Origin of the sequence: Borrelia sp. MN22-0132 (assembly GCF_049201035.1) — a bacterium.
In the GTDB taxonomy this organism is placed as follows: Bacteria; Spirochaetota; Spirochaetia; order Borreliales; family Borreliaceae; genus Borrelia; species Borrelia puertoricensis.
In genome coordinates this window covers 115,343-346,028 of record NZ_CP138334.1, presented here as the reverse complement: position 1 = coordinate 346,028, position 230,686 = coordinate 115,343, and the positions used below count along the sequence as shown (strand labels likewise).

At 28.8% G+C, this 230,686-nt stretch carries 189 protein-coding genes, 15 tRNA genes, 1 other RNA gene and 8 pseudogenes (2 of these 213 cut by a window edge); 137 read left to right on the top strand and 76 right to left on the bottom strand.

Translation table 11 applies throughout. From position 1 onward, the window contains the following. A protein-coding gene (gnd, locus tag R5397_RS01565) for a decarboxylating NADP(+)-dependent phosphogluconate dehydrogenase (RefSeq protein WP_421622658.1) crosses the window boundary here: on the top strand, positions 1–200 show its 3' portion. It extends 1,195 nt beyond the left edge of the window; only the last 200 of its 1,395 coding nucleotides appear in the window; its start codon lies off the left edge, out of view; its stop codon occupies positions 198–200. A gap of 14 nt (positions 201–214) precedes the next feature. Here the strand turns inward: gnd and R5397_RS01560 are convergent, their stop codons facing one another. From R5397_RS01560 to R5397_RS01550, 3 genes are all read right to left on the bottom strand, one after another. Further along, a complete protein-coding gene (locus R5397_RS01560) occupies positions 215–754 on the bottom strand; it encodes a BAPKO_0422 family outer member beta-barrel protein (protein WP_247065699.1) in 540 nt (179 codons plus the stop codon). A 129-nt stretch (positions 755–883) separates the two neighbouring features. After that, positions 884–1,399, bottom strand: coding sequence for a BAPKO_0422 family outer member beta-barrel protein (locus R5397_RS01555; RefSeq protein ID WP_421622657.1), 516 nt, complete (start codon positions 1,397–1,399; stop codon positions 884–886). A gap of 374 nt (positions 1,400–1,773) precedes the next feature. Next, positions 1,774–2,289 carry a DUF3996 domain-containing protein gene (locus tag R5397_RS01550; protein WP_421622656.1) on the bottom strand — a complete coding sequence of 172 codons (516 nt, stop codon included), beginning with the start codon at positions 2,287–2,289 and terminating at the stop codon, positions 1,774–1,776. 492 nt (positions 2,290–2,781) lie between these two features. Between R5397_RS01550 and R5397_RS01545 the strand changes: the two genes are divergently transcribed. The 8 genes and pseudogenes from R5397_RS01545 to R5397_RS01510 all read left to right on the top strand — a co-directional run bounded on the left by R5397_RS01545 (position 2,782) and on the right by R5397_RS01510 (position 10,580). Then, positions 2,782–3,318: a chemotaxis protein CheW gene (locus R5397_RS01545; protein ID WP_421622655.1), complete on the top strand. Its 537-nt coding sequence runs from the start codon at positions 2,782–2,784 to the stop codon at positions 3,316–3,318. A 14-nt stretch (positions 3,319–3,332) separates the two neighbouring features. Then, complete coding sequence (locus R5397_RS01540) at positions 3,333–3,644, top strand: STAS domain-containing protein (RefSeq protein WP_421622654.1); 312 nt, start codon at positions 3,333–3,335, stop codon at positions 3,642–3,644. Between the two features lie 23 nt (positions 3,645–3,667). Then, a pseudogene (locus R5397_RS01535) lies at positions 3,668–4,001 on the top strand (Hpt domain-containing protein); the annotation flags it as partial. A gap of 179 nt (positions 4,002–4,180) precedes the next feature. Further along, positions 4,181–5,821 (top strand): annotated as a pseudogene (locus R5397_RS01530) (chemotaxis protein CheA); the annotation flags it as partial. Positions 5,822–5,854: 33 nt separating this feature from the next. Further along, positions 5,855–7,006, top strand: a complete 1,152-nt coding sequence (locus R5397_RS01525; RefSeq protein WP_421622653.1) for a CheB methylesterase domain-containing protein — start codon at positions 5,855–5,857, stop codon at positions 7,004–7,006. Continuing rightward, positions 7,006–8,778, top strand: coding sequence for a hypothetical protein (locus R5397_RS01520; RefSeq protein WP_421622652.1), 1,773 nt, complete (start codon positions 7,006–7,008; stop codon positions 8,776–8,778). The genes R5397_RS01525 and R5397_RS01520 overlap by 1 nt, the downstream gene beginning before the upstream one ends. 37 nt (positions 8,779–8,815) lie before the next feature. Further along, positions 8,816–9,190, top strand: a complete 375-nt coding sequence (locus R5397_RS01515) for a response regulator (RefSeq protein WP_025375568.1) — start codon at positions 8,816–8,818, stop codon at positions 9,188–9,190. Between the two features lie 46 nt (positions 9,191–9,236). Continuing rightward, positions 9,237–10,580, top strand: a complete 1,344-nt coding sequence (locus tag R5397_RS01510; protein WP_421622651.1) for a Sapep family Mn(2+)-dependent dipeptidase — start codon at positions 9,237–9,239, stop codon at positions 10,578–10,580. 133 nt (positions 10,581–10,713) lie between these two features. On the opposite strand, the gene R5397_RS01505 is transcribed toward R5397_RS01510, so the two are convergent. Continuing rightward, a tRNA-Leu gene (locus R5397_RS01505) sits at positions 10,714–10,797 on the bottom strand. 8 nt (positions 10,798–10,805) lie between these two features. Then, a complete protein-coding gene (pyrH, locus tag R5397_RS01500; RefSeq protein WP_421622650.1) occupies positions 10,806–11,495 on the bottom strand; it encodes a UMP kinase in 690 nt (229 codons plus the stop codon). Positions 11,496–11,708: 213 nt separating this feature from the next. Between pyrH and R5397_RS01495 the strand changes: the two genes are divergently transcribed. The 9 genes from R5397_RS01495 to recG all read left to right on the top strand — a co-directional run bounded on the left by R5397_RS01495 (position 11,709) and on the right by recG (position 24,711). Continuing rightward, positions 11,709–12,773: a glycosyltransferase family 2 protein gene (locus R5397_RS01495; protein WP_421622649.1), complete on the top strand. Its 1,065-nt coding sequence runs from the start codon at positions 11,709–11,711 to the stop codon at positions 12,771–12,773. Positions 12,774–12,833: 60 nt separating this feature from the next. Further along, positions 12,834–13,652 carry an ATP-binding cassette domain-containing protein gene (locus tag R5397_RS01490; RefSeq protein WP_421622648.1) on the top strand — a complete coding sequence of 273 codons (819 nt, stop codon included), beginning with the start codon at positions 12,834–12,836 and terminating at the stop codon, positions 13,650–13,652. Further along, a complete protein-coding gene (locus tag R5397_RS01485) occupies positions 13,645–14,502 on the top strand; it encodes an ABC transporter permease (protein ID WP_421622647.1) in 858 nt (285 codons plus the stop codon). The genes R5397_RS01490 and R5397_RS01485 overlap by 8 nt, the downstream gene beginning before the upstream one ends. Positions 14,503–14,787: 285 nt before the next feature. Continuing rightward, positions 14,788–16,398, top strand: coding sequence for a glutamine hydrolyzing CTP synthase (pyrG, locus tag R5397_RS01480; RefSeq protein WP_421622646.1), 1,611 nt, complete (start codon positions 14,788–14,790; stop codon positions 16,396–16,398). 100 nt (positions 16,399–16,498) lie between these two features. Beyond that, positions 16,499–17,086 (top strand): hypothetical protein, encoded by a 588-nt coding sequence (locus tag R5397_RS01475; RefSeq protein WP_247065713.1) that lies wholly within the window; start codon positions 16,499–16,501, stop codon positions 17,084–17,086. 198 nt (positions 17,087–17,284) lie between these two features. After that, positions 17,285–18,466: a methyl-accepting chemotaxis protein gene (locus R5397_RS01470; protein ID WP_421622645.1), complete on the top strand. Its 1,182-nt coding sequence runs from the start codon at positions 17,285–17,287 to the stop codon at positions 18,464–18,466. Between the two features lie 144 nt (positions 18,467–18,610). Then, positions 18,611–22,054, top strand: a complete 3,444-nt coding sequence (gene dnaE / locus R5397_RS01465; RefSeq protein ID WP_421622644.1) for a DNA polymerase III subunit alpha — start codon at positions 18,611–18,613, stop codon at positions 22,052–22,054. Between the two features lie 11 nt (positions 22,055–22,065). After that, positions 22,066–22,638, top strand: a complete 573-nt coding sequence (locus tag R5397_RS01460) for a YggT family protein (protein ID WP_421622643.1) — start codon at positions 22,066–22,068, stop codon at positions 22,636–22,638. Positions 22,639–22,647: 9 nt separating this feature from the next. Next, positions 22,648–24,711: an ATP-dependent DNA helicase RecG gene (recG, locus tag R5397_RS01455; protein WP_247065717.1), complete on the top strand. Its 2,064-nt coding sequence runs from the start codon at positions 22,648–22,650 to the stop codon at positions 24,709–24,711. Positions 24,712–24,713: 2 nt separating this feature from the next. On the opposite strand, the gene R5397_RS01450 is transcribed toward recG, so the two are convergent. Then, complete coding sequence (locus R5397_RS01450) at positions 24,714–25,508, bottom strand: M15 family metallopeptidase (RefSeq protein ID WP_421622642.1); 795 nt, start codon at positions 25,506–25,508, stop codon at positions 24,714–24,716. 116 nt (positions 25,509–25,624) lie between these two features. Between R5397_RS01450 and R5397_RS01445 the strand changes: the two are divergent. The 3 genes and pseudogenes from R5397_RS01445 to murD all read left to right on the top strand — a co-directional run bounded on the left by R5397_RS01445 (position 25,625) and on the right by murD (position 29,838). Further along, positions 25,625–26,934: pseudogene (locus R5397_RS01445) on the top strand (MATE family efflux transporter). 180 nt (positions 26,935–27,114) lie between these two features. Further along, a complete protein-coding gene (locus R5397_RS01440) occupies positions 27,115–28,458 on the top strand; it encodes an MATE family efflux transporter (RefSeq protein WP_247065720.1) in 1,344 nt (447 codons plus the stop codon). A 24-nt stretch (positions 28,459–28,482) separates the two neighbouring features. Next, on the top strand, positions 28,483–29,838 hold the full coding sequence (gene murD / locus R5397_RS01435; protein WP_421622641.1) for a UDP-N-acetylmuramoyl-L-alanine--D-glutamate ligase: 1,356 nt from the start codon (positions 28,483–28,485) through the stop codon (positions 29,836–29,838). Here murD and R5397_RS01430 read toward each other — a convergent pair. Both R5397_RS01430 and metG read right to left on the bottom strand, forming a co-directional pair. After that, the gene (locus tag R5397_RS01430) at positions 29,835–30,884 is read right to left on the bottom strand and encodes a lipid II:glycine glycyltransferase FemX (protein WP_421622640.1); all 1,050 of its coding nucleotides are present in this window, start codon (positions 30,882–30,884) and stop codon (positions 29,835–29,837) included. The genes murD and R5397_RS01430 overlap by 4 nt on opposite strands. A 21-nt stretch (positions 30,885–30,905) precedes the next feature. After that, positions 30,906–33,119 (bottom strand): methionine--tRNA ligase, encoded by a 2,214-nt coding sequence (metG, locus tag R5397_RS01425; RefSeq protein ID WP_421623048.1) that lies wholly within the window; start codon positions 33,117–33,119, stop codon positions 30,906–30,908. A 92-nt stretch (positions 33,120–33,211) separates the two neighbouring features. On the opposite strand from metG, the gene pta reads away from it, so the two are divergent. Further along, positions 33,212–34,258 (top strand): phosphate acetyltransferase, encoded by a 1,047-nt coding sequence (pta, locus tag R5397_RS01420; protein ID WP_421622639.1) that lies wholly within the window; start codon positions 33,212–33,214, stop codon positions 34,256–34,258. On the opposite strand, the gene rsmA is transcribed toward pta, so the two are convergent. After that, positions 34,214–35,065 (bottom strand): 16S rRNA (adenine(1518)-N(6)/adenine(1519)-N(6))-dimethyltransferase RsmA, encoded by an 852-nt coding sequence (rsmA, locus tag R5397_RS01415; RefSeq protein WP_421622638.1) that lies wholly within the window; start codon positions 35,063–35,065, stop codon positions 34,214–34,216. The two genes, pta and rsmA, sit on opposite strands and share 45 nt — an antisense overlap. 27 nt (positions 35,066–35,092) lie before the next feature. Then, a complete protein-coding gene (locus R5397_RS01410) occupies positions 35,093–36,370 on the bottom strand; it encodes a ComEC/Rec2 family competence protein (protein ID WP_247065726.1) in 1,278 nt (425 codons plus the stop codon). 113 nt (positions 36,371–36,483) lie between these two features. Here R5397_RS01410 and R5397_RS01405 point away from each other — a divergent pair, with 113 nt between their 5' ends. Then, positions 36,484–37,188 carry a CPBP family intramembrane glutamic endopeptidase gene (locus R5397_RS01405; protein WP_421622637.1) on the top strand — a complete coding sequence of 235 codons (705 nt, stop codon included), beginning with the start codon at positions 36,484–36,486 and terminating at the stop codon, positions 37,186–37,188. A gap of 13 nt (positions 37,189–37,201) precedes the next feature. Then, positions 37,202–39,133 (top strand): AMP-dependent synthetase/ligase, encoded by a 1,932-nt coding sequence (locus R5397_RS01400; RefSeq protein ID WP_247065728.1) that lies wholly within the window; start codon positions 37,202–37,204, stop codon positions 39,131–39,133. A 30-nt stretch (positions 39,134–39,163) separates the two neighbouring features. Here R5397_RS01400 and argS read toward each other — a convergent pair whose 3' ends face one another. The 3 genes from argS to R5397_RS01385 are packed head-to-tail and all read right to left on the bottom strand — an operon-like array spanning position 39,164 to position 43,733. After that, a complete protein-coding gene (gene argS, locus R5397_RS01395; protein WP_421622636.1) occupies positions 39,164–40,918 on the bottom strand; it encodes an arginine--tRNA ligase in 1,755 nt (584 codons plus the stop codon). Further along, positions 40,908–41,501: a hypothetical protein gene (locus R5397_RS01390; RefSeq protein WP_421622635.1), complete on the bottom strand. Its 594-nt coding sequence runs from the start codon at positions 41,499–41,501 to the stop codon at positions 40,908–40,910. The genes argS and R5397_RS01390 overlap by 11 nt, the downstream gene beginning before the upstream one ends. A gap of 15 nt (positions 41,502–41,516) precedes the next feature. After that, entirely contained in the window at positions 41,517–43,733 is a 2,217-nt protein-coding gene (locus tag R5397_RS01385) for a methyl-accepting chemotaxis protein (RefSeq protein ID WP_421622634.1), read from the bottom strand. A gap of 209 nt (positions 43,734–43,942) precedes the next feature. Between R5397_RS01385 and R5397_RS01380 the strand changes: the two genes are divergently transcribed. Then, positions 43,943–46,141, top strand: coding sequence for a methyl-accepting chemotaxis protein (locus R5397_RS01380; protein ID WP_421622633.1), 2,199 nt, complete (start codon positions 43,943–43,945; stop codon positions 46,139–46,141). A 1-nt stretch (position 46,142) separates the two neighbouring features. Here the strand turns inward: R5397_RS01380 and murB are convergent, their stop codons facing one another. Beyond that, complete coding sequence (murB, locus tag R5397_RS01375; RefSeq protein ID WP_421622632.1) at positions 46,143–47,060, bottom strand: UDP-N-acetylmuramate dehydrogenase; 918 nt, start codon at positions 47,058–47,060, stop codon at positions 46,143–46,145. Between the two features lie 200 nt (positions 47,061–47,260). Here murB and R5397_RS01370 point away from each other — a divergent pair, with 200 nt between their 5' ends. The 4 genes from R5397_RS01370 to R5397_RS01355 are packed head-to-tail and all read left to right on the top strand — an operon-like array spanning position 47,261 to position 52,279. Then, positions 47,261–48,706, top strand: a complete 1,446-nt coding sequence (locus tag R5397_RS01370; protein WP_421622631.1) for a cysteine--tRNA ligase — start codon at positions 47,261–47,263, stop codon at positions 48,704–48,706. A gap of 3 nt (positions 48,707–48,709) precedes the next feature. Then, entirely contained in the window at positions 48,710–50,260 is a 1,551-nt protein-coding gene (locus tag R5397_RS01365) for a DNA-binding protein (RefSeq protein WP_421622630.1), read from the top strand. Continuing rightward, positions 50,250–51,503: a serine hydroxymethyltransferase gene (gene glyA, locus R5397_RS01360; protein WP_247065736.1), complete on the top strand. Its 1,254-nt coding sequence runs from the start codon at positions 50,250–50,252 to the stop codon at positions 51,501–51,503. Before R5397_RS01365 ends, glyA begins: the two co-directional genes overlap by 11 nt. Before the next feature lie 26 nt (positions 51,504–51,529). Beyond that, the gene (locus tag R5397_RS01355) at positions 51,530–52,279 is read left to right on the top strand and encodes a J domain-containing protein (RefSeq protein WP_421622629.1); all 750 of its coding nucleotides are present in this window, start codon (positions 51,530–51,532) and stop codon (positions 52,277–52,279) included. A gap of 104 nt (positions 52,280–52,383) precedes the next feature. Here the strand turns inward: R5397_RS01355 and R5397_RS01350 are convergent, their stop codons facing one another. Together R5397_RS01350 and R5397_RS01345 are read right to left on the bottom strand one after the other, a co-directional pair. Next, on the bottom strand, positions 52,384–54,180 hold the full coding sequence (locus R5397_RS01350; protein ID WP_421622628.1) for an integrin-binding adhesin P66 family protein: 1,797 nt from the start codon (positions 54,178–54,180) through the stop codon (positions 52,384–52,386). A 200-nt stretch (positions 54,181–54,380) separates the two neighbouring features. Continuing rightward, positions 54,381–55,882, bottom strand: a pseudogene (locus R5397_RS01345) (lactate permease LctP family transporter). 84 nt (positions 55,883–55,966) lie between these two features. Between R5397_RS01345 and R5397_RS01340 the strand changes: the two are divergent. From R5397_RS01340 to R5397_RS01285, 12 genes and pseudogenes are all read left to right on the top strand, one after another. After that, positions 55,967–56,906: pseudogene (locus R5397_RS01340) on the top strand (D-alanyl-D-alanine carboxypeptidase family protein); the annotation flags it as partial. 252 nt (positions 56,907–57,158) lie between these two features. Further along, positions 57,159–57,650 carry a chemotaxis protein CheD gene (locus R5397_RS01335; protein ID WP_247065741.1) on the top strand — a complete coding sequence of 164 codons (492 nt, stop codon included), beginning with the start codon at positions 57,159–57,161 and terminating at the stop codon, positions 57,648–57,650. A 218-nt stretch (positions 57,651–57,868) separates the two neighbouring features. After that, on the top strand, positions 57,869–59,290 hold the full coding sequence (gene pepD / locus R5397_RS01330; RefSeq protein ID WP_421622627.1) for a beta-Ala-His dipeptidase: 1,422 nt from the start codon (positions 57,869–57,871) through the stop codon (positions 59,288–59,290). Between the two features lie 103 nt (positions 59,291–59,393). Next, positions 59,394–59,467 (top strand) — tRNA-His (locus R5397_RS01325). A gap of 18 nt (positions 59,468–59,485) precedes the next feature. After that, a tRNA-Arg gene (locus tag R5397_RS01320) sits at positions 59,486–59,559 on the top strand. 57 nt (positions 59,560–59,616) lie between these two features. Continuing rightward, positions 59,617–59,697: transfer RNA gene (locus R5397_RS01315), tRNA-Leu, on the top strand. 6 nt (positions 59,698–59,703) lie between these two features. Continuing rightward, positions 59,704–59,775: transfer RNA gene (locus tag R5397_RS01310), tRNA-Gly, on the top strand. A 48-nt stretch (positions 59,776–59,823) separates the two neighbouring features. Beyond that, positions 59,824–61,167, top strand: coding sequence for a trigger factor (gene tig / locus R5397_RS01305; RefSeq protein WP_421622626.1), 1,344 nt, complete (start codon positions 59,824–59,826; stop codon positions 61,165–61,167). A 14-nt stretch (positions 61,168–61,181) separates the two neighbouring features. After that, on the top strand, positions 61,182–61,766 hold the full coding sequence (gene clpP / locus R5397_RS01300) for an ATP-dependent Clp endopeptidase proteolytic subunit ClpP (protein ID WP_247066306.1): 585 nt from the start codon (positions 61,182–61,184) through the stop codon (positions 61,764–61,766). Between the two features lie 23 nt (positions 61,767–61,789). Next, positions 61,790–63,079: an ATP-dependent protease ATP-binding subunit ClpX gene (gene clpX / locus R5397_RS01295; protein ID WP_421622625.1), complete on the top strand. Its 1,290-nt coding sequence runs from the start codon at positions 61,790–61,792 to the stop codon at positions 63,077–63,079. After that, positions 63,054–65,459 carry an endopeptidase La gene (gene lon, locus R5397_RS01290; RefSeq protein WP_421623047.1) on the top strand — a complete coding sequence of 802 codons (2,406 nt, stop codon included), beginning with the start codon at positions 63,054–63,056 and terminating at the stop codon, positions 65,457–65,459. Before clpX ends, lon begins: the two co-directional genes overlap by 26 nt. A gap of 57 nt (positions 65,460–65,516) precedes the next feature. Next, a complete protein-coding gene (locus tag R5397_RS01285) occupies positions 65,517–65,666 on the top strand; it encodes a hypothetical protein (RefSeq protein WP_421622624.1) in 150 nt (49 codons plus the stop codon). A gap of 39 nt (positions 65,667–65,705) precedes the next feature. On the opposite strand, the gene rpsD is transcribed toward R5397_RS01285, so the two are convergent. The 3 genes from rpsD to R5397_RS01270 all read right to left on the bottom strand — a co-directional run bounded on the left by rpsD (position 65,706) and on the right by R5397_RS01270 (position 67,780). Next, on the bottom strand, positions 65,706–66,332 hold the full coding sequence (rpsD, locus tag R5397_RS01280; RefSeq protein WP_247065747.1) for a 30S ribosomal protein S4: 627 nt from the start codon (positions 66,330–66,332) through the stop codon (positions 65,706–65,708). 20 nt (positions 66,333–66,352) lie between these two features. Continuing rightward, positions 66,353–66,426, bottom strand: a tRNA-Met gene (locus R5397_RS01275). A gap of 55 nt (positions 66,427–66,481) precedes the next feature. Continuing rightward, positions 66,482–67,780 (bottom strand): cation diffusion facilitator family transporter, encoded by a 1,299-nt coding sequence (locus R5397_RS01270; protein ID WP_421622623.1) that lies wholly within the window; start codon positions 67,778–67,780, stop codon positions 66,482–66,484. A gap of 115 nt (positions 67,781–67,895) precedes the next feature. Here R5397_RS01270 and R5397_RS01265 point away from each other — a divergent pair, with 115 nt between their 5' ends. Next, positions 67,896–68,264: a hypothetical protein gene (locus R5397_RS01265; protein ID WP_421622622.1), complete on the top strand. Its 369-nt coding sequence runs from the start codon at positions 67,896–67,898 to the stop codon at positions 68,262–68,264. A gap of 34 nt (positions 68,265–68,298) precedes the next feature. Here R5397_RS01265 and cdd read toward each other — a convergent pair whose 3' ends face one another. Further along, positions 68,299–68,754 (bottom strand): cytidine deaminase, encoded by a 456-nt coding sequence (gene cdd / locus R5397_RS01260; RefSeq protein WP_421622621.1) that lies wholly within the window; start codon positions 68,752–68,754, stop codon positions 68,299–68,301. 130 nt (positions 68,755–68,884) lie between these two features. Between cdd and R5397_RS01255 the strand changes: the two genes are divergently transcribed. After that, positions 68,885–69,844 (top strand): DHH family phosphoesterase, encoded by a 960-nt coding sequence (locus R5397_RS01255; protein WP_421622620.1) that lies wholly within the window; start codon positions 68,885–68,887, stop codon positions 69,842–69,844. Here the strand turns inward: R5397_RS01255 and R5397_RS01250 are convergent. After that, positions 69,831–71,378, bottom strand: a complete 1,548-nt coding sequence (locus R5397_RS01250) for a glycoside hydrolase family 3 N-terminal domain-containing protein (RefSeq protein ID WP_421623046.1) — start codon at positions 71,376–71,378, stop codon at positions 69,831–69,833. The genes R5397_RS01255 and R5397_RS01250 overlap by 14 nt on opposite strands. 444 nt (positions 71,379–71,822) lie before the next feature. Between R5397_RS01250 and R5397_RS01245 the strand changes: the two genes are divergently transcribed. Further along, positions 71,823–71,896, top strand: a tRNA-Met gene (locus tag R5397_RS01245). Positions 71,897–71,912: 16 nt separating this feature from the next. Further along, positions 71,913–72,458: a DJ-1 family glyoxalase III gene (locus R5397_RS01240; RefSeq protein WP_247065753.1), complete on the top strand. Its 546-nt coding sequence runs from the start codon at positions 71,913–71,915 to the stop codon at positions 72,456–72,458. Positions 72,459–72,604: 146 nt separating this feature from the next. Here R5397_RS01240 and R5397_RS01235 read toward each other — a convergent pair whose 3' ends face one another. Further along, a complete protein-coding gene (locus tag R5397_RS01235) occupies positions 72,605–73,819 on the bottom strand; it encodes an acetate kinase (protein ID WP_421622619.1) in 1,215 nt (404 codons plus the stop codon). An 8-nt stretch (positions 73,820–73,827) separates the two neighbouring features. Beyond that, complete coding sequence (gene mfd, locus R5397_RS01230; RefSeq protein WP_421622618.1) at positions 73,828–77,196, bottom strand: transcription-repair coupling factor; 3,369 nt, start codon at positions 77,194–77,196, stop codon at positions 73,828–73,830. A gap of 98 nt (positions 77,197–77,294) precedes the next feature. On the opposite strand from mfd, the gene R5397_RS01225 reads away from it, so the two are divergent. From R5397_RS01225 to R5397_RS01215, 3 genes are all read left to right on the top strand, one after another. Next, positions 77,295–78,257, top strand: coding sequence for a hypothetical protein (locus R5397_RS01225; RefSeq protein ID WP_421622617.1), 963 nt, complete (start codon positions 77,295–77,297; stop codon positions 78,255–78,257). Continuing rightward, positions 78,214–80,262 (top strand): LysM peptidoglycan-binding domain-containing protein, encoded by a 2,049-nt coding sequence (locus R5397_RS01220; RefSeq protein ID WP_421622616.1) that lies wholly within the window; start codon positions 78,214–78,216, stop codon positions 80,260–80,262. The genes R5397_RS01225 and R5397_RS01220 overlap by 44 nt, the downstream gene beginning before the upstream one ends. Positions 80,263–80,338: 76 nt before the next feature. Continuing rightward, positions 80,339–80,410, top strand: a tRNA-Asn gene (locus R5397_RS01215). A 3-nt stretch (positions 80,411–80,413) separates the two neighbouring features. Here R5397_RS01215 and rnmV read toward each other — a convergent pair. Both rnmV and R5397_RS01205 read right to left on the bottom strand, forming a co-directional pair. After that, positions 80,414–80,896 carry a ribonuclease M5 gene (gene rnmV / locus R5397_RS01210; protein WP_421623045.1) on the bottom strand — a complete coding sequence of 161 codons (483 nt, stop codon included), beginning with the start codon at positions 80,894–80,896 and terminating at the stop codon, positions 80,414–80,416. Between the two features lie 57 nt (positions 80,897–80,953). Continuing rightward, positions 80,954–82,222: a M18 family aminopeptidase gene (locus R5397_RS01205; RefSeq protein ID WP_421622615.1), complete on the bottom strand. Its 1,269-nt coding sequence runs from the start codon at positions 82,220–82,222 to the stop codon at positions 80,954–80,956. 99 nt (positions 82,223–82,321) lie between these two features. On the opposite strand from R5397_RS01205, the gene R5397_RS01200 reads away from it, so the two are divergent. Next, positions 82,322–83,047: a hypothetical protein gene (locus R5397_RS01200; RefSeq protein WP_421622614.1), complete on the top strand. Its 726-nt coding sequence runs from the start codon at positions 82,322–82,324 to the stop codon at positions 83,045–83,047. A gap of 33 nt (positions 83,048–83,080) precedes the next feature. Here the strand turns inward: R5397_RS01200 and R5397_RS01195 are convergent, their stop codons facing one another. Further along, complete coding sequence (locus R5397_RS01195; RefSeq protein ID WP_421622613.1) at positions 83,081–84,928, bottom strand: fructose-specific PTS transporter subunit EIIC; 1,848 nt, start codon at positions 84,926–84,928, stop codon at positions 83,081–83,083. Between the two features lie 130 nt (positions 84,929–85,058). On the opposite strand from R5397_RS01195, the gene pfkB reads away from it, so the two are divergent. Continuing rightward, positions 85,059–85,979: a 1-phosphofructokinase gene (pfkB, locus tag R5397_RS01190; RefSeq protein ID WP_421622612.1), complete on the top strand. Its 921-nt coding sequence runs from the start codon at positions 85,059–85,061 to the stop codon at positions 85,977–85,979. 178 nt (positions 85,980–86,157) lie between these two features. Here pfkB and R5397_RS01185 read toward each other — a convergent pair. The 5 genes from R5397_RS01185 to R5397_RS01165 all read right to left on the bottom strand — a co-directional run bounded on the left by R5397_RS01185 (position 86,158) and on the right by R5397_RS01165 (position 96,251). Further along, positions 86,158–86,231 (bottom strand) — tRNA-Asp (locus R5397_RS01185). Positions 86,232–86,278: 47 nt separating this feature from the next. Continuing rightward, on the bottom strand, positions 86,279–88,105 hold the full coding sequence (gene recD, locus R5397_RS01180; protein ID WP_421622611.1) for an exodeoxyribonuclease V subunit alpha: 1,827 nt from the start codon (positions 88,103–88,105) through the stop codon (positions 86,279–86,281). 9 nt (positions 88,106–88,114) lie between these two features. Then, positions 88,115–91,555 carry an exodeoxyribonuclease V subunit beta gene (gene recB / locus R5397_RS01175; protein WP_421622610.1) on the bottom strand — a complete coding sequence of 1,147 codons (3,441 nt, stop codon included), beginning with the start codon at positions 91,553–91,555 and terminating at the stop codon, positions 88,115–88,117. Between the two features lie 4 nt (positions 91,556–91,559). Next, positions 91,560–94,781, bottom strand: coding sequence for an exodeoxyribonuclease V subunit gamma (locus tag R5397_RS01170; protein WP_421622609.1), 3,222 nt, complete (start codon positions 94,779–94,781; stop codon positions 91,560–91,562). A gap of 24 nt (positions 94,782–94,805) precedes the next feature. Then, positions 94,806–96,251, bottom strand: coding sequence for a nicotinate phosphoribosyltransferase (locus R5397_RS01165; RefSeq protein WP_421622608.1), 1,446 nt, complete (start codon positions 96,249–96,251; stop codon positions 94,806–94,808). Between the two features lie 195 nt (positions 96,252–96,446). On the opposite strand from R5397_RS01165, the gene zwf reads away from it, so the two are divergent. Both zwf and R5397_RS01155 read left to right on the top strand, forming a co-directional pair. Continuing rightward, positions 96,447–97,880, top strand: a complete 1,434-nt coding sequence (gene zwf, locus R5397_RS01160; protein WP_421622607.1) for a glucose-6-phosphate dehydrogenase — start codon at positions 96,447–96,449, stop codon at positions 97,878–97,880. Between the two features lie 1,146 nt (positions 97,881–99,026). Beyond that, positions 99,027–100,367, top strand: coding sequence for a Na+/H+ antiporter NhaC family protein (locus tag R5397_RS01155; protein ID WP_421622606.1), 1,341 nt, complete (start codon positions 99,027–99,029; stop codon positions 100,365–100,367). 43 nt (positions 100,368–100,410) lie between these two features. On the opposite strand, the gene R5397_RS01150 is transcribed toward R5397_RS01155, so the two are convergent. From R5397_RS01150 to ylqF, 5 genes are all read right to left on the bottom strand, one after another. After that, a complete protein-coding gene (locus R5397_RS01150) occupies positions 100,411–101,460 on the bottom strand; it encodes an ABC transporter substrate-binding protein (protein WP_421622605.1) in 1,050 nt (349 codons plus the stop codon). A 17-nt stretch (positions 101,461–101,477) separates the two neighbouring features. Next, the gene (locus R5397_RS01145) at positions 101,478–102,269 is read right to left on the bottom strand and encodes an ABC transporter permease (RefSeq protein WP_421622604.1); all 792 of its coding nucleotides are present in this window, start codon (positions 102,267–102,269) and stop codon (positions 101,478–101,480) included. 15 nt (positions 102,270–102,284) lie between these two features. After that, positions 102,285–103,082, bottom strand: a complete 798-nt coding sequence (locus tag R5397_RS01140) for an ABC transporter permease (RefSeq protein WP_421622603.1) — start codon at positions 103,080–103,082, stop codon at positions 102,285–102,287. 5 nt (positions 103,083–103,087) lie between these two features. Next, positions 103,088–104,131: an ABC transporter ATP-binding protein gene (locus R5397_RS01135; RefSeq protein WP_421622602.1), complete on the bottom strand. Its 1,044-nt coding sequence runs from the start codon at positions 104,129–104,131 to the stop codon at positions 103,088–103,090. Positions 104,132–104,201: 70 nt separating this feature from the next. Further along, positions 104,202–105,068 carry a ribosome biogenesis GTPase YlqF gene (gene ylqF / locus R5397_RS01130; RefSeq protein WP_421622601.1) on the bottom strand — a complete coding sequence of 289 codons (867 nt, stop codon included), beginning with the start codon at positions 105,066–105,068 and terminating at the stop codon, positions 104,202–104,204. Positions 105,069–105,211: 143 nt separating this feature from the next. On the opposite strand from ylqF, the gene R5397_RS01125 reads away from it, so the two are divergent. Further along, positions 105,212–105,919: an N-acetylmannosamine-6-phosphate 2-epimerase gene (locus R5397_RS01125; RefSeq protein ID WP_421623044.1), complete on the top strand. Its 708-nt coding sequence runs from the start codon at positions 105,212–105,214 to the stop codon at positions 105,917–105,919. 40 nt (positions 105,920–105,959) lie between these two features. Continuing rightward, positions 105,960–107,504, top strand: a complete 1,545-nt coding sequence (locus R5397_RS01120; protein WP_421622600.1) for a PTS transporter subunit EIIC — start codon at positions 105,960–105,962, stop codon at positions 107,502–107,504. 41 nt (positions 107,505–107,545) lie between these two features. Here R5397_RS01120 and R5397_RS01115 read toward each other — a convergent pair whose 3' ends face one another. The 3 genes from R5397_RS01115 to R5397_RS01105 form a co-directional block, all read right to left on the bottom strand. After that, positions 107,546–108,529: an alpha/beta hydrolase gene (locus tag R5397_RS01115; RefSeq protein ID WP_421622599.1), complete on the bottom strand. Its 984-nt coding sequence runs from the start codon at positions 108,527–108,529 to the stop codon at positions 107,546–107,548. A gap of 13 nt (positions 108,530–108,542) precedes the next feature. Beyond that, complete coding sequence (locus tag R5397_RS01110) at positions 108,543–109,061, bottom strand: transcriptional repressor (RefSeq protein ID WP_011772582.1); 519 nt, start codon at positions 109,059–109,061, stop codon at positions 108,543–108,545. Positions 109,062–109,152: 91 nt separating this feature from the next. After that, positions 109,153–110,841 carry a histidine kinase gene (locus tag R5397_RS01105; RefSeq protein ID WP_421622598.1) on the bottom strand — a complete coding sequence of 563 codons (1,689 nt, stop codon included), beginning with the start codon at positions 110,839–110,841 and terminating at the stop codon, positions 109,153–109,155. Positions 110,842–111,057: 216 nt separating this feature from the next. On the opposite strand from R5397_RS01105, the gene groL reads away from it, so the two are divergent. From groL to R5397_RS01075, 6 genes are all read left to right on the top strand, one after another. Continuing rightward, entirely contained in the window at positions 111,058–112,692 is a 1,635-nt protein-coding gene (gene groL, locus R5397_RS01100; protein WP_247065792.1) for a chaperonin GroEL, read from the top strand. A gap of 58 nt (positions 112,693–112,750) precedes the next feature. Continuing rightward, on the top strand, positions 112,751–113,047 hold the full coding sequence (locus tag R5397_RS01095) for a hypothetical protein (protein ID WP_421622597.1): 297 nt from the start codon (positions 112,751–112,753) through the stop codon (positions 113,045–113,047). Positions 113,048–113,062: 15 nt separating this feature from the next. After that, the gene (gene yajC / locus R5397_RS01090) at positions 113,063–113,371 is read left to right on the top strand and encodes a preprotein translocase subunit YajC (protein ID WP_421622596.1); all 309 of its coding nucleotides are present in this window, start codon (positions 113,063–113,065) and stop codon (positions 113,369–113,371) included. Between the two features lie 90 nt (positions 113,372–113,461). Further along, on the top strand, positions 113,462–115,225 hold the full coding sequence (gene secD, locus R5397_RS01085; protein WP_421622595.1) for a protein translocase subunit SecD: 1,764 nt from the start codon (positions 113,462–113,464) through the stop codon (positions 115,223–115,225). After that, on the top strand, positions 115,209–116,108 hold the full coding sequence (gene secF / locus R5397_RS01080; protein ID WP_421622594.1) for a protein translocase subunit SecF: 900 nt from the start codon (positions 115,209–115,211) through the stop codon (positions 116,106–116,108). Before secD ends, secF begins: the two co-directional genes overlap by 17 nt. 23 nt (positions 116,109–116,131) lie before the next feature. Next, positions 116,132–117,283, top strand: coding sequence for a hypothetical protein (locus tag R5397_RS01075; protein ID WP_421622593.1), 1,152 nt, complete (start codon positions 116,132–116,134; stop codon positions 117,281–117,283). Between the two features lie 5 nt (positions 117,284–117,288). Here R5397_RS01075 and R5397_RS01070 read toward each other — a convergent pair whose 3' ends face one another. After that, positions 117,289–118,128 (bottom strand): DnaJ C-terminal domain-containing protein, encoded by an 840-nt coding sequence (locus R5397_RS01070; RefSeq protein WP_421622592.1) that lies wholly within the window; start codon positions 118,126–118,128, stop codon positions 117,289–117,291. Positions 118,129–118,331: 203 nt separating this feature from the next. Here R5397_RS01070 and psgB point away from each other — a divergent pair, with 203 nt between their 5' ends. Further along, positions 118,332–119,117, top strand: coding sequence for a HemN-related non-iron pseudo-SAM protein PsgB (gene psgB, locus R5397_RS01065; protein ID WP_421622591.1), 786 nt, complete (start codon positions 118,332–118,334; stop codon positions 119,115–119,117). A 257-nt stretch (positions 119,118–119,374) separates the two neighbouring features. Here the strand turns inward: psgB and rpiA are convergent, their stop codons facing one another. Beyond that, positions 119,375–120,061, bottom strand: a complete 687-nt coding sequence (gene rpiA / locus R5397_RS01060) for a ribose 5-phosphate isomerase A (protein WP_421622590.1) — start codon at positions 120,059–120,061, stop codon at positions 119,375–119,377. A gap of 223 nt (positions 120,062–120,284) precedes the next feature. On the opposite strand from rpiA, the gene gpmA reads away from it, so the two are divergent. After that, entirely contained in the window at positions 120,285–121,031 is a 747-nt protein-coding gene (gene gpmA, locus R5397_RS01055) for a 2,3-diphosphoglycerate-dependent phosphoglycerate mutase (protein WP_421622589.1), read from the top strand. A gap of 87 nt (positions 121,032–121,118) precedes the next feature. On the opposite strand, the gene lysS is transcribed toward gpmA, so the two are convergent. After that, positions 121,119–122,684: a lysine--tRNA ligase gene (gene lysS / locus R5397_RS01050; protein WP_421622588.1), complete on the bottom strand. Its 1,566-nt coding sequence runs from the start codon at positions 122,682–122,684 to the stop codon at positions 121,119–121,121. Positions 122,685–122,771: 87 nt separating this feature from the next. Next, entirely contained in the window at positions 122,772–123,644 is an 873-nt protein-coding gene (era, locus tag R5397_RS01045) for a GTPase Era (protein ID WP_421622587.1), read from the bottom strand. 88 nt (positions 123,645–123,732) lie between these two features. Between era and R5397_RS01040 the strand changes: the two genes are divergently transcribed. From R5397_RS01040 to R5397_RS01030, 3 genes are read left to right on the top strand one after another with little or no spacing between them, the layout of a single operon-like run. Beyond that, on the top strand, positions 123,733–124,092 hold the full coding sequence (locus tag R5397_RS01040) for a hypothetical protein (RefSeq protein ID WP_421622586.1): 360 nt from the start codon (positions 123,733–123,735) through the stop codon (positions 124,090–124,092). A gap of 12 nt (positions 124,093–124,104) precedes the next feature. Beyond that, positions 124,105–124,512, top strand: coding sequence for a hypothetical protein (locus R5397_RS01035; protein WP_247065818.1), 408 nt, complete (start codon positions 124,105–124,107; stop codon positions 124,510–124,512). After that, a complete protein-coding gene (locus R5397_RS01030) occupies positions 124,509–124,943 on the top strand; it encodes a DUF192 domain-containing protein (RefSeq protein WP_421622585.1) in 435 nt (144 codons plus the stop codon). The genes R5397_RS01035 and R5397_RS01030 overlap by 4 nt, the downstream gene beginning before the upstream one ends. Here R5397_RS01030 and R5397_RS01025 read toward each other — a convergent pair whose 3' ends face one another. After that, entirely contained in the window at positions 124,944–125,588 is a 645-nt protein-coding gene (locus R5397_RS01025) for a hypothetical protein (RefSeq protein ID WP_247065822.1), read from the bottom strand. A 43-nt stretch (positions 125,589–125,631) separates the two neighbouring features. Between R5397_RS01025 and R5397_RS01020 the strand changes: the two genes are divergently transcribed. The 8 genes from R5397_RS01020 to R5397_RS00985 all read left to right on the top strand — a co-directional run bounded on the left by R5397_RS01020 (position 125,632) and on the right by R5397_RS00985 (position 134,222). Beyond that, positions 125,632–126,591 (top strand): hypothetical protein, encoded by a 960-nt coding sequence (locus R5397_RS01020; protein ID WP_421622584.1) that lies wholly within the window; start codon positions 125,632–125,634, stop codon positions 126,589–126,591. Continuing rightward, a complete protein-coding gene (locus tag R5397_RS01015) occupies positions 126,584–127,579 on the top strand; it encodes an N-acetylmuramoyl-L-alanine amidase family protein (RefSeq protein ID WP_421623043.1) in 996 nt (331 codons plus the stop codon). The genes R5397_RS01020 and R5397_RS01015 overlap by 8 nt, the downstream gene beginning before the upstream one ends. After that, on the top strand, positions 127,569–128,081 hold the full coding sequence (locus tag R5397_RS01010) for a flagellar filament outsheath protein (RefSeq protein ID WP_421622583.1): 513 nt from the start codon (positions 127,569–127,571) through the stop codon (positions 128,079–128,081). The genes R5397_RS01015 and R5397_RS01010 overlap by 11 nt, the downstream gene beginning before the upstream one ends. Positions 128,082–128,166: 85 nt before the next feature. Continuing rightward, positions 128,167–129,210, top strand: a complete 1,044-nt coding sequence (locus tag R5397_RS01005) for a flagellar filament outer layer protein FlaA (RefSeq protein WP_247065827.1) — start codon at positions 128,167–128,169, stop codon at positions 129,208–129,210. 71 nt (positions 129,211–129,281) lie between these two features. Further along, a complete protein-coding gene (locus R5397_RS01000) occupies positions 129,282–131,846 on the top strand; it encodes a chemotaxis protein CheW (protein WP_421622582.1) in 2,565 nt (854 codons plus the stop codon). Between the two features lie 7 nt (positions 131,847–131,853). Further along, the gene (locus tag R5397_RS00995) at positions 131,854–133,236 is read left to right on the top strand and encodes a CheR family methyltransferase (RefSeq protein ID WP_421623042.1); all 1,383 of its coding nucleotides are present in this window, start codon (positions 131,854–131,856) and stop codon (positions 133,234–133,236) included. Between the two features lie 11 nt (positions 133,237–133,247). After that, positions 133,248–133,733, top strand: coding sequence for a chemotaxis protein CheX (locus tag R5397_RS00990; RefSeq protein ID WP_247065831.1), 486 nt, complete (start codon positions 133,248–133,250; stop codon positions 133,731–133,733). A gap of 48 nt (positions 133,734–133,781) precedes the next feature. Continuing rightward, positions 133,782–134,222: a response regulator gene (locus tag R5397_RS00985; protein ID WP_247065833.1), complete on the top strand. Its 441-nt coding sequence runs from the start codon at positions 133,782–133,784 to the stop codon at positions 134,220–134,222. 20 nt (positions 134,223–134,242) lie between these two features. Here the strand turns inward: R5397_RS00985 and R5397_RS00980 are convergent, their stop codons facing one another. The 4 genes from R5397_RS00980 to R5397_RS00965 are packed head-to-tail and all read right to left on the bottom strand — an operon-like array spanning position 134,243 to position 137,314. Continuing rightward, a complete protein-coding gene (locus R5397_RS00980) occupies positions 134,243–134,755 on the bottom strand; it encodes a hypothetical protein (protein ID WP_421622581.1) in 513 nt (170 codons plus the stop codon). After that, entirely contained in the window at positions 134,752–135,798 is a 1,047-nt protein-coding gene (locus R5397_RS00975; RefSeq protein ID WP_421622580.1) for a hypothetical protein, read from the bottom strand. The genes R5397_RS00980 and R5397_RS00975 overlap by 4 nt, the downstream gene beginning before the upstream one ends. Beyond that, positions 135,792–136,655 carry a hypothetical protein gene (locus R5397_RS00970; RefSeq protein WP_421622579.1) on the bottom strand — a complete coding sequence of 288 codons (864 nt, stop codon included), beginning with the start codon at positions 136,653–136,655 and terminating at the stop codon, positions 135,792–135,794. Before R5397_RS00970 ends, R5397_RS00975 begins: the two co-directional genes overlap by 7 nt. Further along, the gene (locus R5397_RS00965) at positions 136,652–137,314 is read right to left on the bottom strand and encodes an HAD family hydrolase (protein WP_421622578.1); all 663 of its coding nucleotides are present in this window, start codon (positions 137,312–137,314) and stop codon (positions 136,652–136,654) included. The genes R5397_RS00970 and R5397_RS00965 overlap by 4 nt, the downstream gene beginning before the upstream one ends. Positions 137,315–137,526: 212 nt before the next feature. Between R5397_RS00965 and R5397_RS00960 the strand changes: the two genes are divergently transcribed. The 5 genes and pseudogenes from R5397_RS00960 to R5397_RS00940 all read left to right on the top strand — a co-directional run bounded on the left by R5397_RS00960 (position 137,527) and on the right by R5397_RS00940 (position 145,472). Then, complete coding sequence (locus R5397_RS00960) at positions 137,527–139,107, top strand: ABC transporter ATP-binding protein (protein WP_421622577.1); 1,581 nt, start codon at positions 137,527–137,529, stop codon at positions 139,105–139,107. Next, a complete protein-coding gene (locus R5397_RS00955) occupies positions 139,108–140,259 on the top strand; it encodes an ABC transporter permease (protein WP_421622576.1) in 1,152 nt (383 codons plus the stop codon). Beyond that, positions 140,231–141,157 carry an ABC transporter permease gene (locus R5397_RS00950; protein ID WP_421622575.1) on the top strand — a complete coding sequence of 309 codons (927 nt, stop codon included), beginning with the start codon at positions 140,231–140,233 and terminating at the stop codon, positions 141,155–141,157. Before R5397_RS00955 ends, R5397_RS00950 begins: the two co-directional genes overlap by 29 nt. Positions 141,158–142,245: 1,088 nt before the next feature. Continuing rightward, positions 142,246–143,535 (top strand): annotated as a pseudogene (locus tag R5397_RS00945) (methyl-accepting chemotaxis protein); the annotation flags it as partial. 35 nt (positions 143,536–143,570) lie between these two features. Continuing rightward, positions 143,571–145,472 (top strand): methyl-accepting chemotaxis protein, encoded by a 1,902-nt coding sequence (locus tag R5397_RS00940; protein WP_421623041.1) that lies wholly within the window; start codon positions 143,571–143,573, stop codon positions 145,470–145,472. A 51-nt stretch (positions 145,473–145,523) separates the two neighbouring features. On the opposite strand, the gene mnmA is transcribed toward R5397_RS00940, so the two are convergent. After that, complete coding sequence (gene mnmA, locus R5397_RS00935; RefSeq protein ID WP_421622574.1) at positions 145,524–146,588, bottom strand: tRNA 2-thiouridine(34) synthase MnmA; 1,065 nt, start codon at positions 146,586–146,588, stop codon at positions 145,524–145,526. A 97-nt stretch (positions 146,589–146,685) separates the two neighbouring features. Here mnmA and R5397_RS00930 point away from each other — a divergent pair, with 97 nt between their 5' ends. Genes R5397_RS00930 through mvk form a run of 6 tightly spaced genes read left to right on the top strand, consistent with a single transcriptional unit; the run spans position 146,686 to position 152,963 of the window. Next, the gene (locus tag R5397_RS00930) at positions 146,686–147,909 is read left to right on the top strand and encodes a hydroxymethylglutaryl-CoA synthase (protein WP_421622573.1); all 1,224 of its coding nucleotides are present in this window, start codon (positions 146,686–146,688) and stop codon (positions 147,907–147,909) included. Further along, positions 147,893–148,957 (top strand): type 2 isopentenyl-diphosphate Delta-isomerase, encoded by a 1,065-nt coding sequence (gene fni, locus R5397_RS00925; RefSeq protein ID WP_421623040.1) that lies wholly within the window; start codon positions 147,893–147,895, stop codon positions 148,955–148,957. Before R5397_RS00930 ends, fni begins: the two co-directional genes overlap by 17 nt. Continuing rightward, on the top strand, positions 148,947–150,197 hold the full coding sequence (locus R5397_RS00920; RefSeq protein WP_421623039.1) for a hydroxymethylglutaryl-CoA reductase, degradative: 1,251 nt from the start codon (positions 148,947–148,949) through the stop codon (positions 150,195–150,197). The genes fni and R5397_RS00920 overlap by 11 nt, the downstream gene beginning before the upstream one ends. Before the next feature lies 1 nt (position 150,198). Then, positions 150,199–151,137, top strand: coding sequence for a diphosphomevalonate decarboxylase (mvaD, locus tag R5397_RS00915; RefSeq protein WP_421622572.1), 939 nt, complete (start codon positions 150,199–150,201; stop codon positions 151,135–151,137). Beyond that, positions 151,128–152,069 (top strand): phosphomevalonate kinase, encoded by a 942-nt coding sequence (locus tag R5397_RS00910; protein WP_421622571.1) that lies wholly within the window; start codon positions 151,128–151,130, stop codon positions 152,067–152,069. The genes mvaD and R5397_RS00910 overlap by 10 nt, the downstream gene beginning before the upstream one ends. Beyond that, complete coding sequence (gene mvk, locus R5397_RS00905) at positions 152,070–152,963, top strand: mevalonate kinase (RefSeq protein ID WP_247065859.1); 894 nt, start codon at positions 152,070–152,072, stop codon at positions 152,961–152,963. It abuts the gene before it with no gap. 121 nt (positions 152,964–153,084) lie between these two features. On the opposite strand, the gene R5397_RS00900 is transcribed toward mvk, so the two are convergent. Further along, positions 153,085–153,158 (bottom strand) — tRNA-Val (locus tag R5397_RS00900). A gap of 52 nt (positions 153,159–153,210) precedes the next feature. Next, complete coding sequence (locus R5397_RS00895; RefSeq protein WP_421622570.1) at positions 153,211–153,654, bottom strand: CAP domain-containing protein; 444 nt, start codon at positions 153,652–153,654, stop codon at positions 153,211–153,213. Positions 153,655–153,723: 69 nt separating this feature from the next. Between R5397_RS00895 and R5397_RS00890 the strand changes: the two genes are divergently transcribed. The 16 genes from R5397_RS00890 to rnc all read left to right on the top strand — a co-directional run bounded on the left by R5397_RS00890 (position 153,724) and on the right by rnc (position 164,990). After that, positions 153,724–154,254, top strand: coding sequence for a Dps family protein (locus R5397_RS00890; protein ID WP_421622569.1), 531 nt, complete (start codon positions 153,724–153,726; stop codon positions 154,252–154,254). A 139-nt stretch (positions 154,255–154,393) separates the two neighbouring features. After that, positions 154,394–156,403 (top strand): elongation factor G, encoded by a 2,010-nt coding sequence (fusA, locus tag R5397_RS00885; protein ID WP_421622568.1) that lies wholly within the window; start codon positions 154,394–154,396, stop codon positions 156,401–156,403. Positions 156,404–156,694: 291 nt separating this feature from the next. Next, positions 156,695–157,903 carry an ROK family protein gene (locus R5397_RS00880; RefSeq protein ID WP_247065867.1) on the top strand — a complete coding sequence of 403 codons (1,209 nt, stop codon included), beginning with the start codon at positions 156,695–156,697 and terminating at the stop codon, positions 157,901–157,903. 60 nt (positions 157,904–157,963) lie between these two features. After that, positions 157,964–159,313, top strand: a complete 1,350-nt coding sequence (gene ffh, locus R5397_RS00875; RefSeq protein ID WP_421622567.1) for a signal recognition particle protein — start codon at positions 157,964–157,966, stop codon at positions 159,311–159,313. After that, positions 159,310–159,561: a 30S ribosomal protein S16 gene (rpsP, locus tag R5397_RS00870; protein WP_247065871.1), complete on the top strand. Its 252-nt coding sequence runs from the start codon at positions 159,310–159,312 to the stop codon at positions 159,559–159,561. The genes ffh and rpsP overlap by 4 nt, the downstream gene beginning before the upstream one ends. A 9-nt stretch (positions 159,562–159,570) precedes the next feature. Further along, positions 159,571–159,819, top strand: coding sequence for a KH domain-containing protein (locus tag R5397_RS00865; protein WP_247065873.1), 249 nt, complete (start codon positions 159,571–159,573; stop codon positions 159,817–159,819). A 3-nt stretch (positions 159,820–159,822) separates the two neighbouring features. Next, positions 159,823–160,323 carry a ribosome maturation factor RimM gene (gene rimM, locus R5397_RS00860; protein WP_421622566.1) on the top strand — a complete coding sequence of 167 codons (501 nt, stop codon included), beginning with the start codon at positions 159,823–159,825 and terminating at the stop codon, positions 160,321–160,323. Then, entirely contained in the window at positions 160,320–161,039 is a 720-nt protein-coding gene (trmD, locus tag R5397_RS00855) for a tRNA (guanosine(37)-N1)-methyltransferase TrmD (protein WP_247065878.1), read from the top strand. Before rimM ends, trmD begins: the two co-directional genes overlap by 4 nt. Beyond that, positions 161,017–161,379, top strand: coding sequence for a 50S ribosomal protein L19 (gene rplS, locus R5397_RS00850; protein WP_247065879.1), 363 nt, complete (start codon positions 161,017–161,019; stop codon positions 161,377–161,379). Before trmD ends, rplS begins: the two co-directional genes overlap by 23 nt. Continuing rightward, positions 161,357–162,187: a hypothetical protein gene (locus R5397_RS00845; RefSeq protein ID WP_421622565.1), complete on the top strand. Its 831-nt coding sequence runs from the start codon at positions 161,357–161,359 to the stop codon at positions 162,185–162,187. The genes rplS and R5397_RS00845 overlap by 23 nt, the downstream gene beginning before the upstream one ends. Then, on the top strand, positions 162,184–162,444 hold the full coding sequence (locus tag R5397_RS00840; RefSeq protein WP_421622564.1) for an EscU/YscU/HrcU family type III secretion system export apparatus switch protein: 261 nt from the start codon (positions 162,184–162,186) through the stop codon (positions 162,442–162,444). The genes R5397_RS00845 and R5397_RS00840 overlap by 4 nt, the downstream gene beginning before the upstream one ends. A gap of 270 nt (positions 162,445–162,714) precedes the next feature. Next, entirely contained in the window at positions 162,715–163,254 is a 540-nt protein-coding gene (locus R5397_RS00835) for a hypothetical protein (protein ID WP_421622563.1), read from the top strand. Positions 163,255–163,256: 2 nt separating this feature from the next. Next, positions 163,257–163,754 carry a pantetheine-phosphate adenylyltransferase gene (coaD, locus tag R5397_RS00830; protein ID WP_421622562.1) on the top strand — a complete coding sequence of 166 codons (498 nt, stop codon included), beginning with the start codon at positions 163,257–163,259 and terminating at the stop codon, positions 163,752–163,754. A 51-nt stretch (positions 163,755–163,805) separates the two neighbouring features. Next, positions 163,806–163,988: a 50S ribosomal protein L32 gene (gene rpmF / locus R5397_RS00825; RefSeq protein WP_247065888.1), complete on the top strand. Its 183-nt coding sequence runs from the start codon at positions 163,806–163,808 to the stop codon at positions 163,986–163,988. Between the two features lie 22 nt (positions 163,989–164,010). Continuing rightward, on the top strand, positions 164,011–164,253 hold the full coding sequence (gene acpP / locus R5397_RS00820; RefSeq protein ID WP_247066327.1) for an acyl carrier protein: 243 nt from the start codon (positions 164,011–164,013) through the stop codon (positions 164,251–164,253). Between the two features lie 5 nt (positions 164,254–164,258). Beyond that, positions 164,259–164,990 carry a ribonuclease III gene (gene rnc / locus R5397_RS00815; protein ID WP_421622561.1) on the top strand — a complete coding sequence of 244 codons (732 nt, stop codon included), beginning with the start codon at positions 164,259–164,261 and terminating at the stop codon, positions 164,988–164,990. Here the strand turns inward: rnc and R5397_RS00810 are convergent. Continuing rightward, positions 164,962–166,185 carry a CCA tRNA nucleotidyltransferase gene (locus tag R5397_RS00810; protein ID WP_421622560.1) on the bottom strand — a complete coding sequence of 408 codons (1,224 nt, stop codon included), beginning with the start codon at positions 166,183–166,185 and terminating at the stop codon, positions 164,962–164,964. The genes rnc and R5397_RS00810 overlap by 29 nt on opposite strands. A 125-nt stretch (positions 166,186–166,310) precedes the next feature. Here R5397_RS00810 and R5397_RS00805 point away from each other — a divergent pair, with 125 nt between their 5' ends. The 18 genes and pseudogenes from R5397_RS00805 to R5397_RS00720 all read left to right on the top strand — a co-directional run bounded on the left by R5397_RS00805 (position 166,311) and on the right by R5397_RS00720 (position 185,177). Continuing rightward, a complete protein-coding gene (locus R5397_RS00805) occupies positions 166,311–168,077 on the top strand; it encodes a hypothetical protein (RefSeq protein ID WP_421622559.1) in 1,767 nt (588 codons plus the stop codon). A 6-nt stretch (positions 168,078–168,083) separates the two neighbouring features. Beyond that, positions 168,084–168,386: pseudogene (locus R5397_RS00800) on the top strand (hypothetical protein); the annotation flags it as partial. Between the two features lie 86 nt (positions 168,387–168,472). Continuing rightward, a tRNA-Thr gene (locus R5397_RS00795) sits at positions 168,473–168,546 on the top strand. A gap of 4 nt (positions 168,547–168,550) precedes the next feature. Further along, a tRNA-Tyr gene (locus R5397_RS00790) sits at positions 168,551–168,632 on the top strand. A gap of 232 nt (positions 168,633–168,864) precedes the next feature. Beyond that, positions 168,865–169,899 carry an endolytic transglycosylase MltG gene (gene mltG, locus R5397_RS00785; RefSeq protein ID WP_247065896.1) on the top strand — a complete coding sequence of 345 codons (1,035 nt, stop codon included), beginning with the start codon at positions 168,865–168,867 and terminating at the stop codon, positions 169,897–169,899. A gap of 6 nt (positions 169,900–169,905) precedes the next feature. Beyond that, positions 169,906–171,681 carry a DNA primase gene (dnaG, locus tag R5397_RS00780; RefSeq protein ID WP_421622558.1) on the top strand — a complete coding sequence of 592 codons (1,776 nt, stop codon included), beginning with the start codon at positions 169,906–169,908 and terminating at the stop codon, positions 171,679–171,681. Next, positions 171,674–173,566 (top strand): RNA polymerase sigma factor RpoD, encoded by a 1,893-nt coding sequence (gene rpoD / locus R5397_RS00775; protein ID WP_421622557.1) that lies wholly within the window; start codon positions 171,674–171,676, stop codon positions 173,564–173,566. The genes dnaG and rpoD overlap by 8 nt, the downstream gene beginning before the upstream one ends. A gap of 12 nt (positions 173,567–173,578) precedes the next feature. Then, the gene (locus tag R5397_RS00770) at positions 173,579–174,337 is read left to right on the top strand and encodes a zinc ribbon domain-containing protein (protein ID WP_421622556.1); all 759 of its coding nucleotides are present in this window, start codon (positions 173,579–173,581) and stop codon (positions 174,335–174,337) included. A 29-nt stretch (positions 174,338–174,366) separates the two neighbouring features. Continuing rightward, an RNA gene (gene rnpB, locus R5397_RS00765) (RNase P RNA component class A) lies at positions 174,367–174,716 on the top strand. A gap of 20 nt (positions 174,717–174,736) precedes the next feature. Continuing rightward, positions 174,737–175,702, top strand: a complete 966-nt coding sequence (locus R5397_RS00760; RefSeq protein WP_247065904.1) for a tetratricopeptide repeat protein — start codon at positions 174,737–174,739, stop codon at positions 175,700–175,702. A 12-nt stretch (positions 175,703–175,714) separates the two neighbouring features. Continuing rightward, positions 175,715–176,764 (top strand): rod shape-determining protein, encoded by a 1,050-nt coding sequence (locus R5397_RS00755; RefSeq protein WP_247065906.1) that lies wholly within the window; start codon positions 175,715–175,717, stop codon positions 176,762–176,764. A 2-nt stretch (positions 176,765–176,766) separates the two neighbouring features. Further along, positions 176,767–177,612: a rod shape-determining protein MreC gene (gene mreC, locus R5397_RS00750; RefSeq protein ID WP_247065908.1), complete on the top strand. Its 846-nt coding sequence runs from the start codon at positions 176,767–176,769 to the stop codon at positions 177,610–177,612. After that, the gene (locus R5397_RS00745) at positions 177,609–178,091 is read left to right on the top strand and encodes a rod shape-determining protein MreD (protein ID WP_421622555.1); all 483 of its coding nucleotides are present in this window, start codon (positions 177,609–177,611) and stop codon (positions 178,089–178,091) included. The genes mreC and R5397_RS00745 overlap by 4 nt, the downstream gene beginning before the upstream one ends. 1 nt (position 178,092) lies before the next feature. Then, positions 178,093–179,895 (top strand): penicillin-binding protein 2, encoded by a 1,803-nt coding sequence (mrdA, locus tag R5397_RS00740; RefSeq protein ID WP_421622554.1) that lies wholly within the window; start codon positions 178,093–178,095, stop codon positions 179,893–179,895. 5 nt (positions 179,896–179,900) lie between these two features. Beyond that, positions 179,901–181,220 carry a rod shape-determining protein RodA gene (gene rodA / locus R5397_RS00735; protein ID WP_421622553.1) on the top strand — a complete coding sequence of 440 codons (1,320 nt, stop codon included), beginning with the start codon at positions 179,901–179,903 and terminating at the stop codon, positions 181,218–181,220. Between the two features lie 154 nt (positions 181,221–181,374). Next, on the top strand, positions 181,375–183,126 hold the full coding sequence (gene thrS / locus R5397_RS00730; protein WP_421622552.1) for a threonine--tRNA ligase: 1,752 nt from the start codon (positions 181,375–181,377) through the stop codon (positions 183,124–183,126). 19 nt (positions 183,127–183,145) lie between these two features. Beyond that, positions 183,146–183,751 carry a CDP-diacylglycerol--glycerol-3-phosphate 3-phosphatidyltransferase gene (gene pgsA, locus R5397_RS00725; protein ID WP_247066329.1) on the top strand — a complete coding sequence of 202 codons (606 nt, stop codon included), beginning with the start codon at positions 183,146–183,148 and terminating at the stop codon, positions 183,749–183,751. Then, positions 183,741–185,177, top strand: a complete 1,437-nt coding sequence (locus R5397_RS00720) for a hypothetical protein (protein WP_421622551.1) — start codon at positions 183,741–183,743, stop codon at positions 185,175–185,177. Before pgsA ends, R5397_RS00720 begins: the two co-directional genes overlap by 11 nt. On the opposite strand, the pseudogene cyaB reads toward R5397_RS00720, so the two are convergent. Next, positions 185,154–185,676 (bottom strand): annotated as a pseudogene (gene cyaB, locus R5397_RS00715) (class IV adenylate cyclase). The gene R5397_RS00720 and the pseudogene cyaB sit on opposite strands and share 24 nt — an antisense overlap. Positions 185,677–185,766: 90 nt before the next feature. Here cyaB and R5397_RS00710 point away from each other — a divergent pair. The 4 genes from R5397_RS00710 to R5397_RS00695 are packed head-to-tail and all read left to right on the top strand — an operon-like array spanning position 185,767 to position 190,249. Continuing rightward, positions 185,767–187,086, top strand: a complete 1,320-nt coding sequence (locus tag R5397_RS00710; protein WP_421622550.1) for a TrkH family potassium uptake protein — start codon at positions 185,767–185,769, stop codon at positions 187,084–187,086. Between the two features lie 6 nt (positions 187,087–187,092). Then, on the top strand, positions 187,093–187,875 hold the full coding sequence (locus R5397_RS00705; protein ID WP_011772659.1) for a potassium channel family protein: 783 nt from the start codon (positions 187,093–187,095) through the stop codon (positions 187,873–187,875). Positions 187,876–187,887: 12 nt separating this feature from the next. Further along, positions 187,888–188,859 (top strand): P-loop NTPase, encoded by a 972-nt coding sequence (locus R5397_RS00700; protein WP_247065924.1) that lies wholly within the window; start codon positions 187,888–187,890, stop codon positions 188,857–188,859. Between the two features lie 40 nt (positions 188,860–188,899). Then, the gene (locus tag R5397_RS00695) at positions 188,900–190,249 is read left to right on the top strand and encodes an ATP-dependent 6-phosphofructokinase (protein WP_421622549.1); all 1,350 of its coding nucleotides are present in this window, start codon (positions 188,900–188,902) and stop codon (positions 190,247–190,249) included. Between the two features lie 22 nt (positions 190,250–190,271). Here the strand turns inward: R5397_RS00695 and R5397_RS00690 are convergent, their stop codons facing one another. The 5 genes from R5397_RS00690 to R5397_RS00670 form a co-directional block, all read right to left on the bottom strand. After that, positions 190,272–191,603 carry a CoA-disulfide reductase gene (locus R5397_RS00690; protein ID WP_421622548.1) on the bottom strand — a complete coding sequence of 444 codons (1,332 nt, stop codon included), beginning with the start codon at positions 191,601–191,603 and terminating at the stop codon, positions 190,272–190,274. Positions 191,604–191,612: 9 nt separating this feature from the next. Next, complete coding sequence (locus tag R5397_RS00685; RefSeq protein WP_421622547.1) at positions 191,613–193,001, bottom strand: L-cystine transporter; 1,389 nt, start codon at positions 192,999–193,001, stop codon at positions 191,613–191,615. Positions 193,002–193,085: 84 nt separating this feature from the next. Continuing rightward, on the bottom strand, positions 193,086–194,663 hold the full coding sequence (locus tag R5397_RS00680; protein ID WP_421622546.1) for a glucose-6-phosphate isomerase: 1,578 nt from the start codon (positions 194,661–194,663) through the stop codon (positions 193,086–193,088). A 28-nt stretch (positions 194,664–194,691) separates the two neighbouring features. Continuing rightward, on the bottom strand, positions 194,692–195,096 hold the full coding sequence (locus tag R5397_RS00675) for a ParB N-terminal domain-containing protein (protein WP_421622545.1): 405 nt from the start codon (positions 195,094–195,096) through the stop codon (positions 194,692–194,694). A 5-nt stretch (positions 195,097–195,101) separates the two neighbouring features. Then, positions 195,102–197,861: a penicillin-binding protein 1A gene (locus tag R5397_RS00670; RefSeq protein ID WP_421622544.1), complete on the bottom strand. Its 2,760-nt coding sequence runs from the start codon at positions 197,859–197,861 to the stop codon at positions 195,102–195,104. Between the two features lie 424 nt (positions 197,862–198,285). Between R5397_RS00670 and plzA the strand changes: the two genes are divergently transcribed. After that, on the top strand, positions 198,286–199,071 hold the full coding sequence (gene plzA, locus R5397_RS00665; protein ID WP_247065938.1) for a c-di-GMP-binding receptor PlzA: 786 nt from the start codon (positions 198,286–198,288) through the stop codon (positions 199,069–199,071). Between the two features lie 7 nt (positions 199,072–199,078). Further along, on the top strand, positions 199,079–200,173 hold the full coding sequence (locus R5397_RS00660; RefSeq protein WP_421622543.1) for a tetratricopeptide repeat protein: 1,095 nt from the start codon (positions 199,079–199,081) through the stop codon (positions 200,171–200,173). A 17-nt stretch (positions 200,174–200,190) separates the two neighbouring features. Here the strand turns inward: R5397_RS00660 and R5397_RS00655 are convergent, their stop codons facing one another. Beyond that, positions 200,191–201,192: an L-threonylcarbamoyladenylate synthase gene (locus R5397_RS00655; protein WP_421622542.1), complete on the bottom strand. Its 1,002-nt coding sequence runs from the start codon at positions 201,190–201,192 to the stop codon at positions 200,191–200,193. Positions 201,193–201,365: 173 nt separating this feature from the next. Between R5397_RS00655 and R5397_RS00650 the strand changes: the two genes are divergently transcribed. After that, positions 201,366–202,121: a septal ring lytic transglycosylase RlpA family protein gene (locus R5397_RS00650; protein ID WP_421622541.1), complete on the top strand. Its 756-nt coding sequence runs from the start codon at positions 201,366–201,368 to the stop codon at positions 202,119–202,121. On the opposite strand, the gene R5397_RS00645 is transcribed toward R5397_RS00650, so the two are convergent. Together R5397_RS00645 and R5397_RS00640 are read right to left on the bottom strand one after the other, a co-directional pair. Continuing rightward, positions 202,111–204,168, bottom strand: a complete 2,058-nt coding sequence (locus R5397_RS00645; protein WP_421622540.1) for an ATP-dependent DNA helicase — start codon at positions 204,166–204,168, stop codon at positions 202,111–202,113. The genes R5397_RS00650 and R5397_RS00645 overlap by 11 nt on opposite strands. A gap of 133 nt (positions 204,169–204,301) precedes the next feature. Continuing rightward, a complete protein-coding gene (locus R5397_RS00640; protein WP_421622539.1) occupies positions 204,302–204,496 on the bottom strand; it encodes a hypothetical protein in 195 nt (64 codons plus the stop codon). Between the two features lie 47 nt (positions 204,497–204,543). On the opposite strand from R5397_RS00640, the gene R5397_RS00635 reads away from it, so the two are divergent. After that, entirely contained in the window at positions 204,544–205,539 is a 996-nt protein-coding gene (locus R5397_RS00635) for a tRNA dihydrouridine synthase (RefSeq protein ID WP_247065948.1), read from the top strand. Next, positions 205,539–208,163, top strand: a complete 2,625-nt coding sequence (valS, locus tag R5397_RS00630; RefSeq protein WP_247065951.1) for a valine--tRNA ligase — start codon at positions 205,539–205,541, stop codon at positions 208,161–208,163. Before R5397_RS00635 ends, valS begins: the two co-directional genes overlap by 1 nt. A 135-nt stretch (positions 208,164–208,298) precedes the next feature. Here valS and mnmD read toward each other — a convergent pair whose 3' ends face one another. Both mnmD and groES read right to left on the bottom strand, forming a co-directional pair. Then, positions 208,299–208,976: a tRNA (5-methylaminomethyl-2-thiouridine)(34)-methyltransferase MnmD gene (mnmD, locus tag R5397_RS00625; RefSeq protein ID WP_421622538.1), complete on the bottom strand. Its 678-nt coding sequence runs from the start codon at positions 208,974–208,976 to the stop codon at positions 208,299–208,301. 215 nt (positions 208,977–209,191) lie between these two features. After that, entirely contained in the window at positions 209,192–209,464 is a 273-nt protein-coding gene (gene groES / locus R5397_RS00620; RefSeq protein ID WP_247065955.1) for a co-chaperone GroES, read from the bottom strand. A 143-nt stretch (positions 209,465–209,607) separates the two neighbouring features. On the opposite strand from groES, the gene R5397_RS00615 reads away from it, so the two are divergent. The 3 genes from R5397_RS00615 (at position 209,608) to R5397_RS00605 (ending at position 215,378) form a co-directional block, all read left to right on the top strand. Beyond that, positions 209,608–211,239 (top strand): ABC-F family ATP-binding cassette domain-containing protein, encoded by a 1,632-nt coding sequence (locus R5397_RS00615; RefSeq protein WP_247065958.1) that lies wholly within the window; start codon positions 209,608–209,610, stop codon positions 211,237–211,239. Between the two features lie 22 nt (positions 211,240–211,261). Then, on the top strand, positions 211,262–212,947 hold the full coding sequence (locus R5397_RS00610) for a PQQ-binding-like beta-propeller repeat protein (RefSeq protein ID WP_421622537.1): 1,686 nt from the start codon (positions 211,262–211,264) through the stop codon (positions 212,945–212,947). 130 nt (positions 212,948–213,077) lie between these two features. Continuing rightward, positions 213,078–215,378 carry a P83/100 family protein gene (locus tag R5397_RS00605; RefSeq protein ID WP_421622536.1) on the top strand — a complete coding sequence of 767 codons (2,301 nt, stop codon included), beginning with the start codon at positions 213,078–213,080 and terminating at the stop codon, positions 215,376–215,378. A gap of 86 nt (positions 215,379–215,464) precedes the next feature. Here the strand turns inward: R5397_RS00605 and R5397_RS00600 are convergent. Both R5397_RS00600 and R5397_RS00595 read right to left on the bottom strand, forming a co-directional pair. Beyond that, positions 215,465–215,537: transfer RNA gene (locus R5397_RS00600), tRNA-Pro, on the bottom strand. A 9-nt stretch (positions 215,538–215,546) separates the two neighbouring features. Then, a tRNA-Arg gene (locus R5397_RS00595) sits at positions 215,547–215,620 on the bottom strand. An 84-nt stretch (positions 215,621–215,704) separates the two neighbouring features. On the opposite strand from R5397_RS00595, the gene R5397_RS00590 reads away from it, so the two are divergent. After that, a complete protein-coding gene (locus R5397_RS00590) occupies positions 215,705–216,340 on the top strand; it encodes an endonuclease III domain-containing protein (protein WP_421623038.1) in 636 nt (211 codons plus the stop codon). A gap of 7 nt (positions 216,341–216,347) precedes the next feature. Here R5397_RS00590 and R5397_RS00585 read toward each other — a convergent pair whose 3' ends face one another. The 3 genes from R5397_RS00585 to R5397_RS00575 form a co-directional block, all read right to left on the bottom strand. Next, the gene (locus tag R5397_RS00585; protein WP_421622535.1) at positions 216,348–217,199 is read right to left on the bottom strand and encodes an ABC transporter permease subunit; all 852 of its coding nucleotides are present in this window, start codon (positions 217,197–217,199) and stop codon (positions 216,348–216,350) included. A gap of 2 nt (positions 217,200–217,201) precedes the next feature. Continuing rightward, complete coding sequence (locus R5397_RS00580; RefSeq protein WP_421622534.1) at positions 217,202–218,149, bottom strand: ABC transporter permease subunit; 948 nt, start codon at positions 218,147–218,149, stop codon at positions 217,202–217,204. A gap of 61 nt (positions 218,150–218,210) precedes the next feature. Continuing rightward, complete coding sequence (locus R5397_RS00575) at positions 218,211–218,636, bottom strand: septum formation initiator family protein (protein ID WP_247065968.1); 426 nt, start codon at positions 218,634–218,636, stop codon at positions 218,211–218,213. A gap of 78 nt (positions 218,637–218,714) precedes the next feature. Here R5397_RS00575 and R5397_RS00570 point away from each other — a divergent pair, with 78 nt between their 5' ends. Together R5397_RS00570 and R5397_RS00565 are read left to right on the top strand one after the other, a co-directional pair. Continuing rightward, positions 218,715–220,349, top strand: coding sequence for a hypothetical protein (locus R5397_RS00570; RefSeq protein ID WP_421622533.1), 1,635 nt, complete (start codon positions 218,715–218,717; stop codon positions 220,347–220,349). Positions 220,350–220,377: 28 nt separating this feature from the next. Beyond that, complete coding sequence (locus tag R5397_RS00565; protein ID WP_421622532.1) at positions 220,378–220,902, top strand: hypothetical protein; 525 nt, start codon at positions 220,378–220,380, stop codon at positions 220,900–220,902. On the opposite strand, the gene R5397_RS00560 is transcribed toward R5397_RS00565, so the two are convergent. The 6 genes from R5397_RS00560 to R5397_RS00535 form a co-directional block, all read right to left on the bottom strand. Continuing rightward, complete coding sequence (locus tag R5397_RS00560) at positions 220,859–221,869, bottom strand: DUF4340 domain-containing protein (protein WP_247065974.1); 1,011 nt, start codon at positions 221,867–221,869, stop codon at positions 220,859–220,861. The two genes, R5397_RS00565 and R5397_RS00560, sit on opposite strands and share 44 nt — an antisense overlap. 13 nt (positions 221,870–221,882) lie before the next feature. After that, positions 221,883–223,385 (bottom strand): Gldg family protein, encoded by a 1,503-nt coding sequence (locus tag R5397_RS00555; RefSeq protein ID WP_421622531.1) that lies wholly within the window; start codon positions 223,383–223,385, stop codon positions 221,883–221,885. Between the two features lie 7 nt (positions 223,386–223,392). Further along, a complete protein-coding gene (locus R5397_RS00550) occupies positions 223,393–224,127 on the bottom strand; it encodes an ABC transporter permease (RefSeq protein WP_421622530.1) in 735 nt (244 codons plus the stop codon). Next, positions 224,124–225,050: an ABC transporter ATP-binding protein gene (locus R5397_RS00545; RefSeq protein WP_421622529.1), complete on the bottom strand. Its 927-nt coding sequence runs from the start codon at positions 225,048–225,050 to the stop codon at positions 224,124–224,126. Before R5397_RS00545 ends, R5397_RS00550 begins: the two co-directional genes overlap by 4 nt. Positions 225,051–225,074: 24 nt before the next feature. Next, positions 225,075–226,034, bottom strand: coding sequence for a ribonuclease Z (locus R5397_RS00540; protein WP_421622528.1), 960 nt, complete (start codon positions 226,032–226,034; stop codon positions 225,075–225,077). A gap of 319 nt (positions 226,035–226,353) precedes the next feature. Beyond that, positions 226,354–227,415, bottom strand: coding sequence for an NAD(P)/FAD-dependent oxidoreductase (locus R5397_RS00535; RefSeq protein ID WP_421622527.1), 1,062 nt, complete (start codon positions 227,413–227,415; stop codon positions 226,354–226,356). Positions 227,416–227,615: 200 nt separating this feature from the next. On the opposite strand from R5397_RS00535, the gene R5397_RS00530 reads away from it, so the two are divergent. The 3 genes from R5397_RS00530 to R5397_RS00520 all read left to right on the top strand — a co-directional run bounded on the left by R5397_RS00530 (position 227,616) and on the right by R5397_RS00520 (position 229,055). Beyond that, on the top strand, positions 227,616–228,206 hold the full coding sequence (locus R5397_RS00530) for an ATP-dependent Clp protease proteolytic subunit (RefSeq protein ID WP_421622526.1): 591 nt from the start codon (positions 227,616–227,618) through the stop codon (positions 228,204–228,206). Positions 228,207–228,252: 46 nt separating this feature from the next. Then, positions 228,253–228,912, top strand: a complete 660-nt coding sequence (locus R5397_RS00525) for a hypothetical protein (protein WP_421622525.1) — start codon at positions 228,253–228,255, stop codon at positions 228,910–228,912. A gap of 59 nt (positions 228,913–228,971) precedes the next feature. Beyond that, positions 228,972–229,055: transfer RNA gene (locus R5397_RS00520), tRNA-Leu, on the top strand. Here R5397_RS00520 and R5397_RS00515 read toward each other — a convergent pair. Then, a complete protein-coding gene (locus R5397_RS00515; protein ID WP_421622524.1) occupies positions 229,037–229,930 on the bottom strand; it encodes an undecaprenyl phosphate translocase family protein in 894 nt (297 codons plus the stop codon). The two genes, R5397_RS00520 and R5397_RS00515, sit on opposite strands and share 19 nt — an antisense overlap. Before the next feature lie 37 nt (positions 229,931–229,967). Next, positions 229,968–230,297, bottom strand: coding sequence for a nucleoside triphosphate pyrophosphohydrolase family protein (locus R5397_RS00510; protein WP_011772692.1), 330 nt, complete (start codon positions 230,295–230,297; stop codon positions 229,968–229,970). A 108-nt stretch (positions 230,298–230,405) separates the two neighbouring features. Between R5397_RS00510 and R5397_RS00505 the strand changes: the two genes are divergently transcribed. Next, positions 230,406–230,686: the 5' portion of a LysM peptidoglycan-binding domain-containing M23 family metallopeptidase gene (locus R5397_RS00505; RefSeq protein WP_421622523.1), read on the top strand. Its footprint extends 607 nt past the window's final position; only the first 281 of its 888 coding nucleotides appear in the window; its start codon is at positions 230,406–230,408; its stop codon lies beyond the right edge, outside the window.

Sequence of the window (230,686 nt, the reverse complement as noted above, 5' to 3'; positions counted from 1 at the left end):
TAAGGCGAATAGTCTCAAAAGCCAGTGAAATTGGGATACCTTTGCCAGCATTTTATGCAAGTCTGTCTTTTTTAGATTCTTATTCTACTAATTATTTACCAGCCAATTTAATTCAGGCTCAAAGAGATTTCTTTGGTGCACATAATTTTGAAAGAATTGATTCAAATAGAGGTGAATTTTTCCATAGTACTTGGGAATGATTTGAGATTGGTGTTTAAATATAGTATTTAATGAATATTCCACCCATTATATTTGTTTTCAGTCCTGCATAGAGGTGGTGATATGCAATGGATTTTGCGTTTGATACAAATTCTATTGAAGGTGCTATTTTAAGACCTAATTCTATTTGTTCTGTTAAATCATAAAAAATAGCTATTGGAATTCTAAATCCAAATCCTATTTCCATGTTTATGAAATTTGATTTGTTAGATGATATGTGTATATTTCCCCCAATGCCTGTTCCAATAGATAATTTTTCTATTAATGGTATTGTTAATATTAGATCTAAGGTTGAGAGTACAAATACGTTAAAATCATATTTTTTTGATTTGAGTTTGCCTTCTGAGAGATTAATACCATTAGTTCCCCCATAACCTATTTCAAGATCTATAAATGGGAATGACATAATATAATTAAATATTGGGTTTCCAATGCTTCCTCCAAATCCTATTTTTCTATCTGAATATGAGCTTTTTCCAGATGCACTGACCCATATGTTTATTGTTAGTATTGCTATTAGCACTAATTTCTGCATTAAATCTCCAATAATTAATGTTTCTATATCATTATATTTTATTTTTAATGATTAATAATATTTTATAGGATGAATTTTGTTGATTTAATTTTTATTTAAAATTTGAAATGTTTATAATTCTGTTTATTTTTATGCAAGCCAAAGTCTCATACCAAGCCCAGCAAATGCTTCCCATTTTTGTTTTGGATTGCCACCACCAATACCCCAAATATTGATACCCGGTCCTGTTTTTAAGAATATGTCAAAATTTTTTTTGATAATTGGTAAATTTAGGGTGAGCGATATTCTAATTCCTATGTTTGTCGAATTATACGTTTTGCGGGTATTTTGCCATTCAGGTATCCACCATAACCCATAAATTCCGATCCCTAGTGAAGCATCTATCGCTTTAGATTGTTCTGACGAATCTGATGAGAGTGCAGTGAACTCTAGGGAAGCAAATAATGTATTGAAATTGTTGAATAAATTTTTTAATCCGTTATAAATTCCAATTTCTATTGTGATGTTTTTACCTAAAACCAGTTGAAATGCGTTTGATAATGGACCTAGTATTCCAATTCCGAAATAACCTTTATTTGTGTGAGACTCTTTTGCTGAAACATTAAAGTAGTTTATTAGTAGTAAGATTAAGATTGTTTTTTTCATGTACTGATAAATCCTCTTATTTTTAAGTATATACCCGATTGTTTTCAAAGAGAAGTAGTATTATGAATTGTCATATTTAAAAATTTTAGTAGGTTGAATATTTATGCTTTGTGAGTGTTTTGTTAAATATTGTTATAGAGATCAATAATCTTCATAATTTCAGTTTAGTTTTAAGTTGTGCAATGAAATTTGTTGTTGATGATTTTTAATATACATATTATTTGAATCGTTTATGACTTTGGGATAATAGCAGTTTTTTGGGAGTAGGGTCATTTGATGTTTTTAAGCATATGTTGAAATTTTATTTTGATATTTTACTTAATTTGTCAAAGGAAATACTTAAGTACTTCTCTTGATGTGATAATCAGTTATTTTTATGCAAACCAAAGTCTCATACCAAGTCCGGCAAATATTTCCCATCTAAATCCAACTCCTCTACTCCAAATATTTAATCCAAGACCAGGTGCTACTTTTAAGAATATATCAAATTTTTTTCTGGCTATTGCAAGATTTATGATCAGTGGTAATCTTGCTCCTAAGCTCATTGGTCCACTATTTATTTTATTGTTGCTCCATCTTGATAACCATATTGTTCCATACCCGCCGCCTCCAACAGCAAAGTCTAGCATGTTGTCTGCTTCTTCAAGAGTATGTGTGTAAAAGATGTAGTCTATTGCAAGGAATAAAGTTTGCCAATCCTTAAAAAAGTTGTTTGTCCCACTGTAGGAACCTAAGTCTATGTCAAAATTTCCAATATTGAATTCTAATGCAATTGGAAATGGCAGTAAAATTCCCATACCAAATTTGTTTCTTGCTTTTGATGTTGAATTTGCAAAAGCAGATATTGATACTAACATAAGCATTAAAGCAAGCATGCTCTTTTTTTTCATAAGTTTTTTTCCTTTATTATAAAATTTAATATAAATTTTAATTCTGGATTGATGTAATTCAATAGGTTTACAATAAAGAGAAAGTGTTTCTTATTATTTATTGTTTATCCAATTGTTGTCTATACTCAAGTCATCCTTTTATGGGATAATTGTTATTATTTGACTAATAAGAGTAAATTTTAGGTTTAGTAATTTATTACCATTGTGAAAGTTTGATTATGTTTTTGCTTAGATTATTTCAAATGTTCTTTTGTGAGTATTGTTTATAGAAACCAAGTTATCAGGTATTATTATTTTTAGTAACTTACCAGTGATGAACATTTATATTTTTATTTATATTATGTATTATGTTTGAACATTGTTTTATATTTGTTTAGTATTTAAATTTTTGATTTATAATTGATACATGAGAATATATGAGATATGTGAATTTTGAATAAGACTTATGGAGTATTCTATTTGTATTATTAGTTATATTATTAAGAGGCATTTATGGAATTAGAAACCGATTTACAGGGTACATTAAATCAGTATCTTTTGTTTAGTTTAGATGAGCTTTATGCGATTGAAATTAAATATGTTGTTGAAGTCTTAGAGTATACTAAAATCTCAAAAATACCAAGAACTCCTGATTATATGGCAGGGATAATCAATAATAGAGGAAAAATAGTTCCAGTAATTGATATTAGAAAGCAATTTGGTATGCAGGATCGTAGAGTTAGTGATGATGGGCTTAAGAAAAAAGACGTTAATATTTCAAATATCATCATATTAAATTTGATATATGAAGGTGATGAATTGAATCTTGGAATTTTGGTAGATTATGTTAATGAGGTTCTTGAGCTAAGTTTATCTGATATTGATGAGGCTCCAAAGATTGGTACGAGATTTAATTCGAGGTTTATATCTGGAATTGGTAAGCGTAATAATAAATTTATTATTATTCTTGATGTAGAGAATCTGTTTGATATTAAAGAACTTGCCAGTTTTAAAAACACTACAATATATGATCCTGATTGTGATCAATAGGAGTTTTACGTGTTATGATTTATAATCCAGAAGGAGAACTTGTAGTAAACAACATCTTTAAAGTTAAAGAAGATCTTTTAAATATTTTTAAAGAGATGAAAGAAAAAGAGACTCTTGTAATGAATCTTTCAAATGTAGAGAAAATAGATGTTACTTTTATACAAATTTTGTATGCTTCCAATAAATATGCTAAAGATAGAAACTTATTTATAAAGATAGAATATCCATCGGATGAGGTTTTAAGTTTATTGATATATGGTGGATTTTTAAATGATATTGAAGATATTGATCACTTAGATTTAGGCCTTAGTTTAATTGAATTTTAGTTTTATGTATTTAAGGGCAATTTATGAATAGTAGTGATATGATAGATAAATTTAAAGATTCTTTTAAAGAGGAGTCTATAGAAAATATTTCAGATATTGAGCATGCACTTCTTAATATTGAGTTTGAATCAGGAAGAGAGGTTATCAATTCTATTTTTAGAAATTTTCATACAATTAAAGGTAGTGCAGGAATGTTTGGTTTTAATTTAACAGCTTCTCTTGTGCATGAAATAGAAACTGTTCTTGATCCTATAAAGGAAGGTTCTGATGAATTTAATCAGGATACTGTTGATGCTACTTTAATGGCAGTTGATTTTATTCGTGAACTAATTGAAGGAGATGAGGCTATTGATGAGAGTGCATATAAAAATCGTGAAAAAATTCTGATAGATACAATCAAAAAAGGATTTAGACTGGGTGTTTATGTCGGGTTAAATACTGATTCAGTTTTAAGTTCTACTGAGGAAGATCGGATAAGTTTATCTAATGATTTGGATTCACAAGGAGTTCTCTTGGATTCATCTTTGGAGCAAGGTAAATTTGAAGATGAAGCTTTAAATGTTGAGACTAAAATTTATAAAATTCTTTTCTCGCCTTCAAGGGGGATTTTATTTCATGGTCATAAACCTATCAATTTTTTAAAAAAATTATTAGATTTAGGAAATGGACAAGTTAGGGCTAGGGTGAAAAACATTCCTGACTTGGAATTAATGTCTCCTGATAATGTTTATGTTGAGTGGGAAGTCAAGCTAGAGACAGAAGAGAGTAAAAGTTCTATAGAAGATATTTTTATATTTTTGGATGGACAGTCAAAATTTGTTGTTGAAGAAGTTGATTCATCTTATGATATACCTGAAGCCTTTGAGCTTGATTCCTTAGTAAATAATTTAGATAAAGGTGTTGATGAAGTCTGCTCTAAAGAAAAACAGAATTCGTCAAAAACAGAAGAGATATGTAGTAAAACGGCTCTTAAGGGTGGAGCTAGTTTTAATGATGATACTGCTAAGAGTAAAGTAAACATTGCAAGTATTAAGGTTGATTCAAAAAAATTGGATCATTTGGTCAATCTTGTTGGTGAACTTGTTACGATTCAGTCTAAGCTTGCAAAAGAAGCTGAGAGTAGTAATAATAATATTTTAAATTCAATTTCAGCTGAATTTTCTTTACTTATTAATGAGCTTAGAGATTATACTACAGGACTTAGAACAGTTCCTATTGAGATTTTATTTGTAAAATTTCAAAGAATAGTTAAAGATTTATCTGCTCAGCTTGGCAAATCAATTCGTTATCATGCACAAGGTGGTGATACTGTTCTTGATAAAAGTATTATTGAAAGATTAAATGAACCTTTAGTGCATTTAATAAGGAATGCAATTGATCATGGCATTGAACCGTCCGAAGAGAGAATAGAGGCAGGAAAAGATCCGCAAGGTGTCATTAAGCTTTCTGCGCATCAATCAGGTGATTCTGTGATTATTATTATTGAAGATGATGGTAGAGGACTTAATAAGCATAAAATAATTAAGAGAGCTATAGAGAGATATATAATATCGGAGACTGTTTCAAGAACTTTATCAGATGTGGATATTTATAATTTAATTTTTGAACCAGGATTTTCAACAGCTGATGTTGTGACAAATGTATCAGGGCGTGGTGTTGGAATGGATGTTGTTAAAAAACAGGTAGAGTCTCTTAGAGGAAATGTGATTCTTGAGAGTGAATTTGGCAAATATACTCGCATAAAGTTAATTTTTCCTTTGACTTTGGCAATTATTGAAGGGTGGCTTGTTAGAGTAAAAGATGAACATTTTATTGTGCCTCTCTCTAGTGTTGAGTCTTGTCTTGAAGCTGATAAATTAATTTCTAAGGTGTATGGGTTTGAAAGTAATAGTAATGTTATGAGTTATAGAGGAAGCATGATTAGCTTTATACGTTTGCGAGAGTTTTTTGAAATATCTGATGAAAAGAGTGATAGTGAGCATGTTGTTGTTGTTAATACAAATAGTGGTAAAATAGGAATTGTGGTGGATGAGGTATTAGGACAATATCAGACCGTTATAAAAACTTTAGGTAAAATTTATTCTAAAGTAGAAGGGGTTTCTGGAGCTACAATACTTGGAGATGGTAGTCTAGCATTAGTAGTTGATATTGATACAATAACTAAGGTTATAAGGTAATATTCTTTAACATAATATATTTGGGCTTTTATAATGAAAATATTGATAATTGATATTCAAGGTCTGATAAGACAGGTTTTTGTTAGGACTTTTTCTAGGGATGTGAATGTTGAAATATTAAATCCAGGTTCTAATTCTTTAAACCTTATTAATGTTTTTTTACAAAAATTCCCCGATTTGGTTATTGTTGATGAAAATGCTGCCAAGTCTCATTTTGGGAATGCGCTTAGTAATGTTCTTAATAATATTTCACTTCCTGTTATTTTTATAGCAGAAGATGAAGTTTATCCAAAATTTGGTTTTCTTGAATCTAAGAGAGATAAAATTAAACTAATAATAAATAAACTTAACTTTAAACTTACAGTTAATTTATTTAGAAGTGATTATTTGGATTTAATAAAATCTGAGATCAAGAAACTGGCTGGTAATAAATTTATTGCTTCTTTTGAGACTAAGAGAATAAAAGCCCCTGATTCTTTTGTTAAGTTTGAGAGTAAAAAATCTGAAGGCAGTATTTCTGGTATAACAAAAAGCTATAAAGTTGCCGATGTTATTAATGTTGCTCCTAAGAATGATCCAGATGTTATTCTGAAATATCAAGGTGTTATTAATAAAAATAAAACCGGAAAAGTTATTTTTGTTGGTTCTTCAACTGGTGGTACTGAGGCTTTAAGAGTATTTTTAAAGTTTTTTAAAAGAGACTCTCCCCCAATTGTTATTGTTCAGCATATGCCAGGGGGTTTTACAACATCTTTTGCAAAGAGTTTGAATAATGAGCTTGAAATTGATGTAAAAGAGGCTGAAGATGGAGATATTTTAAGGCCTGGTCTTGTAATAATTGCCAATGGTCATTATCATTTAATTGTGAAGTATGCTAATGGGAACTATTTTGTTAATTTGTTAGATGGTCCTTTAGTTAGTAGACATAAGCCTTCTGTTAATGTTTTGTTTCGTTCTGCTGCTATGTATGCAGGGGAAAATGCTATTGGAGTTATGCTTACGGGAATGGGAGATGATGGTGCTTGTTGTATGCTTGAGATGAAGAGAAGTGGCGCATATAACATTGCTCAAGATCAGGTAACGTCTGTGGTATTTGGAATGCCTATGGAGGCAATAAAAATAGGTGCTGTAGATAAGGTTCTTCCTTTAAATAAAATATCTGAATATATTTTAAGGAGATCTTAATGGAAGATGATGTTAAATTTCTGGATATTGATCCGCATATTAATAAATTATTTGTTGAACTTGAGGTTTTTGATAGTCATTCAAGGCAAGTTTATGCCAGTTTAAGTAAATCAATTCCTAAATTAATAGAAAAACTTTCTAAAGATATTAAAGATTTATCTTTTAATATTGGGTTTATTTCTAATCTTGATATTGATAATGATTATTCTTTGAATAACTTTATCTCTAAAGTAATAAGGGTATTGAATGATTTTGTATCTTATTTTAATTCTTCAACCGAATTGCTTGAAGTACAGTTTAGCGTTATAAGAGATAAGGTTAAAGATATAGAGATTCTTGAAGATGTAATTGAAAAGATGAAGAAAAGTTCTATTGATATGGAAATAATGTCGATTAATACATTGACTGTTGCTATGAGGGCTGGGAGAGCAGGAGGTGCTTTTTCTTATATTACAAATGAGATTAAGACTTTAACTCAATCTATGATTAAGCAAGCAGACCAGCTAACTAGTAGGGGTAGAGATATTAAAGTTGGACTTGATCGTGCTAAGGATCAGGTGCTTGAAAATAATACGGCTGAGAATAAAATTCTTGAGGAATTTAAAGATAATTTGATTAAAAATATAGATGAGTTTTCAGGGGGTATTGGCGAAGTTATTGCTTTTTATGATAATGTATTAAGTATACTTAGTGAGTTTAAATTTAAGTTTGTAAATGCTGTATCTTATCTCCAGTTTCAAGATAGGCTTACTCAGTCTTTGTATCATCTAAATATTATGTATTCAAGCATTGATGTTTTTAAGTTTAGAGATATAAGTGAGGTTCAAAAGTTAAAAGTCTTATCTGTTTTTACAAATTCATCCAGAATGATAGTTGAAGATGTTATTGCTAAGTTGGATGAAAATTTGATGGCTTTTGAAGAATTTATTGACACATCGATTTCTTCTATGCAGGTCATTAATGATTTAAAGTCAGATAATTCTTCATATATTGATATTTCAAGATCAGTTGAATCTTTTTCCGTGATTTTATCGAATTTACTTAAAAGGATTGATGATGTTGAAAAAAATAATTCTAATTTTTTAAATCTTTATTATGAACAGATTAAGCTTGTTAAATCTTTGGAATTAATGTTTTCGAATATTTCAGCTATCTCTTCTAGGTTTCAAAATATTAATATAGCTTCCAAAATAGAGGTTGTAAAGAGAGTTGAACTTGATGATATGGAAGGTAATATTTCTGAAATGTCAAAAATTATTAGTGATATTGAGCTAAATATTACCAAAGGACGAGAGTTTTTGTCCCAAATAATATTTTTCTTTGAAAAAGTTGTGAAAGATTGTGATAATAGATTTTATCTTGAGAGAAATTATTTTAACAAATTTAAAAAGCTTTTTATGGAAATAAAGAATAATATTTTTGAGATAAAAAAGATTGCTCTTGATCAGGTATTATCCTATGAAATCTTTCCAGTTGATTTTTTAGAAATATTTGAAGAAGTAAAGTTAGGTATTCATAATATTAAGAATTTGAGAATGGATCTTTTAAATCTTGAAAAGACTTTAATGGAAATGGACAATGATATTAATAGTACTCTTGATTTAGAGTTATTGAAAAATGGTCTTAAGTGTGTTGAAATTGAAGATAAAGAATTTATTCGCAGAATTGCTAATAGGTTTACTTTGTTTGTTCATAAAAAATATTTATTGTCTCTTATCGAGGATGAAAAGGACGTTCATTCATTTGATGAGGGTAGTGTAATTTTATTCTAACTTTTGTATACTTTTTATGTGGTTTTAGGAGCGTTACATGCAAAAAAGGATTTTGGTTATAGATGACAATAGAGCTATTAGGCAAAGTGTTGCTTACATTTTAGAGCAGAATGGTTTTGGAGTTTCTGAGGCCCAAGATGGGTTAGAGGGTGTATCTAAGTTTAAGGAAGCCGTTGGACAGAGTGATAAAGATTTTGATCTAATTATTACGGATATCAATATGCCTAATTTGGATGGAATAGGGGTAATTAAACAGATAAGGGAGTTTGGAAGTTTTGTTCCAATACTTGTTTTAACTACTGAATCTGAGCAGTCAAAAGTTGATGAAGGGCGTAAAGCTGGTGCTACTGGTTGGCTTGTTAAACCTTTCAATCCCGACACTCTTATGCAGACAATATCAAAAATATTTTAACTTTTATTTTTAAATTGTCTTGCAGTTGTACTAAAGGTTTAGTTTTATGGATATTAAGTTAGAAAAACAATTTTATTTTCATTTAGGAGAGTTGGTAAAATTTAATAGTGTTAACGCTTTTGCTTTAAAAAATAAGCCTTTTGGGGAACAAATTGATTTATGTTTAGATAAAGTTTTGGAAATAGCTAAAGATATTGGTTTTAAAGTTTATAGGGATCGGGACGGGTATTATGGTTTTGCTGATATAGGGCAGGGTGATGAACTTATAGGTATTTTGGCCCACATTGATATTGTTGATGCTGGCAATGTGTCTAATTGGCATTCAAATCCTTTTAAACTTGATTTTAGAGATGGTAAAATATATGCTAGGGGTGTTCTAGATGATAAAGGGCCTTTGATGGCTGTTCTGTATGCTTTTAAATTATTACTCTTAGAGGGGATTTTTTTTAATAAAAGGTTTAGGGTAATTTTTGGAACAGATGAAGAGGTGGCATGGCGTTGTATTGAGCAATATAAAATTAAAGAAGAGATTCCTGATTTTGCTTTTACACCTGATGGTGATTTTCCTGTTGTTAATGCTGAGAAAGGGTTATTGCAATTCGATGTTATTAGTGATGAGAAATTTTTTATGGATTTTGAGATTGGAACTGGATATAATGTGATTCCTGATGAGTGTTCTTTTGAGCTTGGTGATTTTAATAAAGATGATTTTAGAATTTTACTTGACAGTTTTGGTGGTAAGATTAGATATAAATTTTTTGATAACAATGTTTTAATTCATGGCATTTCTGCCCATGCTTCATTACCCGATCTTGGTGTTAATGTTGCTCCTTATGCATTAAAGATTATTAAATCTTTAGGTGTAAAAGCCGATTTTGTTAATTTTTTTGAAGATAAGATCAGTTTTACTATTAATGGTGAGAAACTATTTGGTAAAGTTTTAGAAGATTCTAAATCTGGACAACTTACTCTTTGCTTGACAAAGGTTAAATTGTCTAAAACATCTAATCAAATTTTATCTTTTGATATGAGATATCCTGTAAGTTATAGACGAGAAGAACTGGTGGATTTGATAAAAAGAACTTTAAATTTATATTCTTTAGATTATCATGAAGTTTCTTTTCTTGATCCTCTTTATGTTGATTCTGATTCAAAGTTTATTGAGTCTTTGATTGAAGTTTATAAAGCCTTTACAGGTGAGAGTAATGTTAGTCCTATTGCTATTGGCGGTGCGACTTATTCCAGAGCTTTAAAAAATTGCGTTGCTTTTGGTCCATTATTTAAAGGCTCAGATAATACAGCTCATAAAACCAATGAGTATATTGATGAGAGTGAACTTATGAATCTTATTTTAATTTATAAGGATGCTATTAAGAGACTTAATACTTAAGATTTCATCTTTAAAAGATTTAGTATCAATAATTCCGATTCATTTTATTAGATTTATTAATATTATTTAGCAGCCGGGTGTCTATTTGTATTCTTTCTTTTGGTAAATATTATTTCTTATTTAAATAAATTAATACCGGTAGTCGGAGTCGAACCGACACAAGGTTACCCTCATCAGATTTTGAGTCTGACGCGTCTACCAATTCCGCCATACCGGCAATAGTTTTTATTTTACTACAATAGTTCCTAAAAAATCATCATTTTTATCAAAAACTTTCTTTAAGTTTTGAAGATCAGTTCCATTTAATATGTAAGCTTTGATACCAAGCTTTAGTGCTAGTTTTGTTGCTATTGGATCAAACGGTAAATTTGAACCAGGCTCCCAGTTTTTTCCAACAATATTTTGTAGTTCGTTCCAAGTAATATTGCTTAATCCTTTTGCATCATCAAATTTTTTTGGATCTTTATCGTAAATTTGATTTACATTGGTTAAATTAATTATTTCATCTGCTTTAAACTTTTCGGCAAACTTTACAGTAATATAATCTGTTGAAAATCCTGCTTTCCATCCTGATGCAATTACTATTTGTCCTTTAAAATGAAAATCCTGAGTTGGATCGCTTACAATATTGTCAATGCAGAGTGGTTGCATTGCTTTGCTGATAAGTTTGGCATTTAGTTTGGTTGCCATTATTCCAATCTCATCAAGTTCATGGTTTTTAAACTTAGGATTAATTTGTTTATAAGCATTTTGATATTCTCTTGCCGTTTTGCCTCCGCCTGTAATTAAGATAATTTTTCTCCTATTATCTTCTTGTACCCATTTGAAAATAAGATTTTTAAGATTTTTAATATATTCTATGTTGATTTTGTCAGGATTAATTATTCCACCCCCAAGGCTAATTATTTTCAGCATTTAAACCCCTTATTATTTGAGTCGATTATCTTTTTATTTAATTTGTATTATATAGTATTTATATCTAATTTGTTGGAAAATATATTTAAAATCATGTAAGCTTATTAACTATACTATGCAATATTTCCTTATGTCTTATAATTAAGAATATTTAGTATATTTAGTTATTAATCCAGACTTTTTGTTAAGATTGGTATTTATTTGGAGGGTTTTATGTATAAGTACAAGGTCTCTGTGATTATTTGTTTTTTTAATTCTGATAGTACCCTTGAAGTTATGATAAAGAGTGCTCTTAATCAAACATTAAGAGATAAAGAAATTATACTTGTGAATGATGGTTCTTACGATAATAGCTTAAAGATAGCTCAAAAATATGCTGATCAGTATGATTGTGTGAAAATTATTAATCAAAAAAATCTAGGAATATCTTTCTCTAGGAATAATGGCCTTGCAAAGGCAGAAGGAGAATATATAATTTATTGGGATAGTGATGATTCTGTTGAGAATACTATGCTTGAAGTATTATATAATAGGGCAAAGGCTGATAATTCAGATGTTGTTTGTTCTCAATTTTACGTTTACTTTATTGCAAGAAATATTAAGAGAAGATCTGCACTTCCTTTTCCAAATTATCCAATAACTGGAGAAGAGGCTTTTAAAAATTTATTATTAACTGTTTTTGCTAGTTTTTGTAAGAAAAATTTTGTTGTGGGTACATTATGGGATAAACTGATTAGAAGAGATTTAATTGTAAAAAATGATATCATAGTAAATGATGTAATATTAGAAGATATAGTGTTCATGCTTCATGTTTTTTTAAAGGCAGATAAAGTTTCTTTCGTAAATAATTATTTTTATACCAACTTTCAATGGATGAGAAGTGCCAGTTCATCAATTAATGTAATTAGTAAGGTTTCTTTATCCCTTAAGGTTGTGGAAAGTTTTTTCAAGGAAGAGGGACTTTTTGAGAAGTATTTTGAATATTATAAAAGATTTTATTTACAGCTTTATTATTATATTTCTTTTAAGCAGATTTATATTATAGGTTGGCACATTAAAGATCGACTTGTTTATAAGGCGCATAAATCAAAACTTATTTCTGTTCTTGATGAGGTTCAAAATTCTAAGGAGTTTCAAGTTTATTATGCAAGTCTTAAGGAGGCTAGGTTTAGTGAGATTCAAATTTTGCCAAAAATTATGTTGAAAGTTTGGTATCTTAGTTCGAGACTTTATGTTAATTTTTCTCTATTTATTTATAAATATTTTTTGAAAAATTAGTGTTTTATTATTGTATTTATTATGGACTCTTTTTACAATTTAACTAAAGGAGAATTTTTATTGAAAATAGAATTTATAGATGTTTCATTTTCTTATCGTAAGATCAAAGTTTATTCAGACTTGAATTTAGCTTTTTCAAAGCCACAAACTTACTTGATTCTTGGCAAGAACGGAATAGGAAAAACTACTTTACTTAAACTTGTTAGTGGGCTTTTAAATCCATTAAAGGGAGAAGTTTTATTTAATTCTTTAAAAGTTTTTCCAAGAAATCCTCTAAATTTAGCGAATTTGTTTTTTGTGCCTGAAGAATTTGATTTACCCAGTGTTTCTTTAAATGATTATTATAGATCTTTGTATAAGTTTTATCTAAATTTTAGTGAAAAAGATTTTAAAGAGTACTTGTTGAAATTTGAGATAGATATTAATCTAAAGTTTGGTTCTTCTTCTTATGGCCAAAGAAAAAAGAGTATTATTGCTTTTTCTTTGGCTACAAATGTTCCTATTTTGATATTTGATGAACCAACAAATGGTCTTGATATTGCTTCAAAGAATGTTTTTAGAGATATTATAAGTAATTTAAAAAACAAAATAGTTTTTATTACAGGGCATAATGTTAGAGATTTAGTAGATATTGTAGATCATTTAACTATTATTGGTAATAATAATATTCTTTTTTCGAATTCAGTTTCTTATATTAATAATAACTATAAAGTTAGGATTGTAGATAAATTAGAAGGGGAAGAGCTTTATTATGAAAAAGTAAAAGGTGGATTTAAGGCGCTTTATTTTGGGAGTGGTTTTTGCGATGATAATGTTGACCTTGAGTTTTTCTTTTTATATATCACTAGCAATAAATTAAAGGATTTAGCTAATGTTTAGTTTAAAGAGATTTTTTTTGTTATTTAATTTTGATTTTGTCTGTCATAAAAAATTATATTTGTATTTTGTTGTTTCAATTTTTTTAGTTTTTCCTTTAATTTATATTTTTTTAAAAATTAATGGATTTATCGATTTAATTAATTTTATGTTGATTAATGGTGAATCATTTTTTTTCGTTTTGGTTTTTGTTGTATGTATTGTGTCAATATACAATATGTTTGATCATTATAAGCCGATTCATGATTTGCTTAAAGATGTATTTTATTTATCTCTGCCTGTTTCTACTCTAGAGAGATATTTGTTTGTTTTGGTTAAATTTTTATTTATTTTACCTTTGTTTTTAATTATTTGTGGTTATACAAGTCTGACTTTAACTATGTTATTGGATAAGAATTTTTTTGTGGGAAATCAAACAAATTATCTTTCCTTATATTTTGTTTTTTCCTTTTTTAAAGAGACTTATGTTATTTATTTTGTCGGATTTTCTATATTTTTGTTATCTAGAATTATGTTTAAAAATTATCCTTTGTTTGGAGCTATTGTCATTGGAAGTTTGTCTTTCACATTATTGGTTGTCTTTTTTTATTTTGTTATATTTTTTGTTAATACCTATTTGTTTAAAGTTGGGAACGATTTTGGTGGTTGGGGTGAATATTATTTTATTAAATTTATTTGTATTCTTTTTGCAGGATTTATTTATTTTTGTGTATATTTCATTCTTAAAAATTTAGGAAACTTAAATACTAAAGTTAATTTGAGCATTTTATTGGGATTCATATCTTTTTTTGCAGCGTTGTTCTTTTTTTTGTTGGCATTTTTAACTATTTTTGTGTACGTATTTCGTTTTTAAAATTTAGTAGTTATTATTTATTTAAATTGAGTGAATGTTGATTTTCATAGCTACTATTTTTTTATTAAAATGATATTTTAAAAGTAATTTTTGTTTATACATAAATTATATTATGTGGAAAATTTATTTTTGTAAGAATAAAGAGAATATTATTCTTAAATTTATAAATTTTTTTGTAATTATATATCAGCCTTACAATATTGTTGTGGTGTTAAAGATTTAGATTAAAATGATTTTTTATCATTGGTATTGGTAGTTTGAACTTATTTTTTTTGGAGGATTTTGATGATAGATAATTTAAAAATTTTGGTGGTAACAGGTGGTGTGATTTCTGGAATAGGTAAAGGAGTTACATCTGCAAGTATCGCACGGTTATTTAAGGATGATTTGAAGATAACACCAATTAAATGCGATGGTTATCTAAATACTGATCCTGGTACTATAAATCCTGTTGAGCATGGAGAGGTTTTTGTTCTTGATGATGGTGGAGAGGTTGACATGGATTTTGGTCATTATGAGAGATTTTTAAATCTGAATTCTAAGTCTAATTGGAATATTACTATGGGAAAAATATATAAGAATATTCTTGAAAATGAGAGGCATGGGAAATATTTAGGGAGAACTGTACAGCTTATTCCCCATGTTACAGATGAGATTAGGGAGACAATTTTTAAAATTGCCAAAGAAGAGAGCAGTGAACTTTTAGTAATTGAGATTGGTGGTACTGTAGGGGATATGGAAAATATTTTGTTTATTGAAACAATGAGACAGATAAGATATGAGATTGGGAGTGATAATATTGCTTTTGTACACTTAACTTATATTCCAAGTCCTGTTGGAATAAATGAGCAAAAGTCTAAGCCTACTCAGCAAAGTGTAAAAACTTTAAATAAAGCTGGAATTTTTCCAGATTTAATTATAGCAAGAAGTTCTCAACTATTAACAAAACAGATGAGACAAAAAATAGCAATGTTTTGTAATGTTGATACTTCATCCATTATTGATAATACTGATGTTTCAACTATTTATGAAATACCCATATCTTTTTATAAACAGGGATTACACGAAATTTTGGGTTCAAAGTTAAAAATAAATGTTAAGCCCAAGGTGGATGGGCTTGAGCGATTAGTAGGGATAATAAAGAGGAATCTTGTCTCTCCTCAAAGGATTGTAAATATTGCTATTTGTGGTAAATATACTGAGCTTGGTGATTCTTATGCATCAATATTTGAGTCTTTAATCCATGTGTCTGCTAATTTAGATATTTTAGTTAAAACAACTGTAATTGATAGTACTAATTTTGATGAAGGGATGTTAAAGGGTATAGATGGTGTAGTAGTACCTGGTGGATTTGGAGGGAGAGGATATGCAGGTAAGATTCGTGCAATTAAATATGCTCGTGAGAATAATATTCCTTTTCTTGGTATTTGTCTTGGCATGCAACTTGCAGTAATTGAGTTTGCACGTAATGTTTGTGGAATATTTGATGCTGATACTGAAGAGATTTTGTCTGAAGGTAATTCTATATGCAGTTCTATAACCCCTGTTATTCACTTATTGCCTGAGCAAAAGGAACTTAAAGATAAGGGTGCTACAATGCGACTTGGAGGCTATCCTGTTTTATTAAAGAAAGATACACTTGTTTTTAAACTTTATGGAAGTGAGATGATCGTTGAAAGATTTAGGCATAGGTATGAAGTTAATAATGATTATCTTGATTCGTTTAATAATCATGGATTTATTGTGTCTGGATTTTCTGACGATTTTCGGATAGTGAAAATAATGGAAATACCAAAGAATAAGTTTTTTGTGGCTTGTCAATTTCATCCTGAGCTTATTACAAGACTGGAAAATCCGTCTAAGCTTTTTGTAGGTTTAGTAAAAGCATGTCTTTGATTTCAAGTCATTTTATTTTGATTGGATTATTTAATGTATTTCATATATTTAGTATAGTTGGTATGTGAATTCTTTTAAGATATTTTGTTAGGGGGATAAGATGAAGGAAAGTGATATTAAAAAGGCGATTTCGATGAAAAGGTTAGTTAAATATTTCTTTGATGAGCTTAAATATAGAATGAAAATACCTTGTCTTAGACCAAGTAATAGAAATATGAGTAAAAAGTATATACTTCTTAATCTTTTAAGAAAGATAGCTAATCTGCCATTTAATAAACAATATGAAATTGAAGAACAATTTCCCCTTGATATTTCAGGGAAAGGCATACTTACAGATGCAGTGCTTATTAAGAGATTAGATTATGAGAGGTGTGTTATTACTGGTATTATTGAGGCAAGAGCAGAGCATGTTGATCTTGAGTATGAACTTAAGCGGTTTGTGATTCGAAGTGGTAAGATTAATGTTATTTTTTGGCAACCCAAAAGAACTATTTTAAAGCAAGATGAAGACTTAATTATATTAGATGCAGATGATATTTTTAAACTTGATAATGATTTTTATTTGCCAGTGATTAAAGAGAAGTTGGAAAATTTTATTAATATTTTTATGAAATTTTTCTCTTATGAAGATGTTTTATTTGAGTATAGTAAATTACACGGTAGATATTCTTTAGTTAAAAGTAAGTAAAATTTGTTATTTTTTAATATATGCAATTTAATTTGAGATATGGAAAATCTAATTTAGATATATATTAAATTTAATTTTAAAAGTTCGTGTTAAAATATTTTTGTAAGTGTGTCTTTTAATTTATTATCTTTTAAAAGATCATTAAATTAAGTTGTTTTTATGTTGTTAGAAAATTATTTTTTGTGGTAAAATCTTTTCATGTATAAATTTTCGTTTTTTGGTAAGAAAAAATCTGATATATCTAATTCATTTAAGGACGAATCTTTTAAAAATATAGAAGATGATAATCAATCTTTAAATTTGTGTGAATATAAGGTGTCTGTTAAAGAGATGATACAAGGTTTTTATCATGCTAGGTCTTCTATTAGTAATGTATTAGTTCGTATTGAATTTTTATATAAAAACTTATTCTTTAACTTTGAGAATATTGATAAGCTCTTTGAGTCGTTTATTGAGAAGACAAATAATGCCCGTAGTCAAGTGAGTGTTATTTTTGAAGATATTGAGAAGAATAATGAAGAAAAATTGAAAAAGGTTAGTGCTGTTATTGTAGGTGTGCAAGGAAGTTTGGAGACTATCAATAGTTTTTTAGGTGCAACTAATATGATTTCTCTTAATGCTAAGCTTGAAGCAGCAAGAGCAAAAGAGTATGGGAAAGGGTTTTCTGTTGTTGCTGATGAGATTAAACGGCTCTCAGATCAGGCAAAGAATGTTATGAGTATGATTTCTGTTAAAGAAATTGAACAAGTATCTAAGGATTTAATTTCTAAAAATATTAAGGAATTACAATTAGATATTGATAATTTTTTCTTAAATTTGATTGAAGAGCTTATCTCTCTTGGAGATTTATTTAAACATTTTGTTAGTCAGCAAAATGAATTTTCAACGTTAGTTAGTGAGCTTGAGAATGTTGAGGCTAGTATTTCTTATTTAGCAAGGAATTGTGATTCTTTGTCTAGTTCTGAAATTTTTATGTATTCTAATGATGAATTTTTAAAAGAATTGGAATTTAGCATTTCAGAACAGATGTCTTGGATGAGTATTGTAAGAACAATTGTTGAAAATCAAAAGAGCATGCCCATTCAAACTGATCCTATGAAACATGGATTTGGATTATTTTATAAGGGACTTATTCCAAGAGCTTTCAAAGTTAGAGCAGTTTGGAAAGATATTTATTCTTGTTATTTAAATATACATAAACTTGTTGTTGAGATAGTAAAAGTATTTGCACAAGATAGTGCTAATGATATCGATTTGAAGCGCGCAAAGGATTTGTTGGTACAAGCTGAAGGTTTATCAGATGAAATTGTTAGTAAACTTGAATCTGTTAAAAAAATAGTGGTTGAATCTGAAGATCAGGGTATTAGTATTTTTGCATAATTTTATAATTCATTATTCTTTTTAATCTTATTTTTTAAGTGGTTTAAGTTTAATATTTAAAGGTTTATTATATTTAATGTTTTGGTTTAGGTTAAGATATATCTATTAAAAGTCAAGTTTTATTGTGATAAAATAAGTGTAAGTATGGGTTTACAAGTTAAGTTTGTTCATTTACATGTACATTCAGATTATTCTCTTTTAGATGGAGCGGCCAAGATTACAGATATTGTGACAAAGGCTAAAAAATGTAATATGTCCCATATTGCATTAACAGATCATGGCAATCTTTTTGGTGCTATGAAGTTTTATAGAGAAGCAAAAGGGGCAGGAATAAAACCCATCATTGGTATGGAAGCTTACATGTCAAGTACTTCAAAGCATATAAAAAAGAATGATGAATTTGGAAGACCTTATTATCATTTAATTTTTCTTGCAAAGAATGAATTAGGCTATAAGAATTTATTGAAATTGACAAGTATTTCTTATCTTGATGGATTTTATTATCGTCCAAGGATTGATAAGGAAGATATTGAAAAATATTCAGAAGGACTTATTTGTACGTCTGCATGTATTGGTGGGATCATTCCTCAATTAATTCTTGCAAATAAATTTGATGATGCAAAGAATGAAATTCTTTGGTTTAAGAGTGTCTTTGGTGATGATTTTTATCTTGAACTTCAGCGTCATGGGATTAAACAACAGGATATAGTTAATGAAAAATTAATTGCTTATTCTAGAGAGCTTAATGTTTCACTAACTGTGTCTAATGATTCTCACTATGTGAATAAAGAAGATGCAACAGCTCAAGATATTATTGTCTGCATTGGAACGGGTGCTAAGAGAAGTGATCCTAATAGACTTAAAATGGAGACTAATGAGTTTTATCTTAAAACTCAAGAGGAGATGTGTAAACTCTTTAGGGATTTGCCAGGGGCTTTAGCAAATACTTTAAAAATTGCTGAAAAATGTGATGAGTTTGAGATTAAATTTCCAGGCCCTATTTTTCCTGAATATCAAGTACCTAGTGAGTTTGATACTCTTAGTCAATATTTAGAGCATTTAACACTTGAAGGTTTGAAGTTTAGATATGCAAATGTAACTGATAGCATTAAAGAGCGTGCTTTTTATGAGCTCTCAACAATTATCAAGATGGGATTTGAGGCGTATTTTTTAATTGTTTGGGATTTTATAAAATTTGCACATGATAATGATATTCCTGTTGGTCCTGGGCGTGGCTCTGGAGCTGGTTCTATTGTTGCATATGCTCTTAGAATTACTGATATTGATCCTTTGAAATATAATCTACTTTTTGAGAGATTTTTAAATCCTGAACGTGTATCTATGCCTGATTTTGATATTGATTTTTGCTTTGAAGGTAGAGATGAAGTTATAAAGTATGTTACAAGAAAATATGGTGAGGATAAGGTTGCACAGATAATTACTTTTGGAACTTTAAAACCTAAGGCTGTATTTAAAGATGTGGGCAGAGTGCTAGATATTCCTTTTGCAGAGTCTAATGAATTAACTAAGCTTATTCCCGATGGTCCAAAAGTTTCCTTAAGAGAAGTTTTCAAAGATAAAGCTTTAAAGGCATATTTAAATAAGGGAGCTGTTTATAATGAGTTGATGGAAGCGGCGCTTGTTCTTGAAGGCATGAATCGATATGTCTCAACTCATGCGGCAGGTATTGTGATTTCTAGAACTCCTTTAACAGATTATGTTCCACTTTATAAGGATTATAAGCAAAACACAGTTTCTACACAGTATACCATGGACTTGTTAGAGGATTGTGGTCTTGTAAAGATGGATTTTCTTGGACTTAAGACATTGACTTTAATAAAGAATGCAGAAAATCTTATTAGGATTACTAATCCTAATTTTAGCATTGCTAATATTTCTGATAGTGATGTTAAGACTTTCAAAATGCTTTCTGAGGGACGTAGTGCATCTGTTTTTCAATTTGAATCTGAAGGTATGCAGCAAGTTTTAAAAGAAGCAAAACCTGACAGTATTGAAGATTTGATTGCTTTAAATGCACTTTATCGACCAGGTCCTATGCAGTTTATACCTCAATTTATTTCGGCTAAGACAGGAACTAAGCGGATTAGATATCCTCATCCAGATTTAAAAGAAGTTTTAAAGCCAACTTATGGAGTTATTGTTTATCAAGAACAGGTAATGGAAGTTGCAAGGATTATTGGTGGATTTTCTCTTGGGAAAGCAGATATTTTAAGACGTGCAATGGGAAAGAAGAAAGAAGATGAGATGAATAAAATGAAGGTTGACTTTATAAAAGGTGCTCTTAGTAAGGGTTATGATGAAGTTCTTGCAAATGATATATTTGAGCTTTTAAAACCCTTTGCTGGTTATGGCTTTAATAAATCTCATGCAGCTGCGTATTCTTTAATAGCTTATCAAACAGCATATCTTAAGGCCAATTATCCTGAGAATTTTATGGCTGCCAACTTGACAAATGAGATTAATAATACTGAAAAGCTGTCTTATTATATTGAAGAAGCGAAATCGATGGGGATCAATGTTTTAAAACCCGATATAAATCAGTCTTTTAAAGAATTTAGTGTAGTGGGATTGAATATTTCTTATGGTCTTAATGGGATTAAGAATATCGGGGGGATGATAGTTGATCTTATAATTACTGAGAGGCAAAAAAATGGGGAATATAAATCTTTTGAAGACTTTGTTAGAAGAGTGGATGATAAGGTTATAAATAAAAAATTTCTTGAGGCCGCAATAAAGTCTGGACTTTTTGACAGTCTTGGTCAAAATAGAAAAACACTTTTTGAAAATCTTGATAAATTAATAAATTTTGTAATAAAAGATAGGAATGATAAAAAACTTGGCCAGAATAGTTTATTTGGCTCTCAAGACGCTATTCAGCAGAGTTTTAATTATCATATATTTGAGGAATATTCTTATCCTGAACTTTTAAGATTTGAGAGAGAGCTTTTAGGTTTTTATGTATCTGGGCATCCTCTTGACCATTATAAACCTGAACTAGAACACTTTACAAACTTTAATGTTTTAGAGGATCTTGCTGTTAAAAAAGATACTACTGTTAAATTTGCTGGCAGTCTGAATGCGGTAAGGGTTATTCGTACTAAGAGAAATAATGCTAGGATGGCTTTTGGAGTTATTGAAGATTTTAAAGGTGAGATGGACATTATAGTTTTTGCTGAAAATTATGAAAAATATAATCATTTATTAATTGAAGGTGATGTGATTGGTGTTATAGGTAAGCTTAGATTTGAAAGAGATAAATTTTCAATAATTGTTGACAAAGTTTTAAGTATTGAAGAAATTTCTGTAAATAATGTGAATAAGATTAATAATCTTCATATTAAATTTTCTGATGAAAGACTGGGTGATTCTCATCTTCTTTATTCTCTAAAGGATGAAATCTTTAATCTTGAGGATAATACTGGGTTTTCACATGTTTATCTTTATTTAAAAAATGATGATAAAAGCTTGAAACTTAAAATGGATTTGACCTTAAATTTTAAGCCTGATGAGTTTAAACTTAATGAGTTAAGATGTCATAAAATAGTGGAGGATGTTTGGTTTGATTAGGAGGATTAGTTGTGATAATAGAGACTTTAATTGTGTTTTTAAACATTTATAGAATTTTAATTTTGATTAGAATTTTTCTTAGTTGGCTTGTATCTTCAGGAATTAATACTAGTGCTTTTTTTAGATTTATATATAATTCAACAGAACCATTTTTATCTATTTTTAGGAGGATTCAATTTTTTCGGTTTGGTATATATGATTTTTCACCAATTGCAGCTTTAATTACTCTTTCAATAGTTGAGAAAATGTTATCTTATGGTGATTATAAACTTTCTACATTTGTTATATTGTTTATTATTGAGGTTTGGGGAATATTGAGAAGTGTTTTTTTTGCTCTTATCTTTTTCTTTGTTTTGAGATTAATATTTTTATTTTTGCACTTATTTGATGGTACTGATTTCATGAGAAGTGTTGATTCATTTTTAATGCCATTGTCTGTTAAGATAAGCAATACGGTTACAGATAAAAATATGTCTTATACAATTAATTTAATTGTGGCAGGAGCATTGTTGTTGGCATTTATAATTATTTGTGAGCAAGTTATATGGGCTATTAGTATTTTAGGCTTTTATTTGCCATTTTAGGGATTGTTCATGTTTTTACATGAATTTCAATATGATTTACAGGGTATAAGTGGTCTTGGTAATAAGGGAATTGATAGATTACATAATCTTAACATTACAAATATCAAAGAACTTATAGAATATTTTCCTAAAAAATATGAAGATCGTCAAAATATAAAAACTTTTCCAGATCCACTGGATGTGAGAAATTGTGAACTCATGACAGTTTTTGTTGTTTTGGAACGTAGAAATTTTGGGAGTAATTCTAAGAAAAATTTAAAAATTATAGCTCAGAGTGAAAATAATGAAATATTTGAAATTCTTCTTTTTAATCGGGGATTTTTAGAAGGGGTTTTTAAGGTAGGTCAAAAATTCTATATTTATTCTAAATTTAATTACAATGATTATACTCAAATGTGGACTTGTTCTAATTTTGATAGTGAAGTGTTTAGTTATAATCCTGAAAGATTTAAAAAAATTATGCCAGTTTATTCTCTTGGTGAAGGACTGACTTCTAAAAAGATGTCGTCTTATGTAAGAGAAGCTCTTATTTATTTTTTAAAGTTTGGGAATTCAGACATCCCTGGTTTTTTGATAAATAAGTATTCATTATTGTCCATTCATGAAGCTTTAAATGAAATTCATTTTCCAACTTCTCTTGAAATGCTTGAAAGAGCAAAAAAGACTTTGATTTATAGAGAAATTTTTTTGCTTCAGTTTTTTTCAAGAGGGAAAAATTCTTTGGTTTTTTTAAGAGAAGAAAAGCATCTACCTATGAATTTGCTTGATCAAGTTGTTTTAAAATTGCCATTTAGGCTTACAAAAGATCAGGAAGTTGTAATTAATGAAATAATTGATGATCTTAAAAGTAATAAGCCAATGAATAGATTATTGCAAGGTGATGTTGGAAGTGGCAAGACTCTTGTTGCGTTTCTCTCTAGTATTCCTTTAATTGAAGCTGGATATCAAGTTGCATTGATGGTACCTACTGATCTTTTGGCACGTCAACATTATAATAATCTATCAAATATGTTAAAAGATTTTAATATTTCAATAGCTCTTTTGACTGGTAGTTTGAAAACGAAAGATAGAAATGATGTTTTAGAAAAAATTCAAAGTGGCACGTGTAGTTTAGTAATTGGGACTCATGCTATCTTTTCTCAAAGAACAAAATTTAAAAAATTAGCTTATGTTATTATTGATGAACAGCATAAATTTGGTGTTGAGCAGAGAGAGAGGCTTAAAAATAAGGGAAAAGAAGTTGATATGCTTTTAATGTCAGCAACTCCTATTCCTAGAAGCTTAGCTTTGACTCTCTTTGGTGATCTTGAGGTATCTTTAATTAAGAGAGGTCCTGCAGGCCGAAGACCTGTTACTACTTATTTAGCAAAACATGGCAATGAGAATAAGGTATATGAATTTTTAAAAAATGAGCTTGGAAAAGGACATCAGGTCTATTTTGTTTATCCTCTAATAACATCTTCAGAGAAGTTTAATTTAAAAGATGTTACTAGTATGTGTTTAAATCTTAAGAATATTTTTGTTGAATATTCTGTTGCAATGGTTCATTCTAAGCTTGAATCTCATGTTAAAGAAGAAATTATGCGTGATTTTTATTTGAAAAAAATAGATATTTTAGTTTCAACAAGTGTTATTGAAGTTGGTATTGATTGTTTAAATGCAACTTGCATCGTAGTAGAGCATGCTGAGCGTTTTGGACTTTCTGCTTTGCATCAGATTAGAGGGCGTGTTGGTAGGGGTAGCTTAAAGTCTTTTTTGTTTTTACTTTATAAGGAACCTTTAACAGAAGCGGGAAGATTTAGACTTAAAACTATAAAGGAGAATATAGATGGTTTTAAAATAGCAGAAGAAGATCTTAAATTAAGAGGTCCTGGAAATTTATTTGGTCTTGAGCAAACTGGTTATTTGAAACTTAAGATAGCTGATTTTGTTGAAGATAAAGAAATTATAAGTTTGATTAGAGAAGAACTTAATATGTTTTTTTTAAATAAGGCTTTTTATGATAAAGCAGATATTGAATTACTAGATAGTCTTTTAGTCTCATATTTAAGATTTGTTAATAGAGATAATTAATATTAGTTTGTATATTTTTGAATTAAATTTGAAATTTCTTTTTTATGTTCATTCCAAAACTTGAGAAGTTTATACTGTAAATTGTTGAAGTATTTTTTTTGCAAAATGCATGCTTGTTTACCAATATACATGTAATGCCAAGGCTCTGATTTATAACCAGTTTCTATTTCATGATCCTTTGGATACGATAATGAGAATCCATGCTTGAGTGAATTCTCATAAAGCCATTTACCCGATTTTGTATTTAGTAAATTATCATCTATTTGGATGAAATCTATGGTTGTTCCTAGTTGGTGTTGTGAGTGATCAGGAATTGCTGATTGGATTTTTGCTAGCTTAAGTCCGTAAGTTTTTACATTATGTTCAAATAAAAATTTTTGATATTCTCTTGTTCTGTATGCTGACACTATTTTTATTTGTAAGCCATTTTCTCTTCCTGCCTTTATAAGATTAGTTAAGTCGTTTATTAATATTTTTCTTAACTTTAAGCTTTTTTTTCCAATATTTTTTAATTCTTTGAAATCTTTCAAATAAACTAAATCAGTTGGGTTGTATCCCTTAGGAATTGGAATTTTTTTGTTTACAAATATTAAGAGGTCATTCTTTTCAGCTTCAAGTAGTGGTTTGAGTTCTTTTATAAATTGAATAGGTTTTTCTTTTATTTGTTTTTGATAAGACTTATCTAAAATTTTTATAGTTTTAAATAACCTTTTTAGGTCTTCTCTTGATATTGTGTTTGTTTGTAAAGTTAAGTTATTAACTAATAGTATTATTGAAAATATATTTAATGCTCTCATAAAAATGTAATTATATTATATATATAATAATTTGTTTTTATTGTGTGAATAATTTTTATTTATAAGAGTGATAATCTAGATAAGATATGCTGATAAAGTTTAACAATTATCGTTAAATATTAGGAAAATTATTGGAATTGGCTATTTCTAGAGTTTTTTAGTCTTTTTTATTTCAATTGGAACATTTTTTGATAATTATATGATTGCTTATTTAGGATCTGTGCAAGTTACAGGGACTTTTCTTGCTAATAGGATAACTTTTCTTTATTTTATTGTTATATTTGCATTGGGTACTACGCTTAGTGCTTATGCTTCTCAAGCATTTTCTAATGGAAAATTTACACATGTTAACAGGCATTGCTTATGCTTTAATAATTGGAGTTACTATTGAGATTATTTTTTGTATGTCCTTTGTTTTTTCAAAGGAGCTTATTAAACTATTCATAGAAGAAAACGAGTCTTTAAATTTTGGAATGGATTATTTAAAAATTGTTTCTGTTTTTTGCATTTTTATGTCTTATTTTTTTATCTACCATGGGTTTTAAGAGTGTTAAGGATATAAAACTACCTTTAGTTGTTGTTATATTTCTTGTATTAATGAATATTATTTAAATTATATCTTAATTTTTGGGTTTAATATGGGAATAAGAGGGGCTGTTTGTACTACTTTGCTTGCTAGGATTAGTGAATTTGTCTTTTATTTTTTTATAATCTTTTGAATGTAAAATCTTATTAAGATCTTAAAGTAAGTGATTCCTTTGTGTCAAAGAGTTTTAAAGTGGCTTATTTAAAGATATTGATTCCAGTTTTTTTACATGAAATCTGTTGGGTTTTAAGCATAACTATTTTGCATGCTTTTTATGTTCGGCTTGGAAGTAGTGAATATATATCTTTTACAGTAAGCGTTTAATATTTAGATTTATACTTTGTTGTGATGCATGGGATGGGAGTTGTAACTGGGGTTATTATTGGGTATTTGATTGTAAGATAAGGAACGGGTTTAGAGCATTGGGAATATTTTTGGCAGTTGTTGGAGTTATTTTGAGATTTTTTGTGACCTTTATTCTTTGCTTAACATCTAAAATTGTTCCTATTATTTTTAGTAATTTGGATTCTTCTGAATTTGTTAGCATTTTTATCTCTATTTTTGCAAGTATTATTGTTTTTTAAGGATTTTACAGCTCAGACACTTGTTGATGTTTTTAAAGCCAGTGGAATTCTTAATATTTGTTTTTTTATTGAGGTGGGAATTATTGTTTTTTATATATTTCCAGTTGCTTATTTTTTAGTTTTCTTTACAAATTTTATATTTCCATTAATAGTTTTTATTGTCAATCTTGAAGAGATCTTTAAAAATATATTTATTTTAATAGAGTTTTTTAAAAATAATTGGATAAAGGACATTTATTATGGGGAACTGACTTAATTTTTAAAATATATTATAATGACAATTAGGATATTGTATGAGCATGCATTTAAAGTTCATTTTGATTTTATTTAATAAAGGAATTCCCGCTACTTTTTTATAGTGTATTTGTTTAAGTTGAATTTGTCTGTTTTTTTTGATAATTTGAAAACTTGCTGTTTTTATGTTTAGGAGGAGGTTATGTATTCATTAAGCAAATCCAAGAAAAGCAGTGTGTATCAAGATATTTTAAATATTGCGGTTCCAACAGCCATTGAATTCTTTTTATTTAATGTTGTTGCATTGACAGATAATATTATGGTGTCTTACCTTGGTGATTATCCTGTTGTTGGAGTTTCTCTTGCAAATAAATTATTTGAACTCTTTAGTACTATTGCCTTTACCGTAATGGGAGCTTATAATATATTGGCAACAAGGCAGTATGCCCAAGGTGATATTGATAATTTTAAAAATACGTTTTTTATCAGCATTTTAATTCTTTTATTTTTTTCCTTTTTATTTATAGTAATTTCATTATTTTATTCATATTTTGTTCTTGGGTTGTTATCTGATGACCCAGTAGCTATCTCTTATGGAGTATCTTATCTTAATATTGCTGTTTATTCTTTTATATTTGCAGTTGTTAAGGGAATTATTGCTAATTCACTGAAAGTTGTTAAAATAACCAAGATTCAAATTGCTACTTCTATTATTTCAGTTATTTTAAATGTGGTTTTTAACTATTTATTTATTTTTGTATTTAGTATGGGGGTAATTGGTGCTGCTATTGCAACTACATTGGTTAGATTAATTGAGCTTGTTTTTTATCTCCTTTATACTGTTTTCAATATAAATTCACATTTTTACCTTAAGATTAAAAATCTAAAAATCAATCCTGTGATATTTTCTGAGCTAATTAAGGTTTTTGTTCCAATTTTCTTAAATGATTTTATTTGGTATTTGGGATATTTTGGTTTAATTGCAATCTTTTCAAGAATTGATACGGTTAAATATGCAGCTTATAGTATAACTTTTTCTACTTATTTTATCGGTCTTAATATAACTTATGCTTTTTGCTTTGCTGTTAATATTGTGATGGGGCATGAGATGAATAATAATAAAAGGGAAATAATGTCTGTTGCAGTATATCTGGGTAAAATAGGTTTTGTTTTGGCTTTTTTGACTTCTCTTATAATATTTGCTTTATCATTTATAGTGTCCCATATTTTTTATAAATTAGAGCATGCAGATCTTATGGGAGTTATGCTAAGATATTATGCTATTTCAGCTTTTTTTACTTCCCTTGCGTTTCAATATTTATTTGGGTTTTTCCGAGCAGGTGCAGCTCCAAAGTTTGGGGCTATTATGGAATGTTCTGTGACTTTCATTTATACAATTCCTGTTGCATATTTTTTGGCAAATTATACTCAAACTCCATTTGAACTTATTGTTTTTATTCCAACCCTTGAAGATGTAATTAAGTTTGGTATTTCTCTGCCTTATTTTTATAGTATGAAGTGGATTAAATCTATTAAAACAGGTTAATTATTTTGTTATAATACTTGTGCTGTGTATTTAGATGAGATAAGAGGTAAAAATTTTTTGATTATGGGCTTAGGGCTTCATGGAGGAGGTCTGGCTGTTGCAAAATTTTTGTTAAAACATGGTGGTAATTTGGTAATTACTGATTTAAAGAATGAGTTAGAGTTAATCTCAAGCATTGAGGCCTTGAAACAGTTCAGAGATAAAATTCGATATGTTTTAGGATATCATGATGAGGATGATTTTAAGAGAGCAGATATTGTTATTAAAAATCCTGGTGTAAGTTTTGATAATGAATATTTAAAACTTGCAAAAAGGGTTGAGACTGATATTAGTTTATTTTTAATGTTTAATCAAAATCCAATAATTGCTATTACAGGGACTAAGGGAAAATCGACACTTGCATCTCTTTTGCATAAGGTTTTAGTTATTAAGTATCCAAATTCTAAGCTTGGGGGTAATATTGGGGTATCTCCTTTAAGCTTTTTAGATGATCTTGATGGAGTATCGCCTATTATTTTAGAGCTTTCTTCTTGGCAATTGCATGATCTTAGGAATTTATGTCCTATAATTAGCATTATTACAAATATTTACTCTGATCATCAAAATTATTATTCAAATTTTGATAGCTATATAGAAGATAAGTCAAGAATTTTTATAAATCAAAATTCGGGAATTTTGATCTCTCAAGATCAAGCTTATTATAATTATTTTTCTAGATTTAAATCTAAGATTAAGATCATTTTATTTGCAGAAACTGTGCCTTTAAATTTTGAAAATGATATTTTTTATTTTAAAAAGGGCAAAATTTATTTAAATAACAAAGTAGTTGGTACTCTTAGTGAGTCAAGGATTGTGTTATTGATCTCTAAAATGATTACTGTTTTTATTGCAAGTTATTTAGGCTTGGATTTGAGTGTTGCATCTAAGATTGTGACTGATTTTGATGGCATTGAGCATAGATTAGAATTTGTAAGAGAATTTGAAGGTGTTAAATACTATAATGATACGGCGTCAACAATTCCTGATTCTACAGTTTTGTCTGTTAAAAGTTTAAGAGCTTACGGAGGATTGATTAATCTTATTACTGGTGGAACTGATAAAGAGCTTAATTTTGCAATTTTTGGTGAGATTTTAAGAATGGTTAAAACTTGGATTTTGTTAAGAGGAAGTGCTACTTTAAAAATTATTAAATTTTTAGAAGATAATAATATTAATTATTTTATCTTTCCTTCTTTAGAAGAGTGTGTTTGTTATGCTAAAAAAATTTCTATTCATAATGATATAGTTTTATTTTCTCCAGCCAGTGCTTCTTTTGGACTTTTTAAGAATGAATTTGATAGAGGACTTCAATTTAAAAATTTAGTGAATGTTATGGCTTAAAATCTTTTTTTAATAATTTTATAGTAAATGTATCTTAGTATTTCAAGAATGCTGTAAACTTTATATAAAAATTTTTTGTACACAAAGTCATAACATCCAATTCTGTGGATAATTTTTCCTCCAAATCCAGTTTTGAATTGAAAGAGACCAAATAGAGGGTGTTTTGTATCAGATTTTGGAGGAATTCCTAAAAGATCGTATTCTTTTATTGAAAGACTTTGTAGTATTTGTATTGTCTTAAATTGCACTGCATAATTTGGCATTAGATGTCTATTTTCTCTGCTTGAAGCACCATAAAGATATGTGGCCTTATCTTTATATATACCAACAATGATACCAGATATTAGTTGTTCATTATATAGTGCAATTATTAGTTTGATTTTGGAATTTTTATCTTCTCTGAAAGCTTGTATTAGATTTCTTATATAGTCTTTTGAGTGAGTGGCAAATTTGTCCCTTTGGGCTGTCTCTTTATGAAGTGCGTAAAATTCATCAAAATATTTAAAGTCATCATCTATTATAACTTTTATGTTTTTTTTGCTACTAAGATTTATGTTATATCTGGTTTTCTTTTTCATTTTAGCTTTAATGGCATCTAATGAGTCATTCAAATTTAGTATTGTTGTATTTGCTGGTTGTATGTCATCGAATGATTTTTGTAGGTTTTTAAATTTAAGTTTTAGTGGTATATAATCTTCTTTTAAGCCTCTTGAAGTATAAAACATTAAATCATATCGTACGAATATGGTATTCTTATGTAAATATTGCCTTATTTTTTCACTAAAATTTTTGATTTGAGTATCGATCTCGTCTACATTAATTTCTTCGATTTTCTTATTTGAAAATTCTGGATGAGCGATGTAGCTTAAGTAAAATTTTCCAAAGATCTTTCTTTGCATCACAAGAATTTTGTTGAAATGATTATTACTAAATGCTATGGCTTTCCATGGACTTTTATTGCTTGAAACTTTTTTTACAGTTGTCCATAGTTTGCTTTGAAGGTAATTTTCATTTAAGTTTTCTATTTCGATTTTTTTAATATTCATTGGTTTTTCTTGATTTGAGACTTAATATACTTTTCCATTTGGAATTTCCCTAGATAGTATTTTTTCTTTGGAATGTTCTAGTATAAGGTTAGTACCGTTTACTTTAAGTTCCCCATTTTCTGCTACAATTTGAGTTTTAAGAAATTTATCTATGCTGATCTTTGATGGTAATTTTAATTTCTTATCACTATCACTCTCAAGTATTATTCGCTCTCCAGGGATGGGATTATCTTTAAAATCTTCTACAATTATTACTTTAAAATTTTTATTTCCATCTTCAGTTGCAATTAACATTCCTTCAGATTTGATCCCTCTAAATTTGGCAGGTTTTAAATTGTCAACTATTATTATGTGTTTTTCAATTAGTTCTTCTTCTTTGTAATAATCTGCCAAACTGCTTACAATTTGTTTTCCGTCAGGAGTCCCGTCATCAAGCTTTAAAATGAATAGCTTTTCTGCATCTGGATTTCTCTCTATTGTTTTTATTTGTACAACTTTCAAGCATACTTTTTCGCTAAATAAATTTATTGGATTTTCTGTTTGTTCATCTTGCATATTTTTGCCCCCTGAATATTTTAATTTTAAACTATCAATTAATTCCTTTTCTAGCTTTGTAAATAATACTTCTGTAAACTGAATTGTATTTAGACCTAAATTTGTTCCTAAAAATTTGTTGGAAATTTCATAACTTTCTCCAAAGAATCTTCTTATTTTGTCACTTGTGTGTGGTATAAATGGTGAGATTAAGATGGATAGATCCCTTATTAAATATATTAGGTTTAATAATAGCTCTTTTGTTTTTTTAGGTGTACTGTCCTTTGTTTTCCACGGTTCTTTATCTTGAAATATTTTATTACCTATTCTTGATATATCAAGAATCTCTTTTAGAGCTGATTTTAGTTCTATTTGTTTGAATAAATTTAAAGTTTTATCATATTTAAGATTGATTTCTTTCCAGAAATCTTCTTTTATCTTTATTGTGTCTATTTTGTCTCCAAAAAATTTTTTATAAAATGTTAATACTCGGTTAACAAGGTTTGAGAAATTTCCAATAAGTTCACTGTTTACTCTTTCCATAAAGTCGTCCCACATAAATTGAAAATCAGATTTTTCAGGTCTGTTGTAATATATGTAAAATCGCCAAATGTCAGCAGATATGCCAGTGGTAATGACATCGTTTCCAAATATTCCAATTCCTGCAGATTTTGAAAATTTTAAGTGTTCATAGTTTAAATATTCGCTTGAGGCTAGTTTGCCTAACATTGTCCAGTTTTCTTTGCTTCCAAGCTTGATGGCAGGAAATATTACTGTGTGAAATAGGATATTGTCTTTTCCAATAAATTGTACTAAATTAGTTTCTTCGTTATTTTTCCACCAAGATTCCCAGTCTTTTGAATTTTCTTTTGTAATTGATATATATCCGATTGGTGCGTCAAACCACACATAAAATACTTTATTTTCATATTCTTTTTTGGGTACTGGTATGCCCCATTTTAAATCTCTTGTTATTGCTCTTTCTTTAAGACCATCTCTTAAGAATGCATTTGTTGTTTTAATTGCATTGGTATGCCAGTTTGTATTGTGTTCGGTTGTTTGCATCCAATGTGTAAGTTCATTTTTTATCTTTGGTAAGTCAATGTAGAGATGTTTAGTTGTCTTTATAATGGGAATATTTTTGCAAATTATACATTTTGGGTTTATTAAGTCGGTTGGAGCTAATAATTTAGAACAATTTTCACACTGATCTCCTTTTGCATTATTTCCACACTTTGGGCATTCTCCTGTTACATATCTGTCGGCTAAAAACATTTGATCTTGTTGGCAAAAAAATTGTTCACTTTCTTTATCTGTGATATAGCCATTTCTTTCTAGTTTTAAGAATAAATCTTGTACAGTTTCTTTGTGGTATTTGTTGGTTGTGCGTCCAAAAATGTCAAATTTAATATTAAACCATTCATAAATTGATTTGTGTATTTCATAATATCTGTTGCAGAGTTCTTCAGGGGTAGTTTTTTCAATTAAAGCTTTAGTTTCTGTGGCTGTACCGTATTCATCTGTTCCACAGACATAAAGCGTATCTATATCCATCATTCTTGAATATCGTGCAAAAGCATCTGCTGATAATACTTGTACTAGGTTACCAAGGTGAGGTATGTTGTTAACATATGGCAATGCAGCTGTAATTAAGTTTCTTTTCTTCACTTGATTTATTTTTTCCTTTTTTGTTGTATATATTCATATTTTAATACTAATATGGGTTATTTTGTTCATTTTGTTTATTAAATAATTTATGCTTTTATTAATGATAAATGTGATATGGAGGATATATGGGTTCTTTTAATTTTAGAAATTATGTATGTGATAGAGCAAAAAAAATTGTGAGTGAAAAGGGAGATAAGGCCAGTATAGTTTTTCCTGAAAGTACTGATGTTAGGATTTTAGAAACAACTATTGATCTTTTAAAGAAAAAACTTGCAGGATTTGTGGTACTTATTGGGCGTAGAGATGATGTTTTTAGGAGATTAAAAGAACTTTCAGGTTCTAGAAATGATATCTTAGAAATGGTAAGAGTTGTAGATCCCAATTCTTTTAAAGATTTTAATAGATATTTAGATGAATATTTTAGTTTACAACATAATAGGGAATTAACTTTGAAACAAGCTAAAGAAGAACTTTTAGATGAAATTGCTTTTTCTATGATGATGGTGAGACTTGGTGAAGTTAAAACTTGTGTTTGTGGTGCTTTAGTGTCTTCATCTAAAGTTTTAAGAAGTGTGTTTAAAATACTTCCTAAACTTGAAGAGACTAATTTTATATCTTCTTTTATGATTATGGATACTGGCAATGATCTTGGTCGGTTTGAGACTTGTTTTGGGTATGAGGGAATTTTAATGTTTGCTGATTGTGCTGTAATAATCAATCCTGATGCTCTTCAGCTTGCAGAAATTGCAATACAGAGTGCAAATTCATTTAAGAATATTTTTAATGCAGAGCCTAAGGTAGCCCTTCTAAGCTTTTCTACAAAGGGGTCTGCTAATTCCTTGGAAGTTGAGAAGGTGAAATGTGCTTTAGAGCTTGTTAAAAGCAAATGCTCAGACTTACTTATTGATGGGGAACTTCAGATTGATGCAGCTTTGGTTAAAGGTGTTGCAGAGAAAAAGTGCAGTGGTTCCTTGGTTGCTGGTGCTGCAAATGTGCTTATTTTCCCTAGTTTGGAGTCTGGTAATATTGGATATAAGCTTGTTGAAAGATTGGCTTTTGCTAATGCTTATGGACCTTTCTTGCAAGGACTTAAAAACCCTGTTAGTGATCTCTCAAGGGGATGTTCTCTAGATGATATCGTATTGACGAGTGCCTTGATGATTGGTAGTTAGTTTGTTTGAGATTGTAATGAATTCTTTGACAGAAATCTCTTCAGGTCTTTTGTCTAAAAATTTTTTTAAGAAGTTTTTTTCAAGGATGCTCTCATCTTTGGTAAAGTTAATGATTGTATTTTTTAATTTTTTTCTGCGATTTATAAATACTGTTCTGACTAACTTGTTGAATGCTTTAAAGTCTTTAATTACTCTTTTGCAGGGAATGAGTTTAAGAGTTGTTGATTTTACTTTAGGAATTGGATAAAAATTTTTTTTATCAATATCCATTATTTTAATTACATTAAAATGTGATTGAACTAGTACTGTAAATGATGAGTAATTTTTATTTCCTTCTTTTGCAAGCATTCTGTCTGCCAGTTCTTTTTGTACTGTAAATACCATGTGCGTTAAGATTCCATCTTCAATAATCATTGATATTACTTTTGATGCAATGTTATAAGGTAAATTTGAAAATATTTTGTTAATATTTTGTTTTTCTTGTTTATATGTCTTTAAAAAATCACCTTCTATTAGCTTGAAATTTTTAAGTTGTCCAAATTGTTCATTTAAAATTTCTGAGTACTTAGGATCAATTTCAAAAACTGTCAGAAAATTTGTTTTCTTCAGCAAAATAATTGTCATTGCTCCAAGACCTGGACCTATTTCCCAAATTTTTTCATTTTCTTTAATTTCAAGTGTATCTATTATTTTTTCTCTTATATGCTCATTAATTAAATAATTCTGTCCCCATATTTTTCGTGGAGCTATATTTTTGCTTGCAAGTGCACGTTTTATGCTGTTTATGCTGTTATAATTTATGTTCATAGATAGTAAAAATATAGCATATTATTATCATTGGTGTTTTATGTTCTTGTTGAGATATCTCTTTTCTTGTTCTAATTTATAGATTATATAAAGTATCGTTAAAATACTTAAGACTAGAAATATTTTTACGTTATAATTTTGAATTACTGGAAATTTGCTAAAGATAATGGCTGTTTCTTTTATTGCCTTAAAGATATAAGTGTTCATTAGATCAAGTAATAAAAATAAGTGTGCGTTGACTATGTAGCTTCCTAAGCTTAATATTGTTATTATTAAAAATACTAGCATTAGGGGAGTAACTATTAGGTTTGATAGTATTGAGATTGGTTGAAGGTTGAGATCATTAACATAAAAAATGGGAGCTGTTGAAATTTGAATCAGAAGGGTTGTAAAAATTGGATATATGAGTTTATTTAAATTATATCTTTGATTAAGAGCAAGGGAAATTGATATTCCAAGTACTGCAAGATAGGATAACTTGAATCCTATTGAATTTAGTGTGTATGGTAAAATTATGGCATTTATTATAAAGCTAATTGCTAATGTACTAAGCAAATTGATTTTTCCATATGTTGATTTGTAAATTATAAGCGTTTTTATCATGATGAATGCCCTTAGAGTAGATGGTGAAAATCCTGTTAAGATTAGATAATTGAGTAGTATTGTGCTTAGAATTAAATATTTTAGTTTTTCATTTTTGATTATAAGGAGTAGATAATAGAAAATAATATAAATTAGGTAGAAATGTAGGCCAGATACCACTAATATATGTGATATACCTGCTTTTTGAAATAAATTATTCTCATATTTTGTTATATCTGATTTATTGTTTGTTAAAATCGCTTTTGAAAAGTGAGAATATTTGGTACTAATTGAGTTTAAAAACCGATTTATTAGTTTATTATATTTTTCTCTGATATTTACTAGCAAGGGTCTTTTGATAAGTTGCATTTTATTATTTTGAATTTTGACAATATCTCCGATTTTATATTTATTTTCAATATTTTTGAATATAAATTTATATTTTTTACCAAATCCATCTATTGATTCAATCCTTGTATTTGAATATTTTGCAAAATAGGTAATATTTGTTATTTGATAAAAATTATCCTCAAGTCTTTTAAAATTTAGGCTAATTTCAAAAATGACTAAAAAACTTGTACTAATCATAAATGTGAGTGACAAATGAGCATTTCTTTTTATTAAAAAAATTGATATTAAGATTAAATTTAAATATATTGGGTTTAGTCTTAAGTAATATCTTGTTAATAAATTTAATGCACTTATTATAAACAATAGAATCACTGAAAATCTCTTTTTAAGAAGTATATTTTAAGCATATCAAAATTTATCAAATCAGTTTTAGATTAATTATCACAAAATTTGACAATTTTATATTTATATATCTATAATTTATTATGACATTATCAAATAAATACCCTTTAAAGTATGTTTTTTTGGAGATTCTATTATCCTATTTTATAGTTACCCGTATTTCTCCTTTTGACAGTGTTGATGTTGATCTTTGGAGTTTTGATAAAAACCATTATTATTATTGGTTGTATAGTACTTTTTTAATTTTTTTTGTTGTGTATTTTTCTAAATTAACAAGTTCTTATAATTTTAGAGATGAGTTTTTTATTCCTGAATTTAATCCTATTTTTATTTGGCAAGCATTTTTAATTTTTGTTAAGTTGCTTATTTGTATTTTTTTGCTATTGATTATTTTTTGTTTTATTTTGTATTGTCTTCCAGAATCAGTTCGAGAGTGGATTGAACTAGGTAACTCTGGTTTTATGTGGAATATAGGCAGTAAGCAATCGCTTTATTTAATGGTTATTACTTCTCTTTTTATAGGAGGAGTTGAAGAATTGTTTTACAGGGCTTTTATTATTACCAAACTTAAACAGATAGGGATTACTTCATTGATTGCAGCCTTTCTTAGTAGTTTTATCTTTGCTTATGGACATTTTTATTATGGATTTATTGGATCTTTATTAGCATTAATTTTTGGGGGCGTTTTGTCTTATATATATTTAATACATAAAAATATATATTATTCGATTTTTGTTCATAGTTTTTATAATATCTTTGTTAGTGTTTTGCTCTTTTTGTTAAATTAGTTAAGGAGGATCTATGCTGGATACTATACCTAGGCGTTTCAGTGAAGTTGTGGGACTTTATGGTGATCTTGATATTTTTATTTATAAAGAAAATGAGTCTAAAGATTTTAAGAGACAGATATATTCTGATTTTTGGAATGAAGTTAAGAGTGTTGGTTCTGGTCTTTTGCATTATGGAATTAAGAAAGGTGATAGGGTCGCTCTTATTTCTGATTCAAGAAAAGAGTGGATAATTATTGATATTGCTGTTATGAGTTTAGGATGTATTGATGTTCCAAGGGGTAATGATTCGTCTGAAGATGAGTTGGTTTATATTATTAATCATTCTGAGTCTATTTTTGTCTTTGTGGAGAATGCTAAACAGCTTCAAAAAATCATTTCTAAAAAACATGAGCTTAAATTTGTTAAACATGTTGTTGTTATTGATGATGATAAACTTTATGAGGATAAATTGGGAAATATTACAATAATCTCTTATAAAAAATTATTGAGTTTGGGGTATGATTATTTAAAAGATAATCCTAAGATGTTTGATTCTGAACTTGAAAAAGTTTCTGGAAAGGATATTGCTACTATAATATACACTTCAGGAACAACAGGATTACCAAAAGGTGTTGTACTTCGTCATGAATCTTTTATTTTTCAAGTAGATAGGGTTGGTGATTATTTACCGACAATTGAACCAGGGAAAATAATGATATCTATTCTTCCTCTGTGGCATTCATTTGAGAGAACTTGTGAATATATAGTTGCTCTTAATGGTATGGCAATTGCTTATTCAAAGCCTATTGGGCCCATTTTACTTAAAGATTTTGCAGCTTTAAATCCTCATGCAATTATTTCTGTTCCAAGAATTTGGGAAGGAATAAGGATTGGCATTATGAAAAGGGTATCGGAGTCTTTTTTAAAGAGATTTTTATTTAATCTTTTCCTAAAGATAGGAATTCTTTATATAAAGCTTAAGGAAAAATTTTTGGGACTTGTTCCTGTTTACAAGAAGCCCAATTTTTTAGTTTTAATTTTTATAAAGGTTGCTTGTCTTGCTGGATTAATTTTGATTTTGCCTTTTAAATTTTTAGGACATGTTTTAGTTTTTAGAAAAATAAAGAAAGCACTTGGAAAAAGATTTGAGTTTGGTGTTTCTGGTGGAGGAGCGTTGGTAAATTATGTTGATTATTTCTTCAAAGCTGTAGGTATTTTAGTGCTTGAAGGTTATGGTCTTACAGAAACGGGACCTGTTTTAAGTGTGAGACGTCTTAAAAGTCCTGTTGCAAACACTGTTGGGCCTTTGTTTCCAGATATTGAATATAGAGTAGTCGGTAATGATGGTAATTCTTTATCTCCTGGTGAAAAGGGTGAGCTTTGGGTCAGATCCCCTCAAGTTATGAGTGGTTATTTTAAAGATGACACTACAACAAGGGAAGTTTTGACAAGAGATGGTTGGTTTAAGACAGGTGATTTAGTGTGTGCAACAATTAATAATGAGATTTCAATTGTTGGAAGAAGTAAAGATACGATTGTGTTACGGGGTGGAGAAAACATTGAGCCTGAACCTATCGAGAGAGCTTTATCAAAGTCTTTATTTATTGAAAATGTTGTAGTTGTCGGTCAAGATCAAAAGTTTTTAGGAGCTATTATCGTACCTAATTTTGAAGTTCTTGAGAAATGGGCTGGTTCTAATGAAATAATATTTGCTTCTCATGATGATTTATTATCTAATGAATCTGTTAACAAACTTTATTCTAAATGCATTTCAGATATAGTTAATCTTAAGTCTGGATTTAAGAGCTTTGAGAGGATTGTTGGATTTGTTTTATTAAAAGATAGTTTTGTTGTGGGCGAAGAACTTACTAATACTCTTAAGCTTAAAAGGTATTATATTTTTGAAAAATATAATAAGAAGATAATGTCGATATTTAATAAGGATGACTGTGAATTATTATGATTATAGGCTTGAAATGTAACTTTGAAAAGTTCACATCTTTTTCATGTAGGGAATATTAAGTAAATGCATACAATTTTTTATTGTCTGTAGAACTGCTTTTGATAAATTAGTTCTTGAATGTGTAAGTTCAGGGTTATCTTTATCTATTATTTTTGTGTCTTGATAATATGCACTGAAGCTTTTTGCAAGTAAGTAAGAATAGTTGGCTATTATTGAAGGATTACGATCTTTTGCAGCCTTAATTATATATTCTTCAAATTCAGATATAATTTTGATTATTGCCCATTCGTTTTCATTGATTAAGAGGTCGAAATTAATATTTTTACTGGATAAATTTAATTCATCATACTTTTCAAGTATGCTGTTAATTCTTGCACCTACATATTGAATGTATGGACCTGAGTTTCCAGTAAATGATAAGCTTTCTTCTTTATTAAATAATATATCTTTGTGTATTGCCGTTTTGAGTAGATAATAGTGAATAGCTCCTAGTGATATATTTAATGCAATTTTTTTGGAATCCTTCACATTTGAATGTCTCTTTTTTATCTCTATCATAGTTGATTCGCTTAGATCATGAATTAGGTTGTCAGCATCAATTACATGACCTTCTCTTGATTTCATTTTACCTGTAGGTAAGTTTACCATGCCGTATGATAAATGCACTAGATTATTTTCTTTTGTAATGCCTAATTTATCTGCAACGTAAAATAAAGTTTTAAAATGATGAATTTGTTCACTTCCAACTACATAAATCATTTCATCGAAATTAAATTCATTTTTTCTAGTTAATATATTTCCTAGATCTTGTGTTAAATAAATGGATGTTCCATTAGCTCTTAGGAGTACTTTTTGTTTAAATTTTTGATCGGTCATTTCATTTGCTTCTATGGGTACATTGATACATATAGCCCCATCTTTTCGTTTATAGCATAAACCTTTTTTTAATCCTTGAAGTATAATTTCTCGTCCGATCTTAAATATTTCACTTTCAAGATAAATTTTATCGAATTTAATGTTTGTAAGTTTGTAAGTCTCTTTAATTCCTTCAATTGCCCATTTATTTAATTTTTTCCAAAGTTGAATAGCCTCTTCATCCCCTTCTTCCCACTTACATAGTAACTGTTGGATTTCGTCTTCTGCCATTTTATTATTTTTAGCATATTCGTTGTATTTTACATAAAAATCACCGATTAAGTGATCTCCCTTTTTTAGGGAAAGTTCAGGGGTTGTATTATTTCCAAATTTTTTATAAGCAAGCATGGATTTGCAGATATGTGTTCCCCTGTCATTTATCAAATTTATTTTTGTTACCTGGCCACCAGAAGCTTTTAGTATTCTTGATAAGCTTTCCCCAATAATGTCATTTCTAAGATGTCCTACATGCAATGGTTTGTTTGTATTTGGTGATGAGAATTCTATTATTATTCTTTTGTTTTTAAGTACATTATTTATTCCATATTTTTCTTTCTCCTTAATGACTTTTTTGATTGTATCTTTAATATATTCTTTTCTGTTGAATTTTATGTTTAAATAAGCTCCCATTGATTTGGTTGTGTATTTCTTTCCAATATGTTTAATTATCTCTTCAATAATCACAGATGTACTGAGTTTTAAGATTTTACTAAATTCGAATATTAGTATTGATAAATCTCCCATTTCACTTTTTGGAGGTTTTTGCATGATTATATTTATTTTGTCTAATATAATGTTTTGTTTTAATGCAAGCTCTTTTATTGTTTTGCTAATTTTATCTTCTAAATCTTTTTTTATTTTACTGATCATTCTTTTTCCCTTTAATATTTATTAGTATGTTAATCAAGAGAAAGATTAAGGATGCTGCTAGAAAAATATTTGAGCTATAAACAGGTGTTTTTATTATATTACTATCTTTAATTATCGATAATTTAATATTGAAAAGTTGTAAGCTTCCAGTATTTAGTATTTCTCTAAATAATGAAACTATTGCGCTTAGTGATATGAATGTTATTATCGGTAATTTGGAGTATTGCAATATGCTTGATGAGTCTTTTACACTTTTAAAAGGTTCATTTTTGTGAAATGAGATTATTATCACTGTTAAAATAGGGATTGAAAATCTTAAATTTTCATAAAGAATAGGAGTTATGTAGTACATGAATAGGTAAGTTAAACTGACAGCAATTCCTATTATTGATAGGTAAATTCCTAATATTTGATTTCTTAATACTATTTGTTTAATAATTATTGCTGGGAGTAAAATACACAATGAAATCCAAATTGATATTATGGTTCCTTCTAAAAAATTTTTTGTATAGGCAAAAATTGGAAATAACATTAAGGATGTTTTTAGATATCTATCTGTGATATAAAATGTTTTATTATTCATAAGATTTACCTTTAGCTATTTTGTTTTAAATTGATTTGTATCTGTATTAATTTCTGTAATGTGATTTGAATTTGTTGTTCCAAAAGTTTTGATGCTCTCAACAGCTTCTATTAGTTTTTTGATTTCTTCTTTTAGTCCTTTCATTGAATTTGAAACTGTGACATTAATTTCTTCTAAAACAGAAACTGTATTAATTATTTCTTTATTTCCTCTAAACATTTCATTTGAACCTATTTTTACTTCATATGTTATTTCTCTCATTGTGTTTAAAGCTTTTAAAATTTCTTGGCTACCAATTGATTGTTCTTGCATAGTATGATTGATTTCTTCTATGACTTGAACTACGAGGTTGATTGAGTTAAATATTTGATTGAAAGCTTTATTTGTTAATTCTGATGTTTTTACTGTTTGATTGATTGAATCCATTATTTCATTTATTGATGCTGCAACTGATTCTGATTGTGAAGTAACTTGTTCTGCAAGATCTTTAATCTCTTCTGCAACGATTGCAAAACCTTTTCCAGCTTCTCCCGCATGAGATGCCTCTATAGCAGCATTCATTGATAGTAAATTGGTTTGGCTAGCAATGGATGATATTAGTGCATTAGCTTCTTGTAGTCTTGTTGAATTTTTGTAAATATCTTTAATTTGCATGATAATCTCTTCTTGTTTTTTTCTACCATCATCGGAAAATATTTTAAGTTCTTCTGTGCTTTTTGCAGCTTTTTGTGTTATTTCTGTGACTGATTGTATGCTTCCTATCATCTCTTCAATAGCTGATGATGATTCTTCAACGCTTGCAGCTTGAGTTTCAATTGAATTGTCAAGTGATGCGATGTTTTTAGATAAATTCTCAATTGTATTTGTTGTATTTGAAATAAACTCAACTTGTTTTTCTATTTCCCCTTGTGTTTTTTCTATGTACTTATTTGAGTTTGTTATTGTATCATAAGCTTTATTTATTTCATTAAAGAGTAGGTCACCGTTTTCTTTTAATAGTTTTACTCTGCCTTGTAATGAGTTTATTACGTTCTTTAGATTTTCAATGAAATACCCGAAATAATTTATTGTGGCACTTATTGAATCTTTTCCTTTTGATTCAATCTTGATTGTGAGATCTCCTTCTTTGACTTTTGGAATGATCTTATTAAGTTTTTCTATTTTTGATATAATCAGTTGTTTAATTGTAATTATCATGATTAATATAAATATTATTACGAGTAATATTATTATTGATATTGACATCAATTTGATATTGTTAAGTTCATTTGAAAATATATTGTTATAATTCATTTGTATTGCTAAATACCAAGGTGAAGATGTAAGTCTTGTTATGGAGATTATGTTATTGTTGTAGCTAGTATTATAATTACTTTTTCTTTGAGCTATTGCATTGAGTAATGGAGTTGTTATTTTTGGATTGTTTTCAAACAGGCTGTTTAAGGATAATTTTATAGGTTTAAGTGTTTCTTCGTCTTGTTCCCCAAAAATATCTCCTTGACTGTTAATAGCATATATCTTGAAGTAATGGGAGCTTTTGTGTTGATTTCCTTTTTCTAATAAAGATCTTTCTAAAAGCATAAATATGTTTTTTCTTAGTTGTTTTATCTGTTCTAGTATGTCTGCATATAAAACAACATATCCATCATGATTTATACTCATATTTTTTTCTGACTTTATGTTTGCATTACTTGTATTATACAAATCGTTTTGATCTTGTTGGGGGATCTTGTAAAGCATTGGTATATAGGATTTATTATTTATTATTGTTAAATCTTGGTTTAGTGTGAGTGTGTGGTAGTTATCTGTATTATTATCCGTTTTCATTTCTTGTAAATTTATGTAGGTATTTAGTCTTCTCTCATCACTTGAATACAATATTTTGCCGTTTTTGTTTGTGTATTCTATTATTTTTATATAGGATGGGAATAAGCTTAACTGATCGATAGATATTACATTATTTAAATGATCACTTTTTTGTGTGTTCAAATTCTGGTTATAATTTTTAACAAAGTCATCAATAGCGATTAACATGTTTCTTGTATCCCTAGAGAAGCTTTTTATCATGATATTATTGACGAATTTTGTAAAACTTTGAAGTTCTTTTGTTATTATTTTCCTGTATCCATGATCTAATAGTAAAAAAATGGTTGTAGCAATAATCATTGTATAAATTACAATAACAATATTAAACTTATAAAAAAGAGTGGAACTAGAATGATTTCTTTTCACTTGAATCCTCACAAAACTTTTTACAAAACATTATAACTAACTAGCATTATATATGTTTTATTATATAATTATATCCATATATTGGAATAATAAAAATTCATATTTTATTGAATATTTGTTGGTTATTTATATAATACAATTAATATTGTAATATTTTAACACAGCTTGAAAATTTGTTTTTATGGGTTTAATTTTGGAGAAATTTTTTTATGAATGAGGATTTGGTAAATGTTAAATTAAAAAATATGAGTTTTTTGCTTTATCTCATACTTTTTGTTTTTATTTGCTTTGGTTTATTGTTTTTAGGTCAGGCTTATTTAAACTATAAAAATGGGTATTTAGAGCGTGTTGAGTCTGATTTTAAACTCTTTTCAAATAATGTAGCTTTTCAGATAAAAAATAAATATGATGGTGCTGTTGGTGTTTTAAAAAATCTCATTGAGAATGATAGGGTTTTAAGTGTCTTACATAATGTTTCAAATAGTTTTATTGAGAGTGTTGATTTACGGTTCATAGATTTAGATACAAGTATTGCTCTGTTTTTAAGTTCCAAGGGATTTAATGAAGTAAGTAAAATTTTTCAGCATATACCCCTTGAGGAGAATTCTTTAGAAGGAATTTTCTATATTCCTGTTGGGCAAAATGTTTTGATTTCAAATAAAAACTTTTCGTTTTTAGGTATAAATAACATTATTGAAGATCCGATTTATTTTGTTCCTGCAAAGAAGCATATTGCGTATTATTCAAGTTATAAGAGAGTAAAAAATAGACTCTATTCTGTTGTAAGTATTCCGGTTATGAATGATAGTTTTACAATTTTGGGTGTAATCTGTTTTTTAGTCTGTTTTGATAATTTATTTATTAATATTGCAAATCAATTTGATTCTTATCTTAAGTTTAGTAATAAAAATTATGAGTTTTTTGTGGTTGATAGAGATTTTAATCCTTTATTTTTGAGTCTTAATGATTTAAGTACTGAGAATTTTGCAGAAAATTATGCAAGTAGTGCGTTAAGCAGGGTGATATCTCATGTTAAGGACAATCCTAATATTTCTAGGGATATTTTAAAACATAAGACTTCTTCTTATGTTTTAAGTACTGCTCAGATTGATGGAAGTGTGGTCCAAGGTATTATTTTGAATATGGATTATCTTCCTCTTAAATTTCAATCAAATGCAATATTTTTCTTAGGGTTTATATTTTTTGCTTATCTCATTATATTTTATCTTTACAATAGATTCATTTTGCCTTTTATTGGAGATTTTAGAATGCTTCTTAAGTATAAAAAGGAAAGAGAGGATATTTTAAGTCTTGACCCTATTTTAGAGGTTCAATATAAATCTTTTATTTTTTCTTATATTAGTGCTGAATTTGATAATTTTTTTTCAAAAACTACTAATATTGTTGATAGCATTAAGGTTTATGTACAAAACTTAAGGAAGTGTTTAGCTGAGATAAATATTCCTGAAGAAAATATAGATAAAGTGCATAATAGTCTTGCTACTTATGATAAAATAGGGGATGCTTTTTCTAAATTTGAGAAGTCAGTTGTGAATATTTTAAAGGATTTTGAATCAATATCTAATCCAATTAGTGATCACAATAAGAATATATTAGATATTGCTACTCAATTTGAAGAGAATGCCAACGCTTTTTATGGCATAGATAAAAATTTAGAGATTTTTAGTAAAGTTATTGCATCAAATTCTACAAGTATTGATGATGTAAAAAATAAGGTTTTTGAATTGAATTCTATTTTTGAGAATGTTAATAAAAATTTTTCGGAGCTCTTATCTCAGACTAATAGTCTTCAGAGTGCAAATAAGCTTTTAGTGTTGATATCAGCTCAGACTAATATGCTTGCAATGAATGCAGCCATTGAGGCGGCCAAGGCAGGAGATGCTGGTAAGAGTTTTACTGTTGTTGCAGAAGAAATTAGAAAACTTGCTATTAATTCTGGAAAGTATTCGACAACTATTAAAGATGAGCTTAAAATGGTTAATAATATCATTTCAGTTGTAAGTTCAGAGATTGATGCTATTTATAAGGATTTTATTGATATCCAGGAAAATATTCATAATAATGCTGTACAGCATGAGAGAATTAATATTACCCTTGCTAAACATGTAAAAGAAATTGAAGAATTTAAAGATAAATATTTATCTTATGATATTAAGATTAGAGATACTAAGAACATGTGTAAGGAGATATTTAATAGTTATTTTGTTATTAGTGGAAAGTTTAATAATTTAAATAATGATTTAAGTGAATTTGAGGTTTCTAAGATGAGTTTAGATGCATTAGAACCTTTACGTGAACATGTATCATTGGTTAATGAATGTAGAGAAAAAGTTGCTGAAATGAAAGATGTTGTTGAAAATATTAATAATGAATTTTGGGATATATAATTTAATTTTTGTCGTTAAATCCAATATAAATCACTTCTTCTTCAAGTAAAAATCCTGTTTTTATTTGAACTTCAGTTTTTACTTTCTCAATTAGTGTTTTAATCTCTTTAGAACTGGCATTGTTCTTATTGATAATAAAGTTACCGTGGCAGTGTGATACTGCCGCCCCTCCAATGTTTAGTCCTTTTAAGTTGCATTCTTCAATGATTTGCCCAGTAGGTTTTAAAAATTGTTTATTATTTTTAAATGTACTCCCGCTGCTTGGAGAGAGATAATGTCCTTTATCTATTCTTTTTTGCTTGTTTTGTTTCATAATCTCTTCAATATGTTTTTTATTGCCTTTTGTTAGGTTTAGGGTTGCTTTTAGTATTACAGTATTTTTGTTTTGAAAAGGAGAAATTTTATATGAGAATTCACTTTTTTCAAGTTTTTTGCAGATAGTTTGTCCATTTTCATCTACAAAAATGACCCGATCTAATATTTCGGAGATTTCGCTTCCAAAACACCTGGCATTCATCCAAATTGCACCTCCAAGAGTTCCAGGAAGTCCATATATGAATTCTAATCCGCTTAATTCATTTTGCATTGCAAAATGACATAGGTCGTCAAAATTGGTTCCGCATTCAGCAGTAATTTGATTGTTTTGAAGTTTAATTTTATTTAGGTGTCCAGTATATATTATAGGAAAATCAATTTCTAATTCGTCGTTTATTAGCAGATTGGAGCCTCCTCCTAAAATAAATATTTTAACTTTTTCTTTTATTGCTACTTTGAATATATGTTCTGCATCTTTTATTGTTTTAGGTGTTAAAAATAGTTTGGCAATACCCCCTATTTTATAGGTTGTATGGTTTGCAAGATTTTCTGTTTTAGGTTTAATATTAATCTTTTCAAGAAAATTATTTATGTTTTTTAACATGTTTTCTAATTTTATATTGGATTATTGTTTTTTTCAAATTTGAAGTAGACTTTTTAAATGAGATGTAGTTTTAATTATTATTAGATTTGTCAAATTGTTTTAAATATAATAATATTGTATGATAAGTTATGTAGAGATTATGTTAATTGTGATTTATTTTGACATTTTTAATCTCTGGGGTTAATTTTTTCACGGGGTGTATGCTTCTTAGATTATATAATACAAAAACAAAAAGTTTATCTGAAGTAAAAAATTTTAATGATACTAAGGTCTATGCTTGTGGACCTACTGTTTATAATTATGCCCATATAGGTAATCTTAGAACATATATTTTTGAAGATCTGCTTATTAAGTCCTTAAGGTTATTAAAATATAATGTTAATTATGCAATGAATATTACTGATATTGGTCATTTAACAGGTGAATTTGATGAGGGAGAAGATAAAGTTGTTAAGGCTGCAAAAGAGAGAGGCCTTACGGTTTATGAAATTAGTAGGTTTTTTACAGAAGCTTTTTTTTGTGATTGTGAGAAATTGAATATAGTGCGTCCTGATAAAGTGCTTATTGCAAGTGAATATATTGCAAGCATGATAGAGGTGATTAAAGTTCTTGAGCAAAATGGGTTTACTTATTTTGTTAATGGCAATGTTTATTTTGATACTTCTCTTTTTAAGAGTTATGGCCAGATGGCTGGTATTAATCTAAATGGTTCTGGGTTTTCTTCTGTTTCCAGAGTTGAGGTAGATCCGTCAAAAAAGAATAAGTCAGATTTTGTTTTGTGGTTTACGAATTCAAAATTTAAAGATCAGGAGATGAAATGGGATTCACCTTGGGGTTTTGGTTATCCAAGTTGGCATTTAGAATGTGCGGCGATGAATTTAGATTGTTTTAGGAGTACTCTTGATATCCATTTGGGAGGAGTTGATCATATTGGGGTTCATCACATAAATGAAATAGCGATAGCAGAATGTTATTTAAATAGAATGTGGTGTGACATTTTTGTTCATGGTGAATTTTTGATTATGGAAGATGAAAAGATGTCAAAATCAAATAATAATTTTATAACTATTAAAGACTTAGAAACTGATGGATTTTCGCCTTTAGATTTTAGATATTTTTGTTTAACTGCACATTATAGAACTCAACTTAAGTTTACGTTTAGTAATTTGAGAGCTTGCAAGATGGCTAGAAAAAATATGCTTAATAAATTGACAGCTGTTTGTTCTTCATTAAATCAATTTGATCTGGTATTACTTAGTAAGAATTATGAGAATATTGAATCTGTTTTAGAGAAAAGATATTATGATAGTTTTTTGGAAAAAATAGCTTTTGATTTAAGCCTTCCTCAGGCATTAGCCTTGTTATGGGATATTGTTAAAGATGATAATTTAAGTGCTTTCTCAAAACTTAGACTTACATTCAAATTTGATGAAGTTTTATCTCTTGGTTTAAAAGAAGGAGTGTTTAGAGAGATTGAGAAGGATAGGATAGATATTGATGATGCTATGAATTCTTTGCTGGAAGAGAGACGGTTAGCCAAGATAAGAAAAGATTTTAAGCGTGCTGATGAGATTAGAGAATATTTTTATTCTAAAGGTTTTGTATTAATTGATACTGAAGAGGGGACTAAGGTTAAAAGAGGGTAATTTTTGGCAGTATTTTTTAAGAGTCAATATTTTGTTTTAAGCTTAGTGTTTTTAATCTTTTTAAGTTTATTTATTTTTTCTGGATTTTTGTTTTATTTAAAGCCTGTAATTTGTGAAATATCACCAATGCCTGCTTCTCATGAAAATGTAATTGTGATTAAAGGACGTAATTTAGGTGATAAGATTGGAGAGATTAATATTAATGATCATTATTTAATGAAGAGTAGTATTGTTAGCTGGAGTAATGAGAAGGTAGTTTTTAGAATTACAGATGAGATCAATTCAGGTCTTGTTTTTATAAAAAGCGAGAAAGGGATTAGTAATGAACTTTTTCTTGTAATTAGTAGACAAGTTCCAATTAAACTTGAGAAAAAAAATAAACCTTTTCTTTTTGTTACTGATGATTTGGTTTTAATGACAAATGTTCCTGTTATATTAAGAGGTAAAAATTTAGTGTCAAATTTTGCTGATGTTGAAATATTTATTCAAACAAAACATGAACTTTATAAAGTCCTTCCTAGAGATATATTGAAATTGAGTGAAGAAGAAATAAAATTTATTCCGCCAAAGACTTTGCATATTGATGGTGAGATTTTTTTGCTGGTTGACGGAGTTGAAAGCAATAAAATTCCTTTTAATTTTAATACAAATTTTTTTAGGTGGAATTTAAAGAGAACTAGAGGTTTTAAAATATCTCATGAAATTTATTTCGTTCAGGATTATGGTAAGGAGCTTAGTTTAATATCAGATGACATTAATTTTAATGTTTTTTATTTAAGCCCAATTGAAAATGAGAGACAAAAAATTAAGTTTGCAGATAATAATGGGGCTATATTTGATTTAGATAATTTGTTTTTTAAAAGCTTAAAATCAAATACATATCATTTAGAATTTGAAGTTGAGACTTGTAAATTGGATTTAGATATTTTTGATAGCAAAGCTTTGAAAAGTATTAAGGTAAATACAGATAGTAATATATATGAATTTAAAACATATGTTTTAAATAAGAGAGATCGTTATTTATCTTATGATTCACTTGATTTAAGTTCAATTAATTTGAATGTAAACAACAAAGATTCGGCTTATGAATTGGCAAAATCTATTATTGATGCTTTAGTTTTGCATTTTACGATTATAGATAATGATTTAACTTTGGATGAGTCTATTAAAATGAGAGAGATTTCAGCTGGTAATTTAATTTTACTTACGAATTTGTTGTTTTTACGAAACAATATACCTTTAAGAAATGCTGTTGGACTATATTTTGATACTAGGTCGTCTAGTCTTAAAGAACATGCTTGGTGCGAATTTTTTTTAGAGCATATTGGATTTATTTATTTTGATATAGTAAATGCGGTATTATTTAGAGATATCTCTAATTATTTTTTGAATATGTCAGAGAATTATATCCAATATGGATATAAGGAAGATTATGATGATTTGTTGTTTGATGATTATTTTGGTTTAGTATTGTTGAAATATAAAAACTTGACAAATAGTAATTATTCTCTGAATTATAAGATTACTTTGGAGGAAAATATTAATGATAGATAGTGTTTTATTTGATTTAATTGAAAGGGAATCTAAGAGGGAGAGAGAAAATATTGAATTAATTGCTTCAGAAAATTTTGTATCATTAGGGGTAAGACAGGCTGTTGGAAGTATTTTGACTAATAAATATGCTGAAGGTTACCCTTCAAAGAGATATTATGGTGGATGTTGTGTTGTTGATGATATTGAAAATTTAGCTATATCGCGCGCAAAAGAGCTTTTTGGTGCAAGTTATGCAAATGTTCAACCTCATAGTGGTTCCCAAGCTAATATGGCTGCTATAATGGCACTTATTAAGCCTGGGGATAAAATTCTTGGAATGGAGTTGTCTCATGGGGGTCATTTAACTCATGGTAGTAAGGTCAGTTTTTCTGGAATTCTCTTTAATGCATATTCTTATGGTGTATCAAGGGATTCTGAGATAATTGATTATGATGATGTTAGGAGAATAGCTAAAGAATGTAGACCTAATTTAATAATTGCTGGTGCTTCTTCTTATTCAAGGGAAATTGATTTTAAAAAATTTCGTGAAATAGCGGATGAGGTTTCAGCTTATCTTTTGTGTGATATTGCTCATACAGCAGGCCTTGTTGCTACAGGTTTTCATAACTCTCCTATTGATGTTGCACATTTAACTACAAGTACTACTCATAAGACTTTAAGGGGCCCTAGAGGAGGATTAATTCTTGCAGGTAAGGAATCTGATATGATAGTGAATTTTAATAATAAAGAGAGAACACTAGAGAATTCTGTTAATTCTTGTGTTTTTCCAGGAACCCAAGGTGGGCCTTTAATGCATGTTATTGCAGGTAAAGCAGTGGCTTTTGGAGAAGCTTTGATGGGTGAGTTTAAGGATTATATTTCTAGGGTAATAGAGAATACCAAAGCTATGGCTGAGTATTTTGTTTCAGAAGGTTTTAGAATAGTTAGTGGTGGAACGGATAATCATTTATTTTTAGTTGACCTTGGTATTTTGGGTATTACAGGGGCTGATGCTGAGGAAGTGCTTGAGAGCGTAAACATTATTCTTAATAAAAACACAATTCCTTTTGATTCAAAAAATCCTTCTGTAGCTTCGGGTATTCGAATTGGTGGTGCTGCTATTACTTCAAGAGGTTTAAATAGAGATGATTCTATTGAGGTTGCTCGTTTTATTATTAGGGCTTTGAAGACTAAGTCTGATGATGAGCATAAAAAAATAAAATGCGAAGTCGTAGAATTTATTAGTAGTTTTAATATGCCCTAATTTTGATTTGCAGTTTATTTATTTAGGTGTCAAATTTGTTTCAAATTTTCTTTTTGTTATTGTCATTGATTTTGATTTTTAGTCCCTTTATTTTAAGTGTGTTTTTCATATTTTTTGTTTTTTTTATAATCACCAGTATTTTAGGTGGATTTAGGACGTACACAACAAGAGATTACTTTTATTCTAAGTCAAGGGAACTTGAGTTTTATAAGTTATCTTTTTTATTGATAGCCAAATTGATTTCTATTTTGGGGTCAATGACTGGCGAGCAATTAAATTATATTAATTTTATAATAAATTCTTTAAATTTATCCGAAAAACATAAGACGGAACTTTATAATGTATTTCATTTTTCTGTTACTCAAAATAGAAATGCAGATAAAATATTATATACGCTGAAGCTTGGGTACTTTCAGCATAGAGATCTTTTTGTGTGGCTTGTCTCAGTTCTGAAAGAGATTAATAGTTTAGCTAGATATGGAAACTTGGAAGGGGATAAATTTATTCGTTATGTTAGTGCGTTTCTTGAGCTTGATTTTGAAAGTCATGATGCTTACAAAAATATTAATATAGAGATTATTAATCCTTATGAAGTATTGGGTTTAAGATATAATGCTAGTGGTGATGACATAAAGAAGGCTTATAAAAAATTAGTTATACAATACCATCCAGATAGATTTGCAAGTGAACCTATTAAACAAAGAGAGGCGAATGAAAAATTTATTAAGATCCAAGATGCTTATGAAAAGATCTGCAAAGAGCGAAATTTAAAATAGTTAATTTATTAAGTTGTATTTGATTAATAAGATTTTATTATTTGAAATAAATTTGATAAATCGTTTAAAGAGTAGAAATCTATCCTTTAAACGATCCTTTTTGTTTATTCGTTAAAATTTACTGCAAATTGTAAGAAAACACTTCCCATTTGGTCTTTTGTTGCGAAAAGATTGTTTGAATCCCATCCAAGTGATATTTTGGTCAATTTGATTAAATTGTCTAATTCTATCCCAGCTTTTAGATATATGCTTTTATCTGAACCCTTAAGTGAGCCTAAAATATAGGTGCCTACATATGGTATTATGTGTGTTGTTGGTGATATGGATTCTACAGGTATTGCGTAATTTATGTATAATGCACCTCCAAGCTTAGTCGCCTCAGTAAATGCAACTGTTTGAGTATTATTAGTAGTAGTATTAGTATTTGGTGTGAGAGTAGTTATTATATCATTTGATTGGGGTTGTTCTTTTAATAGATCATAAATTCCAAGTGAAGCTATCCATCCAAGACCAGGAATAATTCCTTTTATGTTGTCTTCGTAAGTTGAAATTTCGGCATTAAAAGTTTGGAATGATTTTGCAGCGATGTTCTGTATTATTTTGTTTGAAGATGTAGGCTTATATAGGTTCTTTCCATAGGTAATTCCAAGTCCAATTCCGGATTTTTTGTCTTGTTTTCCAAATATTCTTGTATTATAGGAATTATCACCTTTAATTGACCATGATTCTTGTTCACCGTCATCTGTATTCCAAGCTAAACCGATACCTGTGCCTACAGAAAATGCGAAGTTGGTACTTCTTTTGTTGTCAAATTGAAGTTTGTTTCCTGTTGGATTAAACTGGTTTGTTTTATCTGTATTTGCCTTTTTGGAGATGTGTCCAAGTATAGAAAAATCGCTAGCAAATGGATCTATTCCTACATCAGAACCGGTTTGTATTAAGAGATAGGTATTTTTATCATTGATTTTTGTAAGACCAAGCTTGTATGTAAATCCAATAGAGGCCATTATAGATGCGTTTGATAAAGTTGGACTGACAAGATCTGAGCCTACAACAGATTTGTCTTTAAGTCCGTATGTTATTGATGAATGATTAAATGTTGCGTTTCCGATTGCCCCTGAGAGTCCAAAGTGTAATTCAAATGGAATTTTTGCAATGACATCTGAGCTGTATTGTTCTAGTTCATTTTTCATTGGTGTCCATTTCACTTTTGTTCCATAAAGTATACCTTGATATGTATTGTTGTAAGGAGTTTCGTCTTTTTTCTTTTTATCTTCTTCGGAATCGTTAGCATTTTTTTTGTAGTTTCTGTTCCCTGTTCCTGTTGCCCCAATTGCAAGCACAAGTTCTAATTGTGGAAAGGTGTATCCAAACTGAAGTGTTCCTATTGTTTTTGCTGTACTTCTTGCGAGGATTGTTCTTCTTGTAGCGCAATCATCGCTTGGAAAACCGTAATATTTGCTTTGAATACTAGTCATTGGTGCGAAACTAAATAATGATTCTTGATTAAAATCAAAATCAGTCATTGATTCTATTTTAAGGTAAAAGTCATATATGTTGATTTGTGTTGTAATGCTTCCTACATCGAGTTTAAGTATGGCATCCTTTTTGCCCTTAGCTTTTAACACGAGGTCCTCTACTTTGATGTAAGCTGAGAAAGGATCATGCTTTCCTATTTCGTTATGTGTTTCATATGGTACAAATTTAATTCCTAGCTGGCTTTTATTTTCCAAACCAGGAATTGACTCATCTATATCGAATCTAAATTCGCTACTATTTTCGAATGTTAGTTTAGGACTCCATGGACTTGACATGGATATATCTTTATCTATGTCATCGGCAAAAACTGTAACAGTGGTTAATAGAAACATAAAGATACATAATAATATTGTTTTATTCACTTTTGTCTCTCCTTTGTTGTGAAATTTAGGGCTTCGTTAGAAGTTTTAAATAATATGTATTTTTGTCTTTGGGTGTTAATGATATTAATTCTTAGATAAAAATTCAAGTATTTTTTATAGTTGTTATTTTTAAATAAGACTAACATAATAACTTTGTTAGTCTTATTTATTAAATATTTGAATTTATAATTTATTTATATTTATAATAAGAAGTAAACTAAAATTCCCGATATAAAAATATAGCCAAGAGCGTATGCTATGGTTTTTGATAGTAATTTTCCTTCTTGTCCAATAAGTCCTGCTGTTGTTGTTGCTATTGTAATATTTTGAGGTGAGATCATTTTTCCCCCTGTTGCTCCTGTTGTGTTTGCGGCTGAAAGCCAGTAAGGATTAACATCAATATTTGCTGCGATTTGCGTTTGCAATGGCCCAAATAAAACATTTGAAACGGTATCACTTCCTGTAAGGAAAGTTCCCAGAGCTCCAATTAATGGGCTAAATAATGGGTATAATGTGCCTGTTAATGTTGATATGCCATCTGCAAGATCTTTTATCATGCCGCTATGTGTCATTAATCTTGATATTGATACTATGCAGATAATTACAAAAGAAGATAATGCCATTTTTTTTATTGTAAGTATGAATGTTTTTAGTTGTTCAATTATAGGAACACTTCTGATTGAGTAAGATATTACTGTTGCAAGAATAATTAGTGGTCCTGGTGAGGTTAGCCATTTAAATTGTAGTGGATTTGCTCCTGGATAAATTGAAAGAGTAGTTTTAAAGTTTGATAGATATTTATTTATTCCATAGAAAAGTGGTGAGACAGTTATTATGAGTGAAACTATTAAAATATAGGGTAGACATGCAAGTAATCCTTCCATTGCTGATACTTTTATATTGTTGTTAGTTGTATTTTTGTTTTCAAAAAGCTTTGCATAAATTATTGTTATTGCCATTGCAGGTATGCTTCCAAGTATTGCGGGAAGTTCTGGGCCTAAGGTTTTTGAAACATAAATAGAGATATTGCTATTGATGCTCCTGAGAGGAGTGTTAGGATAAACATTCCGCCCTTAAGACCTTTAATTCCGCCTCCTACAATCATAACTAATACAAATGGTATAATAAGAGTTGGCAGGATGAGTTGTAAAGAGACATCATATGATAATATATTAACATCTAATCCTGTTGCTTGGGAGAGAGATATTATAGGGATTCCTACTGAACCATAGGCAGTTGAGGATGTATCCATGATTAAACATATAAGGCAGGCAAAGAATGGTTCAAAACCCATTGCCATTAGTATTGATACGGGAATGGCGACTGCAGTTCCGTATCCCGCAACTCCTTCTAAGAAGTTACCAAATCCCCATACTACAAGCAAGACTATTATTCTTTTATCAGAGGATACGTTTGATAACATGGCTTTTATGATTTTCATATCATTTTGACTTTCAGCCATTTTATATGTGAAAATAGCAGCTATAATTACAATAACTATTGGCCATATTCCCATTATTGTTCCCTCAAATATTGCAAGACTTGTATTGATTATTCCTAAATTTTTGTCAAGTAAGGTTATTGCAATAGTAACTATTAAGCATATTGGTATCACATAATATGCTGGTTTTTTTATTATCCCAAGTCCAATGATTATAATTGTTATTGGTACTAAGGCTTTAATGAAGTCATAAAAATTCATAATAGGATGTGTGCTCCTTTTTAGATTTACCATTTAATTTTATAACAAATTCTTATGCAATAATATATAATATAATATTACTTTATGAAAATTATTCCTGTTATTCTAAACATTTTAATTTTATCAGGTGTATTTAGTAAACTTTTTTCAATTGATTTACTTGAGATCAAAAAAGTAACGGAAGATGCTAAGTCAGTTGTTTTGCTTGATTATGATACCAAATGTGCTCTTTATTCCAAAAATCCAAATTTGGTTTTTCCACCAGCATCGCTTACTAAACTCGTTACTATTTATACCGCTTTAGTTGAGGCAAGGAAAAAAAATATAGATTTAAAGACCACTGTTCCTATTAGCAGTGCTGCATCGTATTATAATCTGCCTTTAGATTCTTCTTTGATGTTTTTAGAAGAAGGTCACAAAGTGAATTTTGAGGAATTGCTTAAAGGTCTTATAATTTCTTCAGGTAATGATGCCGCTATTGCAATTGCTGAATTTATAGTTGGGAAAAATTTAAGTGATTTTATTGATTTAATGAATATTAATGTTTTAAACTTGGGACTTATAAATATGAGTTTTGTTGATACATCGGGTTATAGCAGTGATAATAAGATTACGGCGTTGGAAATGGCATTGTTTGCAAGAACCTATATGGAAGAATTTGAATTTATACTTCATATACATTCCCTTAAAGAGTTTATTTATCCAAGGTCTGAAAATTTAGGTAATACTTCTTCTTTAAAGCTGTTAAATTTAAAACAAAAGAATAAAAATATTTTAATATTTAATTATCCTTATGCTGATGGATTAAAGACTGGTTATATTAAAACATCTGGTTTAAATTTAGTTGCTACAGCTAAAAAAGATGATATAAGATTAATAGCGGTTGTCTTGGGAGTTAATAAGGGAGTTAACAATGTTGGAGAGAGGAAGCGTGCCTTAATTGCACAAAAATTATTTGAGTATGGATTTGGTAACTATGCTCAATTTTCTTTTATTGGCAAAATTAAAAGAAAAGATCTATAATGAGGTATGTTCGGTATTTTTTTTAAAGAGTTTTTGAATATGTCTTTTGAAAGAGACACACTTTGGTAAGTTAGTTTTGGTATAGAAGAGTTGGTTGTTCCACTTAAAAATGATGAAGTAGTGAGAATATTGATTTTTGGATATTTTTAAGTTAGAGGTGCTAAGTTTGTTTGTTTAGTTACGTTTAAGAATTAGAAATTTTGATAGTATTTATGGGTGTTTTATAAAAGTTTTTTAAGAGAGTAATTGTTTTATGTTGAATCATTTTAATTTTAAGTTGAAAAGAGATGTTACAATAATAGTGCCGGGTGAAGCTTTTGTGTCAAATAATAGAGTTATTTCTACGATACTTGGTTCTTGTGTGTCTGTTGTGCTTTATGATGGGGTGCGTAGGATTATAGGAGTAAATCATTATGTGTTAGTGAGAGCTGATTCAGTGGTGAATGTTTTACAGAAAGGTAGATATGGAGTTTATGCTATTCCTATGTTAATTGATGCTATGATAGAAAGTGGGGCATCAAAAAGTAATCTTAAGGCTAAACTTTTTGGAGGTGCTAATTTTATGGCCAAAGGAACAATAAGAGTTGGTGTTGAGAATTCAGAGTTTGCCGTTAATTCGTTGATTAAATATGGTATTCCAGTTGTAGCACAAGATTTTAATCAGTCTAAATCCAGAAAGATTTTTGTTTTTCCTGAAAATTTTAAGGTTGTTGTGGAATATCCAGATGGTTTTAAGATTTTTTAATCTTTCCTTAAATTAATTTAGCAAATGATTTCATGATTTTCAGTATGAGACTATCTGTTAAGTGGGTTTTCCTATATAGAGTTAAAATTTTAAGAGAACGTATGTTTTATATTAATTCTTAGTTTGTTAGATATTAATTTTTTGAGATATGTTATGGGTAGCATATAATCAATATATTTAATTATTAATTGTAAATTTGGTTTTATTAGGGGAACAAGATGGAAAATGTTGTAATTCGTTATTTTAGGGAAATATCTCAAATTCCTAGATGTTCACAAAATTTAAAGGGCATTAGTAATTTTATTAAAGAAGAAGCTAGAAAATTTGGATATCCTTTTAAGGAAGATAGTATTGGTAATATTGTAGTTGAGATTAAGTCTAATGGCTGTAGCAATATGTTGCCTATTATTTTGCAAGCCCATACAGATATGGTTTGTGAAAAAAATGAATCTGTTGTTCATGATTTTGAAAAAGATCCTATTAATATCATTGAAGATAATGGGTATTTTGTTGCATCAGGCACTACTCTTGGTGCTGATGATGGGATTGGGGTTGCAATGATGCTTGCCATTATGAGTGAGTCTTTGACTTTTAAACATCCTGCTTTGGAACTTCTCTTTACTGTTGATGAAGAAATAGGGTTGATAGGTGCGATTGGACTTGATCCTAATTTATGTAGTGGTAAGATGTTAATTAACCTTGATGGAGAAGAAGAGGGTTATTTTTTAGTTGGTTGTGCTGGTTCTCGACTTGTTCATATTAACTTTGAGCCACAATATAGACAAAATAGAAAAGAAACAGGTGTTGAAATTTTGTTTACAGGTCTTAAGGGAGGCCATTCTGGTGCTGATATTCATATTGATTTAGCAAATTCTTTGAAATTGATGTTTTTTGCTCTGAGTACACTTAAGGCAAATATGGAATTTGAAATTGGGTATATATCCGGTGGGGATAAGAGTAATGCAATTCCTAGAGAGTCAAAGGCATTAATATTAATTGAAGCTGAGCATTATATTTTATTAGAGAGAGAATTAAAATCGTTTAAACGTCATATGCAAGAGATGTATACTTTTGATTCTGATTTTGAAATTATTTTAAGAAGAGTAAATTTTTCTGGTGATGTTTTAGATGATATGGATCAAGATAAGCTTTTAAATATGGGTATGGCATTTTTGCACGGAGTTCAAAAAGTTGAAAATTATGGTGAAAAACTTATTAGAACGTCTCTAAATTTTGCTAGTCTTTTAAAGGTTTGTAATGAGTATCAGTTTGTATTTACAATAAGGTCTTTGTTAGATATTGAGAAGGAATATATTTTTAATCATTTAAAGGCTATTAGTAGTCTCTCAGGTGCTAATTTTAAAATAGTTTATGATTATTCTTCTTGGAAGCCGGCTGAGAATAGTAAACTTTTAAACCATCTTAAGAATGTGTATAAAAATATGTACTTGGAAGAAGCTAGAACCGTGGTGATTCATGCTGGTCTTGAGACTGGAATAATATCTGCAAAATTTGGAGGAATAGATTCAGTTACAATTGGACCTTGGATCAATGCTCCCCATACACCAAGAGAACAGGTTGATATTGCTTCAACTATTAGAGTTTATAATTTTTTGAAGAAAAGTTTAGAGACTTTATAAAATTTTATATTTTTATCTTTTGTGATTTTGAGTATATATTTCATTAGTTGACTTACTATTTGAATGTTTATAAAATAAGTTTACATGTAATTGAGTATAAGTGGTGGTTGTAGCTCAGTTGGTTAGAGCACCGGATTGTGGTTCCGGGTAGCGCGGGTTCAAGTCCCGTCAGCCACCTTCGATTTTGATTAAACTGCACCCATAGCTCAATTGGATAGAGTAATGGACTTCGAATCCAAAGGTTGCAGGTTCGAATCCTGCTGGGTGTAAAACGTTAGTTTTATACTTGAAAAAGCTTTTTAAGTTGTGTATACTACCTAAGGTATGCAGAAGTGGTGGAATTGGCAGACACGCTAGACTTAGGATCTAGTGCCCTAGGCATGTGGGTTCGAGTCCCACCTTCTGCAAGAAATGCGAAAGTAACTCAGGGGTAGAGTGCCACCTTGCCAAGGTGGAAGTCGCGGGTTCAAATCCCGTCTTTCGCTTGAATTTAGCAATTATTAGTATTGATGTATTTTAATTAGAGGAATAGTGTGATATTAAATAATGATGTAAAATTGATTCCTGGTTCTAAGGTTGAGGCTGTTATTAGAATTTCAAAAAGGTTTGTTAAAAGTAAATACAACGAAATTTTACAAGATTATTCTTCTCGTCTTAAGGTTAAAGGTTTTCGTATAGGAAAAGTTCCTTTTAGTATTATTGAAGGCAAATATTCTGATAATATAAAAGCTCTCACTATAGAGAAGCTTATTCATAAGTCCTTAGAAGAATTTTTTAAAAGTGCAACTTATAAACCATTAAGTTATGCTGTTCCTAAAATATTAGATGAGACATTAGAGATAGATTTAAGTAAAGATTTTGAATTTACTGTTGTCTATGAGGCTTATCCTGAATTTGAGCTATCTGATATATCTAATGTTGAGGTAGAAATTCCAGAAGTTTGTGTATCTGATTCTGATGTGGAGGAAGAGCTTAAATTATTACAACTTGAAAATGCAATGGTTGTTGAGGATAGTGGTGATGTTAAGGAAGGCAGTATTGTTAGAGTAGATTTCGTGGAGCTTGATGATTCCTTAAGTGAGATTTTAACAACTAAAAGACAAGATTTTGTTTTTACTGTTGGCGAGTCTAATAATTATTATGGATTTGATAATGATATTATTGGTATGAAAAAGGATGAAGAGAAAATAGTAGAGAAAAATTATGGTATGGATTATAAATTTAGTGAACTTGCTAATTCTTTTAAGAGATTAAAGATCACTCTTAAAGATATAAAGAGGCGTGATATTCCTGAGCTTGATGATGATTTTGCAAAGGATATTAAGGATAGTTTTAATACATTGGAAGATCTTAAAGAACATATAAGAGAGAATATGTTAAGGGTTGTTAAAGAAAGAAGTGAGTCTCTTAAACTTTCAAAATTGTTATCTGATATTGCAGAGAAGTTAAACATAGAGATTCCATCTTCTATGTTTGAGGCTGAATTGAAAAATGTTTTAAACGAATTTTCACATCAAAATAAGATTAATTTTGAGCAATTAAGCTCTTCTACAGGTTTAGAAGGTATTAATGATGTTTTTAAGGAGAATGTACTTAAGAAATTAAAGTCTAAGTTAGTTTTCCAAAAAATAGTAGATAATGATTTGACAGAGGTTACAGATTCTGATTTAGAGGATGAGCTTGTTAAACAGGCTGAAAATGCGAAGATGAAACTTGCAGAGATTAAGAAATTTTATCGAGATAAGAAATTGCTTGGAATTTTAAAAGATGAAATTAAAAGGCAAAAGGTTAAAGATAAAATTTTAAAAAATGTGAAGGAAATTAATTCTAAAAAAGTTGCCTTTAGAGATTTTATTAATTATAAAACAGGTGAATAATGATAAGAGAATATATGCATAATTTAGTTCCTACTGTTGTGGAGCATACTGGAAATTATGAGCGTGTTTTTGATATATATTCAAGATTGTTAAGGGATAGAATAATTTTTTTGAGTGGTGAGATTAATGATATAAGGGCAGACACAGTCATTGCTCAGCTTCTTTTTTTAGAGTCTGAAGATTCTAAAAAGGATATATATGTTTATATAAATTCTCCTGGAGGTAGTATTACCGCAGGACTTGCAATCTATGATACTATGCAGTATATCAAACCAGATGTAAGAACAATCTGCATTGGTCAAGCAGCTTCAATGGCTGCATTTTTACTTGCAGGAGGTGCGATAGGCAAACGAGAGTCATTATCGTATTCAAGAATAATGATTCATCAACCTTGGGGTGGAATAGGTGGTCAAGCCAGTGATATTAGTATACAAGCGAATGAAATTATAAGGCTTAAGAGATTAATAATAGATATTATGTCTGATAAGATAGGAGTATCTAAGGAGAAATTATCTCTTGATATTGAACGGGATTATTTTATGACACCAAAAGATGCTCTTGATTATGGAATTATTGATGGTATCTTGGTAAAAAATTAGTTTTATTGTGGGTGAGATTTGATATGGCAAGAAGAAAAAGTCAAAAAATTGAAGGATGTTCTTTTTGTGGACGTACTGAGGCTGAGGCTGAAGGGCGAATTATTTCAGCAAAATCTGTTGCTATTTGTTTTGAATGTTCTAAAATATGTCATAATCTTTTTAAAGAAGAAACAGAAAAGCCTGTAAGGCCTAAATCTTCAAGGAGTCTTCCAACTCCTAAACAACTTAAAAGTCATTTAGATAAATATATTATTGGACAAGAAGATGCAAAAAAAGTATTGTCCATTGCTGTTTATAATCACTATAAGAGGATATTTAAAGGTAATAAGAGTAATAATGGGATTGAACTTGAAAAATCTAATATATTGCTTGTAGGTCCTACTGGGAGTGGTAAAACTTTGCTTGCAAAAAAGTTAGCAGTTGAGATGAATGTTCCATTTGCAATGGCGGATGCTACAACGATTACTGAGGCTGGATATGTGGGAGAAGATGTTGAGAATATTTTACTTAAGTTAATTCATGCTGCTGATGGAGATATAAGTTTCGCAGAAAGGGGTATCATTTACATAGATGAAATAGATAAGATTGCAAAAAAAGGTGAAAATGTTTCAATTACAAGGGATGTATCTGGAGAAGGTGTTCAACAGTCTTTATTAAAAATAATTGAAGGCACTATTGCAAATGTACCGCCAAAAGGTGGGAGAAAACATCCTTATGAGTGTACTATTGAAATCAATACCCAGAACATACTATTTATATGTGGTGGGGCTTTTGTAGGACTTGAAAATATTATTAAAAAAAGAATTAATAAAAGTTCTATTGGATTTTCATCTGCTGGTAGAAAAGATTCTGGAGAGGTTAATTCTTTAAAATACTTGGAAATGGAAGATTTGGTTAAATTTGGACTCATCCCGGAGTTTGTAGGTAGGCTTCCTGTACATTCTTATCTTGAAAAGTTAGAAAAGGAAGACCTGATCAAAATATTAGTTGAACCTGAAAATTCTATCGTAAAACAATATTGTCATATGTTTAAGATGGATAATGTTGATCTATTATTTGAAAGAGATGCGCTTGATGCAATTGCAGAAGAAGCCATGCTTAAAAATACAGGTGCTAGAGGTTTGCGTTCTATTTTAGAAGAATTGCTTAAAGATGTAATGTTTGAAATACCTTCAACGAAGCAAATTAAAAAAGTTATTGTTACTAAAGAGTCTGTTTTAAATAGCAATATTGAGCCCTTGATTTTGACAGGAAGGCATGCTAATAAACCTTGGGCAAAAGAACTTTATGAAATCAATTCTCAATCTAATTAGTTCTAAAAAAGACGATCTTCCAGTTATTGTTTTAAGGCAGAATGTTTTTTTTCCAAATGTAACTTTATGGGTTAATTGTGATGATAGTATTTCGATTAATGCAATATATCAGTCTATGTTAGAGGGTAGATTGATCTTATTTTTTTGTGCTAATGATCTTAACTCGTGTAATAGTAGCAAAATTAGTTTAGAAAATTTATATTCTATTGGTATTTATGCAAAGATTATTCAAGTTGTAAAGGTTACTGAAATTTTGATAAAAATTTTAGTAACCTTTCAGGATAGAGTTATTATCAAAAGTATTTTAAAAAAGAATAATTACTTTAGAGCAAAGGTTGATTTTATATCTGATAAATGTGAATTTAATAATGAGCTTTTTACTTATTCTAAATTTTTAAGAGAAGCGTATAATATTTATAGATCTTATTTACCCGTTAAAAAATTAGACAATGATGAGAGTAACGATTTTTTTGATAGTCCAGCTAAGCTTGTTGATGTTATAGCCTCTAATGTGAATTTGGAATATAAAGTTAAAGTAGAACTTTTACAAGAATTAGATGTTAAGCTTAGAATGGAGAAATTGATCATAAATCTAAATATTGAGACTGAGCTTTTAATTCTTAAGAAAGATATTAAGACTAAGGTTAAGACCAGACTTGATAAGGGTCAAAAAGAATATTTTTTAAATGAGCAAATTAAGGAAATTCAGAAAAGATTAGGGAGAGATGAGACTGATTATCTTGAAAGGTTAAACTTTAAAAATATTCCTGAAAATATTAAATCTAGAATTGAAAAAGAAATATCTAGATTGACCCGTATGAATATGAATTCTCCAGATGCTAATATTGTTAGGAACTACGTTGAATTGTTACTTGATCTTCCTTGGAATGAAAATACTGTGATGAAAAATTCTTTAAGAGAGATTGAACTTATTTTAAGAAATTCTCATTATGGTATGTATGAAACTAAAGAAAAAATAATGAATTTTTTAGCCGTCTATCATATTAATTCTAAAGTTCAAGCGCCTATCTTGTGTCTTGTGGGTCCACCTGGTACTGGAAAAACTTCTGTTGCTTTATCTATTGCTAAGTCTCTTTCTAGGGAATTTACAAAAATTTCCCTTGGTGGGTTAAGAGATGAAACAGAAATTAGAGGTCATCGAAGGTCTTATGTTGGAGCTCTTCCGGGAGTTTTTATTAATGCAATCAAAGTGGCTGGAAAATCTAATCCCGTAATTCTTCTTGACGAAATAGATAAGATTAACAGTACTTATAAGGGGAATCCGGAAGCAGCACTTTTAGAAGTTTTAGATTCTGAACAAAACTCTAGATTTGTTGATCATTATTTAGAAATTCCTTATGATCTCTCTAATGTGTTATTTGTAGCAACAGCCAATTCTCTTCATGAGGTTTCTAGGCCTCTTCTTGACAGAATGGAGATCATTAAGATAGAAGGATATTCTTGTGGTGAAAAATTAGAAATTGCAAAAAATTTTTTAATACCAAATATAATTAAAGATAGTTGTTTAAATAATGTATATATAAGAATAGAAGATGATGTTATTTTACATATAATCAGGAACTGTACTATGGAGTCTGGAGTTAGGAATTTAAAGAGAGTTTTGACTAATTTGTTTAGGATGGTTGTAAGAGAATTACTTTATGTCTACTCAAGGGAGGATATAATTAAAGGAAATTTTTATTTTCCAAGTTCCTTAATGCATGGCAATAATTTACTCTTTACCCATGATCCTGATGTCCCTGGTATTTACAAAATAATTAATATGAATAATTTTCATTTTTATGTGAATTGTGAGTATAAGTTTAATTTAATTAGGATTGACTCTTCTGGATTCGTTTATGGTCTTGCTTGGACAAGTTATGGAGGCACTGTACTTCCTGTTGAAGCTATTAAGTTTGATAATAAAGGCGATATTATTTTAACAGGTAGTCTTGGAAGTGTTATGAAAGAAAGTGCACAATTGGCTTATTCTGTTGTAAAAACTTATTCTTCTGAGCTTAATTTTGATATAAATGAAATTCCTGAAATTCATCTTCATTTTCCAGAAGGAGCTACACCAAAAGATGGGCCTTCTGCTGGAATTACTATCGCAACAGCCATAGCTTCTGTGCTATCTGATAAGAGAGTACCTCTAGATCTTGCTATGACTGGAGAGGTTACTCTTAAAGGTTCAATTCTTCCTGTGGGAGGTATTAAGGAGAAGGTTCTTGCAGCTTATAGGAATGGTATAAATAAAATTATTATTCCAAAGGATAATGAGAAAGATTATGTTAAACTTCCAGAAGATATTAGGGATAGTATTGATGTTAAGTATGTGTCTAATTTGGGAGAGGTGTTTAACTATTTAAATATTATTTAAATTATTTTATTTAAATAATTTAGAGTTTTATATGTTAGAATTTATTAAGGAGGAGATATGAAGGATGGAGTTAGAAAACCCTCAGGTAGCAGGGCATCATTTAATTCTCAAGGTTCTGTTAAAAATAGAATTAACAATAATTTTTCATCTTTTACAAATGGCAATTTTGGGAAAGATTTTGCTAAGAAGAAAAAAAAAAGTAAGTAGTTAAGTGGCATGGCTAATAACCATGCCACTCTTATTGATTTATGCTCTCTTGGAATAGTATTCAACAATCATTTGTTCATTTGCAAGGGTAGGTATTTCATCTCTTGATGGCGGTCGAGTTATTTTTACGTTTAAATCATCGGCATTTACTTCTATCCAAGTTGGTAATTTTCTAAGAGTTGATGTTTTTTCTATGTTGGATCTAACTAATTTTTTTAGACTATCTTTTTCTTTTACTTGTATCATATCGTTTGCTCTTAGAGTAATGGATGGAATTGTAACTCTTCTTCCATTAAGCATAATAATTCCATGTGAAACTATTTGCCTTGCGTGAGCTCTTGAAATAGCAAACCCAGCTCTGTATACAACATTGTCAATTCTTCTCTCAAGTAATGCTAAGAGATTATCGCCTGTAACTCCATGCTGTTTTCTTGCTTCTTTGAAAATATTAGTAAGTTGTCTTTCACTTACACCATAAGTGAATTTTACCTTTTGTTTTTCTATTAGTTGCTTTCCATATTCTGTGATTTTAGCTCTCCTAGATCGTCCGTGCATTCCGGGTGCATTAGGTTTCTTTTTAAGCAATTTATCGTATTTAGGCTGTTCGAAGATATTCACGCCAAATCGCCTTACCAATTTTCCTTTAGCTATGTTTTTTCTATTCATTTATTCCTCGCATCTTTAAATAGCAGGGGCAGGACTCGAACCTACGACCTTCGGGTTATGAGCCCGACGAGCTACCAAACTGCTCCACCCTGCGTCTTGCAACATATTTTAACACAATTGTATTTAAGGTGTCAATTAATTTTATTTGGTTATATTAATATGTATATTTCACATATTTCTTTATGATATTTTTTTATAGTATATTTTATTTTTTCTGTTTTTTGTATCAAACTTTTTAAGTCATTTTCATAGCTTAAATCTAGTTTGACATGGAGACTTAAGTCATTTCCTTGATGAAAGAAGTTGAGTTCTTTGAAATTTACATTAATATTTTTTAATGTGTTTTTTATTTTCCTTTTTAAGTCTATGTTTTGTTTTGAAAGGAGCTTATTAGCATTATTTATGATTACGTGTAGTCCTTCTTTGATCATTATAAAACTAATACATATAGATATTATTTTATCAAATCCTGTCCATACATAATTTGCAAGTAATAAACTTAATGTGGTTCCTCCATGAGAGAATATGCAATTCTTATCAGATGATGATAATGCTAAAAGCAAATAGTTGTTATACCTTTTGCCGATTTGAAATTTTACCAAATGTTCGATTATCTTGACTAAGAAAAATATAAAGGGTATTAGTGGTATCCAAATGCTTTTTTTTAAAGAATTATTTGAAAATATTTCTAATATATTTTTTTTATCTTCGTGATAATGATCATATTCCTGGTGATCATATCCATGATTATGAATATGTAATCCAGATTCACTTCTGAAGTTCATTAATTTGTTCAGTCCTGTTGTGCTTAGAAATATTGTAAATCCTGAGATTATGATGATTAATCCTATTATAAATGCTATCAGGTTTTCCATTTTTTTATATCCATAAGGATAATAAATTGTTTCAGGTCGATTTGTAATTTTTAAACTAAAATAAGTAATTGTGGATAGGATAAAATCGGATGTAACGTGAAGTGCATCTGCGATGAGTGCAAACGAGTTAAAAAGAATTCCAACAGTAAGTTTAGATGTTATTGATGCTACTTCTGCTAATACTGAGATAAGTCCTATTCTTATTATAAGTGTATTTTTTTTTATTTCATAAGTTAAGTCTTTTTCGTATATATTATTGTTATTTTCAAATCCTAGGTTTTTAAGTTCTTCTTTTATGTCATTAATTTTGCATAAGATTTTTTGTAATTTATTTTTTTTACCATAATAAATTAGGTTATTAATGAGTACTCTTTCTATTCCCTCTGCTTTAAAATTTTGATCAATATAGAAATTATTAATTTTAATCTCTTTATTTTGTATTTTGGCTTTTAGGTATGAAACCATTTCGACATTATTTTCTGTGTAAGCTATGTAAATTTCATCTTTTTTTAAGCTTGCAAGTTTTAAGTTAGTGCATTTATTGATGTTTTTATTGTTGATTATCTTGATCATGTTTGCACTTTTCCTTTTTTTTATTGCATAATCCTATTATGTGTAAAGATAACATTATTTTTTTTAATGTTCAATTAATTTTGTTAATATCCTAAATGAGGTGGGAGGGATTTTTATGTTACAATCTCAATTTTTTGTTAAAAAATGTAAAAGAACCATTTCTAAAGATGAAGTTTTGATAAATAATGTGAACAATGTTGAACATATTTTTTATGATTTTTTTAAAATTTTTGATGAAAAAGCTTTAAAGAGTGTATTCGATTATTATTGTGAGAATTTTGACTTTAATGAGGGAATATACGCTTTTATTGATAAATTTATTCCAATTATTAACTTTTTGTCATTAGAGGTTTTGGATTATGAATTTAGCATTGATGAGAAAAAGCTCATATTAGAAGTGTTTGATTCTTCAGCGTTCACTCTTAAGGATGACACATTGAGTGAGCTTGCTAGGGCTATTGTTTCTCTTGGTATCTTAGATTAATACTTAACTTTTTTTCTTTACACAAATTTTTGATTTATGTTTCTTGATTTGCCTCAAGTATTCTTGATAACTCTTTTTTGTTGAATGGGATTTTAATTAAATCTTTAAGTGTATAAGTTTGTGAGATTGTTTTAGTGGCGTTAAATTGGTTAGGATCTGTCATTAATATTTTAGTATTTTCTTCGAAAAATTCTGACATTACTTGACGACATATTGCACATGGGACACTTGCTGGAGTTGTTGTGATTAATATAAAATCTATTTTTTGTATACCAACAGATGATATCATGTTCATTATTGCGGCTTGTTCTGCACAACGAGTTGCTCCAAAACTTGCATTTTCAACATTTGAACCTTGAAAAAATAAATTGTCTTTAGTTTTAATACAGGCTCCTACTTTAAATTTTGAATATGGTGAATATGCATTATTTCTTGCAGCTTCCGCCAATTGAAATGCTTTTACAATTGCATTTTGTTCATTATCTTTCATTTAATACCCTTAGTTTATGACATTGTCAATTATAGCACAATGATTATAATTTTCTATAAAAATATTGTAAAATATTTAATTATAAGATGTAATTTTTTGATATATGTGGAAGGTTTGTTAATATTTTTTTATGATAGATGTTATTGAATTTATTAAAAAATATAATAATTTTATTATTATTGGGCATAAGGATCCTGATTTTGATTGTATTGGCTCGTCTTTAGCTTTAGCTTCTTTTTTGTCTAGAATAGGTAAAAGGGTCATCATGTTAAATGAAGGTCCTTTTTTGAGAAAGGAAATAATTCCTTTTAAAGATAAGTTTTTATCTAAATGGCCAGATGTTAATTCTTCAGATTATGCTGTTATTATTTTAGATTGCTCCATATTTGATCGAATTGGAGATGAGTTTGGTTTTTATGTAAAAGATATGCCTATTCTTGTTATTGATCATCATGCATCGGGTGATAAGTTGGATGTTCCTGGATATATTGATCCTTTTTCTCCTTCAACTACTTTTTTGGTTGAGAAATTAATTAGAAAATTTGGGTATGAGGTTACTAAAGAGGAAGCATGGTATATTTTGGTTGGATTTTGTACAGATACAGGATTTTTTAGATTTATTTCAAGAAGTGATCCTGAACCTTTTGAAATGGTGGCTAGACTTGTCTCTAAAGGTTTAAGTCTTAAGGATGTTTATAATTATATTGAATCTGTTAAGAGTTTAACCTCAATAGATATTCTTAGTGTGATGTTAAATAATCTTAAAGCTTATTTCGATGGAAAAGTATTGCTTACTATTTTGCCTTTCAATTCTAAGAAGGATAATAATGTTAGTGGTGTTAATGAACTTTTTTATGCGCTTCTTTCTAATGTTGAGGATAATGAAATATTAATTATTTTAAAAGAGACAGAAGATGGTTCTATTTTGGTGGGGCTTCGTTCTAGAGAATATTTTGATGTGGGTGAGCTTGCAAAGTATTTTGGGGGAGGGGGACATAAGCATGCTAGTGGATTTAAGATTAAAAATAGTTCTTTAAATCTTTTAGAGAGTCAAATAATCGCATACATCAAAGATGCTATGAAGGTTTAAAGTTTATTAAGGGGTTTTTTCCTTTTGGATTAAAATCCTCTGTTAAAGTGAGGAATCCAGATTTAAAAGACAGTGTTGTTGTTCCGTATACTATTACTATATTTTGTATCCAGTCTATGTTTTTAATAAGTTGGGGTGTAAGCGATATAATTATACTTATTTTGTCTTTATATTCTTTTAAGTTTTCTATGTATTGTTGACTAGCGGGTGTTGAGAGATTAAATATAACTTGTTCGTGTTTTTCAATTAGCTTTTTTATCTCTTTCAGTTTTGTGGGGCTTATGTTGTTTAAGGGATAATAGTCATAGTAATATCCGGAACTGTTTTGGAATATTTTTTTCCCTTCTTTAATCATTGTGTTATAAGGTGATATTAAAAGTGTTTTTTTGTGCTTTGATACTTGTTTTGATAACTTTATTTTAGTTATTCCTCTTAATGTACTTTGTTCGAAAAAATTTTTAGCTTCCTTGGTAGGTACTGCTTGAACCTTTTTATGATTTGAATAAATTTCAGTTTCATTTTTTCTTTCTTTTAGGTATTCTAGCTTTATTCTAAGTATTCTCTTGTTAGATTTAATGATATTTTCTCTTATTTCACTATTTTTTTGCATGAGACTTAATAGTTTATTGTAAGCGTTGTTTTGTATGTTTTCGTTTAGTGATATTAATAAAATATCAGTTTCAGTTCTGATAATTCTTTCAATTGTGTCATAAATGCTTTCATTGTTATATCTTACTGCATTCATTAATAAATCATCTGTTATTATTAAATTATCATATTTCAACTTTTTTCTAAGTAGTTCCTTTATGATTTTCATTGAAGATGATGCAGGTATTTCTTTGCCATTTGTAAGCATTGGATATGCTAGATGTCCGCTCATAATCATTGGAATATCTTCTTGTATTAATATTTTATATGGCAATAATTCATTTGATTGCATTTCTCTTAAATTTGAGTTTATTATTGGCATTTTTATGTGAGAATCAACAACAGTATTTCCATGTCCGGGGAAGTGTTTTGCTGTTGAAATTATTCCTGCTTGTTTTTGTCCTTTGTAAAAGGCTAAAGCAAAAAGAGAGACTATTTGCGGATTATTTGAATATGTCCTTGGTCCTATTGTAAAATTTTCCTCATTGCTGTAAATGTCTGTTATGGGTGCAAAATTTAGATTGATTCCAAGTTGTCTTAGCTCACTTGCTATGTGATATCCTGTAAGGTAAGAATCGTTTGGTGATAGAGTAGCTGTGATTCCAAGATTTCCTATTGTTTTTGATGTTTTGAGTTTTATGTGTTGTGTCCATCCACCTTCTTGATCAGTTGCTATAAATAAAGGTATTTTAAATCTATTGTTTTGGGACGTCGATTGTGCTTTATTTATACTTTCTATTAGCATCTGTAAGTTTTTGGCATTCCATCCAAAGATTTTAATTCCCCCTAAATTTCTCTCTTTGATGAATTTTAGTACAAATTTTGTTATTTGTTCTTTCGGGTAACTTATCATGAACATTTGTCCCAATAATTCTTTATCATCCATTTGACTTACTATGTTGTCTATTAATTTTTCTTTATCTTCTGTAGTCCAAAAGTTGTAGGCGAAACAATTATTATGGATAAAAAAGATAGCTATACAAACAATTTTTTTCATTTAAACCATACCAATCTTTTGTTTTTTTCGATTCATAAGTATAGCATATTGTTTTAAAATTACTCATTCCAGATCTTTTATTGTTTTTAAACCTACTTCAATAAGTGAACGTAATTTAAGTTATAAAATTTTTATTTTCATTCATATTGAGAGATATAATTTATTGTCAGTAATAATTTTATTTTTCATTTAAAAGAAACCAAGTACTTATCTTGTAAGTTTAAGTTCTTATTATATTGATTTTAATCTTTTTAATGAAATGAGTGTGTATTTTAGGAGTATGATTTTATATTGACAAAATATCTTTGAATTTATACACTTTAATGGCTACAAGCTGATGTAGCTCAGTTGGTTAGAGCACTCGGCTCATATCCGAGTTGTCGTGGGTTCAAGTCCCTCCATCAGCATTAAGGAGTTTGTATTATGAGAGTGGCAATTGTGCTTGCGAATGGTTTTGAAGAAATTGAAGCTATAATTCCTATGGATATTTTAAAACGAGGTGGTGTTGATTTAAGAGTTATCAGTTTGAATGATGATAAGGTTGTTTCAGGTTCTAGAGGGTTTACTTTTTATGCTGATGAGAAAATATCAGATTATAGTGAGGACCATTTTGATTTAATAATACTTCCTGGAGGAATGCCTGGTGCTATCAATCTTTTTGAATCTAAAGATTTAGATAAGATTTTAAAAAATATGAACTTACAAGGCAAGTTAATTGCAGCCATTTGTGCATCTCCAGCAATTGTGCTTTCTGCAAAGGGACTCTTAGGTACAAATAAATTTACGTGTTATCCTGGATTTGAAAATGATATTACTGATGGTGAATTTGTGGATGAGAATGTTGTTATTAGTAATAATTTTATTACTTCTAAGGGTATTGGTACAGCTTTTGAATTCGCTTTTACTTTGCTTAAGATTGTTAAGGGAGAAAGGGTTCTTGAAGATATCAAGAAGCAAGTTTTACTTTAATATGATTTGCATTACTGAAGTATTTTGATTAATTTAGTAAGTTTATTTTTAAAGATAAGGTCATTTTGTGATTAATTTTTAAACTTTTTTTATGATTTATTTGTTAAATATACTGAAGATTGAATCTTATATCTTTGTTCTAAACCTTATAAAGGTTTTGTAATTAAATTGTAGGTATCTTCAAGTATGGTTAATTCTTCATTTGTTGGTATTACAAGTATTTTTGTTTTACTTTTTTCACTTGAGATGTCGGATTCTGTATGTTTGTCTCTTGCTAAATTATTCTTTTGAGGATCAATTTCTATGCCAATTTTTTCAAAGCCTTTTAGTGATAACTCTCTTATTCCATAATCTGTAACACCAATGCCGGCTGTGAAAATTATTGCATCAATATTAAAATCAAGTACTGCAAGGTAAGATCCAATGTATTTTTTTATTCTATAAGCCATTATTTCGACTGCAAGTTTAGAGTTATATTCATTATTTTTTACTCCTTCCCAAATGTCTCTTAGATCATTTGACTTAAGAGATATGCCAAGCATACCACTTTTCTTGTTAAGAATTTCTTCGATTTTTTTTGGAGTTTTATTTAAAAGTTTGCTCATTAAAGGGATAATTGCAGGATCTATATCTCCACTTCTTGTTCCCATTACAAGTCCTTCAAGAGGGGTAAGACCCATGCTTGTATCGTAAGATAATCCTTTTTTAACTGCATTGATGCTTGAACCATTGCCTAGGTGTAGTATTATTAAGTTTAGATCCTCTTTAGGTTTGTTAAGTATTGTTGCAACTCTTGTTGTTATATATGAGTATGATAAACCGTGAAATCCATATTTTCTGATATTATAGTCTTTATACCAAGAATATGGTGTGGCGTATAAAAATGCATTTTCCTTTATGGTTTTGTGCCATGATGTGTCAAAACATAAAACTTGTTTTGCATTTGGAAATATTTTAAGTGTTATTTCTATGACTTTTATTGCAGTTGGATTGTGAAGAGGTGCAAACTTGGATAGCTTCTTTAGTTCGCTTAAGGTATTTGTGTTAAGTATTGTTGAATTTTTAAAATTTGGACCTCCATGTACAATTCTGTGTCCTATGCCTTTAATTTCGTCTGGATTTTCTATGATTTTTAATTTTTTGTTTGTTAATATTCTAATCAGTTGTTTTAATGCTTCTTTGTGTGATTTGATGTGTTTATCTGTTTTTTCTAGTAAGTCATTTTTGGTCTTAATTTTGATTATTGATTTTTTTGTTTTTATTTTTTCGATTGTTCCAGATACTAGTGTTTGTGTATTTTTATTTTTATAAAGTGTAAATTTTAATGAAGAACTTCCTGTGTTAATTGTTAATATTTTCATATCTTTTATTATAATAATAGATTCAAATTTTTATATATGCAGTTTATTTTTTCTGATTCTTTAACGTGTTTTAGGTTTAAGAAAACGGAATTTTTGTATTCTGGATTTATTTGCAGTGTAGTAGGATTGTCTTTTATGATTTGCATTATTTTTTCGGCAGGAATACTCTTTGTATTTAAATATTCGATTTCAAGTAGTCCATTTTTCTCTGTAAGTCTGGTAATATTGAGTTTTTTTGCAAGTAATTTGAGTTCTGATAATATAAGTAAATTGTTAAGTTCTTTTGGGATTGGTCCAAATTGGTCATAAATGTCAGCCCTTATTTTGTTATTTTCTTCCTCGTTTTGAACCCTTGAGATTTTTTTATAAATTGATATTTTGTCTTGTTCATTATTTATATAGCTATCGGGGATGAATCCATTGTAATTGATTTCAATAGTGATTTCGTCTTCCTTAGAATTTTTTCCCATTCGTTTTTCAATTGCTTTGTTTAACATTGTTAAGTAGTAATCTAGTCCAATAGATTCGATATCTCCATGTTGTTCGCGTCCAAGTAAGTTTCCAACACCTCTTATTTCCATATCTTTCATTGCAATTTGCAATCCTGTTCCAAGTTCTGAAAATTCAGATATTGCTCTTAATCTTTCAATGGCACTTTCGTTTAAACTTGAATTTTCTTTATATAGGAAATAAGCGAAGGCTTGCTGTGAACTTCTTCCAACTCTGCCCCTTAGCTGGTATAATTGTGCAAGTCCGAATCTATTCGCATTGTTAATTATTATTGTATTTGCATTTTCAATATCTATTCCATTTTCAATGATTGTTGTTGCTAGTAATACCTGATATGATTTATTTATAAAATCATGCATAATATTTTCAATTTGGTCACCTTGAAGTCTTGCATGGATGGTTGCAATTCTTGCATAAGGAACCATTTTTTCTAGCATTGCTTTTATTAAATCTAGTTCTTGAATATTGTGATGTACAAAAAAAACTTGTCCATCTCGAGAAAGTTCATTTTCTATTGCGTGTTTAATCAATAGCTCGCTAAATTCTTCTACGTAAGTTTCTATTTTGATTCTATTTTGGGGTGGGGTTTTTAAGATAGAAATGTCTCTTAATTTGATTAATGACATATGAAGGGATCTCGGTATTGGAGTTGCTGATAGAGAAAGGCAATCAACAGAGATTTTTATTTCCTTTAGTTTTTCTTTTTCTTTTACCCCGAATCTTTGTTCTTCATCGATTATGATGAGTCCTAAATTTTTATATATTATTTTCTTAGAGAGTATTTTATGTGTTCCAATTATTATGTCAATTTTTCCTGTTTCTAGTTTCTTTATAATGTCTCTTTCTTTTGATTTTTTTATAAATCTGCTCATCATTTCAATGTTGATTGGAAAGTTTTTAAATCTTTGTTTAAATGTATTAAAGTGTTGCTCTGTAAGAATTGTTGTTGGAGAGAGTATTGCTACCTGTTTTTTGCCCATGACAGCTTTGAATGCAGCTCTCATTGCGACTTCAGTTTTACCAAATCCAACATCGCCGCATAAAAGTCTATCCATTACTTTTAAACTCATCATGTCTTTTTTGATTTCTGATATTGCTGTTAATTGATCCGGAGTTTCATCGTATGGAAATTCTGATTCAAATAATAATTGCCATTCATTGTCTTGAGGATATTGAAATCCTTTAGTACTTTCTCTTTTCACGTAAAGTTCAACAAGTTTATCGGCAATTGCATCGATTCTTTTATTTGCATAAGCTTTTTTCTTTTCCCAGGTTTTTGAGCTGATTTTATCTAATTTTATATTTTGAGTTTCATTTCCAATATACCTTTGAATGAAATGTGTTTGTTCGATTGGAATAAATAATTTTTCGTTATCTGCGTATTCAATTTCAATGTAATCTTTTTCAAGAAGACTCGTTTTAATTCTTTTTATCTGCCGAAATATTCCAATTCCATGGTTTATGTGAACAACATGACTGTTTTTTTCTACTTCAGTAAATGAATCAATAATTTTTGTTTTTGATGATTCGAAAGCTTTATTTATTTTTTGTCTTCTATTAAAAATATCTGATTCAAGGATAATGGCTATTTTTTCTTTGTTTATTATAAGTGAGCTTGATATTTTTAAAACTTCAATTTTGATTTTCGTCAGATCTTTGAAGATGTATTTTAATTTTTCTTTTTGTGAATTAGATTCTGCTGCAATGATTACTTTAAATCCATTGTTTAGCCAGTTTTGTATTTCTTCTTTTGCAAGTGTGATATTTGAGAAAAATTTACGCTCACTTTCTATGTTAAATTCTATTAGTTCTTTTGTTGTTATATTTGCAGGGGTTTTCACGATAAAAATATTAGTTTTTAATTTTAAATCGTTCAAATTTATGAAAATTTCTTTTGGTGCAATTGTTTTTTTTCCAGACTTTATTGCTTGGCTATAAAGTTTTTCATACTCTTTATAGATCTTTTTAATCTCTTCTTGTAAATTTGGTATTTCTAAATTTATAATAGGTGTATCTTCATTTATTTCTTGGCTTAGGTATGTGTCTCCTATTAGTGGATAAAATATTTCTTCTGCTCTTGCATTATATTTTGTTTCAATTTGTTCAAATAATTTTTTATATTCATTTTCTTTTAAATGGTGTTTTAGTTTATTTATGTTTTCGTTATTCCAAATGATTTCCTTTTTGGGAATTATATCAAATTTGGAAATTGAATTTCCTTTTTTTAATTGAGTTAGGGGATTAAAATATTTGATTTCTTTTATTTTATCAATTTCCACTGAAATTCTTATTGGTTCTGTCTTATTAAATGAGTGTATGTCTATTATTTCATCCTTTATTGTGAATTCTCCAGGTAATGTAACCCTCATTGTTTTTTCATATCCTAGTTTTATAAGTTTACTTTCAAGATTTTCTATGTTTATTATCGTGTCTGTCTGAATTTTATAAATATTTTTAAATAAATTTTCTTTTGTAGGAATTTTGCTAAGTAGGGATTTTAGTGAAACAATGTAGATCCCAGAATTATTTTCATAAAAATTGATTAAAAATTTTACTCGTTTTATAAAGATTTTACTTTTTGAACCGATGTCTTTATATATAAGGGGACTGAAATAGTTAAGTTCATATATGTTATCTGTAATTTGCATTAAATCATCTTTGAGTTCATCGGAGATACTTTCGTTTTTAACTATTAATATAATTTGATTGCTACTGCTGTATTCCTTTATTTTGTTGATTAAGAAAGCTTTAAAAAATCCTTCATGTCCTACTATTGTAAAGGGTATATTTTTTTCAATAAGTTGTTGTATTTTTTTTAGATTTTGATTGTCATTTAATCTGGCAGTTAATTCTTTTTCTATATTCATTTTTTACCTTTTTGTTTCTGTAGTTTAGTATAATATTATATATTAATAGATATGTTCTGTTTCGTTATGTATAATATTAATTAGATTTTGAGGAGTTTATGAAATTTAGGAATTTATTGTTTGTTATATCTCTTATAGTTGTTCCTTTTATGCTTTTTCCTAGAGATTATAAGGGTCTTGATTTTAAGATAAAGTTTTTCAATCAATCAATTTATCGTGTTAATAGTAATGTTTCTATTGAAGTTTCGCTTAGTAACTCGTCTGATGATTTACTTATTCTTGAAATAGGAGATGTTAATACTTTCGGTTTTGATTTTGATGTTACGGATACTACTAACATAAAAGTTAAAAGGTCTCTTGAATATGTTAAGGATAGGGCAAAAAATGTTGCGATTCCTGTAAGAACTCTTAGTTTAAGACCTAATGAGAGATTTTCTGTAGTGATGAGCTTAAATCAATTTGTACAATTTGATAAAGATGGAGTTTATTTTGTCAAAGGTATGTTTTTCCCAGATATCTCAGATCCACAAAAGCGTGTAGAGTCTAATGTTATTACTTTGTTTTTAAAACCTAAAATGGATGATGTTGCAGGAAAATTTGACTTTTCTAATTTATCTTCCAATCGTGAAATTCAAAGTATTTTGAAAAGAGAAAATTTGTCCCCTGATAAAGTTGTTGAATATTTATTTTCAGCGTTGCGGCTTGGAGAGAGAGAAAAATTCTTTTTATATATTGATATTGAAAGTCTTATTTTAAGTGATCAAAATAAATCATATCTTTATAAGCAAGAACTTAAATCAGGTTCTAATAATATGCTAGAAGAATATAAAGATTATTTATGGAATGATAGTAATTCTGCTATTTCAAAAGTTCCAAGTAAATTTTCTATTATTGAAACAACTTATACGGATTCTGCAGGGAAAGTTGTATCTGATGTGTATTTTGAAGATGGTCATTTTTATGTAGCCAAACGATATACCTTTTTTTTAAAAAAGTATGATTATTATTGGATCATTTATGATTATACTGTTCAAAATACTGGGATTAAGGAGAAATACTAGGCCTTTTATTTTTAAGATTAAAGGACTTAGTATTGTTTTATGGATAGTAAGTTACTTTAGTTTATATGCTAATTTTAAACATGAAGTTGTTAAAGGTGATACTTTATATTCGATTTCTCTTAAATATAAAATTCCAATAAGAGAACTTAAAAGTGCAAATAATCTGAAGTCTGAGCATATTAGAGTTGGGCGTGTATTAGTTATTCCAAATTCTTCTAAGGTTAACAAAATTATTACTAAAGAGAGTAATAGGAAGTCTAAGTTAAGCAGGTTTGATGCCAAAATTCATATTGTTAAAGTCGGCGATACTATTGAAGATATATCTAAACGATATAGAATTAAGGAAAAAGAATTGCTTGCTTGGAATAATTTAAGTTCTAAACTTATTAAAGTTGGTTCTAAGTTGAATTTGGATGAGCCTAATTTTTTAAAGCCATATATAGTTAAAAAGGGTGATTCACTCTCCAAGCTTTCTGTAGATTTTGATATTAGTATTGAGGATATTATACGGTTTAATTCTCTAGAGAATAAGAGCTTAATAATTGGTCAAAAATTATATTTAAAAAGGACTTCTGGGAATGTCAATTTTCATTATGTAAAGCGAGGAGAGACTCTTGGGAAAATTGCATATATTTATGGTGTGACTGCAAAGCATCTTGTCCGTCTTAATGGAGATAAGGCGATAAATTTAAAGGCGGATTCAATTTTAGATGTTTCAAAAGTTATTGAAGAAGATTTGCCAAGTTCTAAATCTTTGCAATTAAATAGCAAAAATCGAAGTAGAGAAACGTTTATATCCCACAAAGTATCTGTTGGTGAGACATTATATAGTATTGCTCGTAAATATGGGGTTTTGCTTGAAGATCTTAAAAGTTGGAATAATTTAAATGGGAATAGTATTTTTCATAATCAAGAACTTAAGATTTATGATAAAAGCAAAGGACCAGTTGTTGCAAATAAAAAGTTAAAAGAATTTGTGGATAAAACTTCTAAAATTACAGTTAAAGCTATTGCAAATATTGTTTCTGCTAAGAGTAAAAAATTAAATTTAAATTTTTCCAATGTTTTAGACAATAGAGATGTTTTTGATATTAGTGCTTTAGTTGTATTGGAGCCTAAAATACCTATATTTGAGGCTAATGGAGTTTTTTATTATTGGTATAAACCTAAAAAAGGGAGTCAACCAAGTAAGTTTTATTCAGAAGATTGGTATTCGCCTCTGAATGCCTATAAGAAAGCAAGTCAACTTTTTAAGAGTTTTGAAAGTCTTGTGCAATCTCGGTCAGTTAAAAATAATAGCCTAAAAAATAAGTTAATCATTATTGATCCTGGGCATGGAGGCCTTGATCCTGGTGCTATTGTTAAAGCAAGAGACGGACTTAAGAATGAAATTTTTGTTGTTGAGGATGAATATGTTTATGATATTGCTTTAAGGCTTTATGTATATCTTAAAGAATATGGAGCTAATGTTGAGCTTACTATTTTATCCCCTGATCATTTAATCAGAGATAGTGTGTCTGCTAATAATACATTTGTTAATGTTAAGAATGAAGTTTATAATGATTATGATTTAAATAAAACTGATACGGTTGACTCTTGGATAAACGGTACTCAAGAAGGTTTGAGGAAAAGATTAGCAGTTGTGAAGAAATTTATAAATAAGTATAAAAATGTTAAGAAACAAGATGTTCTTTATATTAGTTTGCATTCTGATAATAGTGTTGGTGCGCCTCGGTGTATGGGATTTTATTACCAGTCTGAGGATGGAAAGGGTTTTGATGCTCATTCTAAGAGTATGATTGAAAAGATGACAAAAGGTTTTAAGAGAACCCCTTATATTAAGGGCCAAAACCTTTATGTGCTAAAAAATAACGTTGTTAAGACTAAATTGTTGGTTGAGGTTAGGAATTTAGCATTTGATGAGGAAGCTTGGGCTATTAGATCTTCTAAGCTTAGGGACCGGGATTCTAAAATCCTTGCTGATGCTATTTTGAAAATCTTATAAGATAAGTAGATTATTTTTTATGGATTGTATGACTTGACAAAATAGTTTCAATTTAGCATAATGTTTAGACATTGAGTCCCCTATAGCTCAGCGGTAGAGCAGGTGGCTGTTAACCACTTGGTCGGAGGTTCAATTCCTTCTGGGGGAGTTTTTATTCTTTTGTTAAGATTATTTTTTCTATGTCTTCTCGTTTTATTTTAAAATAATTGAGTCTCTCAAGTAGTTTTTTGTTGTTACCATTTCCCAAGCCGAAGTGTTTTTGTATTTGTTCTCTTTTTTTCTTGGATTGAGCCCCTGTGATGCCAAGTTCTATTAAATCATTTAAACTTAGACCCTCTTTTTGTTTTTCGTTATAAAAAGTACCTATTTTTTTTAAAATTGTTGTTATTTCAAGTTTAGAAGACATTTCTACCTCTTGATTTTTATTTTTAAGGTGAGCATGTTTAATGTTGCCTTGGTCTAAATAGCCCACTTTTTTAAGTATTTGTTTTCTAATTAGCTCCCCTGCTTTGTCGCTATCAGTGAAAATAATAATTCCATTTGTTTCTATTGCTTTTTTTAAAACATTAATGGTTGATTGTTTAAGATATAATCCACCAGTTTCAACTATAGTGCACTTAAATAATTCTTTTATTCTCTTAGTGTCATCTTTGCCTTCAACTACAATTATTTCTTTTATTTGTTCCAGTTTTTAATTCCAATTTTCAAAAAATGCTCTGAGAAGTTTGATTGCTTCTATGTGATCTGATATGGCAATAGTTTCTCTTAAAGAGTGCATTCCCCACATTGGGGTTCCAACATCTATAGTTTCAATTCCTGTTTGAGAGTTTAAGATTGGACCAATTGTGGTTCCGGCATTTGTGTTTGCTTTCATTATTATTTCTTGAATTTTAATATTATTTTTCATAGCCAAGGCTTTAAGTTTTGCACATCCATGTGCTGTTGTTGCATATTTAAAATTGGCATTGTTTTTAATGGTTACTCCTTTTCCTAGACTTATTTGATAGTTTGGATCATGTTTACATATGTATCCTGGATGAACTCCATGTGAGCCGTCCATTGAAATATTGAATGATTTGTTTAGTTTGATTAGATGTTCTTCTTTTCCTAGATTTAAAACATGATCAATTCTTTCTAAGACCTCTGTTAATAGTGTTGAGTCAGCTCCTCTGGAAGTTAAAGATCCAATCTCTTCATTGTCAAAAAATACAGCTACTTTATTTTTATTGTTATTTGTATGAACAAATGCATTCATGATTGCATGGCATCCCGATTTGTTATCTAGGTTTTTGGATGCTAAAAATTCACCTTCGCTACCTATAATTTTAGCAGGTTCTGATGCTGTAAATATTAAATCACATGATAGGAAATCTCTTTCAGATATTTGCAGTTTTTCTAGAATTTTTTCTTTAATGCTTTTTTTAAAACCTGTGATGATGACTATGTTCTCATGAGTATCATACGCAAATCCTTCATTTACATTTCGGTTTAAGTGAATGGCAACGTTTGGTATGATCCCAACATTTTCAATTGTTATTAATTCTGAGTTAATTATTTCATTTTTATTAAAGTATACGACTCCTGATAAGCTTAAGTCTCTGTCAGTCCAGGTTGAAATTATTGGACTACCGTAAGTTTCGATGTGGTGAGAGAATACATTGTCTTTGTATTTCCTAGATTCTATTTTGAGCTTTAATCCAGGGCTGTCAGAGTGTGCTGCTGCTATTAGGAATGGTTCATGTATTTTATTAGTGTTAATGTTGAATGTAATAAGGCTTGTTCCTTCCTTTTTTACATAATAATATCCTGTTTCTAGTGTCCATTTATCGTCAAGTTTTAATTCCTTTGCATTAAGATAATATATCAGTTTTTGTTCAATATAGTTTATTAAATGGTATGGTGTTAAGCTTGTATCTAGTAATTTCTGGAAATGTGATATATCTAATGTTTGGTCATGCATGTTTTTTCTCCTATGGTTTTATTGTTTTGATACTTAATATTTTATTATAATAGCTAGTGTATGTATATATGTTTGTTGTATATGCAAGGAGATTGTTAAATGGATAAATTTTATAATTTGATGCTTGTGTCTTTAATATTTATTGCTTGTACTACGATTTCAGAGGTTAATTTACAAGATGATGCGAGCGGAACAGTTTCATTAATATTTAATGTTAATAAAGAATTTGAAAAGATCAGAAAAGAACTTGTAGCAACTCTTGTAGGAGAGGAAATAGCTAAAATGTCCCTTTTCCCTATTGATAAGATAAAACAATATTTTGGTGATGAAGGGAAAAAATTAGGTCTAAAGCTCTTAAATATTAAGTCTAATGGTGATTCTCTTAATTTGATTGTTCAATTTGATAATCTGGTTAAGGTTCTAAAAGATTATCTTGCAAAGGAGACAATGCCTATATTTAAGATAGCAAATAAGAATGGGAAAAATATTCTTGATATTGATTTTAATTTAAAAACTGTTACCAAGATTATTAATGAAAGTAAGGATCAGGTAAATGATGCTCTTGCAGCACTTTTGCCATCAGAAGAGATACCAATGTCTGAGAAGGAATATAAAGATGTATTAGTTTACTTTTTATCAGACTTTACTTCACGTGCAGATGAGCTTATTGATAATTCTAATGTTACACTCAAAATCAGGACATCGAGAAAAATTCAAGAACAGTTTGGATTTAAACAGCTTAACTCCAATAATTTAGAACTTAAGCTAGATATGATTAGGACTTTAAGTCTTGAAACACCAATAAAATTGAGATTGGTTTATTAGAATTTGTGTAAATATTATTTTAAGAGATAAGAATTATTTCTTATCTCTTTTCATAAATCCTATTAATAGACCTGTTATTAAAGCACCTATGAGGATAGATATTATCCACATTAATGGGTTGGTTATTATTGGGAGAATAAAGATACCGCCATGTGGGGCCATAAGCTCTACTTTAAATAATGCAGACAAAAAACCCCCGATAGATGACCCTATTATGCAAGCAGGTATTACCTTTAAAGGGTTTGATGCTGCAAAAGGAATCACCCCTTCCGTTATGAAACATGCGCCTAAAAAGTAACAAACTTTACCAGCTTCACGTTCTTCTTGTGAAAATTTATTATTGAAAATGCTAGTTGCAAGTGCGATGCCAAGTGGAGGCGTCATTCCTCCTACCATTACGCTTGCATGGGGTATATAATTCCCAGCAGTTATCATTGCAATGCCAAATGCATAAGCAGCTTTGTTTACAGGACCACCCATGTCTATTGCCATCATTCCACCAAGTAGTGCACCCAGTAATGCCATATTTGTTCCGCTTAGTGAATTTAACATATTTGTTATAGATGTATTAATATATTCAATTGGTGCTAGTAAGAAATATGTTAAAAATCCTGATATTAGTACTGAGAAAAGCGGGTAGGTTAAGACGGGATTAATACCACTTATTTTTGGTGGTATTATTTGTTTACTTATTGATTTTATTGCTAAAGTTACGTATCCTGCGATAAATCCTGCTAAGATACCCCCTAAAAATCCTGCATTTCCTTTACTCATCATTAATCCTGTAATCATTCCAGGTGCAAGGCCGGGACGTTCTGCTATGCTAAATGAAATATATCCAGCAAGTATTGGAATCATTAGGAAAAAAGCATTACCACCGCCGATTTGCATTAAAATATCTGCTATCTTATTATAGCTTGGATCGTTTGGATCAAAAGCTTTGATGCCGAACATGAATGATATTGCAATAATTATTCCCCCAGACACTACAAATGGGAGCATGAAAGATACACCGTTCATTAAATGTTTATATGCACCACCTGGTTTTCGGATTGTTTTGCTTTTTTCTTGTACTGTTTCGCTCTTATAAATTTTTGCTTTGTTATCAAGAATGTTTTGAATGAGTTCTTTTGCTTTATGTATACCATCTTTTACACCAACCTCAATTAGTGGTTTACCATTAAACCTGTCTTTATCGACAGTTTTTCCGGATGCAATAATTATGCCTTTTGCTCTTTTTATCTCCTCTTCTTCTATTAGATTGTCAACTCCACTAGAGCCATTAGTTTCTACTTTGAGCTCTACGTTTAGTTCAGCTGCTGCTCGTTTTAGGCTTTCAGCTGCCATGTATGTATGGGCAATGCCTGTAGGGCAAGCGGTTACTGCTAGAATGAAATTTTTGGAACTAGTGTCATTCATTATTACATCTGTGTTATTGTTTAAAAGAATTTCTAAAAATCTATTTGTATCATTTGTACTCATAATTTCTTGTCTTAAAATTTCATTATTAAATATATTATTAAGGTAAGATATTGTTTTAATATGAGTATTACCTGTAATTTTTTCAGGTACAGCTATCATGAAAAATAATTTTGAAGGTTGTAAGTCAGAAGCGTTAAAATCAAACCCTTCTCCTTTAATTCGTAATATAGCTATTCCATGTTTTTTAACAAAATTACCTTTTGCATGTGGCATTGCAATATATTCTTCAAGGCCTGTTCCGCTTATTTCTTCTCGTTTTTTAATTTCTTTTATAAAATCTTCTTTGTTATTCAAATATCTGTTTTCATTGAGCATGTCAGCCATTTTTTCAATTACATCATCTTTACTTTTGGCTTCGTAGTTTAATAATATTAATTTTTTAGAAAATAAATCTTGCATAGGAAACTCCTTGCTATACTATAGTGTCCATATTATAATTATTATAAATATATTATATGATAATTATAACATATAATAATTACATTATTTAATTATTTAATTATTTTACTTAATTATAAAGGAGATTGGCTTGGTATATACGCTTACTCTTAATCCTGCTATTGATTATAAAATAGTTGTGGAGGGTTTTCAGACAGGATGTCTTAATCATATTATTAGGAATAATTTTTTTGCTGGTGGGAAGGGAATAAATGTAAGTAATGTACTTAAGAATTTTGAAATTGAAAGTGTTGCTCTTGGATTTTTGGGTGGATTTACAGGTGATTATATAAGGTCCTATCTTGATTTGATGGGTATAAAGCATGATTTTGTTAGCATATCTGACAATACTAGAATCAATATTAAAATGATGTCAGATGGAGAAGAAACAGAGATTAATGGAAAATCACCCGTAATTCTTGAGAGTGATTTTCAGTCTTTGATTTTAAAATTAAAAAATTTAGATAAAGATATGTTGATCATGTCTGGTAGTGTTCCAAGCTCGCTTGGGTGTCAGGCTTATAATGAAATAGCCAAGAGTCTTGCGAGTAATGTTAAGTTAATTATTGATACTAGTGGTCCTGCCTTGCAAGAGATTATAGGGCTTAAACCTTTTTTAATAAAGCCAAATATTAATGAACTTAAAGAACTTTTGGGTATGAATTTGACTTCTAGTAGAGAGCTAATTAATGCTGGGTGTGAGCTTATGGAAAGGGGTGTGCAAAATATTATAATCTCAATGGGAAGTGAAGGTGCTGTTTTTATAAATAATAAAGATGATGCTTGTCTGGCTAGTGTCCCGCAAATTAATTCTTTAAGTACTATTGGTGCAGGAGATTCTGTAGTTGCTGGATTTGTGTATGCTTATCAAAATGGGAATTCTCTTCTTGATTCTTTTAGGTTTGGAGTTGCGTCAGGTACCGCAACGGCACTTAGAGGGCAACTTTGTAGTCTTGATGATGTTAAAGATATTTTTGATAAAGTAAAACTTGAATATCTTTCTTTAATGTAACTTAAGCATTTATAAATATTAATGAATTTTCTGTTTTAATGAGGTTTTTGAAGGTTTTTATTTTATAACACAACTTTAATAATAACTTTAATGTGTTTTGCAGTTGATTTATGCTTTCATAGTTATTTTTGAAATAAAGTAAATGCAAATAACAATTCTTGGCTTTAAGGATTACTATCGGGAGCGACGGGACTCGAACCCGCGACCTCCTGCGTGACAGGCAGGCGTTCTAACCATCTGAACTACGCCCCCAAATGCAATACCTTAAGATTATATTGTTTTTCTTTTTGTTTGTCAATTTATTTTAATGCATCTATATGATCTGAGATTTTTGAATCTCTCTTTATTGTTTTTAGGCTGACATTTTTAATAATGTCTTTGCTTGATATTATTTTTATGCTTTCTTTAGCTCTTGTTATTGCAGTGTAGAGTAGTTCTTTTGTTAAGAATGGATGATCTTCTATGATTATTTGTACATGTTGATATTCAGAGCCTTGGCTTTTATGTATTGTTGTTGCAAAACTAAGTTCATATTTGTTTATTAAATTAAAGTTGATTCTTTTGTATTTTTCATCTTCTCTTTTGAATAAAGCGTAAATTTTAGAGTTTTCTCTAAAGAGAATACCCCTTTCTCCATTAAATAGATCGTTTTTATAATCATTTTGAGTAATTAAAATTATTTGTCCAATTAAATTGCCATAGATTTTTTTCAAATATAATTTTATTATTTCATTTATTCTTTTTGTTCCAAATTTTCCAAAATTTCTTGAGCATAAAATGACGTTGCTAAGCAAAGCATTAATTATTAATTTAATTTCTTTGTTATTTAGTGAATTGAGATCAAAATTAGAGATTTTTTTATATAAGTCTTTTGTGTGATTTAATAATTCATTTTCAATATTGACTTTATTTATGTCCTTTAAAATTATATTTTTGTTGGCATTAAGTTGAATATCAATTAGATTTGTGTCTTCTTGATATATTGCTTTGGCTAATAAATTTATCTCATCGTTACTTCTAAAATTTTTTTTAAGTATTTCTACGTTTTCGTCACTTATTTCTTTTATTTGCGTCAAACTTGAATATACATTGCCTCCAGCTATTGATGGAAGTTGGTTTTTGTCCCCTGTTATTATGAGTTTTGTGCTTGTCTTAACCGCCTTTAACAATTTTAAGAAAGTGCTTGAATCTATCATAGATGCTTCATCAATTATTATTATTTCAAATTCTAGGGGGTTGGCTTCATCATATTTATTGCCTTTATTGATAAATGACATTTTTAATAATTTTTGTACTGTGCTATATTCTGTTTCAAGATTTTTAAATGATTCTTTTAGACTTGATTTTAGTTTTTGACTTGCTTTTCCAGTTGGTGCTACAAGGGCTACCTTTTGTTTGACATTTAAGTGCATATCAATTGCTTTTAGAATATAATTTATAGTTGTTGTTTTGCCTGTTCCCGGTCCACCACTGAGTATAAAGAAATTACTTTTTAAGGATTTTTTGATTGCATTGATTTGTTCTTCACTTAGGTCCTTAGTGTTTAAGTTGTTCATGATATTTTGTATTCTTTGAGTAGTTATTTCACTTTTGTTATCCTTAAGTCTTTGATCTATTTTTTTTATTAGTTCTTCTTCTTCTCTAAAGTTTTTTTGGGTATAGATGTGAATATTATTTTCTAATATTAAAGGAGTTATGATTCTTTCATTTTGATTAAGATCTTTCATTATATTATTTTCTTTTAAATGTAAGATTATTTTGTCTATTTTTGTTGCTTGTGTAAACTTTTCAAGTTCTTCTAGTATGTTGATTGATTTTTGGTAAGATTGATCTTCATTTTCTATTTCAAGGAAAGCACAGTTGATTGTATTTTGAATATCTTTGATTAATAAATTAATATTAGCTCTTAAGTGTCCTTTAGAGAGATAATTAAATAAGAATATTAAAAAAATAGTAATTTCTTCGTACTTTTCATCTTTGATTTTTTTTGTGAGTAAATGTGCTTTATAGTAATTTTCTATGTTTATGTTTAAAGTTTCTATTATTTCATAAATTTTGAGTTCTGGATTCAAATAGTTTCTCTTATGATCTTTTAAAAACTCTCTTAAGACTAAAAAATTTCTCATATTTTCCTTTTAATATTTTAATTGTAAATATATTTGTTCTAAATCTAATTCTTTGAAATTTGGCATGGTGAAATAAATCCCATTCTGTGTTTTAGATTGTTCTTTAATGTTTTTTTGAAATGCTCTTGTAAAGAGATATATTACTCCTCCAAAATATTTATTATATTCTTCTGGGTTTTTAAAGAGTATTTTTTTTGTTCCTAGTGCGTAAATTTTATATTGTAAGTCATACATTTCTTGTTTCATCTTCTTTTTTAAGTTCGTTAAATTATAATCTTTTAAATTTGCTCCAAGGTAATTTGTTTTGTAGTCTAAAATGTATACTTTATTATTTATCTTAAATATAAGATCAATGATTCCCTTTATATATCCATTATTGAGTGTTAAATCCAATTTGTTGTAATCTTTAAAGAGAGACTTTTGTTCATAAATTTTTGTATCTATCTTGATTAAAAATTCCATTTCTTTTTGCAATTCTTGAATATCACACAGTCTTGCGTTAATAAATTTGATTTTTGTATTTAATATGTTATAGATCATTTTTATTAACATTTCTTGTATCTTTGGTGTATTTAGTTTTGAATTGAAATGTTCGATTCTTTTTTGTATAAGAGCAATATTGATTTTTTGAAAATTGTTGAAATTATCTTTTGCGTCGCTAAAATTTATATCTTTCATTATGACATGTAAAATCTTACCAATATCTTTGCCCTTTGGGAGTGTTTCTTCAGTACAATTAGCATCATTGTCATAAGTCTCATCATCTCTTATTTCTTGATTTGCATGGTAAGTAAATTTATAATTTGATGCAAGACTTGTATAGCTATGTATATATTCTCTTCTAAATAAATGTTTGTTTATTGGTGTTGGAGGGATTAATTTTATTTCTTTGTTATCATTTTTTTCTAATTTATTGAATTTATGGGTTTTAATCAAATTGTATACATTAAAGTCTAGATTTATTTTATCGATTGTTTTTATTTCCGCTAGCTCTAGCATTTTATTTATTATTGTGCCTTTATTGATAATAAATAGTGCGAATCTTGATCGTGTTGTTCCTACATAAAAAATATTTTTCTCTTCATTTAAAATCTTATGTTTGGCAGATTGTTGATTTTCTTTTAATTTTAAAAAATCATATTCTATCTTATTTTCTAAGCAAAATTTATAAAATGTATCTGATTTTTTCAGTAAGCTATCATTGTTTTGAATATCACCTATGAGAAATACGATATTAACACTTAGTCCTTTTGATTTATGAATTGTCAGTATTTCTATGGATTGACTACCTTGGGTAGTGATTTGCTCTTCATTTTGTTCAGTATCTTTATTGATTATTAGATCTTCTAGAGTGCATATTAATGATTCTATGGTTTTATCTTCATAGTAAATTTTGGAAATAAAGTCTAGACTTATTTCGTAGTTCTTAAGTTCCTCAAATTTTTCCTCATTTATTAGGGTTTCTCTGTAGCTTTTTTTTGATTGTGCAAATTCAGTAAACGTAGTATTATTAAAAATTTTTGCCAAATTGAGCCATAAATCTTTCTTTGATATGATTTCGTCTATTGCTTTTATTAATGTTATTTTTTGATTTTCAAGTAAATATATTATGTCACTAATGGTTTCTTCTATGTGTTTTATTTCATTTTTTTCAAGTAGACTTAGGTATAACTTCCACGGAAGGTTTATTATTTTGCTAGTTAAGATATAGTTTAGAGTTTGAAAATTTTGTTTCCTGTCGAAACATTTTATAAGGTAAAATATTTCGCTAAATTCTTTCGTCTTAAAGAATGGTTCTTCGATCTTATTCGTTTTTATATTTTGATTTTTAAGTTCTTTAGCTATTAAATCTATTTCCTTGCTTGTTCTGCAAAGTACTTTTATGTCTGATTCTTTAATTTGTCTGAGTTTGTTGTTATCATAAATTTTTCCGTTTGTTAGTAGATATTTTATTGTTATAGCTGTTTTTTGTAAAATATTTTCATCTTCTTTATTTTCTATTATGTTTATTGCTTCTATTTCTTGATCGTTTATAAAAATTTTATTGTCGTCATTCTTAGGTTCTGTTTTTGACTTGGTAAATTCGATTTGTTCGATTTTCGCTGTGTGTGTTTTATTATAGATATTATCAAATATAATATTTAAAGGTTCAATTAATTTTTTATTTGCTCTGTAATTTGTTAGTAAGGTTATTTTTGCGTTATCTTTTATTTGATCTTTTATACCTTGGTTATAATATGATATATCAGCATTTCTAAATGTATAAATTATTTGTTTAGGATCGGCTATAAATATTAGCTTTATGCCACAAGAGTTAAGTAGTTTAAATATTTCTATTTGTATTAGGTTTAAATCTTGTGCTTCATCTATTAGTATTATTTTATATCTGTTTTTTATTGAATTTAATAGTTTGTTATCACGAGATTCCAGGTGTTTTTTGAAGTTTAACATTATATGTTTTTGGTCTATTGTGTTTGTTTCATTAATGGTATTTGCAAGTTCTTTTTCTATATATTTAAGTATTTTATATTCGACTTTTAGGTTTATAAATCTTCTAAGTGTGTTTTTATCTTCTTTATTTATATTTGTTTCATGACTAAGTTTTCTTAAGGCGGTTTGTATTTTTAGTTCCTTAGGTAAGAGAGTGACATTTTTTTTAAGATTAGATTCTATTATCTTCGAAAGAAATTTGTTGTTTACAAGTATGTCTGTTATTTTTACTATATCTTTTTCATTACTATATTTTATTTCCGATATTTTAATTCCTTGATTATGTTTATTTAGGAAAGTTCTTTTTTCTTCCATAGTCATTTTGTTTAATGCTTCGACTATTAAGTTATACTCATTAATTAATCTATCTTGATTTGTAAGCATTTTTTTAAAAATCGTTTGAGTTTTTATCCAATCCCCAAGTTTTTGTGTCTTGTCTATTTTATATCCTTGTCTTATATATTGAATCATGTCTTTTGTAGTTTTAAATTTAGACTTAAAGATTTCAAATTCATCATCTTTGATTGCTAATTCTTTTTTTAATGAATCCGATTTTCTTAAAAATTCATAAACTATTTCGTCTATTTCTGATGTAAAATTTTCTTTTACACTGTATTTGACAAAGTTTTCTGTCTCGATTTGAAAATTGTTTAGGGAATGTAGTGCAAATTTGTTTATGGTTGAGATAAATATTTTATTTGATTGCTCGTAAAAATTTTTTAAAGATTTATCTTTTTGTGAATTTTGATATGCATGTTCAATTGATTTCAATATTCTAGTATGCATCTCTTCTGTTGCTTTTTTTGTGAATGTTAGCACTAAAATCTCGCTTGGAGAGTACATTTTATTTATGAGTAAGTTTGTAATAGTATTCTCAAGTATGTAGGTCTTTCCAGTTCCTGCTGAAGCCTCAATTAATATTTTTTCGTTGTATTTGATTTTATCTATTATTTCTCTCATGGGATTAACTTTCTACCTTGATGAATTTAGCATAAAAATCTTGAAGTAATTTTTCTAAGTTGTCGTTTATGTCTAGATCGTGAGTGTCTTTAAATCTGTTATAATATGGACACCATGTTATATCTCTTTGTTGAAGAATGAATTCCATATCTTTGTTAATATTAATGCTTTTTTGTGGATATTTTATTTGTGTTTTTAGTACTGTTGGAAATTCGTTTATGTCTTTTATTTTAATTAAACTTTTTTGTATTAAATCCTTATAAATGGGAGTAGGATAGCTTGAGATGTATGCTATTTGTTTTAATAAATTTGTAAGGTCTATGTAGTTTATCGTTTCATTTGTATATTGATTCTCAAGTGATAATTTAGAAGTTTTATAAGTTATTCTTATTTCTTGAATTGATTCTATATTTTTAATTGAGCTTTTTAACATTAATCCTATTATGTATAGGTTGATTTTTCTGATAATTTTGTCTTGACCGTAATCTTTTTTCTCTAAATTGACATAAAAATATCGATTATCTATTTTATATATGTTTTTGAGTGTTCCATTTAACTTAAATTCTATTGTTTCACCTTCGAAGTTAATGAATATACTTTTGTTTAATGTGATTTCGGTTTTCTGCATTTTGAAAAATTCCTGAAAATTGATAACAATATTATTTTTGATTTCATTGAATTTTTCTATGAATTCTTCTTTGATGGTTGTTTTTTTGATGTTCATGGGAATTATTCCCTTCTGAATCTGATTTTCAATTATATTATCTATTTTCTCTAATATATGTTCATTAGTTTCATCTTTTATATATTCATGTATTGGTATGATATTATTCATTAGCTTATAATTAAAATTATCAATGTCAATAATCTGTTCTTCTTGTTTTTTTTTAATATCACCAATTTGGCTTATATCTTTAATATATACATTTAATATTTCTTCATAAAAGTATTTGTATGGATTGGTTATAGCTTTGTTTATGTCTTCTATCCTTAGTGTGATTTGTTTTTTTAATTTAAGTCTTTTCTGTTTGAAGTTTGGATGTTTGCCTTGTTGTAGTGATTTTGCAATATTAAAGGCTTCTGTATCATAGTTAATTAGGTAATTGGCTTTTTTGTATTTGAAATATTCAAAATCGTAATTTTCACTTGGGTGTATTTCAATTTTTAGCTCTTGTCCCATATCTCTTATGTAATTTATTATTTTATTTATTACTTTAGGTTTATTGATATCTGGATTTGGAGATTCGCTTAGTGAGTAATAAAAATAGAATTTGTTTGATGCTGCAAAGATTATTCTAATTAAATTTGAAATGCTATCTTGTTCCAGATTGACATAGTCATAATATTCGTTTAATAAGTTCATGTTATCAAAATGAATATTTGAATTTAATTGATGGATTCCTAAAAAGTGAATTTCAGGTTTTTGTAAATATTCGATTTTATCGGAGCTTGCAACAAGTATACCTGTATTTTGATTGTTTGATTGATATGCTTTTTGTTCGATGCTCTCTTCAAGCATTATTTTGAAGAGAGCAAAATCAACTTTTCTGTCTTTAACTTTTGTCATGTAATCTTTGTAAAGGTTTTCATTAAAATCTTTTGAAAAGTTTTTAAAGTATTGTATTCTTGTGTTTATATATTCATCGATTTTGTTGTTATCTTCAAGTTTGATATATTTATCTATGAAAATATCCATTATTTCTGCCCATTCATATATTGTATATTCTTGTTCTTGAAAGTACATTATGTCTTCGTATAGGCTTTTTATTATACTTATTAATCTTACTATTGAATCTGGATCTTGAAAGCTTATGCTCTCTTGACAATTATTGCATTCATATTTTTCATTAAACATTGTAGATGTGAGAAATCTATCAAAGCCATTTTCCCATGAATTTAAAAAATTCTTGTCATAAGATAAGCTTTCTTTATGAGCATCATTCATTCCAAAATTAATATTCACTGCATCGTTAAATTTTATTAGATATTCTAATTCACTTATTGAGATGTTGAATTTATTCATTACTTTTGTATTACTTAAAAATTCAATTATTTCTTTTCTATTAAAATTACTAATCGTTCCTTTGTTTGAAACGAAGAATTTCATTAATTGTTTTAATGCTATTACACTTTTACTTTGTGAGATATCTTTAGAATCTAAAATAGTAAATTCAAGTTCATATTTATTTAAAAATTCTTCTATGTATGGTAAGTATATGTCCATATCTTTTGGTAAGTAAGTTATTACGATATCGTTTATTTTTAGATGATTATTTTGTGTTGAATGTAAAATATTATTTACTAGAATTTCTACCTCTCGTTTTTTTGTTATTGCCTCTGTTATTTTAAAACTATTATCTAAGTTTAATAGAGAAGTACCTTTTATAATATTGTTTTTGAAACTTGCTAAAAAATTTTTCTCTTCAAATGGTTGAATATCAGTTTCTTCTTCTATTTGTGTACTTGAATTGCATTTTTTGATTTTTACCGGCACTAGTTCATCTATGAAGGCAGATTTGATTTGAGTTATATCTTCAAGTATCAATTCATATACTATAATGTCGAAAATTTTTTGCAAACAATGTAAAATTTTTCTGTCAGTTTCTCTAGTCTCTCCAATTATTATTATTCTTTTTGTTTCAATGCTTTGCTTAGTATTTGTTATTTCTTGTTCAATTTTTTCGTGCAAGTTAAAAAGGCTGATTTGATTTTCAAATAGTTTTTCAAACATTTCCTTTTGCATGGATTCATAGTGAATCTTATTTTGATCTTCAAATAAAAATTTATTTTGTCTCCAATAATCAATTAAATTTGGAAATTTAGAGTAGTATTTATGAAATAAAGTTATTATCTTTGATACAAAGATATATCTGTTTTTTGTCGATTTAAATTGCTTGATATTTTTTATTTTATTGTCTTTTAACATGTGATACAGAATAAATTTTTCTGTTTCTGAGTAAAGGAGCAATGTATTGTTTTCCAAAAATTTTTTTATATTGTGGTTTTCCATTGAGAGATTATATATCGTTTTTATTATGTTTTGTTTTACATTGAGGTTATATGAGACTTCATTTAGGGTTGCTAGATATTTTTTAATTTCTTCGCTTAAAATGTTACTTTTTAAAATGATGATAGTTTCTTTTTTAAATATGTCATCGTTTTTAATTAATTCTTTAATTTTATTATAAATTTTGCTTACTTTGTTTGTTTTATATATCTTATACATATAATACACATATTATACATAGTGTTATGGTTTTTTGTTTTCTTTAATGAGTTTATTTCTTAGATTTTTTAATTTCTCTGTAATGCTTACTTTATATATGTGTGGATTTATGAGCCTTTTATGTGTATGATCGATCTTTTTAAGATCACTTTGAACCCTTGCTCTTATATGTTCGAGACTTGATTCGCAGGTTTGACAAATTTTGTTGTTTTCAAAAACTGTATTTATTAAAAATTCAAAGTTTTCATATGTTTTTATTTCTTTGAATGTATTGTCTTGTATGGGGTGAAAAATTGTAAATTCCTTTTTTAAGCTTAACATTTTTTTTATTTCTTCTTCTTCTTCTTTTAAAAAAATTAGATCGAAAATCATTTGTTCATTTGAGTATATTCTGACAACTCCTTTTTGAGAGGGTAGTGTTGATTTATGAATGTTATTTGACATTTTCATTTTAGGGATAAATTTGCCGTTTTGTTGAATTGATGTCATTTTGTACACCCCTGAGAGATTGGATTCTCCTTTTGCAGTAACTAGATTGGTTCCTACTCCCCAGAAGTCGATAGGCGCATAGATTGAGTTTAGATACATAATAATTTCTTCATCAAGTTCGTTTGATATAATGATTTTTACTTCAGATAGTCCATTCTCATTAAGTATTCTTCTAACTTGTTTGCTTAAGTATTCAAGATCTCCGCTGTCAATTCTAACGGAAAAATTTTTGCTTCCTTTTTTCTTTAGTGCTTTGAAAACTTTTATTGCATTCTTAAGACCACTGTTAAGTGTATCATAAGTGTCAATTAACAAACTTACATTATTTGGATATATTTTTGCATATTCCCAAAAGGCCTCTTCTTCATTTTTAAAACTCATTATCCAGCTGTGAGCCATTGTGCCAATGACAGGAATATTGTATTTATATCCTGCAAGTACATTGCTTGTAAAATTAGCACCTCCTATGTAAGCAGCTTTACTTGCTGAGAGTGCGCCATTAATTCCTTGCGCTCTTCTAAGACCAAATTCTGCTAGATTTTTAGCCCCGGCTTCTTTAATTCTTGCTGTTTTAGTTGCAATTAGGCTTTCAAAATTTATTGTATTTAATATCAGTCCTTCTATGAGTAAGAGTTCAATTAAATTTCCTTCAATGATTAGTATGGGTTCATGGGGGAAAACGATTCTTCCTTCTTCTATTGAGCTTATTTTTATGTTTAATCTAAATGTCTTTAAGTATTCTAAAAATTTTTTGTCAAAATACTGTAAACTGTCTAGATATTTAATCTCTTCATCTCTGAAATGTAATTCTTTTAAAGCATTAAGTAATGTGTGAATTCCTGCTAAAATTATGTATCCATTTTTAAATGGCGTTTTTCTGAAAAACATTTCAAATTTGACTTTTGGATTAATACTTCTTATGAAGTAAGCATTCATCATTGAGAGTTCATAAAAATCTGTAAATAGTGATAAGTTTTTCATTTCTTATACATTGTACACTATACTAATTATAACACTATATTTGTATTTGATTTTTATAAATTTTGAGGCATTCGTTTTAAACCGTCATTGCTGTGATTAAATTTAATGTAGGTATAACTATTATTTATAATAAGGATATTATGTCATGGTTTTTGATGTGACAATAATAGTATAATTATCTGTTGGAGATATTTTATGAGTGAAAAGAATGTATCTAATTTTGATGTTGTAATATTTGGTGTTACTGGCAATTTGTCTAGAAGAAAACTTATTCCTTCTCTTTTTAATTTGTATAAGGATGGTCATATTAATAATTTTAGAATTATTGGGTTTGCGAGAAGAAACTTTACTGATTATGAACTTGAGGTTTATATTAAGGATTCTTTGTGGCAAGAAGAGTCTACTGATTTGGTTGATGATTTTTTGAAATTTTTTGTTTATTTATCAGGAGATTTTAGGGCAAAGGATGATTATGTAAAATTGTCATCTCTTTTAAATAATAGAGAGAGAATATATTACCTTTCAACATCACCTGAGTTTTATGAGGCAATAATTGAAAATTTAAAACCATATTCATTTAGTAATACTTCTTATTTGTCTAAAATAATTCTTGAAAAGCCTTTTGGTAGTAGTCTTGATACAGCTAGGTGTTTAAACACTCTTCTTTATTCTGTGTTTAGGGAAGAACAAATCTACAGAATTGATCATTATTTGGGCAAAGAAACCGTTCAAAATATTTTTACATTTAGGTTTGGGAATTCTATTTTTGAAAATATTTGGAACAATCGTTATGTGGATTTTATTCAAATTACCGTAGCAGAAGAGGCAGGAATTGATGGTAGGGCTGAGTATTATGATTCTGTTGGTGCCTTAAGAGATATGGTTCAAAATCATATCTTACAACTTTTAAGTTTAGTTGCAATGGAACCTCCTATTGGATTTAGTGCTGACTTTATTCATGATGAAAAGGTTAAGGTTTTAAAGAGTTTAAGAAAATTAAGTAGAGAGACTATGCAAAATCATATTGTCAAAGGACAATACATGTGTTCTCAGGTACAAGGGATTTTAAAAAAAGGATATAGAGAAGAAGCTAACTTTTTAAGTACTTCAGATACTGAAACTTATTTGGCTATGAAATTGTTTATTGATAACTGGCGTTGGTCTGGGGTGCCTTTTTATATTAGGACGGGGAAAGCGCTTGTGAGGAAATTTTCAGAAATATATATTCAATTTAAAAAGCCTGATTTCACTATTTTTAATACTGGGTTGATTAATCTTTCAAATGCTTTGATTTTTAGAATTCAACCGAGAGATGGCATTGAAATTAAGTTTAATACTAAGCGACCAGGATATAATTATGATATTCAGGAAGCTAATATGGAATTTTCTTATCATGCTTCATTTAACAAATTTTTTAGTGAGTCTTATGAGAGATTACTTTTTGATGCTTTTTTGGGTGATAAAACTTTGTATGCTCGAAATGATGAGATTGATAGTTCTTGGGAATTTGTATCAGATATTCTTGATAAATGGGAAGACATTAAAAATTGGGATTATTGTTATGGATCAGAAGGACCAGTTGAAGCAAATATGATTTTAGAAAATGACCATTTTTGGCGTAAGATGTAGGTATTTGAGATATTAAATTTATATTTGTTAAGTTAATTAAGATAAAATTTATGCCTACTTTATTTGTTGTTATAGGTGTTTATACTGTCTTGGATGATTTTCTTATTTTGTCTTGGCTGGTTTAAACATGGTATTGTTTCATAGTTTTATTACAAAGTAATTATATGTAAGTATATGATTGTTTTCAAAAAATAATCTTCATGTAATTTATGATTTTCTCTTTTATATTCAATTTTTTATTCAATCTGAATTTATTTTTTTAATAAAATCTTTAAATGTTATATTTTGTGGTATAATATCAAAAATACATATCCATATTTTTAGACTTATAATTAATTAAGGTAATTTATTTTACTGTTTTTTGTCTGTGGAGTTTTGGTGGAAAATGTAAGGAGTGTGAGATTAAATTTGATTTTGTTGGATTTTGCCCTTTATTGACAAGAGTTTTTTCTGTTCTTTGTAAAAGGATAAGTAATTTTGAAATCAGTTCAAGTATTAGTCTTAAAATATGTTATTTGTTTTGTTGCTTAAACAGAAAGGTTTCTGTTTAAGGTATTAATCTTATTGAAGTTTTATGCAAATTTGTAAATATTTATATATTATGAAAAAAATTTGGTAAGGGAGAAGATCGAAATGCTTAATTTTTTTCTTGATACTGAGATGGTGAATTTTTTTGTTGTAGTTATGATGAAGAGTGTTATGAAAAATAAATGGTTAGGGTTGATTGTTAAGATTGAAAATTTAATGCGGAGGTGGGAGTTCTACAGGTTTGATAGTTATATTTCTTACTGTCATAGTTGAGGGTATTTTTTTGCTAGTGATTATGATCCCTATGCTTATTTGTAATAGGTTTTTGCAAAAGAAGTATCTATTTATGATAATATTCCTTCTCATAGAAGTTGTTTGCGTATAGATATGTTTATTTGCTTTTTGGCAGGTCTGTAGGATGTTAAGAGTATTGTTCCTTCCATAAGTAGTTATAGTTTTAATTTATCAACTATTTTTCTATTTTTTGTCTATGGTTAGCCTTGATATAAAGGGATTTTTTAGATTATTGCTAAAAATAAATTGATTTTAGATTTCTTAAGTTAAATAAGAGAGCTAAGTAATTAATTCATAAATGCATGAATTGTAAGGGGGTTTAAAATGAACAAAGGTAGTCATATACAGCCAAATTTTTTAGGGCTTGTTCCTTTTCTTGTTTTTATTGTTGTTTATGTAGGAACAGGAGTGGCTTTAGAGTTTCAAGGTGTAGAGATGGCTTTTTATCAAATGCCACCAATAATTGCTATGTTATTAGCTGTTGTTACAGCATTCCTTTTATTTAAGGGTTCGTTTATAGATAAGATGAATGACTTTATTGAAGGATGTTCACAGACTGATATTATATTTATATCTTTCATCTTTATGATTTCAGGTGCTTTTTCGGCTGTTTGTAAAGAAATAGGTAGTATTGAAACCGTAGCAACTATTGGACTTAAGTATATACCTGCTAATTTGTTGATAGCAGGCATATTTTTAATATGCCTTTTTCTATCTACTGCAACTGGCAGCTTTCTTGGAACCGTTGTGGCTATTACTCCAATTGGATTTGAAATAGCAAATAAAAGCGGTATCCCATTGCCAATGGTTGCAGGAGCTGTGCTTGGAGGTGGCGCTTTTGGTGATAGCATGTCTTTAATATCAGATACAACTATTATTGCAAGTCGTACGCAAGGAGTTAAAATTATAGATGTTTTTAGAAATGGTGCTTTTTTTACATTTCCTGCATCTATTTTATCAACTGTAGCATTTGCTGTTTTAGGCTCTTATATTGGTGGTATTGGAGTTAATGTTGAGCTTGGTGAGATAAGTTATTTGAAAGTGATTCCTTACCTTTTTGTTATAATTTTTGCGTTTTTAGGAGTAGATGTATTTTTAGTTTTATTTTTTGGAATATTAATTGCTGGTGGTATTGGCATTTTTAATGGTGATTTAACTTTGCTTTTGATGTTTAAAAATATTAATGCTGGACTTTTAGATTTAAGTGAGATGCTTATTCTTGTTATTTTTACAGGAGGAATTTCTTATATGACTATTAGGCATGGGGGTTTTGAGTGGATTTTAACTAAGTTGAAGTATTTTGCTAAGTGCAGAAGGAGTGCCGAGTTTACAATTACTTTTTTAATAATTATGGTGACAGGTTTTCTTTCAAATAGTGGTCTTGCAATTTTAGTTAATGGGACTGTTACTAAAGGTATATCTGAAGCAAATTCTGTATGTCCTAAGCGTTGTGCGGCATTGCTTTCAATTTCTTCTTGTGCGTTAATTGGTGCTTTACCATATGGTATGCATATGATAAGTTTGATAAATATTGCAAAAGGGACCATATCTCCACTTGATATCATGCCATTTTTGTTTTATCAAGTATTTTTAGGTGTCATTATTATTGTGTCCATAGCTTTTTTTGGGTTAAAAAATCAGTTTTTAAATTCTGCTAAAGTTTGATTAAGATAAGGCACCTTTTATTTAAAAGGTGCCTTAGATTTTGTTAGGATGATAATTCTACATATATTCTCATTTGTTCTTCTTTAACTTCTTTAGGCACTGTTTTAAATACTTCGTGGTTTGAAAAGTTTGTTGGAAGAAATTTTTCTTCTAAGTATATATTTATTTCAGGATTTACCTTTGCTTCTTCCTGTAATCGATTCAATACATTTTTGTTTGGTGAATTATATTTTGTCTCTTTAAAGTTTGCATAAGATGCTTCATTTTCATAAAGAAAGTTTATGAACTTATAAGCAAGTTCTTTATGAGGTGCGTCTGATGGAATTACCATGACATCAACCCAGATATTTGTACTATTAGGTACATAAAAGTCTAAATTTGGATCTTTAAGCATTGCATCTATTGCTTCTCCGCTCCATGTTAGTTGGATTGATGATTCACCATTGAGTATTAGAGATTTTGCAGCAATATCTGAAAAATAACCTATTACCAAGGGAGATTGTTTTTTGAGTAGTTTTTCGGCTTGTTTGATTATGGATATTTTGTGTTCATTGAAGGAATAGCCAAGTTTTTTAAGTGCAACCCCAATATTTTCTTTTGGCGAGTCTAACATTGCAATTTCTTGTTTATATTTTTCGTTAAATAGTATATCAAATTCATTCATGTCATTTATATCAACTTTGGTTTTGTTATAAAGTATTCCCATTACTCCCCAAAAGAGAGGTACAGAATAGAAATTATCAAAGTCATGTTCTAGATTATAAAATCTATCTAATATATTATTTTTTACATTTTGCAGTTTTGAATAATCTAACTTTTCAATTTTGTTTTCACTTATTAATTCTCCAATCAAATATTCTGATGGAACTATAATGTCATAATAACCTTTTGTGTTATTAAATTTTGCCATCATTTCTTCATTGTTATTGAAACATTCATAATTGATTTTTACATTATTTTCTTTTTCAAATTGAGCTAGTAATTTTTCGTCAATATATTCTGTCCAGTTAAGGACATTAAGAGTATTTTGTGTTTTTCGAGGAGAACAAGAGATGACTGTCAAAATTATTGTTAATATTAAAAATTTTTTCAAAATTAAACTCCTTATTATTAAATTTCTGTATCTACTGTTAATTTTTTGATTCCTACGCATTTATTTATAATAAATAGAAGGCTAAGTATTACAAAAAATAGTATAGAAGAAATGGCATTGATTATGGGCTTTATTCCTCTCTTAGTTAAAGAGTTTATGAGTATTGATAAATTATTAAACCCTTGGCCTGTCGTGAAAAATGATATTAAAAAGTCATCAACCGATAATGTAAATGCAATGAGGCCTCCTGTTGCCACACTTCCAATTATTTCTGGACATATTATGTTTTTAAAAATTTGGCTTTCTGATGCTCCAAGATCTCGAGCTGCATCAATAACGTTTTCTGAGAGAGAATATAATTTAGGCAAAATTATTATTATTATGTAAGGTGTTGAGAAGATTATGTGCGACATTAGCATTGTAGAAAAACCCAGCTGTATTTTTATCAAAGAAAAAAAAGTCATTAAACTAATTCCTGTTACGATGTCAGGATTAATTATTGGTATTTTATTGATTGATAACAGGATGGTTTTTATTTTTTTGTTTTTTGTTTTGTAAATACTGTAAGCGCCCAGAACACCAATTACAATAGAAATTAAGGATGATACTATTGCTACTAATAAAGTATTATATATGACTATTTTTATTTGCTGTGATTCAAAGACTTCCTTATACCATTTTAGGCTAAATCCTTGAAAAAAAAATCCATTGTTTCCTGCATTAAAAGAGTAAATTATTAAAATTAATATGGGTGCATAAACGAATCCAAGTGTCAGGGATAGAAAAGTGTTTTTTAGTATTTTAAGCATATTAATATCCTTATTTTACGTTGTTTTTTGCATTAATTTAAGTATTATTAAGTTGAATATCAATATTACTATCATTACAATAAATGAAATAGCAGCGCCAGTATGCCAATCTTCTACGAATAAGAATTGTTTTTCAATTAAATTGCCGATTAAAATTTGTTTAGCGCCACCTAATAGATCTGATATGATCAACACTGTGATTGAGGGTATGAATACCATTATTATTCCTGTGGCAAGATATGATAATGTTAATGGTAGCTTGATATATAATAATATTTGCCACATTCTTGCACCAAGGTCCCTTGCAGCTTCAATATATTCATATTTTATTTTTGAAAGTCCTGTATATATTGGTAAGACCATAAATGGTAAAAAATTATATACCATACCGATTATTACAGCTTTTTCATTGTAGAGCAGTTCGATAGTTTCAAGTCCCATGGCTTTAAGCAAATTATTAATAATCCCATTTTTTCCTAATATTCTGATCCAAGCATAAGTTCTAAGTAAGGTATTGATCCACATAGGGAGTATTATCATTATTATGAGCATATTTTGAACGCTTTTTTTTGACATGGATATAAACCATGCGGTGGGATATCCAATTAGCATACAAAATATGGTTGTAATTAAGGCAAAGTTTATGCTTCTTGAAAAAATTCTTAAGTAGCTTGGTTCTAATAATCTTATGAAATTTGCAAATGTGAGTTCATTTTGTTCATTGAAAAATCCTAAACCTATTATTATTACTAATGGGAAGATAATAAAGATTGATAAGAATAGAGTATATAGTATTAGAATTATTCTATTCATATTTGTTATTCCTTGCACATTACGTGAATATCATCAGGACCTAATGAGATGTCAACTTCTTCACCAACTTTTGTCAGTTTTGTGCTTTGAACTAACCAATGAGATTTTTGAATTTCTAGTGTCATTTCGTAGTGTACACCCTGGAATACTGCTGAAGTAATTATTCCACTTAAATGTCCCTGACCTTTTGGTAATATTTTTACGTCTTCTGGTCGTATTACAAGGTCAACAGGTTCTTTATTTTTAAACCCTTTGTCAAGACATTTAAAATCTTTACCAAACATTTTAACTACAAATTCTTTTTCATACGTTCCTTCAAAAATATTGCTCTCGCCAATAAAACTAGCTACAAATCTTGTTTTGGGTTCATTGTAAATTTCTTCCGGTGTGCCAATTTGAAGGATTATTCCTTCATTCATTACTACTATTCTGTCGCTCATTGTTAATGCTTCTTCTTGATCGTGTGTGACATAGATAAATGTTATTCCAAGCTTTCTTTGTATTTTTTTAAGTTCTTTTTGCATTTCTTGTCTCATTTTTAAGTCAAGAGCTGATAGTGGTTCATCTAATAATAAAAGTTTAGGTTCCATAATTATTGCTCTTGCAATTGCGACTCTTTGTTTTTGTCCACCTGATAGTTCATTAATATTTCTGTAAGCGTATTTTTGCATACCAATTAAGGAAAGTGCAGCTTTTACTTTTTCTTGAATTAAATTTTTGTTTATCTTTTTCATCTTAAGTCCGAATGAGATATTGTCGAAAACATTCATGTGTGGGAAGAGAGCATAGTTTTGAAATACAGTGTTAATTTCTCTTTTATTAGGTGTAATTTTTGAAATCTCTTTTGATAGGAAATGAATTTCTCCTTTGTTTTGATTTAAAAAACCCCCTATTATTTTTATTAGTGTTGTTTTACCGCATCCTGATGGACCAAGTAGGGTTATAAATTCATTTTTTTTAATTTTTAAATTAATTGTGTCTAGAGTTTTATTATTATTATCATTATAATAATGACTTAAGTCTTTAATCTCTAGGATGTAATTATTCAACTAATGGGACCCCCTTTTTTGCATGTGTCGACTGAATCACATGAAACTAGATTATACTTTATATTAATGCTTATGTAAATGATTTGTATTTATTGTTATTATGACGTTTTATGTCAAGTATAATTTTTCCGAATTTTCCTTCCCTATATTCTTTTATTAATATTTTTGATGCCCGTTCAATGTCTATTATATGTTTTTTATTTATAAATCCTCTTATTTTTGCAAATTCTTCTAAAATTTCAATTGAATTTGTTGATATTATATTATATTTGTTTAGTAATTTGGTTTTGTTATTTATGTGCATTTTTTTAAGTAGATATAGCGCGAGTTCTGTATTATCTATTATTTCATTTTTTATCATGTCTAGTATTGCAAGTTTTTTTGCAATCTCTTGATCTTCTAAGTTGTGCCATAAGATTCCCGGCATGTCAAAGATATTAATTCTTTCGTTTATTTTTAATATTTGTATATTTTTTGTGTGTCCTGGTTTATTTGCAACACTTGTGCTTTTTTTTCCTACTAGTAGGTTAATTATTGATGATTTTCCAACATTTGGCACCCCTATTACTAATACTTTTATTTTTTCTTCGTAAGTTTTAATTTTTTTCACATTAGCTATTTTTGTTATGTTGTCTATTATTTGTTTTCTCATTCCTTTTTTGTATATGTTTGTGATTAGTACATTATTTCCAAGTATTTTAAAATATTCTCTCCATTTCAGAATTTCTCCTTCTTGTGCAAGATCTGATTTGTTTAAAAGTATTATTTTATCCTTATTTGAGTTTTTAATTATTTTTTCAGTTAGTGGATTTTTGCTACTAAGTGGGGCTCTAGCGTCAAGTATTTCTAATATAATATTTGTTCTTTGAAGATTTGCTTGGATTAAGTCTAATGCTCTTTTCATATGACCAGGGAACCAGTTGATTTTGTTTGACATTGTTAAATTATAACTTAATTTAAGCAGATATGAAATTTGTGTTTTATGCACTTAATTTTATGATGAATTGCATCTTTTTCAAAAATGGTATAACTTTGTAAATTTAAGATTGCTTTAAATGATTAAATCATAGGAGGTTTTATATCATTGAAAAAATTAAAAAAGGTCTAATTGTATCTTGCCAAGCTCTTGAAGGAGAGCCTTTACATAGTAGTTTTATTATGTCTAAGATGGCCTTAGCAGCAAAAATGGGTGGGGCAGTTGGAATTAGGGCTAATAGTGTTCTAGATATTCGTCAAATCAAGTCAGAAGTTGATTTACCCATAATAGGTATTGTTAAGAGAGTTTATAATGGTTCTCCTGTTTTTATTACACCTACTATTAAAGAAGTCGATGAACTTTGTAGTGAAGGAGTTGATGTGATTGCTCTTGATGCTACTCTTAGAGAGCGTCCCGATGGTCTTTTGTTGTTTGAATTTTTTAATAAGATTAAAGAAAAATATCCAAGTCAGCTCTTGATGGCAGATATTGCTTCTTTAGAAGAGGCTGTTAATGCAGATAAACTTGGATTTGATTTTATTGGTACGACTTTACATGGATATACCAAGGATACTGAAGGGTGCAATATTGCAGATAATGATTTTGCCTTTTTAAAAAATTTACTTAAGTATAATTTCAAATCAAAGTTAATAGTTGAGGGAAAAATTGATACTCCTCTTAAGGCTAAGAGAAGTTTTGAACTTGGGGTTTCTTTAGTTGTTGTAGGTGGCGCTATTACACGGCCTATGGAAATTACAAGAAAATTTGTTGATAAAATAAATGAGGTTAAAGAAATTTGGGAGTGTTTATAATATCTAATGTGTTTCTTTTATAGACATATAGGAGGGTTTTATGGGAAAATTTTTTGAAAATGCCCAAAAATTTGGACGTTCTTTTATGTTGCCTATTGCTATTCTTCCTGCAGCAGGATTATTTTTGGGTATTGGAGGTTCTTTATCTAATCCGGCAACTATCAACTCATATTCTTTTTTGAATGTGTTTTTTCTTCAGTCAGTGTTTAATATAATGCGTACTGCCGGTGCTATTATTTTTGTTAATTTGCCACCTATATTTGCCATTGGAGTTGCCGTTGGACTTGCAAAATCAGACAAGGGAACAGCAGGACTTGCTGCCTTTATTGGATATCTTGTTTTGAATTCTACTATTGGTATTTTAATTGATATGTTTGGTAACTCTAAAGAGATCTCAAAAGGAGCTGTTGGGTTAATACTTGGAATTAGGACTTTAGAAACAGGTGTTTTTGGAGGAATTATAGTTGGTATTTTAACTTATTATCTTCATAATAAGTTAAATAAAATTGAATTTCCAAAAGTTCTTGGATTTTTTTCAGGTTCTAGATTTATACCAATAATAGTTTCTTTTTCAAATATTCTTCTTGCTGTATGTATGTTTATATTTTGGCCATTCATGCAAGCTGGGATTAGCAAAATGGGTGTATTAGTAGATGCAACAGGATATGTTGGTACCCTTATTTATGGAATTTTTTTACGAATGCTTGGTCCTTTTGGGCTGCATCATATATTTTATTTGCCTTTCTGGACAACAGGTCTTGGTGGTTCTGAAATTATTAATGGTAAGTTAGTTGAAGGAACTCAGAATATCTTTTTTGCTGAACTTGCCTCTCATAGTACTGATAAATTTTTTGTTGGAACTAGTCGTTTTATGAGTGGAAGATTTATTACTATGATGTTTGGGTTGCCAGGTGCTGCTCTTGCGCTTTATCGCCTTGCAAAACCAAATCAAAAGACAAAGGTTTTTGGTCTTTTATTTTCATCAGCTTTAACTTCTTTTTTGACAGGAATTACAGAACCCCTTGAGTTTTCTTTTCTCTTTGTAGCACCAGTTCTTTATGTAATTCATGCAGTATTTGATGGTTTTGCATTTATGTTTGCTCATATTTTACAAATCACAATAGGACAGACTTTCTCTGGAGGATTTATTGATTTTATTCTTTTTGGAATTTTGCAGGGAAATGCAAGAACAAATTGGGTTTTAGTTCCATTGGTAGGTGTTTTTTGGTTTTTCCTATATTATTTTAGTTTTGCTTTTTTAATATCTAAATTTAACTATAAAACCCCTGGAAGAGAAGATGCTATAAATTATAATGACACATTTCTTTCTGATGCAAATGTCAAGGGAGATAATATTGCATCTCAAGTAATTATGGGGCTTGGGGGTGGTGATAATATTATTGAACTTGATTGTTGTGCTACAAGGCTTAGAGTTACTGTTAGAGATTCTCTTAAAGTTTTAAAAAATACCTTGGATAATACAGGAGCAAAGGGAATTCTTATTAAAGATAGTGGTGTGCAGGTGATTTATGGTCCTGGTGTTAGTGTGCTTAAGAATGAAATTGAAGAAATTCTTGGTAATTAATTCCGGGTTGAATTTTTTAAGCAAGTGTATGTTTTTGTATATCACTTGCTTTTTATATTTTTAATAAAATCAACCGCATGTTTTGTTAAATAAGATGTATTTTGAGCACTTCTGTAACTATGATTTCCTGCAGGAACATGAGAGTGAATGCTTTCAACAAGGATCATTGGTATTGTTTTTTTATGTCCCCCATATTCACTTATGAATTTATTTATTGTTGGAGAATCTACTGTAGGATCATTTGGGGAATAAGCTATTGTTAGTGGAGTTTTTATTTCATTGAAACCATTATTATTAATTAATTTAACAAGACCCATCATTGCAATTATTGAATCGACTTGTCGTATTGGTGAATGGAATGGTGTGACCTCTGCATGTTCTATTCTTTTATTTTGTCTTATTTCAATTTCGTTATATCCACCTGTTATAAGGTAAGCAATTTGACGTCCCCAAGGATAGTAAATTAAGTTTGTTCTTTTGTCTTTAGGATAAATATTAGGTGATATTAAAATGGCAGAATATATTTTCTCTGGGTAGTTTTTTAATGCCCAAATAACACAAGCTCCACCATTTGAGGTGCCAATGAGTATTAATTTTTCCCCTATTGATTGTCCAATTTGAATGGCTTCATCAATATCTCTTAACCAGTCTTTGGTTTTGACGTCTTTGAATGCGTTTTTGTCGTTAATTCCGTGTCCTTTGAGTCTTGTAAAGAATATATTTGCGTTTAATGCTTTTGTTATGTTATTTGGTATAGGATAAATCTCATTTTTAGATGCTCCAAATCCATGAATATATATTACTGCGTATTCTGTTCTTTTTTTATCCCCGTTCCATATGATTTCTTTTTTTGTATTTGATTCTAGATTGAACTTGGATTCTTCACTTAGTAAATATTGATCAATATCTCCAAGTTTATTGGGAATTTTGGTTTTTTCAAATTCATTTCTAAATTTAATTCTTGGTCCTACTACTATTAAAAGAAGTAAGAATATCAAGATAAAAATTGTGTTTTTTATATTCATATATTGCTTTCCTTTAATTATTTTCATAATCAATATTAGATTTTTCTTTTTTAGATTGTTGATAACAATTGTTACATGATCCTGAGTAAATAATTTCAATAGATTTGGTTTTCCATTCTTCTCCAAGTTTGTCTTTCAGAATATCTTTAATGTCATCAAGTTGGATGGGATAGACTTGATTGCATTTGTTGCATTTAAAGTGAGCTATTGTAGAAGTCAAACTTAGATAAAATCTTGTTTCTTTTTGATCGGTTGTTTTTATATCTTTAAGAATATTACGTTCTTTTAAGATGTTTAATGTGTTATACACTGTTGCTTTTGATAAACTTGGTATTTCTTTTATTAATTTATTGTAAATCTCTTTTGCTGTAAAATACTCTTTTGGATTTGAGGCAATGTGTAGAATGATTCTATTTCTTGAATGTGAGGCTTTCATGCCCAACTCTGTTGTTAATGATTTTAGCAAGATAGGGTCATTAGTAATTCCGACTTTTTCTAAAGTGGAATGTACCTCTATTGTATTGTTGTTCATATATAATACCCTTTATTATTTAAGATTAAGTACTTTAATGTCCTTATAGAAATAATTTTATAACGGTTTATTAATATTTTGCTACTGATAGCTATTTATTTTCATTTTTTTTTATATTTGGGTAAAAAAGTAAGGTTTTTATTTTTGAGTTTATCTTGATTTTATTATCGAAATTGTTATTAATTGGGAGTAATAGCAAATTTAAAGTCAAAGAATAATTTTTTAAATCTTCAGCTTTTATTGTATTGTAAGATCCTCCTATATTTAAGATAAACCATCTCTTAAAACCTCTTTTTGCGATTTTATAATTAATCGTGTATATAATATTTTTTTCAATATTTAAAAAACTTATGAAAAAATTACTGTTTTGATTGTTTCCTTTAGATATTAAGAATTCTGTGCCATTAATGTATCCTTTTATGTCTTTTTTTGTTTCAATGATTTTTTCATAAGTATCAAAGTCATTGTATTTTGCAGTAATTTTTAAGTTTGTACCTTTCTCAACTTCAAAAATGGGTATCTCTAGACTTGAATATTCAAGTAAATAATTTGTGTTACTGAGCTTTAGACTTTTATTATTACAAATTATAACAGAAGGCCATGCTATTTTAATCGATATAAAAAAGCTTGCAAGGTTTTCGTCTAGGAAGAAATCAATTATTGATTTTTCTTTTGTATTGAAATTTAAATATTGCCTAATTCCTACAATTTTTTCATTTGAAAATGAAAATGAACTTTCAATAGTTGGTTCTATAATTATATTTTTTTGTGATAAGATCTTAATGTAAGTTCTGCAAGAATCTAAAAATTCAGCTTTTCTCTCTTTATATTTGATTTTATTTAGTTTGCCTTCTTCAAACTTTACATGGTATTTTTCATGCGATAGTGTAAAATTGCCTTCCATGTTATATTCAATATTTTTACTTGTAATAGGTTCTAGATTAGTCGAATTATATTCAAAATTTTTATTAACTAAAAATTCTTTTAAAGAAATTTCATTTATTTGATATTCTTTTAATCTTTTGTTTTGAAATTGTAGTATTATTGCTTGTTCTTTTAATGAATTAAATTCTGGGATTTCTAAGAGCTCTGTGGTTATTTTTTTGCCTTCTAAATTTTGTATTTTAATACTGTAAAAATTTGCATCTAGTTCTTTTAAAGATAGTAAAAAGTTTTTTAATTCTTGATTGTTATAGATGTCTTTAATTTCATGAAAGTAAATAAGCGTATCAATATTTTGTTTTTGTGTTTCGGGTTCTTTAATTTCTGATAAAAATTGACAGTTATTTTTATAGAAAACTAAATATTTTTTATTATTTTTTGCAATTCTTATTCCTTCTATATAGTTAAAATTAAGCTTTCTATATAGTTCAAGTACTCTCTTTCTTAATTTTTCCATGTTGTATACGTAAAATGTATGTGGATTATCCTTAAATAAGTCTTTATATCCACTTTTAAATGGGTTTTTTAAAGCCCAGTATAGATCTACGTGTATTTCATCATGTAACATGTATTCATGGGGACTGCCGCTGTATGTACTTGGAATATAAATATCTTCATTATTTTTAAGTCTATTAAAGAACCATTCATTTAATTCTGGATTTAATTTTAAAATTTCAAAAAAATATGTTGGAAATGTCCAATGTATCTTATAGCTGAGATTTTTGTTTTCAATTAAATATTTGGTGTTTGATAAAATGGAATATAATTTATTCTCAGCAAATGCAGTTATTGAAATGATAACAATGTAAGTTCTTGAATTTCTAAATTTTCTAAACATCATAAAAAATCTTTACATAAGTATATATTAGATTAGTATAACTGGTATTGATTTTACAGTAAATTGCTGCAAAGAGGTTTCTTGATTTTTATGTTATTTTGTCTTGATTAATGAGTAAAAAAAATTTATATTTTTATAGTGATATGTATGAAGTTCATACTAACTTTATAATGTGATATTTAATTTTAAATTTTATACTTAAAAGGAGTCAAATTTATGGCTAAGGACATATATTTTAATGAAGATGCTAGAAAAAGTCTACTAAGCGGTATTGAGAAATTATCAAATGCTGTGAAAGTAACCCTTGGTCCTAAGGGGAGAAATGTTTTAATTGATAAAAAATTTGGTTCTCCTACTGTTACAAAAGATGGAGTGAGTGTTGCTCGTGAGATTGAGCTTGATAATGCGCTTGAAAATATGGGAGCACAACTTTTAAAAGAAGTTGCAATTAAAACAAATGATCTAGCTGGTGATGGAACTACAACTGCTACTGTACTTGCTTATGCAATTGCAAGAGAGGGACTTAAGAATGTTTCTTCTGGGATTAATCCAATTGGAATAAAAAAAGGTATAGAGCATGCTGTGGTTTTAGCTTCTGAGAAAATTCGTAAATCAGCTAAAAAAATCACTACTAAGGAAGAAATTGCGCAGGTAGCATCTATTTCTGCAAACAATGATACTTCCATAGGTGAAAAAATTGCTGAAGCAATGGATAGAGTTGGAAAAGATGGGGTTATTACTGTTGAGGAGTCAAAGACTTTTGATACTACAATCTCTTATGTTGAGGGCATGCAATTTGATAGAGGATATTTATCTCCTTATTTTTCTACAAATAAAGAAAATATGAGTGTAAGCTTTGATGATGCCTATATCTTAATATGTGAGAAGAAGATTAGTACGATTAAAGAACTTTTGCCAGTGCTAGAAAAAGTTTTAAATACAAATAAGCCTTTGTTAATTATAGCTGAAGATATTGAGGGAGATGCTCTTGCTGCACTTGTTCTAAATAGTGTTCGTGGAGCTTTGAAGGTTTGTGCAATTAAAGCTCCTGGATTTGGTGACAGACGTAAGGCAATGCTTGAAGACATTGCAATACTTACTGGAGGAGTATTTGTTAGTGAAGAATTGGGACTTACTCTTGAGAATGTTGAACTTGAGCAGCTTGGTCAGGCTAAATCAGTAAAAGTTGATAAAGATAATACTACAATTATTAATACTGGAAATAAAGAGCAAATCAAAGAGCGTGCAGAGCTTATTAAAAAACAAATTGAAGAGACAAGCTCTGAATATGATAAAGAAAAACTCCAAGAACGTCTTGCAAAACTTGTTGGTGGAGTTGCTGTAATTAATGTTGGTGCTGTTACTGAGTTGGAACTTAAAGAAAAAAAACATAGGGTTGAGGATGCTTTATCTGCAACTCGTGCTGCTGTTGAAGAAGGTGTTGTTCCTGGTGGTGGGTCAACTCTTATTGAAGTTGCTATGTATCTTGATACAGTTGATACAAGTAAACTTAGCTATGAGGAGAAGCAAGGTTTTGAGATTGTGAAGAGAAGTCTTGAAGAACCAATGAGACAAATAATTGCTAATGCTGGATTTGAGAGTTCTATTTATATTCATCAGATTAAAACTGACAAAAAAGGACTTGGTTTTGATGCAGCGAGTTTTAAATGGGTAAATATGATTGAGAGTGGTATAATTGACCCTGCTAAGGTTACAAGAAGTGCTCTTCAAAATGCGGCTTCAATTGCAGGATTGCTTTTGACAACAGAGTGTGCTATTACTGAAGTTAAAGAGGAGAAGAGTAATGCTGGTGGTGGGTATCCTATGGATCCTGGCATGGGAATGATGTAAGTTAATTTTACACAAATTTCTCCTTGATTAGGATGTTTATTGCAGTAAGGATCTAGATTTGAGTGAAAATGAATTTGTCTTTTGTATAGGTTATGATGGTTCTAAGGCAATAGTAGATAAAGAGCTTTTAAGTCAGCATAAAAATAAGAGTGTCGAGGAGCTTTTCGAGCTTGGGTTTTATAGAAGTGCTTTTAGCAAGGCTCTTTATAAAAATGATGATACTCTTATTGGGTATTTAATTGACAGGTATAATAATATTAGCAAATCTAGTTATAGTAAGAGAGAGGAGCTTGAGCTCCTCTTTGGGGTAGTTTATCCAGATAATATTTCTAGTATAAAAGTTACTTATGTTTAAAAGTTAGGAAAGTTTATGTTTTTATTGCAAGATTTTAGTCATAGCAGTAGTTTTTTTAGGAGTTTATTGGTTTTTATTCCTGTAATTGCTATATTTTGGTTTTTGGTAATATCGCCTCAGCGTAAAGAAGAGAAGAAAAAAAAGGATATGATCAAAAATCTTAAAAAGGGTGATAAGGTCTTAACTATAGGTGGAATTTTTGGGATTGTTAAAAAGGTTAATGATTCTGAAGTTGTGCTTGAACTTAGTCCAACTTCAGAGGTAAGGTTTATAAAAAATTCAGTTGAAAGAGTTATTCTTAACGAAGTTAAAGATAAAAATTAAGGCGTTAGAAGCGGTTTAATATATAATATTAATTTGAATATTCATTTAACATGATATTTAAGTTAAATTAGTGTAATAAGGGTGTTATTTATGAATAAAGTCTCTAAATTTATATTAATACTATGTGTTACGTCATTTGCTTATCTTTTAATATTTCCTACTCTAAAGTGGTATTTTTTTACTAACGATGAGGATAAAAAAATTAGTTCATATTCAAAAGAGGCTTTAAGGGATTATTCTAAAAATAAGGCATTGAGTTCACTTATTGAACTTAAAAAGTTGTATCAAAATAATCCTAATGCTCAAATTCCAGATGATTTGAAGTATTTAATTCCAATTGCTCAAAATAACTATAAAATTTATGGAAAAGAGTTTCCCAAATTTTTTGATAATGTCAAAGTCTTAAGAGATGGGTTTTTAACAGATGCTGATATTGAAGAACTTAGTCTTGAAATTTATAGGTATTATGAAGAGATAAAGAGGAATAAGAACAGAATAATACAACTTGGGCTTGATTTGTCTGGCGGAATGAGTGTTACTATTTCTCTTGATTACTCAAGTCTTGAACAAAAATTGGGAAGAACTTTGAGTTTTCAAGAAAAGGAAGAAGCTTTTGAACGTACAATGCAAATACTTAAAGAGAGAGTAGACACCTTTGGACTTACAGAGCCTAAGATTACGAGGGAAGCAAGTGGAAATAAGATTTTCTTAGATGTTCCAGGAGAAAGGGATGAGAAGCGTGTTGATTCTCTCTTAAGTGGTAGAGGAAATTTGATCTTTTATGTGGTTGATAATGAGGCTACTTCTGTTCTTAATACTAAAATACTAGAAGCCGGACCTCTTTACTCAATTTCTGATATTAAAAATAGTATGGGACTTGGAGATAATAAGAAAATTTTTCCTTGGTATGTTAAGGATTCTTATGGTATTGATGATGAATCTACAGTTCGTTATTATGTTGTTGATTCTAGTGTTGAAAATTCATTTGATGGATTCCATATTAGTGATGCTGGTGTGTTAAACGATTACAAAACAGGTAGAGATATGGTTACATTTAATCTGGATAATGAGGGAAGTGAAAAATTTTTTGAATTTACCAAAAAAAATATTGGTAAGGCTTTAGCTGTAGTTATGGAAGGAAAAATTAAATCAGTGGCTAATATTAGTCATGCTATTGCTGGTGGAAGTGTTTCAATTCAGGGGGATTCTTTTGATAAGCGCGAAGCTAATGAGCTTGCACTTGTTTTTAAAACAGCAGCTTTTCCAGTTGAAATAAAGATAGATGATTTAAGAGTTATTGGACCTACTATTGGAGAGAAAACAGTTAAACTTGGAATAAAAGCATCTCTTCTTGCGCTTGTTTTAGTTTTCTTATTTATGTTGGTATATTACAAGATAAGTGGTTTTGTAGCGGGTTTTTCATTGGTTATTTATAATCTATTTTTAATATTGGCAATTTTATCAGCATTTAACTTTACTTTGACTCTTACAAGTATTGCAGGTCTTGTATTAACTATGGGTATGGCTGTTGATATTAACATAATTATTTATGAGCGGATTAAGGAAGAGATTAGAAATGGTCGAAAATTTGAGAGAGCATTTGATGATGGATTTAAAAAAGCTTTTTGGGCAATAATGGATTCAAATATTACAACATTTATTGCTGTGTTTTTTTTAACTCTTCTTGGAACCGGAACTATTCAAGGTTTTGCTTGGACTTTGTCTATAGGGATTGTAGCATCACTTTTTAGTAGTTTAATCTTTTCAAGGTTTATTTTGGAATTTATTATGTCTTTTAGTAAAATCAAATGTTTAAGTATCTCTTGGAGTTCAAATTATGCAAAAGGGGTTTAATTTTTTAAAATATGGAAATAAAGTTATTATAGTTAGTTTTTGTATGATTTTATCAGGCTTTATTTATACTTTTATGTGTCATGGTGGTTATAATTGGGGAATAGACTTTTCTTCAGGAGTTAATATTAATTTTGTAATAGATAAATCAGGTATTAAAGATTATGATATACAAAGAATACTCTCTTCGGTTTATAAAACATTTGATGTTAATAAAATCATTTCAAGTGATGAGTCTAAGAGTCAGTTCTCTATTATAGTGAAGTCAGATGTTACTGATTATGCTTTAAAAAAAGAGATTCATAGTACATTAATTGATAAATTGAATACCGAATTTGGTGCTAATGTTGAAATTCTTGATTCTTATTTTATTGATTCAAATTTTTCATCTATTTTAAGGATGAAATCAATGTTATTGGTTTGTTTAACATTTACGCTTATTTTATTTTATGTGGCGTTGAGATTTAGGTTGAGTTATGCTGTTGCATCAATATTTGCAACGATACATGATATACTTTTTGTAGTTGCTTTTTTAGGGATATTTAGGATAGAAATAAATAGTTCAATAATCGTTTCTATATTGACAATTATTGGGTATTCTTTAAATGACACGATAATTATTTTTGATAGAATTAGGGAAAATTTTAGGGGTATGACAGATACTTTATTTTTAAATATTTTAAATGTAAGTATTAAGCAAACTTTATCAAGGACTATTTTGACATCTATGACTACATTTGTTGCTGTGCTATCTATTTATGTGTTTACTGAGGGAGCTATTAAAGATTTTTCTCTAATATTTATGGTAGGTGTTGTTGTTGGTACTTATTCTTCAATTTTTATAGCTTCTCCTATTCTTTTAAGTTGTTATAAAAAATTTAAATAGATGTTTTGTTATAGTATTATGATATGAAGTTTCTTGATTTTGGTTCATTAGGGTTTTATAGGTTTTTTGATTTTCAAAAACATTTAAATTTTAGTATTTTTAGATATAGTTTAATAAACTATTATTCTTATAAGGAACAGTCAAGTCTTATTAATGATGCCGATTTGCTTAAAAGTAAGATTATCTTTTTAGATAAGGTTCATAAAGATATTGCTAAAGTTGTTAGTACTTCTTCAAGATTAAATGATAGTTTAAATCTTAATAAAAAAATATTTTGTGATGCTTTGGTCACTATTAAAAATTTGATAAAAAAATATTATCCGTCATCAGAATTTTTAAATTTAGAATGTGATGTACTTTTAAGTAATGAAGATGTTTTTAATAAATTTTTAGATAAACTTAGATATTTGAATTTTAGGGTAGATCTTAAGAAGAAGATTGAAGAATTTGATAAAAAAAATAAAACCCCATACTCTTGCATAAAAATTGCCACTTTTTTTATTAAAGAAGAGTTTTTGGGAAGATTGGCAAATACTATTGATTTCTTTTCTAATGAGGCTAATAATAATAGTCTAGATTTGATCAATAAGGAGATTGATGAGTATTGTGAAAAGGTGGAGCAGGTTAAGGTAAGCGAATATATTAAAGATACACATAAAAAATTTGTTATAGAGTATGCAAAAGAAAGAATATCAAAAATTATGAAAGATCATAGTCTTGATGTATCTAAGTTGCTTGTTAAAATTTCTTTATTAGATATTACTATTCAGTGTTTTGAGAGTTATTATTTGAATTTATTAGAGACTCTTAATATCCTTTTGTCTATAAGTAATATTATTGAGATTGGTCTAGATGAGTTACCAGGTGCTATTTTTAATGAGTGGAATGAGTTTATTTATTTGCGTAGAAAAGAGTTTCAGAAACTTGTTTTAGTATCAGATTGTGTTTTTCAGAAAAGGATAATATCTATTATAAATTCTGGAGGTTGGAAGTTTACTTTCTTTAGTCTTTCTCCTCGTCAAGGTGATATTATTCAATTTGCAGTAGATATTAATAAAAATTTTAATAATATTGAAGATGGAATTAAGGAATATGAACTTAAAATAAACAGGCTTAATGATTTTAAGCTTGACTGGGAGAAAAGCTTGAAAAATTTTGAGCATTTATTTGTTTAAAATTTCTAATTATATATTTCTTTTAGTCGTTCATATATTTTTTTTACTTCATCGTTAATGATTTTAGGAACATCTACTATTAGTTTAACTCTGAGGTCCCCTTTATTTGTATTTCCAAGTGCAGGCATGCCAAGACCTTTTAAACTTAGTATTTCTTCATTTTTTGTATCTTTTGGAATTTTTATCTTTATTTTTTTACCTTCAATTGTTTCAAAGACTTTTTCACTACCCAAAGCCATTTCCCATGGATATACATTAATTTTTGTTTCTAAATTTCGTTCCTTTAAAGTAAAATTTTTATAACTTGATATTTCAAATTTGATAATTAAGTTACTTCTTTTCCCAGAAATTGGATTTATCTTTCCCTTGCCATTAAACTTTAATTTAGTAGTCTCAATTGTTCCCTTTGGAATATTAATGTCAATTTTTTCGTTGTTTATTAATATTGATTTTTTACCCCCCATATAGGCATCATATAGTGAAATTTTAATAGTTATCTCTGTATCTTTAAGTGTGCCTCTTGTAGTTCCTCCAAAAATATCAGAGAATAAATCGAAGCTTTCAAAATTATGAAAGTCAGTATTCTTAAATCCTTTACTAAACCCCTCTGTGTTGAAATTGTTATTAAAATTTGCACTTCCAAAATTATCATAATTGGCTTTTTTTTGAGGAGATGAGAGAATTTCATAAGCCTCATTTATTTCTTTAAATTTTTCTTCGGCAAATTTGTTTCCTTTATTTTTGTCAGGGTGATATTTTATAGCTAGTTTTTTATAGGCTTTTTTGATTTCTTCTGTTGTAGCGTTTTTGTGTATTCCAAGTATGTTGTAATAGTCTTTAGACATTCAAACCTCTTGTTTTTATTTTTCGTGTTATATTGAAGTATATTTAAATTCATTATAATTGATGCTATCATTATATATATTATAATTAAACTTAAATTTTTTAAAGGTTGTTTATAAAGTAATGAATTTTTTGCATTTAACGGATTTAAGTATTTATATTGATCTCACCAAGTGTTTTAATTATATTTTTTTTTGATAAAATATTGCATGAATTGTCTTATTATTTAAAGGTTTTGGGTTCTCCACAAATTAAGACCCTTTATATTAGATACGAAACTTCAGGGCTTGGTAATGATTTTGATTTAGCATCTTTTTTAACTTCTCTATCTCGAAATTTTGATTTCGTTACATTGGATGAGGTTACCTTTGAATTACATCTCTTAGAGATTACACCTTCACTGTTAGCGATTTTAAATGATTTTTCTGTTAGTAGAATTAGTCTTAATATAAAGAGTTTTTCTTCAAACTTTTTAAAAGTGATGGGTGTTTATGAGATATCTGTAGCTGAAATAAATGACGCAGTAAATGATATTCGTAAATTTGATTTTGATTTGAATATTGACTTAAATGTTAATATTCCTTATCAAGAAAAAATACATCTTAGGAATGATTTAATAAAGTTAGTTGCATGTGCTCCTGAACATATTTGTCTTTCAGAAATTCTAGTTGATGAGGAAAATTGTATTATTGATCTTTTTAAGGATGTTTCTTTCAATTATAATGCTGCTAAGGCTGAAGATTTTTGGTTTTATGCTTTTGATTTTTTGGAATCTAATGGCTATATGAATTATGAGATTTCAAATTTTGCCTTAAGGGGGCATGTGAATAAACATAATTTGAGATATTGGGAGCTTAAACCATATTTGGGTCTTGGAGTAAATTCTGTTAGTTTGCTTGTTATTACCAAAGGTGATGGTCTTCAGGTTATAATTAAGATGGATGATAATTTTTTAGGTGGTGGGAAATTTCAGCAGCTTTTGAGATTTTAAGTGATTTAGATTTTTTTATTTGTCATTTTATTACAAATCTTGGGACTAAGAAGGGGCTTGAGGTTTCTGTTTTGAAGCATAGGTTTATATATAATCAGTAAGATTTTTGTAATTTTATTAATTATCTTTTGAGATTAAGTAAAGGAGTTGTTTTTAGCAATGATATTCTTTACTTGAATGTACATGAGAGATTTAAATTGGATTTTATCTTCGGTTGATTAGAGAATATTTAGTTAGCAATTCTTTTAAAGTGAATTTTAAGTTTCTTTAATCTGTCCATTTTGATAGTATATGATCTTAGTGTTTTGATGGTTAAAAATACCAATTTCAAGTATTCCTGGGAATAATTTAAAATATTTTTCAGCCCCTTTAGGGTTTGCGATATTCATTTTTACATCTAAGATGTAGTTATTATTATCAGTTATTATTGGCCCTGCTTTAGACTTGCAAGTTCTTAAAACAGGATTAAAGTTCATATTTTCTAAGTTTGCTGTAATAAATGCAAGAGCATCTGGAATAATTTCAATTGGTACAGATGCTCTTGTTCCTAAAGTTTTTACAATTTTTGTTTCATCTGCAATAATCAATAATTGATGAGAATTGTATGCCACTATTTTTTCCATTAGATGAGCTGCTCCACCACCCTTTATTAGGGCTTTTGTTTCTAATAAAATTTCATCAGCTCCGTCGATTGTTATGTCTATATTTTTGCTGAGTTTTGTAAATTTGGACTCATATGTAATATTTTCTCTTGCAAGTAAATATTTTGTATCATTACTTGTTGGGTAAAGTTTTAGATTTTTTAAGTCCCCAGATTTTATTTTTTTGCTTAAATATTTAATTGCATAAAAGACCGTTGTTCCTGTTCCAATGCCAAGGTGCATGTCGCTTGTTACATAATGATCAATTGCGTATTGTGAAACTAACTTTTTTTGTTCTTCCATTATGTATTATCCTTAATCATATAGATTTACTTATAGATTTGTAGGGTAGATTATATCATTAAGAATACTATAATCAATAGTGTTATTTAGTAAAATCTTTTAATAGCTTATTGTATTTATGGCTGTGAGGGAATTTTTGAGTATTAACATTAGTTAGGTTTTGTGTTAATTTATAATTGATAAAGTGTTATTAAAGTAATAAAAACATTTCTTAGGAGATTTTATGTATAAATTAGTTTTAGTGCGTCATGGTGAGAGTGAATGGAATAAAGAAAATCTTTTTACAGGCTGGACTGATGTTAAGCTTTCTGAGAAGGGTATTTCTGAAGCTTTAGAGGGCGGTAGAGTTCTTAAACAAGAAAGCTATTCTTTTGATATTGCTTTTAGTTCGGTATTGGTAAGAGCTAATGATACTTTAAATATTATTTTGCGTGAGTTGGGTCAATCTTATATTGATGTAGAGAAATCTTGGCGACTCAATGAAAGGCATTATGGAGCTTTGCAAGGGTTAAATAAGGCTGAAACAGCTGAAAAATATGGAGAGGATAAGGTTTTAATGTGGAGACGTAGTTATGATATCCCTCCTATGCCTTTAGAAGAATCTGATAAACGTCATCCAATTCATGACTTAAGATATAGAGGAATTCCTAAAGGTGAACTTCCTTCAACGGAATGTTTAAAGGATACTGTTGCAAGAGTTATACCGTATTGGACAGATAAAATTGCTAGAGCTATTATTGAGGGAAAAAAGGTTATTATTGCTGCTCATGGAAATTCTTTAAGAGCTCTTATTAAATATCTTGATAATATGAGTGATGATGATATTTTAAAGCTTAATGTTCCTACTGGTATTCCTTTAGTTTATGAGCTTGATAGTGATTTAAGACCTATTAAACATTACTATTTAGGTGATGAGGATAAGATTAAAGCAGCTATGGAATCTGTTGCTAATCAAGGAAAGAAAAAATAAAAAAGTTATAAAAAAACATTGATAAAAAGAGATTGTTTAAATTAATAATCTCTTTTTATTTTATTTGTAAGTCATTTATTATTGAAGCTAAATATAGTGTTTTGCAATTTCTTCAAATTTTTGAATACCAATTGCTTTAATAAATCCTGCTAATTTCGGTCCTTTGTCTTTATTAATTAATATATTGTAAATTTGTTTAAAGAATAATGGGGGTTCAATATTATTGCTTCTTGCGATATTATAAATTTCATCTTGAATTTCTTTTTCAGTGATATTGTTGAAATCTTTTTTTAAAAAATTTAGTAATTGTGTTACTCCTTGTTTGTTGCTATCCTTTAAGATTTCAGTGTTATCGAATGTGGTTCTTAATGAAAATTTAAATTCTTCAGGTGCAAATTTTTTGATCCAGTTAATGCAACACTCAATTTTGTTTATAAGTTTTTCTTTTTGGTTTTCTTTTACATCATTTAGGAGTTTAAAAATTTTATCTTTGTCCCCTTCAAAAATTTGACAAATTACACTTAAATGTCTAAAACCAATTTGATATGGAATTTCTTTATCTGGTGCTTTTGGTTGAGAGAGTTCATAAATTCTTTTAAAAGCTTCTTTTTTATTTTCTTTAATATCGTCAATTCCATAATATACTCTTTCAAATTTATCGTAATCTTCATAAATTTTTATTACATCAAGATCGAATGATATTGAAAATTCTGTGTTGGGTTTTGTTGATGCAAATAAGAATCTTGTAACTTCCGGGGTATATATTTCAAGGACATCTTTTAATGACACGACATCTCCAGATGATGAAGATATTTTTCCACCACGTCCTTTGATTGATATGAAATCATACTGAAATGTTATGGGCGGAGTTCCTCCGAAAATTTTTACAATTTCTATTGAGGTGTCAAAACTTCCTCCACTACTATGATGATCTTTTCCAGCAGGTTCAAAATCAACGTTTTCGTATTTCCATCGCATTGGCCAGTCGATTCTCCATGGAAGTTTTGCAGCCCATGTTTTTCTTAAATCGAGTGATTCCTTATTACCGCATTCGCAATGGTATTCAATGGAATAGCAATGGTTATAATTTTTTACTGTTGTAGTATCTTTATTGCATTTGGTGCAAAAAATGCTAATAGGGTACCAGTTGTCAGCTAGTTTTGTTGTTCTATGTTGATTAAGGACTTTTGCTATTTCATCTTTATGATCTAGTGCAAATTTAATTTGATTTGAGTAATCACTTGACATATATTTTAGACTTTGATTTATAAATTCTGGCTTAATACCTACAATAGGTAGATATTTTTCGAATTCTACTTCGTTTGCTCTTGCATAGCTTGATTGATTAGTTTTGGTGTCAGGAACTCTTGTGATTGCTTGTCTTAAATGAGTGGTCAGTAATTCTTGATCAGGCATGTTCTTAGGTACTTTTCTAAATACATCATAGTTATCCCATGAGTATATAAATCTTACATTTTTGTTTACATCTTTTAATGCTCTTGCTACAAGGTCAACGGAAATTACTTCTCTAAAGTTTCCAATATGCACAGTGCCTGATGGAGTAATGCCTGATGCAACTGTATATTGTTCCTTTTCACCTTTTTCTTCTATGATTTTTTTTGCATAAAAATCTGCCCAGTGTGCTGTTTTCATAAATATTACCCCTATTTAAAATTTGATTGTAGCATTCTATGTTTTTTGTTTCAAGATTTTAAAGAGGTGTTTTAAGATGTTGTTGTGTTAATTGATTAAATTTTTAATTAGTTTAGGGTTTTTGTTCCAATTTTTTCTTAATTTTACTTGTAAGAATAAATCACATTTTTTTTCAAATATTTCTGATATTATCTTTCTTGATTCTTCTCCAATTATTTTTATTCCTTTGCCTCCTTTGCCGACTATTATGCCTTTTTGACTCTCTACGGCTACAATAATATTTGCTTTAATAAAAAGTTTGTTTTTTCTATCTTCTAAGATTTCGATCTCTATATATAAGGAATATGGTAGTTCTTCTTTGAGTTTTTTAATTGTCATGCCTCTAATTATTTCACTAATTCTTAAGTTCATTTCTTGATCTGTATAATATTCTTCTGGATAATAAAGAGGTCCTTCTTGGAGATTTTCATAAATCTTATCTTTGATTTCTTCAATATTGATTTTTTGTTCAGCAGAGATTTTTATAATGTTGTCTTTTTTTATTCCTTTTTTTTCTAAAAATATCATTATTTCTCTTTCTTTTGTTTTTTGAATATCAATTTTATTGATGACTACTAAGAAATTAATTTTGGATTTACTGATAATTGTTAATATTTCATTCTCTTCAATACCAGGTTCATCTTGAATATCAATTACATAAAGAATTAATTCTGTTTCTTTTATTGCAGAATGTACGTTATGCATCAGTGCTATATTGAATTGCTTTTTACTTAGGTGAAATCCCGGTGTATCTATGAAAATAATTTGACCCCTTTTATCTGTAAATATTCCTTTTATTTTGTTTCTAGTTGTTTGTGGTATGGAGGAAATGATTGATATTTGGTGTTCACATATTGAATTTAGAAGTGTAGATTTCCCTGTTGAAGATCTACCTATTATTGATACAAATCCTGATTTCATTTTAGTCTTCCTATTTAAATATATTAATATATTTTATATGATAATTAATATATAAACTGTTTAAGTATTGTGTTTAAAGGATTATAGTTTGAAAAAAGTCAATTTTGAGGTTTTTTGTGAACATTGTGGGGGAAAGGTTGAGCTTAATAAGTCTGTGTGTTTAAATTGTCACTCTAAATTAGGTGATCTTGAATGTCCAAATTGTGGATATGTAGGAATTGTTTCTGCATTTGAGAATGGTTGTCCAAAATGTAGTTATAGTCCTTTCGAGGAACAGTCTCAAGAGCGTATTTTTAGAATGAGACAGAGAGCAAGATTTAAGGGAGCTAGAACTAATAATGGTTTTTTAAAGTCGAGATTTTGTTTTGGATTTAATGTTAGTGTCATGCTTTATTTATTTGTGAGTTTTTTGCTAGTTTTGCTTTTTGTTTACATTCTTTTTTTCTAAGGATGAAGTCATATGGGAATTACAGTTTTTTATTTGTTTTCTGTTTTTTTATCTTTTAAGCTTGGAGAGAATGTTAAATTTGTTGAGGATAATGTTCGTCAAGCCTCTATTTTCTATTCTGATATTGAAGAAGTTGAATTTCCTTATGCTAAAACACAAATTTTAAAATTTAAAGGTAAGGTTCCTATAAGGTATGCTTACTTTAGTTTTGATAACGATAGGCTTTATTCATATACTTTTGTTTTTGATAGAAAGCTGATTTCTCAATACTCTATTGTTCTTAGTGTCAGAGAAAAATTTGGCGATGCTACGGTTGTAACTCCTTTCAATTATATTTGGGATGTTGGTGATTCTATTATTGCTTTGAATAGTAATATTTTAAGGATGACATTAAAGTCTTATGTTAATAAGGATCGTTGATCTTGAGAGCTCTTTTTGCATTAATTTTTTATATATCGTGTGCCAATCATGTATATGATAAAGAGATTATTATTAATAATACTAAATTTTTTGTTAAGCTTGCTCTTGATGAAGTTACTAGATCTAAAGGGTATATGGGAACTGAGAGTATAAATGAAAGTAATGGTATGCTTTTTGTTTTTAAAGAAGAGAAGAATTTATCTTTTTGGATGAAAGATACCTCTGTATCACTTGAAATTGCTTATATTAATTCTGTAGGTGTTATTAAGGAAATTTATAGTTTAGTTCCTTTTTCACAAAGGGTTATAAATTCTAGGTATAAGGTCAAGTATGCTCTTGAGGTTCCGGAAGGTTCTTTTTCTAAATTTAAAATTAAGGTAGGTGACAGAGTGAAATTTAATTTTGATGTTAATTCTTTAAATGTAGAATAGTTACTCGGCTTTTATTTTTTGAAGTTCTTCTTCTGCATGGTCTTTCATTTTTTCTTCATTGTGCAAGGTATCATTATCAATTTCATTATATGTAGTTTTATTGACTTCTATGTCATTATCCTTTATTACCTTTTTAAAGATGGATATTGTTGCTGCGACTTCTTCAAGGGCATCGAGTAGAAAAGTTTCTTTTGCATTTTCTTCAGCTTTGATAATATATACTAAAGAATTATTGCCCCTTTCAGGATCATGAATGATTTCCCATGATCCTAAAACTCGGTTATTGTAGCTGTCACTCATTAGAGATTCTGATATTTCTTGAATTTTGTTTGAATTGACATCGAATATTTCTACAATTCCAAATATTTCTCTTGTTTTTGAATTTTGATATGAATTTAGTTTTGATCTGACTATTATTTCTATTTTTGTGTCATTGATGATTTTTGATACAATAAAATCATTTTCTTTGTCTATTCTGTATTCAATTTTGTTATTGTCAAGTATTTTTTTTATTTTTTTATCGTAGTTTACGTTTTTATCTTTGCAACTTATCAATGTTATGAGTATTAAAACGACAATAACTATGCTATATTTTAATTGATCGATGTTTAAAATACTTATTTTTAACATTTTAGTACTTATCATGTAGTTATTATAGTTTAATTATAAGGATTTTTGAAGTAAGTTTATGTATTTTAAGAGTAATGATTATTCTTATACAGTTATTCAGTCTAAAAATAATTATGTGCAAAGGTCAACTTTTGGAATCTCTTTTGTAATTTTAAATAGGGGTACAAAAATTTTTAGAGAAGATTTATTTGGCTCTCTCTCTAATTTTGATTTTATCAGAGAAATTATTTCTATTGAAAAGCAAAGTAATAGAAGTTCTCTTCAATTTATTTCAGAGAGTTATGATAAATTGAAGTTTATTTTACTTTCTGATGATTTGAATTCTGGCGAAAAGGTCAACTTAGCTATGAAAGAATCCATTTGTAGTTTTGTTTTTGTGTTGCAAAGTGATATGTATTTGTTAAATCCTTTTTGGATTCCTAATATATTTGATGAAATAGTTAAAAAGAATGTGCTTCTTGTTGGTGGAGAGTTTTTTGACAAAGAAGAGGAAGTTGTTCCATCAGTTTTTATTCCCACTATTGATGAACAGTGGAAATTGAAGGTAATTTTGATAAATTCTGAGAGGGATTATGAGAAAAGTTTAATTACTATGGATTATTGTGGTCTTTACTCTAAAGAGAGATTTGTTCAACTAGGGGGGTTTGATAGAAGAATTAAAAATGAATATTTTCAAAGACTGGATTTTGGACTTAGGGCTATTTATTTCGGGGAAAGTGTCCATATCTATAGGAAACTTCGCATACAATATACCGCTTTAAATGTTCCAGAAGATTTGACAAAAAATAGAAGTTTTTTGATCTTTTTGCTTAAAAATTATGTTCCTATTTTTGTTGGAAATGGAATAAAATTTTCGTTCTTTAGATTTTTGAAACTATGCTTAAAATATGGCATTAACCCTTTTAAATTTGGCAGAGAATTTAAAGAAATCAAACATGAAATTACTAAAAATAGCTTAAGGTTTAAAGGTGACTTAAAGAGTGCAATTGAACTTTGGGAAAATAATATTATTGATTAATTTAATCTTTGTTCATCTGTTTTTAGAGGCTCAGGAAGTTGATTACGTTAACATTCTGGATTCACTTGATAGTAAATTTTTTAAGTTTAACTTTAATATTGCAAATGATATTCTTACAATTGAACATGAGAAGGGACATCTTAAGCTTAAAGTAGGTTTTGAATATGGTCTCTCATCTGTTGGTTATTATCTTTATGTAGATCCTATCCTTTTAAAGAATGGAGAGATTTTGATAACCAAGAGGGCTTTGATGCAGATTGAAAATCATTTTAGAGCTTTGCAAAGTTATAGTAAACCACGAATAACGTCGATAGTAATTGATCCTGGTCATGGCGGACATGATAGAGGAGCTGTTGTAACTCATAAAATCAATGAACATGATATTACCCTTTTAGAAAAAGATTTTGCTTTAACTTATTCTATGCATGTATATAAAATCTTGAGTAATTATTTTTTAGACAGGAACATTTTATTAACACGTGTAGATGATGTTTTTGTGCCATTGCAAGATAGGTCTGAGCTTGCGAATGCAATTAAGCCAGATTTTCCACATAATGTTATATTTTTATCAATACATGTGAATAATGCGCCAAATCCTGAAGCTAGGGGAATTGAATTTTGGTATCTTCCCCAAGATTCTAAAAGAGAAGTTGTAAGAAATTTTAAAGGATATGATATTAGAGGTAATAGATACTTGAGGGAGCTTAATGATATACTAGATATTAAGTATAAGTATGAGTCAAAAAAATTAGCTGAGATTTTATATGAGACTTTTATTGATGTTTTATGTGAGACCAAAATTCGATCAATTAGAGAAGAGCAGTGGTTTGTGATTAAAAATAGTAGTATGCCTGCTGTGTTAATTGAAATTGGGTTTTTATCTAACATTGCTGATGCTATGTTAATTTTGGATTACAATTATATGAGTAAGATAAGTATATTAGTGCTTAAATCTTTAATTAGGTTTATTGAATTTTATGAAAAATAATTCTATTTATTGTAGTTTTTTTAGTCGTAATGGGGCAAAATATTCATTTGAGATATTAATTGCACTTTTATTGTTAAGTTTTCTATTTTCTTTATGTATGATTTTTTTAAATTATGAGAATATCTTCTTTAGGAAAGTTTTCTATTTTTATTGTGAAAATGAATTGATTGCTGATTTAAGATATTTAAAGGAGAAGAAAACTCTTAAAGAGAATTTGGATTTTTTAGTTAAAGATTTTCTATTGGGTAATAGTAAGGGTTTTTCTTTGCAATTTGGCACAAGAAATGTAAAATTTTTGTATTCTTTTATAAGTAATGATGTTTATTTTATAAATCTCTCAAAAGAGTTTTATAATTCTTTTGAAAATGGTGGTTATAATGACTCTGGTAAACTGAAAGTAAATTTGTTTGTTAAATCTTTAAAAGAAACGATTGATTTTAACTATCCTGGAAATGTTAGAAAAGTTGTTATTTTTATTGAGGGTTATGTTTTAAATGTTTAAGGCATTTTTAGGCAATCTCGGGTATACTGTAAGTAAAAATTAAAAATAAAAAGCTATAAATTATTTTATAGAAGGAGTTGATTTTATGTCTAAAGTAAAAAATATTGTTTTTGTTTTATTTTTTCTTCTTTTCTTAACTTCTCTTTTTGGACAAGAAGTACCTGGAGCATTATCGGGTGATAATGCTGTTAAAAATGAGCCTGGTGAGTTGGTTCTTGATTTTGCGGAACTTGCAAGAGATCCAAGCCCAACTAAACTTGATCTTACAGATTATGTTGAACTTGTGTATTCTGGGGCTTCAAATATTGTGAAGGCAGAAGATATGGTCTTAGATCTTGGAATAAGTAATTGGAATGTTCTTTTAACCCCTTCATCTAGAATGCAGGCTTATGTAAAAAATTCTGTTGTTGCTCCAGCTGTTGTTAAGGGTGAATCTAAAAGATATGCAGGAGATACAATCTTAGGTGTGAGAGTATTATTTCCAAGTCATTCTCAATCTTCTGCAATGATTTTACCTCCATTTAAGATTCCTTTTTATTCTGGAGAAGACGGCAATCAATTTTTAGGTAAAGGTTTAATTGACAATGTTAAGACTATGAGAGAAGTTAAGGTTACTGTTTACAGTTTGGGTCATGAAGTTGATCTTGAAGTTTTGTTTGAAGATATGAGTGGGATGGAATATGTTTATCCTTTGGGTACCTTAAGATTTAAAGGTTGGGCAGATTTGGTGTGGTCAAATCCTAATTATCTTCCAGGTATAAGTGCTATAACAGGTAAAGATAATATTCCTAACTATCCTCTTCCTTCAAGTAAGATGAGATTTAAGGCGTTTAGAGTTTCAAAGTCTCATAGCTCAAAAGATCAGAATTTGATTTTTTATGTTAAAGATGTAAGAGTTATTTATGATAAGTTAAGTGTTTCTTTGGATTCTGATATTGATAATGAATCTGTATTTAAGATTTATGAAACACGTGGTGCAGAATCACTTCGAAAATTAAAAGCACAGGAAGCTCTTAAGAAAGTTTTAAAGATTAAAGAAAATGTGTCAATGCCAGATGAGTCTTTTCAAGATTTCTTAGAAAAGGGTAGTAATGATGAATCTGGAGCACCACGTACTAAAGAACAATAAATTTAATTCGTTAATAGGGCTGAATCTTTAAGATTTAGCCTCTATTAAGATAAAGTAGGAAAAATAAGCTAATGCTAGATTCAGAAAACAAAGAGCTTTTAGAGATTTTTTTTGAGGAAGCTCAGAATCTTGTAGATACTCTTGAAGAGAATATTCTGTCATTAGAGGATGACCCTAATAATTCAGAAACTATTGATGAGATATTTAGGGCTGCACATACTCTTAAGGGCGGTTCAGCTTCTGTTGATATGATGGAACTTTCAGGTTTTACCCATGTTGTTGAGGATGTATTTGATGCTATTAGAGATAATAAATTAAAGATATGTAATGACCTTGTTGATTTACTTTTAAATGCACTTGATGTAATAAAAGACATGCTTGATGCACGTCTTAATGGAGATGTTTATTTAAAAGATGTAAGCGATCTTAAAAATAAATTAAGAAGGTTTTTAGGGAATGATCATCAGACAGTTCCCGAGATGTCTTTAGAGAATATAGATGATGAATTTTTGCTTTCTTCCTATGATCTTAGTGATATGCGTGAAGTTGTTGGACTTGGGCAAAAAGTTTTAAAGGTGAGTATTTATTTTGATAAAGATAATCCTATGGCTACAATTGCTGGTATACAGATGTTTCAAGCTTTAAAAGATTTAGGACCAATTTTGTATACGGTTCCTAATTATGAACAGCTTATTGCAGATAAGTTTTTAAGAAGAGTAGATTATTATTTAATTTCTTTAAATAATAATAATAATATTGAGGAAAAAATCAAGTTGTCTGGTGTTGCTTTGAGTTATGCAATTGATGAATTTGATATTGATAATGAGTTGGCAAAAACAGAGTCAAGTGAGAGAAATTTTGTTGTTCATGATATTCTGTCTGAAGGAAAAGTTCGACTTTCTAATGATGAGCTTATAAGTTTAAGAGAGCGTATTGGTGATGCTAAGTTATTTGAGGTAAAGTTAAATTTCAATAAAGATAATCCTATGTCAACAATTTCTGGACTTCAGATGTTGCAGGCGTTAAAAAGTTTAGGAGAAGTTTATAAATCTATTCCTGAAGATTTATTAGCTGATAAGTTTTTTGATTTTATTGTATATTATTTAATATCAGATACCTCAGTTGATAGTATTTCTAAAAAGGTGAATTTGTCAGATGTTGTTGTTAGTTTTGATATTAACGAAATTGATTTAAAAAATATTAAAGATGTAAATTTAAATATCGAAGTTGGTAGTTATGCCTCTTCTAAGGAATCTAAGAAGACGGCTGTAAATGTCAATTTGATTAGAATTGATAGTAAAAGAATAGATTCCATATTAAACCTTGTGAGTGAAGCTGTTATAAGTAAGTCAACTTATAATCAAATAAATTCTGATATGATATCTTTTCTCTATAATTTTAATTATTTTTATGATTATCAAGAAAATTTTCGCAATAGTTTTTTGGTAGATTTAAAGATGATTTTTAAGGATATGGGTTTAGAATTGGAAAGTTCTCTTGAGGAGCAAATAGCAAATTTGGTGGAGCATAAGCTTGATAGAAGTTTACAAGATATGGTAGGTTTAAGAGATTTATTATTTAAAATTCTTCAAGATTCTAGATTTGCCTCTAATAGACTCTCTAGGATAATTACTGATTTGCATGAGAGTGTTTTAAAGACAAGAATGTTACCGGTGTCTAGTATCTTTTCAAGATTTGCAAGAGTTGTAAGAGACCTTTCAAAGAAGCTAGGCAAGATTGTAGAGCTTAGTACTGAAGGGGAAGATACGGAAGTTGATAAATCTGTTATAGATGATCTTGTAGATCCTTTAATTCATTGTGTTAGAAATTCTATTGATCATGGTCTTGAAACTGCTGATGAGAGACTTAGCAAGGGTAAAGATAAAGCTGGTCATATAATTTTGCGTGCCAAGAATGAAGGTAATGTGATATCAATTGAGATTGAGGATGATGGAAGAGGTATAGATCCAGATATTATTAGGCAGAAATCAATTGAGAAAGGTTTAATAAAAGAAGATACGGTTTTATCTGAGAGTGAGATTTTGAACTTAATTTTTGAACCAGGATTTTCAACAGCTAGTCAGATTACAGATGTTTCTGGCAGAGGCGTAGGACTTGATGTTGTTAAAAATAATATTAAGAAATTAAATGGAACTATTGTTATAGATTCAAAAGTTAATATTGGTACTACTTTTAAAATAAAGCTTCCTTTAACATTAGTGATTGTGCAAGGTCTTCTTGTAAAGTCAGGCAGTGAGATTTATGTTGTTCCTTTAAATAGTGTTCTTGAAACACATAGAGTTAGTGAAGAAAATATTAAGCTTCTTGAAAATGATCATGAAGTGTATAATTTAAGGGAAGAAGTTATATCTGTTCTTAGACTTGATGAGCTTTTTAATATAAAGAACGATCAAAATCTGTATGAGAAGTTTTTAATAGTTATTAGCGTTAATGATAAAAAGGCTGGGATAGTTGTGGATTCTATTCTTGGAGAAGAAGATTTTGTTGTAAAACCTATAAAAGATAAGTATGCTTCAAGTCCTGGAATAGTTGGAGCTACTACACTTGGGAATGGCAAAGTTGTTTTAATTATTGATGTGTTTAGGCTTTTTGACTTGAGAGATATGAAAGGATAGTCTTATGATGGAAATAAAAGAGATATGTTTAGGTGATCATAATGTAAGTAATCAGATTAAAGGACCTATTCCTATTAATTTAGATTTTAAAGTGGTTTCTTTTAATATTGGAAATGATAATTATCTTGTAGATATTATGCAAGTTAAGGAGATTAGGAAATCTAGTAATTTTACATATGTCCCAAATGCTAAAAAATATGTGGTTGGTCTTGATAATTTAAGAGGAGAAATAATCTCTATTATTGATTTGAGAATAATGTTTAATTTGGAAGTCCTTAAGAGAGATCTTGAAGATATTATGGTTCTTAGGAATGGTGATTTATTAATAGGAGTTATTGTTGATAAGGTTAATAATGTTTTTTCAATTGATTCTTCTTTAATTCAAGATCCTCATCCTGTTCTGTCCCAAGAAGCACTTATACGTTACATAAGCGGAGTAGTTGAGTATGGTGAAAAATTGTATATTCTTCTTGATGTTGATAGAATTTTTGATTATGATAGGGAAGAAGAAATTTCATTGGAAGATAGCAGAAATGATGATAAGATAGATGCTTCTGGGAATGAGGATAAGTCATTTTCTTATAGCAATAATTTTTTAGAATTGTTAGAATCATCTGTTAGTGATCTTACAACATCATCTGAGGGTATTTTAGATGATTTAAAGGTTATTAAAGAAAATCTTTTTAAATATTCTTTCAATGCATCTTTAGTAAATGATGAATTTTTAAAGAAAATTGGTATGCAATTAGATATTGTAAATATTAATGATTTGTCTTATGATAATTTTTTAGGTGAATTTTATTCAAAATCATCAGGACGCTTATGGGATGATAGATATTTAAAAGAATTTCAGGATGAAATTGTTAAGCCATATGTTAATGATATAAGTGGTGTTGGTACTGTTTTAAATGTTTTTGAGATTGGATGTGGTGATGGAAAGGAGACAATATCTTTTGTGAATGTTTTATATGAGTCTTATAAAAATCCTTTTAGGGTAACAGCTATTGACAATGATTTAGTTAAAGTAATTAGTACTTCTAATTTGATTTTCTCAGAGTCTGATGTTAATTTAAGCGAGATTTATAGAAAGAATTCCTTTGAGCAGAGTCCAGGGGTTTATAAATTCAAGCCAGAGATTATGAATAATATTTTATTTGAATATTCAGATGCTATTTTATCAGAGTTTCCAGAAAATTTGGGAATTGTTTTTTTAAGGGATATTTTATGTTTCTTGAATGATGATTGGCAAAATTTAATTCTGGATGCGATTGCAGAAAAATCTGTTAGTGGTGCTCTTTTAATTTTAGGAGATAATGAAGAACTTAAAAACAATGATATTTTTGTGAAAGATAGATCTGTAAAATGTTTTAATTTGTATAAAAGGATCTAAAGGAGAAATTAATGAGAATAGATTATATAGAGCCATTTTTAGATGCTGCTTCTTCAGTTTTAAGGGATATGTTGCTTGTTGAAGATATTCAGATGGGCAGTCCTGGGCTTAAGTCGATAAATCAAAAAATAAGAGGTGTGTCTGTAATTGTAGGACTTGCAGGTTCTGTTGAAGGTAGTATTATTATTGATATGGATATTGATACCGCGCTTTTTGTTGCTTCGAAGTTGAATTTTGAGGAGTATGTTGATTTTGATGATGAAGAGACTAGAGAGATGGTAGCAGCAACTCTTACGGAAGTTGGTAATATTATTGCTGGCAATTTTGTTACTACTTTGCATGCTAAGGGTTTTGTGTTTGATATAACCCCACCAGCTTTTATTTATGGAGAAAATATGAAAATAAGTAATAAGGGTTCTGAAGCATTAATAGTGCCCTTTACTTTACCAGATGGTAAAATTATAGAAGTTAATATTGCAATAAGAGAGAGGGTTTGATATGATTATGAAGTTGAAAGTACTTATCATGAAAGAAGAGGGTTTAATATGATCCAGAAAACTACAATTGCTGTGGATTCTTCAAATAAACCAAAGGGGATCAATTATGACACCGGAGTTCCTTTTAATGTTTTGATTGTGGATGATTCAGTTTTTACTGTAAAACAACTTACACAAATTTTTACTTCTGAAGGATTCAATATTATTGATACTGCTGGTGATGGTGAAGAAGCTGTGATTAAATATAAAAACCATTATCCTAATATTGATGTTGTTACTCTTGATATTACTATGCCCAAGATGGACGGGATAACTTGTCTTTCTAATATTATGGAATTTGATAAAAATGCTAAAGTAATAATGATTTCTGCTTTAGGAAAAGAACAGTTGGTTAAGGATTGTTTAATTAAAGGTGCAAAGACATTTATTGTGAAGCCTCTTGATAGAGCTAAGGTTCTTCAAAGAGTGATGTCTGTATTTGTTAAATGAAATAGTATATGCTTAGTAGCTTAGTATTTTTTGTAAAAAATCATTGCATTATTTATTTCATTTAGTTGTTTTGTGAAATATGACATGTTAAGATTGAAAATTTCTAGTTTATTTTTGTTATTGTTGCCTATATGTAGCTCTAGCTTATAAAAGCCCTTTTTGGTATATATTAGTGCTGAACTTTTAAAAATTGAATTTATGGCTTTGATTTTAAATATTTTATATTTTGAAAAATCTTTGTCAATAATTTCGCTTTGTAGTAAATATTTGTTTGCTTCTTTATAGGTTGGAGTTAGTGCTGTATAATTAATTTTATCTCTTAAAATGCTCTTTATAAAATTTTCTGTTAATTCATATATTTGCATTTCATGTGTGTCTTTTGGATGTTTGGTATAATATTCTTCTTCTATTATTAAATTAAAAGCAGAATATTTTTTAGTTGCTTCTGATGATCGTTTTTCAATTGAAGTTGTTATTAATCTTGGGTGAATTGATGTGTTAATAATTAATAACAAAAATGTTTTTTTTATCATATATGTTCCTTATTGCTATTTATTATTCTTTTCACTTTTTCAATTTCTAAGGGAAGTTTGCTTCTTCTTTTTGCGTTTAGTTTGTCTTTTAATAAAACATTATTAAATGTTTTTGCCATTTCATATACTTTTTCTTCGCTGAAATGGGATGGAATTTGAATTTTTCTATACTCAATTGGATTTTGTAATACTTTTTGCATTAGTATAATTGGATTTAGAAAACTTGCTTTAAAAAATTTATAAAAATTTGTTAAAAACAGTGCAAAAGATATAAAAAGTGTAAATAAAAATATCCCAATTACAGAATCATTTTTTCTTTGCAGATACTTATCTATATAAAATTTTGTTTGATCTATTTCTATAATTTTGTATTCGCTGGGACTGTAGTAGAAAAATATATCATCAGATTTAGAATATATCGTTTTATTTGTATCTTTAATTATTAGTATAAAAGGATATTTTTCTTTGATATAGTTTTTTTCAGTTGTTATTGAAATGTTTTTTATGATATTAAATTCTTGCTTTTCTGGGATTGTATTTGCAAAACCTGAACTTGAAAATATTATAAAAAATATGAATGGAATTAGTAAGCTTATTGAAAATGTTCTTGCAAATGCAACTAAGATTAGATTTTTTTCTTTTGGATTATAATAAATTTCAATCATTAAGTCGTTAAATCTAAGGAGTCTTAAGAATCTTAATTTGAAAAGTGAAAGTACAATTGGACTTAGAATTGTTTCGTGAGGATTAATTATATTTTGGATTTGATGAGAGCTATAAAATATTAAGGGAATTAGGCAATGAATTAGATCAAAAAATAAATTATTTCTTATATATATTTGTAGTTTTTGTGAAAAATAAGCTTTTGGAATTTTGTATAAAAAAATCAATATCAATATTGCATCGAATAAAAATCCAATGAATATTAGGGCGAATCGGATCTTGTATGGCAAAAAAAGTATTATTGATAATTCTTCTATTAGGAATGCAAGTATTGATGCGATTAAAGTGGCCTTAAAAAAATTTGAAAGTATTTTTACCATTTATTTTTCCTAGCTATTTCTAGAAGTTCTTTAATAATTCTTGGATCATGTTCCTTTGAGCTTAATTGTTTTATAGAAAACCAGCTCTCGTCATAACCTATAAATCCCTTTATTCTATTGTTTTTAATATTTGGTATTCTGGTTCTGTTTGAAAAAATGGATATTAATGTTGCAATTGGCGATATGTTACTTAGAGTTTCATACTTAAAGAGACTTTGAGTTATCAGGCTAACTGTATTGTTATCTAAAAATTCAATTTCTCTGCTAATTAATTTTGCTGTATTTTCAATATTTCTTGGAATTAATTTTATTTCTTTTTCTAAATAAAACTTAATTATTAATACTCTTAATAAGAGTAGAATTTTTATGTAGTTTTTTACAATTTTTGAAGAATCGAGCATGTCATTTTCTTTTTTGATTAGATGTGTTGTGTAAGAATTTTTGTCTTCAAAAAGTTTGTTTATATAAAATGTTATATGTCCGTTACTTATAGCATTGAAATCGTATAAAAATTCTTTTCTTAAGTAAGGATTTGCTTTAATAGAACTAAATATTAATTCTAGGTTATTTTTATTAAGCTCTTTGTTAAAGAGGTCTTTTACGATATTTAGATCAATAGATTCGATGTTTGATAAAACAATAGGAGTAATTATTATGTCAGTTTTTTCTTTAACGTATTGAATAAGTAAGTCAGTATCAGATTTAAAATTTTCGTCTATAAATGTTGAAATGGTTTTTTTATTTTCTTCTAGATATTTGATTATTTCAATTTCTTTTTCAAAAATTGATAATCCCTTTATGTTTTCATGATTAAATAAATAATGATACAGATGTGGAAAATATACTTTTGAATTCATTTGATTATATCCAAAAGTTCGGATGGACTACTTAAAATGTATTTTGCTCCGCTTTCTTTTAATTCTTTTATTGTTCTAAATCCCCATGCAACCCCTATAGGTAAAAATCCTGCATTCTTAGCAGTGAGCATATCAACATCGCTGTCTCCGATGTATGCTATTTCCTTTGGCATGAGATTTAATTCTATTATCATGTCAAGTGCATTTGCAGGATCTGGTTTTGCTTCAAATCTTGGTGAGTAGCCCCTCACTTCAAAAAAGTTTATGTCTTTGAATATATTTTGTGATATTATTAATAGTTCTTCATGGTTTTTATTGCTTAAGATTCCAACAGGAATGTTAAGTGAATTGAGTTTTCTTAAAAGTTCTGGTATACCATCGTATGCTCTTGTTAGGGAAGAAAGATTTTGATTGTATGCTTGTACAAATTCTTGATAAAGATTATCTTTGATTTGTTTATTGTTTAATTTTACGTTAAGATGCTTTAAAGTGTTCTCTACTAATTTGGAATATCCTCTGCCAACAAGAGTGTTAAATTCATCTGTTTTAATTTTTGTGTATCCTAAATTTTTTAGTGCCAAGTTCATTGAAAATGCAATATCCATGATGCTGTTTATTAAAGTTCCATCCATATCGAAAATGCAGGCTTTAATTCTCATATTTTAATCCTTTTGTCATTATCATAATGTGCCTTCATTTTATCATTATTTTTTTCCTTTTATTAAATTTATTGCATGATTTTTGATATTTTACATTGTTTTTGATTTTTTTTTCTGAAAATCTCTTGAAAATATTTGTTTTTAGTTTTAACATACCTGGTTAGGGTATAAATAAATGTTATTTACCTTTGTTAAATTTCAGGTTATCTTTAATGCAAGACATATTAGTTTTAGATAAAGTTACTAAGCGATATGGTGATTTTATTGCTAATGATAATATTTGTATAAGATTTAAAAAGGGAGAAATACATGCAATTCTTGGTGAAAATGGTGCTGGCAAAACCACTTTAATGAAAACTATTTATGGAATTCACAAGCCCGATAGCGGGCAGATTTTTTTAAGAGGAAATGAACTAAAACTTAAAGATTCAAGCGAATCTATTCGAAGTGGTATTGGGATGGTTTTTCAACATTTTATGTTAATTCCAAAATTTACGGCTGTACAAAATATTATTTTAGGATATGAAGATTCAAAATTTGGATTTATTAATTATGATCATGCAAAGAGGAGGATACTTAAACTTTCTGAAAGATATGGTTTAAAAATAGATACTGATAAGCCAATTGAGGATTTAAGTGTTGGGATGGGACAAAAAGTAGAAATACTCAAAGTTCTCTATCGAAATGCAGATATTATTATTTTTGATGAACCTACAGCGGTACTTACGTCTAATGAGATTGATGAATTTATGAATGTTTTAAAAATATTGGCTGTAGAGGAGCATACTGTAATACTTATTACACATAAAATAAAAGAAATAAAGTCTGTGGCACAAAGATGTACAATTATGCGTCTTGGGAAAGTAGTTGGGACTTTTGATATTACTAAGACTGATGAGGGAATGCTTACTAAATTAATGATAGGCAAAGAAACTTCTCTTGATATTTCTAAGAGACGGATTGTTAATCACACAAATGTTCTTGAGATTAGGGATTTAAGTGTTAAAGATGAACGGGGTGTTTTTAAAGTTAAGAATATTAGTTTAAATCTTAGAGAAGGTGAAATTTTTGGGATAGCTGGAGTTGAAGGCAGTGGTCAAGAAGAATTAGTTGAAGCAATTCTTGGGGTTAGAGATATCTTTAGCGGAGATATAGTTAAGAGAGTTGATGGCAAATTTGAATCAATCAAGGGTCTTAGTGTTAAACAAATAATAGATAGGAAAATAGGCCATATTCCATCTGATAGACAAAAGCATGGTCTTATTTTAGACTTTAACATTTTGCAAAATATTGGAATTAAAAGTTTTGATGATGTGAATTATTTAAAAATGAAGAGTAGTGGTATAGGTAATGGTAAATTAAAGGTTAAGTTTTTAAATACTGTTAAAAAGCAGTTTGTTAATTTTAATTTAACTCTTCTTAAGGAAATAAGCGAACAACTTGCAGCTTCATTTGATATTACACCAAGAGATATTTTGAGCAAAGTTAAAAATCTATCTGGAGGTAATCAACAAAAGGTCGTTGTTGCGCGTGAAATTAATTTGAAACCTGAGGTTCTCTTGGCAGTTCAACCTACAAGGGGACTTGATGTGGGTGCTATTGAAAATATTTATAAAAAATTTTTAGAGCAAAGAGATGAGGGTATGACAGTTCTTCTTGTGTCTCTTGAACTTGATGAGCTTGTGAGTGTTTGTGATAGAATAGCTGTAATGTACAATGGTGGAATTGTAGGTATTTTAGAGCATAATTTTGATTCTGTTGTTATTGGAAAAATGATGATGGGTATAGTTTAAATGAAAGTTGATAATTATAAATATAAAGAGGCAATTGCAGTATTTTTAAATTCGTCGATATTTATTAATTTTTTTGCATTTTTTTTAGGGATTTTAATTCTTGGGTTAATAGTATTAATTCTTGGGTATTCTCCTTTGAGAATGTACTATATAATGATAGAGGTTGTATTTTCTTCTCCTAAACATTTTGCGTATATTGTAAGCTATGCCACGCCATTGATTTTTACAGGCCTTTCGATTGGCATCGCTTTAAGAGTGGGACTTTTTAATATTGGTGTTGAGAGTCAATTTATGCTTGGTTCGATTTCAGCTTTAATAGCTGGAATTTTTTTGGATTTTCCCCCTGTATTACACGTAATTTGCATTTTCCTTTTTGCATCTTTAGCTTCAGGAATTTTAAGTGTTTTCATTGGATATTTAAAGATTGAATTTAACATCAATGAAGTAATTTCAGGGATAATGTTTAATTGGATTTTATTTCATTTGAATAATATAATCATAGATTTGCCCACTATTAAAAAGGATAATAGTGATTTATCTAAGCCTATTCGAGAAAGCGCTTTTATTGATTTTTTTGGTTCTTGGAAACTTTCATCTGAGGGACTTGCTTATAGAGCAAAACATCCATTTATTAATGATTTATTAAAGGCCCCTCTTAATTTTGGGATAATTGTTGGGATTATTATTGCTATTTTAATGTGGGTTTTATTGAATAAGACGATGCTTGGGTTTAAGATAAGCTCTGTTGGGCGTAATATTGTCGCTTCTTATCGTGTTGGAATTGATATTAAAAAGATTTTGATGTTTACTATGTTTATTGCAGGTGCACTTGCGGGACTTGCAGGTGCTATACAGGTTATGGGTGTTAATAAGGCAATATTTAAGCTTACTTATATGGAAGGAACAGGTCTTAATGGTATAGCTGTTGCTTTGATAGGAAATAATTCTCCAATAGGAATAATATTTTCAAGTATTTTATTCTCAATTTTATTTTATGGTAGTAGCAGAGTGCAAAGTTTAATGGGGTTGTCATCTTCAATAGTGTCTTTGATGATAGGGATAGTGGTGATTATGATTTCTGCTAGTCATTTCTTAAATAAGATGTTTTTGAGGAGTATAAAAAGTGTCAAACGCACTAATATTTCTAATTAGTGAAACGCTCATAAATTCTCAGACCTTAATTTTGGCTGGTCTTGGAGGACTTATCAGTGAGAGATGTGGAATAATCAATATTGGTCTTGAGGGCACAATGGCTCTTGGGGCATTTGTTGGTGCTACAGTTGCATATTGTTATGGTAGTCCGTTATTTGCAATTTTTGCGGGGGGGCTTTCAGGGCTTGTTATTTCAATTCTTCATGCTATTTTTACTGTTTTTCTTAAATCAGATCAGATAATAACTGGGATGGCTATTAATTTTTTAGGACCATCTGTAGCGATGTTGTTTGGAACTTTTATTTTTGGTTCTGCTTCAACTCCCCCAATAGATATTAAGCTGCCCATACTTTTTGACGGAGTTTTGGATAAAAAGTCTCTTGTATTTCAGATTTTTGGTAAGAGATATTCACTCTATATTGCAATAACATGTGTTGTGCTTTTTCATGTTATGTTTAAATATACTAAAATTGGACTTAGGATTAAAGCTAGTGGTGAGGAACCAGAAGTTTTAGAATCTCTTGGAGTTAATGTATTTATGATTAGGTTTTTTTGTGTCCTTCTAAGTGGATTATTTGCGGGAATTGCTGGAGCAGTTCTCTCTACTGTGATTGCTTCAAGTTATATGCAAGGAATTATTGGTGGGCAAGGTTTTATTGCCATCGTTATGGTGATTTTTGGGAATTGGCAACCTTTTGGAATTTTGATGGGTAGCTTTTTGTTTTCTTTTATAAGAACTTTAGTTGTTATGATGTCTCAAGTTTCTTTTTTGTCTTTCATAGTTCCTCTTAAAATATTAATCATTTTACCTTATGTTGTAGTGATTTTGAGTCTTTTGTTTTTTTCAAAAAGGAATTATGCCCCTAAAGCTTTAGGTTTACCTTATAAAAAAGATTGATTTTTATGTTTATTTCTTTTAAGATACAGGTAGAATTATTTAGGGTTTATTTGAGAATTATATTTTTTTGATATAAAGTTATGAAAGGTATCTACTTAATTCTTATGTTTGTTAAATTAATTAAGTGAGTGATTAATTTACGAGGTAGGTTTATGTTAAAAATTAAGCACAGGTTTATTGGTTTTTTATTTTTATGTTTGTTGATAACTGTATTGTTTTTTTCTTTAATTTTTAAGTTTATGTTGGGTAGTTATTTAGAGCGTTATTATAAACAACTTACAAGGGCTCAAGTAAGACGAGCTGCTTTTGCTGTGCAGGCTTTGTTAGATACATTTTATATCATAATTGATGGTGCAAGTTCTAATTTGGCTCTTGAGACTATGAGTGAATATTCTTTTATTAAGAATGGTGGTCATATTTTTTCAGAGGTTGAATTAGACAGACTTAGAGAAAATTCTAAAATAGTTCTTGATGCTGTAAAGGGGAATAAAAAATATCGAAATCGGGTATATGAGATATTGTTCAATTTAAAGCTTGATACTTTTTATGAAGAATTTGCATTTTTTGATTTGGAAGGTAAAATAATTGTTTCTACAAGACATGCCAATAATATGGATTTTGGTCAGTCTGAGTCAAATACTGAGTATTTTAAAAAGTCTGTAGAAGAATATAAAAAAAGTGAATTAAATTTTATTGGTTGGTATCCTGGTCTTACTGAAGGGATAGCAGGAGAGGTTGCTATTCGATCTCACTATAAAGATAAAAAAGCTTCTGCCATAGTTGTTCCTGTATATTCAGCAGAAGATAAAGTGTTTCTTGGTTATTTGGTAGGTTATTTACTTGACGATGTGATAAGAGATAAGTTAGATAGATCTAGATTTGGTTTTTATAACAGAGGAAATTTATTTTATTTAGACCCATATAATAATCTTGTTAATCCTTTAATAGAATATAATGAGAGCTCTAAAGTTAGTGCTAAATTTGTTAGTGTTTTAAAGGATGTATTATCCAAATCCCCTATGAAACCTCTTGTACCAGGCCAGATACCAGTTTATCAGATTGAGAGAGCGTATTTTCCTGAGATGAAGTTGTATAATTATTATGCCATATTGCCTATTAGCAGTGAGCTTGGAGATAATAGTGGAATTCTTGTTGCCAGAATTCCTTATGAAGATATTTATGGGGTTATTTACAGTTTGGCTTTTAAATTTATTGTATGTACTATTTTAGGCATTATTATATTGGTTGTTATTCTCTCAGTGATGTTAGAGGCAATTATTAGCTTTAGATTAAATTTGGTTAGAAATTTGGTAAAGGAAATAGTCCAAGGAAATTTAGATAAAGATTATGTTATTAATGATAATTATTCTGATGAGCTTGGTTCATTGGGCTTACAAATTGTTAAAATGAGAGATGCTATTGCGGATGCTATTGCAAGTGTGCTTAAAAACATTAGTTATGTTAATAAGGCAAGTGTTGAAGTTGCTGATTCAAGTCAAAATTTAAGTTCTAGTGCGTTACAGCAAGCTTCAACACTTGAAGAAATGTCAGCTAACATTGAACAGATATCATCTGGAGTTGAGATGAGTGTGAATAATTCCCGAGAAACAGAGCAAATTGCCTTAATTACTAATGAGAATGCTCAAATAGGGGGTAAGGCTGTTGAAGAATCTGTTGTGGCTATGCAGTCTATTGTTGAGAAAGTCAGTGTTATTGAAGAGATAGCTAGAAAAACTAATTTGCTTGCTTTAAATGCGGCTATTGAGGCTGCAAGAGCTGGTGATGAAGGCAAGGGGTTTGCTGTTGTAGCAAGTGAAATTAGAAAACTTGCTGATCTTAGCAAGGAGTCTGCACTTGAAATTGGTGAATTAGTTGAAGAGAATTCTAGATTGGCAACGGAAGCTGGGTTGATATTTAAGGATATGTTACCTGAAATAGAAAAGACTACCAATCTTGTGAAGAAGATTTTTGAGGGAAGCTATAAGCAGAATGATCAAATTATACAGTTTAAAGAAGCTCTTGATCAGGTTGGAGAAGTAGTTCAAGCTTCAGCATCAAGTAGTGAAGAGCTTTCAAGTATGGCTGATAGGATGCTTGAAAAGGCTAAAGAGCTTAGACAAGTAATATCTTTTTTCAAAGTTAAAGATTTTGAGGTTGATGCTTGTGATAAACTTAATGCTGGTGATGATGTTTTGATGACTGAAAATCTTACTTCTTTGAATATGGAGAGTAATTCATCTTTAGGAGATAGTCAAGATGATATACATGGTGATTCAAAGGTAAGTTATGAGTCTGTTAATAAGAGGGTAGATCCTAAGAAAGCCATTGATGTTGTTGATAAAGATTTGGATTTTGATGAGGACTTTTCAGATTTTTAGAATTTATTTTTGTAAGAGGTAGTTAGCGTATGAAACTGAAGCTGAAAGTTAGGATATTACTTATTGTTAGTATTCTTATAGCAATCTTTATTTCTATATTGTTTTTCGTATTTGGGATATTTATTAATTCTAGTTTAGTAGCTCAGCAGTTAGATCTTATGCAAAATCTTATTGGAAATGTCAAAAATTCTTTAACCATTTATCTTTCTTCAATGGAAGAGAGAGTGAAAATTAACTCAATGTATTTAGACTCTTCATTTTTATTTGAATCCATTGCTAGAAGTAAGCCTAAGAGAATAGAAGCTATTTTAGATCAAATTGAGATCTTGGTTAAAACAGGCAGAGGTAATAACCTTATGATAACCAATAGAAAAGGTGAAATAATATTTACTACTGCTGTCAAAGATAATAGTGATTATGGCATTTCTGTTGCAGATAAAGAATACTTTCTTAAGTTAAGGGGCACTAGTTCTATTTATAATTCTTCTGTGCTTTTGGCAGATTCTGGGTCTGTTGAAGAAGTTTTGATGAGGGATATTTCTAAGATTAGGAATAAATCAGGACAAATTCCTTATTTATTAATAGGTGTTCCTTTAAGAGATCATAATACTAGCGATGTTTTTGGCTATTTTATGATCTTTTATGCTATCGATTATCTTTATAATTCATTTAAAGGTATTAGTTTTGGAGCATTGGGTAGCGGTCGTGTTATGGTATTTGACCAAACGGGATCATTTCTCATTCACCATACTTGGTTGCCTGGTGATAACTTTGTTGATGTTAATCCTTACTATAGTAGTGTCGTTAAGAGTACTTCTGAGGATTTAATTCAGAAAAATCAAGAAATTAGCTTTAGGAGTTATGTTGACCTTCATGGGCAAAAATTTGTTGGGTTTGCTCAGAGAGTAACATGTAATTTGTCTAATTTTTCGTTTATAGTGTATCTCAGAGCTAATGCTAATGATTTTTATTATATGACTAGACTTACTACTTTTATTTTAGGAATAAGTTTTGTAGTGACTTTAGTTATTCTTGGATTAGTTACTATTTATCTTGTAGGTAAACTCAGTGCTGTTTTAAATGGAATTTTGAGTTATTCTGGGAGACTTGCTTCTGGAGATTTTACTGTTTCAAGTTATTCTTTAGAATGGGAAACGTTAGAACTTCATGGGTTATATGAAGATTTGGAGCTTTTAAGGTCTAATTTTTCATCTGTTGTCAGAGGAGTTATTGAAAACCTTGATTATCTTTATGAAAATGCAATTCAGATAGCAAATGCGAGTCAAAATTTAAGTTCTGGAGCAGTTGAACAAGCGTCTACATTAGAAGAAATGACAGCAAATATTGAGCAGATATCTCAAGGTGTTACTGAGAATACCGATAATGCTTCTACTACTGAGAGTATTGCTGTTAACACTAATGAGAAGACCAGGGAGGGACATGAATCTGTTATTAAAGCCATTGAGGCGATGGAGGTGATTACAGATAAAATAGGTGTTATTGATGAGATAACAAGGCAAACCAATTTACTTGCTCTAAATGCTTCTATTGAAGCTGCTAGAGTAGGGGATAAGGGTAAGGGATTCGAAGTTGTTGCTGCTGAGGTTAGAAAGCTTGCTGATCAAAGCAAGGAGTCTGCTAGAGAAATTATTGATATTGCAAATAAAAGTTTTACTGTTGCAAGTAAAGCAGGTAATAATTTTGAGCAGATTGTTCCTGGAATGGAAAAAACGGCTGGACTTGTTAAGAATATTACTCGTGAAAGTTATAACCAGAGTAATCAAATTGAACAATTTAAGAATGCAATAGAACAAGTTAGTCAATTGGTTCAAACAACAGCATCAAGTAGTGAGGAACTCTCAGCAATGTCTGAGAGAATGTTAGATAGCGTTAAACATTTGAAGGAATCAGTAGATTACTTTAAGATTGATAAGTAATTTATAGGGATAATTTAAATTATCCCTATAAATAATGATTTTAAAAATATATTATATTAGTGTTTTAAGGATTTTAGCTCCGCCTAAGCATTCATCTTCTTGATAAAATATGCAAAATTGTCCCGGTGAAATTCCATAATCTTTTTCTTCTAGATCAACTTTTATAATATCATTTTTTAATATTTCTATTTTGCATTTTATTTTTTTCTCTCCATGTCTTATTTTGGCACTTAAGTCACTATTGTTTAATGGCTTGTTTATCCAGTTTGTTTTGTGAACTAAAAATTGTTGCTTTCCTTGTTTCAGGTAATTTGTACTATTTGAGATGTAAATGATGTTATTTTGAATATCCTTTTCTGTGACAAACCATGGGCCATGGCTGAGTTTGATACCTTTTCTTTGTCCAATTGTAAAGAACCAATATCCATTATGTGTTCCAAGTATTTTGCCTGTTTCTTGTTCGATAATATTACCTTTAAGTTCTCCTAAATGATATTTTATAAATTCATCATATTTGATTTTGCCAAGAAAACAGATTCCCTGACTGTCTTTTCTGTTTTTATTGGGCAAATCTATTTTTTGTGCTATTTGTCTTATTTCAGTTTTAAATAGGTTTCCTAATGGGAAATGCAGTTTTGATATTTGTTCGCTAGAGAGATGAGACAGAAAATAGCTTTGATCTTTTATTTTATCTTTGGCTTGTTTAAGTATGTAGTGATCATTTTTGTTTTCTATTTTAGCATAGTGTCCTGTGACAATTAAATCATAATGTTCGTTTATCTTATCAAAGAATGCACCAAATTTTATTCTTTGATTACAAAATATATCTGGACTTGGGGTATTACCAATTTTTAATTCTTCGATAGCATAAGTTACTACTCTCTTGTAATACTCGTCTTGTAAGCTAATGATTTCATATGGTACGTTAAATTTTTTACACACAGCCTCTACATAATTGATATCTTCTTTCCAAGGGCACTCTCCTATGTAGAAAAGTTCGTCTTCAAGCCAAATTTTTAGATAATAACACTTTATATTTTTATATCCTTTTTGTATCATTGTGTAAAGAGCCACAGAGCTGTCTACTCCACCAGATAGAAGTACTGCTATTTGCATAATTTGCTTCTCCTTTCATCATAGCATATTGAACTTTGATGTTTTTATGATCTATAGTATATTACTTGGTAATTATTTTTTTAATCGGGGGAAATTAATGAAAGTAGGTATTAGTGATATTAGAGTTTTTTTGCCTTTAAATTGTTTAAACTTGCATGTTCTTTTAAACAATTCTTTATATAATTCTGATGAAAATTTTTTTAAGAAATTTAATAGAGCAATTGATGCAACCCTTCAGAAAGCGTTTAGATTTACAAGTCCTAATGAAGACAGTGTTACAATGGCAAGCTCTGCTGTTAAGCTAATTTTTGATAATAATAATCTTGATTTAGATAAAATGAGAGTATTTTTAGGTGGAACTGAGACGGGTGTAGATTATTCAAAATCAATTTCATCTTATGTCTATGGAGCTTTGAAGTTAGCTGGTATTAATTTATCAAATAATTTCTTAACTTTTCAGGTCCAACATGCATGTGCAGGTTCTGCACTGTCTTTGCACAGTACTGCAAGTATTTTAAGTCATTCAGATAAATCTGAATATGGAATAGTATTTTCTAGTGATATTGCACATTATAGTAATCTTACTACAGCAGAGATTACTCAAGGAGCTGGAGCAACAGCAGTTCTTATTGAGCAAAATCCAAAAGTTTTATCTATTAATTTGTCTGAGTTTGGGGTTTATACTGATGATGTTGATGATTTTTTTAGACCATTCGGAAGTCTTGAGGCTAAGGTAAAGGGACGTTATTCTATTGACTGTTATAATAAGGCAAATGAAGAGGCTTTAGCAAATTTTGCATATAAGAAAAACATGAGTATTAAGGATTTATTTTCTAAATATAGGTTTATTTTACATGTACCTTTTGCACAAATGCCTATAGACTCAATGCATTATGTTTTAAAGAAATATTATAGTGAAGATGAATTTGAACGAAATGCTTATTTAGAATCAATAGACTTTTATGATTCTGTTGAGGCTTCTAAGGAGGTAGGAAATTTATATACAGGATCAATATTTTTATCTTTAATGTCTTATTTGAAGCGAGTATTTGCAAAAAAGGATATTAGTGGTGAGAGAATACTTTTTTGTTCTTATGGGTCTGGTAATATTATGGTTATTTATGAGCTTACAGTTGAAGAGAATGCTCATCGTGTTGTTAAGACCTGGGATATTGATAAAATGTTTTCAGTAAGACATGATGCAAATTTTGATGAGTATAGAGATTTTTTTGAAAATAGGATTGTTCCAGGTGAATCCCAAGGTTTTTATTTAAAGGAAATTAGAGAAGATGGATACCGGGTTTATGGGTATCGAGCCTAATATATTAAATAATAAAAAACGACAAATTGAAATTTGTTTAAATAAAGAGGATGTTAATAAAAGTGATAATCTTTTAAATTTTGTTAATTTAAAGCATGATGCACTTAGTGAGCTTGATTTTTGTGAGATAAATACAAGAGAGAGTATATTTGGTTATGATATTGCCATGCCTATTTTTATCTCATCAATGACAGGAGGCGTTAAAGAGGGTAATAAGCTGAATAAGTCTCTTGTTAAGATTGCAAATGATTTAAAAATTCCAATGAGTCTGGGATCCTTTAAGCTTATATTTAAATACCCTGAATATATTAAAGATTTTTCCTTAAGGAAGTATGCTCATAATATTCCTTTATTTTCAAATATTGGTGCTACTCAGTTAAGAGAATTTGGGATTTTTGAAATAGTTGAAGTGAATAGGAGACTTGAGGTTGATGCCATAATTGTACATTTGAATTCAGGTCAAGAATTAATGAATTTAAGAGGGGAGAGAAACTTTAGAGGGATTAAAGACTCAATTGCTAGGCTTTGTTCTTTATCAAATATTCCAGTTATTGTTAAAGAGACGGGCTTTGGAATTTCTCCCGATTCTGTTATCAGCTTGCTAGATCTTGGGGTTTCTTATGTTGATCTTGCTGGTAGTGGTGGAACTAACTGGGTTTTGGTTGAAGGAATTAAAGAGGAAAATTTGGATGTTGCGTCTTGTTTTGCTAACTGGGGCATATCGTCGGTTTTAACATTACTTAGTATTAAGGATTTTTTTAAAGATAGAGTTTTTGCATCAGGAGGATATGAGACTGGAATGGATATTGCCAAGGGCATTGCGCTTGGGGCTAAATTGGTAGGTATTGCAGCATCTATTCTAAGGGCTTTTTATTCGGGAGGGGAGAATGCTTTATATAACCTTTTAAAAGGTTATGAATATGTTTTAAAGATGTCTATGCTTTTAAGTAATAGTAAGGATTTGGCACAGTTTAGGTTAAATAAATATTTTTTAAGTCATCCGTTGCCGTTTAATGTTAAGAGCTTTAAAGATTTTTATGAGACTTAGTGAGAATTTTAGAAGTAAAAGTATTTTAGATAAAAAACGAGAGATAAAGAGTCTTTTGAAATTGAATCTTTGTGATTTTTTTTATGATTCTGCTGATGAAGATTTTCTTTGTCACATGATAGAGAATTATGTTGGTTATTTATCTTTGCCCATTGGCATTGTAAAGAATTTAAAGGTAAATGGCAAGTATTATACTGTACCTATTGCTACAGAAGAACCCTCAGTTATTGCTGCATTAAATTTGTCAGCTAAGATTCTTGAGCATGCTAATTTAAGTTATTCTGTGGGTGAGGTGTTAGGAATTGCTCAAATTTATATAAAAACAGATAAAGATTTAAGTGATATGTTTTTTGGTCTTTTTGAAAAGATTGATTTTTGGTCTAAGCCTCTTTTGCATAATATGGAACGTAGAGGCGGTGGATTTAGAAAACTTTCAACTAAGTTTATTAAGGAAATTGGTATTCAAAAATTAAATATCTATGTAGATGTTTGTGATGTTATGGGTTCAAATTTGCTAAATTCAATAGCTGAGAGAGTGGCTCATCATATTACTCTAGAGTTTGGGTATGAGTGTATTTTAAAAATTTTAAGTAATGATTCGAATGATTTTGCTATAAAAGCTAATTTTAAATTAAATGTTAATGATTTGCTTAAAGATAATGAAGAATCTTTAGTTTTGGCTCAAAATATTTCACTTATTTCTAAGATAGGGTTTTTTGAAGAAGAACGTGCTGTTACTAATAACAAAGGTATTATGAATGGCATAACAGGTTTATGTGTTGCTACACTTAATGATACAAGGGCTCTTGAGGCATGCATACATAAATTTGCTTCAAAAAGTGGTATATATTTGCCTCTTAGTAAATTTTATATTTCTGATGAAAATTTGATTGGAGAGATTGAATTGCCTTTACAGGTTGGTATTAAAGGAGGTTCTGCTGGTTCTCATAAAGCGGCTATATTGAGCTTTAAGATTATGGGGATTGATTGCAAAAAAGAGTTTATGGGTGTTCTCTCTTGTATTGGTCTTGCAAGTAATTTTGCGGCTCTAAGAGCACTTGCTTTTGATGGAATTCAGCGAGGACATATGAAGTTGCATGTTAATAAGATTTTATATTTTCTTGAAAGAGATTATACTATTTCTAGTGATGAGAGAGAAAAAATATTATTTAAAATGAGTGAGAGTGGAATTTATTCCCTTGATTTTGCTCTTAAAATTTTAGAGGATTTGAGAGCATAGTGTGAAGATTAGATGTAAGGTAAATCCTAGTCTGGCATTAATTAAGTATTGGGGAAAAAGAGATAAATTTTTAAATATTCCAGCTACTTCAAGCATTGCTATAAGTGTTGATAAATTTTATTCAATAAGTGAACTTGAATTGTCATGTAAGGATGAAATAATTTTAAATTCAAGGGTTGTTGTGTTGAGAGAGAGAGAAATAAATTTTTTTAACTATGCAAGAAAAATCTTAAATAAGCCAAATGTTGGGTTTAGGGTAATTAGTGAAAATAATTTTCCAACAGCCGCAGGACTTGCAAGTTCAAGCTCTGGTTTTGCATCTATTGCTGCTTGTATTTTAAGATATTTTAATCAATATTCTCATCAAAAAGCTTCACAGCTTGCAAGAATAGGTTCAGCATCAGCATCAAGAGCTATTTATGGTGGATTTACCTTTTTAAAGGAAGGTGCAAGGAGTGCATTTCAGTTGGATAGTTTTAATTGTTTTAGTGATTTATGCATAATATTTGCTATAGTTGATAGCAGGAAAAAAGAGATTTCTTCAAGGGTTGCCATGGAGATTTGCAAGCAAGAAAAATTTTATTGGAATGCGTGGATTGAATCAAGTCGGAATATATTTAAGGAAGCTTTGTATTTTCTTTTAAAAGGAGATTTTAATGAATTTGGCCTTAAAATTGTAAAGAGTTATCAGTGTATGTTTGCTTTAATGTTATCATCTTCCATTATTTATTTTAAGAGTAATACTATAGAATTAATCAAGTATATTGCCGATCTTAGAAGTAAAGGTATTCCTGTTTTTGAAACAATGGATGCTGGGCCGCAGGTTAAGGTGTTGTGTTTAAAGAAAGATTTGGAATTAATTTTGACTAAACTTACTAGCAATTTTAGAGATGTTAATTTTGTTGTTTCAAAAATTGGAAATGGTTTAGAATGGATATAATTAGTTTTTCAGTACCTGGTAATTTACTTTTGATGGGTGAATATTTTATTTTGGAAGAAGATGGTTTTGGTCTTGCAGTTGCAATAAAAGAAAGAGCTTATTTTTCTTTTAAACGAAGTGATACTTGGCGTTTTTTTGCTAAAAAAACCAAAATTGATGATTTTACTTTAATAGAAAATAATGATGATTTTGTTTTTAGGATGTTTAGGTATTTAAAACAGAAATATTTTACTAATTTAGAAGATTTTTCCTTTAATGTTTATATTGATACAAGTAATTTTTTTTTAAATAGTGGTGTAAAGAAAGGATTTGGTTCGAGTGCTGTTGTTGCTGTTGGGATTGTATGTGGAATTTTTTTGATTTTGAATAATGATAATTATTTTGTTAAAGATAAAATTTTTATGTATTGTCTAGAATCTTATAGGTATGCTCAAGGAGGTATGGGTAGTGGATATGATATTGCTACTAGTCTTTTTGGTGGGGTTATTCAGTTTAAGGGCGGAGATCTTCCTTCGTATGAGCGTTTAGAGAATATATGTTTTAATAATTTTTATTTAATGCGAGGTCCTAGTCCAGTTAAAACTACTAGTTCGATTATTAAGTATTATAAACATAAAAATTCTTTAATGAGTTTTATAAAAGATATTAATATTGTAATGAAAAAAATTATTCTTAATATTAACAATTCTTCTGATTGTTTATTATCTGGTTTGAAATTGGCAAAAAATATAGGATTAGACATTGGGGAAAAGATAGGCATTTCTGCTAATTTGCCTTTAAATCTTGCTTATCTTGAAAATGAATGTACTTTAATTAAGGCTTTGGGTGCTGGAAATGAGACTTTTTTAGTCTATGAGCCAAATTTTGAAGTTTTTGAACAATTTAATATTGAACCAATAGAGCTAGATTTAGATGGTGTTAAATTTCAGTAAATGTTTATAATAAAAAAGCCTTCTAAAATACTATTTTTAGGAGAACATAGTGCTGTATATGGTTTTCCAGTGATTGGTGCTACGATACCTTTTTATATGTACTTGGTTTATACGTTTTCTGATTCTTGGAAATATTTGGGAGTTCCTTCTTTAAAAATAGACGAGGTAATACATTTTATTAATAAGAGGTTTAATAAAGTTCGACCTATTGAATTTTTAATATTTTCCCAGATTCCAGTTGGATTGGGGTTTGGTTCTTCTGCTAGTCTTAGTTTATGTTTTGCTGAATATATTGTAAGTCATGATGAATATCGTACTTATGATAAAATTTTGTTGGCAAGGGAAATTGAAAATATTTTTCATGGAAGATCTTCTGGGATGGATGTTTTGCTTGTTGAGTTAGATGGAACTTTTTATTTAGAGAGAAAAAATGGGTCTTTCAGTTATCGAAGAATAGCATTTTGTAATTTTTATTTTTTGATTGGAGCAATCAGAAGGGAATGTACAACAAATAAAATCATATCTGATTTGAATTACAGAATTTCTCTTGATAATAGTCAATTTGAAATTATTGAAAAACTTGGTTGTATTGTTAAGAATTCTTATGTTGCTTTTAATAAACGCGATATTCTTTTATTGACGAATAATATTGATATTGCGAATAATTATTTAAATTCTTTGGGTTTATCTTCAGGTACGCTTGATTATGTAATAGAAAAAGGTAGACAATTTAAGGCTCTTTCTGGCAAATTGAGTGGTGCGGGTAGGGGTGGGGCTTTTATTTTGCTTTTTCAGGATAAAAATGATGCTAGCTTGTGCTTGGAGGAGTTAAGTAAAGATTTAGATAAGAATAATATTAACTTGATTTTTCCACTTAGAATATTCAAGTGTTAGAATATATAAAGGCATATACGAAAAGCGTTTTGATAAGCTAATAAATTACATGCTGTGTGGTGTTTTTTTATTAGCTTTATAGAAAACAGCATGCTTTAAGCCCAATTGAATAAAGTAATTTTGGGTTCAGAGGGATTCGAACCCCCGACATCCTGCTTGTAAGGCAGGCGCTCTGACCATCTGAGCTATGAACCCTTTTGATACTGAAAGACATTATATAAAATAAGTTTGATTTATGTCAATTTATTCAGAATTTTTCTCCGAAAAGAACTACAAATATGTTTTTTTTATCTTTTGTTCGTAGTACATATCCTCCTATTTTACTTGTGTTTTTATTTAAAAGAGCTTCTTTGTGTTTTTTGCTTGTAAGCCAGGCTCCAGTTACATCTTTGACATCCATCCCTGCTGCTAAAATTTCTATTATTCTACAAAAGTATTTATCATGTTTTTTGACTCTTTGCATTGGAGTTGTGCCAAAGAGTGTATGAGTTAATACTTTATTTTCATTAAGATTTATTGCATATTCTTTTGCCACTATTTCAAGAGTTTTATCTATTTTTAGCTTTTCTAAGTGTAGATCATTTCTTAATTGGTGAATTGATGAATAAAGAAATTCTAAGTCTTCATTTATACCTAAGAGTGTAAATTGACTTGTAAAAATTAAAATAATAGAAATAAATTTTTTTTGCATAATAAGCCTACTTATACTAAAATAATATCATTATAACATATATTTAATTATTTTAAGTAGGAGAATGATATGTCAAATCATTTAAATTATGCGAAGCATTTAAATTATTTGAAGGCGGATGATTTAGATAAAATAAATTTAAAACTTCAAGAATTATTAGCAGGACTCCATGTTTTTTATGCTAATTTGAGAGGTATTCATTGGAACATAAAAGATGTTAATTTTTTTGTAATTCATAAAAAAACCGAAAAACTTTATGATTATGTTGCAGAGGTTATCGATATTCTAGCTGAGCGAACTAGAGCACTTGGGTATGATTCTGAGTTTAGATGTTCTGAATTCATTAAAAAATCATTCATTAATGAAATTAGTTTAGATATCACTTCAAGTTTTGAACCTTCAATTAGAAGTATTGTTTGTAATCTTAATGACATTCTTAAAAATATGTCTAAGATAAGGTGTTTTGTTGATAGCACATCTGATTATGGAACGGCTAATATTTTGGATGATATTATTGTTTCTTTTGAAAAGTATTTATGGATGTACAGATCTTTGTTATGTTATTGTGAGTCTTCATTTCATGATAAAGGGTTGGTGTAGTGAAAAACATTAATCTTGTGCTTTGATGTAAAAAATACTTTTTAATATTTGTTTTGTATGTCTTAATTAAATATAATTATGATTTAATTGAAGAAAGCTATAGCTATGATCTATAGCTTTTATAGTGTTTGAGGGCTTTATGGAAATTAGAAATATTGGGATTATGGCACATATTGATGCTGGTAAAACTACTACTACAGAAAGAATTATATATTATACTGGTAGAACTCATAAGATAGGTGATGTTGATTCTGGCAATACTATTACTGATTGGATGGCACAAGAACAAGATAGGGGTATTACAATTAGCTCTGCTGCTATTACTTGCTATTGGAAGAATCATCAGATAAATATTATTGATACTCCTGGGCATGTGGATTTTACAGCTGAGGTTGAAAGATCCCTTCGTGTTCTTGATGGAGGGATTGTTGTTTTTAGTGCTGTTGATGGAATTCAGGCACAAACCGAAACGGTTTGGAAACAGGCATCAAAGTATGATATTCCAAGACTTGCTTACGTTAACAAGATGGATCGTGTAGGAGCGAATTTTTTTAAAGTAGTTGAGGACATCAAAAATAAATTTGGCATAGTTCCGATAGTTTTACAAATTCCAATTGGGAGTGAGAATAATTTTGAAGGAATCATAGATATTATTCGCAATAAAGAATTGTATTTTGAACTTAGGGATGGCAAACCTATTGTGCTTGAGAGTGTGGTTCGTGAAGAATTTATTGAAAATGTTAAAATTTTCAGGAAAAATTTAATAGATTCTATTAGTAATTTTAGTGACAAAATTACTAAACTTTTTCTTGAAAATTCTGTTATTGATGATTCACTTATAATTGAAGAGATTAGAAGATGCACTATTAGTGGTTTTATTATTCCTGTTTTGATGGGAACTAGTCTTAAAAATATTGGTATAGAACCTTTAATAGATGCAGTTGTGGATTATCTTCCAAGTCCTTTTGAAAAAAAAATTAGTTCTTATTCTTTAAAAACAGATAGAAGTGTATTAATTGATCCTAGAGATGAAAAAAGGTTATCTGCACTTGTGTTTAAGGTTCAATATTGTAGTGCAATTGCTGCACATCTTTATTTTATTAGGGTATATTCAGGAGCACTTAATTCGTCTAAAAGGGTTGTTAATATTGCTAAAAATAAACGTGAAAAATTTACAAGGATTTTTCGGGTTTTTTCAAATAAAAATGAGCAAATTGATGAAGTCAAAGCAGGAGATATTGGTGCAATTATTGGGCTTAAATATTCTACAACGGGAGATACTCTTGTTGAGGAAGGTAATGAGGTTGTGCTTGAGCCTTTAGTATTTCCAGAACCAGTTGTCTTAATATCTATTGAGCCAGAGAAAGCATCTGATGATGTTAGGCTTAAAGAAGCTCTTGAAATTATTGCTAAAGAAGATCCTACTTTTAGTTATAAAGAGAGCAAAGAAACAGGACAATTATTGGTGTCTGGAATGGGAGAACTACATCTTGAGATTATTATTATGAGAATTAGAGATGATTTTAAGCTTAATGTTTATACAGGTAAACCCCAAGTAAGCTATAGGGAGAGTTTAAGTTCGACAGTTAATGATATATTTGAGTTTGTTAATATATTTGCAGGTAAGGAACTGAATTTGAAAATTGGGATGATTGTTAGTCCTTTGGTACGAGGTGAAGGAAATAAAATAGAATTTGAGTGCGATATTGAGCCTTTGTTTAAGGCTGCGATATTAAGGGGTATAACTTCTTCCTTTTCAAGTGGCATTATTGGATATCCGATTATTGATGCGGGAATTAAGATTATTTCATTGGATTATGATAAGTCCAAGGTTAATGAGTCTGTCATTGAGTCAGTATCGGGTTTTGCTTTTAATGAATTTTTTAAAAGGGCAAATCCTATTAAGCTTGAGCCAATAATGATGTTAGACATTAGAACTCCTATTGAGTATACTGGAGAGGTTATTTCTACATTGAATTTTATTGGTGGAATGATTCATTCTATTAGTAACATTGAGGATTATGAGATAATTAAAGCCGAAGCGGCTTTTGAAAAACTTTTTGGGTATACTTCTATTTTAAGAAGCGCTACTAAAGGCAGAGGGGTTTTTACCATGGAATTTTCATACTTTAAAGAAAAATGTGAGTGATCATTTTTCTTTAAATATTTGTAAGTCAATTTATGCACAAGTTTATGTCTTTAAATTATAAGGTACATGTTTGTTTGATATTTTATTTTTTCTATTTTTTTTGAAGTTTTAGCAGTTATGTCTTTTGTTTATGAGCTTTAAAATTTGTATTTTAATATTTTGTTGAATTATTTCAATTATTAAAAAATATTTTTTTTGTCTTGTAAGTGCTACTAGAATATTATGGTAATTTTTTGATATTATGTCTTATTATTAATATTTTTTTATTTTAAAAATAAAGGAGGTTTTGTTATGCAGGGTGAGAACATGGTTTCAATTAGAGGTGGTAATAGAAAAAAAATACTCCTTAGCTTAAAGAATATGCAATATTCAAGGACAGATTTGGCACGTAAATTATCATTGACAAATGCGGCTGTGACGATTCTTACTAATCATATGATCAAGGAGAATATTTTAGTTGAAGTTGGTTCAAAGGAATCAGGAATCAAAAAGCATGGACGAAAAGAAATACTTCTTGATATTAATAAAGATTTTGCATATTCGATGGGAGTAATTATTTCAAGTAATTATTTTCAAATAGGAATTGCAAACCTTAAATGTGAGGTTTTAATAAGTGAGACTTATTCTTTTGAACCACCAGTTAGCGCTTATGAGATCTTGGAAAAAATTAAAGATCATATGATTGAAATTATCTGGAAACATAATTTTTCAAGGGATAAATTTATTGGGTTGGGATTTAGTATTACTGGTATAATTAAGGATAAGGAATCTGGCATTGTTAATGATAGTCATGGTGCATGGATTGAGAAAGATGTGCCTGTTAAGGCTATATTAGAAGAATATTTTTCGCTTACAGTGTATCTTGAGAGTTATGTTAAAAATCTTTCTCTTGCTGAATTTATGGGTAAGAATGTAGATAACATCATGTTTTTCGATTATACAGATACCGCTGAGCTTTCTATTTGGTCTGGTGGTAATGTTTATGCTGGATTTAATAATAAATCTGGTATGGTTAGTCATATGGTAATTGATTATGGAGGAGAGAAAAATTGTCCTACATGTGGAAATAAGGGGTGTGTTAATATGTTGATATCTAATTTTGCACTTCAGCGTTTGATTTCAAAAGAGTTTATGAATGGAGAAATTCCTGAGCTTTATGACAAGTATGAGAGTAGGCTTAAAAAAGTTACGATATATGACATTTTTGCTCTTCATGATAAATATGAGTTTATACATAGAATAATGGAAAATACGGTAAAATACTTGGCAATAGTTATTATTAATATTCAAAGGGTTCTTGATTTTAATTATTTAGTGCTTTATGGACAAAGTTTTAAACTTAAGAGTTTTTTTGATTTATTAAAAAAAGAGATAAAAAGGTTGAATAAAGAGAGCATAATATTAAAGCTTAGTTCTCTAGATACTGAAGTATCTGTTGTTGGACCTGCTTCTAGTGTTATATTCAATAAATTCTATTTGACTGGAGGAGATATTGATTAATATTTCCTTTTTTTGTATTGTATATTTTGTAGGATTTTTTACAAATGAAGGTGATTTTTAGTGTTTGAGAATTTAGGTACGGGTTTTAGAGATTTTGTAAAGTATATCTCTGGAAAATCTGTGATAAATGAGAAAAATATTGAAGCAGCCGTTGACACTATTAAGAGGGCCTTAATTGAAGCTGATGTTAATTTAAGAGTTGTAAGACGTTTTATAAATTCTGTGGTCGAAGATGCAAAGGGGATTAAAGTTTTAAGAAATATTGATCCTAAGTCTCAGTTTATTAAGATTGTTAATGATAAACTTATAAATTTCTTGGGCGATAAGCATTCTGAGCTCGTTTTAGGTCCTGTTAACAAATTATCATGTATTCTTATGCTTGGCCTTCAGGGTTCTGGGAAAACTACAACATGTGCAAAACTTGCAATACGACTTAAATCAGAGAATCGGAAAGTTCTTCTTGTAGCTGCAGATACTTTTAGAGCGGCGGCGATTAATCAGTTAAAGATTTTGGGTATGCAAGTTGGTGTTTCTGTGTTTTTTCTTGAGGGTGAGAGTGATCCTATTAAAGTTGTGAAAAAATCCATTGAATATGCTAAAATAGAGCTTTTTGATACTGTAATAATAGATACTAGAGGGCGTCTTGAGGTTGAAGATTTATTATTAAGAGAGATAATAGAGATAAGGGATATTGTGTCTCCTACGGAGACAATATTAGTTGCAGATGCAATGACGGGTCAGAGTGCTGTAAATATTGCTAAAGAATTTAATGATAGTGTTGGGATTACGGGTGTAATTTTTACAAAATTTGATTCTGATGCTAGAGGTGGTGCTATATTATCACTTAAGACTATTTGTGGAGCACCTATTAAATTTGTTGGAGTTGGAGAAAAACCTGAGGATCTTGATGTTTTTTATCCAGATAGAGTTGCTTCACGAATTCTTGGTATGGGAGATGTTGTTAGTCTTGTTGAAAAGGCTCAAAGTGTTATAGATAAAGAAGAGGCCTTACGACTTGAAGAAAAATTTAGGAAAGCCAACTTTAATTTTGAGGATTATTTAAATCAGTTTAAATATATGCGTAATATGGGTGGAATTTCTAGTTTGATAGGGATGTTTCCGGGTGTTTCATTAGAAATGTTAAATGGTAGTATTGATGAAAGAGAACTTAAAAGGGAAGAGGCAATCATTTTGTCTATGACTAAAAAAGAGAGGTTAAATCCTGTGATTTTAAATAATCCTTCAAGAAAGAAAAGAATAGCTTTGGGAAGTGGAACAACAATTTTTGAGGTAAACAAGTTTATGAAAAAATTTAGTCAGTCTGTTTTGATGATGAAAAAAATGAAAAATAAGAGTTTTCAAAGTAAGATAGCATCTCTTTTTGGAGATAAAGGAGGAATGGTAAATTGAGTGTTAGGATAAGATTAAAGAGGATGGGGGCAAAAAAGAGGCCTTATTATCGAATTGTGGTCATAGATTCTGCTTCGCCTAGAGATGGACGAGCCATTGAAGAGCTTGGGTATTATCATCCTGTTGAAAAGCAAAGTCAAGTCAAAATCAATGAGAATAAGTTTAGAGATTGGATAGGCAAAGGAGCTATTCCAAGTGATACGGTTAAAAAAATTTTGAATAAAAATAATTTTAAAGTTGAGAGTTAGGAGGACTTAATGAAAGAGTACGGTAATGAAATTGAGCTTATAGAATTTGTAGTTAAATCTCTTGTAGATAAAAGAGATGAGGTTAAGTTAAATATAGTTGAAGGTGAGAAGTCGACTATTTTAGAATTAAGAGTTTCTGCGAATGATGTTGGAAAAATAATTGGGAGGAGAGGACGCATTGCAAGGGCTATTAGGACACTTCTTAGTGCTTGTGCTGCAAAAACAAATAGGAGAGTTCAACTAGAAATTTTGGACTAATTTATGTTTGTAAAAGGCATAATATTGTCATCTTATGGAATTAATGGATATGCTAAAGTCAAGAGCATATCCAATGGTTTTGATGATTTTTTTGATTTAAAGGGTAATAAATTAGTTTTAAAAAAGGAATGTTGCTCTTCAATTGAGGTTAAAGTTGAAGACGTATCTTTAATGAATCATTCATTATTATTGAAATTTGAAGAATTTAGTACTCCTGAGCCTATCAAAGATTTAATCGGCTTCGAGTTATGGGTCAATGATGAATTTGCATCTAAATTGGAAGAGGATGAGTATTACTTTGGTGATCTTATTGGTTATAAGCTTGTTAATAATGGAAAAGAATTGGGAGTTGTTGTATCTTTTTTTGAGTGTGTTGCGTCAATTCTTCTTGAAGTTAAAGTTGGAAGTAAATTATTTTTTGTTCCCTTTTTAAATATTTATCTTGGAGATATTGATCAAGAATTGAAAACTATTGAGCTTAAGGTATTAGATCTCTTAAAATGAAAATCACTATTCTCTCTTTATTTCCTTCAATCATTACTCCATTTTTTGAAAATTCAATAATGAAAAAAGTTATAACTAAAGGCATCATCAGTTGTGAAGTCATATCTATTCGTGATTTTTCTGATGATAAACATAAAAGGTGCGATGATATTCCTTATGGTGGGGGTGTGGGTATGGTTTTAAAAGCTCAGCCTATCTCTGCTGCTCTTGATTATGTAAATGCAAGAGCAAAAACCACGATATTTGTAAGTCCGTCTGGGTTGAAATATAATCAAAAATTGGCTTATGACTTGTCAAAGAAGAATGAACTTGTTATAATTTGTGGGAGATACGAAGGGCTTGATCAACGTATAATTGATTTGTATGTTGATTTTGAAATTTCAGTTGGGGATTATGTATTATCTTCAGGTGAGGTTGCTGCTCTTGTCATAATAGATAGTGTATATAGATTGTTAGAGGGTGTAATAAATCCGAATTCCTTGCTTGAGGAATCTTTCAGTTGTGAGTGTGGCTTGCTTGAGTATCCTCACTATACTAGACCTTATGAATTTAAGGGATTAGAAGTTCCTAATGTGCTTCTTTCAGGTCATCACGAGGAAATAAGAAAATGGCGATTTATGAAGTCTATTGAAAAAACAAAGAAAAATAGATATGATTTGTACCTTAAATATTTGGAAATGAGAGGAGAAAATGATGGATTTAATAAGAAAAATTGAGGCTAAAGGAAAGAGAGCAGAAAGTTTTGATTTTAGGGTAGGAGATACTATACGTGTTAGTTATAAAATAATTGAAGGCACTAACGAGAGAATTCAAAATTTTGAGGGTCTTGTTATATCTATTCAAAATAAAGGTATTGGACAAACTTTTTTAGTTAGAAAAATTTCTTCAGGAATTGGAGTTGAGAAAATTTTTCCTATGCATTCACCTATTATAGAAAAGGTTCAAGTGTTAAAGCGAGGTAAGGTAAGGCGAGCAAAACTTTACTATATGAGAGATAGAATTGGTAAAGCCGCTATGAAGGTGAAAGAGCGTCTTGATATTAAGAAGCTTAAATAATATTCAAGTATCTAAAATTACTTTAAACAAAAAGTTTCCTTTAAATGGAACATTGGAAATTATTAAGCTCCTTGGTGTTAATAAATGGCTTGTATCTTTTTTAGGCAATTATTTTGAAGTAAAGGGTAGTTTGCCATTAAAAGTTGGTTTTAAGTATTTTGCTAAGATGGTTAGTACTTCGGGTAATTTTTTGATTCATGTTAATTATGCATCTATATTTAGAGATTTAGATTTATTTGAAATTGATGATAAGTTTGTATTTAAACTAAGAGGTAATTCTTTAGATCAAAACACTAAAAAATTGTTTAGGAATATTTTTGCTGATATAAAAGATGAGTTTGTTTTAAAGTTTCTTTTAACTTTGTATGATCAAATTATAACAGAACAGGATTTTATGCAAATTTATAATTATTTTGGTAATAAATTAAGAATAAGAGAACATGATAATAAACTGCCAATTTTTATTGAAAACGATAATAATTTTATTATTTCAATTCCCTTTAAATTTATGGAAGGTAGTGGTTTGTTATTTTTATTTTCTTATAAAGATTTAGAAATGGTTTATAAGTGGAGTTTTGTTTATTTTTTTAATGAACAAGAAAAAATTATTTGTGAGGTTAATCATTTCGGATCTGATTCTAAATTAAGAATATATGCAGATTTTGATTTAAAAAATATTGTTAGAGAGCTGAGAAGTTTTCTTTTTTGTTATAATATAACTGATATAAAAATATTAGATTCAATTCAAGAATTTGAAGATTTTGATTGTGAAGTAATAGTAGCTAAAAGTATTGATTATAAGATATGAGTGGAGAAAAATTAGCTTTATTGGTTAAATATGATACTAAATTTCCAGCGCCTTTTATTTTGGCTAAGGCCAGGGGAGAGAAGGTTTTACGTATAAAGGAGCTTGCGAAGCGAGAGGGTATTCCTATTGTAGAGGATAAATATTTATCTGAGAGCTTGTTTTTAGTTAATGAGGGTGATTTTATTGATTCTAAATATTTTAAAGTAATTGCATATGTTTTATCTGTTGTTTATAAATTGAAGAGTGAGAAATTATGAATAGTAGACAAATTGGAAATCGTGGGGGGGGTACTTAGAAATATTTGCTTGAAAATCTTAATAATTTTTATTTTATAGAGGTAAAATCTTGAAATGTTTATCCATTAAAAATTTAGGATATTCAATTAATGGAAAAAATGACAAGTATGGTAAGTACAGTATTAGGGTATATCACATTTAGTGATTTGAGGTCATTTGTAATGTTTTTTTGACATTGTGTTTAATTTTAAGAGATTACTTATTTGTCTTATATAGTTTAGGGAGATAGCATTGAAGTCTGATCAAAATAAAGCTTATGGTAATTATTTTAGAAAGGTAAAGAAGGTTCCTTATTGGAAAGTAAGAAAAGTAAAATCTGAGCTTAAGAAACAAAATGCTGTGGATTTGAATGCTAATGATAATAAATCTGTGGGTACTAACTCTAATGACCAAAAGAATTATAAGGGTAATAAACAAAAATGTTTTGGTAAAGATCGAAGATTGCGTATAAGGTTTAAAGAAGTATGTCCTATTTGTGAAAAACCTATCAGGGATATTCTTTCTTGTATATCTATGAAGTTGAATGGTGAAGATAAACCTATACATTTTGAATGTGCTATTGATAAATTGAAGTCTGAAAATGAGCTTTTTAAGAATGAAAGTTTATTGTATAGGGGTGTTGGTAAATTTTTTGTTATTGATAAGTCTGTTAGAGGAAACAGTTTGGCTTTTAAGATAGTCAGGGAAATTGATTTTGAAAATTTAGAGAGTTGTCCTAGTTGGCGAAAAAAAATTCTTCAAGATATGAATAAAGGATTTAAATTTTATTAATTATGAGGGTAGCATTATTTCCTGGGTCATTTGATCCTATTACTTGGGGACATATTGACTTAGTGAAAAGAGCATCATTAATTTTTGATAAGGTTATTGTTCTTGTTGCTAATAATAGTGCTAAGAGTTATTTGCTTAGTGATATTGAGAGATATGAACTTACTTTTGATGTTATTGCATCTTTAGGATGGTCAAAAATTTTTGTAGATAAGTATGATGGAATTATTTTGGATTATGCTTTAAAAAATGATATTGGTTTTATTGTTAGGGGTGTTAGGGCTTTTCATGATTTTGAATATGAATTTGAAAGATATGTTGTTAGTAACAAGCTTAGTCCTTCAATAGACATAGTATTTTTACCAAGTAGTGATAAATATCTGTTTGTAAGGTCAGATCTTGTTAAAGAATTGATAAAGAATAAGAATTTTGATCTCTCAAATTTTATTCCGGATTTAGTGCAAAAAAAGTTGAAATCTAAATTTATTGACAAATTATCTTAATAATATATATATTATTAAGATATGTTTGTTTATGTTTAAGGAGACAAAGAGATGGCTGTTCCAAAATTTAAGCCTTCAAAGTCTAGAAGTAGGACGAGGCGTAGTATAAATATGAGGAAAAAAATACCTCAATTTCAAGAGTGTTCAAATTGTGGTAATCTTGCATTAAGACACAGAGTATGTGTGAAGTGTGGTTATTATAGAAATAGTCAATATTTAGAATTAGGATTGTAGTTTGAACGAGGAATGTTTATTTATGGAGCAAAGTGAGATTTTTAAAAAAGTTAGGTCTATCATATCCGAGCAGCTTGATAAAAAAGAGGATGAAATTACTATGGAATCTAGGTTTGTTGAGGATCTCGGTGCAGACAGTCTTGATATTTATGAACTTTTATATTTACTTGAGGAAGCATTTGATGATAAAATTCCAGAAAATGAGGCTAGTGAATTTGAGACTGTAGGAGATGTTGTTGCCTTTATTGAGAAAAAAAAGGATTAGATATCATGAGTTCTGCTGTAATGAAGTTGGATACAGATCGGAGAAAAAAATTAGATGAGTTTTTAATGGGTTTGAATATTGATTTTAATGATATTAATTTGCTAAATATGTCTTTAAGTCATTCGTCATATGCAAATGAATTTGACCAAAAATATGCTAATAATGAAAGATTAGAGTTTTTAGGAGATTCTGTTCTTAATCTTATTATTACAGATTATTTATATAGATTTTATCCTGAAAAGAGTGAAGGTGAACTTAGTAAAGCCAGATCTTATATTGTTAGTGAAGAATCTCTATCTAGTATCGCTCGAGAACTTAACCTTGGTAGCTATATTTTGCTTGGTAGGGGCGAAGAGAATAATGATGGACGCAATAAGAAGGGTATTCTTGCAGATGCTATTGAGGCTTTTGTTGGTGCACTTTATCTTGATGGTGGATTTTTAAAGGCTTTGAATTTTGTTATAGAGCTTTTTGAGGTTCACATAAGGTTGATGTTTAATCGTGGTGATTTTAAAGATTATAAAAGTCTTTTGCAAGAATATGTTCAAAAGAAATATAAAATTTCTCCCACTTATAAGTTGGCTAAAGAATTAGGTCCTGATCATAATAAGATTTTTTGTGTTGAACTTTATGTTAATGATAAATTTATATCTAATGGTAAGGGAAAGTCTAAAAAAGAGGCTGAGATGATAGCAGCTGAGATGGCACTTAAAAATATTGCAAATATTGCTCTTTAATTTTTTTGATTAAAATCTCTTTTTTGTTTAATTTGGGATTGGTTAATACTTCTCTTAATAGGTAGTCAAGAATTTTTCCAATATTTTTGTTTTCTGTTAATTTAAGGTTTTTGATATCGTTGCCATTTATTTTTAGTTCTTTTAAGGATAAGGGATCTTTTAGTAGTTTTTTGCTTCTTATTTTATTTATTATAAATTTAATTTTGTGATCTTTTCCTTTAAGAGCTTTATATATGTCGAGTATTTCCTTATAATTTTCTCTGGTAGCTTTGCTTAAAAAGGTTCTTATATCATGTAATTTTTTAATTTTTAGAGTGTTGATTTCATTAATGACGGTTTTATATATTAGTATTAATTTAATGTCTTTATTTGAAAATCGAAGTGATTTTAAATTTTTTATTAAAGATGATATATCTTTTTTTATTGTAAGAATAACCATTGCTTTTAAATAAAATTTATTTTTGTTTAAAAGAGTAATTTTATTTTTTAATTTTTTGTTTACTTCTATGTTAAAAAAGTATTTGAAGAAATCTATTTTTTGTAGATAATTGATTCCTTTTATTGGATTTTTTCCTTCTAGAAGTTTAATAAGTTCATTGTTTATTCTTTCTTTTGATAGGAATAGGATGTTTGCTTTTTTATATTTCATGGAAATTAATGTATTTTTATCGATTGTGAAATCAAGTGTGGATGCAAATCTTGCAGCTCTGAGTATTCTGAGAGCATCTTCTTCAAATCTTTTGTTTGGGTCCCCTATACATCTTATTATTTTTTTGTTAAGGTCTTGTTTTCCGTTATAACAATCTATTATTGCATAGTTAAGTATATTCATTGCGATTGAGTTTATTGTAAAATCTCTTCTTTGAAGATCTTCATTTAAGTTTTTTGTAAATTTTATGTTTTTAGGGGCTCTTTTGTTTTCATAGTCTATGTCTATTCTGTAAGTTGTGACTTCAAAAATTTTTTTATTAAAAATTATGCTTATTGTACCATGTTTTATTCCTGTTTGCAGATTGTTTGGAAATAGTTGCATTATTTCTTCTGGAGTTGCATTTGTTGCAAAGTCAAAATCATAAGGTATTTTTTTAAGAATTAAATCCCTTAAAGCACCTCCTACTAGGAAGAATTCATAATTATGATTATTGAAGATTTTACTAATTTTTATTATGTCTTTAGTATTAATTCCTAGATTCATATAGAAATATATTATAGTTGAAATATTATTTTTTCTAAGGTGAAAATATAATTTTAGTTTATTCTTAAAATATCATAAAATAATATTTATTTGATGTACATTTAAATATTTATAAATGGGGTTTTATGAACAAGAGTAATGTTAGTATATATGATTCTATTGATAAGCTTTCAAAGGATTCAAGGGCTAAATTGATAAGAGAGATTAAAAAGAATCTAAGCCTAAATTCTTCAGTGTTGTCTGAAAACAATTCTAATTATTTATATTCAGATGTTGCTATGCAAATTGATGATTTTTTGTCTGAAAAATTCATGGAAGAGTCATTTTGGGTGAAAATATGGGTATATATCTTAAAATTTTTTCAAAAAGATAAGACTAAAGAGGATATTTATAAAATGCATCTTCTAAAAAGATTAGAAGATCATGTTAATAATATGTATAAAAATACTGTGATAGATTTTAAAAAAGGATATCTACGTATAGGGTTTGTAGAAATGTTTTTTGAACTTTATTGCTATTTAGTTAAGCTTAAAGGGTATTTTAAGATGTTAGAGAAAGGAAATATTGTTGAACAAGCAATGTTTGAAGTTATTCACAGTAAAATTCCTAGTTCTCAGTGTAAGGTAGAAGATTTTTTGGAACCTGAGGAGTATGAACAATTCTTGAAAAAAGATAAAACCCAAGATGAATTAGAAGAGATTATTAAAATAAAAATTGGTAATTATATTGCTTCAATTCCTCTACAAATTTATGCAGTTGTAGAGGATATGTTTGAATTTTTTTATGTTCTAAATAGTATTGCGTTTTTCCCTTATAGATCTTTTTTTTCTTTTTTTAATGTTGAGCCTTTAGACGATATGGGTAATTTTGATGTTTTCGATCTTGATAAGACAGTTAGTACCAGTTTTGAGAGTGTGAGTAAGTATTTTAAATGTTTCTTTGAGATTTTGCATACATTAAAAGATATTGAAGTAAATGAAGATGTTCTGAAAATTATTGTTAAAAATTATTTTTTAATAATAAAATCAAATGCGAATAGTATTTTAAGTGAAGAGAGTCTTTTAGGAATTGATTCTATGTTTAAAGATATTTTGGATATTATGACAAAAATCATTAGCTTATCAAAAACTTTGCCTTATTTAGATGTTTTTAAAATTTATTATGAAAATCCTGTTTTAAAGCCTAAAAATTATGTTCCTTGTTTTGATGTAAAAAGTTTTTATGAAAATATTTTATTTTTAAATGTTACTGAGCAGCTTGTTAAAAACTATGCTAAGTCTTTAACAATACTTGTGAATAGAGAACTTAAAAATTTAATTGAAAATTATAGTGTTATTATTAATCTAGATAGCATAATTTTTAAGGGAATGGAGCTTGAATATTCAAATTTTAAAAAACTTTACTTTCTCAATGAATTCTTTAAATATATTTATGACATAAAAATAATAGAAATATTGAGAACCGTAAATAATGTAGTACTTGTCAATAATACCGACTTAAGAAGTTTGTATATTAAGATTGAGAGAAATATAAGTGTGCTGAGGAAAAAAGTTTATGATTTGTATTTTGAGCTTAATTATAAAAATGAAGAGTATGAGCAATATAACAAAGATTATGATAGTGATGATTCTTATAGAGATAAAATTTTGGAATGGTGCTTGAGGGAGGTTGAGACTGTTAAAGGTTTGGTTTTTGAGTTTATGGGTTATTTTATTGATCTTAAGGAGAAGTACATTGCTCTTTTAGAGAATGGTAATGCTTTTATACAAAGTACTCTTAATATTTCTCATAAATTGTCTACGGAAGATAATGCGAAGGTCAGTTTAGGTTATGTTATTGCTAATGTTTTGTTTATAATTAAACAATCTCTTTTTATACTTGAAAATTTATAGGTTGTTATGAAAAACTCTAATGTAAACGATTTAAGGTTATTGTTAATTTTGATTAGAGTTTTAGTAATAATTTTATTTTTTAATTCTGTACTTAGTTTGTTTATGTTTTTAGCAGGTGCTTATAATGTTTTTAAGTATTCTTTTCAAAAATTTTCACTTGAATTTGCGATTGTATTAAGTACTATTTCTTTTGGACTTGAGGCTATGAGATTAATTTTTTATTTGTTTAGAAGAAAGAGGATTAAACATTATATCATTTTGGTTTTTAGTTTTATTATTTGTTTTTGTGCTTTTTTTTTAAAATTTTTCTTTTTCTTGAAACATAATTTGCTTATTTTAATCTTGCTATTGACTAATATATTTTATTTTTATAAACTAACCATTAGCTTTATTATGCCGACTTAGCTCAGCTGGCTAGAGCAGCGGTCTTGTAAACCGCAGGTCGTCGGTTCGAGTCCGACAGTCGGCTTTTAGGGGCGGTACCGAAGTGGTTAACCGGGGCAGACTGTAAATCTGTTGGCATCGCCTACGTGGGTTCGAATCCCACCCTCCCCAATTTGAAATTGAGATTTAGCCAGATATTTTGTGAGGTTTAATTTTTTTTGTTTGATTATTTGAGATACAACTTTGATGTTGTGCTTTTTAAATATTTTCGCATTTATTATAGTAAAATTTTAATTAATGTTTGTAAATTATGTTTTGTAGGGATAATGTGCTTTGTTGTTTCTTATTTAATTGAGGGCATGAAAGCGTGATTTTCTTTTTTTAAAAGAGATTTTAGTTTTTTATGGCAATAAAAAAAATTTTCATTTCCCTTTTTGTGTTATTTGTTATTTTTTTTCTTTTAGCATTTTTTTTGTACTTTTTAAATTCTTCTCCTTTTAAATCTGATTTAATATATGAGTTTGAAGTTCAAAAGGGATGGGGAGTAAAAAAAATTGCTTGGGAACTTAAGAAAAAAGGGTTGATCAGATCTGACAAATTATTGATAGCTATTTCCTATCTTTTTGGTAGTGATAAAAATTTTAAGGAAGGCAAATATTTAATCAGTGGTCATTGTTCAACTTTTGATGTATATAGAGAATTTTTGAAAGGCAGACCTATACTTTCTATTAATATCACCATCCCTGAGGGGTATACTGGTAGAAGAATAGCTTTAAAGCTTTATGAATCAGGCATTATTAGTGATGCGCAAAGTTTTGTTGATTTAATAAATGATGTTAAATTTATCAGGGAACTTGGACTTAGTTATGATTCTCTTGAAGGTTTTTTGTTTCCAGATACTTATAAATTTTATAAGGGTATGGATATAAAGGAAATAATTCGAATTTTTGTTGGTAATTTTTTTAGCAAACTTGGTTCTATTGGAATAGAGCATAAATCTTATTCTAGTGGAGAGTTTTATAATAAATTGATAGTTGCTTCTATTGTTGAGCGTGAGTATCGAGTTAAGAGTGAAGCACCAGTAATGGCATCTGTTTTTTATAATAGGATAAATTCTAATATGGCATTACAATCTTGTGCTACAATTGAGTATATTATTACTGAAGAGCTAAGAAAAACTCATCCTACAAGAATTTATTTTTCAGATTTAGAGATTAATTCTGCATATAATACCTATATTAATAAAGGTTATCCTCCAGGTCCAATTTCTAACGCTGGGATTATATCTTTGAAGGCCGCTTTTTTTCCAGCTAACACAGAGTATTTATTTTTTGTTATAAAAGATCCTAAAGTTGGAACTCATAAATTTTCTTCAGCTTATAATGACCATCTCTTAGCTGTGAATAGTTATATTCGTAATTTTATTACTAAGGATTAAGGAAATATGGAGTATGCTAAGGTTATAGATTTAATTAAACAGAGAGTAGATATTGTAGCTTTAATAAGTGAGCGTGTTAGATTAGTTAAATCAGGAGCATCTTATAAGGGGCTTTGTCCTTTTCATGCTGAAAGGACCCCTTCTTTTTCTATAACTCCTGCTCAGGGACTTTTTTATTGTTTTGGATGTAGGAAGGGCGGAGATGCCATCAAATTTTTGATGGATATTGAGAAACTTGATTATAATGCTGCTGTTAAGTCTTTGTGCAGTAGGATGGGTATTGTATATGATGATATTAATAAAACCACTGTAGGTAAGAATAAAACTCAGGATAAATCAATAATTTCAAAAATATATGATTTAAATGCTAAGTTGGTTAAGACTTTTGAATTTTTTTTAAATAATAATCAAAAAGTTTTAAATTATATTTTGCAAATGAGAGGGATATCTAAAGAGGTGATTGATTTATTTAATATTGGTTATTTGCAATTCGATATTCCAGGTAAGTTTAATTTTTATAATTTTTTGATTTCGAAAGGATATTCTGATGAAATTTTGAGTAAAAGTGGTTTATTTTCAAAAAGAAAGGGAATATTTTCAATTTTATCTGGAAGATTGATTTTTCCAATCAGAGATTTTAAAGGAAATGTGGTAGGATTTGGAGGTAGATATTTAGGTAGATACAATGGGCCTAAATATATTAATTTAAGTGAAACAGAGGTTTTTAAAAAGAGAGAATTGCTTTATGGATTTTATGAAGGTTTTTCTGTAATTAAGGAAAGTAAATCTGTAATCTTAACAGAAGGGTATATAGATGTTCTTTCCTTTTTTACAGCGGGTGTAAAAATTGCAGTTTCTACACTTGGTACTTCTTTTTCAAGGGAGCATTTTGCTTTAATTAAGAGATATGCAAATAAAATAATCATGTGTTTTGATGATGATGATGCTGGGCTTTTAGCTACCTTTAAGGCTTATCAGATTTGTTTACCGTTTGATATTGATGTAAGTGTAATTAGGATAAAGTATGGAGTTGATCCTGCAGATGTTTTAAAGAATAAAGGTGCTTTTGCCTTAAAGGATGTAATTAACGATAGTTGTGATGCTTTTGAGTATCTTTTGGAAAAATATTCAGATAAATATGATTTAAGTAAAACAACAGATTTAAATAGTATGGTTGGTATGTTTATAAATTTGATAAGTTTGTCAAGTACTAATACGCAAAGGGATCTTCTTTTAAAAAAGCTTGGGAGTAAGGTGGGTATTAAATTAGAAACCTTAAGAGAGGATTATTATAGTATGAGAGAGAGGAGTGCAATTGCGAGTTATAAGAGGAATGCATATTCTTATGAGATAAATACCTATGAGAGATATTTATTAGTTGCCTTATTGAAAGACTTTAATTATTTTACTATAATAAGGCGTAATATTAGTGATAGTGACTTGTATGACGTTGATGTAAAAAAAATTTTTATGTGCTTTGAATACCTATTTGAGAATAGTGAAAGTTTTTCATTGCTTAATTTAAAAGAATTGCTTAAAGATAATAAGTATAGCGTTAGTGAAGTTTTTTTTGAGAATATGCTAAGAGTAGAGTTTGAAGTGGATGATGAGATGGTTAAACAAATTTTGTTTGCAATTAAAAAAAGGAAAGTGGAGAATCGAATTTTAGTATTTAAAAATATGGGAAAGGATAATGTTTCAATAGATGCTAAGGCTCAAATAAGGGAATTGATGTTTTTAAATATGCAGAGAGAAAACTTGAGGATATATTTGAATGAATAGTGTAGAGAATAAAGACCTGCAGGTTTTTAAGAAGAAGAATTCAAAAATAATAAAGGCCATCTTAAGTCATTTGGGAGACAAAAAGGCAATTACTTTTGAGGATTTATCTACCTTTTTATCAGGGGATATGTTGGAACCTGACAATATTGATTATATTTATGGAGTCCTTGAAAGTGAGGGAATAAGCTTGGTTAATGAAAAGATGGGGTCAGATATTTGTGATATTGATGAATTTGATGAAGCAGATAAACTTGATAGTCAGTGTATGATGTTAGATGATTCTATTCAGAGTGATGATGAAATTGATGATAAATTGGATGAATTTGATGATGAAGTTTTAGACAAAGAAGATTTTAGTTCAGGATATATTAAGAGTGGTTTATTAAAAGATAGTAATTCTGAAGATCCTATAAGGCTTTACTTAAAGGAAATAGGCAAAGAGTTTTTGTTAACTGGGAATCAAGAGGTTGAGCTTGCAAAACAGATGGATTCTGGTGAGAGCATAATTGAGAATATTCTTAAAAATGAAGGACTGGTCATAGAAAATTATTATAATTTAGTTAATGCTATTTATTCAAGAGTAGATAAAGAGGAGTTTTTTAAGAAAGAAAAGGAAAGAGAAAAAGATAATAATTTCGATTATTATAGCAAAAAAAAAAGGATCACTTCTTTTTATAAAGCTTCATTAAGACCATTTCAGGAGCGTTTAATAAAATATATTGAGAGAAAACATAGCTTATATGAACTTGGGGAAGATATTTTTGAAGAGAGTATTACTAGTGAGAGACTTCATATAAAAGAAATGCTTAAATCGGTACCTTTATATCAAGAAGAATTGCGTATTTTTTCAGATGATTACATTGATTCTGCTAGCAAAATAAAGGATTTAAAGAGGCAACAAAAGTCCATATTGGGTAGATTAAAGATAGATAAGGTACGCAATCTGAGAATTTTGGGAAGAGACTTAGCTATTCCTGAGAGACGGGAGAGGATAGAAAAATCTTTAAATATACGAGAAGATCTAATTAAAGAGCAAATTACAGAAGCTCAACTTGCTCAAAAAGAGCTTGAGAGAATTGAGATGTATTATGAATATCCAATGGATAAGATAATAAGCATGTCAGAGGAAATCCTTAAGGGCAAGCAGATGATGAAGCATGCAAAAGATCAGTTAATTAAGGCTAATTTAAGACTTGTGGTAAGTATTGCTAAAAAGTATGCTAATAGAGGGTTACATTTCTTTGATCTTGTTCAAGAGGGCAATATTGGTTTAATTAAGGCGGTTGAAAAATTTGAGTATAAGCGAGGCTTTAAGTTCTCTACTTATGCTACATGGTGGATTCGTCAAGCAATAACAAGATCAATCTCAGATCAGGCGCGTACCATTCGTGTCCCTGTTCATATGATTGAGCAGATAAATAGGTTGAATAGAGAAACGAGATATTTGGTTCAAGTGTTAGGTAAAGATCCAACAGATGAGGAGTTGTCAGCTAGACTTGGGTGGGAGCTTAAAAAAGTAAAGACTGTAAAGAATGTTTCAAGAGAACCCGTTTCACTTGAAACACCAATTGGAGAAGAAGAAGATTCTGTTCTTAGTGATTTTATTGAAGATAAGGCTATAAAAAATCCAGCAAAGCACACGTCTTTTGTGGTCTTGCAAGATCAAATAAGAGCAGTTCTTGGGACTCTTCCAGAAAGAGAACAGGAAGTTGTTAAGATGAGGTTTGGTCTTGAAGATGGATATTCTTTAACTCTGGAAGAAGTTGGACTGCATTTTAATGTTACAAGAGAGAGAATTAGACAGATTGAGTCTAAGGCTTTAAGGAGACTTAAAAATCCTAAGAAAACCCAAAAACTTAAAGATTATTTAGAAGATTTAAATTGAATAGGAGGCTTTATGGAAAGTAATATTGATGTATTAAAGAATCTTGAAAGCATATATAAAGCTAAATTTGAGCTTGAGGAAAGGCAAAAAAATATTCCTAAATATTTGCAAACCAAGAAGGCTAAAATTGATGGACTTATTGAAGCTCTTGCTGAATTACAGTTTAAATTTAAGGAATATCAAAAAGAAGATTCATCTTTAAAATTAGATATTCAAGACATTAATGTAAGAAAGGGCAAGGCAGAAGAAAAAATTGATAGCATTAAAACTCAGAGGGAATATGAGGCTCTTGAAAAAGAATTGCAGACAATTATAGATGATGAAGTTGCTATTAGAAAAAAAATGACACATATTACTGGACTTAAGACAAAAGTAGATAGGGAAATAACAGATGTTAAGAGTAAGCTTGAAATTGAGCAGGATATGTATGCTAGTGAGAGTAATGATCTTGAGAATGAGCTTTTAGAGATTATAAAAAAGCTTGATTCTATAAGATGTGAAGAGGAAAAATATGCTTTTCGAATGGACGAAGATTTTTTGTTTAAATTTCAAAGAATTATTAGAAATAAATCCAATGGGGTTGTTCCTTTGATTGAAAATGTTTGTAAAGGTTGTCATATGATACTTCCTGTTGAGTTTGCAAATAAGGTAAGGCGTGAACCTGATGATGTTAAATTTTGTCCTTATTGTAGTAGAATACTCTATTATCAAGATAAATTTGAAGTTGGTTTGGAGATGGTTCCTGGTGGTTTAGCAGATCTTATAGAATAATGTTTTTAATTTTGTGTTTTATTTTAATAAGTTGATATCCAGTCATCGCTTGATATGCTATGTTGAAGTATATTAAGAGGAAAGTCCGAGCTCCAATAAGAGCATGATGCTAGGTAATGCCTAGGAGTTGTTAAACTTAAGAGAGTGTCACAGAAAATTACCGCCTTAGGGTAAGGGTGAAAAGGTGAGGTAAGAGCTCACCGCTTATTTAGTGATAAATAGGGTCAAGATAAACCTCATTAGGAGCAAAATCAAATAAGCAAGCTTCCTTAGCTCTTGAGGGTATGCTTGTGGGTAGATTGCATGATTTTTCCAGTGATGGAAAAGCAAGATAGATGATGACATAATACAGAACTCGGCTTATGGATGTCAACTTCTATTTTTTTGTAGAGAGTTTTTATGGGAATCAATTATCTAAAATGTACTTTTTATTTGATTGTAAGTTTGTCACTTTTATTCTTTATTTTTTATATTTTATCTTATTTTAAGACTTTTTCCAATTCTTATTTAAAGGCAGGTCCTACTGAGGTAAATTTACTTGTTCTTTGGGATAATAGGGAATATAAAGAAATAATAGATTATGCTGAAAATGGTCTTAAAAAAAATAAATTTGATTTTAATCTAAATTTGCTTCTTGGGTTTTCATATTTTTATTATTCATTAATGTTGAATGATAGTTACTTAAAAAATCAATTTTTAGACAATGCAATAGAAAGATTACGGTTTTTAATGTCAATTAATGATGATGTCCCTATGAGTTCGCTTTATTATATTTTGGGTAAAGCTTATTCTCATAAGGGTGAGTATTATAGTGATCTTTCTGTTAAGTATTTAAGTAAAGCTTTGTATTCAAGTAGTTTTGACTTTATGAGTGTAAAGGAGGATATTTTTGAATATCTGGGATATTCTTATCAGATTTTAAAAGACTATAATTCTAGCTTAAAGTTTTTTGAAAAAGCTTATAAAGAGAATAAATCTGATCTTGTGCTTTGGAGTTTGGCATATGTAAATTATAAGACAGGTAATGTTGATAAGAGTGTGGAATATATAAATAAATTTTTACAGGAAGGTAATGAATCATTAAAAAATGAAAAAAGTGATGATAATTTAATGCAAAAGGTATATTTATTGTATGGAGATATCTATTTGGAGAGAGATGCTTATGAGGATGCTTTAAATTGCTATGATAAAGTCTTGAAAATTAATAGTTTAAATCCTGATGTTTATGTTAAAATAGGAGACATATATAGAAAAAGAGATAAAGATTATCCTAAGGCTAGAAAATATTGGAGAGAAGCGTTAAGCATTAATCCTTATTTAGAAGAAGCAATAGAGAGACTTAAAATTAGCTTAGAGGATTTTTAGGGGGAGCTTGATTTGAATTTTTTTAAATCTTTTTTGATAGATATTGGTATTGATCTTGGTACATGCAACACTTTAGTTTACATTAAAGATTATGGTGTGGTGATGAGTGAGCCTTCGGTAGTTGCTATTGACGTTAATAAGAATAATAGGGTTGTAGCTGTTGGGCGTAATGCAAAGAAGATGCTTTGGAAAACACCGGAAAATATTAAGGCCGTAAGACCTCTTCGTGATGGTGTTATTGCTGACATTGAAAATACTGAGAAAATGATTAAATATTTTATAAGTCAAATTTTTTCTAGGAAAAAATTGTTTTTTAGACCTAGAATGGTAATAGGAGTACCAACTTGCATTACGGAAGTTGAGAGAAGAGCTGTAAAAGAGAGTGCAATGAATGCTGGTGCTCGTGAAGTTAAGGTTATTGAAGAATCTCTTGCAGCTGCTATTGGCTCTGATATTCCCATTTTTGAACCAACAGGTCATATGGTGTGTGATATTGGAGGGGGGACTACTGAAATATCGGTAATTTCTCTTGGTGGTATGGTAGTAAGTAGAGCTATTAGAACGGGTGGTGATGAGTTTGATGAGAGTATCATCAAGTATATGAGAAATGCTCATAACATTATTATTGGGCAACAAACATCAGAAAAATTGAAAATTAAGATAGGTAATGTTTATCCAGATACTCATAATTTGAAGGTAGAGACAATAGATATTAAAGGAACAGATGCTGTTACGGGTCTTCCTAGAAAGCAAATTATTGATTCTATGGAAGTTCGAGAGTCTTTGCAAGAACCTATAGGTATTGTTGTTGATGAGGTTAAGAGAACGCTTGGAGCAACTCCCCCAGAACTTGCAACAGATATTGTTGAGCGTGGAATCATATTAACGGGAGGTGGAGCTCTTCTTAAAGGACTCAGTAGGCTTTTATCAAAAGAGACGGGAGTTCCAGTTTACGTTGCAGATAATCCTCTCTTATCTGTAGCTGTTGGAGCGGGTTTATTTTATGATTATGCTAATAGAATAGATATTAGTAAAAATATATATAGTTTTATTAATGAATAGATATGAAGTTTCTTGTTAATTTCAAGAATTTTATTAAGGTACTTAGTGTATTAATATTTGCTATCATTCTTATGCTATATGATTCAAGTGCTTCTAAGAGCAATAAAAGAGACGACTTTTTTATTTTTACTTTAAATTCATATATTCAACGAAATGTGCATGAGTTTTTTAATTTTATTTCTAGTATTTTTAAGGCGATAAATGAATATAAAGATTATGGTGAGACAATAGAAGTTTATAAGAAAAGAATACAGCAACTTGAGATAGTAATTCAGAATGTGCAAGTGTTAAGGCAGGAAAATGCCAGGCTTAAAGAACAGCTTGGATTTTATTCGGTACATTCTAATGATTTTATTTCAGCTGAAATAATTTACTTAAATTATGCAAATGTCTCATCTTTAATGGCTATTAATAAAGGCTATAATGATGGTGTTCAAAAAGATATGATAGCTGTTGCTTATCAGGATGGGTTTAGTGGTCTTGTTGGCAAGGTTGTGAAGGTTTATGCGGATACTGCTAGAGTTTTGCCTTTAACCAGTTATGAAAATTTTGTCTCTGCAAGAATTCAAAATAGCAAGTTCATTGGTCTAGTTGAAGGTAAGGGATATGGTGAAGTTCTTGAGATGAATTATGTTAATAAATTAGCTGAAAATACTTTAAAGATTGGAGACTCGGTTGTTACTGCTGGATTTAGTGATTATCCTAGTGGAATTTATATAGGAAAAATTATTCATTTTGATGTTCTTGAATATAATTCTCTTTTGAGTATTAAAATAGAACCTGTAATAGTTTTAGATAAGTTAGAATATGTTTTTTTAATTAAGGGTAATCAGAGGATAGAAAAGTGATATCTTTTATACTCTATTATATCTTTAGTATATTTTTGGGACAAGTTTTTCAATATTATTGTGATATCAATTTTTCTTTTTCACTAGATATATTTTTAATTATTTTAATTTTTAATTCTCTAAACTTTGTTTTTAATATAGGTTTAATTTCAAGTATTTTACATGGTTTTATTATGGAATATTTCAATGGTTTGCCACTTGGATTTTTTGTTTTTAGTTATGTTTTGATATTTTATCTTCTTGAAAAAGTTAAGTTGATTGTTCCAAAGAGCATGTTTAGTATAACAATATTTTTTATTTTTTCAAAATTTGTTATTTGGTTTGTAGCAATGACTTTTGCAGATTTTATTGATCTTAAAGGATTCAATTATTTGATATTTGATTTTAATATTGTTATAAATATAGTGTTTTTAAATTTTTTGTATCCAATTTTAAATTATTGTACGAGAAATCTTTATACTATTAAAGAGGAATATTGAAATGAAGGTTATTTTGAAGGGCCGATATATGTTTGGCCTGTTGCTTCTATTTTTTGTTTTTTTTTCTTATCTTTTCACTTTATTTAAAATGCAGATTGGAAAACACTTGTTTTATGATAGAGAAGCAACAGTCCTTTTATCTAGAGTTGAAAAAATCAAGGCTTCACGAGGTGAAATTTTAGATTCAAACTTTAATGTTCTTGCAAATAATCTTACAGCATTTGTTTTAAAGATTAGTTTGGAACAATATTATGGCATGTCTCTTAAGGATAGGGACGAAATGTTAGATTTTTTATCAAGTATTTTAGGTATTGAAAGAGAACTTATTCTCTCTAAAATTGAGGCTCCTAGAGGATATTTGAAGGATGTAGAAATAGTTGAACTTAGTCCAGAAATGTTGTTTAGAGTTGCTGAGAAGAGAAGTTATTATCCTGCATTTTTATGGACATATTCTTTTAAAAGGAATTATTTGGTAGATGATTCTTGTTCTCATCCTATTGGGTATGTTGGTAGGATTAATCAAAGAGAACTTCGTTCTTTTTATAATGTTAAAGGCTATGATAATAATTCTACAATAGGAAAATTAGGCATTGAACAAATTTATGATAGTTATATCAGAGGTAAGGAAGGTTTAATTAAATATAGGGTAGATTCTAGAGAGAGAAAAATGGATAGTGGTTCTATTATAGAGAATATGACCCCTGGGAATAATATTGTTTTAAATATTAATAAGGATATTCAACTGCTTGCTAAGAACACTTTAGGTAAAAGGTATGGAACTGTGGTAGTGTTAAAACCTTCAACAGGCGGTGTGTTAGCACTACATAATTATCCTTACTATTCAATGAATGATGTTTATAATAAGTATTCTAAAGAAGATTATTCTTTTCTAAATAGGGCAATACAATCAGTTTATCCCCCTGCATCTGTTTTTAAATTGGTTTTGACCACAGCGTTATTAGAAGAGAAGGTTCTTGATAGGGCTAAAAAAATTTATTGTCCGGGATATTTTAGAGTAGGCAATAGAGTGTTTCATTGTTGGCAACGAGGTGGTCATGGTTATGTCGATTTGGAACATGCTGTTGCTCATTCATGTAATGTTTATTTTTATATATTGGGACTTAAGTATCTTGGTGTTGAGAAAATTTTTAAGTATGCAAAAGAGTATGGATTTGGTGAAAAAACCGGAATTGATTTGCCAAATGAGGTTTCAGGCCTTCTTCCAAGTCCTGAGTGGAAGGAAAAAATTTTTAATCAACCTTGGGTAGGTGGCGATACTGTCAATTTTTCAATAGGCCAAGGGTTTTTAAATGCTACCCCTATGCAGATTGCCAATATGATAGCTATGATTGCAAATGAAGGTGTGATTTATAAACCAAGGATTGTTAATAGGATTTTAAATGGGAGTACTAATGAAGTTATTCTTGAAAATGTTCCTGAAGTTCTTAAGAAAACAGATATTATTAGTCGAAATACTTTTAAGTTTTTGAAAAAATATATGAGAAATGTTATAACTTATGGTACTGCTAGAAATTCAGTTCTTACAAAAGCTGTTGTGGTTGTAGGAAAGACTGGTACAGGTCAAACTGGTGTTACTGGACTTGAGAATAGTTCTTTTGTTGCTCTTGCTCCTTATAATGCTTCACCTAGTGAACAAATTGTTATTTTTAGTTTGGTTGAAGGAAGAAGTAATACAGATAATATGTGGTCTGCTAAATCTATAGATTTAATGATGCAAGGGATTTTTGCTAATCAGAGTTATGAGGATATTCTTAAAGAGTATAGACCATGGTATATTAGGTAAAGTAAATGGCTGTTTTTAGAAAAAGTTATGATAGTTTAACATTATTTAGTTTGGTAATGATATCGTTTATTGGTGTTTTGCTTATATATTCTAGTGATTATACTTCTAATGGTTCTTTGATTAAGATTGAGTATATCAAACAAATTGTATGGGTTCTTGGTGGATTTTGTGTAATTTTTATAATAGGAAAATATGATCTTAAGATTATACATAGTATGATCTATCCTTTGTATTTTTTATTGGTTGCTTCTTTGGTTTTTACTGCGCTTTTTGGTGTTACTGTTAATGGAGCTAGATCTTGGATTGGAATTTGGAAATTAGGTGGACAACCATCAGAGTTTGGTAAAATTATTAGTATTTTGACCCTTGCTAAGTTCTATAGTAGTAGGAATGAATATCATAATTTTTTTGTTTTTATTTTTGCTTTTATTTTAATTGTTCCTGTTATTTTATTTGTGTTTTTACAGCCTGATTTTGGTACTGCTGTAGTTTACTTGAATATGTTTATATTTATTTCCTTTTTTGCTGGTATAGATATACATTATATTTTGTATTTTGCATTAACAGGATTTTTTTCATTTCTTTTTGTGGTATTGCCTGTTTGGTATGAATACAAGGCAGATATGGGAAATGTATTGTATTTGATTTTTTCTAATAATTTTTATTTTCAATTAGCTTTTTTAGTATTAATTTTGGTGTTTTTGTCTTCTGCTATAGGTTTTTTTGTTTCAAAGTATAATTTCAGTATTAGACTTATTTATTTTTATATATTATTTATGAGTTCAATTTTACTAATTGCTGCTTTTTTTTCTAAATTTTTGTCAAAGTTCATGAAACCTTACCAAATTAAAAGATTTTTGGTTTTCTTAGATCCAAATATTGATCTTAAAGGGGCTGGTTGGAATTTAAATCAAGTAAAAATTGCTATTGGTTCTGGAGGTATGTTCGGTAAAGGATTTTTAAAAGGTCCTTATACTCATGCAAATTATGTTCCATCTCAGAGTACAGATTTTATTTTTTCAATTCTTGCTGAAGAATTTGGCTTTTTGGGAGTTAGTGTAGTTTTGATTTTATTTTTTCTTATTTTTTTTAGGATTTTAATAATAATGAATAAAAGTAAAGATAAATATATGTCTTTGGTACTTGCTGGTGTATTGGGTCTTTTATTTTTTCATACCTCTTTTAATATTGGTATGTCTTTAGGTCTCTTGCCTATTACAGGCATTCCTTTGCCTTTTTTATCTTATGGTGGTTCATCTACTATTACTTTCTTTTTGGCTATGGCTCTTTATTTTAATATTGAGTCTATAGTTACTATGGATTAAAAAATTTTATTGCGTTTTTTGTTTTGTCTGTTTTTTTACTAAATTTTTTTGTATATTGTATTGATAAGATTTATTGTTTATCTATAACTGTGGTTAGTGGTTAAATTTATTATGATATTCTAATTTAGAATCTTAGAGTTTGTAAGGTGTTATTATGAATGAAAAATTAGATAAAGAGGATGTTCTTTATAAAAAAAGACATTCGATTGCACATGTTATGGCAGAAGCTGTAATTGAGTTATTTCCAAATACTAAGATTGCTATAGGCCCTCCGATTAAAGATGGTTTTTATTATGATTTTGATTTTGAAAAACATATTACAGAAGATGATCTTTTGTTAATAGAACAAAAGATGAGAGAGATTTTAAATACAGGTAGTTCTTTTGTAAAGGAAGTGATAACTAAAGAACAGGCTTTAATGCTTTTCAAAGATGAACCTTATAAAATTGATTTAATTCAAGAGCTTGATATTTCAGATGAGATTTCAATATATAAAAGTCATAATTTTACTGATCTTTGTAAAGGTCCCCATATTGATAATATGGGAAAAATTGATTCAAAGGCATTTAAGTTAATTAGTATTGCAGGTGCTTATTGGCGTGGCGATGAGAAAAATAAGATGCTTACTCGTATTTATGGGACTTTATGGAACAATGAAAAGGACTTAAGAGCATATCTTAAATTGCGAGAAGAGATAAAGAAGCGAGATCATAGAAAACTTGGTCGAGAACTTGATTTGTTTTCTGTTCATGAATCAATAGGACCTGGTCTTATATTTTTTCATCCAAATGGTTCTAGAATAAGAGCTTTAATAGAAGATTTTTGGAGAGAAGAGCATTTTAAGAATGGTTATGATATACTTTTTACGCCTCATGTTGGTAAATCTTGGCTTTGGGAAACTTCTGGGCATTTAGATTTTTATAAAGAAAGCATGTTTGAGAAAATGGAGATGGATAAGAGTAATTATTATGTTAAGCCTATGAATTGTCCATTTCATATTGCGATTTATAATACCGGTAGGCATTCTTATAGAGATTTGCCATTTAGGTGGGCTGAACTTGGTACGGTTTATCGTTATGAAAAGATAGGTGCTCTTCATGGTACTATGCGTGTTAGGGGATTTACTCAAGATGATGCACACATCATATGTACTTATGATCAAGTTGAGTTTGAGATCCAGGAGGTTTTAAGATTTGCTCTTTATATGTGGAATAAATTTGGATTTACTGATTTAAAAGCATATCTCTCGACAAAGCCGGAAAAATCTGTAGGGGATGAGGATGATTGGATAATGTCTGTAAAAGTTTTAGAGGAAGCTTTGATTAATTTAGGTATTGATTATGATATTGATGAGGGAGGTGGAGCTTTTTATGGACCTAAGATTGATCTTAAAATAATAGATTCTCTTGGGAGAGAATGGCAGATGAGTACAATTCAATTTGATTTTAATCTTCCTGCAAGATTTAAAATGACTTATACAGCAGAAGATGGTAAGGAGAGACAACCTTTTATGATTCATAGGGCTCTTCTTGGTTCTATTGAAAGATTTTTTGGAATTTTGGTAGAACATTATGGAGGTGCATTTCCTGTGTGGTTGGCACCTCTTCAAGTTGTAATTATTCCTGTAAACAATATTGTAGAAGAGTATGCGTTGGAGGTATTGTCTCGTTTTAAAAATGAAGGAATTAGAATAAAACTAGATAATGATTGTCATATGAGAATGAATGCAAAAATTAGACAATATCAATCCCAAAAAGTTCCTTATATGTTTATTGTGGGAGAAAAAGAGGTAGTAGAGGGAAAGATTTCGATTAGAACCAGGACAAATGAGCAGATTAATGGACTTGAGCTGAAAGAAGCACTTGAATTTGTGAAATTAAAGATATCTAGTAAGGAGATTTTGTAGTTTGAATAGCAAAAGTATAATGAGTCCGAATAAAATAACTTTTTTTAGAATTATATTATCTTTTGTTATTTTATTTATATTATGTTTTGAAAATCTTTGGAATTCTTATTTATTTTTAATTCTGATTTGGTTTTTAATTATTTTTAATGAAATAACAGATGTTATTGATGGATATATTGCTAGAAAGTATAGTTTAGTTAGTAATGTAGGCAAGATTTTAGATCCTTATGCAGATGTGTTGCAACATTTAACATATTTTGCCTTTTTCTTTTATAAAGGGATTACACCATATTATTTTTTTATGATATTTATATACCGTGAACTTTCTGTTGGTGTTGTTAGGAATTTAATTATTCAGTTTGATATAGTCCAACAAGCTAAATTTTTGGGTAAAATAAAGTCGTTATTTTATGCTATTGCAACATTTGCTAGTCTTTTTTTTTATAGTTTAAACAAGTTGAGAATTACTACATTGATTGAGAATTTTATTAGTTCAATTTTAAATCTAGATTTTAGTTTTTCTTTTATTGTTGGAATGATATATGCTATGTCTGCCTTTCTAACTGTAATATCGTTAATTGATTATGTTGTGATATTTTTGTATCTTAGCAAGTATGAGAAGTAATGTATTATTAATATTTATTTGGTTACTAATTGGTTTTTATTCTCATGCTCAGTTAAAGCAAATGTTAACGGAAGTTAAGCCTTTAAGTATTTCAAGTGGAAAGGGGAGTATTTATCTAAAGGTTAGCAAGTCTTCTAACTATATCTTAACTTTTGATGTTTCTTCAGGTTCAGATTTTGTTTATATGGTATATGACATTTTTAATAAAAAATATATCACAGATAAGATAAGAAAAAAAGATATCAAGCTTAAATTGAATAAGGATATTCTTTATGCTGTGATTTATGTCACATCTGAGGATGTAAATATTAATTTTGTCCTTACTGATTTAGATTTGTCGATAATAAGTGATAGCTCTTTAGGAGCTAAAATATCTGGTATAAAGAAAAAAAATAAAACTTTTTTATTAAAAAATTTGCCAAACTTTCAATTAGGTTCGAATCTTAAAAGATATATTTTAAGGACTTATAATCGCAGTATTTATCTTGCTTATCAGATAGAAGGTGATGATGATATTAAGGTTTCTTCATTTATTGAGAATATTGGTTGGTTTGATATAAGTACTGCTGTTAATGATAATATTACTGATATTGCGTGTTTTGATTTTGCAATTAATTCTAAAGGAGAATTATATGTTGTATTTACGACTAAGAATACCAGTTATTTTTCTAGCGAACTTATAGTCAAGAAATTTAATGGTCGAAAGTGGATTGATATTAGTCCTAAATTTAGGGATAATGTTGGATTTTTGGTAAATATTGGCATTGATAATAGAGATAATTTGTATGTAGCTTACTTAAGGAAAATTGGCAGTGAGTATAAAGTAAATTTTGTTGCGAATAAAGGATATAGTAATATTTGGAATAGTGTCATGGATTCTTATTTGTCTAAAGGCAATGCTGATGTTGATGATGTTTCAAGTATTGGTATTATTTCTGAGCCTTTTCTGGGGATTTTTTATAATTATAAAGTAAATGATTATGTTAATTCTGAGTTTATTATTGATAGTGGTAAAACTTGGGGCAATGCAAATATTCAGTCTGCAAATGTAGCAAATTCTGTCAAAATTCTTTCTAATTCTAAATCTGACCAAGTTGTTTTAAGTTATATAACAAAGGATAGACCTATTGTGAGTGTATCTACATTGCAATATGATAAGTGGCAAAATATAAGTCCAAATATTAAGATTGATGGAGTAACTAGTGATGTTTTAAGTTATAGGAATGATTTGTTTTTAACTTTTGAAGATGGTAATGATATCAGGCTTATTTATTTTGATGATAATACTTGGTATTTTTTTAATGAATCTGAAATTTTTCAAAAATCTGTTTGTAAGCCCCAGTTTTCAAAATATCAGGATAAAGGGTTTATATTGTCATATTTGAGCTTAGATTTTAAGGTTTTATACTTTAGCTTGATTAGCTAGTATTAGTTCAAAATAGGATTTTTTTTCAATATTGTTTTGTAATTTGAATTCTTTTATTGTTTTGTAAATTTCTGTCTTGGCAAGACTTAATTCATTCTTATCATAAATTATTTTTTCGATTTCTAAAAAAAAACCAAGATTTTCAATTTCATTAATTTCTATGTTTAAATTTTCTTTTTTATAAATTAAACTTTTTTTGATTTTTTTGTATAAAAATTTAAAATTCATTTCTTCTAGAAAAGATATAAAATTGTTGATTTGGTCTACTTTAAATTCGATTTCCTTGTTTATTTCTATGTCATTTTCTAAAGATTTAATTTTAAAGGTTACAATTTCTTCTGAAATGTTAAATTATCTATGCTCTTATTTTTTTTGTATTACAGTAGTAAGTATCATCTTTTATTTCTTCTTTGATAAATTTGAATTTTTGATTAGCCAATTTTAAAATTTCTTTAAGTTCATTTTTGGGAATAAAAGCTTTCAATTCAATTTCAAACATGTATTAAAAATAATAAAATTATGGTAGTATTTCAATGGCCTATAAATTTGATGATGATATCTTATATGTTTTGTTATATTTTATTTGTTTATGTTGAAATTTAAGTTTAGTGATAGGTTTTTTCTTTTCAGTTATTTTATTTTGATTATGTTCCTAGGCTCTCTATTGTTGTCATTGCCTATTGCTTGGAATGGTGAGAAAAAATTAGAGTACATAGATGTTTTGTTTACATCTGTATCTGCTGTTAGTATTACGGGACTTATTACCGTTAAGATAGAAAATTTTTCTACTTTTGGTTTTATCATCATAATGTTATTGATTCAGTTTGGGGGGCTTGGTTTTATAACAATTGCTACTTTTTATTTGCTTATTCCTAAGCGTAAGTTGAATTTAACCGATGCTCGGATAATTAAACAATATTCTCTTTCAAATATTGAGTATAATCCTGTAAAGATTTTGAAAAGTATACTTTTTGTAACTTTTTTAATTGAATTAATCGGAGTATTGTTAATATTAGTGTGTTTTAAACTTCGAGGTGTTAATATTTCATTACTTGAAGTTTTATTTACAACAATTTCAGCTTTTTGTAATGCAGGATTTTCTATGCATTCTGATAGTATTTATGCGTGGCGTGATGTTCCTGAGGCAATAGTTGTTATTGCTGTTTTGATTATTTGTGGAGGACTTGGGTTTATGGTATATCGTGATATTACAAATACTATTAAATATCGGAAAAAGTTGTCTCTTCATGCTAAAATTGTTTTTTTACTGAGTTTCTTTTTGATTATTTTAGGTACAATTTTATTTTTTTTCTCAGAAATGCATAAACTTAAGGAAGGTTTTTCACTTGGAACTCTCATATTTAATTCAATATTTTATTCAATAAGCACAAGGACCGCTGGTTTTAATTATCTTGACAATTCTCTTATCACAAGTAGAACCCAAATGCTTTCGTTGCCATTCATGTTCATTGGTGGTGCTCCAGGTTCAACTGCTGGTGGGATTAAGATTACTACCTTTTTTTTAATTATTCTTGCGGTAATAAAATCTCAGGATGGTAATGGTTATATTATTGGTTCTTATAAAGTTTCAATTGATAGCATAAGATTTGCACTTTTATTTTTTGTAAGGGCTGTTTTTATTTTGTGCTTTTCATTTTTTGTTCTTCTTGCTTCTGAGAGTGGTGGAAAGTGGAGAGTTATTGATTTGGGATATGAAGTTTTTTCTGCCTTTGGTACTGTTGGTTTGTCAGTTGGTGTTACACAGGATTTGTCATTTTTAGGTAAAGTAATTATAATTTTTACTATGTTTGCAGGTCGGATAGGACTTTTTTCTATGGTAATTTTTGTTTCACGAAGATCTCGTTTTGAAGAATTTACAAGACCAAGACAAGACATTTTGGTGGGTTAGGAAAGAGTGAAAACGTTTGTTATTATTGGTCTTAGCAATTTAGGGATTCATGTTCTTGAAAATTTAAGTAAACTTGATTGCCAAATTATTATTGTTGACACTTCAAAGGAATTGGTTGAGGAATATGATGTTATTTCTACAGAAAGCTTTATTTTGGACCAATTTACTAAAAATACTTTGAAAAAAGTTATACCTGTAGATACTGATGCTGTTATTATTGATTTTGATAATGATCTTGGTAAGAGTGCTCTTGTTACTCATTATTGTAATCTTTTAGGTGTTAAAGAGATATGTGTTAAAACTGAAGATAGGGATGATGCTGAGATATTAAAAACTCTTGGTGCTACAAAAATTATATTTCCAAGTAAGGATGCTGCAAGAAGGTTAACACCACTATTAGTATCGCCTAATCTTTCGACGTACAGTATTGTTGGTCATGATATCATTGTTGCTGAGACTATTATTCCTAAAGAGTATGTAGGAAAAACTCTTCTTGAGGCTGATTTGAGAAGGGAGAAGGGCATTACTGTTATTGCTGTTAGAAATTTAAGCAATTCTAGGTATGAGTTTGTAGATGGTGATTATTTTTTCTTAAAGGATGATAAAATTGTAATTTGTGGCAAGCCTGATAAAATTGAAAATTTTACAAATAATAAGGATTTAATTAAAGACTTAATATCAGTTTCTAAATCAGAGGATGCTTCTTACACGGAAAATTCCAAGAAATTAGGATTTTTAAGGTTTTTTAATTTCATGAAAAAGTTTAGTAAAGATAGGAAAAATGATTAATAGGATTTTGAGATGACTAAGATTATTCCTGTTGCAAGTGGAAAGGGAGGTGTTGGAAAAACATCTTTTGTTGCTAATATTGGTTATAAACTTGCATGTTTAGGTAAAACTGTAATACTTGTTGATCTTGACCTTGGTGGGTCTAATTTGCATACTTGTTTAGGGGTTAAGAATACTGGTGTTGGAATAGGTTCTTTTATTAATAAGCGTGAAAAAGATTTTTCAAGTTTAATTATTAAAACGTCTTATAAAAAGCTTTATCTGATTCCAGGAGATGCTCTTTATACGGGAACAGCCAATATTCCTTTTTCTATAAAAAAAAGAATAATAGACTCGATTCAAAGAGATCTTGTTGCTGATTTTGTTTTTATAGATTTAGGTTCAGGTACATCTTATAATACAGTGGATTTTTATTTATCAGCTTACAGTGGTATAATCGTTACTGTTCCAGAGACTCCTTCCATACTTAACGCTTATTCTTTTTTGAAAAATGCACTGTATCGGCTTTTATATCTGGGGTTTCCCCCAAAGAGCGCTGAACGTGAATATATTAGTAATTTTTTTAAAAATAAAATAGAAGGTACAAACGTTAAGTTTAAAGATTTAGTTACAGGAATTGAAGTTATATCTTTAAGTTCATCACTTAAGATAAAAAAGATGATGAACAGTTTTTATCCTAGAGTTGTACTAAATAGGATAGAATCTAGTGAAGAAATAGCTATGTGTGAAAATTTAATCAATGTTGTTAAAAATAATATTAATGTACCAGTAGAATTTATTGGTTTTATTCCGTTTGCAAAGAGTTTTAGAGAATCTGTTAATAATAGAATTCCTTTTATTGATTTTGATAAAAATTCAAAGCTCAATAAGTATTTTGAGTTTATTGCAGGTAATTTAATTAAGTCTCCTGTTGAAGGTTCACCTTATATTTATGATGATATATACGATATGATTAAGGATCAAAGTCAATTTATTAGGAATTAATTGAATTATAATAATACTTATTATGGAGGGGCAACTTAAAATGCATAGACTTGGGAATAAGAATTTAGATTTTAAAATAGAAAATTTAGGAGAATGTAAACAAGATAATCCTTTAATTAATTTTTATGCTGCTGAGAGTCATATTCATTGTACTGGTGAGGCTAATAAGATTAGATTTAATGTTTATAAAAATGACGAGGCTTGGGATCAATATGAGAATATTTTTTTAGAAAAAGCCGGACCTAGACATAAAATTTATTTTATTCCAAAGCATGTTAGAGCGGCAATTACTACTTGTGGAGGTCTTTGTCCAGGTTTTAATGATGTTATTCGTTCAATTGTTAGAACTTTATGGAAAGTATATGGCGTGCATAATATTTATGGAGTTAAATTCGGATATCAGGGACTTTTGCCAGACTCTAATTTAAGTTTTGTTGAGCTAAATCCTGATGTAGTAGATGATATTAATCAACTTGGTGGTACAATACTTGGTTCATCAAGAGGAGGAATTAAACCTGTTGAAATAGTTGATACTTTGGAGAGAATGGGCATTAATATGCTCTTTAATATTGGTGGAGATGGGACACAAAAAGGTTCTATTCTAATTTCTGAGGAAATAGAGAGGAGAAATTTGAAAATAGCTGTTGTAGGTATTCCAAAGACAATAGATAATGATTTTATGTTTGTTCAAAAATCTTTTGGATTTGAAACAGCTGTGGAGCAATCAGTTGCTGCAGTTGCTGGTGCTCATTTTGAGGCAAATAGTGCTTATAATGGAATTGGTCTTGTTAAAGTGATGGGTAGAGATTCTGGATTTATTGCTGCTCATACGGCTTTATCTTCTAATGATGTTAATTTTTGTCTGATTCCAGAACTAGATTTTGATATTGAAGGGCCTAATGGACTTCTTGCACATCTTGAAAGACGACTTTTGGCAAAAGAGAATTTGGATGAGATGCCCCATGCAGTAATATTAATAGCAGAGGGCGCAGGACAAAAGTATTTTGATCCTAGTAGTCGTAAAAAAGACGATTCTGGTAACTTGCTTTATGAAGATATTGGACTTTATATTAAAGATAAGATTAATATGTATTTTAAGTCTAAAAATATTTCAATTAATCTTAAATATATTGATCCTAGTTATCTTGTGAGAAGTTCCCCAGCTAATGCTAGTGATTCTCTTTATTGTGCTCGTCTTGGTTCCAATGCTGTTCATGCTGCTATGGCAGGTAAGACAAAATTATTAATTAGCTTGTGGAGTACAAAATTTGTACATATTCCAATAAAAATGGCAGTAATTGCCAGAAATAAAGTCAATATAAATGGTTCTTTCTGGAGGGATGTTCTTGCAAGTACTGGGCAGCCATTTAGTATGAAGAACGGGAAATAAAAGTATTAAAGTGTTCTTTTATTTATTTTGCTGCATTTCCTGCAACATTTAATGCATCCCAAGTTTTTGAGAATGGTGGAGAATATGCAAAATCCATCATTCCAATTTCATTTGTTGTAAGTTTTGAATATATCGCTAAGGATAATGCATGCATTCTTATTGCAGCTCCATTTTTGCCAATTGTTTGTGCCCCAATGATCTCTTTTGTTTTTTCATTATATATCAGTTTAATATACAAATCTTCTTGGTTTGGGTAATAGTTTGTATGGTTTTTATCTTTTATAAATACTGTTTTATATTTAATTCCAAGCTTTAAAGCAGTTTCTTCTGTAAGACCAGATCTGGCTGCTTCAAGAGATAAGATTTTAATTGATGCAGATCCTAGTGTTCCTTTAAAAGCAACGTGTTTGCCCGCTAGATTTTCACCAATGACTTTTCCTAATTTGTTGGCTGTTGTTGCAAGGGGGATATAATCATTTTTTTTACTTACAAGATTATAAATTGTGGCGCAGTCCCCGGCAGAAAAAACGTTTTTTACGCTGGTTTCTCCATATTCGTTGACAATGATTGCGCCATTTTTTAGGGTCTCAAGTTGACCTTCTAAGAATTCAGTAGCAGGTTTGGTACCGGTGGCAAGAATTACAAGATCCGCCTTATATTCGGATTTATTTGTAATGATTCCTTCAACTTTTTCTTTTCCTATTAAGCTTTTTGCAAATTCATCTGTGTGGAGTAGAATATTGTTTTTTATTAATTCTTCTTCCATTATATTAGTAATTTCTTTGTCAAACGATTCGGTTAGTATTCGTTTATCTAGTTGAATTATTCTTACATTTTTTTCTAAAGCTTTAGCAGCTTCTACCATTTCAATTCCAATATATCCAGCGCCAATTATTACTATATCTTTTATGTCTTTCTTCTTAAAAAGTTCTCTTATTTCTTTTCCATCTTGCATGTTTTTTAGAGTATAAAAATTAGTTAGTTGGATATTGCTAATTGGTGGAATGATAGGATTGCTTCCAGTTGCAATCATTAATTTATCATAAGTATCATTGAATATCTGTTTTGTTTTAAGGTTTTTTACTTGAAGGGTATTATTTTTGATATTTACTCTCGTAACTTCATGTTCAGTGAATACTGATATTCCATTTTGTTCAAATTCATAAGGTGTTCTAGCTATCATGTTGTTTGGTTCATCAAAGAATCCCCCAATGAAATAGGGTAATCCGCAAGCTCCAAAAGATGTAATATTTGTTTTCTCATAAATGGTGATGTTTAATTCTTTATTTGTTCGTTTTGCTTTTGCAGCAGCACTAGTTCCTGCAGCAGTTCCCCCAATAATTATTATTTTCATAAAAATTCCTTATTTTTCTATTTCATTTTGATTATTATAAATATTTCTGTCTAATTGGTTAAGGTTTTTGGCTGTTATTATTCCTGCAACCATTGAACCGCTGACATTGACAGATGTTCTACCCATGTCAATTAAAGGTTCAATGGATATTATAAGTCCAACAAGTTTAACGGGTAGGTTCATTGATGAGAGAACCATTAAAGAAGCTATTGTTGCGCCTCCTCCAGCTCCGGCTGCTCCAAATGAGGTTATTATTATTATTCCTATAAGTTGAAGTAGGAATAAAGGATCTGTTGGGTTTATTCCTTGAGTAGGAGCAATCATTATTGCTAACATTGCAGGATGGAGTGCTGCACAACCATTTTGTCCAATAGACACTCCAAATGCACTTGCAAGATTTGCAGTTCCCTCACTGACCCCTAATTGTTTAGTTTGTACTTCTACATTAACAGGTATTGTTGCTGCGCTAGAACGAGATATGAATGCAAATGTCAAAACCGGCCATGCTTTTTTAATGAAGATAATTGGGTTTAGCCTATTAAGTGCAATTAGTGTCATGTGCATTAAAATTGTAATGCCAATGGCAATATAGGAAGCAAGTGCAAATTTTCCAAGTTTCATTATACTTGAAATATCACTTGTTGCTGATATTTTTGTAATCATTGCTAATATGGCATAAGGTGTTGATTTTAAAATTAAAATTATCATTCCAGAGGTCAAATCTTGTGCTGTGGATATTATTTGTTTAAAAAATTCTATTGATTCTGGTTTTTTTTTGGCAACTTTAAGGGCAACAATTCCTACTAAGGCAGAAAATATTACTATTCCAATTGTTGAGTTTGATCTTGTTCCTGCCATATCTGCAAATATATTTTCAGGGATCAGTTCTGATAATTTTTGTGTAATTGGGGTTTTTTGTAGGCGTTCAAGACCCTGATTTAATTTTTTTCCTTGTGTAATTTCATCTACTCCAGATTGAAGTCCTTCTGCTGTTAGATTAAAGAAGAGAGAGGTCCCAATTCCAATTATTGCAGCAATTCCTGCTGTAAATATAAGCATAAGTATTACGGATAAGCTCATTTTCCAAATATCTTGGCTATTTGTTAGTTTTACTATTGCAGATACTATTGAAACAAGTATAAGTGGTATTATCATCATTTTAATGAGTCTTATATATCCTGTGCCTAAGATATTAATCCACTCAATAGTTTCTTTTAGTATTATTGATTCTGATTCATAACAATGTTTCATAGTTATACCAAAGGCTATTCCTAATCCTAAGGCTACTAGTAGTCTTTTTGTAAATGAGATGTGTTTTTTGTGTAGAAAATATAGAATTCCTATTAATGTAAGCATGATTGTGATATTTAATAGTATATATATTATTGTTGTGTTCATTCTTTTTGCCTCTTATTTATAAATCTTAATGTAATGAGCATGATTTTAATCATAAATTCTTGAATTAGCTTTGTTACTTTTTTATTATTGAAGTAGTCTATCATAAGATTTTATTATTTCATCTTTTAAGTTATTGTCCTTTAAAATCTTAGTCGCAATGATTTTTCCAAGTTGAACTCCTTCTTGGTCGAATGAATTTATATTGAGTAAAAATCCTTCAAACATTACCTTGTTTTCGTAGTGAGATAGTATTGCACCTACTGTGTAAGGTGTAAGTTCTTTTGAATATATTAATGCAGCAGGTCTCTCGCCTTCAAAGTTTTTATTTTTGTTTGTATCTTCTTTGCCATAACAGAATGCAATTATTTGAGCTATTAGATTTGCTTTTAACTTATCATTGTTTGATGTTCCCTCTAAGGTGTTATCCTGCTTTAGTTGAGATTCACTAAAACCTATTAGATCCATTGGAACTATATCTGTTCCTTGATGAAGCATTTGAAAGAATGAATGTTGAACGTCCGTTCCAATTCCTCCCCAAATTATTCTTACTGTTTTATAATCAATTTTTTCTCCAAATCTGTTTACACTTTTCCCATTACTTTCCATTTCAAGTTGCTGCAGATGAAGATAAAAGTTTTCCATTGCTTTTGAATATGCAATAATGCAGTTGCTACTATAGTTAAGAATATTACTCTCATATACACTAATTAGTGCTGATAAGAGAGGCGCATTTTCTCTTACGTTTTTATTTAATGCTTTTTTATCAACCTCATAAGCTCCTTTTAATATTTCTTTTGTAACGTTTTCTGTGAAACAAAGAGTAATTAAGGTAAGTCCAACAGCTGATGTTGGTGAAAATCTTCCACCAATTGAATCGTGCATAAAGAAATATTCAAGATATCCCTGTTCAAGTGCTAGCATACTTCCCTTTGATGTAATGATTATGATTTGTTTTTGGTATTCTTTGATACCATTATTTTCTAATTTTTTAATTAAAAATTGCATATTAGCTGCTGTCTCTAGTGTGTTTCCGCTTTTTGATACTATAATAAATAAGGTTTCTTGAAGGTCTATTTCACTTAATACTTCTTCTGTTTCATCTGGATCAACATTTGAAATAAAATAGGCTTTCATCAGGTGTAAATTTTTCTGTTTAGCGTAATTTTTGATCGCAGTATATAGTGCTTTTGGACCAAGACTTGAACCACCAATTCCGATTTGTACCACATTTTTAAAGACTTTTCCACTTATGCTCTTAATCGATCCATTTTGAACTTGTTTTGCAAATTCAAAAATTCTTTTAAGTTCTCTTTCAAAAAATTCCCTCATATTTTCATTATTCTCTATGACTTCTGTTCCAAGTTGCCCTCTTGTTAAATGGTGCAGAACTTTTCTATTTTCACTGATGTTAATATGTTTTCCATCGAGGATTTCTTTATATTTTTCTATTAGATTTGCTTCATCGCTTAAATTTTGAAATATGTTTAAGTGAGTTTCGTTAATTTGTTTTGTAGCATAGTTATAATGTACTTGATATCCTTCTATTTTGATGTCATATTTTTTTATTCTATCTTCACTTAGATTCTTTTTTAGTTCTTCGGGATTAGTTTGTCTTAATTCTTGAAAATTTTTAAGTTTATTAAGGTTAATATACTTAAGCATAAAGCCTCCTCTAATAGTTCTTATGTATTTAAGTTTTGTTTTGTTTTTTTATTTTTAGTATTTTTTTTATTTTAAGTATTATAGATTTTAAAAACCTGATTATTATGTTTGTTTCTGAATAATGTTTTAATTGTTCTTCACCTGCATCCGATTCACTTTTTGTAAATGATTTTCTGGCATTATTCTCATCAAGTTCAATTTCAAGTAAAATTTTTTTATCTTCTGTGGGGATTACCTTGACATCGACTTCTTTATATCCAAGTTCTTTTAATACCTGATATCTTCTAAAACCTGCTACTAGATTTTTGTTTTTATCTATTATTATTGGGTAGATTAAACCATGTTTTTTGATGCTTTCTTTAAGAGTTGAAGTGTCTCCTATATTTTGTCTGATTCGTTTTTTTATTTTTATTTGTTCTAAATCTATTAACATTTTTATTAATCCAATTGAATATTTTCTCCATTTACATCTTTGTGTCCATTTTCGTCAATTTGTTCATTTTCATCAATGAGAGAATTTGCTTTAATTTCTGTATCGTTTTCTTTGCCTTTTTTGTCTATATTAGTATCATCTATGTTAATATTGTCATCATTATCATCTGTACTTGTGTTGTTGATATTATCATCTAGATTTATATCTGGTATGTCATGATTCACGTTTTCTTGATTATGTTCATTTTCTAAACTATTATCCAAGTTACTATTGTTAGTTTCATTGATATCATTTTCAAGTTCTGTTTTGTTTTCTATTTTATTTAATGGATTAAAGTCATCTATAAGATATTCAAATTCATTAACCTCAATGCTTAACTCATTATTGTCATCGATTTTATCGATTCCATAAACATTAAATTCCATTTTATTTAAAAATTCAGATTTATTTTCATAGTATTTTGACTTTTCAAATGGCTGAGTTCCTGCAATGAATATTTCATTTATTGTTGTTTCGTTAGGGACTCCTTCTGGTAATAGTCCTGTTTCTGATTGTACTTGTACATTAATTAAGCCTTTAGGTCTTATGAAAACTTTTCTAGGTAAATTTTTATGGTATTCTGCCATAAATTTTCCCCAACTAGGACCAGCAAGTCCTGTTCCTGTTCCAGCAGTTCCTAATGAATATCCCTTTTTATCAAAACCAATCCATAAAGCAGTTGTTATATAGGGTGAGTATCCTATTGCCCATCCATCAGCCCAGTTTTGAGTAGTTCCTGATTTTCCCGCAATATCAGATTTAAAGTCTTTAAGATTTGTATGTCTTTGATTTGCTAAGGTTCCATATTGAATTGTTGATTTCATCATATCTGTCATAATATAGGCAGTTTGAGGAGATACTATTTGTGCATTAGCCCCTTTATTTTTAATTGCTGTTAGCGTTTCAGATTCTACATTTGCTATTACTTTTCCATTCCTATCTTCAATATATTTAATTCCATATGGTTCCACTTCTTTTCCATTGTTACCCAAAATTGCGAATGCTCTTGCCATTTGTATTGGAGATGTTGATATGATACCGAGTGCAAGAGGATATACTTTAGGAAATGTTTTGTTTATTTCATTTTGATCTTTTATTCCTAATAATTTAGCAGAATATTTAATTGCATTTTCAAATCCTAATGTATCGAGTATTCTAAGAGAGGGAATATTTAGTGATAAAGCTAATACTTTACGTGTTAATACATTGCCTCTCCATTTCCCTCCGTAGTTCTCAGGTGCATAGACTTCTCCTTCTTGATTGAAAAATGCTACTGGAGAGTCTGAAAACATTGTTGCAGCTGTGATTTTTTTAAGATCAATAGCTGCTGAAAAGTATAATGCTTTAAATGCACTTCCAGGTTGTATTTTTGCTTGGGTTGCTCTATTAAATTCGCTTCCCTTTCTATATCCGCTTCCCCCAACCATTGCTTTTATTGCTCCTGTTGTGGTATCTAGTGCTATGAATGCGCCTTCTGGTTGTACAATGAAATTTGGATTTGTTTTATTGTTTATTGTGTATTCTCTTGTTGCTTTGTCTATTTTATCAATGCCTAATATTGCTGCGAAACTTGCAATTAAATCAATATTGTCTTCGTAAAATTTTCTTGTTCTTAGTTTTTTGTATTGTCTTCCATTTATTCTAGTGCTTCTTATTCCAAACAGATCAGATATTGTATCAATTATGGGAACTATTTCTGAATTAATTACCAGAGTCTCAGATGATTTAGTAGAATTATACATTTTTCTTGTTTTTATGATCATTTCTTGTGTAATTTCATCTGCATACTTTTGTGCATCAAGATCAAGTGTTGTGTATATTGAGTACCCGTCTTTGTATATGTTTGCTCCGGATGGAAGATGTTTAATTATTCTTTGCCTTATGTATTCTGAGAAATAAGGTGCATGATCTTCTTTATCAGAGATAGCTGATGTGTCTGCCATACGAGTCCAATCGTAGTTTGCCCAGTATTCATTAAACTCTCTCTCAGCTAGTTCAGTACTTATAATTCCATTAGATATTACTTGGTTCAATACTGCTTTTTGTATTTTTTTAGCGAATTCTGGATTGTAAAATGGTGAATAGAGTTTTGCGTTTGGTAGTTGTATAATCATTAAAACCGCTTCTGCAGTGTTAATATCTTTGACGCTTTTGTTGAAAAAGAATTTTGAGGCTGCTACTACTCCGTAATTTCCGTTTCCAAAATACACTTTATTTAAGTATTTTTCAAGTATTTCATATTTTGATAGTTTCTTTTCAAGTTGTATGGCCCACCAAATTTCATTTAGCTTTCTTAAGATTGATCGTCTTGCTTGATTGGTGTAAAGGAGTTTTGCCAGTTGTTGTGTTAAAGTACTTCCTCCTGAAAAGTATCTTCCAATAGCAATATTAAAAGCAGCTCTGAGGATTCCCATTAGTGAGAAGCCTCTGTGAAAGAAAAAACTGAGATCTTCGCGTATTAAAAGTGTACTTATTAAGTTATTAGGTATTTCTCTTAAAGAGAGTAATTCTCTATTCTCGTCGGATATGAATTGTGTTATTATCCTTCCATTTGTATCAAAAAGTTTTGAGGGTATGGCAGGGTTTATATCCCCAAAATTTTTGTCTCTTTGAATGTTTACAGTCTCAACTATTGCAATTGATAGTAAGATAATAGAGAAACTAGTAGTAAAATATGTTAGATAGATGAGTAATTTAGCTTTTTTACTAAAGTTAAGATTTTTCAAATTACATCCTTCCAATGTAATTATACTATAAATATGTTAGAATGAACATGTTTTTGTAAGTTGTTATTAATGTGAAATTATTGTTATAGTTCCTTTATATATATACTATGTGTATTCTTTAATGCAAATGAGAATATGGATTTAAAGTAAGTACAAGTAAGGGTTTCTCTTTTGTTAAGGCTTTTTTTTTTATTATTTTTGTTTATACAATTGATTTTACATTTTGATTTTATTTGGAGTATTTGAGTATTAATGTGATTTTCTTAGATATGTTGAATAAGGTATTAACTATTGGTTGTATCTAATATTTTGGGATAAAATTATTTTAAAGTGTATGCATAACTTAAAATTTTTTGAATGTTATTACTTTAAAGTTCCTGAGTATCGATTTTAACATGTTTTTTAGATTTTAAAGGAGAGGTTTATGTTTTTGTCTAGGAAAATAAAGGATTATGAAGCTAAATATAGAGGTAAAGAAATTAAGATGAGTACTGAAATCAACAGTTTCCTTAACATTAAAAATTCTGTTGAAATTAGAGTTGGTAATTATTTGGCCTATGGTGTAATTTATTCTATTTCTATGAATGCTATTAAGATTATTTTACAAGAAGATAAAGTTTTGCCTGTTTTAGCACAAAATGGAAATTCAGGCAATATTCAGTTTAAAAGTTTTGATAATGTTGGAGATAATTCTTTTTTTATTCCCTCTTTAGTTGTGAAGTTTGTAAATATATCTTCTTGTTCTGTTCAAGAGAAGGAGTATAATTTGCTGACTCTAGATTTTTTATCTCCTATGCCAGAAGAAGTTGCAGTTAAGATTGGCAAATTGCTTGATTTAAAGCTTGGACAGAATCAAAGGATACATGAACGTATTATTATTGATAAAGATTCACTTAGAAAGCTTAATCTTAGTTCTGATAAAGCTTTTATTGAACTTAAGGGTGTTAAGCATAAATGTTTGATTAAAGACCTTTCTTATGGAGGTGCACTTTTAATATCTTATTTTGATTATGAGGGAATAGATGAAAGTAATGCTGATTTAACTTTAAGTTTTGATATTGCGGACAAGGAAGTATCTATTGTTGGCAAGGCAAAAAATTTGAGTGTTATTCAAACTCCTAATGGGAAGGTTTTAGCTTTAGGCATTGCATTCTGTGAGGAAAAGATTCCCCTTGATTATACTATGTTAATTCATGATTATTTTAATTAGAGGATTTATGCTTAAAAATATTGTTTATATTTCTCTTCCAGAAGATTTTACAAGTCAAATTAAGGATTTTATATTTGATCCTAAGGTACTTTTACCCTTTGAGGTTGATGATATTAAGCATTTTTCTCAAGATGAACTTAATTTTGAGGCTGTTATGTCTGCGATTCTTAAGATTTTGGCTTATGATCAAGGTAATGTGAATTTTTCTTATTATAAAAAGCTTCTCTTAGCTTTAAATCCTGATATTGTCAATACACTTATTCATGTTGGACTTACTAAGGTTGATGAGGGAGATTATAATTTGGCTCTTGAGATTTTTTTGGCATTAAAAGGTATTGATAATGAAAATGAAGTTTTTCTTTTTAATTTGGCATTATTGTATGAGAAAATGGCTGAAAACTTCTTAAGGGTTGATCAAGACATAAATGCTATGACTAGTAATCAAAATGCTTTAGAGATTTATGAGAAACTTTTAGAGTTTGAGAATCCAAATGAAAATGTGTTTGCAAATGCTGGCTTTTTTTTTGTTAAGCAATATAACTTGGACAGGGCTCAAGAGTTGCTTAAGCATTATTTAAAAATTTCTAATAATTTAAGATTGAAAAATAAGGTAAGTGAAGTATTAAATGCTATAGGAGTTCATAAAAGTTTAGCTTTAAATCTTGAGAGAATATATGATATGATAATTTTATCGAAGGAAGATGAGGCTATTTCTAAACTTGTTAAACTTTTAGAATATCATAAAAATTCTTGGAATGCTTGGTTCTTGCTTGGATGGGGATATAGAAGAAAGGGTTTTTACTCTGAGGCAAAAGACGCTTTTCTTGAGGTGTTATCTCTTGATTCTAAGAATGTCGATGCTATGAACGAGCTTGCAATCTGTTTGATGGAACTCCTTGAGTTTGATGATAGTCTTAAGTATTTACTTAAGGCTTTGAAGCTTGAACCTGATAATATCAAAATTGTTTTAAATCTTGGAATTCTTTATCTAAAAATGGAACGTAAGAAAAAGGCTAGAGAGTGTTTTGAGATAGTTCTTGAATATGATTCGAGTGATCCTATTGCCCTTAAATATTTGGAACTATTGAGTAGTGAGTTTTAATTTATGTTGTATTGCTTTTAGGTAATAAATTTATTAAGGCTTGCTTTCTGAAGTCTATTATTGATTGAGTATCCAAGTTGACTATTATCTACAAATTCAGCAAGTATTTGTTTGTATGTTTTCTCAGATTCTACAAATACTTTGTAAATGTTTTTTGCATATTCTTCTAATGTATTAAAAACACAGATATTATTCATATTCCAAGCTTTGTTAAACCAATATGAATTAAGAGTATCTTTCATGATGAGCACTTTTGTATCTTGCCTTGATGCATACTGTCTTATATTATCTTTTTGATTAAATAGATAAACAGGTATGCGTGGTTTGTAATGTTCTAGTAAGTTTCCAGGTGATTTAGATAGCATTTCTTTTCCTACTAAGTATTCTACTTTAAATTTTCCTTTAAGTTCTTTTTCTATCATCTCTTTTGTGATTGAACCTGGTCTTAGTATTGATATATTTCCTTTAGAGTTAAATCCTATAACGGTTGATTCTATACCAATTTTTGATTCTTCATTTTTTTTGATAATTCCTTTAACTAGACCATCAAGTTCCCTGATTGCCATTTCAAAATTAGTGGCACTGGGACGTCTTGATAAATTTGCTGATGGGGCTGCTATTGGAACTCCGCTCATTTTTATTAACTTGAGGGCTACAGGTTCTGATGGTATTCTTACTGCTATGCTGTCAAGTCCCCCGCTTATGAATTTAGATATTTTACCCGCATTTTTTAGTATAAATGTTAGAGGGCCTGGGGTGAATTTTTTCATTAAAATCAGTGCACTTTTTGGTATATATTCTACAAGTTCTTTTATTTTTTCTATTGATTCAACATGTACTATTAAAGGGTTTGTGATAGGACGCCTCTTTACTAGAAAGAGCATTCGTATGGCCTCGTCATTGTATGCATTAGCCCCAATTCCATATACTGTTTCTGTAGGAAATACTACTAATTCTCCTGCTCTTATGAATTTTGCTGCTTTTTTTATCTCGAGTTGTTCTATAATCTCTGTTTTCATTAATGTCATTTCCTATTATTAATTTTACTTACTTATTTATTAAAGCAAAAAAATTGCAAATAAACAATTTAGGTTAACTTAACTTGTTGATTTTATGTTATAAGTCTTAAGCTTTATATTGTAATATGCAATATGATATAATACATGTTATGGTAAATTTATTTAATCTTATTATGGATATTAGATTTGGCTTCTTATTTTTGTTTTTTGCTTTTACTCAATTAAATAGTGCTACTGTTGGACTTGCTTCATGGTATGGCGAGGCTTTTCATGGCAAATCTACTGCTAATGGTGAAAAATTTGATATGAGAGCTCTTACGGCTGCTCACAAGGAACTTCCATTTAATACTATTGTAAGAGTTACTAATTTACTTAATAATAGGACAGTTGTTGTAAGAATTAATGATAGGGGTCCTTTTAGGAAAGATAGAATAATTGATTTGTCAAAATCTGCTGCTGAAAAGTTAGATTTTCTAGGAATAGGTGTTGCTCCTGTAAAAGTTGAGATATTGGAACAATTGGATGAAAATAAAGTTGTGGCTCAAGCATCTAAAAAAATTGTTAATACTGAAGATTTTTTTAAGGATAATTCAGTTGTTTCGGGTTCAAAATTAAAGGATAATGCTGACTTGGATAAAGATCACTTTGATGTTGCAGAAAAGATTTTAGATAATTCGACTAAAGAACCAGATTTTTATATACAAGTTGGTTCTTATAAGACTAAAGATTATGCCCAAAGAGCTTATAGAATACTTCAAAAAGCTGGACTTAATGTTTTAGTAAATTCTCATGGACCTTTTTTTACAGTGTTCATTCCTACTTATGCTGATGATATTCATAAAAATGTTGAACTTATTAAATCTACAGGATATAGGGATATTTTGGTAAGAAAGACTAAAATACCAGGAGATAGTATTCCTATGGATTAGTATTTTTATCTATCTTTTTAAAGAATATGTCTATTATGTGTTTAATATTTTCAAATTTTGAGTAATAAGTTTTGATATTAGGTAAGGAGCGTAGGAATGATGTACCATAATTTTTTTCAACGAGTCTTTTATCAAAACATACTATAATCCCATAGTCTTTTGGATCTCTAATTAATCTTCCGAATCCTTGTTTGAATTTCATTATTGCTTGTGGCAGTGTTTCTTGTGTGAAAAAATTTTTATTCGATTTTGTAGCTAATTCTTGTTTTGCCATTAAGATGGGATCAGAAGGAGTTTGAAATGGCAATTTGGGAATTATTATCATTGTTAATTTATCTCCTTTAATATCAATTCCTTCCCAAAAATTTTTTATTCCTATGAGTACGCTTTTTTTTTGTGATTCTTTAAAAGAGTTTATTAATTCATGTTTTGGCAATTTTCCTTGTATGAAGAGGTTTATGTCATTTGTAAATAAAAAGTCTTTAATGTTTTTGCCTATATATTCTAAGCTTTTAAGTGAAGTTAAAAGAATTAAGGTACCGCCTTTGTTTAACATTACAAGTTCTTTAATATACTGTGTTGATTGATTTAAAAATTTTTCTTCTTTATTAGGGTATTCAATATCTGATATAACGGTGAGTATTGATCTTTGCCTGTAAGGAAAAGAATATGGCAACTTTTCCATTTTGATGTTTTGATTACTTAAGTTCAATCCTGTTTGATTTAAAAAGTATGAAAATGATTGATTTGTCATTAGAGTAGCTGAGGTGAAAATTATTCTTTTTACTCGTTTATACATAATTTTGTTTAGACCAGGGCCTAAATAAATCTCTGATATTTTAAATATAAGCACATTTGTTTTATTTTCTATCCAAAAACAAAGATTGTCATATTGATTTTCAGAGATTAAAATTTTAATTAATGATTTTTTATATTCTATGTTTTTAATTAGTCTGTTTAGTTCTATTTTTGCTGTTTTATTTTCTATCTCTTGTGTTAAAGATGTTATGGTTGCTTTATAACTTTCTAAGTTATATATGACACTTTGTAAGTGTGTTTTAATTCTTATATAAAAATCTGTTTTATGTGTATCATTGGTAATTCTATAAATTAATGGAAAATCTTTTTGTGTTTGTATTATATATTCAATATTTTCGAAGCATCGTATTGTTGAAGTTTCAAAATTTTTCTTATATTTATTATTTATGTTTTGTCTTTTTATTATTTTATCTATTTTAGTAAAAGTTTTTTTTATCCCAATTCTTGAAAAACTTCTGCTAAATAATGTTCTTGCAGCTTCTTCTAGATAATGAGCTTCGTCAATTATTATGTTTTTTGTATTAGGCAATATTAAATTAATCTCATCATCATTTTTTTCAGAACCGTTTTCATAATTTTCTTTTTCTGTTAATATTTCATTTTTTATGTAGAGATCATTTAGAAGTAAATGATGATTGGTTATAATAATATCACATTCTAATATTTGTTTTCTTGCCTTTTTAAAAAAACATTTATTGTCATCAGGACAGGTAATACCTGAACATGTCTCAGGGTTTGCCGATACTTCTTCCCAGATTTTCTCATCAATAAAGTTAAGTTCGTCTTTATCACCTGTTTGTGTGTTTTGTGACCAGTAGATTAGTGTTTGTAAATTTTTTTTATTAAATGTATATGTTAAAAGGTTCCTTTCAAATTCTTTAAGCCGGCGAAGGCAGAGGTAGTTTTTCATTCCTTTAATTATTCCAAACTTCATTTTAAAAGGAATGATTTTTTCTAGAGATTCGATATCTTTTTTTATTAATTGTTCCTGAAGGTTAATAGATGCTGTAGAGATTATTATTTTTTCTTGTGTTTTTTGAATGAAGTCAATAGCAGCAATTAAGTATGCAAAACTTTTTCCCGTTCCTGTTGGTGCTTCAATAACTAAGAAATTTTCATTTTCAAGGGCTTTACTTATTTTTTCGATCATCTTTAATTGTGTGTTTCTTTTTACAAAGTCTTTGATGTTTAACTCTGCTTTTTTGAATATATATTCAATTAAGTTCAATTTTAGTAAGTATCCTTTTTATTGATTCTTTAAAAATATTTTTGTAAATATTATTTGTGAAATTATTTAATTTTGAGTTGCTATAAATTGAGCTCATTTTTTGAAATGTTGCTCCAAATTATCATTATTATCTCTACTCAAGGGATTTTTCCATAAAGTTTATGTGATTGTTTATTGCAATGTGAACATTTTTATAATAATGAAAATTAATATAGAAAAGAATTATTATGTTTTTGTTAATTTTTAATATACTCTTAAATCCATCCTCAGTTGATATTGAGAATTTTTTTGTTCTTTTGCAAGCTATATTAGCTTCTTTAAGATTCATTTTGCGCACTTCTTTACCATGGTGTTGTCTTATTATATATTTATTTTATGAATTTTTTAAGCTATATGAGTCGTCCAATTATGATTTTGGCTCCAATGGAAGATGTTACAGATACTGTTTTTAGAAATTTGATTCATTTGATAGGTAATGGAAAGGATGCTCCTGATATTTATTTTACCGAATTTATTTCTGTAAAAGGGCTTTTAAATAAATCAAAGCAGTCAATGCAACATATTTTGACAAAAAATGATGAACTAAATCGACCTTTGATTGCTCAAATTTGGGGCAATGATCCTGATGAATTTTTTAAGGCAATAGAAATTTTAAGTAATTTGGGATTTTGGGGAATTGATCTTAATATGGGCTGTCCTAAGAAGAAAATAGTTAAAAAAGGAGTTTGTTCTGCTTTGATTAATAATAAATCTTTGGCTCGTGAGATAATTATTTCAAGTAAAGAGGCATGTTTAAAATTTGGATTGTCTCTTAGTGTTAAAACAAGGCATGGTTTTTTTTATTCTGAGGTTGAAGATTGGTTGGGATTTTTACTTAAGTTAGGTATTGATATGTTGACCGTGCATCCCAGGCTTGCTATTAATCAAAGTGAAGGTCCTATAGATGTTTCTGTATTTGATAAACTTGTTAATCTGAGGGATCAAATCAATCCTTCTGCATTAATTATTGGTAATGGAGATATTTTGAGTTTAGAGCAAGCTCATCAGATTGTAGAGAAACATTCTATTGATGGCGTAATGTTTGGTCGTGGAATTTTTAGAAATTTAAACTTATTTAGAAAAGGTTTTCCTAACTTTTTGAGTAATGATTTAAATTTTAGATTAAATATATTAAAATTGCATATAACAGATTTTCATTCTACTTGGAGTCTTACTAAGGATTTTAATAAACTTAAAAAGTACTTTAAAATTTATTTTAATGAAGATGAAAGATGTAGCGAGTATTTTCATAATATTATGAAATCAAGTAATTATGAGGAGCTTTTTAAAAATTTAAGTCGAATGGATATTATAGGAGATAATCTTAAGTAATGAGTGATAACCTTTCAAAAAATTATAATCCTAAGGTTTTTGAAGATAGAATTTATAAAAGATGGCTAGATAATGGGGTATTTATTCCTAATTATGGGATTGAGCCTAAGTTTAGTATAGTAGCACCTCCTCCAAATGTTACAGGCATTCTTCATATGGGACATGCCCTTAATTTTACTTTGCAAGATATTCTTGTTCGTTACAAGAGAATGCAGGGAGCTGATACTCTTTGGCTTTTTGGGACAGATCATGCTGGAATTGCAACCCAAGCGATTTTTGAAAAACAGCTTAAAGAGCTTGGAAAAAGTAAGGATGATTTTAGTCGTGAAGAATTTATTAAAGAAATTTTTAAATTAAAAGATAAACATAGAGAAATAATTGTTAATCAAATAGAGAGGCTCGGAGCTTCCTATGATCATTCCAGAGAGAGATTTACTCTTGATGCTGGGCTTTGTCAGGCTGTTAATAAGGTTTTTATTGATTTATATAATAAGGGGTTTATTTATAAGGGAGAATATCTTGTCAACCTTGATCCTGGGTCTGGAAGTGTTGTTAGTGATGAAGAGGTTGAGTACAGAGATGTTATTGGAAAAATTTATTTTATTAAGTATTTATTAGATGATGGTAACTTTATTGAAGTTGCAACCACTCGACCTGAGACAATGTTTGGAGATGTGGCTGTTGCTGTTAATCCTAATGATGATCGGTATAAATCTTTGATTGGTAGAGACGTTACAATTCCTATTGCAAATAGAAAGGTTAAAATAATAGCAGATAGTTATGTTGATATGGAATTTGGTAGTGGTGCTTTAAAAATAACACCCGCTCATGATTCTAATGACTTTGAAATTGCAAAAAGGCATGATCTTGCTAAGATAAATATTTTAACTAAGAATGCAAAACTTAATGAAAGTGTTCCAATTGAGTATCAAGGTTTAAGTGTGAGTGTTGCAAGAGACAAGATAGAAAGGGATTTAAGAGACAGAGGATTTTTAATAGATGTTAAGAATCATAAACATCAGGTTGGGCATTGTCATAGATCTGGAGAGATCATTGAGCCTTATTTATCAAATCAATGGTTCGTAAGAATGAAACCATTAGCTGATGCTGCTTTGCAAGCTTTAAAAAATGGTGAGATTAGGTTTTATCCTAAAAAGTGGGAAAATACATATAAACATTGGTTATTAAATATTAGAGATTGGTGTATATCTAGACAGTTAGTTTGGGGACACAGAATTCCTGCCTGGTATGATGTTAAAACAGGAGAGATTATTGTTAGTGAATTTGATCCTTCTCTAAGAGAAGAATATAAGGGCAGAAGTTTCTTTAGAGATCCAGATGTACTTGATACTTGGTTTTCTTCTTGGTTATGGCCATTTTCTTCTCTTGGCTGGCCAAAAGTTACTCTTGATTTTAAAAATTATTATCCTACAAATACTTTGGTTACTGCTTATGACATAATATTTTTCTGGGTAGCAAGAATGGTAATGGCAGGACTTGAGTTTACAGGACAAGTTCCTTTTAAAGATATATATATAACACCCCTGTTAAGAGATAAAAAGGGTAGAAAAATGTCAAAATCTTTAGGTAATGGCATAGATCCTCTTGAAATTATCGATCAGTATGGAAGTGATGCTTTACGTTTTACTCTTGCATTTTTATCTGTGCAAGGTCAGGATTTGAATATTGACACTAAAGATTTTATGTTTGGAGCTAAGTTTTTAAATAAAGTATTTAATGCGTCTAAATTTATTTTATCAAATTTAGAGGGTAGGCTAGTATTAGACAATTTTGAGTTAGATGATATCGATAAATGGTTACTTACGAGTTTAAATTCAACTGTTGCCGTTATAGATTGGGCTTTTAAAAATTATAAGTATAATGAGGCTGCTAAAGCAGTATATGAATTTTTTTGGAATGATTTTTGTGATTGGTACATTGAAATTAGTAAAATTAATTTAAATAGTAATGATATTAATTTTCAAAATATAACTATTTCTAAACTGATATTTTTCTTGAAAGAATCTTTACTCATTATGCATCCCTTTATACCTTTTATTACCGAAGAGATTTATTCTAAGTTTACGTCTTTGCAAAATATATTAGCATTAGAAAAGTATCCTGAGTGTGTTAGTCAAAGAGATTTTAAGGAAGAGTATCATCGGTTCAATTTATTGAAAGAATTTATTGTGTCAATTAGAACTCTTAGGAGTGAATTTAGTATAGTTCCTAATATTAAGATTAATGTTGCTTTGCGATTTGGTAATACTTTTAAATACGAGAGCTATTTTAAGGAACATGAGCATATTGCAAAGAAGCTAATTAACTTTGATTGCATCTTTTACAATGAAAATTATGTTGGTATGATAGGAGTTCCTAATGTTGATTTTGAGAGTTTTGCAGATATTAAGAGTCTAATAGATATTGAGAAAGAGCTTGTAAAGCTTGGTAAACAACTAGAGAAATATGAGAGACTTAAGCATTTAGTTTTGGCAAAGCTTCAAAATCAAGACTTTTTATCAAATGCTCCTGAGGAGATTATTGATCTTGAGAAGTCAAAATTAGAAGAATTTGATTCTTTTATTGCAAAAATTAACAATTATATTCATAATTTAAAAAAATAGTAAAAACCTTTTAAGTTATGATTTTACTTGTAATTATGTTGCGTTTACGGTCAGTATTTTTAGTATTTTGTTTATTGAGACAGCTTTTGTGTATAATCATTAAGATGTGTTTTTAACATTCACATTTTTGCCCTTTTATTGTTTTTTTTGTGCTTTTATCATATGTTTTTTATTGTTAAATCCTTTTATTCTAGAGTAATTAAAATTAGCGAGTTTTAGGCCATCTTTTACAATTCTTGCTGCAGAAAATGTTGAAAGTTTAGTTCCAATTTTGCTCTTTTTTGTAATTATGGTGAATATTTCTTTATTCCACATTTTGGGATTTTTGCTTGGACTAAACCCATCTAAAAACCAGTAATCTATGTATTTTGGCAGCTCTTTAAGCTTTTCTTTGGCCTCTCCAACTAAAATTTTTAAATTAATATTGTTTGTTATTTTGTACTTTATGTTTTTTGTTGGGGTGTTAGGATATTTTTTAAGCAGTGTCTTAAAATAATTTATATCTTTGCTAAAAATTTGTGATACTTTTTTGATTTGTTCCTTTTTCAGTGGAAATTTTTCAATTGAATAATAATTAATTTTTGTTTTGAGGTTATTTTCTTTTAAATATTTTAAAAGTGCTATTAAATTAAGACCAGTTCCAAATCCTAATTCTGCAATTGTTGCACTTTGTAGATCTGCTAAGTCTATGTCTAGTTCACAGCCTTTGATGAATACATAAATACTCTCTTCAAGTCCGTATTGTGGATTATAATAAATATCTTTAAATTTACTTGAATATATGGTTTTATCTTTAAATATTAATTTATTCATTAGTAAAGTAACAAATGAGTAAATCATAAAGTGATTTACTCATTTATAAAAATTCACTTTTAAAAAAAGTTACTACCTTGAGAAGTAACATTATTATTGTTATATATCAACCTGAATTTGATTTGTTTGACTAGGATAATAGGACGTAAACCGCTCATTTTAAGGTTTTGCCTTTGTAAGAGAAACTAAACTTAAACTTTAGTTTCTCTGTTCTTTTATTCTTCTATAATAGCTATTATCTCTTTTGCTTTTAGGATTAAGTGTTCCTTTTCTTCAATCTTGACAGCAGCTCCAGCGTACTTTTCATAAAGCACTGTATCTCCAACTTTAACAGTAATGTCTTCCTTGTTAGAGCCAATAGCTATAACTGTCCCAATGTTTGTTTTTTCTTTTGCATTTTCTGGTATATATAGTCCTGAAATTGTTTTACTTTCGGCTTCTTTTATTTTTATTAAAACTCTATCAGCTAAAGGTTTAATATTTTTCATTTTCAAACATCTCCTTAATTTGATAATATAAATATACGAAAAATTGAAGTATTAAGTCAATATATTTAGATAATACTTGAAACTTAATCTGATTTTAAAGATAATTCTTTTAATAAAATGTCAAATTTAGGTGGAAAAATAGTTTGATAACAGTGAGTAATTTAGAAGTTGCATTTGGAGAGAGAATTTTATTTAAAGATGTTAATCTTAAGTTTTCTTCTGGAAATTGTTATGGGATAATTGGAGCTAATGGTGCAGGTAAGAGTACGTTTTTGAAAGTTTTAGGTGGAACGATTGAACCGAGCAAAGGTGAAGTGTCAATTGCAAAAAATCAAAGAATGGCTGTGCTTGAGCAAAATCAGTTTGCTTATGATAATTTTAGGGTTATTGATACTGTAATCATGGGTCACAAGAAGCTTTATGCTGTGCAAAGGGAAAAAGATGAAATTTATGAAAAGCCTGACTTTAGCGATGAAGATGGAATTAGGGCTGGAGAACTTGAGGCTGAATTTGCCGAACTTGGAGGTTATGAGGCTGAGTCTAATGCTGCGGTACTTCTTAGAGGTCTGGGCATAGATGAGTCGGTTCATTCTAATTTAATGAGAGATATTGAGGGAGCTTTAAAAGTAAGGGTACTCTTAGCGCAAGCTCTGTTTGGAGAGCCTGATATATTACTTCTTGATGAACCTACTAATAATCTTGATATTCAATCGATTAAGTGGCTAGAAGAATTTTTGATTAATTTTGAAAATACAGTTATTGTTGTGTCACATGATAGGCACTTTTTAAATCAAGTTTGTACTCATATTGTTGATATTGATTATGGAAAAATTCAAGTTTATCTTGGTAACTATGATTTTTGGTATGAAACCAGTCAAATTCTTAATAAGCAACTAAAAGATGCTAAGAAAAGATCTGAAGAGAAAATAGCAGAACTTAAGAGTTTTATTCAAAGGTTTTCAAGTAATGCATCAAAATCTAGACAAGCAACTTCGAGAAAGAAGTTAATTGATAAGATTAAAGTTGAAGATCTAAAACCATCTTCAAGGAAATTCCCTTATGTTAACTTTAAGAGTGAGAGAGATCTTGGAAAAAATGTTATTACAATTAAAAATTTGACTAAGGAGTTTGAAGGACAACATATTTTAAACAGGTTTAGCATTGTTGTAGAACCTGGGCAAAAGATTGTTTTTTTAGGCAGTCCAATCTCGGCAAGTTTTCTTTTTGATGTAATCACCAATGAAGATAGAGATTATAAGGGGCATTATGAATGGGGCACTACTGTTAATTTTGCGTACTTTAAGAAGGATAATGAAGAATATTTTAGTGTGGATTTAAGTTTGGTAGATTGGCTAAGGCAGTATTCAAAGGATCAGGATGAAACTTATATTAGAGGATTTTTGGGACGAATGCTTTTTAGTCAAGATGAGGCTTTAAAAAAAGTTAATATCCTCTCAGGGGGTGAAAAGGTAAGGTGTATGCTTTCAAAGATAATGCTTAGTGGGGCTAATGTATTATTGTTAGATCAACCGACCAATCATTTAGATCTTGAAGCAATTACATCTTTAAATACCGGTCTTAGAGATTTTAAAGGAGTTGTATTATTTACGTCTCATGACCATCAATTTATTGATACCATTGCTAATAGAATTATTGAGTTTGTACCTAATGGTATAATTGATCGTTTTATGACTTTTTCAGAGTATATTGATGATCCTAAAGTTAAGGAGTTAAGGGATAAGTTTTATGAAGGACATGCCAGCTTGAAACTTTAGTTATATGTTTAACCATTACAGGATGTTTATGGTTTTGAAGTTAAATATTTGTATTTTTATATTTTTAGGTGTTTGTTTTTCCCTTTCAGCAAATGTTAACCTTTATTTTCAGAAAGCTTTAACGGGGCAGATTTTAGGAAGTCCTATTCTTGATGAGCTACGTAATACTATTACGGTGTTAACAAAGGATAGGTGGTTGATAACTTATACTGTGTCTTTAGATAAGAAATATTCTTATAGGTTAGATCGAGTTCCCTATCCTTTTCTCTTAAAGGATTTTGGTAGTGGGTATTATATTATTACAGGACGTAATGAAGTTCAAAAGATTAGAAGAGGAAAGCTTATATGGAGATATAGTTTAGATGCTTCTCCTATAAAAGCTCCTTCAATGGGGAATGGTTATATTTTAATTCCTCAGGCTAATGAGAGAGTTATTGCTTTAAGACTTGGTGATGGCCAGAAAATTTTTGAGGTGAATATAGAAGGAAAGGCAGTGACTTCTTCTGTTGTTCTTGAAAATGGTAATTTCTATATTGCAAATGAACATTATAGAATGTTTGCTTTTAATCCTGAGGGAGAGAAAATATGGAGTGTTTCTCTTATTTCTTTTCCCAATGTATTAATGATAAGTACTAATAATGAGATAATTGTTGGATATCAATCTGGAGATATTGTTGTGTATGATAGTGATTTTGGTGATATGTTAAATTCTATTAGTTTGAACTATCCTATTAATTTTTTATTTGAAAAGTTTAATGGAGAATATGTTGCAGTGTCTGATAATGGGGGTTTTTTTAATTTAAGTAAAAACTTTGAACTTATGTTTTCTAAAAATTTATCTTTAAAGCTTAAGGAAGCTGTGCTTTATGATAACAAAAATCTTTTTATTGTTATGAAATCAAATGGTGTTTTAGCTCTTGATGAATATTTCAACCCGGTTGATAGATATGATGGTATGAAGGAAATATCGGGGCTTGTAGCTAATGTTGGAATCATTGCTACTGGTGGGCTTAATTGGATATTAACTACTTACTATTATGAATATAAAGATGAACTTGATGTTATTGTTTGGAATCATACATTAGGTAATAGGTATCATCAAAATAGAATAGATTTTATCGAAAAATATTTAATAGATCATGAGGATATTTATTTGGCTCTTGATGAAATGTTGAATTCTCCTTACAATAGGAGGGTTTATGATACTTTTTTAAGTACTCTAGATTCTCTGGTAATTAAATATGGTAGTTTTCCTAAAAAATATTTGGGTTTATATAAAAAAGCTATTAATAATTGGCTTGCTCCAAAAAATGGAATAGATAGAATAGCTCAAAGAGGGCAACTTTATAAGTATTTTATATATGTTGATGATGCAGATTCAGTTAAGAGTTTTATTAATATAGCGATTGAAGAAAAGGATATTAGCAATGTAATTCAATTGGTTAAAAGTATTGCTAAGTTTGAATATTATTATGGGCAAGATGAACTTGTGTATAATTATATTCATTATGTAATATTGAATTATCAGGGCAGTTTAGAGATAGCTTATGCTGTTCTTCTAAGCTTGCGCAAGATAATTTTGAATTCTACAGAGGATAATCTTAAAAAGTATAGAAATAAATATTTAACTCTTTTGAAATTTATAAAGCGACAAAATTTTTCTGACAAAATTAATCAGTGTGTTAATGAAATTATTGTAGCGCTTTGATTCATTTTGTTGCTAGTTTTATGTTATCATTTGTTAAATACATCTTATTATAGTGTATTAGAATTGATGTTTAATTTATGCTGATTTAGTTAATAATAGGGTTTATAATTGACTATGGGAGAATTTTATTATGAAAAGAATATGGGTACTTTTTATTTTTTTGTTCATCTTTTTCAATGTTTTTACTTTTCATTCTAGAGAAGTTGATAAGAAAAAGTTGAAAGATTTTATTAATATGGATCTTGAATTTGTTAATTATCGGGGTCCTTATGATTCTACAGATACTTATCAGCAAATAGTAGGTATTGGTGAATTTTTAGCTAGGAATTTAATCAATAACAAATCTAATTATTACAATAAATATTATGTTGATAGGTATATTGACAGTGAGGATGAAAAGAGTAGTTCAGATGTTTTTATTATTGGTGAGAGATCTTCTCTTGATAGTATTTTAAATCTTAGAAAAATACTCATAGGGTATTTAATGGAAGGTTTTAGTTACAGTAAAGAGAGTGCAGAATTACTTGCTAAAGCTATTACAATATATAATGCTACTTACCGAGGTGATTTGGAGTATTATAGTGATTCTTATATTCAGCCTGCCCTTAAAGATTTAAGTAAGCATAATGTAGGACTCTCAAGAGTTTATAGCCAATGGGCTGGTAAAACTCATATTTTTATTCCTCTTAAGAGAAATATTTTATCAGGCAACATTGAATCAGATGTTGATCTTGACAAAATAGTTACAGAGAAGGTGGTAATATCTCTTTTAAGTGAAAATGAAGAAGTTGGTACGGACTTTGCAAGAGATCTAACCGATGTACAGGATGAAATTCGTGATATTGATCAGGAAAAGATTGATGTTGAGTCTGTTACTTTGAGAAGCATTGATGATGAATTAACCGAGACTATTGATAATTTAAGAGAGCAACTTGAGAAGGCTACTGATGATGTTGAAAAGACAGGTATTAAGAAGCAAATTGATGACAAAATAGTCGAGAGAAATATTTTAAAGAATAAAGCAGAAGAGCTTAAGAAATCACAGAAAAAATTAAATAGTTCTCAGGATAGGTTGGATAGGCAAAGGGATATAGTTAAAGATAAAATACAAGAAAGTATTGATAAGGAGAACAAAGATAAGAATTTGCCAAAGCCTGGGGACATAATTTCGCCAAAAGTAGATGAAAAATTGCAATTAACTGAAACTATTGAAGATTTGAAAGAACAGCTTGATAGGGTTACTGATGATGCTGAGAGGGAAGAAATTAAGAGGCAGATTGATGATAAAATAATTGAAAGGGATGCAGTTAAAGATAAGAATTTGCCAAAACCTGGGGACATAATTTCGCCAAAAGTAGATGAAAAATTGCAATTAACTGAAACTATTGAAGATTTGAAAGAACAGCTTGATAGGGTTACTGATGATGCTGAGAGGGAAGAAATTAAGAGGCAGATTGATGATAAAATAATTGAAAGGGATGCAGTTAAAGATAGGAATTTGCCAAAACCTGGGGAAGTAAGTTCCTCAAAAAAAGATGAAAAAGTAAAGTCGTCTGAAGATTTAAAAAAGCAATTTGAGAAGGCTACTGATGATGTTGAAAAGACAGGTATTAAGAAGCAAATTAATGACAAAATAGTCGAGAGGAATATTTTAAAGAATAAAGCAGAAGGGCTTAAGAAGTCACAGAAAAAATTAGATAAGCAAAAAGATATAGTTAAAAAAGATAGGAATTTTCCAAAACCCAGGGAAGTAAGTTTATCAGCCAAAGATAAAAAATTGAATTCGGCTGAAGAGTTGAAAAAACAACTTAAGAAAGCTACTGATGATACTCCTAAGAGCACTTCTAGTGTTTCAAATAATCTATCATCTAAGCCCTTGTCCAATAAGCCTTTAAATTCTAAAGATCAGTTGGTTCAACAAGAAGCTGTAGATAAATTGTCTCTTGAAAATGAAAATCATAAACCTGTATTTTTAGAGGTTTTAAATCCCAATACGAATTTAGGAGTCCTTAGGTTAATTGACTCAGATAAAGACCAATTGGATAAGAAAATTTCTCAGTATGGTATTAGAAGATATGGAGTTTATGAGAGAGAGGATGATTTTGTAGCTATAAAACTTTGTTCAGGTATTGCAAAGCTTCAGTTGCTTAATAAGGCAAAAGATCTAAAAGTTGAATCTGAGGCAAACTTTGAGTTAAGTAGAGATTCTTCTCTTTTTGTTGATTCAAAAATGATTTTGGTAGTTGTTAAGGATAATAATGTTTGGAAATTAGCAAAGTTTTCTTCAAGGGATTTGAGTGAGTTTATTTTATCAGAGGATGAAGTTTTGCCATTTACAAGTTTTACTGTTAATGCAGGGCATGTTTATTTGCAAGATGCATCTAAAAAGATTATTATTTTGGATCTAAATACTTTAAAAAAAGTATCTTAAATTGTTTTTTTTGACTAGACATTGTTTAAGTAATTGAAAAAGGAAGAACAAAGTTTTGTTCTTCCTTTATATTATTATAGAAACAGTCGGGACAGTGAGATTCGAACTCACGCTCCCCTGCTCCCAAAGCAGGTGCCTTAGCCGCTAGGCCATGTCCCGAAAAAGTTACGCGCCAATTAGGACTCGAACCTAAAACCTACAGATTAGAAGTCTGTTGCTCTGTCCAGTTGAGCTATTAGCGCTTTTGAGCCTAAATTTGAGTATATCATGTTGAAAACCCCTTGTCAATAAAAATATTGTTACTTTATGTTTTGTTAAAATTGTGGATGTTTTATAATTATTTTATGCTTGATATTGATTTGATTGTAGATGAAACTTTATCCAGATATCCAGATGTTAAACCTTTTTTAAATTTCAGAAATAGTTATGAGCTTTTGATAATGGTAATTTTGAGTGCAAGGACAACTGATAATATGGTCAATAAGATTGCACCTGAGCTTTTTAAAAGATATGGGGATTTTGAGAGTTTGGCGAATGCTGATTTGATAAATGTTGAGAACTTAATTTATAAGTTAGGATTTTATTCAAATAAATCTAAGAATATTATAAATTGTGCACGAATGGTTTTAGAAAATTTTAAAGGTATTATTCCAAATAATATTTTTGATCTTGTGTCTTTGCCAGGAGTAGGTAGGAAAACCGCTAATGTTATTCTTGGAGTTGTTTATGATAAGCCGGCTATAATTGTAGATACTCATTTTAGTAGGGTTGTTATCAGACATGGGATTACATTTGAAAGAACACCTTTAAAAATTGAATTAGATTTAAAGAGTAAAATATCTTATGATAAGCAATATAAATTTTCTATGGCTATTAATAAGCATGGGAGAGATATTTGTACTTCACGTAGTAAGACTTGCAAGAATTGTTTTTTAGAGAAATTTGCACCAAGACTTGTTTGATTGTAGTTTATGATGAAATGAAGGATTTCATATGTTTTTTAAGTTTTAAACTTATTGATGTTAGTATAATGTTAATGATGAGTAATATGATTAAGGGTTTTGACCATATCCAAAAGTATTCTCTTCCCATTTCTATATATCCTAAAAGTTCTCCAAGGCTTGGATAAGAGCTTTTATCTTCTTGTTGTAAAAAATTTATTACTTCAAATGTAGTTAGACTTTTTGAGATTTGTAGGGGAATTATTGATGATATTGATGTTAAAACTTCCGGAAATATGTGATATGTGATTATTCTAAATTGACTTGCACCTATAATCTTGCTTGCATGCACGTAGTCAAGATTTTTAATTATTAGTGTGTTATTTCTTGTTATGAATGAAAATTTGATCCATCCGTGTATTAAGGCTAGAGTAAATGAAACTTCTAATATGTTATAATTTTTTTGTTTTGCAAAGTAGTAAAAAATTAGCATTAATATGTAAGAAAATGGTATTGTTTGTAGTGCTTCTATTGGTTTTGAAATTATCAGACAAGTTTTAAATTTTAAGTTTCCTATTATTATTCCTATAAAAATTCCAATTATTGCAGAAATTGCTGCATAACTAAAAGCAAGTAAAATAGAGTTTCTAGTGGCAAGTATTAGTCTTGCTAATATATCTCTGCCCATTTTATCCGTTCCTAGAGGATGTGAGGCTGTTGGTGTTTGAGGTAGTTTGTTTATTGTTTGAATGTATGTTTTATTTGGATCTTTTTTGTATATTGCAAATTTTGAACCTTCATTAATTAACTTAGGAGTTATCATTAAAAATGAGATGAAGATTCCTGATACTATAACATATAGTTTTTTGAATTTATACATTATTATTCTAGTACGTCCTTATAGGGATTAACATTATATGTTAGAATATCTGTTATTAAATTTGGTATGAGCATAATAAATACACCAACGAATAACAAATCTCTGTAAACAATATAATCATTATTTTTTATTGCATTAATTGTTAGAGCCCCAATTCCATCAATTCCAAACATTATTTCAATAAAAGATGAACCAAAGAAAGCTGTTGCTAGAATAGGTCTAAGATTGGTAATTAATGGAACTAAAGAGGGAATTAATGCATGGACTGTTATTATTTTAAAAATTTTTATTCCCCTTGATTTTGCAGATATTATATAAAATTCGGATAAATTTTTGTCTAGGGATTGTTTAAAAATGACTGCATTAAATATGAAAAATGAAAAAAACCATGCAAATCCACCTATTATTAAATTTTTTGGATTTACTTTTAGATAGTAGAGTAGAGAAACGATTAATATTACAGTCAGATTTCTTGGTAGTGAATGCAAGAATAACATTATGTATTCTAAAATATTATTTAAAATTTTGTTTTTTATAAATAAAGTCCAAATGATAATAAAAAAAATGGCTATGACATAAGACAGTACGATACCTGGTATTGATATTTTTAATGTATTTTTCATTTTGCTAAAAATTGTTCTCATTGGTGATTTACCGTTTGTAAGAGGGGAATTGTGAGGTGTTCCCCATATTATTCCTTTATATTTTGTTTCATAAACTATGTATAAGTTACTTGCAATATGTTTAACAAAATGACTTTTGCTTAGGGGAATGTTTGGGTCAAAGTCGTATATTAATTTATAGCTTTCGATGCTCTTAAGTATTCCAATATATTCCAAATAATCTTTAAATATATTCTTTTGTATAAATGGGATGTTTGAATTATTATTAGAAAATATGTTTAGCAATGATATGCAAAAAAATGTTGATATAATAGCATTAAGCAACATATATAATATATTTTTTAGAATAAATGCAGCTGTAATTCTATCTCCTTTTACTTTCTTTTATTTAAAATTTTATTTTGTCTAGATAACTTAATAAAAAGTAAAATATTAGTGAAATTACTATTGAGATTAAGTAAAAATTTTTGCCTATGTTTTTGTTTTCTGATGTGTGTTTTATATTTAAAAAATTGCCTTGGTAGTAGTTTTCATCTTCATCAAGATCCTTTATGATTATGGAATTTTTAGGATAATATCCTAATTTACTAGCTTCTTTTAGAATTGTTGGTTTAGATATTTGCAAATTAATGTACTTTGTTGTTAAGTTTTTTTGTATTTCTTTTAATTTTTCAGTATGGCTTTTCATTAAAATTAGATTATTATTTAATTTGTTGTAATTAATAATCCCTGTCTCTCCAAAGATTGGTGTAATTATAAAATAACTTATTACTCCTGTATAAGTAGATAACATAATTTTTTTTGTTAAAGACATATTATCTTGTAATTATATCTTTAATATATTATATTTACAAGTATATAGTTGTTGACTATAGGTTGTTATAATCTTTGTTTGAATAGAGTTGGAGAAGAACTTTTTAATATGACAAATCATAAAAATTCTTTTTTTATCAAGGAGGGCCCTAGAGAAGTTGATTTCGATATAGATGGTGTATTTTTACAGCATTCAGTTAATGGTAAAGTTATTTCTCTGCGTTCTGAGGAGATTGAAGAGCTTTTAGATGAAAAATTATTAAGACTTGATTATTCTTTAAAACAAAGACATAGTGAGTTAGTTGATTATTTAAAAAAAGTTGAAGGTCGTATTTCAAAGGTTGAAGATGAAATACTTACGCGTAGTTTGAGTGCTCATGAGGAACTTGATAATCCTAGTTTAAAAACAATGAATCTTATGAATTTTCAGAATGAGACTAATGTTAAAGAGAATGAGTTTGGTGAATTAGTAAGAAAAGAAAATAATTTACCAAATGTTTCACTTAATCAAGAAGAGCTAGATGCTCTGCTTGAAGGTCTTAATGAAATTTCAAGGGATAACAAAAAAAGTTTTAGTAATAGTAATAAATCGGATAATGGTGCAGATATAGGTGTTTCTTTTGACAAAGCTCTTAGAGATGAATCTAGTAGTGTGAATATCGATCATACTTTGTCTTCAAACGCAGATGACAATATTCATAATGTTGTTGATTCGTTATCTAATAAAAAAGATGAAGAAAATATAGAGCCTGTGTGTATTGATTTTACTACATCCCAGGATAATGATTCGTTAAGTGAGTCTTCTTCTTTTGGTTTAGTTAATGTTGTTAATGGAGATGATAGTAAGGTTCAGGATTTGGTAACAAGCTTAGATAGAGAGGATAAAATTTTAAGAGAATCTATAGTTGATCAAAGTTCTGTTAATATTGACTTGGAGGTAAAAAATAGTGCTCATTTAGGTAATTTTATACTTGATGAAGAACCCTCTAGTATAGAAATTGTAGAGGAAGAGAATGTTTCATCTTATGAGCAAGATAATTTGAGGGATCATGATTATTCTTTGGGTGATAGTTTAGATAAAATTGAATATTTAGACAAAAGCTTAGAAGATTTAAATGGCGAGCAATTTAAGGAAGGAGATGAAGAATTAAGTAATTTTAATGATATTGCTGTTCATAAAATTGATAGTGTGGATGTGAATTTGAGTGATGATGCATCTTTGAGTAAAAGAGATACTGTTGTTGGTAATGATATTTTGAGACAAAATCAAGAAATTGATAATATTTCTTCTGGTTTAAAAAAGCTTGATAATTTTGAAGATGTGTTAAAGGCAGATTTAAATTGTGTAGACTTGCAATGTTGTATTGAAGATTTAGAGGAAGAAAATCTCTATGATGCTGAGGTAAGTGATTTGGAAGAAAAGTTTGAGCAGGATGAAGAATTGGATTTGTGTTCTTTAAAGGGACAAGAGGTCAGCGATGAGAATTATGTTTCCGATTTTAGTTTTTCTGATGTTGAGACTATAATAAATAAGTTTAATGACAATGAGTATTTGAGTAAGATTAAGTTGAGTGATGAAGAACGGGTTATATTAATTAGTTTTATTAGTAAATTGGAAAGTGATCTTGAGTCTAGTTCTAAGGGTAATAGTTTTAAAATTAAAAAAGAATATGAGATTTTACAAAAAATTAAGCGTTTACTAGTAAGAGAGTAGGGCTATTTATTTAATTAGATATTATTTTTTGTTTTTTGTTGCTTCAGTTTTATTTTTATTTTTGACTTTTTTTTATTTTATTAATGAATTTTTAAATCAGATTAATTTTGATTTTGATGATTTAATAGATGATGTAAAATCATATAACATAGATTTTTTTAAGGATTTAGATTTAGAAAATTATTTCGATAAAACTTTATTTGATAATGATTTGGTTAATTCTTATTATTTACTCTCATCGGTAAATGGAATATTGATTTATAAATCAAAAGATGATTTAATTTATAAACTGACTGATAAATTAGAACCGACTTTTCTTAAAAATAGTGTTTTTATAAGAAGAATTAAAGTTAATTTTGAATTGAGTAATGCCCTTGTTAGTTTAGTTGTATATTATAATATCCTGCCAAAGAGCAGGATAGTCTACATTTTACATTTTTATCTCTTTGTAATATCTCTTGCCTATTTTTGTTTTTCTGTTTTTGTTTTATATTGCATATATCGAGATATTAATGGTGGTGATCATGATGATCGTTATTATCTTTTAGATTAGCTTCATTAGGATCATTATCTTTAATTTTTATCTTTTTCTCTAAGTTAAATATGTCAAAGAAAGTCCACTTGTTAGTGATATAGTAATATACATCATTATCTCTCTTTAGTAGGATGTCTCTGTTTTTTTCATCTTTATTGAAATAAACATCAATATTATTAACACCTTTGTTATTCCATTGTATTTCAATATTATATTGGAGATCATAGTCGTTGATTTTGGTTTTATCTATTTCAATACCATCTGTTGTGAATTCTTGGATCATTTGTAAGACTTTTTCATTGCGTAGTATTTCTTTATTGAAGAAGTAAAGACCGTCTTGAATAGATATATTATAATCATTGTGTATTGTATCTTCTTCAGTTTTTTTTGGCTTATTTAATACTTTGAGAGATAAACGTTCTATTTTTGTGTTTTGTTCATCAAAAAGTTTAGTATTTGAGAATGTATTGTAAGAGTTGCCTTTGTAAGATAGGAAGATATTGTTTGTTAAATATACGTTTGAATCACTGTTTTTTATGTAAGATAATCTTGAATCCCCTTCATCTGAATTTCCAATAAATATTTCTGTTAGCAAATTATTTTTATCGTCGAAGAATTTAAAATCTGGTTTTTCTTTTATTCCTAGTTCTTTATGTTTTTTTGGATCTCTACTTACAAGTTGATTTTTTTGAAGTTTTTCTAGATCTTGGATCATAGAGTTGACTTTTTTGTCATCAATTGGAAGTTTTATGTCGTTATATTGAAGTTCCCAACCTTTTCCCGATTTTGTAATTATTCCGTCAAGTTCTGTCTCGATTTTTGCAGTTTGATTGAAATCTACTGTAAAAAATTTTTCTTCTAGAAGCCTTGCAACTTGATTTTGATTGGAAAATATTATTCCTAACAAAAATGTGGATATTAATATTACAATTATTACTATTTTTATGTTTTCTTTCATTCCTAGCAACATTTTTTTATTGTCCATAAACTCTCCTTGATTAATTGATTCTTCTTTTTTTGGTAAATCTAATAAGTCCAAATATTATTATTGCTATAGGCAATATAATTAAATTTATGATTATTAATGAAAATTTTGCATTTAACATTTCTTTTGATGAATTTATAAATTTTAATTTTGAACGTACTTCTCTTGATTTAATGCTAAAAAACGCTTCCTTTTGCATCAAGTAATCAGAAATTCTTCCGGCAAGTTCAAAGTTTGAGGGTGAACCATTATACATATAATCACTAAATATCATGCTTGAGCCTAATAAAATTATTTTTGAATTTTCAGATTTTTTATCTTTATAGAAACTTTTAATTTGTCCTTCAACTGAATATCCAAGAATTTTTTGCTTATCTTCTTTCTCAAAGGTTTTTGGCACGTTAAATGAATGCATAGCTATGCTTGCAACTTCTTCATCATTAACTTGCCAAGATTCTTTAGAGCTTGCAAATAGGGGTAAATATTTTATATCGCCATTGTTTTTAGTTTCTATCAGATCTATTGAATTACCCCAAGGAATTATGGCATCATAGAAGTTTTTAAGTAAGGGATTACCGAGATCTATGATATTACTTTTATCAATCAAGATCCATGGGTAGTAAGTTTGAAAATTACCCCCTAAAAAAAGACTTGGTGCTTTTTTATCAAGTATAATATTATCATTATATTTGATGCCGTAACTTTCAATTAGATTGAAAAGTTCGGATTTGATTGAAGTTGTGTTATATGGGTTTTGAGGATTATAATCAATCTTACTTGTAGTAAATAAGACTTTTCCGTTATTAACAATAAATTCGTCAATTTTTCTCAAAGTCTCTCCATTTATTTCTTTAGAGCCAATTATAAATAATCCATTTATGTCTTTTAATTCTTCATTATTGGGATTTATTTCTTTAACTTCTGTTTTGAAAGCTTTCTGCATTATTTCTATGAAATTTTTGTGTGTTGCTTTTAATTTGGCATCTCCAAACACAAGTCCTAATACTTTTTTTGTATTATTTATTAGCTTATCCAGGCTGCTTGCAAGATCATATTCTAAGTTGCTAATTTCTGTTACTATTGGGAGTACCTCGCGTTTGCCTTCATAAATTATTTCAATTCCTGAGTATATTTTGAGTATTGAAAGTTGATTGATTTCTCTTAGATCGATTTGTTGGGATGGAATTCCAATTTGTTCTAAAGGAGTGGTTAATTTGTCAGCATCTATTTCTCTATAAATTACTTTTCCGCTTGAAGAATCAGCAAAGCTTGTTAGAAAGTTTTTTATTTGTTCTGGAAATGCAAAATAATTTCCAAGACTTGCAGAATTATAGTAAGTAATATATATGTTTTCATTTGCATTTGAAATCAAATCTTTTGTAACTTTAGAAATTGTAAAAGCTCTGTTTTTAGTAAAATCTATTTTAAAAATAAAAATAGATATGTTGCAAAAGAGCAAAAATATTATTGTAAGATTTAAGGTTAAATTTAGAATCTCTTTATGTTTATTTTTCATAAAATAATTATCTCCATTTTTTTAATCTTATGCTATATGAACTTAACATCAAAAATGTAACTGAAAATGTAATGAAGTAGATAAGATCTGATAAGTTTAATATTCCCATATTAAAGTAACTAAAATGATTAGTAATTGAGATAAAATTGAGTATTTGTCCAAATATATTGTCTTTTCCAAATATCATTACTAACTTTCCTGAAAAGACTATTATGATTAAGATAAATACACTTAGTATGTAAGACACTATTTGACTTCTAGTAATAGATGATATAAATACTCCCATGCTAAGCACTGAGTAAGAATAAAGTATTATTCCTAAATATTGAAGAAATATTATACCAAGGTCAAATTCGCCCATGAAAATTGTCATTATTGTTAGTGGTAGTGTGAGAGCAAAAAGTATTAATGTAAATATCTTAAGTGTGATAAATTTGCCAAGTACTATCTCTTGTGGACTTATTGGTAGTGCATAAAGTAATTCAATGCTTCCTGTTTTATGCTCTTCTGAGAATACTCCCATACTGAGAGCTGGAAGCACTAACATTAAAATGATAGGCATTGATGAGAAATAAGACATTAATGATGCATTGTCTTTAATAAAAAATCCTGATAAGAAAATAAAAGAAAAATTTATAAATATTAGGAAAAATAACATTACAACATATGCAGTTAGTGTGCCAAATAAAACTTTTAATTCTTTTTTTGACAAAGCTAAGGATTGTCTTAGATCTATTTTCATTGTTTTTTCTCCTTTGTTAGTTTACTAAATATTTTTTCTAAACTTTCATGTTTTGGAATCATTGCTTTTATTATCATTCCTTTACTTACAACATAATTAAAAAGTTCTTTTTCAGTTTTATCAGGTGCAAGTCTTAATGAAACATTTATTTCTGTCTCGTACTCTTCTATTTTAATTGAGGTAAATATGTCATTGTTATTGAAATATTCTTTTGTTGTTCCAGAATCTTTATAAATAATGAGATCTAGCTCAGTTTCTTTAAGTCTGTTTTTAATTATATTTTCCTTAGTATCATCAGCAATAATTTCTCCATTATTAATAATAATTATTCTTTTACAAATTGATTCAACTTCGCTTAAAATGTGAGAAGAAAACAGTATTGTGCTAGTTTTTGTAAGTTCTTTTAAAAATTCTTTAAATTCTATAATTTGGTTTGGATCAAGCCCATTTGTAGGTTCATCAAGTATTACAAGTTTGGGATTATTGATTATAGCACCAGCTATGCCTACTCTTTGCTTAAATCCTTTTGATAGTGCAGATATTAGTTTGTTTTGGACACCTTCAAGCTTAAAAATACCTATTGCCTTATCTATTTCTTTTTTTGGATTTTTAACACCTTTGATTTCTGATATAAAATTTAAATACTCTTTAACAGATAATTCAGGATAAAGAGCCAGTTTTTCAGGTATGTATCCTACATTTTGCAATATTTCTTTTGAATTTTCTGTAATATCTTTTCCAAAGATTTTTACATTGCCTTTATTTGGATAATGAAATGATGTTAGAATTTTGATTAATGTCGATTTTCCTGCTCCATTTGGACCAAGTATTCCAAGAACCTCTCCTTCGTTAACTTTGAAGCTGACATTAAAGAGAGCTGTAAATGAGCCATATGTTTTAGTGATATTCTTTGCATTTATCATGTAATGTCTCCTTATTAAGTACTATTATTTTATAACAAATTTATCTTTATTTGCTTTAAGTCTCATTCCATCTTTTGTTAAAAATATCTCTCCATTTGGATATTCTTGTTTTGCTTCGTCTAGTAGCTCGCATAGATCTTTATTTAGTGTATATCTTTCACTAAAATGGATCAGTCCTGTTTGATTGACCTTTGCTTCTTTTGTAATTTTTGCTGCTAATTTTGCTGTTAAGTGTAATTTTTTTTTAGCCTCCTCTTTTAATTCGTTTTTGAATGTACTCTCAATAATGACTAAATTGAAATTTTTGATATGTGTGCTTAATTTTTCAAAGTAAGCCGTGTCTGTAATATATGCAAATTTTAGGCCTTTTTGAGGCTCTCCTAGTATGTCAGAAGGTAATATTTTTTTTCCATTAAGTATTACTTCATATCCTTCCTGTAATTTTTTTCTAATAGGTCCTTTTGGTATGTTTAAACTTTCTGCCTTTTGGGTATCAAATTTTCCAGGCTTATTTTTTTCTATAAATAGATATCCGATGCAGTCTATTGAATGTTTAAGTTTTATATATTCTATTCTTTTCTTTTTATCTTCATATAAAATTGATTCTGTTTTATTGATTATTATTTCTTTGTATATTATGTCATAATTTTTATGTACTCGTAAAAGTTCTATGTTTGTTTCTAGATATTTTTTAATGCCAATAGGTCCAATGATGGTTAAAGGTTCTTTCCTTGTATTGCCACTTTGTGCCATCAGCATTACTATTCCAAGTAAACCTGTGATGTGATCGGCATGTAAATGTGTAATACAAATCATTTTGATTTTTTGCCATGATATTTTTTGTTTTCTAAGAGACATTTGAGTGGCTTCTCCGCAGTCAAAGAGAAAGCTTTCTCCATGGTATTCTATTAAAACAGAAGTTAAATATCTGTTGTGTAGTGGTCTTGTTCCTCCTGTACCAAGAATATTGATATTAAAGTTCAAAAATAATCTCCCAAAATTTTTTTGTTAGCAATGTGTAAAGATACGTTTCAAAACTGGTTTTGAAATTGATCATGGAATTTGTATTGGTATCTTTTATTTTTTTTAAATGATTTTTTAATTTAATAATACATGCTCCTTGGTATTTTATGTAGAATCTTTGCCTTGATAAAATGTAGGTGAATATTATTTTGATTATTAGATTTTAATTTTTCATACACCTGGATATTATATTATTTTTTTGTAAATTTAGAAATATTTCAAGTGAAAATTATTTATTGAAATGAAAATTTAAAGAAAATGAAGTTGTAAGATATTTTGTCTATTTTAAGGAATTATATAAATTTTCATATCTTTTAATATCGTAATAAGTTGGGAGATTAGACTTGTTTTCAATGTAATCTAAAATCTTTTTAGATAAATATGCTGCCATTGATATTCCCCGTGTTCCAAATCCATTTAATATAAATATGTTTTTATATTTTGGATGTTCACCAAGAAAGGGTTCTCGATCAACTGTAGAGGGTCTAATGTGCGCTTTGTGTTGTATTACTTTGTAATTTAGGTTTGTAATCTTTTTAAGCTTGTTTAGTAATTCTTTTTTTGCCCATTCGTTTGTGCTTGTATCTAACGTTTTCCATTCGTAAGTTCCGCCAAGGTAGAACTTGTTATCTTGTAGAGGTATTAAGGATACATGCCTATTATAAATTTCTTTAAGATTTAATCCTTGTATTTCTATTATAAGTATTTCTCCTTTTGCTAGTTTAAATGGAAGATATGAAAAAAGCCTTGCAATTTTTTCTTTGTATCCTCTTGTCAATATTAATTTTTTGAATTTAAATTCATTGATTATAAAAGATTTGTCATTTGTTTTAATTTCATCTTCATTGATTTCTGCTTCTATGTATGCTTTATACTTTGTAAAGTACTTTTTAAGGGTTTGTATATATGAATTTGTATTCATTATTGCACCCTTTATTAGTATGCCCCCATCATTGTCATTGGAAAAATCGTGTATTTTTCCATTTTTTATTTCCGTGATGAAGTCTTTTATATTCTCATCATTTTTGATTTTTGAAATCAGTTCATCTTTTTGTGTTTTTGTGGTAAATGGTCTAAAAATAGGATTTTCTTTTAAGAAATCACAGTTAATATTTTTTTCCATTTCTTTGTAGTATTGAATTGCAAATGTGAAAATTTCAGGTTCTCTCCAAGCAATGTTCATTTTTCTTCCCATAATAGGGTTAATAAGCCCTCCTGCTACAGTTGTTGCTTTCTCAGCTCCATTGTCAAAGAGAATCACACTTTTTTTTCTTCGAAGTATTTCATAAGTTAAAGTACTCCCGGCAATGCCACCACCAATGACTGCAAATTCATATTCCATTTAAATATTCCTTTTTTTTAAGTTCTGTTTTATTTGTAATTTATTCTCAAATCTTTCATTATCAACAATTTCAGCTTGTTTTTTTTCAAATATTGGTCATCTTTAGTGGTTTATCTTTCTTATGTTGATATGGACATTTAAAAACCTTTTGTTTTTAATTATAATATGTATCACATTATATTTGTTGAAAAGGTAAGTTTATGGATTTTAAAGATATGAAGATGCAAACAGAAATACAGCAATCATTGGAGTTTGTATTAAAGAGTAGATCAATAGTTATTACAGGCGAGATTAATAAAGATACTTCTAAGTTATTTCAGGAAAGAATATTATTTTTGGAAGCATCGGATTGCAATAAACCGATATTCGTTTACATTGACTCGGAGGGTGGTGATATTGATGCTGGGTTTGCTATTTTTAACATGATACGTTTTGTAAAGCCTAAGGTTTTTACAATTGGAGTTGGACTTGTGGCAAGTGCTGGTGCTTTAATTTTTTTGGCTGCAGATTCAAAGAGTAGATTTTCTTTGCCTCATGCGAGATATTTATTGCATCAACCTTTAAGTGGTTTTAAAGGAGTTGCTACAGATATTGAAATTTATACAAATGAACTTAATAAAGTTAAGAGTGAACTTAATGATATTATTGCAAAAGAGACTGGTCAGGAACTTGATAAGGTTGAAAAAGATACCGATAGAGATTTTTGGTTAGGTAGTGAATCTGCAATGAAATATGGTCTTGTCTTTAAAATTGTTACAACTAGACTTGAGCTTGAAGAATTTATTTCTTAGTCTTTTAATATTATCTTGTAGCTTTTCAAGGAGAAATTTTAGCATTTTGGAATTTGGTATTACTAGTTTTCCAAAGAATTTTACTTCTTTGGATGCATTAGTAGATTTTGCTTATAATGTGTTTTTGTCAGATTTTGATTTAGTCATTATTAAAAATTTAGGTAATAAAGGGGAGTTGGATCTAGTTAATAACAGAGTTTCATTTGGAAATTTTAAAAATGCCTATTTTATTAGGCAAAATAATAGCTCTTCTATTGGTATTCTTGCTAAAGAAAAGATTAAGATTCAAATTTTAGATTTTATTGAAGGACTTTATGAGTGCAGGTTAGGTGTGGTTGTTGATTTTATGTTTAAAGATCATCATTATGGGATTGTTGTTTTTAATTTTGATGAAGAAATAGTTAATAATTTAGATATTTTTATTCTTGATGCTCAAATAACATATTTGAATTATAGGTATAAAAATTTACTTTTTATTTTGGGTAAGCGTGAGCTTGATGTGTTAGATATAATTATTAGAAATGGTTATTTTAGTTTGATTTATGATTCAATTAATCCTCTGCATATAATTAATACCATTGATGATCGAGTTTATTCTAATTTTTCAGCTCAAATATCCTTTCGTTCTTTGGTTTATGTTGTTTTAAGTTATTTATATGATGATTTTCATATAAATAGCTTTCCAAAAAGTATTTTGATTAAATAAATTTTATAAATATTTAGTTCTTGACATCATTATTGCATTATTATATCATTACTAGCGATGCCGAAATGGTGGAAATGGTAGACACACAGGACTTAAAATCCTGAGGAGGAAACTCCGTACCGGTTCAAGTCCGGTTTTCGGTATTTAAGATTTTCAAATTGCTTAATTTATCCACAAGTAGTTTATTTATATAAATTCCTGTAATAAATAGGCTACTTAAAGATAGGTAAATTATTAAATTATGTTGTACGTTGAGTTTTGTTATGACAAATAGCATATTTATGATTGATCCCAAGATTAAGCCTGTAGATAAATAGAGAAATTTTACAATGTGCTTATCTATTGTTTGTTTGATTATTAGTATTGTAATTCCTGTTCCTATTATTGTGGATATTCCAAATGTTATGCATAGTTTTATATTGAGTTGTGAAATGATGTTGATAATTTCTTTATAAGTTCCAAGGCTTAACAATATGAGTGAACCTGAGATGCCCGGTAGGATCATTGCACTGCCACCTATTATTCCTGAACTAGTAATGAGTAAGTAATATTTAATCGAGTTTTTATCTTGATATGCTGATATATTTAGTGATATGCTACAAGTTTTTAGTATCAATAAAAATAGTGTAGTGAGCAATCCAATTGAAAATAATAAATGTTTTGTACTTTCTTTATGCTTGTTAATTTTTGTTTTTGTATCTATTTCTTTTTTTAATGTGAATATGCTTCCTGTGGTTAATCCTATAAAAAATACATTTAAGTATGTTTCTCTTATTGCTCCATCTAAAATATAGCTTTTAAATATTTTTGCAAGGATGGTTGTTGAACTTAATATGCCAAGTGATAATATTCCAAGAAAAATTGTGTTTTCTTTTACCTTTTTTAATTTTATTAAATTTGCAGATGAATTTATTATATTGTAGTAAATTCCTAGCATTAAGGCTAGAGTGCCCCCTGAAACTCCTGGTATTATGCTTGCAATACCAATTAGTAAACCTTTTATATAAATACTTATCATTATTTCTTATATACTTAAACTTAGAGCTTAATGTCTTTTATCTTTCATCGCCTTCGCCATTAATTGTGCCGTTTTCATGTCTTTTTTTTAATTTTTCTAAATTTGTAATAGCAACATCTTCAAGTGTTATTCCAAGATTATTACTTAAATTTGAAATGTACCATAACACATCACCAAGTTCTTTCTTAATTGCCAATAGATATTCATCATCAAGGATATATTCTTTATCACGACCTAGTTTTTTTATTTTCTCTACAACTTCACCTGTCTCTCCAGCAAGCCCAAGGGTTGTTAAAATTAGTTCTTCCTTTTTATTTTTATATTTAGCAGTTTGTTTAGCCTTTATTTGATATTCATTTAATTTCATAATTAAGATTAGTTTAATATAGTTTTTATTTATTTACAAGTTTATTTATTATTTCCTTTTTTTTAAATTTTTATTATATTAACCCCATATATTAATTGGAGTTTATCTTTGACTAAATTTGCTCTTTTATTAGGATTTATCTTCTTCTTTTTACATTTTGATTGTGCCTATTCTTATCCTGTGATAAATAATTTTTCAAATAAAGATCCTATTTTTTATGATCTTAAGTCAAAAATTGCTAAATATAATCAAAGAGTACAAATTCCTTTATTTATTTATTCATATAAAGTTAAAGAAGGTGATACTTTTTTTAAGATTGCAAATAAGGTAAATGGTTGGCAAACTAGCATTTCAACAATTAATTTATTAGATTCTCCTTTTTTAAAGGC

Coding starts and splice junctions, on each gene's coding strand:
- R5397_RS01560 (WP_247065699.1), bottom strand. CDS start 754: ATGCAGAAATTAGTGCTAATAGCAATACTAACAATAAACATATGGGTC.
- R5397_RS01555 (WP_421622657.1), bottom strand. CDS start 1,399: ATGAAAAAAACAATCTTAATCTTACTACTAATAAACTACTTTAATGTT.
- R5397_RS01550 (WP_421622656.1), bottom strand. CDS start 2,289: ATGAAAAAAAAGAGCATGCTTGCTTTAATGCTTATGTTAGTATCAATA.
- R5397_RS01545 (WP_421622655.1), top strand. CDS start 2,782: ATGGAATTAGAAACCGATTTACAGGGTACATTAAATCAGTATCTTTTG.
- R5397_RS01540 (WP_421622654.1), top strand. CDS start 3,333: ATGATTTATAATCCAGAAGGAGAACTTGTAGTAAACAACATCTTTAAA.
- R5397_RS01525 (WP_421622653.1), top strand. CDS start 5,855: ATGAAAATATTGATAATTGATATTCAAGGTCTGATAAGACAGGTTTTT.
- R5397_RS01520 (WP_421622652.1), top strand. CDS start 7,006: ATGGAAGATGATGTTAAATTTCTGGATATTGATCCGCATATTAATAAA.
- R5397_RS01515 (WP_025375568.1), top strand. CDS start 8,816: ATGCAAAAAAGGATTTTGGTTATAGATGACAATAGAGCTATTAGGCAA.
- R5397_RS01510 (WP_421622651.1), top strand. CDS start 9,237: ATGGATATTAAGTTAGAAAAACAATTTTATTTTCATTTAGGAGAGTTG.
- pyrH (WP_421622650.1), bottom strand. CDS start 11,495: ATGCTGAAAATAATTAGCCTTGGGGGTGGAATAATTAATCCTGACAAA.
- R5397_RS01495 (WP_421622649.1), top strand. CDS start 11,709: ATGTATAAGTACAAGGTCTCTGTGATTATTTGTTTTTTTAATTCTGAT.
- R5397_RS01485 (WP_421622647.1), top strand. CDS start 13,645: ATGTTTAGTTTAAAGAGATTTTTTTTGTTATTTAATTTTGATTTTGTC.
- pyrG (WP_421622646.1), top strand. CDS start 14,788: ATGATAGATAATTTAAAAATTTTGGTGGTAACAGGTGGTGTGATTTCT.
- R5397_RS01475 (WP_247065713.1), top strand. CDS start 16,499: ATGAAGGAAAGTGATATTAAAAAGGCGATTTCGATGAAAAGGTTAGTT.
- R5397_RS01470 (WP_421622645.1), top strand. CDS start 17,285: ATGTATAAATTTTCGTTTTTTGGTAAGAAAAAATCTGATATATCTAAT.
- dnaE (WP_421622644.1), top strand. CDS start 18,611: ATGGGTTTACAAGTTAAGTTTGTTCATTTACATGTACATTCAGATTAT.
- recG (WP_247065717.1), top strand. CDS start 22,648: ATGTTTTTACATGAATTTCAATATGATTTACAGGGTATAAGTGGTCTT.
- R5397_RS01450 (WP_421622642.1), bottom strand. CDS start 25,508: ATGAGAGCATTAAATATATTTTCAATAATACTATTAGTTAATAACTTA.
- R5397_RS01440 (WP_247065720.1), top strand. CDS start 27,115: ATGTATTCATTAAGCAAATCCAAGAAAAGCAGTGTGTATCAAGATATT.
- R5397_RS01430 (WP_421622640.1), bottom strand. CDS start 30,884: ATGAATATTAAAAAAATCGAAATAGAAAACTTAAATGAAAATTACCTT.
- pta (WP_421622639.1), top strand. CDS start 33,212: ATGGGTTCTTTTAATTTTAGAAATTATGTATGTGATAGAGCAAAAAAA.
- rsmA (WP_421622638.1), bottom strand. CDS start 35,065: ATGAACATAAATTATAACAGCATAAACAGCATAAAACGTGCACTTGCA.
- R5397_RS01405 (WP_421622637.1), top strand. CDS start 36,484: ATGACATTATCAAATAAATACCCTTTAAAGTATGTTTTTTTGGAGATT.
- R5397_RS01400 (WP_247065728.1), top strand. CDS start 37,202: ATGCTGGATACTATACCTAGGCGTTTCAGTGAAGTTGTGGGACTTTAT.
- argS (WP_421622636.1), bottom strand. CDS start 40,918: ATGATCAGTAAAATAAAAAAAGATTTAGAAGATAAAATTAGCAAAACA.
- R5397_RS01390 (WP_421622635.1), bottom strand. CDS start 41,501: ATGAATAATAAAACATTTTATATCACAGATAGATATCTAAAAACATCC.
- R5397_RS01380 (WP_421622633.1), top strand. CDS start 43,943: ATGAATGAGGATTTGGTAAATGTTAAATTAAAAAATATGAGTTTTTTG.
- murB (WP_421622632.1), bottom strand. CDS start 47,060: ATGTTAAAAAACATAAATAATTTTCTTGAAAAGATTAATATTAAACCT.
- R5397_RS01370 (WP_421622631.1), top strand. CDS start 47,261: ATGCTTCTTAGATTATATAATACAAAAACAAAAAGTTTATCTGAAGTA.
- glyA (WP_247065736.1), top strand. CDS start 50,250: ATGATAGATAGTGTTTTATTTGATTTAATTGAAAGGGAATCTAAGAGG.
- R5397_RS01335 (WP_247065741.1), top strand. CDS start 57,159: ATGTTGAATCATTTTAATTTTAAGTTGAAAAGAGATGTTACAATAATA.
- pepD (WP_421622627.1), top strand. CDS start 57,869: ATGGAAAATGTTGTAATTCGTTATTTTAGGGAAATATCTCAAATTCCT.
- clpP (WP_247066306.1), top strand. CDS start 61,182: ATGCATAATTTAGTTCCTACTGTTGTGGAGCATACTGGAAATTATGAG.
- clpX (WP_421622625.1), top strand. CDS start 61,790: ATGGCAAGAAGAAAAAGTCAAAAAATTGAAGGATGTTCTTTTTGTGGA.
- lon (WP_421623047.1), top strand. CDS start 63,054: ATGAAATCAATTCTCAATCTAATTAGTTCTAAAAAAGACGATCTTCCA.
- R5397_RS01285 (WP_421622624.1), top strand. CDS start 65,517: ATGAAGGATGGAGTTAGAAAACCCTCAGGTAGCAGGGCATCATTTAAT.
- rpsD (WP_247065747.1), bottom strand. CDS start 66,332: ATGAATAGAAAAAACATAGCTAAAGGAAAATTGGTAAGGCGATTTGGC.
- R5397_RS01270 (WP_421622623.1), bottom strand. CDS start 67,780: ATGATCAAGATAATCAACAATAAAAACATCAATAAATGCACTAACTTA.
- R5397_RS01265 (WP_421622622.1), top strand. CDS start 67,896: ATGTTACAATCTCAATTTTTTGTTAAAAAATGTAAAAGAACCATTTCT.
- cdd (WP_421622621.1), bottom strand. CDS start 68,754: ATGAAAGATAATGAACAAAATGCAATTGTAAAAGCATTTCAATTGGCG.
- R5397_RS01255 (WP_421622620.1), top strand. CDS start 68,885: ATGATAGATGTTATTGAATTTATTAAAAAATATAATAATTTTATTATT.
- R5397_RS01250 (WP_421623046.1), bottom strand. CDS start 71,378: ATGGATGATAAAGAATTATTGGGACAAATGTTCATGATAAGTTACCCG.
- R5397_RS01240 (WP_247065753.1), top strand. CDS start 71,913: ATGAGAGTGGCAATTGTGCTTGCGAATGGTTTTGAAGAAATTGAAGCT.
- R5397_RS01235 (WP_421622619.1), bottom strand. CDS start 73,819: ATGAAAATATTAACAATTAACACAGGAAGTTCTTCATTAAAATTTACA.
- mfd (WP_421622618.1), bottom strand. CDS start 77,196: ATGAATATAGAAAAAGAATTAACTGCCAGATTAAATGACAATCAAAAT.
- R5397_RS01225 (WP_421622617.1), top strand. CDS start 77,295: ATGAAATTTAGGAATTTATTGTTTGTTATATCTCTTATAGTTGTTCCT.
- R5397_RS01220 (WP_421622616.1), top strand. CDS start 78,214: ATGATTATACTGTTCAAAATACTGGGATTAAGGAGAAATACTAGGCCT.
- R5397_RS01205 (WP_421622615.1), bottom strand. CDS start 82,222: ATGCATGACCAAACATTAGATATATCACATTTCCAGAAATTACTAGAT.
- R5397_RS01200 (WP_421622614.1), top strand. CDS start 82,322: ATGGATAAATTTTATAATTTGATGCTTGTGTCTTTAATATTTATTGCT.
- R5397_RS01195 (WP_421622613.1), bottom strand. CDS start 84,928: ATGCAAGATTTATTTTCTAAAAAATTAATATTATTAAACTACGAAGCC.
- recD (WP_421622611.1), bottom strand. CDS start 88,105: ATGAGAAATTTTTTAGTCTTAAGAGAGTTTTTAAAAGATCATAAGAGA.
- recB (WP_421622610.1), bottom strand. CDS start 91,555: ATGAGAGAAATAATAGATAAAATCAAATACAACGAAAAAATATTAATT.
- R5397_RS01170 (WP_421622609.1), bottom strand. CDS start 94,781: ATGTATAAGATATATAAAACAAACAAAGTAAGCAAAATTTATAATAAA.
- R5397_RS01165 (WP_421622608.1), bottom strand. CDS start 96,251: ATGAAAAACTTATCACTATTTACAGATTTTTATGAACTCTCAATGATG.
- zwf (WP_421622607.1), top strand. CDS start 96,447: ATGAGTGAAAAGAATGTATCTAATTTTGATGTTGTAATATTTGGTGTT.
- R5397_RS01155 (WP_421622606.1), top strand. CDS start 99,027: ATGAACAAAGGTAGTCATATACAGCCAAATTTTTTAGGGCTTGTTCCT.
- R5397_RS01145 (WP_421622604.1), bottom strand. CDS start 102,269: ATGCTTAAAATACTAAAAAACACTTTTCTATCCCTGACACTTGGATTC.
- R5397_RS01140 (WP_421622603.1), bottom strand. CDS start 103,082: ATGAATAGAATAATTCTAATACTATATACTCTATTCTTATCAATCTTT.
- ylqF (WP_421622601.1), bottom strand. CDS start 105,068: ATGTCAAACAAAATCAACTGGTTCCCTGGTCATATGAAAAGAGCATTA.
- R5397_RS01120 (WP_421622600.1), top strand. CDS start 105,960: ATGGGAAAATTTTTTGAAAATGCCCAAAAATTTGGACGTTCTTTTATG.
- R5397_RS01115 (WP_421622599.1), bottom strand. CDS start 108,529: ATGAATATAAAAAACACAATTTTTATCTTGATATTCTTACTTCTTTTA.
- R5397_RS01110 (WP_011772582.1), bottom strand. CDS start 109,061: ATGAACAACAATACAATAGAGGTACATTCCACTTTAGAAAAAGTCGGA.
- R5397_RS01105 (WP_421622598.1), bottom strand. CDS start 110,841: ATGTTTAGAAAATTTAGAAATTCAAGAACTTACATTGTTATCATTTCA.
- groL (WP_247065792.1), top strand. CDS start 111,058: ATGGCTAAGGACATATATTTTAATGAAGATGCTAGAAAAAGTCTACTA.
- yajC (WP_421622596.1), top strand. CDS start 113,063: ATGTTTTTATTGCAAGATTTTAGTCATAGCAGTAGTTTTTTTAGGAGT.
- secD (WP_421622595.1), top strand. CDS start 113,462: ATGAATAAAGTCTCTAAATTTATATTAATACTATGTGTTACGTCATTT.
- secF (WP_421622594.1), top strand. CDS start 115,209: ATGCAAAAGGGGTTTAATTTTTTAAAATATGGAAATAAAGTTATTATA.
- R5397_RS01075 (WP_421622593.1), top strand. CDS start 116,132: ATGAAGTTTCTTGATTTTGGTTCATTAGGGTTTTATAGGTTTTTTGAT.
- R5397_RS01070 (WP_421622592.1), bottom strand. CDS start 118,128: ATGTCTAAAGACTATTACAACATACTTGGAATACACAAAAACGCTACA.
- rpiA (WP_421622590.1), bottom strand. CDS start 120,061: ATGGAAGAACAAAAAAAGTTAGTTTCACAATACGCAATTGATCATTAT.
- gpmA (WP_421622589.1), top strand. CDS start 120,285: ATGTATAAATTAGTTTTAGTGCGTCATGGTGAGAGTGAATGGAATAAA.
- lysS (WP_421622588.1), bottom strand. CDS start 122,684: ATGAAAACAGCACACTGGGCAGATTTTTATGCAAAAAAAATCATAGAA.
- era (WP_421622587.1), bottom strand. CDS start 123,644: ATGAAATCAGGATTTGTATCAATAATAGGTAGATCTTCAACAGGGAAA.
- R5397_RS01035 (WP_247065818.1), top strand. CDS start 124,105: ATGGGAATTACAGTTTTTTATTTGTTTTCTGTTTTTTTATCTTTTAAG.
- R5397_RS01025 (WP_247065822.1), bottom strand. CDS start 125,588: ATGATAAGTACTAAAATGTTAAAAATAAGTATTTTAAACATCGATCAA.
- R5397_RS01020 (WP_421622584.1), top strand. CDS start 125,632: ATGTATTTTAAGAGTAATGATTATTCTTATACAGTTATTCAGTCTAAA.
- R5397_RS01010 (WP_421622583.1), top strand. CDS start 127,569: ATGAAAAATAATTCTATTTATTGTAGTTTTTTTAGTCGTAATGGGGCA.
- R5397_RS01005 (WP_247065827.1), top strand. CDS start 128,167: ATGTCTAAAGTAAAAAATATTGTTTTTGTTTTATTTTTTCTTCTTTTC.
- R5397_RS01000 (WP_421622582.1), top strand. CDS start 129,282: ATGCTAGATTCAGAAAACAAAGAGCTTTTAGAGATTTTTTTTGAGGAA.
- R5397_RS00995 (WP_421623042.1), top strand. CDS start 131,854: ATGGAAATAAAAGAGATATGTTTAGGTGATCATAATGTAAGTAATCAG.
- R5397_RS00990 (WP_247065831.1), top strand. CDS start 133,248: ATGAGAATAGATTATATAGAGCCATTTTTAGATGCTGCTTCTTCAGTT.
- R5397_RS00985 (WP_247065833.1), top strand. CDS start 133,782: ATGATCCAGAAAACTACAATTGCTGTGGATTCTTCAAATAAACCAAAG.
- R5397_RS00980 (WP_421622581.1), bottom strand. CDS start 134,755: ATGATAAAAAAAACATTTTTGTTATTAATTATTAACACATCAATTCAC.
- R5397_RS00975 (WP_421622580.1), bottom strand. CDS start 135,798: ATGGTAAAAATACTTTCAAATTTTTTTAAGGCCACTTTAATCGCATCA.
- R5397_RS00970 (WP_421622579.1), bottom strand. CDS start 136,655: ATGAATTCAAAAGTATATTTTCCACATCTGTATCATTATTTATTTAAT.
- R5397_RS00965 (WP_421622578.1), bottom strand. CDS start 137,314: ATGAGAATTAAAGCCTGCATTTTCGATATGGATGGAACTTTAATAAAC.
- R5397_RS00960 (WP_421622577.1), top strand. CDS start 137,527: ATGCAAGACATATTAGTTTTAGATAAAGTTACTAAGCGATATGGTGAT.
- R5397_RS00955 (WP_421622576.1), top strand. CDS start 139,108: ATGAAAGTTGATAATTATAAATATAAAGAGGCAATTGCAGTATTTTTA.
- mnmA (WP_421622574.1), bottom strand. CDS start 146,588: ATGCAAATAGCAGTACTTCTATCTGGTGGAGTAGACAGCTCTGTGGCT.
- R5397_RS00930 (WP_421622573.1), top strand. CDS start 146,686: ATGAAAGTAGGTATTAGTGATATTAGAGTTTTTTTGCCTTTAAATTGT.
- fni (WP_421623040.1), top strand. CDS start 147,893: ATGGGTATCGAGCCTAATATATTAAATAATAAAAAACGACAAATTGAA.
- R5397_RS00920 (WP_421623039.1), top strand. CDS start 148,947: ATGAGACTTAGTGAGAATTTTAGAAGTAAAAGTATTTTAGATAAAAAA.
- R5397_RS00910 (WP_421622571.1), top strand. CDS start 151,128: ATGGATATAATTAGTTTTTCAGTACCTGGTAATTTACTTTTGATGGGT.
- mvk (WP_247065859.1), top strand. CDS start 152,070: ATGTTTATAATAAAAAAGCCTTCTAAAATACTATTTTTAGGAGAACAT.
- R5397_RS00895 (WP_421622570.1), bottom strand. CDS start 153,654: ATGCAAAAAAAATTTATTTCTATTATTTTAATTTTTACAAGTCAATTT.
- R5397_RS00890 (WP_421622569.1), top strand. CDS start 153,724: ATGTCAAATCATTTAAATTATGCGAAGCATTTAAATTATTTGAAGGCG.
- fusA (WP_421622568.1), top strand. CDS start 154,394: ATGGAAATTAGAAATATTGGGATTATGGCACATATTGATGCTGGTAAA.
- R5397_RS00880 (WP_247065867.1), top strand. CDS start 156,695: ATGCAGGGTGAGAACATGGTTTCAATTAGAGGTGGTAATAGAAAAAAA.
- R5397_RS00865 (WP_247065873.1), top strand. CDS start 159,571: ATGAAAGAGTACGGTAATGAAATTGAGCTTATAGAATTTGTAGTTAAA.
- rimM (WP_421622566.1), top strand. CDS start 159,823: ATGTTTGTAAAAGGCATAATATTGTCATCTTATGGAATTAATGGATAT.
- trmD (WP_247065878.1), top strand. CDS start 160,320: ATGAAAATCACTATTCTCTCTTTATTTCCTTCAATCATTACTCCATTT.
- rplS (WP_247065879.1), top strand. CDS start 161,017: ATGGATTTAATAAGAAAAATTGAGGCTAAAGGAAAGAGAGCAGAAAGT.
- R5397_RS00840 (WP_421622564.1), top strand. CDS start 162,184: ATGAGTGGAGAAAAATTAGCTTTATTGGTTAAATATGATACTAAATTT.
- coaD (WP_421622562.1), top strand. CDS start 163,257: ATGAGGGTAGCATTATTTCCTGGGTCATTTGATCCTATTACTTGGGGA.
- rpmF (WP_247065888.1), top strand. CDS start 163,806: ATGGCTGTTCCAAAATTTAAGCCTTCAAAGTCTAGAAGTAGGACGAGG.
- acpP (WP_247066327.1), top strand. CDS start 164,011: ATGGAGCAAAGTGAGATTTTTAAAAAAGTTAGGTCTATCATATCCGAG.
- rnc (WP_421622561.1), top strand. CDS start 164,259: ATGAGTTCTGCTGTAATGAAGTTGGATACAGATCGGAGAAAAAAATTA.
- R5397_RS00810 (WP_421622560.1), bottom strand. CDS start 166,185: ATGAATCTAGGAATTAATACTAAAGACATAATAAAAATTAGTAAAATC.
- R5397_RS00805 (WP_421622559.1), top strand. CDS start 166,311: ATGAACAAGAGTAATGTTAGTATATATGATTCTATTGATAAGCTTTCA.
- mltG (WP_247065896.1), top strand. CDS start 168,865: ATGGCAATAAAAAAAATTTTCATTTCCCTTTTTGTGTTATTTGTTATT.
- dnaG (WP_421622558.1), top strand. CDS start 169,906: ATGGAGTATGCTAAGGTTATAGATTTAATTAAACAGAGAGTAGATATT.
- rpoD (WP_421622557.1), top strand. CDS start 171,674: ATGAATAGTGTAGAGAATAAAGACCTGCAGGTTTTTAAGAAGAAGAAT.
- R5397_RS00770 (WP_421622556.1), top strand. CDS start 173,579: ATGGAAAGTAATATTGATGTATTAAAGAATCTTGAAAGCATATATAAA.
- R5397_RS00760 (WP_247065904.1), top strand. CDS start 174,737: ATGGGAATCAATTATCTAAAATGTACTTTTTATTTGATTGTAAGTTTG.
- mreC (WP_247065908.1), top strand. CDS start 176,767: ATGAAGTTTCTTGTTAATTTCAAGAATTTTATTAAGGTACTTAGTGTA.
- mrdA (WP_421622554.1), top strand. CDS start 178,093: ATGAAGGTTATTTTGAAGGGCCGATATATGTTTGGCCTGTTGCTTCTA.
- rodA (WP_421622553.1), top strand. CDS start 179,901: ATGGCTGTTTTTAGAAAAAGTTATGATAGTTTAACATTATTTAGTTTG.
- thrS (WP_421622552.1), top strand. CDS start 181,375: ATGAATGAAAAATTAGATAAAGAGGATGTTCTTTATAAAAAAAGACAT.
- pgsA (WP_247066329.1), top strand. CDS start 183,146: ATGAGTCCGAATAAAATAACTTTTTTTAGAATTATATTATCTTTTGTT.
- R5397_RS00720 (WP_421622551.1), top strand. CDS start 183,741: ATGAGAAGTAATGTATTATTAATATTTATTTGGTTACTAATTGGTTTT.
- R5397_RS00710 (WP_421622550.1), top strand. CDS start 185,767: ATGTTGAAATTTAAGTTTAGTGATAGGTTTTTTCTTTTCAGTTATTTT.
- R5397_RS00700 (WP_247065924.1), top strand. CDS start 187,888: ATGACTAAGATTATTCCTGTTGCAAGTGGAAAGGGAGGTGTTGGAAAA.
- R5397_RS00695 (WP_421622549.1), top strand. CDS start 188,900: ATGCATAGACTTGGGAATAAGAATTTAGATTTTAAAATAGAAAATTTA.
- R5397_RS00690 (WP_421622548.1), bottom strand. CDS start 191,603: ATGAAAATAATAATTATTGGGGGAACTGCTGCAGGAACTAGTGCTGCT.
- R5397_RS00685 (WP_421622547.1), bottom strand. CDS start 193,001: ATGAACACAACAATAATATATATACTATTAAATATCACAATCATGCTT.
- R5397_RS00680 (WP_421622546.1), bottom strand. CDS start 194,663: ATGCTTAAGTATATTAACCTTAATAAACTTAAAAATTTTCAAGAATTA.
- R5397_RS00675 (WP_421622545.1), bottom strand. CDS start 195,096: ATGTTAATAGATTTAGAACAAATAAAAATAAAAAAACGAATCAGACAA.
- plzA (WP_247065938.1), top strand. CDS start 198,286: ATGTTTTTGTCTAGGAAAATAAAGGATTATGAAGCTAAATATAGAGGT.
- R5397_RS00660 (WP_421622543.1), top strand. CDS start 199,079: ATGCTTAAAAATATTGTTTATATTTCTCTTCCAGAAGATTTTACAAGT.
- R5397_RS00655 (WP_421622542.1), bottom strand. CDS start 201,192: ATGAAAACAGAGATTATAGAACAACTCGAGATAAAAAAAGCAGCAAAA.
- R5397_RS00650 (WP_421622541.1), top strand. CDS start 201,366: ATGGATATTAGATTTGGCTTCTTATTTTTGTTTTTTGCTTTTACTCAA.
- R5397_RS00640 (WP_421622539.1), bottom strand. CDS start 204,496: ATGAATCTTAAAGAAGCTAATATAGCTTGCAAAAGAACAAAAAAATTC.
- R5397_RS00635 (WP_247065948.1), top strand. CDS start 204,544: ATGAATTTTTTAAGCTATATGAGTCGTCCAATTATGATTTTGGCTCCA.
- valS (WP_247065951.1), top strand. CDS start 205,539: ATGAGTGATAACCTTTCAAAAAATTATAATCCTAAGGTTTTTGAAGAT.
- mnmD (WP_421622538.1), bottom strand. CDS start 208,976: ATGAATAAATTAATATTTAAAGATAAAACCATATATTCAAGTAAATTT.
- groES (WP_247065955.1), bottom strand. CDS start 209,464: ATGAAAAATATTAAACCTTTAGCTGATAGAGTTTTAATAAAAATAAAA.
- R5397_RS00610 (WP_421622537.1), top strand. CDS start 211,262: ATGTTTATGGTTTTGAAGTTAAATATTTGTATTTTTATATTTTTAGGT.
- R5397_RS00605 (WP_421622536.1), top strand. CDS start 213,078: ATGAAAAGAATATGGGTACTTTTTATTTTTTTGTTCATCTTTTTCAAT.
- R5397_RS00590 (WP_421623038.1), top strand. CDS start 215,705: ATGTTTTATAATTATTTTATGCTTGATATTGATTTGATTGTAGATGAA.
- R5397_RS00585 (WP_421622535.1), bottom strand. CDS start 217,199: ATGTATAAATTCAAAAAACTATATGTTATAGTATCAGGAATCTTCATC.
- R5397_RS00580 (WP_421622534.1), bottom strand. CDS start 218,149: ATGTTGCTTAATGCTATTATATCAACATTTTTTTGCATATCATTGCTA.
- R5397_RS00575 (WP_247065968.1), bottom strand. CDS start 218,636: ATGTCTTTAACAAAAAAAATTATGTTATCTACTTATACAGGAGTAATA.
- R5397_RS00560 (WP_247065974.1), bottom strand. CDS start 221,869: ATGGACAATAAAAAAATGTTGCTAGGAATGAAAGAAAACATAAAAATA.
- R5397_RS00555 (WP_421622531.1), bottom strand. CDS start 223,385: ATGAAAAATAAACATAAAGAGATTCTAAATTTAACCTTAAATCTTACA.
- R5397_RS00550 (WP_421622530.1), bottom strand. CDS start 224,127: ATGAAAATAGATCTAAGACAATCCTTAGCTTTGTCAAAAAAAGAATTA.
- R5397_RS00545 (WP_421622529.1), bottom strand. CDS start 225,050: ATGATAAATGCAAAGAATATCACTAAAACATATGGCTCATTTACAGCT.
- R5397_RS00535 (WP_421622527.1), bottom strand. CDS start 227,415: ATGGAATATGAATTTGCAGTCATTGGTGGTGGCATTGCCGGGAGTACT.
- R5397_RS00530 (WP_421622526.1), top strand. CDS start 227,616: ATGGATTTTAAAGATATGAAGATGCAAACAGAAATACAGCAATCATTG.
- R5397_RS00515 (WP_421622524.1), bottom strand. CDS start 229,930: ATGATAAGTATTTATATAAAAGGTTTACTAATTGGTATTGCAAGCATA.
- R5397_RS00510 (WP_011772692.1), bottom strand. CDS start 230,297: ATGAAATTAAATGAATATCAAATAAAGGCTAAACAAACTGCTAAATAT.